The organism is Streptosporangium sp. NPDC053982, assembly GCF_055585205.1.
Genome location: NZ_JBVJKQ010000020.1, coordinates 26,499 through 192,782, shown reverse-complemented (window position 1 = coordinate 192,782; position 166,284 = coordinate 26,499). Strand labels below are relative to the sequence as shown.

General features: G+C 73.2%; 126 protein-coding genes and 1 tRNA gene. 63 read left to right on the top strand and 64 right to left on the bottom strand.

Translation table 11 applies throughout. The features are described from left to right. Positions 1 to 301: 301 nt before the first annotated feature. From ACZ6W9_RS32510 to ACZ6W9_RS32495, 4 genes are all read right to left on the bottom strand, one after another. The gene (locus ACZ6W9_RS32510; RefSeq protein ID WP_389967158.1) at positions 302 to 1,879 is read right to left on the bottom strand and encodes an MFS transporter; all 1,578 of its coding nucleotides are present in this window, start codon (positions 1,877 to 1,879) and stop codon (positions 302 to 304) included. Between the two features lie 4 nt (positions 1,880 to 1,883). Then, positions 1,884 to 2,564, bottom strand: a complete 681-nt coding sequence (locus ACZ6W9_RS32505) for an LppX_LprAFG lipoprotein (RefSeq protein WP_389967161.1) — start codon at positions 2,562 to 2,564, stop codon at positions 1,884 to 1,886. 162 nt (positions 2,565 to 2,726) lie between these two features. Then, positions 2,727 to 3,206, bottom strand: a complete 480-nt coding sequence (locus ACZ6W9_RS32500) for a MarR family winged helix-turn-helix transcriptional regulator (protein WP_362943659.1) — start codon at positions 3,204 to 3,206, stop codon at positions 2,727 to 2,729. Positions 3,207 to 3,543: 337 nt separating this feature from the next. Then, positions 3,544 to 4,134, bottom strand: coding sequence for a malonic semialdehyde reductase (locus ACZ6W9_RS32495; RefSeq protein WP_389967164.1), 591 nt, complete (start codon positions 4,132 to 4,134; stop codon positions 3,544 to 3,546). Between the two features lie 156 nt (positions 4,135 to 4,290). Between ACZ6W9_RS32495 and ACZ6W9_RS32490 the strand changes: the two genes are divergently transcribed. Beyond that, complete coding sequence (locus tag ACZ6W9_RS32490; protein WP_470121189.1) at positions 4,291 to 5,310, top strand: cation diffusion facilitator family transporter; 1,020 nt, start codon at positions 4,291 to 4,293, stop codon at positions 5,308 to 5,310. A gap of 118 nt (positions 5,311 to 5,428) precedes the next feature. Here ACZ6W9_RS32490 and ACZ6W9_RS32485 read toward each other — a convergent pair whose 3' ends face one another. Next, positions 5,429 to 6,313 carry a hypothetical protein gene (locus ACZ6W9_RS32485; RefSeq protein WP_470121187.1) on the bottom strand — a complete coding sequence of 295 codons (885 nt, stop codon included), beginning with the start codon at positions 6,311 to 6,313 and terminating at the stop codon, positions 5,429 to 5,431. Positions 6,314 to 6,584: 271 nt separating this feature from the next. After that, a complete protein-coding gene (locus ACZ6W9_RS32480; protein WP_470121185.1) occupies positions 6,585 to 8,003 on the bottom strand; it encodes an aminopeptidase P family protein in 1,419 nt (472 codons plus the stop codon). Between the two features lie 313 nt (positions 8,004 to 8,316). Between ACZ6W9_RS32480 and ACZ6W9_RS32475 the strand changes: the two genes are divergently transcribed. Next, positions 8,317 to 8,745 carry a CBS domain-containing protein gene (locus ACZ6W9_RS32475; protein ID WP_389967176.1) on the top strand — a complete coding sequence of 143 codons (429 nt, stop codon included), beginning with the start codon at positions 8,317 to 8,319 and terminating at the stop codon, positions 8,743 to 8,745. Positions 8,746 to 8,913: 168 nt separating this feature from the next. Here ACZ6W9_RS32475 and ACZ6W9_RS32470 read toward each other — a convergent pair whose 3' ends face one another. The 3 genes from ACZ6W9_RS32470 to ACZ6W9_RS32460 form a co-directional block, all read right to left on the bottom strand. Further along, complete coding sequence (locus ACZ6W9_RS32470) at positions 8,914 to 12,255, bottom strand: S8 family serine peptidase (RefSeq protein WP_389967179.1); 3,342 nt, start codon at positions 12,253 to 12,255, stop codon at positions 8,914 to 8,916. Between the two features lie 242 nt (positions 12,256 to 12,497). Continuing rightward, positions 12,498 to 13,802 carry an MFS transporter gene (locus tag ACZ6W9_RS32465; RefSeq protein ID WP_470121182.1) on the bottom strand — a complete coding sequence of 435 codons (1,305 nt, stop codon included), beginning with the start codon at positions 13,800 to 13,802 and terminating at the stop codon, positions 12,498 to 12,500. A 589-nt stretch (positions 13,803 to 14,391) separates the two neighbouring features. Further along, the gene (locus ACZ6W9_RS32460; RefSeq protein WP_470121180.1) at positions 14,392 to 17,391 is read right to left on the bottom strand and encodes an AfsR/SARP family transcriptional regulator; all 3,000 of its coding nucleotides are present in this window, start codon (positions 17,389 to 17,391) and stop codon (positions 14,392 to 14,394) included. A 334-nt stretch (positions 17,392 to 17,725) separates the two neighbouring features. Here ACZ6W9_RS32460 and ACZ6W9_RS32455 point away from each other — a divergent pair, with 334 nt between their 5' ends. After that, a complete protein-coding gene (locus tag ACZ6W9_RS32455) occupies positions 17,726 to 17,980 on the top strand; it encodes a Smr/MutS family protein (RefSeq protein ID WP_184757641.1) in 255 nt (84 codons plus the stop codon). 137 nt (positions 17,981 to 18,117) lie between these two features. Continuing rightward, positions 18,118 to 20,169 carry an alpha-galactosidase gene (locus ACZ6W9_RS32450; protein ID WP_389967190.1) on the top strand — a complete coding sequence of 684 codons (2,052 nt, stop codon included), beginning with the start codon at positions 18,118 to 18,120 and terminating at the stop codon, positions 20,167 to 20,169. Between the two features lie 147 nt (positions 20,170 to 20,316). Here the strand turns inward: ACZ6W9_RS32450 and ACZ6W9_RS32445 are convergent, their stop codons facing one another. Beyond that, complete coding sequence (locus ACZ6W9_RS32445; RefSeq protein WP_389967193.1) at positions 20,317 to 20,955, bottom strand: GntR family transcriptional regulator; 639 nt, start codon at positions 20,953 to 20,955, stop codon at positions 20,317 to 20,319. A 98-nt stretch (positions 20,956 to 21,053) separates the two neighbouring features. Between ACZ6W9_RS32445 and ACZ6W9_RS32440 the strand changes: the two genes are divergently transcribed. The 9 genes from ACZ6W9_RS32440 (at position 21,054) to ACZ6W9_RS32400 (ending at position 32,933) form a co-directional block, all read left to right on the top strand. Then, entirely contained in the window at positions 21,054 to 23,066 is a 2,013-nt protein-coding gene (locus tag ACZ6W9_RS32440) for a beta-galactosidase (RefSeq protein ID WP_470121177.1), read from the top strand. Then, positions 23,063 to 24,454 carry an aminomethyl-transferring glycine dehydrogenase subunit GcvPA gene (gene gcvPA, locus ACZ6W9_RS32435; protein ID WP_389967199.1) on the top strand — a complete coding sequence of 464 codons (1,392 nt, stop codon included), beginning with the start codon at positions 23,063 to 23,065 and terminating at the stop codon, positions 24,452 to 24,454. The genes ACZ6W9_RS32440 and gcvPA overlap by 4 nt, the downstream gene beginning before the upstream one ends. Next, on the top strand, positions 24,451 to 26,010 hold the full coding sequence (gene gcvPB / locus ACZ6W9_RS32430) for an aminomethyl-transferring glycine dehydrogenase subunit GcvPB (RefSeq protein ID WP_389967202.1): 1,560 nt from the start codon (positions 24,451 to 24,453) through the stop codon (positions 26,008 to 26,010). The genes gcvPA and gcvPB overlap by 4 nt, the downstream gene beginning before the upstream one ends. Then, positions 26,007 to 27,284: an ATP-NAD kinase family protein gene (locus ACZ6W9_RS32425; protein ID WP_470121175.1), complete on the top strand. Its 1,278-nt coding sequence runs from the start codon at positions 26,007 to 26,009 to the stop codon at positions 27,282 to 27,284. The genes gcvPB and ACZ6W9_RS32425 overlap by 4 nt, the downstream gene beginning before the upstream one ends. Beyond that, positions 27,281 to 28,036: an SDR family NAD(P)-dependent oxidoreductase gene (locus ACZ6W9_RS32420; RefSeq protein WP_362943591.1), complete on the top strand. Its 756-nt coding sequence runs from the start codon at positions 27,281 to 27,283 to the stop codon at positions 28,034 to 28,036. Before ACZ6W9_RS32425 ends, ACZ6W9_RS32420 begins: the two co-directional genes overlap by 4 nt. Positions 28,037 to 28,213: 177 nt before the next feature. Beyond that, positions 28,214 to 29,512 (top strand): ABC transporter substrate-binding protein, encoded by a 1,299-nt coding sequence (locus ACZ6W9_RS32415; RefSeq protein WP_470121173.1) that lies wholly within the window; start codon positions 28,214 to 28,216, stop codon positions 29,510 to 29,512. 5 nt (positions 29,513 to 29,517) lie between these two features. Continuing rightward, a complete protein-coding gene (locus ACZ6W9_RS32410) occupies positions 29,518 to 30,456 on the top strand; it encodes a carbohydrate ABC transporter permease (protein WP_389967211.1) in 939 nt (312 codons plus the stop codon). 12 nt (positions 30,457 to 30,468) lie between these two features. After that, complete coding sequence (locus ACZ6W9_RS32405) at positions 30,469 to 31,344, top strand: carbohydrate ABC transporter permease (RefSeq protein ID WP_389967214.1); 876 nt, start codon at positions 30,469 to 30,471, stop codon at positions 31,342 to 31,344. Between the two features lie 2 nt (positions 31,345 to 31,346). Continuing rightward, a complete protein-coding gene (locus tag ACZ6W9_RS32400) occupies positions 31,347 to 32,933 on the top strand; it encodes an amylo-alpha-1,6-glucosidase (protein WP_389967217.1) in 1,587 nt (528 codons plus the stop codon). A gap of 117 nt (positions 32,934 to 33,050) precedes the next feature. Here the strand turns inward: ACZ6W9_RS32400 and ACZ6W9_RS32395 are convergent, their stop codons facing one another. Continuing rightward, positions 33,051 to 34,532, bottom strand: a complete 1,482-nt coding sequence (locus ACZ6W9_RS32395; protein ID WP_470121171.1) for a condensation domain-containing protein — start codon at positions 34,530 to 34,532, stop codon at positions 33,051 to 33,053. A 318-nt stretch (positions 34,533 to 34,850) separates the two neighbouring features. Between ACZ6W9_RS32395 and ACZ6W9_RS32390 the strand changes: the two genes are divergently transcribed. Next, positions 34,851 to 36,692 carry a glycoside hydrolase family 15 protein gene (locus ACZ6W9_RS32390; protein WP_470121169.1) on the top strand — a complete coding sequence of 614 codons (1,842 nt, stop codon included), beginning with the start codon at positions 34,851 to 34,853 and terminating at the stop codon, positions 36,690 to 36,692. Positions 36,693 to 36,740: 48 nt separating this feature from the next. On the opposite strand, the gene ACZ6W9_RS32385 is transcribed toward ACZ6W9_RS32390, so the two are convergent. From ACZ6W9_RS32385 to ACZ6W9_RS32375, 3 genes are all read right to left on the bottom strand, one after another. After that, on the bottom strand, positions 36,741 to 37,352 hold the full coding sequence (locus ACZ6W9_RS32385; protein ID WP_389967226.1) for a hypothetical protein: 612 nt from the start codon (positions 37,350 to 37,352) through the stop codon (positions 36,741 to 36,743). Further along, a complete protein-coding gene (locus tag ACZ6W9_RS32380; protein ID WP_389967229.1) occupies positions 37,349 to 37,546 on the bottom strand; it encodes a type II toxin-antitoxin system HicA family toxin in 198 nt (65 codons plus the stop codon). The genes ACZ6W9_RS32385 and ACZ6W9_RS32380 overlap by 4 nt, the downstream gene beginning before the upstream one ends. 160 nt (positions 37,547 to 37,706) lie before the next feature. Beyond that, positions 37,707 to 38,273, bottom strand: a complete 567-nt coding sequence (locus ACZ6W9_RS32375) for an ATP-binding protein (protein ID WP_389967559.1) — start codon at positions 38,271 to 38,273, stop codon at positions 37,707 to 37,709. On the opposite strand from ACZ6W9_RS32375, the gene ACZ6W9_RS32370 reads away from it, so the two are divergent. Both ACZ6W9_RS32370 and ACZ6W9_RS32365 read left to right on the top strand, forming a co-directional pair. Next, on the top strand, positions 38,272 to 38,457 hold the full coding sequence (locus tag ACZ6W9_RS32370) for a hypothetical protein (protein ID WP_470121166.1): 186 nt from the start codon (positions 38,272 to 38,274) through the stop codon (positions 38,455 to 38,457). The two genes, ACZ6W9_RS32375 and ACZ6W9_RS32370, sit on opposite strands and share 2 nt — an antisense overlap. A gap of 27 nt (positions 38,458 to 38,484) precedes the next feature. Next, on the top strand, positions 38,485 to 39,861 hold the full coding sequence (locus ACZ6W9_RS32365) for a helix-turn-helix transcriptional regulator (RefSeq protein WP_389967232.1): 1,377 nt from the start codon (positions 38,485 to 38,487) through the stop codon (positions 39,859 to 39,861). Positions 39,862 to 39,942: 81 nt separating this feature from the next. Here ACZ6W9_RS32365 and ACZ6W9_RS32360 read toward each other — a convergent pair whose 3' ends face one another. Next, positions 39,943 to 42,807: a helix-turn-helix transcriptional regulator gene (locus ACZ6W9_RS32360; RefSeq protein WP_470121164.1), complete on the bottom strand. Its 2,865-nt coding sequence runs from the start codon at positions 42,805 to 42,807 to the stop codon at positions 39,943 to 39,945. Positions 42,808 to 42,985: 178 nt separating this feature from the next. Between ACZ6W9_RS32360 and ACZ6W9_RS32355 the strand changes: the two genes are divergently transcribed. After that, positions 42,986 to 43,654: an esterase/lipase family protein gene (locus ACZ6W9_RS32355; protein ID WP_389967238.1), complete on the top strand. Its 669-nt coding sequence runs from the start codon at positions 42,986 to 42,988 to the stop codon at positions 43,652 to 43,654. 112 nt (positions 43,655 to 43,766) lie between these two features. Here the strand turns inward: ACZ6W9_RS32355 and dhaM are convergent, their stop codons facing one another. The 3 genes from dhaM to dhaK are packed head-to-tail and all read right to left on the bottom strand — an operon-like array spanning position 43,767 to position 46,130. Further along, positions 43,767 to 44,138: a dihydroxyacetone kinase phosphoryl donor subunit DhaM gene (dhaM, locus tag ACZ6W9_RS32350; RefSeq protein WP_470121162.1), complete on the bottom strand. Its 372-nt coding sequence runs from the start codon at positions 44,136 to 44,138 to the stop codon at positions 43,767 to 43,769. Then, a complete protein-coding gene (gene dhaL, locus ACZ6W9_RS32345; protein ID WP_470121160.1) occupies positions 44,138 to 45,079 on the bottom strand; it encodes a dihydroxyacetone kinase subunit DhaL in 942 nt (313 codons plus the stop codon). Before dhaL ends, dhaM begins: the two co-directional genes overlap by 1 nt. 58 nt (positions 45,080 to 45,137) lie before the next feature. Further along, positions 45,138 to 46,130, bottom strand: coding sequence for a dihydroxyacetone kinase subunit DhaK (gene dhaK, locus ACZ6W9_RS32340; RefSeq protein ID WP_470121158.1), 993 nt, complete (start codon positions 46,128 to 46,130; stop codon positions 45,138 to 45,140). A gap of 97 nt (positions 46,131 to 46,227) precedes the next feature. Here dhaK and ACZ6W9_RS32335 point away from each other — a divergent pair, with 97 nt between their 5' ends. The 5 genes from ACZ6W9_RS32335 to ACZ6W9_RS32315 all read left to right on the top strand — a co-directional run bounded on the left by ACZ6W9_RS32335 (position 46,228) and on the right by ACZ6W9_RS32315 (position 51,331). Next, the gene (locus tag ACZ6W9_RS32335; protein WP_470121156.1) at positions 46,228 to 46,986 is read left to right on the top strand and encodes a sulfite exporter TauE/SafE family protein; all 759 of its coding nucleotides are present in this window, start codon (positions 46,228 to 46,230) and stop codon (positions 46,984 to 46,986) included. A 101-nt stretch (positions 46,987 to 47,087) separates the two neighbouring features. After that, positions 47,088 to 47,861 (top strand): cyclase family protein, encoded by a 774-nt coding sequence (locus ACZ6W9_RS32330; RefSeq protein WP_389967254.1) that lies wholly within the window; start codon positions 47,088 to 47,090, stop codon positions 47,859 to 47,861. Beyond that, positions 47,858 to 49,693, top strand: a complete 1,836-nt coding sequence (locus tag ACZ6W9_RS32325; protein WP_470121154.1) for a thiamine pyrophosphate-binding protein — start codon at positions 47,858 to 47,860, stop codon at positions 49,691 to 49,693. Before ACZ6W9_RS32330 ends, ACZ6W9_RS32325 begins: the two co-directional genes overlap by 4 nt. Before the next feature lie 143 nt (positions 49,694 to 49,836). After that, positions 49,837 to 50,589, top strand: a complete 753-nt coding sequence (locus ACZ6W9_RS32320) for a lysophospholipid acyltransferase family protein (protein ID WP_362939945.1) — start codon at positions 49,837 to 49,839, stop codon at positions 50,587 to 50,589. Positions 50,590 to 50,779: 190 nt separating this feature from the next. After that, positions 50,780 to 51,331 (top strand): hypothetical protein, encoded by a 552-nt coding sequence (locus ACZ6W9_RS32315; RefSeq protein ID WP_362939948.1) that lies wholly within the window; start codon positions 50,780 to 50,782, stop codon positions 51,329 to 51,331. 117 nt (positions 51,332 to 51,448) lie between these two features. Here the strand turns inward: ACZ6W9_RS32315 and ACZ6W9_RS32310 are convergent, their stop codons facing one another. Beyond that, positions 51,449 to 51,913, bottom strand: a complete 465-nt coding sequence (locus ACZ6W9_RS32310) for a MarR family winged helix-turn-helix transcriptional regulator (RefSeq protein WP_362939951.1) — start codon at positions 51,911 to 51,913, stop codon at positions 51,449 to 51,451. Between the two features lie 94 nt (positions 51,914 to 52,007). Between ACZ6W9_RS32310 and ACZ6W9_RS32305 the strand changes: the two genes are divergently transcribed. The 4 genes from ACZ6W9_RS32305 to ACZ6W9_RS32290 all read left to right on the top strand — a co-directional run bounded on the left by ACZ6W9_RS32305 (position 52,008) and on the right by ACZ6W9_RS32290 (position 56,167). Next, a complete protein-coding gene (locus ACZ6W9_RS32305; protein WP_389967262.1) occupies positions 52,008 to 52,760 on the top strand; it encodes a dienelactone hydrolase family protein in 753 nt (250 codons plus the stop codon). 110 nt (positions 52,761 to 52,870) lie between these two features. After that, the gene (locus tag ACZ6W9_RS32300) at positions 52,871 to 53,470 is read left to right on the top strand and encodes a DUF1349 domain-containing protein (protein ID WP_389967265.1); all 600 of its coding nucleotides are present in this window, start codon (positions 52,871 to 52,873) and stop codon (positions 53,468 to 53,470) included. A gap of 169 nt (positions 53,471 to 53,639) precedes the next feature. After that, positions 53,640 to 54,629, top strand: coding sequence for a serine hydrolase domain-containing protein (locus ACZ6W9_RS32295; protein ID WP_389967268.1), 990 nt, complete (start codon positions 53,640 to 53,642; stop codon positions 54,627 to 54,629). 146 nt (positions 54,630 to 54,775) lie between these two features. Continuing rightward, positions 54,776 to 56,167 carry a DUF2254 domain-containing protein gene (locus ACZ6W9_RS32290; RefSeq protein WP_470121150.1) on the top strand — a complete coding sequence of 464 codons (1,392 nt, stop codon included), beginning with the start codon at positions 54,776 to 54,778 and terminating at the stop codon, positions 56,165 to 56,167. A gap of 140 nt (positions 56,168 to 56,307) precedes the next feature. On the opposite strand, the gene ACZ6W9_RS32285 is transcribed toward ACZ6W9_RS32290, so the two are convergent. Then, positions 56,308 to 56,733 (bottom strand): hypothetical protein, encoded by a 426-nt coding sequence (locus ACZ6W9_RS32285; protein WP_389967274.1) that lies wholly within the window; start codon positions 56,731 to 56,733, stop codon positions 56,308 to 56,310. 80 nt (positions 56,734 to 56,813) lie between these two features. After that, a complete protein-coding gene (locus ACZ6W9_RS32280; protein WP_389967277.1) occupies positions 56,814 to 57,836 on the bottom strand; it encodes an SDR family oxidoreductase in 1,023 nt (340 codons plus the stop codon). A gap of 303 nt (positions 57,837 to 58,139) precedes the next feature. On the opposite strand from ACZ6W9_RS32280, the gene ACZ6W9_RS32275 reads away from it, so the two are divergent. Then, positions 58,140 to 58,574, top strand: coding sequence for an SPW repeat protein (locus ACZ6W9_RS32275; protein WP_362939972.1), 435 nt, complete (start codon positions 58,140 to 58,142; stop codon positions 58,572 to 58,574). A gap of 55 nt (positions 58,575 to 58,629) precedes the next feature. Here the strand turns inward: ACZ6W9_RS32275 and ACZ6W9_RS32270 are convergent, their stop codons facing one another. Next, positions 58,630 to 59,484, bottom strand: coding sequence for an alpha/beta fold hydrolase (locus tag ACZ6W9_RS32270; protein ID WP_389967283.1), 855 nt, complete (start codon positions 59,482 to 59,484; stop codon positions 58,630 to 58,632). A 176-nt stretch (positions 59,485 to 59,660) separates the two neighbouring features. Here ACZ6W9_RS32270 and ACZ6W9_RS32265 point away from each other — a divergent pair, with 176 nt between their 5' ends. The 4 genes from ACZ6W9_RS32265 to ACZ6W9_RS32250 all read left to right on the top strand — a co-directional run bounded on the left by ACZ6W9_RS32265 (position 59,661) and on the right by ACZ6W9_RS32250 (position 63,642). Next, positions 59,661 to 61,121: an AAA family ATPase gene (locus ACZ6W9_RS32265; protein ID WP_470121146.1), complete on the top strand. Its 1,461-nt coding sequence runs from the start codon at positions 59,661 to 59,663 to the stop codon at positions 61,119 to 61,121. 104 nt (positions 61,122 to 61,225) lie between these two features. Beyond that, positions 61,226 to 61,558, top strand: coding sequence for a putative quinol monooxygenase (locus ACZ6W9_RS32260; protein ID WP_389967289.1), 333 nt, complete (start codon positions 61,226 to 61,228; stop codon positions 61,556 to 61,558). A gap of 122 nt (positions 61,559 to 61,680) precedes the next feature. Next, complete coding sequence (locus tag ACZ6W9_RS32255; RefSeq protein WP_389967292.1) at positions 61,681 to 62,424, top strand: DUF899 domain-containing protein; 744 nt, start codon at positions 61,681 to 61,683, stop codon at positions 62,422 to 62,424. Between the two features lie 402 nt (positions 62,425 to 62,826). Further along, entirely contained in the window at positions 62,827 to 63,642 is an 816-nt protein-coding gene (locus tag ACZ6W9_RS32250) for a hypothetical protein (RefSeq protein ID WP_470121143.1), read from the top strand. Positions 63,643 to 63,781: 139 nt separating this feature from the next. Here ACZ6W9_RS32250 and ACZ6W9_RS32245 read toward each other — a convergent pair whose 3' ends face one another. After that, on the bottom strand, positions 63,782 to 64,102 hold the full coding sequence (locus ACZ6W9_RS32245; protein ID WP_362939998.1) for a hypothetical protein: 321 nt from the start codon (positions 64,100 to 64,102) through the stop codon (positions 63,782 to 63,784). Positions 64,103 to 64,277: 175 nt separating this feature from the next. Between ACZ6W9_RS32245 and ACZ6W9_RS32240 the strand changes: the two genes are divergently transcribed. After that, positions 64,278 to 65,438: an acyl-CoA dehydrogenase family protein gene (locus ACZ6W9_RS32240; protein WP_470121141.1), complete on the top strand. Its 1,161-nt coding sequence runs from the start codon at positions 64,278 to 64,280 to the stop codon at positions 65,436 to 65,438. Positions 65,439 to 65,602: 164 nt separating this feature from the next. Then, positions 65,603 to 67,795: a SpoIIE family protein phosphatase gene (locus ACZ6W9_RS32235; protein WP_470121139.1), complete on the top strand. Its 2,193-nt coding sequence runs from the start codon at positions 65,603 to 65,605 to the stop codon at positions 67,793 to 67,795. Here the strand turns inward: ACZ6W9_RS32235 and ACZ6W9_RS32230 are convergent. After that, positions 67,753 to 68,109: an STAS domain-containing protein gene (locus tag ACZ6W9_RS32230; protein ID WP_470121137.1), complete on the bottom strand. Its 357-nt coding sequence runs from the start codon at positions 68,107 to 68,109 to the stop codon at positions 67,753 to 67,755. The genes ACZ6W9_RS32235 and ACZ6W9_RS32230 overlap by 43 nt on opposite strands. A gap of 139 nt (positions 68,110 to 68,248) precedes the next feature. Here ACZ6W9_RS32230 and ACZ6W9_RS32225 point away from each other — a divergent pair, with 139 nt between their 5' ends. After that, a complete protein-coding gene (locus tag ACZ6W9_RS32225) occupies positions 68,249 to 72,433 on the top strand; it encodes a SpoIIE family protein phosphatase (RefSeq protein ID WP_470121135.1) in 4,185 nt (1,394 codons plus the stop codon). Continuing rightward, complete coding sequence (locus ACZ6W9_RS32220; RefSeq protein WP_470121133.1) at positions 72,430 to 72,858, top strand: STAS domain-containing protein; 429 nt, start codon at positions 72,430 to 72,432, stop codon at positions 72,856 to 72,858. The genes ACZ6W9_RS32225 and ACZ6W9_RS32220 overlap by 4 nt, the downstream gene beginning before the upstream one ends. Positions 72,859 to 73,002: 144 nt before the next feature. Here ACZ6W9_RS32220 and ACZ6W9_RS32215 read toward each other — a convergent pair whose 3' ends face one another. Continuing rightward, the gene (locus tag ACZ6W9_RS32215) at positions 73,003 to 74,103 is read right to left on the bottom strand and encodes a glycosyltransferase family 2 protein (RefSeq protein WP_470121131.1); all 1,101 of its coding nucleotides are present in this window, start codon (positions 74,101 to 74,103) and stop codon (positions 73,003 to 73,005) included. Between the two features lie 509 nt (positions 74,104 to 74,612). Here ACZ6W9_RS32215 and ACZ6W9_RS32210 point away from each other — a divergent pair. The 4 genes from ACZ6W9_RS32210 to ACZ6W9_RS32195 all read left to right on the top strand — a co-directional run bounded on the left by ACZ6W9_RS32210 (position 74,613) and on the right by ACZ6W9_RS32195 (position 77,415). Further along, positions 74,613 to 75,179 carry a D-glycero-alpha-D-manno-heptose-1,7-bisphosphate 7-phosphatase gene (locus ACZ6W9_RS32210; protein WP_470121129.1) on the top strand — a complete coding sequence of 189 codons (567 nt, stop codon included), beginning with the start codon at positions 74,613 to 74,615 and terminating at the stop codon, positions 75,177 to 75,179. Beyond that, a complete protein-coding gene (locus ACZ6W9_RS32205; protein WP_470121127.1) occupies positions 75,176 to 76,111 on the top strand; it encodes a glycosyltransferase in 936 nt (311 codons plus the stop codon). Before ACZ6W9_RS32210 ends, ACZ6W9_RS32205 begins: the two co-directional genes overlap by 4 nt. Positions 76,112 to 76,142: 31 nt before the next feature. Continuing rightward, complete coding sequence (locus tag ACZ6W9_RS32200; protein WP_389967323.1) at positions 76,143 to 76,652, top strand: helix-turn-helix domain-containing protein; 510 nt, start codon at positions 76,143 to 76,145, stop codon at positions 76,650 to 76,652. A gap of 499 nt (positions 76,653 to 77,151) precedes the next feature. Next, positions 77,152 to 77,415: a hypothetical protein gene (locus ACZ6W9_RS32195; protein ID WP_389967326.1), complete on the top strand. Its 264-nt coding sequence runs from the start codon at positions 77,152 to 77,154 to the stop codon at positions 77,413 to 77,415. A gap of 68 nt (positions 77,416 to 77,483) precedes the next feature. Here ACZ6W9_RS32195 and ACZ6W9_RS32190 read toward each other — a convergent pair whose 3' ends face one another. Both ACZ6W9_RS32190 and ACZ6W9_RS32185 read right to left on the bottom strand, forming a co-directional pair. After that, positions 77,484 to 80,018, bottom strand: a complete 2,535-nt coding sequence (locus tag ACZ6W9_RS32190; protein ID WP_470121123.1) for an FtsX-like permease family protein — start codon at positions 80,016 to 80,018, stop codon at positions 77,484 to 77,486. Beyond that, positions 80,018 to 80,797 carry an ABC transporter ATP-binding protein gene (locus ACZ6W9_RS32185; protein WP_470121121.1) on the bottom strand — a complete coding sequence of 260 codons (780 nt, stop codon included), beginning with the start codon at positions 80,795 to 80,797 and terminating at the stop codon, positions 80,018 to 80,020. Before ACZ6W9_RS32185 ends, ACZ6W9_RS32190 begins: the two co-directional genes overlap by 1 nt. 162 nt (positions 80,798 to 80,959) lie before the next feature. Between ACZ6W9_RS32185 and ACZ6W9_RS32180 the strand changes: the two genes are divergently transcribed. Then, on the top strand, positions 80,960 to 81,715 hold the full coding sequence (locus ACZ6W9_RS32180; protein ID WP_470121119.1) for a TetR/AcrR family transcriptional regulator: 756 nt from the start codon (positions 80,960 to 80,962) through the stop codon (positions 81,713 to 81,715). 169 nt (positions 81,716 to 81,884) lie between these two features. Here ACZ6W9_RS32180 and pruA read toward each other — a convergent pair whose 3' ends face one another. Then, a complete protein-coding gene (gene pruA, locus ACZ6W9_RS32175) occupies positions 81,885 to 83,510 on the bottom strand; it encodes an L-glutamate gamma-semialdehyde dehydrogenase (RefSeq protein ID WP_389967338.1) in 1,626 nt (541 codons plus the stop codon). After that, positions 83,510 to 84,436 carry a proline dehydrogenase family protein gene (locus ACZ6W9_RS32170; RefSeq protein ID WP_389967341.1) on the bottom strand — a complete coding sequence of 309 codons (927 nt, stop codon included), beginning with the start codon at positions 84,434 to 84,436 and terminating at the stop codon, positions 83,510 to 83,512. Before ACZ6W9_RS32170 ends, pruA begins: the two co-directional genes overlap by 1 nt. Before the next feature lie 103 nt (positions 84,437 to 84,539). On the opposite strand from ACZ6W9_RS32170, the gene ACZ6W9_RS32165 reads away from it, so the two are divergent. Continuing rightward, positions 84,540 to 85,607 carry a PucR family transcriptional regulator gene (locus ACZ6W9_RS32165; RefSeq protein WP_470121118.1) on the top strand — a complete coding sequence of 356 codons (1,068 nt, stop codon included), beginning with the start codon at positions 84,540 to 84,542 and terminating at the stop codon, positions 85,605 to 85,607. Between the two features lie 210 nt (positions 85,608 to 85,817). Here ACZ6W9_RS32165 and ACZ6W9_RS32160 read toward each other — a convergent pair whose 3' ends face one another. Continuing rightward, positions 85,818 to 86,981, bottom strand: a complete 1,164-nt coding sequence (locus ACZ6W9_RS32160) for a glycosyltransferase (protein WP_389967345.1) — start codon at positions 86,979 to 86,981, stop codon at positions 85,818 to 85,820. A 242-nt stretch (positions 86,982 to 87,223) separates the two neighbouring features. Beyond that, positions 87,224 to 89,083: a SpoIIE family protein phosphatase gene (locus ACZ6W9_RS32155; protein WP_389967348.1), complete on the bottom strand. Its 1,860-nt coding sequence runs from the start codon at positions 89,081 to 89,083 to the stop codon at positions 87,224 to 87,226. Between the two features lie 129 nt (positions 89,084 to 89,212). Here ACZ6W9_RS32155 and ACZ6W9_RS32150 point away from each other — a divergent pair, with 129 nt between their 5' ends. Then, positions 89,213 to 89,944 (top strand): ANTAR domain-containing response regulator, encoded by a 732-nt coding sequence (locus ACZ6W9_RS32150; RefSeq protein WP_470121116.1) that lies wholly within the window; start codon positions 89,213 to 89,215, stop codon positions 89,942 to 89,944. 30 nt (positions 89,945 to 89,974) lie between these two features. Here ACZ6W9_RS32150 and ACZ6W9_RS32145 read toward each other — a convergent pair whose 3' ends face one another. Continuing rightward, positions 89,975 to 90,346, bottom strand: coding sequence for an STAS domain-containing protein (locus tag ACZ6W9_RS32145; protein ID WP_389967354.1), 372 nt, complete (start codon positions 90,344 to 90,346; stop codon positions 89,975 to 89,977). Positions 90,347 to 90,539: 193 nt separating this feature from the next. On the opposite strand from ACZ6W9_RS32145, the gene ACZ6W9_RS32140 reads away from it, so the two are divergent. From ACZ6W9_RS32140 to ACZ6W9_RS32125, 4 genes are all read left to right on the top strand, one after another. Then, positions 90,540 to 91,316, top strand: coding sequence for a SigB/SigF/SigG family RNA polymerase sigma factor (locus ACZ6W9_RS32140; protein ID WP_362940061.1), 777 nt, complete (start codon positions 90,540 to 90,542; stop codon positions 91,314 to 91,316). Between the two features lie 120 nt (positions 91,317 to 91,436). Continuing rightward, complete coding sequence (locus tag ACZ6W9_RS32135; protein ID WP_470121113.1) at positions 91,437 to 91,892, top strand: ATP-binding protein; 456 nt, start codon at positions 91,437 to 91,439, stop codon at positions 91,890 to 91,892. A 27-nt stretch (positions 91,893 to 91,919) separates the two neighbouring features. After that, positions 91,920 to 93,230 carry an NAD(P)/FAD-dependent oxidoreductase gene (locus tag ACZ6W9_RS32130; protein WP_389967361.1) on the top strand — a complete coding sequence of 437 codons (1,311 nt, stop codon included), beginning with the start codon at positions 91,920 to 91,922 and terminating at the stop codon, positions 93,228 to 93,230. Positions 93,231 to 93,555: 325 nt separating this feature from the next. Further along, positions 93,556 to 95,583: a hypothetical protein gene (locus ACZ6W9_RS32125; protein WP_470121111.1), complete on the top strand. Its 2,028-nt coding sequence runs from the start codon at positions 93,556 to 93,558 to the stop codon at positions 95,581 to 95,583. Positions 95,584 to 95,666: 83 nt separating this feature from the next. Here the strand turns inward: ACZ6W9_RS32125 and ACZ6W9_RS32120 are convergent, their stop codons facing one another. From ACZ6W9_RS32120 to ACZ6W9_RS32060, 13 genes are all read right to left on the bottom strand, one after another. Beyond that, a complete protein-coding gene (locus tag ACZ6W9_RS32120; RefSeq protein WP_389967367.1) occupies positions 95,667 to 95,849 on the bottom strand; it encodes a hypothetical protein in 183 nt (60 codons plus the stop codon). 2 nt (positions 95,850 to 95,851) lie between these two features. Further along, positions 95,852 to 96,691 carry a hypothetical protein gene (locus ACZ6W9_RS32115; RefSeq protein WP_389967370.1) on the bottom strand — a complete coding sequence of 280 codons (840 nt, stop codon included), beginning with the start codon at positions 96,689 to 96,691 and terminating at the stop codon, positions 95,852 to 95,854. 5 nt (positions 96,692 to 96,696) lie between these two features. Next, the gene (locus ACZ6W9_RS32110; RefSeq protein WP_470121108.1) at positions 96,697 to 97,479 is read right to left on the bottom strand and encodes a hypothetical protein; all 783 of its coding nucleotides are present in this window, start codon (positions 97,477 to 97,479) and stop codon (positions 96,697 to 96,699) included. Positions 97,480 to 97,790: 311 nt separating this feature from the next. After that, positions 97,791 to 98,252 carry a hypothetical protein gene (locus ACZ6W9_RS32105; protein WP_389967376.1) on the bottom strand — a complete coding sequence of 154 codons (462 nt, stop codon included), beginning with the start codon at positions 98,250 to 98,252 and terminating at the stop codon, positions 97,791 to 97,793. 181 nt (positions 98,253 to 98,433) lie between these two features. Further along, the gene (locus ACZ6W9_RS32100) at positions 98,434 to 99,207 is read right to left on the bottom strand and encodes a group I intron-associated PD-(D/E)XK endonuclease (protein ID WP_389967379.1); all 774 of its coding nucleotides are present in this window, start codon (positions 99,205 to 99,207) and stop codon (positions 98,434 to 98,436) included. Positions 99,208 to 99,267: 60 nt separating this feature from the next. After that, positions 99,268 to 99,341, bottom strand: a tRNA-Pro gene (locus ACZ6W9_RS32095). A gap of 198 nt (positions 99,342 to 99,539) precedes the next feature. After that, positions 99,540 to 100,703, bottom strand: coding sequence for a thiopeptide maturation pyridine synthase (locus tag ACZ6W9_RS32090; protein WP_470121106.1), 1,164 nt, complete (start codon positions 100,701 to 100,703; stop codon positions 99,540 to 99,542). Next, positions 100,691 to 101,692 (bottom strand): lantibiotic dehydratase C-terminal domain-containing protein, encoded by a 1,002-nt coding sequence (locus ACZ6W9_RS32085; protein ID WP_389967385.1) that lies wholly within the window; start codon positions 101,690 to 101,692, stop codon positions 100,691 to 100,693. Before ACZ6W9_RS32085 ends, ACZ6W9_RS32090 begins: the two co-directional genes overlap by 13 nt. Beyond that, on the bottom strand, positions 101,689 to 104,304 hold the full coding sequence (locus ACZ6W9_RS32080) for a lantibiotic dehydratase (RefSeq protein WP_470121104.1): 2,616 nt from the start codon (positions 104,302 to 104,304) through the stop codon (positions 101,689 to 101,691). The genes ACZ6W9_RS32085 and ACZ6W9_RS32080 overlap by 4 nt, the downstream gene beginning before the upstream one ends. Before the next feature lie 242 nt (positions 104,305 to 104,546). Further along, positions 104,547 to 104,723: a thiopeptide-type bacteriocin gene (locus ACZ6W9_RS32075; protein ID WP_362940094.1), complete on the bottom strand. Its 177-nt coding sequence runs from the start codon at positions 104,721 to 104,723 to the stop codon at positions 104,547 to 104,549. Positions 104,724 to 104,791: 68 nt separating this feature from the next. Further along, positions 104,792 to 106,411, bottom strand: a complete 1,620-nt coding sequence (locus tag ACZ6W9_RS32070; protein WP_470121102.1) for a SagB family peptide dehydrogenase — start codon at positions 106,409 to 106,411, stop codon at positions 104,792 to 104,794. A 69-nt stretch (positions 106,412 to 106,480) separates the two neighbouring features. Then, positions 106,481 to 108,463: a TOMM precursor leader peptide-binding protein gene (locus tag ACZ6W9_RS32065; RefSeq protein WP_470121100.1), complete on the bottom strand. Its 1,983-nt coding sequence runs from the start codon at positions 108,461 to 108,463 to the stop codon at positions 106,481 to 106,483. Next, positions 108,456 to 110,351 (bottom strand): hypothetical protein, encoded by a 1,896-nt coding sequence (locus ACZ6W9_RS32060; RefSeq protein ID WP_470121098.1) that lies wholly within the window; start codon positions 110,349 to 110,351, stop codon positions 108,456 to 108,458. Before ACZ6W9_RS32060 ends, ACZ6W9_RS32065 begins: the two co-directional genes overlap by 8 nt. 1,025 nt (positions 110,352 to 111,376) lie before the next feature. Here ACZ6W9_RS32060 and ACZ6W9_RS32055 point away from each other — a divergent pair. Together ACZ6W9_RS32055 and ACZ6W9_RS32050 are read left to right on the top strand one after the other, a co-directional pair. Next, positions 111,377 to 112,759: a glycoside hydrolase family 10 protein gene (locus tag ACZ6W9_RS32055; RefSeq protein WP_389967401.1), complete on the top strand. Its 1,383-nt coding sequence runs from the start codon at positions 111,377 to 111,379 to the stop codon at positions 112,757 to 112,759. A gap of 56 nt (positions 112,760 to 112,815) precedes the next feature. Beyond that, positions 112,816 to 115,275: a beta-glucosidase gene (locus ACZ6W9_RS32050; RefSeq protein ID WP_470121096.1), complete on the top strand. Its 2,460-nt coding sequence runs from the start codon at positions 112,816 to 112,818 to the stop codon at positions 115,273 to 115,275. Here ACZ6W9_RS32050 and ACZ6W9_RS32045 read toward each other — a convergent pair. Beyond that, entirely contained in the window at positions 115,238 to 116,287 is a 1,050-nt protein-coding gene (locus ACZ6W9_RS32045; protein WP_389967407.1) for a LacI family DNA-binding transcriptional regulator, read from the bottom strand. The genes ACZ6W9_RS32050 and ACZ6W9_RS32045 overlap by 38 nt on opposite strands. A 310-nt stretch (positions 116,288 to 116,597) precedes the next feature. Between ACZ6W9_RS32045 and ACZ6W9_RS32040 the strand changes: the two genes are divergently transcribed. Beyond that, positions 116,598 to 117,389, top strand: a complete 792-nt coding sequence (locus ACZ6W9_RS32040; RefSeq protein ID WP_389967413.1) for a FadR/GntR family transcriptional regulator — start codon at positions 116,598 to 116,600, stop codon at positions 117,387 to 117,389. Between the two features lie 8 nt (positions 117,390 to 117,397). Here ACZ6W9_RS32040 and ACZ6W9_RS32035 read toward each other — a convergent pair whose 3' ends face one another. From ACZ6W9_RS32035 to ACZ6W9_RS32020, 4 genes are read right to left on the bottom strand one after another with little or no spacing between them, the layout of a single operon-like run. Beyond that, positions 117,398 to 118,588 carry a mandelate racemase/muconate lactonizing enzyme family protein gene (locus tag ACZ6W9_RS32035; RefSeq protein WP_389967416.1) on the bottom strand — a complete coding sequence of 397 codons (1,191 nt, stop codon included), beginning with the start codon at positions 118,586 to 118,588 and terminating at the stop codon, positions 117,398 to 117,400. A 28-nt stretch (positions 118,589 to 118,616) separates the two neighbouring features. Continuing rightward, the gene (locus ACZ6W9_RS32030) at positions 118,617 to 119,528 is read right to left on the bottom strand and encodes a carbohydrate ABC transporter permease (protein WP_389967419.1); all 912 of its coding nucleotides are present in this window, start codon (positions 119,526 to 119,528) and stop codon (positions 118,617 to 118,619) included. 4 nt (positions 119,529 to 119,532) lie between these two features. Next, on the bottom strand, positions 119,533 to 120,462 hold the full coding sequence (locus ACZ6W9_RS32025) for a carbohydrate ABC transporter permease (RefSeq protein WP_362940125.1): 930 nt from the start codon (positions 120,460 to 120,462) through the stop codon (positions 119,533 to 119,535). A 1-nt stretch (position 120,463) separates the two neighbouring features. Continuing rightward, positions 120,464 to 121,831 carry an ABC transporter substrate-binding protein gene (locus tag ACZ6W9_RS32020; RefSeq protein ID WP_389967422.1) on the bottom strand — a complete coding sequence of 456 codons (1,368 nt, stop codon included), beginning with the start codon at positions 121,829 to 121,831 and terminating at the stop codon, positions 120,464 to 120,466. Positions 121,832 to 122,159: 328 nt separating this feature from the next. Here ACZ6W9_RS32020 and ACZ6W9_RS32015 point away from each other — a divergent pair, with 328 nt between their 5' ends. After that, the gene (locus ACZ6W9_RS32015) at positions 122,160 to 122,897 is read left to right on the top strand and encodes a FadR/GntR family transcriptional regulator (RefSeq protein WP_362940131.1); all 738 of its coding nucleotides are present in this window, start codon (positions 122,160 to 122,162) and stop codon (positions 122,895 to 122,897) included. A gap of 41 nt (positions 122,898 to 122,938) precedes the next feature. On the opposite strand, the gene ACZ6W9_RS32010 is transcribed toward ACZ6W9_RS32015, so the two are convergent. From ACZ6W9_RS32010 to ACZ6W9_RS31965, 10 genes are all read right to left on the bottom strand, one after another. Then, positions 122,939 to 125,788: a glycosyl hydrolase family 95 catalytic domain-containing protein gene (locus ACZ6W9_RS32010; protein ID WP_470121092.1), complete on the bottom strand. Its 2,850-nt coding sequence runs from the start codon at positions 125,786 to 125,788 to the stop codon at positions 122,939 to 122,941. Between the two features lie 33 nt (positions 125,789 to 125,821). Continuing rightward, positions 125,822 to 127,195, bottom strand: a complete 1,374-nt coding sequence (locus ACZ6W9_RS32005) for an alkaline phosphatase family protein (protein WP_389967428.1) — start codon at positions 127,193 to 127,195, stop codon at positions 125,822 to 125,824. Next, positions 127,192 to 128,313 carry a metabolite traffic protein EboE gene (eboE, locus tag ACZ6W9_RS32000; protein WP_470121090.1) on the bottom strand — a complete coding sequence of 374 codons (1,122 nt, stop codon included), beginning with the start codon at positions 128,311 to 128,313 and terminating at the stop codon, positions 127,192 to 127,194. The genes ACZ6W9_RS32005 and eboE overlap by 4 nt, the downstream gene beginning before the upstream one ends. Next, positions 128,313 to 129,164 (bottom strand): TatD family hydrolase, encoded by an 852-nt coding sequence (locus ACZ6W9_RS31995; protein WP_470121088.1) that lies wholly within the window; start codon positions 129,162 to 129,164, stop codon positions 128,313 to 128,315. The genes eboE and ACZ6W9_RS31995 overlap by 1 nt, the downstream gene beginning before the upstream one ends. Beyond that, entirely contained in the window at positions 129,164 to 129,868 is a 705-nt protein-coding gene (locus tag ACZ6W9_RS31990) for an EboA domain-containing protein (protein WP_389967437.1), read from the bottom strand. Before ACZ6W9_RS31990 ends, ACZ6W9_RS31995 begins: the two co-directional genes overlap by 1 nt. Then, on the bottom strand, positions 129,868 to 130,872 hold the full coding sequence (locus tag ACZ6W9_RS31985) for a sugar phosphate isomerase/epimerase family protein (protein WP_389967441.1): 1,005 nt from the start codon (positions 130,870 to 130,872) through the stop codon (positions 129,868 to 129,870). Before ACZ6W9_RS31985 ends, ACZ6W9_RS31990 begins: the two co-directional genes overlap by 1 nt. Next, positions 130,869 to 131,732, bottom strand: coding sequence for an SCO3242 family prenyltransferase (locus tag ACZ6W9_RS31980; protein WP_470121085.1), 864 nt, complete (start codon positions 131,730 to 131,732; stop codon positions 130,869 to 130,871). The genes ACZ6W9_RS31985 and ACZ6W9_RS31980 overlap by 4 nt, the downstream gene beginning before the upstream one ends. Positions 131,733 to 131,782: 50 nt before the next feature. Beyond that, a complete protein-coding gene (locus ACZ6W9_RS31975) occupies positions 131,783 to 132,961 on the bottom strand; it encodes an inositol-3-phosphate synthase (RefSeq protein ID WP_389967447.1) in 1,179 nt (392 codons plus the stop codon). Between the two features lie 168 nt (positions 132,962 to 133,129). Continuing rightward, a complete protein-coding gene (locus ACZ6W9_RS31970; protein WP_470121083.1) occupies positions 133,130 to 134,497 on the bottom strand; it encodes a lectin in 1,368 nt (455 codons plus the stop codon). A 211-nt stretch (positions 134,498 to 134,708) separates the two neighbouring features. Next, the gene (locus ACZ6W9_RS31965; RefSeq protein WP_470121081.1) at positions 134,709 to 136,169 is read right to left on the bottom strand and encodes an arabinofuranosidase catalytic domain-containing protein; all 1,461 of its coding nucleotides are present in this window, start codon (positions 136,167 to 136,169) and stop codon (positions 134,709 to 134,711) included. A 924-nt stretch (positions 136,170 to 137,093) separates the two neighbouring features. Here ACZ6W9_RS31965 and ACZ6W9_RS31960 point away from each other — a divergent pair. The 3 genes from ACZ6W9_RS31960 to ACZ6W9_RS31950 all read left to right on the top strand — a co-directional run bounded on the left by ACZ6W9_RS31960 (position 137,094) and on the right by ACZ6W9_RS31950 (position 144,344). Then, on the top strand, positions 137,094 to 139,508 hold the full coding sequence (locus tag ACZ6W9_RS31960) for an RICIN domain-containing protein (RefSeq protein ID WP_470121079.1): 2,415 nt from the start codon (positions 137,094 to 137,096) through the stop codon (positions 139,506 to 139,508). A gap of 86 nt (positions 139,509 to 139,594) precedes the next feature. Then, positions 139,595 to 142,432: a carbohydrate-binding protein gene (locus ACZ6W9_RS31955; protein ID WP_470121077.1), complete on the top strand. Its 2,838-nt coding sequence runs from the start codon at positions 139,595 to 139,597 to the stop codon at positions 142,430 to 142,432. A gap of 121 nt (positions 142,433 to 142,553) precedes the next feature. Next, positions 142,554 to 144,344: a ThuA domain-containing protein gene (locus ACZ6W9_RS31950; protein WP_470121075.1), complete on the top strand. Its 1,791-nt coding sequence runs from the start codon at positions 142,554 to 142,556 to the stop codon at positions 144,342 to 144,344. Between the two features lie 132 nt (positions 144,345 to 144,476). On the opposite strand, the gene ACZ6W9_RS31945 is transcribed toward ACZ6W9_RS31950, so the two are convergent. Then, a complete protein-coding gene (locus ACZ6W9_RS31945) occupies positions 144,477 to 145,490 on the bottom strand; it encodes a LacI family DNA-binding transcriptional regulator (protein ID WP_362945471.1) in 1,014 nt (337 codons plus the stop codon). 180 nt (positions 145,491 to 145,670) lie between these two features. Here ACZ6W9_RS31945 and ACZ6W9_RS31940 point away from each other — a divergent pair, with 180 nt between their 5' ends. The 4 genes from ACZ6W9_RS31940 to ACZ6W9_RS31925 all read left to right on the top strand — a co-directional run bounded on the left by ACZ6W9_RS31940 (position 145,671) and on the right by ACZ6W9_RS31925 (position 150,593). Next, on the top strand, positions 145,671 to 146,972 hold the full coding sequence (locus tag ACZ6W9_RS31940) for a sugar ABC transporter substrate-binding protein (RefSeq protein WP_470121073.1): 1,302 nt from the start codon (positions 145,671 to 145,673) through the stop codon (positions 146,970 to 146,972). Further along, the gene (locus tag ACZ6W9_RS31935; protein WP_470121072.1) at positions 146,969 to 147,886 is read left to right on the top strand and encodes a carbohydrate ABC transporter permease; all 918 of its coding nucleotides are present in this window, start codon (positions 146,969 to 146,971) and stop codon (positions 147,884 to 147,886) included. Before ACZ6W9_RS31940 ends, ACZ6W9_RS31935 begins: the two co-directional genes overlap by 4 nt. A gap of 64 nt (positions 147,887 to 147,950) precedes the next feature. Beyond that, positions 147,951 to 148,769: a carbohydrate ABC transporter permease gene (locus ACZ6W9_RS31930; protein ID WP_470121070.1), complete on the top strand. Its 819-nt coding sequence runs from the start codon at positions 147,951 to 147,953 to the stop codon at positions 148,767 to 148,769. A 102-nt stretch (positions 148,770 to 148,871) separates the two neighbouring features. Further along, complete coding sequence (locus ACZ6W9_RS31925; protein ID WP_389967474.1) at positions 148,872 to 150,593, top strand: amylo-alpha-1,6-glucosidase; 1,722 nt, start codon at positions 148,872 to 148,874, stop codon at positions 150,591 to 150,593. A gap of 107 nt (positions 150,594 to 150,700) precedes the next feature. Here the strand turns inward: ACZ6W9_RS31925 and ACZ6W9_RS31920 are convergent, their stop codons facing one another. Next, a complete protein-coding gene (locus tag ACZ6W9_RS31920) occupies positions 150,701 to 152,500 on the bottom strand; it encodes an RICIN domain-containing protein (RefSeq protein WP_470121068.1) in 1,800 nt (599 codons plus the stop codon). Positions 152,501 to 153,426: 926 nt separating this feature from the next. On the opposite strand from ACZ6W9_RS31920, the gene ACZ6W9_RS31915 reads away from it, so the two are divergent. The 6 genes from ACZ6W9_RS31915 to ACZ6W9_RS31890 all read left to right on the top strand — a co-directional run bounded on the left by ACZ6W9_RS31915 (position 153,427) and on the right by ACZ6W9_RS31890 (position 162,563). Beyond that, complete coding sequence (locus ACZ6W9_RS31915) at positions 153,427 to 154,851, top strand: sugar ABC transporter ATP-binding protein (protein WP_470121194.1); 1,425 nt, start codon at positions 153,427 to 153,429, stop codon at positions 154,849 to 154,851. Further along, the gene (locus ACZ6W9_RS31910; protein ID WP_470121066.1) at positions 154,848 to 155,849 is read left to right on the top strand and encodes an ABC transporter permease; all 1,002 of its coding nucleotides are present in this window, start codon (positions 154,848 to 154,850) and stop codon (positions 155,847 to 155,849) included. The genes ACZ6W9_RS31915 and ACZ6W9_RS31910 overlap by 4 nt, the downstream gene beginning before the upstream one ends. Next, positions 155,846 to 156,778: an ABC transporter permease gene (locus tag ACZ6W9_RS31905; protein ID WP_389967483.1), complete on the top strand. Its 933-nt coding sequence runs from the start codon at positions 155,846 to 155,848 to the stop codon at positions 156,776 to 156,778. Before ACZ6W9_RS31910 ends, ACZ6W9_RS31905 begins: the two co-directional genes overlap by 4 nt. A 13-nt stretch (positions 156,779 to 156,791) precedes the next feature. Further along, the gene (locus tag ACZ6W9_RS31900) at positions 156,792 to 157,997 is read left to right on the top strand and encodes a substrate-binding domain-containing protein (RefSeq protein ID WP_389967486.1); all 1,206 of its coding nucleotides are present in this window, start codon (positions 156,792 to 156,794) and stop codon (positions 157,995 to 157,997) included. Further along, the gene (locus ACZ6W9_RS31895) at positions 157,979 to 158,827 is read left to right on the top strand and encodes a sugar phosphate isomerase/epimerase family protein (RefSeq protein WP_470121064.1); all 849 of its coding nucleotides are present in this window, start codon (positions 157,979 to 157,981) and stop codon (positions 158,825 to 158,827) included. The genes ACZ6W9_RS31900 and ACZ6W9_RS31895 overlap by 19 nt, the downstream gene beginning before the upstream one ends. Before the next feature lie 226 nt (positions 158,828 to 159,053). Next, positions 159,054 to 162,563 (top strand): ThuA domain-containing protein, encoded by a 3,510-nt coding sequence (locus ACZ6W9_RS31890; RefSeq protein WP_389967492.1) that lies wholly within the window; start codon positions 159,054 to 159,056, stop codon positions 162,561 to 162,563. 151 nt (positions 162,564 to 162,714) lie between these two features. Here the strand turns inward: ACZ6W9_RS31890 and ACZ6W9_RS31885 are convergent, their stop codons facing one another. Together ACZ6W9_RS31885 and ACZ6W9_RS31880 are read right to left on the bottom strand one after the other, a co-directional pair. Beyond that, positions 162,715 to 164,736, bottom strand: coding sequence for a family 43 glycosylhydrolase (locus ACZ6W9_RS31885; protein ID WP_470121062.1), 2,022 nt, complete (start codon positions 164,734 to 164,736; stop codon positions 162,715 to 162,717). Between the two features lie 52 nt (positions 164,737 to 164,788). Then, complete coding sequence (locus tag ACZ6W9_RS31880; protein ID WP_470121060.1) at positions 164,789 to 166,033, bottom strand: cellulose binding domain-containing protein; 1,245 nt, start codon at positions 166,031 to 166,033, stop codon at positions 164,789 to 164,791. Between the last annotated feature and the right edge of the window lie 251 nt (positions 166,034 to 166,284).

Sequence of the window (166,284 nt, the reverse complement as noted above, 5' to 3'; positions counted from 1 at the left end):
ATCAAGGAGATGCAGTCGCTGTGCCTGAACGTCGAGGTGCTCTCCAGCGACGGCATGTCGATCGAGATGCGCGACACCGACGAGGACGTCTTCCGTGCCGCGGAGGAGCTCGGCATCGACCTGTCCCGGCGCGAGCCGAGCAGCGTCGAGGAGGTCTGACGACCACGGAGGACCCGGTCGTGCCGTAGGGCGTCCGGCCGCCGGTGGGGCGGGCACGCGCGATGTGCCCGCCCGGCTCGCGGAAGGCTCCAGGACCCCCGGCCGACGGGTTCCGCCGCGGCGGGGACCGGCCGCGCGGAACTCACGGTTCCCCGGGACGACCGGTCCCCGCCGGGGCGGGACGGCCGCGCGGCAGCAGCAGCGCGGCCAGCGCGCCGATCCCGCACAGGGCGGCGGTGATGAGGAAGATCTCGCCGTACTCGGTGTGCAGGGCCGCCTTGACCTGGGCCTCGTAGGCGGCGAGCCGCCGCGCGTAGACGGCGGGGTCCACACCGAACGGCAGCGGCGTGTCCAGGTCCGCGGTGAGCGACTGGAACCGGTGGAACCCCCAGGCCGACAGCGCCGCGATCCCCAGCAGCATGCCCATCATCCGGGCCACGACCACCGCGGCCGACGCCACGCCGTGCCGGGCGGCGGGTACGGCCCGCAGGACCGCCGAGGAGACGGGGGCGATCACCGCGCCGAGGCCGAGCCCGGCCACGACGAGGTCGGCGTCCACCCGGAGACCGGCGGAGGCCAGGTCGAGCGGCCACCCGCCGATGCGGAGGTAACCGGCCGCGGCCACCGCCAGCCCGGCGACCGCCACGGCGCGCTCGCCGTACCGGCGGACCAGGGGGCCGCCCAGCAGGGCGGCCACGCAGAGCGCGACCAGGAAGCGCGACAGCACCAGCGCGCCGTCCAGCGCGTCCAGCCCGAGGAGGGTCTGCGCGGTGAGCTGCGCGTCCACGAGGGTGACCATGAGCGCCGCGCCGGTCAGCGCGCTCACCCCGAGCGTGGCGAAGAACGGCGTGCGCGCCACCCCCGCCAGGTCGAACAGGCGGACCCTGGCCCGTCGCTCCCAGACGGCGAACCCGGCGGCGGACGCCGCCCCGGCCGCGATCGTGACCGGCCCCCACGGCGGCAGGACCGACCGTCCCGGGTCGGGGTTGTACAGGCCCGCCACGAGCAGGCCCAGCGCGAGGGCCAGCAGCAGCCCGCCGGCGAGATCGACCCGGGCGGCCGGGGGCGCGGCGCGGTCGCGGGGCGGCACGGCCCGCCGTACGGCCAGCGCGGCCACGGCGGCCAGTGGGACGTTGATCCAGAAGATCGACCGCCAGCCGCCGAGCGGGACGGCGCCCAGCCGCAGGGACACCGGGACCGCGGCGGCGAGGGCCGCGCCGTACAGGGGGCCGAGCACGCTGCCGAGCTCCTGGGCCGCGCCGAGCGCGCCGAGGGCGAGCGGCCGGTCGCGGTCGTCCCACAGGTCGGCGACCAGGGCCATGGTGACGGGCAGCAGCGCGCCGCCCGCGACGCCCTGCAACGCCCGCCCGGCCACCAGCCAGGGGACGGTCTCGCCCAGCGCGGTGACGACCGAGCCGGCCGCGAAGCCCGCCAGGCACAGGTGGATCAGCGGGCGCCTGCCGTACCGGTCGGACAGGCCGCCGAGCAGCGGCATGGCCGCGACGTAGCCGAGCAGGAAGCCGGTGACGATCGGGGTGGCGCGTTCCAGGTGGTTGAGCGGCACCCCGGCGTCGCCCGCGACGTCCACCAGGATGGTCACCACGACGTAGGCGTCCAGGGCCGCCAGCAGCACGGCGGCGCCGCCGACGCCGAGGGCGGTGCGGCGCCGGACGGTCCGGGACGCGGTGGAGGGGGCGTCGGGGGGAGCGGGGGCGGTCACCGGGTCACCCGGCCGGCGCGGTGATCCGCACCGGCGCGCCGTAGTCGTGGAAGGCGACGGTCACCTTCCCGCCGTCCATCGGCAGGTCGGCCTTGAGCAGGCGGCCGGTGGCGCGGTCGATCCAGAGCGTGCCGTTCACGTCCTGGCCGAGGCCGGGGACCATCGTGACGAGGATCCGATGGGGGAGCGTGGCCGAGACCCGGTAGGCGTCGGAGCCGTCCACCTTCTCCGCGGCCTCCGTCCGGGGGTTCACCGCGCCGGACATGAGCTGGACGACCCCCCGGTCCGGGTCGAGGATGGCGGACGGGTCGTAGATCGTGGCGAGCTGGCCGCGTGACATCTTCTGGAAGCCGCCGGTGACGCCCTTGAAGTGGACGGTCTCGCCGAGGAGGACGAACTGGATCTCCTGGAGGGTGCCCATCAGATCGAGCTGGATGGTGCCGTCGGCATCGCCGGTGCCGCTGAGGCGGCCGGTCGCCTTCTTGACCGGGACGGCGGGGCTGCCCTCGGTCTCCAGGGAGAAGGCCACGGACGTGACCGCCCGCATCGCCTCCGCCGACTTCCGCACCAGCTCCGGCCCGCCGGGCAGGCTCGGCCCGCCTCCGCCGCTGCACGCGGCGGTCAGGGACAGTACGGCGAGCACCGCGGCGAGCACCGCGGCGAGGGGGATCCGGCGACCAGGCATGGCCGGATAGTAACGACCGCGGGGACGCCGGACGATGCCGGAGCGGTATCGGTTTCGCCTCCTCCGGCTCCCGCGCGGACGTCCTCCGGGACGGGAGCGCTCCCAGCGGGACATGGCCGGAGGAGCCGGAGGGGGGACCGTTCCCGGAGGGCCCGGAGCCCGTCAGCTCCCGCTCGCCGTCCGCAGGCTCTTGAGGTGCTCGACCACCGGGGCGTACGCGGACTCCAGCGCGTGCAGCTGGTCGTCGGTGAGCAGGTCGATGAAGTGCCGCCGCACGCTGGCCACGTGGTGCGGGGCGACCTTCTGGATGGTGGCCCAGCCGTTCCCGGTCAGCACGGCGAAGGTGCCGCGCCGGTCGTCGGGGCAGTTCTCCCGCGTGACCAGCCCGGCCGCCTCCATCCGGGAGATCTGGTGGGAGAGGCGGCTGCGTGACTGGATCGTCGCGCTCGCCAGGTCGCTCATGCGCATCCGGTGCTCGGGGCTCTCCGACAGGTTGACCAGGATCTGGTAGTCGTTGATGGACAGCCCGAAGGATTGCAGCTCGCGATCGAGACGGTGTTCCAGCAGCCGGTAGGCGTCGAGGTACGCGCGCCAGGTGCGCTGCTCCATGGAGCTGAGCCAGCGGGTCTCCTCGTCGGTCACCGGCCGTTCACCTTCTTCCCCCGTCACGTGGGACGGCTCCGGCGAGGTGCCTGTCGCGTCCGCCGTACCGGTTCGACTCCCCGTTCATGGATCAGAACTTACCGGAAAACGGCGGAACGCCCTTTCCCCGGACCGGGAACGCGCCACACCGGCGCGGCGGGCGTCCTCCACGCGGTCCTGCGCGGTCCTGTGCGGCCCCGGGCGATCATGTGCGGTCCCGCGCGGTCCCGTCCCCGGGCGGTTCCGTCCCCCGAGCGACCGGCGGGGCGGCCGGCGCTCGGACGGGCGGCTCTCAGACGCCGGTGCCCCAGACGCCGGTGCCCCAGACGCCGGTGACTCAGACGCTGGTGACGACCTCGTCGTAGGGGAGGCGGGGAAGGCGGCCGAACCAGGCGTTCTCTCCGGGCCTGCCGATGTTGACCACCGCCATGACGGTGTGGGCGTCGTCGAGGAACTCCTTGTCGATGCCGTCGGCGTCGTAACCGGCCATCGGCCCGGCGGCCAGGCCGGCGGCGCGGACTCCCAGGATGAAGTAGCCGACCTGCAGGGCCGCGTTGAACGTGGCGGTGCGGGCGCGGACCGCCTCGTCGGCCGCGAACCGCTCCCTGGCGCCCGCGGCGTGCGGGAAGACCTTCGGCAGCTCCTCGTGGAAGTCCAGGTCGGCGGCGAGGATGGCGACCAGCGGGGCGGCGGCGGTCTTCGCCTGGTTCCCGGGCGCCATCAGGGGCACCAGGCGCTCCCGGGCCTCGGCGGAGCGCACCAGGACGATGCGGAGCGGCTGGCCGTTCATGGCGGTCGGGGCGTACTTCACCAGGTCGTAGATCGCCCGCATCTGCTCGTCGGTGACCGGCTCGTCGCTGAAGGCGTTCGCCGTACGGGCGTCGCGGAAGAGGAGGGCCTGCGCTTCGGGGGCGAGGACGAGTGACATATGTACTCCTAAGCGGCTGATGTCCTTTTCTCTCCGCAACATAGGTGAAGATTCAACTATTCCCGGTGTCTCGTTCCCCGGCTCGGAGGGAGGTTTCATCCGCCGGAGGGGAGGAACGAGACACCGGCGTACAGCGGCCGGACAGCGGAGATCCCAGTGAACGACCCCGAAGCGGACAGGAACGGCCCGGAGAAGCCCGGCTCGGAGAAGCCCGATCCGGAGAAGTCCGGATCGGAGAGCCTCGGCACCGTCATCGTGGCCGGTCTGGCCAACCTCGCGATCGCCATCGCCAAGCTGGTCGCCGGCCTGATGAGCTCCTCGGCGGCGATGATGTCCGAGGCCGCGCACTCCGCCGCCGACACCGTCACCGAGGTGCTGCTGTTCGTCGCGGTCCGCCGGTCCGACAGCCCCCCCGACGCCAGGCACCCGTTCGGGCACGGCATGGCGGGGTTCTTCTGGGCGCTGATGGCGGCCTTCGCCACCCTCATCGGCGGCGCGGGCTTCTCGATCACCCACGGCGTGCAGGAGATCATCCACGGCGAGGAGCTCGCCGACCTGAGGGTCTCCTACGCCGTCCTCGTGATCTCGTTCGTGATCGAGTCGGTCTCCTTCTTCAAGGCGCTGTCGCAGGTGCGCTCGGAGGCCGCCCGGGTGAGGGTGAGCCCGCAGCGCTACGTCGCCCGGACCTCCGACACCGCGGTCAAGGCCGTGCTCTTCGAGGACGCCGCCGCGCTGGCGGGCCTGGTGATCGCCGCCTGCGGCCTGCTGGCCTACGAGATGACCGGTGACCCCGTGTGGGACGGCGTCGCCTCGGTCGCCATCGGCCTGTTGCTGCTGGGCGTCGCCGCCCACCTCATCCGTGCCAACGTCTCCCTGCTGATGGGCCAGGCCGCGCCCGAGCGGCTCAGGAAGGAGGTCGAGCGGGAGATGCTCGCCCAGCCCGAGGTCGAGGACGTGGTGGAGCTGCTGACCATGATGCTCGGCCCGTCCGAGGTGATGGTCGCCGCGCGCGTCGACTTCTCCGACGAGAGCACGGGGGCCGCCCTGGAGCGGGCCGCCGACCGGGTGGAGGAGCGGCTCCGCGAGCGTTTCCCGTCGATCTCGCACGTCTTCCTCGACCCCACCCCGGGCAGGTCGTCCCACGACCACCGCCGGGCGGCGGACCAGGACTCCTGAACGGCGGGGGCGGCGGATCGCGGAGCCCCGACGGCGGGGCGGCGGTGCCGGGGTGACGGTAGCGGGCCGGATCGGCGCAGGCCGGGCCCCGGGGCCGGGGCGGGAGGTCCCGGGTGGCCTACTCGTCCTCTCCCGAATCGTCCGCGGAGTCGTCTCCCCAGGCGTTCCCGGAGGGGCCGGGGGACGGCGCCACGGTCCTGCCCTGGGGGTCGGTGACCAGCTCGTCGGCCGTGCCCATGACCGTCGTGTCGTCGACCTTCCAGTTCCCGCCCGTCCTGACCAGGTCGAGCCGCAGGTAGGTGCCCAGGAGCCGCCGGGTGCCCGCGGTGCTGGTGACCGTGGAGTCCACCACCGTGATCGCCCTCGCCCGGTCCGGGGCGACCCCGGAGACGTAGACGTCCCGCACCGATGCGGCCGAGCGCGCCCGCATCGAGATGATCGCCTCCTTGAGTCTCCCGAAGGCCTCGTCGTAGGCCCTCTCGAACCGCTCGCTGGAGGAGGCGCGGACCCGGTCGCGGCAGACCCGCAGGTCCGCGTAGTCGTAGGTCTGCAGCGCCACGGCGAACTCGCGCGCCCGCCCCGCGACCGCCGCGCGTTCGGACTCCTCCTGCCGGAGCCGGTCGGCGGTCCTCCACTGGATCGCGGCCGTCAGGGTGGTCGCGAGCATCCCCGCCACGGCCGCCGCCGCGACGACGCCGGCCCGGCGGGTGACCGTCCGGCCCGGAGCCCCCGGAGCCCCCGGAGCCCCCGGAGCCCCCGGAGCCCCCGGAGTCCCCGGGCCCCTGCCCGCCTGGGCCGCGGCCGCATGACGGGTGGCCGGGTGGACGGAGGGCGTCCCGGCGGGCCGGGCCGCCGGGCTCGGCTGGGTGGGGGGTCCCCCGTCGCCGGAGTCCCCGCCGCCCGTGGCCCCGGCGCCGTAGGGGGTTCCCTCGGGAGCCCCGCGGTGGTCCGGGGCCGCCTCCCGGGGAGCCCCCTCGTCCGGCTGCCGAGGCGCCCGGCTCAACTGCTGCTCCTGATCACGGCGGCCCCGCTCCCGATCGCGGCGGTGCGGCGACCGGCGGGCGGCCGGGCTCGCCGTATCGCCTCCGGGCCCCGTACGGCGGCCCTTCACGGCGAGTCTTCCCTGACGGAGTGTGTCCGGAACGTCGCCTAACGTCCCTTTTAGTATGTATTGCTCAGTCGGGTCGGGCGGCCATGACCCTCCGCCCGGCCGCCGGGACGTCCCTGACCGGACACCCCCGCCCGGTGCGGCCGGGCGGGGGAGCGGTACGCGGTCAGGCGGAGAGCGCGGCCATCCAGCCTTCGATCTCGTCGGGGTGGCGGGGCAGCCCCGCCGACATCAGCCGGGCGCCGTCGGCGGTGATGACGAGGTCGTCCTCGATCCGCACGCCGATGCCCCGCAGCTCCGGCGGCAGCGTCAGGTCGTCCGGCTGCAGGTAGAGGCCGGGCTCGACGGTGAGCACCTGCCCCTCCTCCAGCACGCCGTCCAGGTAGACCTCCGCGCGCGCCCTGGCGCAGTCGTGGACGTCCATGCCGAGCATGTGGCCGCTGCTGCACAGCGTGTAGCGGCGGTACAGGCCGCTGCCGGGCTCCATGGCCTCGTCCGCGCTGATCTTCAGCACGCCCCAGTCGCGCAACCCCTCGGCGATGACCCGCATGGCGGTCCGGTGGAAGTCGCGGAACCGCGCCCCGGGCCGCAGCGCCTCGATCGCCGCGCTCTGGGCCTCGTAGACCAGCTCGTAGACCTGCCGCTGGACCGGGCTGAACCGCCCGGAGATCGGCAGGGTCCGGGTGACGTCGGCGGTGTAGAGGCCGTCGGTCTCCACGCCCGCGTCGAGCAGCAGCAGGTCGTCGGGGTTCAGCCGCCCGTCGTTGCGGATCCAGTGCAGCACGCACGCGTGGGCGCCGGAGGCGACGATGCTCTCGTAGCCGACCGCGTTGCCCTCCAGGCGGGCCCGCAGGCCGAAGATCCCCTCCAGGTAGCGCTCGCCACGCCGGTGGTCCAGCGCCGCAGGCAGCGCCCGCACGACGTCCTCGAAGCCGCGCACGGTCGCGTCCACCGAGAACTGCAGCTCGGCGACCTCCCACTCGTCCTTGATCAGCCGCATCTCCGACAGGAACGTCTCCAGCTCGGCGTCCCCGTCGTGCGGGGCCACCCGGGCGTCCACCGAGGCGTCCACCCCGCGCAGCACCCGCGCCGGGCCGGCGAGAGCGTCGTCCAGACGGTCGATCGGCGCGCAGTCGAGGAGGTAGAGCGCCTCGGCCTCGGCGAGGTCGGGGCGGCGGCCCACCCAGAACTCCCCGTAGCGGCGGTCGCGGTAGAACTCCTGCCCGGCCGTCCCGGAGGCCGAGCGCGGCGACCGGGGGCGCAGGAACAGCGTCGCCTCCCCGGACGGGTCGACCACCAGGACGTCGTCGGGCTCCTGGTCACCGGTGAGGTGGGTGAACGCGCTGTGCGGGCGGAAGCGGTAGTCGCTGTCGTTGCTGCGGACCTTGAGCGTGCCGGACGGGATGACGAGGCGCTCGCCGGGGAACCGCGCGGCGAGCGCGGCGCGTCGCTTGGCCGTGTACGCGGCCACCGGCAGCGCCGCCACGTCGTCGCGGCGGCTGTCGGCCCAGCCGGTCCTCATGAACTCGGCGAGGGCGTCGGATACCGGCAGGTCGTGGCTGCCGGTGTTCAGCTTGTCGGTCATCGGATCCCCGGGGGCGAAGGCTTGTGATATTTCACACACTACAGTCGGGAGGAAGGGTCCGCATCCCCGGCGCGGAGACACGGCCGACGTCGGCCACGGGGATCCGGCGGCCGTGCCGCACGGCCGCGCCGCCGCGACGGGGAGGCTCGGCGGGAGCTCGCCAGGACGGGCGCGAACAGGGTGTACGGGCTGGGCGCGGGCGGAGGCTCAGCCGGGGATCCCGCCGGGACGGGGCACGGGCGGAGGCTTAGCGGGGAAGCCCGCCGGGCAGGAAACAGGAACCCCCACCCAGCCGAACACCCAGGTGGTCTCGATGCTCATCGGTGCGCTCCTCGCCAAAAAGGGAAATCAGGTGGTCACCGTCCGTCCCCGTTCGACGGTGACCGAACTGCTGGCCGTACTGGCCGACAACAACATCGGAGCCGCGGTGGTCTCCGAGGACGGTTCCTCGATCAGCGGCATCGTCTCCGAGCGCGACGTGGTCCGCGGCCTCGACGACCGCGGCGCCGCCGTGCTGGACGCCCCCGTGTCGGCCATCATGACCACCGAGGTCCGCACCTGCGGCCCCGGCGTCAAGGTGGAGGACCTGCGCCAGACCATGACCACGCACCGCATCCGGCACGTGCCGGTGGTGGCGGACGGCCGGCTCGCCGGGATCGTCAGCATCGGCGACGTGGTCAAGAGCGCCATCGAGGCGCTGGAGACGGAGAAGGCGCACCTGGTGGACTACCTCCACCGCTGAACGGATCCACCCGGCTTCCGCTCCCCGTCCCACCAGGCCCGCCGCGTCGCCGGGCGGGCCCCGCGCGGCACCCGGCGGCGTCCTGAGGGGCGTCGGCGGGGACGTCCGAGGGACGCCGATGGGGCCCGGCGCCGGGTGCCGGGCCCCACGGACCGCCGTCGCGCGCCGTTACCGGACGGTTATCCTGTCGACCTCGATGGTGAGGCCCTTCACCTCGGGCGTCGAGGTGCCGGTGGTCACCGTTCCCGTGCCCGTCGCGACCCCCTTGACCTTCATCGTGTAGGTGAGGGTGCCGCCCGGGGCGCCGGGCGTGCTGGTCACCCGGAGGTCCCGCGTCGGCGGGCCGCCGATCTGCGACCCGGCCGTGCCCTCGGAGTTCTCGGCGCCCACGGTCAGGCCGTAGCCCGCCGGGGTGTCACCGGGCAGCCGGTCCGGATCGTAGGCGTAGGTGATGTCCTCGGTGCCGTTCAGCCCGATCCACTGCTGGAACACCTTGGTGTCGGTGGTGCCGTAGAGGTTGACCCGCCATTCGACGACGAGCCAGTCGTCGACGCCGTCGGTGAGGGTCGCGACGTAGACGCCGGGCGCGCCGGTGCCGTCCAGGTCGGTCCAGTAGGGGGCGAGCACGTTGTTGGGAGCCGCCGGGTCGGGCAGGGACTGCGGGACGGGGTCGATGTCGCCGGAGCCCGAGGTGCCTCCCGCGACCGTGTAGCCGTCGGAGACGACACCGATCCGGGTGTAGGTCCGTCCCGCGTACGTGAACGCCGGGACGGTGAAATTGAGCGCCTGCTCGTCGCCGATCGGCGTCGGCGCGATGCCGAAGGCGTCCAGCGGCAGGTACGGCGCGGGCCCGGTGCCGGGCGATACGACGGGCCTGTCCGGCTGCCTGCCCGCCAGGGTCGTCTTCGCCGTGGCGATCTGGGAGCCGGCCTTCGTGGCTCCCGTGACGCCGTTGAGACGCAGCTTAGCGTCCAGCGTGCTGACCGCCGTGACCTCGGTGTCGTTGAGCGTGTCGTTGCGCACGCTCACCGTGCAGGTGGACTCGCCGGTGTCGCGGGCGATGGTGTCCGGCGTGCAGGTCTGGTCGACCGGGACGGCGCCCTCCCTGCGGAAGAACGCCACCGGCAGGTGCAGGTCGCGGCTCCCGCCGACCTGCTTGAGGTCCACCTGGCCGAAGTACTGGCCGTCGGGCAGGTCGGGGGCGGTGACCACCACGGTGATCTTCGCGCTCTTGCCCGGCTTGACGATGAGCAGCGGCGGCAGCACCGCGATGTCCGCCCCGCTGACGGTCCTGCCGGTCGCGGTGTAGGTGAGCGTCCTGTCGGTGACGTTGGTGACGGTCCGCTTGGCGGTGATGAGACCCGGCATGGTCGGGGCGTTCACCGACGGCAGGTTGAGGTCGATGCGGTTCCGCTCGTCGGTGGCCGAGGCGGCGAAGTTCTCCGCGGTCTCGTCCAGGGTCAGGCCGGGGTCGCCGGCCCTGGTCAGGTCGATGCGGCCGCCGCCGAGGTCGAACGGGTCGGCGGGGGTGACGCGGTCCTGTTTGGTGACCGACGTCCTGGCCGTGGTCTCCAGCGCGGACTTGACCTGGCCGGGGGTCCAGCCGGGGTGCAGCGCGAACACCAGGGCCGCGGCGCCCGCGACGTGCGGCGACGACATCGAGGTGCCCGCGATGGCCTGGTACAGCTGGCCCGCCGGGCCGCCGGCCGGGTCCTCCGGCGTCGGCGTCTGCCCCGCCAGGATGTGCAGGCCGGGCGCGGTGACGTCCGGCTTGAGGAAGTCCCCGCCCGGTCCGCGGGAGGAGAACGTGGTCATGACGTCGCCCTGCCAGGTGGTCTTGGCGCCCTGCGGGAACGCCGCGGTCGCGCCGGGGTTGGCCGACAGGAAGGCCAGCAGGGCGTCGGTCTCCGGCTTGTCGATGTGGACCGTGGGCAGCCAGTGGTTGTCGGTCATCACGTCGAGCGGGGTGGTGTTGTAGAGGATCATCCCCGCCGCGCCGCCCTGGCGCACGTTGAAGCCCTTCAGGACCCGGCCGGGGCCGCGCTCACAGGCGACGATCTTGCCGGTGAACAGGCCCGGGGGAGCGGGGGCCGTGCACAGGGGGTTGGAGTACGGCGGAGCCGAGGCGAGCACGACCGGCAGCGGGGAGTTCACCCCCGCCGTGATGGAGGCGCCCCTGAGCTTCGCCGTCGCGCCGCCCGTGCCGGTCAGCGTGACGGTGGACTGGAACGTCCTGGACTGCGTGGAGGCCGCCACCGTGGTCACCCACGGGCCGCGGTGGTCGGTGGTCCCCGCGCCGGGGCCGGAGTTGCCCGCCGAGGCCGACACGAACACGCCCGCGGCGTAGGCGTCGAGGAAGGCCAGTTCCACCGGGTCGGTGTAGGGGGAGCCGCCTCCGGAGATCGAGAAGTTGATCACCCGGACGCCGTCCAGGATCGCCCGGCCCACGGCCTGCGCGGAGTCGGAGGGGAAGCAGCCCTGCACCCCGCACACCTTGTAGACCGACACGTGCGCCGCCGGGGCGATCCCGTGGATCGGGCCGCGGCTGATGCCGAGCGGGGCGGCGTCGGCCGCCGGGCCGCCGGCCGAGGTGGTCGCGGTGTGGGTGCCGTGGCCGTTGGAGTCGCGCGCGCTGTCGGGGTAGACCTCGCCGCCGATCACCGCGTTGTAGGTCTCCAGGAACGGCGCGCCGCCGATGAGCTTGTTGTTGCAGGTGAAGGGGTCGGCGGCCAGGGTCAGCGGATTGTCCCCGAAGTCGCAGACGCGCGGGGTCCCGTCCTTGGTGGGAGGCGGGGCGGGCAGGTCGCCGGGGTCGGCGAACTGGGGGTGCTCCGGCCAGGCGCCGGAGTCGAGGACGCCGACGACGACGCCCTTGCCGGAGGAGGAGCTGCCGCCCAGTCTGCTGTAGATCGCCGGGGCGCCGATGAAGTCGGAACTGGAGTCGGTCAGCGGTTTCTCCGGTTTGTCGTTCTGGACCGCGGCGACCCCGGGCAGCCTCAGCACCTCGGCCGCCTTGTCGGCGGGGATCCGCAGTGCGATGCCGCCGTAGACCGTCCGCAGCCTCTGCCCGGCCCGGGCGCCCGGCACCTTCCTGGACAGCTCGGCGAGGAAGGCGTTCTCCACCCGCTCGATGTGCTTCTCGTACTTCCTGGCGGTCGCGCTCCTGACGTCGAGTGCCCTGCCGGTCTTCGAGGGACTCGTGGCGGGAAGCCCTTCGAGGTCTCCCTGGTAGGCGGCGTAGGAGTCGTAGTCGAGCTTGACCATCACGTTGACGGGGGCGCTCGACGCCGACCTCAGCAGCGTCGTGTCGCTCCGGGCGAGCCTGCCGGTCGCCGACTTGGCGCCCTGGACCGGCTCGCCGCCGGTCAGCGGGGTCGCCGTCCATTTCTTCGGAGCCGGCGTGGGAGCGGGATCCGCGTTCGCCGGCGGCGTCATCGCCGCGACGAGCCCGAGGCCGGCGGCGAGCACCGCCGCCCGCCTGATCCCGGGCAGCTGCGGGGTACTGGGCAAGGAGACCTCCCTGTGGGGGGACGCATGAGCGCGTCACCCCGCGTGGAGGCCCCAGGTCACCCGGCCGTGCCCGGCCGCGGGCATGGCGTCAGGAGGTCTCGGCCCTCCCCGTTGGGTGACGAGCGATCGACCGTCCGTGAGGGCGGCCGACATGACTGGGAGACTAATCAGCGGCCATTTGCTTGGCTAGGGACGGAAATTGCCACAATAAGCGTCCTGCTTGGGCAAGTCTGATCGCATGATCACCGGCGCCCCCGCGGGGCCTCCTCGCGGAGACCGGTGTCCGCCGTACCGGTGCCGGGGCCGGCCGTCGCATCGGCGGCGCGGTCGTCCGCCTGGCGGGTGCGAGCGCGATGCCAGCCCAGCGCGGCCGGCACGCCGGCGACCGTTCCCGCGATCCCCGCGACGGCCAGGGCGCCCGTCATCCCCATCCGCTCGGCGAGCAGGCCGCCCGCGAGCATGCCCAGCCCCTGTGCGGCCACCAGCGCCGACGACGCGATTCCCAGCACCTGGCCGCGCCGTTCGGTGGGAGTGATCCGGACGAACTCCGCGTTGGCGGTGACCTGGTACGCCCCCAGCAGTCCGATCAGCGACCACAGCGCCAGGGAGGTGGCGACGCCGGGGAGGAACGCCGACGCCAGCAACGGCAGGCTCGCGGCGCACGCGAGCGGCCCGAGCCACCGCAGCCGGGCCGGGGTCGGCACGAACCGGGTGAGCAGGAACACTCCAAGCACGTTTCCCACCGGGATGGAGGCCATGAGCAGCCCCACCACCGCGGTGCCCTGCCCGAGTCCGGCGGCGTAGGGGCTGGCCAGGGCCTCGGGGACGACCTGGAATCCGGCGAGCATGGCGAGTGCCAGCAGGCTCCGCAGACGACGATCACCGACGAGCAGGCGAAGCCCGGCCGCGGGGCCGTCCCGCCCCGCCCGTCCGCCGGAGTCGCGGGTCCCGGTGGCGGGCCGGAAGCGCACCCCCCGGAAGGCGATCAACGCGGCCGACACGAAGGTCGCGGCGTTGATGAGGAGCGATCCGGTCGTTCCCGCCGCCGCCACCAGGACGCCCCCGGCCGCGAAGCCGGCCAGCGTCACGATCTGCGAGGTCAGATGCTGGATCGCGATGCCGGCCTGGTAGGCGTCCTTGGGAAGGATGTCGGGGGTCATCGCCATCTGGGCGGACACGGCCGGCGATTCGAGCAGCTGCGAGGCGAAGAGGAGCGCGCACAGGACCGGGAGCGGGATCGACGGCACGGCGACCAGCGCGATCAGCACGGCCCGCGCCAGCCCGCACACGACGATCAGCCGCCGGCGCGGGTACCGGTCGGCCAGCCCGCCCAGCAGCGGGCCGCCGATGAGCGCGGGGAGAAGGGTGAGGGCGTAGACGAGGGCGGTCACGGCGGCCGAGCCGGTGCGCTCGAAGGCGAGCACCGCCAGGGCCACCCGTCCCAGCTGGTTGCCGGCTCTCATGATCGCCACGGCTGTCCACAGCGCCCGGAACTCGGGCACGCCGAAGGCCCTCCGGAAGCCGCCGGCGTCGGCGATGGCACTCAACTCTTCGTTCTCCTGCCTGGGGTTCACGGGCCGCCGTACGGGAGCCGTACGGGAGCCGTACGGGGCCCGTGTGAGAGGGGGAAGGCGTACGGAAGGCGGCGTCCGCGCCGGACGCCGCCTTCCGCCGGGTCGCGTCACGGATCCGGCGGGTCGCCCGCCCGTCCGTCCCGCGGCCCGGACGGGTTCATCGGATCAGGTCCGGACGAAGTCGCGCATGCCCGCCTCCCGCGGGTGTTCGCAGGTGTCGTGTGTCCGGGTTCCTGTCAGTGCCACTCGAAGTCGCGCGTGGTCACCTCCCACGGGCTCCGCAGGTGTCGCGTGGCTCCCATGTTCCGGTCAGTACCAGTCGAAGTCGCGCATGGTCACCTCCCGGTGGGTTCCGTCGGTGTCGGGCGGGTTCCGTCAGCCCCCGTCCCAGCCGCGCGTGATCACCTCCCGTCGTCGCGAACCGGCCGGTGATGCCTCGCCGGTGGTGAGCGGCCACCGGGTCATCGTGCCGAGGCCCTCCGGCGCCCCCGTGCGTGGCGAAACGGAGGGCTTCGACGGGTTCTTTATGGCAGAAAGGGTTGATACGTGAGCTATGCGCGAACTACACGTTCTCCTGCCGCTCCAGCTCAGCGCGTATCCGCCGGGCGTCGGCCCTCGCCCGTGCCGACGCCTCGGGCTCTCCCCGCCGATCGTGGATCTCCGCCAGCAGTTCCATGGCCTCGGCCCGCAGTGAAGGGGGCGCGGGCCGCGAGAAGAGCGGCAGGACGTGTTCGAGCGTCTCCGCCGCCTCGGCGGTGTGCCCGGTGCCCAGCCAGGCACGGGCGCTCGCCACGCCGACCCTGCAGATCATCGGCGTGATCCCGCAGCGGGCGGCCTGCTCGGTCGCGAGATCGAACTGGACGCGTGCCTCCTCGTGGTCGCCGAGCTCGGTGGCCACCTCCGCCAGGCCCAGCCGGGCCCAGCTCGCCCCCGCGATGTCCCCCGCCGGCTCCACCGCCCGGACGACCGACAGGTAGGCCGTCCGCGCCTCCTCAAGCCGTCCCAGCTGCCGGTACGCCTCACCGAGCCAGTACAGCGTGGTCATCCGCGGCCAGTCCCCCCGCCCCCGCGCCGCCACGGCGTAGGCCTCCTCCAGGTACGGCAGAGCCTCGTCGAGGCGGCCCCGGGTCAGGTGTATCTGGCCGATGCAGCGCAGCGCCAGCGCCTCTCCGGCATGGTCCTCCTCCACCCTGAAGACCTCACTCAGTTCCTGGTAGCGCTGGAGGGCGGCGGCGTGCTCCCCCCGGACACGGTGCAGGTACCCGAGGTTCCGCCCCGCGTCGGCCGTTCCGTGCCGGTCCCCGAGCTCACGGAAGATCGCCTCGGCCTCCCGGAGCAGCGCCTCGCCCTCGACCAGGGCGCCGAGCATCACGCGCATGTCGCCGACGGCCGTGGTGACCACCGCCTCGGCGCGTCTGTCACCCGCCTCCCGGGCGGCCTCCAGCGAGATGGAGAGCAGGGCCTCGTACTCGCCGGTGTAGGTCTGGGCGTCGTAGAGCCAGCTCGTCATCAGGGCGATGCGCCAGCACTCGTCGAACAGCCGGTACGCCGACGTCTGCCGGATGAGGCCGGAGAGGGTGGACCGCTCCGCGTCCAGCCAGGTCACCCCGTGGGCGGCGGCGAGGGCCAGACTCCGGGCATCGACCTCGACGGCCAGTTCCTCGCCGCACCGGGTCCAGTAGTCGCGGCCCCGGTTGGCGGCTCTGGCCTCGGTGGTCAGCCGGAGCAGATACCGGGCGGCCGACGCGACCACGGCCGCCGCGCCGGCGTCGTCCTCCTCCTCGGCCATCCGCTCCCGGCAGTAGACGCGCACCAGATCGTGCATGCCGTACCGGATCTGCCCGGTGCGGTCGACGCCCTCGACCCGCAGCAGATGGACATCCGTCAGGCTCTCCAGCGTCTCCTCGGCCTCGGCCGGGCTCTCCCCGCAGGCGGCCGCGGCCAGCCAGGCGGTGGCCTGGTGGACGTCGAGGAGGGCCAGCCGTCGCAGCAGCCGTCGCTGCGGCACGCTCAGCCCCCGATAGCTCAGGTCGAGCCCGGACCGGACGGCGAGCCCGGAGTAGGAGAGCTCGTCCAGGCGGCGCCGTTCGTCGGCGAGGCGCTCGACCATCTCCCCGATGCCGCGGTGCGGCCGTGCGGCCAGACGCGCCCCCGCGATGCGCAGCGCGAGAGGCAGGCCCTCGCAGAGGCGCGCCAGCTCACGGGTCTGCGCGCTCTCCGCCGCGACGCGTTCCGCCCCCGCCAGCCTGCCCAGCAGGACGACCGCCTCGTCGCCGCCGAAGGGTCGCAGGTCGAGCAGCGTACGGGCCCCGAGACCGGTGAGCCTCCTGCGGCCCGTCACCAGCACCGCGCAGGTGCCGGTTCCGGGGATCAGCGGCTGCACGTGGTTCTCGTCCGTCGCGTTGTCGAGGACCACGAGCACGCGCCGTTCGGCGAGCAGGGTCCGGTAGAGAGCCGCGCGCTCGTCGCGGCTGTCCGGGATCGCCCCGGTCTCGACGCCCAGCGCGCGCAGGAAACCCGCGAGCACCTCCTCCGGTTCCATCGGGTAGGTGTCGGCGCCGCGGAGGTCGACGAAGAGCTGGCCGTCCGGGTAGTGCTCGCGGACCCGGTGCGCGACGTGGACGGCGAGGGTCGTCTTCCCCACGCCGGGCGGACCGGTGATCACGCAGATCCCCGGTGCCGTCTCCTGCGGTCCGGTCATGCCCCGGACGGCGGTGGCGATCTCCTCGTCCCGCCCGGTGAAGTCGACGGTGTCCGCGGGCAGCTGGGCGGGGACGCCGACCGGCGGCGCCCCGCCCGAGCCCGCCGTGACGGCCGTCGCCGGGAGGTCGAGAGAGGGATCGCCGCGCAGGATGGCCTCCTCCAGCTCGACCATCGCGTGACCGGGGTCCAGCCCGTGCTCCTCGACGAGCCTGCCGCGCAGGTCACGGGAGAGGTCGAGAGCCTCGATCCGGCGTCCGCTCCGGTAGAGGGCCAGCATGAGGCGGGTGCACAGCCTCTCCCGCAGCGGGTGGCTGTGGGCCAGCTCCCGGAACTCGCTGATCACCACGTCGTGCCGCCCCAGGGCCAGCTCCGCGTCGATCAGGTTCTCGACGCAGGCGAGCCGCTTCTCCTCCAGGTGCACCCGGGCGGGTTCCACGTAGGCTCCGGAGGCGTCGCTCAGCGCGGGGCCGCTCCAGACCCCGAGGGCGCGGCGCAGCAGCCGGGCGACCTGCGCGGGGTCCCGCTCCGTCCGGGCCCGCCTCTCACAGTTCTCGAACACGGCGAGGTCCAGGTCCTCCGTGCCCGCGCGCAGCAGGTAGCCGCCCCGGACCGACGCCACCTCCTCGATGCCGAGCCCTCGCAGCTCGCCGCGGATCGCGTGGATCCCCGAGTAGATCTGGGCGCGGGCCGACGACGGCGGCGCACCGCCCCAGAGGGCCTCGACCATCGCCTCCAGCGTGACGACCAGGTCGGCGTTGAGCAGCAGGAACCCGAGGAGCCCTCGGCGCTGGGACCGGCCGAGCGTGCTGACCCGTTCGCCGTTTCCTGCTCTGACCGGCCCCAGAACGGTGAATCTCATCAGTTCCCCCGCCACCGAATCGCTGAGACCAACAGGGAGCGGTCTCGTGAAGTCCGCTGTTTGCGATCATTCCAGGCGAGGCCCGATGTGGGGCCATTATGTCCCCGCGGGGGTACATCGGGGCGGAATCCGTGGCGCCCGCCGGACGGGGCTGCAGGCCGTACGGCGGGGCGAGCCGTACGGCGGGGCGGGCGGCGTGGCCCGGCCGGCGCCGATCGGCACCGGGCGACGCCGGACGGCCTGCGGGAAACCGGGCGCGAGGCCGTAGCCTGAGGGGTGCCGGAGCCCAGGAGGGCGTGACCGGCGTCGAGGGCCGCCCGGCGGAGGGGACACCGTGAAGCTCAAGCTGGACCTGCACCCGATCTTCAACCGCGGCGGCGAGATCGACAAGGCGCTGCGCGGCATCATCGACGAGGCGATCAGGAAGAAGGCCACCGAGGTCGAGATCATCCCCGGGAAGGGCTCCGGCCAGCTCAAGAAGAAGGTGCTGCGCTTCCTGGAGCAGAAGGAGATCAAGGCCCTCTACCACCGCATCGACAAGGACTCCAAGAACCACGGCCGGCTGTTCGTCTACTTCCGTCACAAGTGACGCGCTCCCCGGGGCACGCCGGCGGAAGGTTCCGCACCCCACCGACGTCCTGACCGGTCCGCCGGCCCCTCCCGGGCCCGCCCTCTCGCGGGCCCTCCGGGACCGCGCCCACCCCACACCCCTGGCCTGGAGCTTCGATGATCGCTTTGTCCGCGGACGGCGTCGGCGTCGTCCTCGACCTCGCCGGCCCGCACCCGCGCGTGTCGCACTGGGGCGCCTGCCCGGGGCCGCTCACCGGGCTCCCGCCGATGCCCGGCCAGGACGTGGTGCCCGGCCAGGGCGACGGCTGGTTCGGCAGGCCGGTCCTGTCCGGGCGTCACGACGGCGGCTGGCGTCCACCCCGGTTCACCCTGGCCGAGACCGTCGTTGCGGACGGGAACCGTGTCGAGACGCTCGCCACGGATCCCGGCTGCGGGCTGGAGCTCACCACCGGGATCGAGCTGACGCCCCAGGGCGTGCTGCGGATGCGGCACACGCTCGTCAACACCGCCGCCTCGCCGTACACGCTGGACCGCCTGGCCTGCCTGATGCCGCTGCCCGCGCAGGCCGGGGAGGTGCTCGACTTCGCCGGCCGCTGGGCGAGGGAGCGCTCCCCGCAACGGGCGCCGCTGCGCCAGGGCGTCTGGTCGCGGGAGAACCGCCGCGGCCGGACCTGGTTCGACGCCGGTCCGCTCGTCGCCGGCACCCCGGGGTTCGGGTTCCGGACCGGTGAGGTGTGGGCGGTGCACGTCGCCTGGAGCGGCGACCACGTCCAGTACGTCGAGCGGCTCCCCGAGGGGGAGACCGTGCTCGCCGCGGGCGAGCTGCTCGAACCCGGCGAGGTCCGGCTCGGCCAGGGGGAGTCGTACAGCACGCCGTGGGTGTACTTCGCGGCCTCCGACGCCGGTCTGGACGGGTTGAGCCGCCGGTTCCACGCCATGCTGCGCGCGCGGGAGACCCATCCGAGGTCGGCGCGCCCGGTGACGATGAACACCTGGGAGGCGGTCTACTTCGACCACCGCGAGGACCGCCTGCTCGCGCTCGCCGACGCCGCGGCGGAGGTGGGGGCCGAGCGGTTCGTCGTCGACGACGGCTGGTTCCGCCATCGCAGGAGCGACGACGCGGGCCTGGGCGACTGGTACGTGGACGAGACCGTCTGGCCGGACGGCCTGCACGAGCTGGTCCGGCGGGTGCGCGGGCACGGCATGCAGTTCGGGCTGTGGTTCGAGCCCGAGATGGTCAACCCCGACTCCGACCTGGTCCGCGCCCATCCTGACTGGCTGCTGGCCGACCCGCGGCGGTGGCCGCTGCCCCGGCGCAGCCAGCACACCCTGGACCTGGCGCGTCCCGAGGTGTACGCCTACCTGCTGGAACGGATCGGCGGCCTGGTGGCCGAGTACGGCATCGACTACATCAAGTGGGATCACAACCGTGACCTGGCCGAGCCCGTGCACGAGGGCGTGCCCGGCGCCCACGCGCAGACCGGGGCCGTCTACCGGCTGCTGGACGAGCTGCGCGCCCGGTTCCCGGGGCTGGAGATCGAGTCGTGCTCCTCCGGCGGAGGCCGGGCCGACCTCGGCATCCTGGAGCGCACCGACCGGATCTGGGGCTCGGACAACATGGACCCCGTCGAGCGCCAGCACATCCAGCGGTGGACCGGTCTGCTGCTGCCGTACGAGCTGATCGGCTCGCACGTCGGCTCCTCTCCCTCCCACCTCACCGGGCGCGTCACCACGCTCGGGTTCCGGGCCGCCACCGCTCTGTTCGGACACGCCGGGGTCGAGGCCGACATCACCGCGTGGACCCCGGCCGAGCGGGCCGCGCTGGCCGAATGGATCGCCCTGTACAAGGAACTGCGCCCGCTGCTGCACACCGGTGAGGTGGTGCGGGCCGACCACCCCGACCCCGCCGCGTGGCTCCACGGCGTCGTCGCCCCCGACCGGAGCCGGGCCGTGTACGCCTACGTGCAGCTGGAGACCACGGTCGTGGAGCGGACGGCGCCGATGAGACTCCCCGGACTCGACCCCGTCGCCGAGTACGCCGTCGAGGCCGTCCCCGGCGAGGTGTCCGGAGAGCCCGGCCGCCATCCCGGCTGGGCGTCGGACCGGGTGCGGCTCACCGGCCGCGCCCTCGCGACCATCGGCCTGCCCGCCCCGCGGTTCGCCGACAGGCCGGGCTCCGCCTTCCTGTTCGTGTGCCGCCGCGTCTGAGCCGCGGGGGAGGGCGAAGGGGGTCCGTGCCGGAAGCGGACGACTCCCCGCCGGAGATGTACGGCGGGCCGCCTGGTGTGTGAGGCGGCCCGCCGTTGAACGCCACGCGGGCGCGCGCGGACGCCCGCGCCTCGCGCCGGGCGGCGGTCAGGGGATGCGGGGGATCATCCGCTCCATGCCGTTGATCCAGTTGTCGCGCAGGGCGCTCACCGCGCCCTGAAGGTCGCCCTCGGCCAGTCGCTCGGCGATCCGGCGGTGCTCCTCGGCGGCGCGCGCCGTGGGGGTGGCGTCGCCGGACAGCAGGTGGGTGTAGCGGCGCATGCCCGCCTTGACGCTGGTGATCAGGTCGATCAGCCGTTCGTTGCCGCAGCCGCTCAGCAGCAGGTCGTGCCATTCGTCGTCGTGACGTTCGATCTCCTGGCGCGCGGCGACGTCGGCGGAGAACTCACGGGCGAGCCGGAGCAGCTCGGGGGCGATCTGGCGCAGGTGGGCCGGGTCGGAGCTCTCCAGGGCCAGCGCCTCCAGGGCCGCCACGATCGCGCACAGCTCCCTGAACTCCTTGCGGCTGACCGGGGCGAACCTGAAGCCCCTGCCCTGGTTGCTCTCCAGCACGCCCTCGCCGGCGAGGGTGATGAGGGCCTCGCGCAGCGGGGTGCGGCTGACGCCGAGCTCTCCGGCCAGGACGGCCTCGTTGATGTCGGTTCCCGCGGCGAAGTCGCCACGGTCGAGCCGGAGCATCAGCTCCTCGCGGATCTGCTCGCGGAGGGGGCGCCGCTCGATCGCCATTGCACTCCTTGCGTTGATCTTCCCTCAAGCCTAGCGGCTTGACGGCATTCAGTACACTGCACTATGAATTCTGCATACAAAATATTACATGTCACAGATTGGAGTTTCGGGTGGGGCTGACCAGGGTTTCCGGTCTGCTGTTCGGCGGTGACTACAACCCCGAGCAGTGGCCGGAGCACGTCTGGGAGGAGGACGTCCGGCTGATGGCCGAGGCGGGCGTCAACATGGCGACCGTCGCCGTCTTCTCCTGGTCCCGACTCGAACCGCGTCCCGGGGAGTACGACTTCGGCTGGCTGGACCGCGTCCTCGACCTGCTGCACGAGCACGGCGTCGCCGCGGACCTGGCCACCGCCACCGCGACCCCGCCGCCCTGGCTGGTCCGCGACCACCCCGAGGTGCGGCCGGTGGACGCCGCCGGGACGCGCCTGGAGTTCGGCTCCCGGCAGGGCTACTGCCCCAGCTCGCCGGTCTTCCGCGACGCCGCCGTCCGGCTGGTCCGCGCCATGGCCGCCCGGTACGGCCGGCACCCCGCCCTGGCCCTGTGGCACATCGGCAACGAGTACGCCGACCACGTCCTCGAATGCTTCTGCGCCGAGTCGGCCCGGCACTTCCGGAGCTGGCTGGAGAACCGCTACGGAACCGTCGACGGGCTGAACGACGCCTGGGGCACCTCCTGCTGGGGCCAGCACTACACCGCGTTCGGCCAGGTCGAACCGCCCCGCAGGGCCCCCGGCCCGGTCAACCCCGCCCAGGTCCTCGACTGGCGCCGCTTCTGCTCCGACGCACTGCTGGAGTGCTTCGAACTGGAGAAGGCCGTACTGCGCGAGGTCACCCCCGACGTGCCGGTGACCACCAACTTCATGAGCATCCTGCACGGCCTGGACTACTGGAAGTGGGCCGCCGCCGAGGACGTCGTCAGCGACGACGCCTACCCCGACCCCGCCGACCCCGGGTCGCACGTGGCGGTCGCGCTCAGCTACGACCTGATGCGCTCGCTGAAGCGGCGGCCGTGGATCCTGCTGGAACAGGCCGCGAGCGCGGTGAGCTGGCGGGAGGTCAACGCCCCCAAACCGCCGGGCATGATGCGCCTGCACAGCCTCCAGGCACTGGCCCACGGCGCGGACGGCGCGATGTTCTTCCAGTGGCGGCAGGCCCGCTACGGCCCGGAGAAGTTCCACTCCGCGCTGCTCCCGCACGGCGGCACCGCCGCCCGCGGCTGGCGGGACACCCTCCGGCTCGGCGCCGACCTGCGACGGCTCGCCGAGGTCGCCGGGACCGGGACGCGCGCCGACGTGGCGCTCCTCCTCGACTGGGACAGCTGGTGGGGCCTGGAGGCCCCCGAGTCGATGCCGTCGAACCGGCTCGCGCTCAAGGACCTCCTGCTGTCGTGGTACCGGCCGCTGCACGCCCGCGGCGTCGCGGTCGACCTCGTCCCCGCGGGCCGCGACCTGTCCGGCCACCGGGTGGTCATCGTCCCCAACCTCTACCTGTGCACCGAGGAGCAGGCCCGGAGCCTGGCCGCCTTCGACGGGCACCTCGTCGTCGGCCCGTTCAGCGGCGTCGTCGACGCGGCCGACCGGGTGCACGACGGCGGCGCCCCCGGCCCGCTGCGCGAGCTGCTCGGCCTGACGGTCGACGAGTTCTGGCCGCTCCCCGACGGACAGGTCCAGCGGGTCCGGCCCGTCACGGGGACAGGGGCGCCCGCGGCGGCCGTGCCGGCGCGGACCTGGGCCGAATGGCTGCGCGTCGAGGACGCCGAGGTGCTCGCCCGCTACGAGGGCGGCGACCTCGACGGGCAGCCCGCCATCACCCGCCGCGGGCGGGCCACCTACCTCGGCTGCCTGCTCGACGACGTCACCCCGGTGCTGTCGGAGGTCCTGGCCGCCGCGGGCGTCCGGCCGGTGGCCGACGTGCCCGAGGGCGTGGAGGCCACCCGCCGGGGCCCGTACCTCTTCCTGCTCAACCACGCGACGACCCCCGCCCGGGTGGACCTCGCCGAGTCCGGGACCGACCTGCTGACCGGCCGCGAGCTGCGCGGCCGGATCGAGATCCCGGCCCGCGACGCGGTGGTGCTCCGCACCGGCGCCGGGCCGACCGAAGGAGAACGGTGACACACCCCTACATCCCGAACGCCGAACCGGGCGTGCGGGCCGAGATGCTGGCGGCCGTCGGCGCCGCGAGCGTCGAGGAGCTCTACGCCGCCATCCCGGCGGACCTGCGCCTGGACCGGCCGCTGGACCTGCCCGAACCTTTGCGCTCCGAGCACGAGCTGGTCGCGCACATGCGCGGGCTGCTGGGCCGCAACACCGACACCACCGAGGCGCTCAGCTTCCTCGGCCACGGCTGCTACCCGCACCACGTGCCGGCCGTCTGCGACGAGATCAACGGGCGCGGCGAGTTCCTCACCGCCTACGCGGGCGAGCCGTACGAGGACCACGGCCGGTTCCAGGCCCTGTTCGAGTACGTCAGCATGATGGCCGAACTGCTGGAGATGGACGTCGTCAACGTCCCCACCTACGACGGCTACCAGGCGGCGGGCACCGCGATCCGGATGGCCGTCCGCTACACCGGCCGGTCGAAGGTGCTGATCAGCGGGGCCGTAGCCGCCGACAAGATGAGCAAGCTGCGTGACTTCCTCGACCACGACGTCGAGCTGGTCGTCGCCCCGGTCGGGCCGGGAGGCGAGATCGGCGACGTGGAGATCGACGAGACCTTCGCCGCGATCTACCTGGAGACCCCCAACGTCTACGGCGTCGTGGAGACCCGGGGCCGCGAGCTCGCCGACCTCGCGCACGCCGCCGGAGCGCTGCTCGTCGTCTCCGCCGACCCGATCTCGCTGGGCGTGCTCGCCCCGCCCGCCGCCTACGGCGCCGACATCGCCTGCGGCGACATCCAGTCGCTCGGCATGCACCAGGCCCACGGCGGCGGCCACGCCGGGTACATCGCCACCCGCGACGAGGAGCGCCTGGTCGCGGAGTTCCCCTCGCGGCTGTTCGGCCTCGCGCCGACCGAGGTCCCCGGCGAGTACGGCTTCGGCGACGTCTTCTACGACCGGACCTCCTTCGCCCACCGCGAGGAGGGCAAGGAATGGGTGGGCACCGCGGCCTCCCTGTGGGGCATCACCGCCGGGGTCTACCTCGCGCTGATGGGCCCCGAGGGCATGCGCGAGCTGGGCGAGACGATCCTGGCCCGCACCCGCTACGCGATGGAGCGGCTCGCCGCCGCCGGCGCCCGGGTGCTGCACCCCGAAGCGGTGCACTTCCGCGAGTTCGCGATCGAGGCGCCGTCCGCGGACGGCCTCCTCGCCGCGCTGCGCGGGCACGGCATCTTCGGCGGCGTCCGCCTGGACGACCGCACGCTGCTGGTCTGCGTGACCGAGCGGCACTCGAAGGACGACATCGACCGGCTGGCGGCAGCCGTACGGGAGGGACTCGGCGTGAACGGGACCAGCGAGGGCGCCGCGGGCGCCGGGACGCCGGCCGCGGGGGAGACGGCGTGAGCGGGCACGCGGGCGAGCCGTTCGCCGAGCTCCCGGTCGCACCCAAGCCGCGGCTGCGCCGGTTCCACCAGGCCCGCTGGGACGAGCCGATCATCTTCGAGCAGTCGCGGCCCGGCCGGCGGGGCATCGCCGTACCGGCCCCGGGCGTGCCGCCGGTGGAGCTGCCCGACACGGTACGGCGGGCCGAACCGCCCAGGCTGCCGGAGATGTCGCAGCTGCACGTGCTGCGGCACTACGTCCGGCTGTCGCAGGAGAACCTGGGCGTCGACCAGGCCATCGCGGTCGGCCAGGGCACCTGCACGATGAAGTACAGCCCGAAGGTCAACGACCGCTTCGTCACCGATCCCAAGGTGGCCGAGCTGCACCCGCTGCAGCCCGACGACACCGTGCAGGGCGTGCTGGAGGTCTACTGGCGGCTGGAGCGGATGCTCGCCGAGATCTCCGGCATGCACCGGGTCTCGCTCCAGCCCGCCTCCGGGTCGGCCGCGATCTACGCCAACGTCGCGATGATCCGCGCCTACCACGCCTCCCGCGGCGAGGGGGAGCGGCGTGACCAGGTCATCACCACGCTGTTCTCGCACCCCTCCAACGCGGCCTGCGCCAAGACCGCCGGGTACGAGGTCATCACGCTGATGCCGGACGAGAACGGATACCCCGACATCGAGGCGCTGCGCGCCGCCGTCGGGCCCCGCACCGCCGCCCTGATGATCACCAACCCCGAGGACACCGGCATCTTCAACCCGCGCATCGCGGAGTTCGTCGAGCTGGTGCACGAGGCGGGCGGCCTGGCCTGCTACGACCAGGCCAACGCCAACGGCCTGCTCGGCGTCACCCGCGCCGCGGACGCCGGGTTCGACCTGTGCCACTTCAACCTGCACAAGACCTTCTCCACCCCGCACGCGAGCGGGGGACCGGCGGCCGGCGCGAGCGGCGTGTCCGAGGCGCTCGCGCCGTTCCTGCCGGGGCCGACCGTGGAGTACGACGGCTCGCGCTACCGTCTCGACGCCGACCGGCCGCTCTCCGTCGGCAAGACGCGCCCGTTCCTCGGCGTCACGCCGAACGTGGTCCGCGCCTACGCGTGGATCATGGCGCTGGGCGCCGCCGGGCTGCGCGAGGTCGCCGAGATCGCGGTGCTCAACAACAACTACCTGATGCACAAGGTCCTGCAGATCAAGGGGGCCTCGGCGCCCTGGGGACGCAGCCGCCTGGAGCAGGTCCGCTACTCCTGGCAGGAGCTGTCGGAGGAGACGGGCGTGCACTCGGAGGAGATCGGCGTGCGCGCCGCCGACTTCGGCGTGCACTACTGGACCAGCCACCACCCCCACGTGGTCCCCGAGCCCTTCACCCTGGAGCCGACGGAGTCGTATTCACAGGAGGACCTCGACGAGTACGCCGCGATCCTGGCGCACGTCGCCGACGAGGCCCGCCGCGACCCCGAACTCGTCAAGGGCGCCCCGTACAACCAGACGGTCCACCGGATCGACCCGTCGTCGCTGGACGATCCCAAGCGGTGGTCGCCCACCTGGCGGGCCTACACCCGCAAGCACCTGTCATGACAGCCGACCGGCCGGGCCCCTCCCGCGTCGCCGCCGAGCCCCCCGGCTCCTCCCGTGCCGCGGGCGGAGCGGGGGGAGCCGAGCGACCCGCGACCCGCGCGGCCTTCACGGTCGGGCTGGTCGTCAACCCCGTCGCGGGGATCGGCGGCCCGGCCGGGCTCAAGGGCAGCGACGGCGCGGGCGTGCAGCGCGAGGCCCTCGCCAGGGGAGCCTCCCCCCGGGCGGGCGAGCGGGCCGCGCTGGCCGTACGGGCGCTGCTGGCCCGCCGCCCGGACACCAGGATCGTCACCGTCGCGGGCCCGATGGGCGAGGACAGCGTCCGGGCCGCCGGCGGCGTCCCCGAACTCGTACGGCGGGCCCCCGGCGACCCCTCCTCGCCCCGGGACACGACGGCGGCCGTCGAGGCGATGCGCGACGTCGACCTGCTGCTGTTCGCCGGAGGGGACGGCACCGCCAGGGACGTCCTCGACGGCTCGCCGTCCTGCCCGGTGCTGGGCGTCCCGGCGGGCGTCAAGGTCTACTCCGGGTGCTTCGCGGTCAGCCCCGCCACGGCGGGGACCACGGCCGCCGAGTTCGGACGGGACACCGGCCTGGCCGGGAGCCAGGGGAGCCCGGAAGGTACGGAGAGCCGGGGGAGGACCATCGCCGCCGAGGTGGTGGACCTCGACGAGGACGCCTACCGGAGCGGCCGGGTCAGCCCCCTGCTCTACGGCACCCTGCGCGTCCCCGCCGCCCGGACGCGGCTGTCGGGCCGCAAGATCGGCTCCTCCGCCGCCGCCCCCGGCTCGGCCGAGGCGATCGCCCGGGAGGTCAGGGCACGGATGCGGCCCGGCGTCCGCTACGTCCTCGGCCCCGGCGCCACCACCATGGCCGTGGGACGGCTGCTGGGCCTTTCCACCACGCTGCTCGGCGTGGACGTGGTCCAGGACGGCGGGTTGGTCGCCGCGGACGTGACCGAACGGCGGCTGCTCGATCTCGTCGACAGGCACGACACCTGCGCGGTCGTCTCGGTCATCGGCGGGCAGGGCTTCGTGCTCGGCCGCGGCAACCAGCAGATCGGCCCCGCCGTACTCAGAAAGATCATGGCTTCCGGGGGGCTGCTCGTCCTGGCCACCCAGCAGAAGCTCGCCGGTCTCGGCGGCCGGCCGCTGCTGGCCGACACCGGAGACCCGGAGACGGACGCCCTCGTCGCGGGCCACGTCTCCGTCATCACCGGATACCGCGAGAGCGCGGTGTACCGGATCCGACCCGCTACCGAGGAGAGCTCAGCATGACCGCCCTGACTGACAAGGTCGCCATCGTCACCGGCGGCGCCTCCGGCATCGGCCGGGCCACCGCACTGCTCTTCGCCCGTCAGGGCGCGGCCGTGGTGGTCGCCGACATCGACGGCACCGGCGCCGCGACGGTCGCCAAGGAGATCGAGAACGAGGGCGGCCGGGCCGTGGCGGTCGAGACGGACGTGGCCGCCGAGGCCGACTGCGCGCGGGCCGTACGGACCGCGGTGGAGACCTTCGGCGGGCTGCACGTGTTGTTCAACAACGCCGGCATCATCCGCCGCACCACCGTGCTGGACCTGCCGGTCGACGAGTGGGACCGGGTCATGGCGGTCAACGTCAGGTCGGTCTTCCTGATGTGCAGGCACGCCATCCCCGCCATGAAGGACGGCGGCTCGATCGTGAACACCGGCTCCGGCTGGGGCCTGAAGGGCGGCGGCAACGCCATCTCCTACTGCGCCTCCAAGGCCGCCGTGGTCAACATGACCCGGGCCCTGGCCATCGACCACGCCAAGGCCGGGATCCGCGTCAACTCCGTCAACCCCGGTGACACCGACACCCCGATGCTCCGCGACGAGGCCCGTCAGCTCTCGGAGGACTGGGCGGCCTTCGCCGCCGACGCCGCCGACCGGCCGATGGGCCGCGCCGGATCCCCGGACGAGATCGCCCAGGCCGTCCTCTTCCTGGCGAGCGACGCCGCGAGCTACGTCACCGGCGCGGCGCTGGTCGTCGACGGCGGCGGACTCGCCTGACCTGCCCCTTCGCAAGGCGCCCTGTGCGGCCCAACCCCTCGCAAGGCACCTCGCCTGATCCGTCCCCTCACATGACGCCCCGCGTGACCCGCCGTTCCGCACGGCGTCCCGTGTGACCCGTCACCCCGCAAGGCATCCCGCGTAACCCACCCCCCGCGAACCCCCAGGAGGCACCCCGTGTCCTTCCCTCCGACCAAGAAGATCCTCGCCGCGGCCCTCGCCCTGACCGCGGCCCTCGCCACCGCGTGCAGCGGCGGCGGCGGTGCCGGCGGCGGCCCGGCCGCCGCCGGGAAGGTCACCGTCCGCTGGTCGACCTGGGGGTCGGCCGAGGACGTCGCGCTCTTCAAGACCTTCAACGACGACTTCATGAAGCGCCACCCGGACATCGTGCTGAAGATGGAGACGGTCCCCAAGTACGAGGACTACCACCCCAAGCTCCTCACCCAGCTCACCTCGAAGACCGCGCCCGACGTCTTCTTCGTCGGCGACGACAACATCGGCAAGTTCGTCGCCGCCGGGGTGCTCGCCCAGCTCAACGACCGGCTCGCCGGCCCCGCCAGCAAGAGCAGGCCCGAGGACTTCTTCGAGGGCGTCTACGGCGGCGCCAAGAAGGACGGCAAGATCTACGGCGTCCCGAACGACACCAACCCCGAGGTCCTCTGGTACGGCAAGAAGGCCCTCAAAGAGGCCGGGATCACCGAGGACCCCGCCGAGCTGAACGCCGCAGGCAAGTGGACCATGGCCAAGTACCTCGACATGAACGCCAGGCTCAAGGCCGCGGGCAAGGCCGGATCCATCTTCTGGAACTGGTACGGCTCCACCTACAGCGTGATCGGCGGCTTCGGCGGCAAGGTCTGGGACGGCGGGAGGTTCGTCGCCACCACCGACCCCAAGTCCCGCGAGGCCCTGCAGACCCTGGCCAAGGGCTACGCCGACAAGACCTTCCTGTCCGCCGACGTGCTGCCCGCCAGCAACGGCCCCAGCACCCAGTTCCTGCGCGGCAAGGCCGGCTTCTACGCCGGCGGCCGATGGGTGATCGACGTGGTCAAGAAGGGGGGCGACCAGGCGAACTACGACGTCGTGCCGTTCCCGTCGCAGACCGGCGAGCCGATGCCCGGCGCGGTCGCGGCCTCCTACCTCGCGCTGAACAAGGACTCCCGCGTCCCCGACGCGGCGTTCACCTTCCTCACCGAGTTCGTCAGCAAGGAGGGCCAGCTCCTGCGGCTCAAGAGCGGCGGCGCGGTCCCCTCCATCAAGGGCGCCGAGCAGGTCGTGCTGGAGGGCGGCTACCCGGCGCACGCCCAGACGTTCCTCGACGTGCGTGACACCGGCTTCGCGAACTACCCCGAGGAGGTCGCGGTGCCCGGCCTCACCAAGGACATCAACGACCTCCTGCTGAAGGTCTGGACCGGCAAGGTCGCCTTCGACCAGGGCATGACCGAGCTGCGGTCCCTCGTCGACGGCAAGATCGGATAACGGCCGTGGGCGTCGTCACCCCGGCACGCCCCACCGCGAGGACCCGGCCCGCACGCGCGGCGACGCGCGTGCGGAACCGGGACGGCTGGTGGGCCGCGCTCTTCCTCGCCCCGCAGGTGCTGGGCCTGCTGGCGTTCCTGGTCTTCCCGCTCGGCTTCGCGGTCGTGCTCGCGTTCATGAGATGGGACGGGCTCGGCGAGAAGTCCTGGGTCGGCTTCGACAACTTCGCCGCCCAGCTCACCGACCCCGAGTTCGGCACGGCCGTCTGGAACACCGTCAAGCTCGCCCTGCTGACGGTCCCGGCCGGCCTGGCGCTCGCGCTGCTCGTCGCCCTCGCGCTGAACAACGTGCGGGGGAGGACCTTCTACCGGGTCGTCTACTTCCTGCCCGTGGTGACCAGCTCCGTCGCGGTGGCCGTGATGTGGCAGGTCATCCTGGCCGGCGGCGACTACGGCGTGCTCAACAGCACCCTCCACGCCTGGTTCGGGATCACCCCGCCCGACTGGCTGGAGGACCAGGGCTGGGTCATCGTGGCCATCGCGGTCGTGACCATCTGGTCCTCGCTCGGCCTCAACGTGGTCATCTTCCTGGCCGGGCTGCAGACCATCCCGCCGTCGCTGACCGAGGCCGCCCGCATCGACGGCGCGGGCCCGGTCCGTGTCCTCCGCTCGGTGACGCTGCCGATGATCTCCCCGACGATCTTCTTCTCCACCGTCGTCGCGGTGATCAGCTCGTTCCAGGCGTTCGACCAGATCTACGTGCTGGTCAACCCAGACCACAATGAGGGCGCCCGGACGATCGTCTACCAGGTCTACGACCTGGGCTTCCAGAAGTTCGAGTTCGGGATGAGCAGCGCCGCCGCGCTGATCCTGCTCGCGCTGACGCTGCTCGTCACCTTCGTCCAGTTCGCGGCGCAGAAGCGCCTCGTCCACTACGACTCCTGAGGGGAGGCGTCGATGGCTGTGATCCCTGCCTCTCCCGGTGCCCATCCCGGCTCCCGCCCCGGTCCCCGCCGTCTGGGACAGGTCGGCCTGCACGTCGCGCTCGCCGCCGGCGGGCTGCTGATGCTGTTCCCGTTCGTCTGGATGCTGCTGACCTCGTTCAAGGGCGCGCACCAGATGCTCAACGCGCCGCTCGACTGGCTGCCGAACCCGTGGCGGGCGCGGAACTACCCCGACGCGTTCGGCGCGCTGCCCTTCGCCCAGGCGTACTGGAACAGCTTCTACATCGCGGCCCTCAACGTGGTGCTCACGCTGGTCACCTCCGCGATGGCCGCCTACGCCTTCGCCCGGATCCGCTTCCGCGGCTCCGGCCTGCTGTTCGGCCTGTTCCTGGCGACCCAGATGGTCCCGGCGCAGGTCACCGTCGTCCCGCTCTACCTGATGCTGGCGGAGCTGGGCTGGGTCGACTCCCACCTGGCGCTGATCGTGCCGGGCTTCGTCAACCCGTTCGCGGTGTTCCTGCTGCGGCAGTTCATCCGGGCCGTGCCCATCGAGCTGGAGGAGGCCGCCCGCCTCGACGGCGCCGGCCGCTGGACGATCTTCTGGCGCGTCGTGCTGCCCAACGTCCGGCCGGGCATGGGCGCGCTCGGCATCATCGTCTTCCTGGCGAGCTGGAACAGCTTCTTCTTCCCGCTGATCTTCCTCAACTCGCCGGAGCTGGCCACCGTGCCGCTGCTGGTCAGCCAGTTCGCCGGGCAGCACGGCGCCACCGACTACGGCCTCACCCTCGCCGCCTCGGCCATCTCGGTCATCCCGATGATGATCGCCTTCCTGATCGGCCAGCGGCGCATCCTCAACAGCATGGCCATGTCCGGCCTGGGAGGACGCTGACGATGCTCGACCTGCGAGTGACCCCCTTCACCGAGCGCGGCTCCCGGCTGCTGGTGCTGGCCGACCCGGACGGCTCGCTCCGCGTCGCCCGCGCCGAGTACGAGACCCGGCTGTCGGACACGACCGTGCTCACCGGGCTGCGGCTGTTCTCCGGCGACCGCGAGCTGCCGGTACGGCGGGCCTTCCCCGACCGGGTCTCCTTCGGAGCCGGGGTGGACCTGGTCTTCGCCGACCCGGAGACGCTGGTGCTGACCGGCTCGGGGGCGCGGGCCGTCTGGGACGGCGGCTCGGGGGTGATCGACGGGACCCTCGTGCTCACCGGCCGGGCGGGCCCGTACGACGCCGGGGAGCTGCTGGCGCGGGCCGGGGAGCGCCGCCGGGAGTGGTTCGCGCGGATGCCGGCCGTACCGGCGGAGCTGCGGGAACGGGCCGAGCAGGCGTGGTGGACGCTCGGGGTGAACCTGCTGCCCATCGCGTTCGCCGGGGGCCGCGAAGGCGTGGTCCCCTCCAAGCTGGGATATGTCGGCATCTGGAATTGGGACTCCTACTTCCACGCCGTCGCCCTGCGCCACGCCGACCCGAAGCTCGCCCGCGACCAGCTCCGCATCCTCCTCGACCACCAGCGGCCCGACGGCCTCATCCCCGACGTGGTCCACGACCGGGGCGTGCTCGCCGAGACCACCGACCTGCCCCGCTCCGACCACGACCGGCTCGCCCAGCACGTCGGCGGCCCCGCCACGCCGGGCGAGCCGATCGGCGGCGTCGTCCCGGTGACCAAGCCGCCGCTGACCGCCTGGGCCGCCTGGAAGATCCACGAGGCCGCCCCCGACCCCGGCTTCCTCGACGAGGTCTACCGGCCGATCGCCCGCTCCCAGCGGTGGTGGCTGACCGCCTCCGACCCCGACGGGGACGGCCTCGCCGAGTACCTCCACCCGTACTCCTCCGGCCTGGACGACAGCCCCGTCTGGGACCACGGACCCCGGGCCGAACCGCCGGACCTCAACTCCTACCTGGCCCTCCAGTTCGACCGGCTCGGCGACATCGCCGAGGCGCTGGGCCGTACGGCCGAGGCCGAGGAGTGGCGGCGGCGGGCCGCCGGGCACGTCGAGCTGCTGGTCGCCCGCCGCTGGAACGGCGACCGGTTCGTCACGCTGACCAGGTCCGCGTCCGGTGTCGCGGCCGAGGTCGCCACCCGCACCCCGCTGGAGCTGATGCCCCTGCTCACCGGCCGCCTGCCCCGGCAGATCGCCGAACGCCTGGTGGCCGACCTGCTGTCCCCGGCCTTCTGGGGCGAGCGCCCGGTGCCCACCGTCGCCTTCGGCGACCCGGCCTTCGACCCGGACGCCATGTGGCGCGGCCCGGTCTGGCTCAACGTCAACTACCTGCTGATCGAGGGGCTGCACCGCTCCGGCTTCGCCGCCGAGGCCGAGGAGCTGACCGGGCGGACCCTGGACATGGTCAACGCGGGCGGCGGGCTGCACGAGTACTGGAACCCGCTCACCGGCGCCCGCGCCCGCGGGGCCACCACCGGCTTCGGCTGGTCCGCCGCGCTCTTCCTGGACCTGGCCCACCGCCGGGCCCGGCCGTGAGGCGACCGGCGCGGTGACCGTCCCGCCGTACGGCCCGATGAGCCGTGCGGCGGGACGATCCGTGCGGCGGGCCGGTCCTTACGGCGAGGCGGTCCACGTGGCGGTACGGGGTCAGGGTCAGGGCGCGCCGTCGACCAGGGCCGGGAGCGCCGACAGCGGCGTGCCCTCCGTCGCCGCGCCGACGACGAGCGCCTCAACCGCGTACAGGAACCGGTCCACCAGGCCGGGCGGCATGGTGACGGTGTCCGCGGTCAGGCTGACCCCCAGGACACCGCCCTCGTCGTCGACCAGGTGGACGCAGAACCCGCAGTTGAGCCGCTCCACACCGGGAGGACGCCGGATACGGGTCTCCGTCCGGGCTGCGACCGCCTCCCGGGGATCCTCGGGCGCGTCCCGCCCCAGCGGGTCGGTGGCCCGCTGGTCGTTGAAGCAGCAACTGGGAAAGACCGGGAGCCCGCGCTCCCCGCTCACCGCGTCCACCATGCGGTACCACTCGGCCTGGTCGTACCGGGCGTGCCGGTAGGCCTGGAGAGCGCGGTGCCTGGTCCCGGCGAGCAGCTCGTCGAACGTCGCCGCCCCGGTCGCCCCGGCGTCGAGCACGAACAGGCCGAGCTGGCACAGGGAGGTGACGAGCGTCCTGCTCTCCGGGGCGAACCGGTTGTTGACCAACGGGTTGACCGCGACCGTACGGTGACCCGAGACGGCCGAGACCAGCGCCGCCACCGCGGTGAGCAGGACAGTCGCGGTGCTGACGCCGTGCCGCCCGGCGAGCGTCCTGGCCGCCAGGTCGATCGCCCGGGACACGATCACCGCCTGCTGGAAGCGCGGGCTCCCGGGGGCTCCCCGTACCTCGGAGAACATCGTGTGCGGGATCGCCCGGTAGTGGCCCGCCCAGTACCCGAGCGCGGCGGCGCTCCCGCGCGCCGCCCGCCCGCCCTGGGCGGCGACCAGGTCCATCAGCTGGTACGGCGCGGGCGGCGCACCGCCCCTGAGCAGGAGCCGCAGGTCACGGACGACGACGTCGGCGGCGAAGGCGTCGGCGGCCAGATGGCACAGCACGAGGACCACGTGGCTGACGACGCCGTCGCCGGTCACCAGGCCGGCGCGCAACGGCAGGTCCTCGGCGTAGGAGAACCGGCGGCCGGCCAGTCGTTCACGGAGCGCCTCCGCCACGGCCCCGGCGCCCTCCAGCGGGGCTTCGGCCACCTCGACGGCGACGGCGCCGCGGGCCTCCACCGTCTGCAGGGGATCGGCCGGTGGAGAGGCCGCGTACGAGAGGCCGGTGTGCGAGGAGCCGGTGTGTGAGGAGCCGGCCCGCTCCTCCAGGCACAGGCGGCTGCGCAGCGCGTCGTGCCGAGCCAGCAGCCGTCCGATCGCCGCCACCGCCGCGTCGGGGCCGATCCGCCAGCTGCGCGGCAGCCGCACGATCCTGGGCACGTTGTAGTAGTGGTCGCCTTCCGGGCCGACGTCGCGGATCGCGCCCCAGATGGCCCGCTGTCCCCAGGCCAGGGGAACCGTCCCGGTCCGCTCCGTGGCGAAGCGGGCCTCCAACGAGGCCGCGGTGGCGGGGTTCACGGGCGTCTCCTCGACGTCGATCATGATCGGGGTCCGGGGAGACGGCTTGGTGGGAACGCTCCCAGTTCTGGGCAGGCTAGAGACAGCGCCGACGCCCCGTCAAGATTCACCGGCGCGGCCGCGGGACTCCGGCGGCCCTTGACACACCGGGCAGGAGAGCCCGTCGATTCGCAGGTCAGAAGGGTCATCCCCTGGTCGGCGGGCTTTCGGGCAGGGTGGCCGCGGCCACCCGCGCCCCTGCTTTCCCGAATCCTTCCCCTCCCTTGGCGCAGGCCCGACCGGGGCCGCGGAGGGCCGCACTACCGTTGAGGGCGATAAGGGCCCGACGACGGAAGGCCGCAGATGACGGCAGCCGATTTCGACAGCCTCCGGGGCCCGGCGGACGACGGCCGGTACCCGCCCATCGCCGACCACGGGCTGATCGGCGACCTGCGCACCGCCGCGCTCGTGGACACGCGCGGCACGATCGACTGGTACTGCTTCCCGCGCTTCGACGCGCCGAGCGTGTTCGCCGCCCTCCTCGACGCCGACCGGGGCGGGGCCTTCGAGCTGGCCGCCGACGTGCCCGCGAGGACCAGGCAGTTCTACTTCCCCGACACCAACGTGCTGATCACCCGGTTCATGGCCCCCGACGGGGTCGGGGAGATCCACGACTTCATGCCGGTCGCCGGCGACGCGCGTGAGATCGACCGCCACCGGCTGATCCGCCGGGTGAGATGCGTGCGCGGCACGCTGCCGTTCCGGGCGCGGATCGCCCCCCGGTTCGACTACGGCCGCCGGTCCCACACCGTGGACCTGCGCGAGGGCCGGGCCGTCTTCACCTCGCCGTCGCTCTCGCTCACCCTGACCTCCAGCGCGCCGCTGGAGACCGACGGCCGCGACGTGCTCTCGGCGTTCAAGCTGACCGAGGGCGAGTGCGCGGTCTTCGCCCTCGACCGGTACGGCGACGGCGTCGAGACGCGGGCCTGCCCCCTCGCCGAGGCCGAGGAGGAGTTCACCGCCACCGTCGCCTACTGGCGGCGCTGGGTCTCCCGGTCACGCTACCGGGGCCGCTGGCGGGAGATGGTGCACCGCTCGGCGCTGACGCTGAAACTGCTCACCTACGCGCCGACCGGCGGGACCGTCGCCGCGGTGACCACCAGCCTGCCCGAACGGATCGGCGGCGAACGCAACTGGGACTACCGCTACGTCTGGATGCGCGACTCGGCGTTCTGCATGTACGCGCTGATCAGACTCGGCTTCGACGAGGAGGCCGCGGCGTTCATGGGCTTCCTTTCCGAGCACGTCAGCTGCGGCTGCGACGGTGAGGCGGGCCCCCTGCAGATCATGTACGGCATCGACGGCCGCACCGACCTGCCCGAGATCGAACTGCCCCACCTCGCGGGCTACCGCGGCTCCGCGCCGGTCCGGGCCGGGAACGCCGCCGCGGGCCAGCTCCAGCTCGACATCTACGGCGCCCTCATCGACTCCGTCTACCTCTACGACAAGCTGTGCCGGCCGATCTCCAGCGACCAGTGGGAACAGGTCTGCACGCTGGTCGACTGGGTCTGCGTCAACTGGGACCAGCCCGACGAGGGCGTCTGGGAGACCCGCGGCGGACGCCGCGACTTCGTCTACTCGCGGCTGATGTGCTGGGTGGCGATCGAACGGGCCATGCGGATGGCCCGCCGCCGCGGCCTGCCCGCCGACACGCAGCGCTGGCAGCGCACCCGCGACGAGATCTACCGGCAGATCATGCGGCGCGGCTGGTCGGACCGGCTGGGCGCGTTCGTCCAGCACTTCGACGGCGAGGTCCTCGACGCCGCCGTGCTGATGATGCCGCTGACCAAGTTCATCGCCCCCACCGACCCCAGGTTCCTGTCCACCCTCGACGCGCTCCGCCGTACCCTCGTCGCCGACTCGCTGGTCTACCGCTACGACCCCGGCGAGAGCCCCGACGGCCTGAGCGGAGAGGAGGGCACGTTCTCGATCTGCTCGTTCTGGTACGTCGAGGCGCTCACCCGCGCCGGACGGCTCGACGAGGCCCGGCTCGCCTTCGAGAAGATGCTCACCTACGCCAACCACCTCGGCCTGTACGCCGAGGAGATCGCCATGACCGGCGAGCAGCTCGGCAACTTCCCGCAGGCGTTCACCCACCTCTCCCTGATCAGCGCCGCCGTCAACCTCGACCGCGCCCTCGGCTGACGGCCCGTCCCGCCGTGGGCGGCCGCCCGGCACGCCGGCGTCTACGGCCTACGCGCAGACGCGCGACCCAGGCGACACCGCCGCCGGGGTGACGATCTGGACATCCCGTACGACCTCCGAGAGGGGCGTGTCCAGGGCGTACGGCTTCGCACCCAGCGAGACCGTCCCCTCCCGGCCGCAGGCGAAGGGCAGCGTCATGACCATGACGTCCGCCACCTGGACGGCGATGTTCACGGTGTCGCCCTCCGGGCCGAGCTGAGCCAGGATCCAGCCGATCGTGTCGGACGCGACCGCGCAGACGTAGACCACCTCGCCGACGGCGTTGGCCGGCGCCGAGACCAGCCCTTCCGCCTGGAGCGGGTCACGTAGCGCCCGGCTCAGAGCCGCCTGAACGTCCTTCCGCTCCTGGGCATGCCCGTCAGCGGCCAACCGGAAGACGAGTTCCCCGCCCGCGACCTCGTGGTGGCGCTCATGGTGCTCCACGATGTCGAAGGGGCCGGGCCGGTCGAAATGGAAACCCAGGACGTCCTGCAGATCGGCGTGGAGCTCCTCCATCGTCGGGCGACCGTAGACGAGGCCCGGCGCCTGCGGGGACGACGCGTACGGATGAAGGCCACCCGCCTCCAGCCTGACGATCAGGTGAATGACATCATCTGTCACTGCGCCACCTTCAATGCTTCGTCCCTGCTCAGCCCTACCTGCTTGACCAGTATGTCCCTGACCACCCCCGGAGCGATACTGTCTCCGTGATGGAATGCGAACGTCAGCTGCGGTCTTCCCTCACAGGCGAGCTTTCGATGTGATCCCCTCCGGGCGATCTCCTTGTAACCGAGGGCGAGGAGGATGCGGAGCATCTGCTGCGCCTTGAGAGAGGGAAACGGGTTCGGCACGCGTCGACACCTCTCGGGTAGGACCGAACAGGCAGGAGCCTATACCGGTCCTCTTCGAGCCCGGGCTGATTCGCGGTACATCCGAAGTCAGCGCACCGCCTCTGCGGGATCGGCTGAACCGGATTCACGGAAACATCAGGCGGGGGCCCGCGAGGGTGGGGAGGGCGAAGGCTACGGCCTTGCCGGGGGTGGCGGTGGTGAAGGCGGTGGCTGGGTGGACGTGACAGTGGCCGCTGGAGAGGCGGTGGACCAGCAGCAGGCCCCGGCCGTTCTCCACGAGCAGCGGCGCGTCGATCTCCTTCACCAAGCGCAGCAGGCCCAGGACGACGGCGACCTCGTGCGCGTCGGGGTCGCCGTCGACGACCTCGCACCAGGCGGGCACCCCGTTCAGGCTGAAGATCCTCACCTCGTACGGCGGGCGGGCGTGCCTCTCGGCGTTGGCCGCCAGTTCCGCAACGACGAGTTCGGCGTCGGCGACGGCGTCACCGTCCAGGCCGGCCTGCCGGAGTACCTCCCGTACGACCTCGCGGGCCCGGCGCGAGGCGGAACCGGGCGGGAGCGCCCGGACCAGCACCCGGACGCGGCTCCCCTCCGCCGCGACGGGTGATGGCTCGCCGGGTCCGGGACGGGAGGGCGGGAACGGTGAGGGGCGGCCGGGGGTGCCCGGGGGGATGCTGCCGTCTGGCCGCATGGACACGACTCCTTCGCTGTCGGATGATCGTGGACAGCAGGAAACGCCCTGGGACGGCGGCAGGGAACGCCGCCACCTGCTCGTCGTCGGTGATCTGGGGGCTCCGCCGTCGGCGCTGGTCGCTTGCTGGTCGTTTCTCGTCCGGGCGATGGCGCGGGCCTTCCCCGGCCATCACAATGAGTAGTCGAAGAACTACTCATAAGGAGTGTCCGTGGTTGAGGAGCTGCGGTGCGGGGGGCGTCCGGAGCTGGCGCGGGCGCGCAGGCGGCTGGGCATGAGCCAGGAGCAGGCGGCCGAGGCGGTCGGGGTCTCGGTCACGACGTGGGCGCGGTGGGAGCGCGGTGAGCAGGGGGTGCGGGCCTGCTACCGGGCGAGGATCGCCGCCGTGTTCGGGGCGGAGCCGCATCGGGTGGAGGAGTGGATAGAAGGCTGGGCCCTGACGGCGACATCATCGTGTCCGGCCGCCGACAGCGCGGGCGGCTCGCCGATGGCTACCGTGAAGGCCGCCGCGCATCTGTGGAGGTTGGAGATGGACCCGTCCCGGCGTCACCTGCTGGCCGCGCTGCCGTTCGTGCCCTCGGCGCTGGGGGAGTGGCTGTTGGCGTGGCAGTACGGTGGTCCGGTCGCGTCGGTGGCGCGTCTCGGGGCGGGACCTGTCGTGGGACTCGCCGACGTGGCCAGGATCAACGAGGCTCGCAAGGCGTTCGTGCAGATGGACCGCCGATTCGGGTCCGGACTGGTCCGCCCGGTGGTGATGCGCTATCTGAACGAGAACGTCGCTCCGTTGCTGCACGGGCGGTATGACGACGAGGCCGGGGCCGAGTTGATGAGCGCGGCGGCGGGGATGAGCTGGCTGGCGGGCTGGACGGCCTTCGACATCAGTCGGCACGGCGAGGCCCAGCAGCACTTCGGCCAGGCGCTACGGCTGGCCAAGGCGGGGAACGACCCACTGACCGGTGTGTGGGTACTGGCCACGCTGACCCGCCAGGCGATCCACCTGGAGCAGCCCACCTGGGCGGTGTGGCTCGCCCGCGCGGCGGCGGACACCGCGCGCCGGGCTGACGCGCCGCCGCGCGTCATGGCGTTGATCCTCGTCAAGGAGGCGTGGGCGACGGCCTTGGAAGCGGGCGAAGCGGAGACCGCCGACCGGCACACCGCGAGGCGGGTGGAGCGCCTGCTCGCCGAGGCCGAGAGCGCCTACACGCGGGGGACCACCGACCGCGATCCGGAATGGGCCGACAGGTTCGAGGAGGCAGAACTGACCGGTGAGGCCGGGAACTGCTGGCGTCTGCTGGGCGAGCACCGGCGGGCGGCGGAGTGGGCGGAGGCGGCTGTGAACGCCTTCGGTGAGCGTCTTCCTCGATCGGCTCAGCTCAACCGGATTCACGCCGCCGAAGCGTATCTGGAGATGGGTGAGGTGGAGCAGGCGCTCGCCAGTGCGCGGTCCGCCGTTCCGATGACCAGAACCCTCACCTCCGCCCGTCCGGCCGATCTCCTCCGGCGGTTCGCCGGGCGGCTGGAGCCGTACGGTGACAGCGTGATGGTCCGGGAGTTCCGCGACCACCTGCGCGTCGAACTCGCCGCCTGATGGTGACGATGCGGGCGAGCGCCTCCCGTCGGGGCCTGACCTGCTTCCTGACCGGCTTCGGGTCCTCAATCACCTCGGACGTCAGCCGCCCGGGGCGGTGAGGGACGACGCGGCGGAGCGGATGAGTTCGGCGCGGGAGGTGATGCCGAGCTTCGTGAAGATGTTGCGCACGTGGTAGTCGACGGTGCGGGGGCTGACGAACAGCCTCGCCGCGATCTCCCGGTTGGTCGCCCCCTCGGCGACGAAGCGGGCGATCTGCAACTGCTGGGCGGTCAGCACCTCCCCGATGGAACTGCCCGGCCCGGACACCGGCTCACCGGCGGCCCGCAGCTCGGCCGCGGCCCGCTGCCGCCAGCGCGCGGCGCCGAGCCGTTCGAAGACCTCCGCCGCCTCGCGCAGATGGTCGCGCGCCTCCTCGCGGCGGCGCCGGCGGCGCAGGTACGTGCCGTACAGCAGCGCGGTGCGGGCCCGTTCGAAGTCCCGTTCGCCGCGCGCGTGCAGTTCCAGGGCCGCCAGGTAGTGCTCGCCGGCGTCCCGTTCCGGGGCCAGCAGCGCCCGGCACCGCTCCACCAGAGCCCGCGCCCACGGGCTGCCGACGGTCTCGGCCCAGGTGCGGAACGCCTCCAGGGCGCGGGCGGCGCGCTCGCGGTCGCCGTCGCGTACGGCGGCCTCCACGTAGTGCGGGGCCGACAGCAGCGTGATGGCCCCGTGGCCGAGGCCGGCGTCGGCCCGGCTCATCCGCGTCAGGCGTTGTGCGGCCTGGCCGTACCGGCCCGCCGACAGGTCGCTGAAGGCCAGCGCCCAGGTGGCCACGGCGGCGGCCAGGCCGATGCGGTGCTCGCGGGCGCGGGCCAGCGCGGCCTGCGCCCGTTCCCGGCAGGCGTGCTCGTCGCCCTCGATGGCGGCGTGCAGCGCGAGGAGGGCGTGCAGGTGGCAGACGCAGTTGAGCTGCCCGGTGTCGGTGGCCAGGCGCAGCCCCTCCAGCGCGTTGGCTCCGGCCATGCCGAGCCGGCCGGTCCACAGCTCGCTGTAGACGAGCAGTTCCAGGGCCTGCGGGACCGCGGTCACCGCGCCGCGGGCGCGGGCGAGTGCCACCGCGCGGGAGGAGAGCGCGTGCGCGGCCTCGTCGTCGCCCAGCATGAGCGCCGCCGTGCCGGCCCATCCCAGGGCGTCGGGGTCGGCGACGAGTCCGGCCGCGTCCACCACCTGGCGCAGCGGTCCGACGGCCCGCGGGAGGTCGCCGGAGGCGGCCTCGGCCAGCGCGGCCAGGTAGGCGCGCATCAGCGCGGCACGCGTGCCCGGCGTGTCGCCCAGGGAGCCCGCCCGGCGGGCCGCGGTGGCCAGCCGTACGAGGTCACCGGCGTAGGAGGCGGCCTCGGCGGCGCCCATCAGGGCGCGCAGGGCCCGCGCGGGGTCGGGCAGGCGCGCGGCCGACAGCAGTGACTCGTAGGCGGTCCCGGTGGCTCCGACCCGCAGGCCGATGACCCCGGACAGGAAGGCGATCTCGTCGGGATCCCCGGTCTCCTCCGGCTCACCGGGGCCCGCCGCCCTCTCCGGGGCGGTGTCTCCGGTCCTCTCCGGGGCCGGGAGGCCGGGGTCGTCGCCGGACGGACGCGCGGAACCGGCGTCGGCGTCGGCGCCGGTCGGCCGGCCGGCGCGGTCCAGCAGGTGGACCGCGAGGTCGGTGTGCCCGGCCTGCCAGCGGTCCCACGCCGCCGCGACGAGGCGCCGCCCGCGCTGGGCGGCGGCCGGGGTCAGCTCCGCGGCCCGCTCCAGGGCGACGGCCGCGGCCGCGTAGCCGCTGCGCACCCGCGCCCGTACGGCGGTCGCCTCCAGTTCGGCGGCCAGGCCGGCGTCGGGTTCGAGCGCGGCGGCGGCCCGGTGCCAGGAGCGCCGGTCCGGCGGCCCGGAGGTCTCGGCCAGCACCTGGTGCGCCCACCGCCTGCGGGTCAGGCCCGCCCCCTGGTGGACGGCCGAGCGCATGAGCGGGTGCCGGAAGCGCACGCCCGCCTCCGAGAGCTGGACCAGCCCCGCCGCCTCCGCCGCCTCGATCGCCGAGACGTCGATCCGGGCGTGGGCGGCGGCGCGGACCAGGGTCGCCGCGTCGATCTCCGACTCCACCGCGGCGAGCAGCAGCAGCGTCCGCGTGTCCTCCGGGAGCGCCGCGACCCGGTCGAGGTAGGCGCGCTCCAGGCCGGGGCCGACCGGCAGCGGCCGGGGGAGGGCCGTACGGCCGGCGAGCTGGTCGGGGGTGAGTCCGTCGACGATCTCCCGCAGCGCCAGGGGATTGCCGCCGGTGTGCGCGACCAGCCGGGCGCACACCGCCTCGCCGACCGGTCCCCGGGCGCGCTCGCGGACGAGCCGGCCGGCCGCCTCCGCCTCCAGCCCGCCGACCTGTGCCGTCGGCAGCCCCTGGAACACCGGGGGGTGGTCGGGGCGGCGGGCCGCCAGCAGCGCCACCCCCTCCGCCTCCAGCCGGGCCGCGGCGAAGGCGAGGGCGTCGAAGGAGGGGGCGTCCATCCAGTGCGCGTCGTCCGCCACGGCGAGGACGGGGCCGCGCTCGGCCGCCTCCGACAGCAGGCTGAGCACCGCCACCGAGATCAGGAACCGGTCCGGCGCGGGGCCCTCGGCCCGGCCGAGCGCGACCGCCAGGGCCCGGCGCTGCGGCTCGGGGAGCCCGTCGACCAGCGGGGTCAGCGGGCGGACGAGCCGGTGCAGCGCGGCGAAGGGCAGCCGTGACTCCGACGGCACCCCCCGGGCCGCCAGCACGGTGAAGCCCCCGGCGCGGGTGGCGGCGTAGTCGAGCAGCGCGGTCTTCCCGGCCCCGGGCTCGCCGACCAGCACCCGCACGCCGCTGCGTGAGGCGGCCGCGGCCCGGACCAGGGCGTCGAGGTCGGCCCGTTCTCGTTCGCGGCCGTGCAGATCGGGGGGTGTGATGGCCGTCACACCCCATAAGTTACTTGCCAGTCACATCCGTGTGAATAGGGGACGGCCAACGGGTCCCCCGGTGAGATCACCGGTTCGGAGAAGACCGGTGATGTCACCGGTGCCCCGGAGCCGCCGTCGACGGACTCTTTCGTCGGCGCCGCCGTGTTCGGCGGGCCGTACGAAGGAGGAGAAGCCCATGCGACGACGGCTGTGGCTCGCCCTGGTGGCGGGACTGGCGATGATCGTCCCGTTCGTCCCCGCCCCGGCCCAGGCGGCCGCCCCCGACCCCGTCATCTTCGTGCACGGCTGGGCGGGGGCCGCCTGGAACTGGGACGTCATGAGGGGCGACTTTCAGCGGGACGGCTGGCCCGCCGACCGGCTGTTCGCCTGGGGCTACAACTCGGCGCAGTCCAACGTCACCACCGCGAACCAGCTCGCGGACTTCGTGAACCAGGTCCGCGGCCGGACGGGCGCCCAGAAGGTGGACATCGTCACCCACTCGATGGGCGGCCTGTCATCGCGCTGGTACCTCAAGTTCCTCGGCGGCGTCGACGCCGTCGACGACTGGGTGTCCGTCGGCGGCCCCAACCACGGCACCAACGCCTCCTACCTCTGCGACCTGCTGATCGTCTCCTGCGCGGAGATGAACTACCACTCGTCCTTCCTGGACCGGCTCAACGAGGGCGACGAGACGCCCGGCGCGGTCCACTACGGCGCGTTCCGGTCGTGGTGCGACGAGATCATCAACCCCGACGACAGCGTGAAGCTGGACGGCGCGACCAACGTCAACGTCGGCTGCATCGGCCACCTGTCCCTGCTGCTCTCCTGGTCGGTCTCCCAGCAGGTACGCGACTTCGTCCGCTGACGATCCGTACGGCGGTCCGGTACGGCGGGCGGGCCGGGCCGCCTCCACCGGTCACCGCGCCCGGCGTCCCGGCGCGGTCCGGAACCACCGCGACCGGGCCGCGCCGGTCCCCTCAGAGCTTGCGGAAGGTCCTGGCCTCCTCGGCGGCGGCGACCACGTCCTCCAGCGAGGCGCCGGAGCCCGCCGAGACGACCGCCGCGATCGCGCCCTCCACGAACGGCACGTCCGCGATCACCACGCCGGGACCCTCCATGAGCCGGGCGGTCAGCACCGAACTGCCCAGGTCCGGGATCAGGACCACCCCGTCGCCCCGGTCCACCTCCTCGATCGCCCTGGACACCAGGTCGGGGCTGGTGCCGAGGCTGCCGTCGTCGGTGCCGCCGGCCCCGGCCAGCGGCACGTCCGCGCCGCCGATCTGCCGGGCCAGCCGTACGAGCTCGTCGGCCAGCGGGCCGCTGTGGGAGACGAGGACGACGCCGACCATCACACCGGTCCTTCCTGGGCGGGCCGGGAGGGTTCTCCCGCCGTCGGCCCGGACGGTTCTCCCGCCGCCCGCCGGGACGGTGAACCGGACGGGTCTTCCGCCGGCCGCCGGGACGGTGAACCGGACGGGTCTTCCGCCGGCCGCCGGGACGTCCCCTCCGCGGCGGACCCGGACCGCCCGTCCGGGTCGCCCGCCGTACGGGACACCGCCGCGTGCAGCGCCCGGACGATGAGGGCGGTGGACGCGGCGCCGGGGTCCTCGTGCCCCACACTGCGCGGGCCGAGATAGCTGGCCCGGCCCTTGCGGGCCTGCATCGGGATCGTGGCCTGCGCCCCGGCCTCCGCCGCCTCCGCCGCCGCGCCGACCGCCTCCACCGGCGCCCGCTCCTCCTGTACGGCCTGCGTCAGCGCCCGGAGCGCCGGGGCGAGCGCGTCCACCATGGTCTTGTCGCCCTCGGCGGCCGATCCCAGCCTCCGGATCCCGGCCAGCCCGGCGGCCAGGGCCTCGTCCAGGTCGGCGAGGGAGACCTCGGGGGAGTCGCCCAGCGCCTTGCCCGCCTCCCGGAACGCCATGCCGTACAGCGGCCCGGACGCCCCGCCGACCTTGCGGATCAGCGTGTTGCCCACCAGGGACAGCAGCGCCCCCGGGGTGTCCGGCCGGCCGCCGGCCAGTGCCTCGGCGACCGCGGTGAAGCCCCGGTCGAGGTTGGCCCCGTGGTCGGCGTCGCCGATCGCGGAGTCCAGCGCGGTCAGCCGGTCCCGGTCGGCCCGGACCGCCGCGGCGATCCCCTCGACCCACGCGGCGAAGAGGGCGGCGTCCAGGCCGCCGGTCGCGCCGGCCGTACCGGTGGCACCGCCTATACCGGCCGGGCCGCTCATGCCCCCCGTGCCGACCGGGTCCGTCGTGCCGGTCGTGTCGTCCGTGGCGTTCGTGTCGCTCATCCCGTCGGCGTTCCCCGTGCCGCCCGTGTCACGCGCGCGGTCGTCCGGCCCGGTCACGTCAGCGGCCCCACCGCAGCGCAGGCGTCTGCACCGGCGCGTCCCACAGCCGGGTCAGCTCCGGCGTCAGCAGGCAGGCCGTCACCGAGAAGCCCTGCATGTCGAGGCTCGTGACGTAGTCGCCCACCAGGTTGCGCGACGGCGTCGCGCCCTTCTCCTCCAGGTAGGCGGCCACCTCGGCGAAGGCGACGTACAACTCGATCAGCGGGGTGCCGCCCATGCCGTTCACCATGACCAGGACGTCCCCTTCGAGGGGCATGTCCTCGTGGAGGGCGTCCATCGCGACGCGCACCAGCTCGCGCGCCCCGCGCATGGCCGACCGGGCGCGGCCGGGCTCCCCGTGGATGCCGATGCCCAGCTCGACCTCGTCGTCGCCCAGGTCGAAGGTGGGCACGCCCGCGGCGGGCGTGGTGCAGGCGCTCAGCGCGACGCCGAACGACCGGCTGCGCGCGTCGACCTCCTCGGCCACCCGCCGCACCTCCGCCAGCGGCGCGCCCTCCTCCGCCGCGGCTCCGGCGATCTTCTCGACGAAGACCGTGGCGCCGGTTCCCCGGCGTCCCGCCGTGTAGAGGGAGTCGCGGACGGCCACGTCGTCGTCGACCACCACGGTCGCGACCTCCACGCCCTCGTCGGCGCACAACTCGGCGGCCATGCCGAAGTTCAGGACGTCGCCGGTGTAGTTCTTCACGATGTGCAGCACCCCGGCCCCGCCGTCCACGGCGGTACTGGCCGCGATCACCTGGTCGGGGACGGGCGAGGTGAAGACCTCACCGGGGCAGGCGGCGTCGAGCATGCCGTACCCGACGAAACCGGCGTGCAGCGGCTCGTGTCCCGAGCCGCCGCCGGAGACCAGGCCGACCTTGCCCGGACGTGGTCCGGAGGCGCGCGTCACGAACTGGTTCTTCACATCGACCCGCAGGTCCGGGTGCGCGGCGGCGAGCCCGCGCAGCGCGTCGGCGACCACCGAATCGGCACTGTTGATGAGCTTCTTCACATCCCGAAGATCTGCCCGTTCGGCGGGGAGGGCAAGCGCCGCGACCGGAAAACCTCGGTGTCCGGGGCCGGAACGCGGTGTGGTTGGGTTGAATCTTGTGAACGTCATCGAGACGCTGGGACTCGCCGGGGTCGGGGCGCTGGCCGGGGTGGTCAGCACGGTGGTGAGCCTGGCGTCCGTCGTCTCCTACCCGGCGCTGCTGGCGTTCGGGCTGCCCCCGCTGACCGCGAACGTCACCAACACGACCGCCCTGGTCTTCACCGGCCTCGGAGCGGCGGCCGGGTCGCGGCCCGAACTGGCCGGGCAGGGCGGGCTGGTGCTGCGCATGGGCTGGGTGACGGCGCTCGGCGGCGCCACGGGTGCGGCCCTGCTGCTGCTCACGCCGTCGCGGACGTTCGAGGCGATCGTGCCGTGGCTGGTCGCGGTCGCCTCGCTGACGCTGATCCGCCCGCCCCGGCTGCCCGGCCTGGTCTCCGGCGCGGGGGCGGGGGCGGAGAAGCGCTGGCCGGTCCGGGCCGCGCTGTTCGCGGTCGCCACCTACATCGGCTACTTCGGCGCGGCCGGCGGGATCGTCATGTTCGCGGTGCTCACCGCCGTGCTCGACCAGTCGCCGGTCCGGGTCAACGCCGTGAAGAACGTCGTGTCCTCCTTCGCCAACGCCGTCGCCGCCCTCGGCTTCGCGGTCTTCGGGCCGGTGCAGTGGTCGGCGGCGGTCCCGCTGGCCGCGGGGTTCCTGGTCGGCGGGCGGATCGGCCCGGTGATCGCGCGGCGGCTCCCCGGCGCGTCCCTGCGCGTCGTCGCCGCCGTCTGCGGCCTGCTCGTCGCGGCCAAGCTCGCCCTCGACGCCTATCTCTGAACGGCCGCCCCGGGCCGGGGACGACACGGCGCGGAGGGATGGCGGAGGCCTCCGGCGTGTAGGAGGATCCGACCAGGCCATCTCCCGACCTCGGAGGCGTCATGTCGGTGCTGCGGAACCTGGTGGAGAGCATCCGTAACGGCGGGATAGAGGTGATCGACCTGACCGCGCCGCTGTCGTCCGAGACGCCGATCCTGCGGCTGCCGGAGCCGTTCGCGAACACGGTCCCGTTCACGCTGAAGGAGATCAGCCGCTACGACGACCGCGGTCCCGCCTGGTACTGGAACGACTTCACCACGGGCGAGCACGTCGGAACGCACTTCGACGCGCCCGTCCACTGGGCGACCGGCAAGGACGGCGAGGACGTCTCCCAGGTGCCGCCGGAACGGCTCGTCGCCCCCGCCGTCGTGCTGGACGTCGCGGGCGAGGCGGCCGGGAACCCCGACTTCCTGCTGGAGATCGGCCACATAGAGGCGTGGCAGAAGGAGAACGGGCCGCTGCCCGACGGCGGGTGGCTGCTCTACCGCACCGGGTGGGACGCCCGCTCCCACGACCAGGAGAGCTTCCTCAACGCCGACGAGACCGGCCCTCACAGCCCCGGGATGTCGGTGGAGTGCGCCAGGTGGCTGGCGGAGGAGACCCCGATCGCCGGGATCGGCGTGGAGACCGTGGGCACCGACGCGGGCGCGGCGCACGGCTTCGACCCGCCCTTCCCGTGCCACTCGTTCCTGCTGGGCGCGGGCAAGTACGGCCTGACCCAGCTCCGCAACCTCGACCGGCTCCCGGTCACCGGCGCGGTGGTCGTCGCCCCGCCGCTGCCCATCGTCGGCGGCTCGGGCAGCCCGGTGCGGGTGCTGGCCCTGGTCGAGCGGTGAGCGGCGGCGGGACCGTCGCGGAGACCGTCGGCGCGGTCCTCGCCTCCCTGGGCGTGGACACCGCGTTCGGGGTGGTCGGCAGTGGCAACTTCCACGTGACCAACGCGCTGGTCGCGCACGGCGTGCGGTTCGTCGCCGCGCGCCACGAGGGCGGGGCGGCGACCATGGCCGACGCCCACGCGCGGATGACGGGCCGGGTCGGCGTGCTCAGCGTCCACCAGGGGCCGGGGCTGACCAACGCGCTGACCGGCGTCGCCGAGGCGGCCAAGAGCCGGACGCCGCTCGTCGTGCTGGCCGGTGAGGTGACCGCCCCGCGGTCCAACTTCTTCGTGGACCAGGCCGCGCTGGCGGCGGCGGTCGGAGCCGTCCCGATGCGGGTCGGCTCCGCCGCGGACGCCGCGGCCCTGACGGCCGAGGCGTTCCGCGCCGCCCGCGACGGGCGCCGCACCGTCCTGCTCGGCCTGCCGCTGGAGGTACAGGCGCTGACCGTCTCCGGTCTGCCCGGGGTGGGGGACGGGGAGACCGGCGGCTCCGGGACCGCCGGTTCCACTCGATCCGCTGATTCCGTCCGATCCGCCGGTCTCGCCGGCGGGGCGCGCCCGCTCCCGGCCGGACCCGACCCGGAGGCGGCCGCCCGGCTGGCGGAGATCCTCGCGGGCGCGCGGCGGCCGGTGTTCGTGGCCGGCCGGGGAGCCCGTACGGCCCGGCGCGAGCTGGAGGAGCTCGCCGAGCGGGCCGGTGCGCTGCTCGCCACCTCCGCCGTCGCCAAGGGTCTGTTCCGGGGCAGCCCGTGGGACCTGGACGTCAGCGGCGGCTTCGCCTCACCCCTGACCGCCGAACTGATCCGCGACGCCGACGTGATCGTCGGCTGGGGATGCGCCCTGAACATGTGGACCACCCGGCACGGCGCGCTCGTCGGCCCGGACACCGTGGTCGTCCAGGTGGACCTGGATCCCGACGCCCTGGGCGCGCACCGCCCGGTCCGCCTCGGGGTGACCGGCGACGTCGCCCGCACCGCGCGGGCCGTCGCGGACCTGCTCGCCGACGGGGCCGGGGCCCGCCCCGCGCCCGTCGTGGCGGACGGAGAACCCGGCGGGACGCGCGCCGTGCCGGAAGGGGCGGGGCCGCGTGCCGTACGGCGGGAGCCCGGGACGCGCGCAGTGCCGGGCAGGGCGGGGTACCGGTCGGAGGCGCTGGCGCTGCGGATCGCCCGGGAGGTCCGCTGGCGGGACGTCCCGTACGCCGACGAGAGCGGCGACGGCCGCATCGACCCCCGGACCCTGACGATCGCGCTCGACGACCTGCTGCCCGTCGAGCGCGTCGTCTGCCCCGATTCCGGAAATTTCATGGGATATCCGGCGATGTTCATGGACGTCCCGGACGAAGGGGGCTTCTGCTTCACCCAGGCGTTCCAGTCGATCGGCCTCGGCCTGGCGACCGCGATCGGTGCGGCCCTCGCCCGGCCGGACCGGCTGGCGGTGGCGGCGCTCGGCGACGGCGGCGCGCTGATGGGCGTCTCCGAGCTGGAGACGGTCGTACGGCTCGGCCTGCGCATGGTGGTCGTGGTCTACGACGACGAGGCGTACGGCGCCGAGGTGCACCATTTCGGACCGGACGGCCATCCCCTGGACACCGTGGTCTTCCCACCGGCCGACATCGCCGGCATCGCCCGGGGCTTCGGCTTCGAGGCGGTCACCGTACAAGCCCCCGGAGACCTCGCGGCGGTGGCCCGGTGGCTGGACGGCCCGCGGGAGCGGCCGCTGCTGGTCCACGCCCGTGTCACCCGGGCGCGCGGCTCGTGGTGGCTGGAGGAGGCGTTCCGCGGCCACTGAGGCGGGCCCCCGGGTCCGCCACGGGTTCTCCCGGTCCGCCACGGGGTCCCCGGTCCGCCGCGGTCCTTCGGCCTGCCCCGGTCCCACCCCGTCGCGGGACCGTGGCAGGCCGGTGAGCGGGGAAGCTGAGGTACGGTTCAGCCATGGCTGAGATCGTGTATCCCCCGGTCATCGGGGCCGCGCGGACCATGTTCCGCGCGCTGGATTTGAAGATCCGCGTCGAGGGCGCCGAGCGGATACCGAGGACCGGGGGCGCGGTGCTGGTCAGTAACCACATCAGTTATCTGGACTTCATCTTCGCCGGCTTCGCCGCCCTGCCGGCCAAGCGGCTGGTCCGGTTCATGGCCAAGAAGGAGGTCTTCGACCACAGGATCTCCGGTCCGCTGATGCGCGGCATGCACCACATCCCGGTGGACCGCGCGGCGGGCGCCTCGGCGTTCGGGGCGGCCATGAAGGCGCTCAAGGCGGGCGAGGTCGTCGGCGTGTTCGCCGAGGCCACGATCAGCCGGTCGTTCACCGTCAAGGACATCAAGAACGGCGCGATCCGGATGGCCGTGGCCGCCGGGGTGCCGGTGATCCCGGTCGCCCTGTGGGGCACGCAGCGGCTGTGGACCAAGGGCCGCCCCAAGAAGCTCCTCCAGCGGCACGTCCCGGTGACCATCCTGGTCGGCGAGTCGATGCATCCCAAGCGCGGTGACGACTACGACGCCGCCACCGCCGACCTGCGCACCCGCATGACCGAGCTGCTCGACCGGGCCCAGCGGAACTACCCCGAGCAGCCCCAGGGCGTCTGGTGGCAGCCCAGGCACCTCGGCGGGACCGCCCCCACCCCGGAGGAGGCCGCCCAGATGGACGAGGCCGAGGCCAAGGAGCGGGAGGCCCGCCGCCAGGCGTGAGCCGGAGGGCGGGCCGCCACGACCGCCCGCCCCCGGAGTCCCGCCGCGTGGAGGACGCGCGGCGGGACTCGCGAAGGACGCGCGGCGGGACTCGCACGGGGAGGACGCGCGCCGGGAACGAGCCGGAGGGCGGCCCGCCGCAAGCCGGAGGCAGGTGATCCGCAAGCGGCAGGGTGCACCTTTCCGTTCCATGAACGACGCGCTGGAAAACCTCCTCGACGCCATGGAGCCCGGACCGGCCCCGGGTCCCGGGCGCACCCCCGGACCCGTCGGCATGACCGTTCTCCTGGTCTGCTGGCTCGCCCTGGGCCTGATGCCCTTCGTCTTCGCCGTGGACGACCTGGAACTGGCGACCGGCCGGACCGGCACGCCGGGCACGCTCACCGTCGTCTCCTGCGTGCCGCTGGGGGAGGGGCGTTACGACTGCCGGGGGAGGTTCACGCCCGATGGCGGCGGCGCGGCGATCGCGGTGACGGCCTCGCCCGACTCCACCGCCGGGGACGTCAGGCGCGCCCGGCTCGCCCCCGGCCGCGACCGCGCGGTCCCGACCGGGACCGCGGGCCTGCTGGCCGCGCTGACCATGCCCTTCCTCGGCGCCGGTGTGCTCGCCTTCCTCCCCTACGTGGCGCTCCACGCCCTGCGGATACGGCGGGGCCGCCGGGGTGCGGTGATCTTCGGGGCGCTCCTGACGTCCGTCGCGGTGGCGGGGATGGTGGCCGGAATGGTGGCGTCCTACTCCTGATCGGGGGCCGGCCGTGCCTTTCCCCGGATCCGGGACCGTTCCTGATCCCGGGGGGCCGGTCGCGCTTCTCCCCGGATCCCGGCCTGTTCCTGATCCCGGAGGACCGGCGGCCGGTGGTCAGAGGCGGTCGGCGACGCGTTCCAGCAGGGGGAGCGCCTCGGCGAGCAGGCGCCGTTCCCGGTCGTCCAGGGCGTCGCCGAGCGCGCGCTCCAGCCGTTCGGTGACGGCCTGGGTCCGGCCGTCGTGGGCGCGCGTCCCGGCCTCGGTGAGCCGGCTGACGACCTTCCGGCCGTCCCGCGGGTCGGGCTCGCGGGCGATCAGGCCACGCCTGGCCAGCGCGCCGAGCGTCGTGCCGATCGCCTGGGGGGTGACCTGCTCGGAGTCGGCCAGCTCGGCGGAGGTCGAGGGACCCAGGCGGTGCAGCCGGGACAGCACGGCCAGCTCGGTGAAGGTGAGGTCGCTCGCGCTGTCGGCGACGCCGTACAGCTGCCTGATCCGGCGGGCGATGCGGCCGACGGCGATCCTGAGGTCGCGCGCCGTGTGATCCGGCCGGCCGGAATCCGCCGGGGTGTCGTCCATCATGATGCCAAGGTTAGCTTTATCAATCTGACTTTGCTACTTTCGCGTCATCCCGGTATCCCCCGGCATCCACGGCATCCATCGAAAGGACACGCCCGTGTGTTACGACGCTGACGCCACCCCGCCGGTCGCCTCCACCGGCACGCCCGTCACCTCCGGCCCGCTGACCCTGACCTCCGCCGACGGCACCCGCCTCGCCGCCTACCTGGCCGTCCCCGAGCGGCCGGCGGGAGCCGGGGTGGTGGTGATCCCCGACAACCGGGGGCTGGCGCCCTTCTACGAGCGCCTGGCCGTACGGCTCGCCGAGCACGGCCACCCCGCGATCGCCTACGACCACTTCGGCCGCACCGCGGGCCCCTCCACCGAGGGCCGGGGCGACGGCTTCCCCCGCATGGAGGACTATGCCGCGCTCACCCGGTCCCGGCAGCAGGACGACATGACCGCCGCCCTCGGCCGGTTGCGGGAGTACGGCGGCGCCCAGGCGGCCCTGGGCTTCTGCATGGGCGGGCGGCTGGCCTTCTTCGCCTCCGAGCCGCGCTTCGGCCTGGCCGGGGTGGTCGGCTTCTACGGCCACCCCGGCATCGCCGGCCCGTACGGTCCCGGGCCCGCCCAGCACGCCGCCGACCTGTCCGCCCCGGTTCTGGGCCTGTTCGGCGGGGCCGACGAGGGCATCCCGGAGAGCGCGGTGAAGGAGTTCGGCGACGCCCTCACCGCCGCCGGGGTGGAGCACGAGTTCGTCGTCTACCCCGGCGCCCCGCACGGGTTCTTCGACGTCAGGGACGACGAGCACGCCGGCGCGTGCGCCGACGCCTGGCGGCGCGTCCTCGCGTTCCTCGACCGGGTGGGCTGAGCGCGCCCCGCCCGCCGACGACCCCCTCGTGGGAGCGCTCCCGTGACAGACTGGGCGTGTTCCGAAGATCGAAGGGCTTGGCCGAGAACCCGTACCCCCGAGGAGATCCGATGACGGAACCCGTCGTCCTGCCCGCCTTCCCCGCCCCCATGCACTGGCTGCACGAGCCGGTCGCCTACGAGGTGGTGGGAGAGGACGCCCTTTCCATCACCGCGGGGCCGAAGACGGACCTGTTCTGCGACCCCGGCGGCCCCGGCCGCTTCGACGACGCCCCCGCGCTGGTCGGCCGCCTCGACGGAGACTTCACCCTCGGCGCCCGCGTCCGGCTCGACCTGCTGTCCACCTACGACGCGGGCGTGATGCTGCTGTACGCGGGCCCGGACCACTGGGCGAAGTTCTGCCTGGAGCTCTCCCCGCAGGGCAGGCCCACGGTCGTCACCGTGGTGAACCGGGGGGTGTCCGACGACTGCAACGCGTTCACCGTCGAGGGCGACGACGTCCGGCTGCGGATCTCCCGGCTCGGCTCCGCCTACGCCTTCCACGTCGCCGTGGGCTCGGACTTCTGGCAGCTGATCCGCTACTTCGCGCTGGACGGCGACCCCGAGGTCGGCTTCCAGGCCCAGTCCCCGACGGGGGAGGGCTGCACCGTGCGGTTCGAGGACGTCCGCCACTCCGCCGGCCGCCTGGCCGACCTGCGCGGCGGCGTCTAGCGGCCGGGAGCCCGGCGTCCACGCGCCGTCGCGGGCACGGCGGCCGGCCCGGCGCTCCGGCGGCCGGACGGCACCGCGAACCCCTCGCCGGGAAACAGGCTGGAAAATCAGCGACCCGCTGTGGGAGGCTTCGTGGCCGTCGCATCAGGGTGAGACGGAGGAGATTCGCATGTGGCGGCAGACCGACCCAGGGGAGGCGGGTTTCGCCCCCGATATGGCCGACCGGTTCGATGCCCTGGCCCGGAAACATCCGCCTGGCCCGCACGGCGTGGTGGTGGTCCGCCACGGCGCCCTGGTGCTGGAGCACTACGGCAGCGGCCCCGACGTCTCCTGGAACACCCCGCTCGGCACGGTCGACTTCGGGCCGGAGACCCTGCACGACGTCCGCTCGGTCACCAAGAGCGTCGTCGGGCTGCTGTACGGCCTCGCCCTGGCCGACGGCCTGGTCCCCGGCCCCGGCGAGCCGCTCCTGGCGGGGTTCCCCGAGTATCCCGACCTGGCCGCCGACCCCCGCCGCGCCCGGCTGACCGTCGGGCACGCGCTCACGATGTCCCTCGGCCTGCGGTGGGACGAGAGCGCGCCGTACACCTCTCCGGAGAACGACGAGATCGGGATGGAGCTGGCGCCCGACCGGATCCGCTTCGTGCTGGAGAGACCGGTCGTCGAGGAGCCGGGCCTGCGGTGGGGCTACAGTGGCGGCGCCGCCGCCCTGGTCGGCGCGCTCATCGCCCGGGGGACCGGGCGCCCGCTCGCGGACTTCGCCCGCACCGCGCTCTTCGAGCCGCTCGGCGTCGGTCCCTTCGAATGGATGACGGGTGCGGACGGGGTCGCCTCGGCGGCCTCCGGCCTGCGGCTGACCCCGCGCGGCATGGCCAGGATCGGCCAGGCCGTGCTCCGCCGCGAGGTCGTCCCCGAGTGGCTCGGGGAGATGCTGCGTCCGCGGGTGCCGGCCTGGGAGGGGACCTCCTACGGCTACCTCTGGTACGTCGCCCCGGATGGGGCGGTCTCGGCCATGGGCAACGGCGGGCAGCGGATCTTCGTCGTCCCCCGGCTCGACCTCGTCGTGGCCGTCACCGCGGGCGACTACAACGGCGCGGAGCAGGGCGCGCTGCCCCTGGCCGTCATGGAGGACGTCGTCCTTCCGGCCTTGGACGCCTGAGGCGGCGGGCGGGCTCGCGCTCCGGCGCGGATCGGGGACTCTCCATGGATCTGGCGGGGAGGCCGCGGGCGGCTTCTGAGATGCTGGAAATCGCGGGCCCGTCCCCGGGGCGGGCGCGACGGCCCGGCACGGATCGGAGGCTCTCCATGGATCTGGCGGGGAGGCTGAGGCGGTGGTGGGGGGTGCGCGCCGACGCGTGGCGCACCCGGCTGTGGCCGATCCCCGTCGCGGGAGTGGCCCTGGCGGCCGTGCTCGGGGTGGTGCTGCCCCGCCTCGACGCCCGCCTCGACGACGAACTGCCTCCCTGGATGACGGCCTACCTGTTCACCGGCGGGCCGGAGGCGGCACGCACGGTGCTGTCGGCGATCGCGGGTTCACTGATCACCGTGACGTCGCTGACGTTCTCCCTGACCGTGGTCACGCTGCAACTGGCCAGCAGTCAGTACTCCCCGCGCCTGCTGCGGACCTTCGTCCAGGACCGGTTCGTCCACGTCGCGCTGGCGCTGCTGCTGGCCACGTTCGTCTACTCGCTGACCGTGCTGCGCACGGTTCGCGCGTCCGCGGAGGACCGGTCGGCGTTCGTGCCCCAGCTGTCGGTGACCGTGGCGTACCTGCTCGCGCTGGCCGGCGTGATCGCGCTGGTGGCCTTCCTGGCTCACCTGGCCCGGCAGATCCGGGTGGAGTCGCTGCTGCGCGTGGTGCACGCGGAGGCCGACGCGACGATCGCACGCAACCTGCCGGAGGAGGACGGGGGAGAGGACGAGGGGACGACGGTCCCGTCCGGCGTCCCGCCGATGCGCACGGACCAGACGGTGCCGTTGTGCGCCCGGTCGTCGGGTTTCCTGACCTCCGTCGACGAGGAGGAGCTCCTGGCCGCCGCGGTCGACGCCGGCGCCGTGGTGCTTCTCCGGCACTTTCCCGGCGACTCCGTGGTCGCCGGCATCCCGATCGCGGCGGCACGTCCCCTCGACGAGGGCGCGGCGCTGGATCCGGAGACCGTCGGGACGCTGTCCGGACGCGTCGCGGAGGCGGTCGGAACCGGCTACGAACGCACCGCGGCCCAGGACGTCGCGTTCGGGCTGCGGCAGATCGTCGACGTCGCGCTCAAGGCGCTGTCACCGGGGATCAACGACCCGACCACCGCGGTCCACGCCCTCGGCCACGTCGCCGCGCTGGTGTGCGACCTGGCCCGCCGTGACCTGGGCCCCCGCCTGCTGCGGGACGACTCCGGCCGGGTGCGTGTCGTGCTCCGGCGCCCGGGGTTCCCCATGCTCCTCGACCTGGCGATCACCCAGCCCCGCCGCTACGGCACCGGCGACCCCGAGGTGCTGGCGCGGCTGTTCACGATGCTGCGCGAGGTCGCCTGGTCCACCCACCGGCCCGAGCACCACCGGGCCGTCGCCGACCAGCTCGTCCGGCTGTGCACCACCGCCGACACCCAGGGGTACGACCGCGAGGAGGCGGCGCGGATGGGCGCCCTGGCCCGGTCGGTACGGGAGGCGCTGGCCGGCCGCTGGCCGCCGGATGCGGGCTTCTGACCGGCCGGCCCGGATCGCGACCAGGCGGCCCGGACCGTGACGGGCCGGGTATCACGGTGCGGTGCCGTGCCCGGCCGGGCTCCGCGGCGCCGGACCGTGACGGCCGCTCCGGAACCCGGCCGCGCCCCGGGCCGCGGTCCCTACCGCTCCCTGGCCCGCTTCTGATGGCGGTCGGCCCTGGCGTGGGTCCAGCCCATCGTGTCGTCCATGATCCTGATGGCCCTGCCGACCGGGATCATGAGGATCACCGCGGCGAGGCAGCCCCAGAACAGCGGCATGTTCCCGATGACCAGGGCGAGGCCGCCGGCCGCGAAGAAGACCAGGAAGGCGCCGACGAACACCCAGGAGATCGGGCGGCCGTGCGGGCGTCCCCGGCCGGAGACGGGCCTCGGTTCGCTGCGCGGCACCGGCCTGAGGGCCGGCGGCGTTTCCCCGGAGGCGTCCGGCGTGTCCCGGGGACCGTCCGGCGTGCCGTCGAGGGCGCGTGACGTGTCCCCGGAACCGTGCGGCGCGTCCCCGGGATCGTACGGAGTCTCGTCGCGGTCGCGCCGCGGGTCGTCGTTCATGGGATGCTCCTGGACTGCGTAGACGGTGGTCGCCGGCCGCGGCCCCCTCCGGGAGGGCCGCGGCTCCGCGCGGTTCCGGCTCACCCGGCCCCGGCGCGCCGGGCGAGCCAGGTCAGGCCGGCCAGGCCCGCCGCGGCTCCGGCGGCGGTCACCAGGCGGCGGTGCTCGGAGACCCAGACCTGGGGGCTGCGGGAGTGCGAGCGGGAGTCGAAGCGCCCGTGCGCGCCGTAGTCCTTTCCGCTCTCGTCGTCCGCGGGCTCCCACAGGTTGGCCGGGCGTCCGGCCCTCCGGTGCTCCGGCGTCTGCTGGGAGGAGAAGCCCGTCCTGGCGAGGTACCTGTCGAGCAGGGCGGGCGCCACCCGGTCGGCCAGCAACGTGGCGGCCGTCATGGCCCCCACCCAGAACTCCTTGCGCTCGGGGTGGTCGGCGGCGAACACGATGGCCCGCGCCGCGACCTCCGGCTGGTAGATGGGCGGCACCGGCTGCGGGCGGTTCGGCAGGCGGGACAGCACCCAGTCGAACTGCGGGGTGTTGAGCGCCGGCAGCTGCACCATCGTGACCCGCACGCCGCTCCTGTCATGCATCAGCTCGCAGCGCAGGGACTCGGTGAACCCCTTGATGGCGTGCTTGGCGGCGCAGTACCCCGACTGCAGCGGGATCGCCCGGTAGGCCAGCGCGGAGCCCACCTGGACGATGGCGCCCTCGCCGCGGGGCAGCATGCGGTCCAGCGCGGCCTTCGTGCCGTACACGTAGCCGAGGTAGGTGACCTCGGTCACCCGCCGGTACTCCTCGGGCTCGATCTCGGTGACCGGGGCGAAGACCGTGCTGAACGCCACGTTCACCCACACGTCGATCGGGCCGAGCTCCTCCTCCACGCGCCGGGCCGCCTCCTCCACCTGACGGTGGTCGGCGACGTCCACGGATATCGGCAGCGCCTGCCCGCCGGCCGCCCGAACCTCCTCGGCGGCGGCCTCCAACCCCTTCTCGCCGCGGGCGAGCAGCGCCACCGAGTCTCCCCGGGCGCCGAAGGCGCGGGCCGCAGCCCGGCCGACACCGGCGCTCGCGCCGGTGACGACCACGGTCCTGGGACTCTCCTTGGTCATGTCTCATCACCTCGCCGGTTCTCGATACCCGGAGAGGACGGGCTCATACGGGATCGAGGCGTCCACGAGGCCCGGGGCCGGTCCACGACGTCCGGGGGCGTACGGGATCGAGGGGCCGAAGCCGGAGGCGGCCGCGGGGATCCCGGCACGCCGTACCGCTCCCACCGGAGCACGCCACGCCGGGACATTCGCATAAACAGGACCGGTTTTTGTCCAACCATTGCATCCTGCGTGAGTCGTCGCCCCCGGAGTGGATACGGATTAAGTGGTGGAATACCAGCCTGAAGAAGGGTGGCGGGAACCATGACACATTCGCCACTGGGAATGGAGCAGCATCCCGACATAGCCGAGATGCGTGCTCGTTACGACCGCGCGACCCAGACGCCGCTCGCACAAGTCGTCGGTGGGCTGACCTTCCTGGCCGGTCTCTACCTGGCCATCTCACCGTGGATCGTCGGCTTCAACGGCCGTAGCACGATCACCGTCAACAACCTCGTCACGGGTCTCGCCGTGGCGGCGCTGGCGGTCGGGTTCACCTCCGCCTACGGCCGCACACGCGGGGTCGCCTGGGTGACGCCCATCATCGGCCTGTGGACGATCATCGCCCCGTGGGTGGTGTCCCCGCACACGGCTCCCGCGTCCGTCATCGTCAGCAACGTCATCATCGGGGTCATCCTGCTGCTCTGCGGACTGGCGGAGATCGGGATAGGCATGCGGACGTCACGCCACAAGACGTGACGCCGGATCACCGGGCCGCCCGGGAGGACGGCCCGGTCCCCGGCGAGGGAAGCGGTCACGACAGGAAGCCGGTGAGGGCGTCGAGCCAGCGATCGGGCTGGTCGACGTGGGCCATGTGCCCTGCCTCCTCGATCACCACGGCGCGGGCGGCCGGCATCACCGCCGCCGCCTCCTCCGCCAGGACCGCGGGGAACGTCATGTCCTGCCTGCCGTGCAGCAGGAGCACCGGGACGCCGAGGTCGCGCAGCCGCCGTACGGCGTCGTCGGGACGGGCGGACGGCAGGACGCCGGCCCGCCAGGGGCGCATCCACTCCGCCGAGAAACGCACCTCCGCCAGGCGGCCGAGGTAGCCCGGCAGTGCCTCCGGGCGCCAGACGTCCGTCGCCGCGGAGGCGACCGCCGCCGCGCGGGTGAGTTCCGGTCCGGACAGTTCGGGGTCGGACCACACGTCGGCCTCCGCGGCGAGCCGTTCCTCCCGTTCGCGCCACCCCGCGAAGGCGTCCGGAGGGACCGGCGGGACGCTACTGGAGGCGATCACCAGCCTCCGCACCCGCCCGGGTGCGGCGAGCGCCAGCCGCTGCGCGAGCAGCCCGCCGTAGGAGAACCCCAGCACGTCGGCGCGGGGGCAGCCGAGCGCGTCCAGCAGGGCGACCAGGTCGCCGGCGACGGCGTCGGGGGTGTAGTGCCCGTCGTCCATGCCCCGCGTGGAGCGCCCGCAGCCCCGCAGGTCGGGCAGGACGACCCGGTGCCGCCCGGCGAGTGCGCCCAGGGGCTCGCGCAGGTACGTGTGGTCCCAGTCCGGCCCTCCGTGGACCACCAGCAGGGTGCGATCGGCGGGACCCGGGGTCCGCGCGGTGAACAGCTCGACCACGGGGTCCGCGGACACGGCCACGAGGCTCTCGGTGAACATCCCGGCAGTATCCCGGCCACCGTGACCGATCACCAAGACGGCGCGGAGGGACGGGGAACGGACACGGATCCCGCCGGTCGGGAGTGACGACGCCCTTGGCGGGGGTGCGTGAGGAAGACCTGCGGAAACCGAGAGAAGTATAGTTATCAGAACTGCGCTTCTCTTGGTGAGGGTGGATGCGTAAGCCTGCCGACATGTTCGACCGCGACCGCGAATGGGCGGCGCTGACGAGGTTCGCGACCGACGACCAGCCGGGCGCCACGCTCGGCGTCGTCTCGGGCCGGCGCCGCCAGGGCAAGAGCTTCCTGCTGGAGGCCCTCTGCCAGGAGGCCGGGGGGTTCTACTTCTCCGCGCAGGAGGCGACCGACGCCGAGTCGCTGGCCCTCATCGGGAACGCGCTGACCCGCCACCTCGACCCGACGGCCCCCTTCACCCCCTCCGACTGGCCCACGGTGATCGACGTCCTGCTCCGGATCGGCCGTGACAGGCCGGTGCCGGTGGTGATCGACGAGTTCCCCTACCTCGCCCGCGCCAACCCCGCCCTGCCGTCGATCATCCAGGCCGCCTACGCCCCGCGCAGGCCGGAGCGCACGACCTCACGGACCCGGCTCCTCCTGTGCGGTTCGGCCATGTCGTTCATGGGCGGCCTGCTCTCCGGAAACGCGCCGCTCCGCGGGCGGGCATCGCTGGACCTGCGGGTGAACACCCTCGACTACCGGCTCGCCGCCGGGTTCTGGGAGCTGACCGACCCCCGGCTGGCGCTGCTGGTCCACGCCGTCGTCGGAGGCACACCGGCGTACCGCACCGAGATGATCCGCTATGACGCGCCCCGGGACCTGGACGACTTCGACGACTGGGTCGTCAGGGCCATCCTGTCCCCGGGCAGCCCGATGTCCCTGGAGGCGAGGTATCTCCTCGCGGAGGAGCCCGACCTGCGCGACGGCGCCCTCTACCACTCGGTGCTCGCCGCCATCGCCGAGGGCAACAGCGGGCGCGGCGGGATCGCCGGTCACGTCGGCCGCAAGAGCAACGAGCTCTCCCACCCGCTGACGGTCCTGGAGGACGCGGGGCTCATCGCCCGCGAGAGCGACGCCTTCCGGAGCAACCGTACGGACTTCCGCATCAAGGAGCCGCTGCTCACCTTCTACCACGCGATGATGCGTCCCTTCTGGCCGCAGCTCATGCGGGCGACCGCCACCGACCGGATCTGGAGGAGCGCCGGGCAGAGGTTCATCGGCAACGTGGTGGGACCTCACTTCGAGCGGGTCTGCCGGGACTGGACGCTGCACTTCGCCGAGGACCGTTTCGGCGGCTGGCCGTCCGAGGTGACCGCCGGGACCGTGAACGACCCGGCGGGCCGTACCACCCACGAGGTGGACGTCGCGGCCGTCGGCCACGCGGACGGCGGCAGGCCCCCGCTGCTCGCGATCGGCGAGGTCAAGTGGGGGCAGGTCATGGGCGAGGGGCATCTCCAGCGGCTCCGGCGCATCCGCGACCTCGTCGGCCGGAACGACCGGTACGACACCTCCCGCACCCGCCTGCTGTGTTACTCGGGCGCAGGCTTCACCGACGACCTCGTCCGGGCCGCCGGGCGGGGTGAGGTGGATCTGGTGGGTCTCGACGACCTGTACGGCTGAGCGGCCCGTCGCGTTGGCCGGGGCCGGAGGCGATCGGCCAGACTTGGAGTCCGGAGCGGGGCGGGCCAGGGCGGTCCGTCCGCGCCCGTCGCTGGAGGAAAACAATGATCTTCATTACCGCGAAGTTCCGTGTGCTGCCCGAGCACGCCGACCGGTGGCCCGAGATCACCGCGGAGTTCACCCGGGCCACCCGGTCCGAGCCGGGCTGCCTGTGGTTCGACTGGTCCCGCAGCGTCGAGGACCCGGCCGAGTACGTCCTGGTCGAGGCGTTCCGCGACGGCGACGCCGGGGCGGCCCACGTGGGGTCGGAGCACTTCAAAAAGGCCCAGGAGACGCTGCCGCCGCACCTCGCCGAGACGCCCCGGATCGTCAACGCCACGGTCCCGCAGGACGACTGGTCCCTCCTGGGGGAGATGGCCGTTCCCGAGCGCGGCTGAGCCGTGCCCGCCGCCCGGTCCGGCCCGCTCCGGGGTGGGCCGGGACGGCAGGGGTGGCGACCCGTGCGGGCTTCCGGGAAACTCGCCCTGATCCCGGAGAACCCGTATCGGAAGGGCAGCGCATGAGCAACCCGGTCGTGTCGCGAGAAGAGTGGCTGGTCGCCCGCAGACGGCTGCTGGAGCAGGAGAAGGAGGCATTCCGGGTGCTGGACGCGGTCCGCGCCCGGCGACGGGAGCTGCCCGCGGTCACGGTGGACAAGGACTACCGCTTCCGGGGGCCCTCCGGCGAGGTGGGACTGCCCGACCTGTTCGAGGGCCGCCGCCAGCTCATCGTCTACCACTTCATGTTCGACCCCGCCTGGGACGAGGGCTGCACGAGCTGCTCGTTCCTGACCGACAACATCGGCCACCTGGCGCACCTGCACGGGGCGGGCACCACGCTGGCCCTGGTCTCCCGCGCGCCGTACGAGAAGATCGAGCCGTTCCGCGAGCGGATGGGCTGGGACGTTCCGTGGTACTCCTCCCACGGTGGCGACTTCAACTACGACTTCCACGTGACCAACGACGAGGCCGTCGCCCCGGTCGAGTACAACTACTACGACCGCGAGGCCCTGGAGCGGCGCGGCCTGACCCCCTTCCTGAAGGGCGAGGCCCACGGTGTGAGCGTCTTCGTCCGCGCCGACGGGGGAGAAGGCGGGGACGGCGCGGTCCTGCACACCTACTCCTCCTACGGCCGCGGCCTCGACCTGCTGCTCGGCACCTACAACTACCTGGACCTGACGCCGCTCGGCCGGCAGAGGTACGTCAACGAGTTCAGCCACCACGACCGGTACGGCGCCGCCGAGGCGGCGGGCTGCCACCACTGACGGCTCCCGGACCGGCCGTACGGCGCGCGGCCCGGCCGGCCGTACGGCGCGCGATCAGGCCGGCCGTACGGCGCGCGGCCCGGCCGGCCGTACGGCATGCGATCCGGCCGGCCGTACGGCGCGTGGCGCGGCTCGCCGTACGGTCCGCGGCGGATTTTTTCGGCTGTGCGGATCCGCGGGTTGAGCTGGCGGGGAGCGGCGGCACGCGGAGACCGTCCGGCTGCACGGCCGCATGGGCCGGAAAGAAGCGGGAAGTGGGCGGAATGCCCGTTAGGAGATCATTACGGCTGGTTGCCGTGATCGTCATCTCGGGGTGGGCGAGGGCCTCCTCGCCGGCCCCTCGGGCGTTCGATCGGACACCGTAGACGGGAGGACATGGTGACATCGACCAACCGTGACACGTTGAACGAGGGGGGCCCGGCCGGAACGGGCGGACCGCGCCGGGGCGTCTCGCGCCCGCTGGCCGTCGCCGCGACCGCGGTGATGCTCGCGTCGGGCGGCATCGGGGTGACGGCGGCGTCGGCGGCGACGCCCGTGCCGCCGCCGACGCCCACTCCGACGGGCACGGCCGACGGGACGCCCGCGACGACCCCGCCCCCTGCCGAAACCCCGCCCCCCGCCGAGACGCCCACCGCGACCGCCACCGAGACCGTGACCCCCACGCCGTCCCCCACCGTGACGGAGCTGCCGGCCGTGCACCCGCTGCAGTTCGGCGGCGCGGCGCACGGCGAGTTCGTGCTGGGGACGAAGGACCCCTGCGCGTTCGTCACGGTGTTCGCCCAGACGGGCGAGGTGACCGCCGTGGACGACGGCTCGATCACCGTGCGCAGCCGCGACGGCTTCGAGCAGGCGTACACGCTCGCCGACGACACCCGCGTCGTGGCGGGCAGGCGGGGGAACGGAGAGGTCCGTCAGGGCGACTGGGTGGCCCTGACGGCGCTGCGGCAGGCGCAGGAGGCCACGGCCGCCTACGTCTACGACCTGTCGCAGCCGGGCAGGCGCGGCGCCTGGTGGTCCCCGCGGCAGGGCTGGCCGAACACGGGCAGGTGGCGGGCCCCCAAGCCCTGCCCCACGCCGCCGCAGACCCCGTCCCCGACTCCGACGGACGGCGCCACGCCCACGCCCACCTCGCCGACCACTCCGAGCCCGACGTCTCCGGGCACGCCGGCCCCGCCGCCCGGCGAGACTCCGGCCCCCACCCCGACCTCCGGCTCCTGAGCTCCGGCGCCCGTCCCCTGACGGGCGTCGCGTGACGGCCCCGGTCGCGGCATCCCCGCGCCCGGGGCCGTTCTCCGCACCAGGGCCGTTCTCCGCACCGGGGCCGTTCTCCGCACCGGGGCCGGGGACCGGCCGGCGTTCAGCGCGGCCCGTCCTGGAGCATCTGGCGGACCTGCTCGTGGGAGCACCCGGCGTGCGCGGCGATGCGGCGCAGCGACCAGCCCTCGCCCCGCGCCTGGCGCATCGCCTGGCGCAGCGCCTCGTCGGCCACCTCGTCGAGGGCGGCGCGCAGGGTGGCCAGGGAGCGCAGCCGGGCGGCCGGGGCCTGGACGGCGAGGCCGGCGCAGGCGGCGCCGACCTGCTCGGTGAGGGCGCGCAGCAGGGGATCGGCGGACGGCTGCCGGTCACCCGGCCGCCGCGAGCGGAAACGGTGGGGGAACATCGACTTCTCCGGTTTCAAGCGGGGATCATGGCTTCACCTGGAGCGGCGGCCCCGAAGAGCCGCACGGGAAGGACAAGCGACAAACCAGACGAGAACGCACCGTTGTGCGTCCGCGCCCGACGTCAACTATCTTGACATCCGAAGCGACGGAGAACATCGGCACCGGGCCGGTGGATCATCATAGGAGTGGGCCATGGCGCGGACCGAGCTGGGCGTCGCGCTCACGGCCGCCCGCGACGCGGCCCGGGACGTCCTGGCGGAACGGGCCTCCGCGGTGGACGCCGAGGGGCGCTGGCCCGAAGAGGGCATGGCCGCGCTGCGATCCCGGCTCGGCGGGCTGGTGGTGCCCGAGCGGTTCGGCGGGATGGGTCACGGCCTGCTCGCCGTCGCCCAGGTCGGCGAGATCACCGGCCAGGCCTGCGCCTCGACGTCGATCTGCTTCGGCATGCACCTGGTGGGCTCGGCCGTGATCGCCGCCAAGGCCGACCGTCCCGGGCAGCACGACCGCCTTTCCGCGATCGCCGCCGGGCGGCACCTGACCACGCTGGCGCTGTCGGAGCCCGGAACGGGCGCGGAGTTCTGGCTCCCGCAGACCCGCATGGAGCGGACGGACGGCGACCGGCTGCGGCTGAGCGGCGCCAAGAGCTTCGTCACCAACGGCGGCCACGCCGACTCCTACGTGGTGTCGGCGACGGCTGCCGGACCGGGGGCCGTCCCCGGCCAGTTCTCCTGCGTGGTCGTCGACGCCGACGCCCCCGGGCTGGACTGGGGGCCTTCCTGGCACGGGCTCGGCATGCGCGGCAACGCCTCACGCGGCGCGCTGCTGGAGGACGTCGAGATCCCCCGGGCCGGCCTGCTGGGGGAGGAGGGCGACGAGATCTGGTACGTCTTCAACGTCGTCGCCCCCTACTTCCTGATGGCCATGGCCGGCACCTACCTGGGCGTGGCCGAGGCCGCACTGCAGGAGGCCCGTACCCACCTGCTGCGCCGCCGGCACGCCCACAGCGGCCGGAGCCTGGCCGCCCAGCCGCTGGTCCAGCACCGGCTGGGGGAGATGTGGGCCGTCGTCGAGCGGACCCGGCGGCTGATCTACCACGCCGCGACCGAGGGCGAGACCGGTGGTCCCGGGGCCCTGCCGGCCCTGTGCTCGGCCAAGGCGGAGGTCGCCCAGGCGGCCGAGGCCGTCGTCAACGACGCCCTGACGCTCGTCGGCGGGGCGGGATACTCCGACGGCTCCGCCCTGCACCGGCACCTGCGCGACGCCCGCGCCGCGCACGTGATGTCCCCCATCACCGACGTGCTGCGCGTCTGGGTCGGCCGGGCGCTGCTGGACGAGCCGTTGCTGGAAGGATGACGGTGCCGCCCGCGACACCCCCCGGACCGCCGCCCTCCGGACCGATGCCTTCCGGTCCGCCGTCCCCTGAACCACCGTTTCCCGGACCGCCGTTTCCTGGCCCGTCCGGCCCGTCCGGCCCGTCTGAGCCGTCCGGCCCGTCCGGGCGCCGGCGCGTCCTGCTGGTGCGGGCCGGCGCCGAGGCCGGGGCGCGTCTCTCCGGCCTGGCGGAGACCGGCGTCGAAGTGGTGGACGTCTCCGCGGAGCAGGCCCTCGACCTGCTGCGCGCCGAGGGTCCGCCGGGCGGGCGCCGCCCGACCCTGGTGGTGCTCGGCGCCGAACCGCCCGCCCCGGTCGGCCTGGTGCACGCCCTTCGTCCCGACCCCCGTGACCTGGCCGTCGTCGTGCTGACGACGCCTCACAACCGGGAGCGGGCCGCGGCGCTGCCGCTGCTGCTCCCGGCCCGGCTCGCCGGCACGCTGCCGCACGACAGGCTCGACGACCTGCCGGACCTCGCCCGCCGGCTGATGGAGCAGATCGACCGCGAGCGCGCCTACGCCGCCACCCAGGCCGCCGTGCAGCACGCCCTGACCTCCGGCGGTCCCGCTCTCCGGCAGCCCGGCCGGCACCTGCTCGGCGCGATACTCGGCCAGGCGCTGACCGGCGCCCTTCTGCTCGACCCCGGCCTGCGCCTGGTGGCGTGGAACCACCGGGCCGCCGGCCTGCTCGGGCTGGAGGAGCCCGGCTCCATCGGCCGCCCCCTGGACGGCTGGTTCCCCGCCGACGCCCGGGAGCGCCTGCGGTCCTACCTCGGGGGCCCGCCCGCCGACGCGACCGGGCCTGATCCCGCCGGAGACCCCGCGGCCGGAATCCCGGTGACCGGAATCCCGGTGACCGGGACCTCAGTGACCGGGACCGATCCCGCCGGAACCGGTCCGGTCTTCACCCGCGTCACCGGCGACAACGCCGAGCAGGTGCTGCGGCTCAGCCCCCAGCCGGTGACCGACCCCGGCGGGGCCGAGCAGATCCTCGTCCTGGCCGAGGACGTCACCGAGGCCGTCCAGTCGCGGCGGGCCCTGGCGGAACGCACCGGCCAGGCCCTGCTCAGCGGGGAGGTCGCCGCCGCCGTGACCGCCGACGAACCGCTGGAACGGCGGCTGCGGCGGTGCGCCCAGGCGCTCGCCGGCCACCTGGACGGCGCCGTGGCCGCCGTGTGGATCCTCGACCCTCCGACCGGCACACTGCGCCTGACGGCCGACGCCGTACGGGACGCCGCCCTGGACGACGGGTGCGCCCGCGTCCGGCTGGGGGAGTCGACGATCGGCCGGATCGCCGCCGGGCGCCTGCCGTACGTGACCTCCGAGGCGATCGGCGACCCGCACATCGAGGAGCAGGACTGGGTGCGGCGGGAGTCGCTGACCTCGTTCGCCGGATACCCGCTGGTCATCCAGGGGCAGGTGATGGGCGTCCTCGCGGTCCTGGCCCGCCGCCGCCTGCCCGACACCGGCGTGCGGGCCCTCGCCGGGATCGCCGACCAGATCGCCGTGGCCGTGCACCGCGACCGGCTGCTGGAACGGCTGAGCGCCACCGCCGACGCCCTGCAGCGCCCCCTGCTGCCGCCGCGGCTGCCCGAGCCGCCCGGTGTCGAGCTGGCCGCCCGCTACCGCCCGTACGGCGACGGCCTGCAGATCGGCGGCGACTTCTACGACGCCTTCCCGCTGCCCGGGGAGCGCTGGGCCGTGGCGCTGGGAGACGTGTGCGGCAAGGGACCGGCCGCGGCCGCCGTCACCGGTCTGGTCCGTCACACCCTGTGGGCCGCCGCCCAGCAGGACCCCGACCCCGGCCACGTGCTCCCGCTGGTCCACCGTGCCCTGCGGCGCGAGAACAGCCCGTTCTGCACGCTCGTCTACGCCGTCGTGGACTGCTCCGCCGAGCCCGTCCGGGTACGGCTGGCCTGCGCGGGTCACCCCTCGCCGATCCTGCGGCGCGCCGGCGGGGCCGTCACCATGGCCCTGGAGGATCTGGACGGCTACGGCCCGGCGCTGGGCCTGTTCGACGGGGCGCGCTACCCCGAGCACTCACTGGACCTGCGTCCCGGCGACGGACTCGTGCTCTACACCGACGGCTTCGTCGAGGGCGGCGCCTCCCACCGCCAGCGCCGGCCCGACGACCTCGCCGCCGCGCTGGCCGCGGGCCTTCCCCTCGAGCCCGGTGACCGGCCGGCCGACCGGATCGTCGAGGCGTTGATGGCCGACGCCCTGAGCCGGTGGGGCGGAGGGCTGCGCGACGACCTGGCGGTCCTGGCGCTGACCGCCGTGCCCCGGCGCGGGGGAGGTCAGGCCGACAGGGCCCGCACCGCGTCCTCGGCGGTGTCGTAGAAGGACAGCAGCCGGTCCAGCCCCATGATGCGGAAGACCCGGGCGATGTCGGGGTCGGTGCCGGCCAGTGCCAGGGAGGCCCCGGCGGCCTGGGCACTCTGGTGGGCCGCGATCAGCACGGCGATGCCGGTGGAGTCGCAGAACGTCAGGGCCGACAGGTCGACCACCACGCCGGACCCGGTCTCCAGGGGGACCTTCTCCAGGGCGTCCCGCAGATCGGGACTGGTGTGGTGGTCCAGATCACCCGTCACGACCAGCAGGCGGGGGCCGGCGGGGTGAGACCGGAGGGTGACGGTCAGACCGTTGTGCACCATGACTCCTGGAGAGGGACTGCGGTCGGGCGGCGGGCGCGGGCAGGGCGGGGACAACGTTAATGCCCCCTCAGGGGTTGCCCTATCCTACGTAATCGTTGAACAGGAGACTTACCGGCCGGGGCATTGGGGAAGGCGGGCGATGAGCGGACGGGATCGCTCCGGACCGGCGGAACTGATGTTCCCCGGAACCAGTGAGATGGCACGGCGGATGCGCGCCCACTCGTGGTCCTCGACCCCCATGGGCGAGCCGGACGCCTGGCCGACGAGCCTGCGCACCGCCTGCCGGATCTGCCTGACCTCGCGCTTCCCCATGATCGTCTGGTGGGGCGAGGACCTGTGGTTCCTCTACAACGACGCCTACCTCCCGCTGCTGGGATCGAAGCATCCCGCCCTGGCCAAGCGGGGCGACGAGGTGTGGGAGGAGATCTGGCACACCATCGGGCCGATGCTGCGGTCGGTGATGGACTCGGGGGAGGCGACCTGGTCGGAGGACCTCCTGCTGTCGATGAACCGGCACGGCTACTGGGAGGAGACCTACTGGACCTACTCCTACAGCCCGCTGCACGACGACGACGGCGCCGTGCGCGGGGTGTTCACCGCGGTCAGCGAGACCACCGAGCGGGTCATCGGCGAACGCCGCCTGGCCGTTCTGCAGGACCTGGGCTCCCAGGCGGGCCGTGCCCGCAGCGTCACCGAGGCGTGCCGGCTCGCGGCCCGGGTGCTGGAGCGGGCCGGCCGCGACGTGCCGTTCGCCGCGATCTACCTGCGCCGGCCGGACGACGACGAGCCGGTGCTGACCGCCATGAGCCCCGAGGGCGCGGAGGTCTCCCCCCTGGCGGGCGGGCCCGGTGACTGGCCGGTGCGGGAGGCGCTGCGCACCGAGCGGCCCGTCACGGTGACGGACGTGGCGGAGCGGTTCGGCGCCCTGCCCGCCGGGGGCTGGCAGACCCCCCCGACGCAGGCCATGGTGCTGCCGCTGGCCGGCGAGACCGGCGGCCAGGCCGTCGGGGCGATCGTGCTGGCGGCCGGCGCGGGCCGGGCCCTGGACGAGGCGTACAAGTCGTTCCTCGGCCTGGTCGCGCGGCAGACCGCCGCCCTGGTCAACGCGGCGGTCGCCTACCAGCTCCAGCAGCGCCGGGCCGAGGAGCTGGCCGAGCTCGACCGGGCCAAGACGGCCTTCTTCTCCAACGTCAGCCACGAGTTCCGCACCCCGCTCACCCTGATCATGGGGCCGGTCCAGGAGCTGCGGAGCGCGCTGGCCGGCGCGGACGAGCGGGTGCGGGAGGACCTCGAGGTCGTCCACCGCAACGGACTGCGCCTGGGCAAGCTGGTCAACACCCTGCTCGACTTCTCCCGCATCGAGGCGGGGCGGGCGCAGGCCCGTTACGAGCCGGTCGACCTCGCCGCCGTCACCGCCGAGCTGGCCAGCGTCTTCCGTTCCGCGATCGACAAGGCCGGGCTGGCCTTCGACGTGGACTGCCCGCCGCTGGCCGAGCCGGTCCACATCGACCGGGGCATGTGGGAGAAGGTGGTGCTGAACCTCCTCAGCAACGCGCTGAAGTTCACCTTCGACGGCTCGATCCGGGTCGCGCTGCGCGGCGACGGCGAGCACGCCGTCCTCACGGTCGCCGACACCGGCGTCGGGATCTCCCGGGAGGAGCTGCCGCGGCTGTTCGAGCGCTTCCACCGCGTCGAGAGCGCCCGGTCGCGCTCGAACGAGGGCAGCGGCATCGGCCTGGCGCTGGTACGGGAGCTGGTCGGGCTGCACGGCGGCACCATCACCGCCGAGAGCGCCGAGGGCGAGGGCACCGCGTTCACCGTCCGCCTGCCCTTCGGCGCCGCGCACCTGCCCCCCGGGAACATCGTCCCGGCCGACGACGCGGAGAGGGTCTCGGCGACCGCCGACCCGTTCGTCGAGGAGGCCCTGCGCTGGCTGCCCGGCGACGCGCCCGCCCGGGACGCCGGGGGTGCGGCGGAGACCGCCGGCCCGGCCCCGGAGGACCTTCCCGAGGGGCGGCGGGACGGCGAGGCCGGGCGGGCCCGGGTGCTGATCGCCGACGACAACGCCGACATGCGCGAATACCTCACCCGGCTGCTGTATCCGGCCTACGACGTCACGGTGGTCACCGACGGCCGGGCCGCCCTGGACGCCGTCCGCGCCGGCCCGCCGGACCTGGTGGTCAGCGACGTGATGATGCCGCTCCTGGACGGCCTGCAGCTGGTCGCCGCGTTGCGCGCGGACCCGCGCACCGCCGGCGTGCCGGTTCTGCTGCTGTCGGCGCGCGCCGGGCAGGAGGCGTCCATCGAGGGCCTGGAGGCCGGCGCCGACGACTACCTCGTCAAGCCCTTCTCCGCGGCCGAGCTGCTGGCCCGGGTGCGGGCCAACGTGGAGCTGGCGCGGTTGCGCGGCCACCACGCCCGATGGCGCAACGCGCTGGTCGACTCCCTGCAGGAGGCGTTCTTCGTCTGCGACGAGGAGGGCGCCGTCATCGAGATCAACTCGGCGTTCACCGACATCCTCGGCTACGACGCGGACGGCCTGCCGTACCGGCCGAGCCACCCGTGGTGGCCCGACGAGGCCGACGACCCCGAGGGGCACCGCCTGGTCGGCGACGTCTTCTCCCGGCTCCTGGACGTCGGGAAGGGCACAGGGGTGGTCCCCCTCGTCCACCGCGACGGGCACCGGGTGTGGGTGGCGGCCACCTTCAACGACGTCCTCGACCCCGACACCGGCCGCCGCCGGATCGTCGGCACGCTCCGCGATGTCACCGCCGAGCACTACGCCGTGCAGCGGGAGAGCGCGCTGGCCGCCCTGAGCGTCCGCCTGTCGCAGGCCGGCAACATGACCGACGCCCTGCACGGGGCCCTTGCGGAGCTGCGGGAGGTCTGGCACGCCCGCCAGGTGCTGGCCGTCCTCTGGAACGGCGACGGCGACGGCGACGGCGACGGCGACGGCGGCGACCGGCCTGCCCTGACCTCCACCGCCGCCGGAGCGGACTGGCGGACCCTGCCGCCGGAGCTGCGCGCCTCGCTCGGCGCCCTGCGCGGGCAGCCGCCGCTGCGCCCGTCCGCGAGCGGAGCCGGTGGCGCGGGGATCACCCTGGAGCATCCCGCCGGGCTGCTCGCCGTCTGGATCGACCTCGGCCAGAACCGGCCCTTCACCGCCGAGGACCAGACCCTGCTGGCGCTGCTGGCCGGCCACCTCGGCCAGGGCCTGCACCGGGCACACCAGCTCGACCGGCAGCGCGAGACCGCGGTGGCGCTGCAGCGCGCGATCCTCGGCCCGCCCCGGCTGCCCGACGGCTTCGCCGTACGCTACGAACCGGCCGGCCGGCCCCTGGAGGTCGGCGGCGACTGGTACGACATCGTGCCGCTGCCCGACGACCGCATCGGCATCGTGGTCGGCGACTGCGTGGGCCGGGGCCTCGAGGCCGCGGCGGTCATGGGGCAGCTGCGCAGCGCCTGCCGCGCCCTGCTGCTGCAGGAGGCGGGCCCCTCACAGGTGCTCACGGCCCTCGACCGGTTCGCCGCGCAGGTCCCCGGCGCCCGGTACACCACCGTCTTCTGCGGCGTCCTGGACACCGCCACCGGCGACCTCGTCTACTCCAGCGCCGGGCATCCACCCGGGATACTGGTCCTTCCCGACGGCGTCACCCGGCTGCTGCAGGACGGCCGCTCCACCCCGCTGGCCGCCCGCCCCGGCCGGGCGCGTCCCGAGGCCGCCTGCACGATGCCGGCCCGCTCCACCCTGCTCCTGTACACCGACGGACTGGTCGAGCGCCGCAGCCGCCCGCTCACGGACGGCATCGGCCAGGCCGGCGCCGCCGTCCAGGACGGCCGCTCCACCCCCATAGAGGACCTCGCCACCGAGGTCATGATCCGCATGGCGCCGGACAGCGGGTACACCGACGACGTCGCACTGCTGCTGTACCGCCAGCCCGCGCCGCTGGAGGTGGCCTTCCCCGCCGAGTCCGGCCAGCTCGCCCCGGTGCGTACGGCGCTGCGCGACTGGCTGAACCGCTGCGAGATCAGCTCGACGATGATCCAGAACGTCTTGGTGGCGGCCGGCGAGGCCTGCGCCAACGCCATCGAGCACGGTCACCGCCACGCCCCGGGCGACATGATCCGGCTGCGGGCGGTCGCCACCGGCGGAGACCTGCGTCTGACCGTGGTCGACAGCGGGCGGTGGAAGACCCCCCGGCCGGAGATCAACTCCCACCGCGGCCGGGGCGTCGCCCTCATGCGGGCCCTGATGCATCACGTCACCATCGAACCCGGCGCCGGCGGCACCACCGTCGACATGCACACGAGGATCACCCGATGACGACCCCCCTGACGCTGGCCGCCTCTCGGCGCTCCGACGGCACCCCGGTCCTCACCGTCACCGGTGAGATCGACATGAGCAACGCCGGCACCCTGGACGACGCCCTGGCCGGGGCCGCCGACGACGGCCGCCTCGTCGTCGACCTCGCCGCCGTGGACTACCTCGACAGTGCCGGGCTGACCGTCCTGTTCGAGCACGCCCCGCACATCGAACTGGTCGCCAACCCCCTGCTCGCCCCGGTCCTGTCCATCTCCGGGCTCGTCGACGTCACCACCGTGCACGGCCTCGACCCGGGCTCCGACGGCTCCCGCCCCGACGGCTCCCGCCCCGACGGTTCAGGTCCTGACGGTTCCGGTCCTGACGGTTCCGGTCCTGATGGTGCGGGCCCTGATGGCTCGGGCCCGTCCTGGCGGCTCGGGTCCTGACGGCTCAGGGCCCCGTACGGCCCGGCCCGTCCTGACGGCTCAGGGCCGCGTACGGCCCGGTCCGTCCTTGACAGCGGGGCCGGCCGTACGGGGCTTTATGGCCTTATAGAGCCTTATGGGGCCGGGGCGGGGTCCCGGCGGACGTCACCGGCGGGCCCGCCACTCGCCCAGCAGCCGGTGGGCACAGGCGGCGGGCGGGATGAGCATGCTGGTGAGCAGCGTCTGCCGTATGTCCTGCCGGGTGCGCGGCCCCGGGGCGATGTGGGCCCAGGCGGACTCCGCGGTCAGCGCCAGCCAGCCCGCTCCGGCCAGCGCCGCCGTGCCGCGCAGCGCCCCGGCGGCCCGCGGTCCGCCGCGCGCGGCGACACCGCCCGCCAGGCCGCCGGCCAGCAGGCCCAGCGCTCCCAGCCCCGTCGTCAGCGCGTGGCGGGGCAGCCGTCCCGGGCCGCCGCCGACGGCCGTCCGCCAGGACGCGCCGTGCAGGCGGCGCATCAGCGCGTCGTCGGCGTTGCCGCGCTGGCGGAGCACGCTCGCCCACGGCCCGTCGTCCCGGGACGGGTGCCGGGCGACGCGCTCACCCCTGACCAGGCGGTGGCCGGCCGCCGTCACCCGCAGCGCGAGGTCGGCGTCCTGCCGGAAGGCGCCGGAGAAACGCTCGTCGAACCCACCGACCCGTTTCAGCACGTCCCGCCGGTAGGCCATGTCGGCGGTGGCCCAGCCGGCGTCCGCCGGTTCGCCGGCGGCGCGTCCCTCGCCGGCCGGTCGCCCGGCGGCGCCGCGCCTCACGCCGTCCGGCCGTACGGCTTCGGACGGGGGCTCGGCGCGGCCGCGGCTGCCGGCCACGTCGGCGGGGAGGTCCGCCAGGTCGGCGTGGAGGGCCCGCACCCAGCCGGGGGCGGGGATCACGTCGTCGTCGAGGAACACCACCCACGGGGTGTCCGCGGCCCGCCAGCCGGCGTTGCGGGCGGCGGCCCGGCCCCGTCCGCCCGAGCGCACCACCCGGATCCGCTGTCCCGCCTCGCCGTCGCCGCCGGGCGGGCGCGCCTCCGCCGGGTACGTCTCCGCCGGGTACGCCTCGATCAGGCCCGGCAGCTCGCACATCACGGCGTCGGCCAGGTCGGTACGGGGGTCGGGGACGTGCTCGGGCCGGTCGTCCACGACGATGACGTCGGGACCCGGGTCGATCGCGGCCAGCGTCGCGGCCAGGCTGGGCCGGCCCACGGTCGGGACCACCACGGTGATCATGCGGTGGACACCTCCGCCCGGCGGGCCGCGCGCGGGCTCCCGGCCATCGCGGTCGTCACGGCTGACGCGGCCGTCACGGCGGCCGGGGTCGGTACGGCCGTCACGGCCGCCGGGGCCACGCGTCCGCCGGCGGCCGACGCGGCGGCAGGATCATGAGAAATCGCATTCATCACGAGAAATCGCATTGCGCCCCCTTGTTGAGGTACGCGCACGACTACCGAGGGAAGCGTCTTTCAAACCTCGGATTTCCCGCAAGGGAAGGTAGACGAAGCACAAGCCGCGTCCTGTCCTGGTAAGGAGCCGTTTGGAAGATCCCGGGCCCGGGAAATCGCAGACCATCCCGTATGGCCTTCCGGAGAGCCCGTGGCGCCGGGTCCGCGCCGCCCGTCCGGGGAAGACGACGTCGCCGTCCCGCCTGGAGACACCGCCGGTCCGCCCGGAGGCGCCGTTCCCCGGTGAGCAGGTCCGGCGCGGAGGGTCCGCCGCCGTCCGTCCGCCTGGAGGTGCCCTTGCCCGCCCGCCGTCCCGCCGCGGTGCTCTTCGACCGGGACGGGACCCTCGTCGAGGACGTCCCCTACAACGCCGACCCCGGCCGGGTACGGCCGGTGCCGGGCGCCCGCCGCGCGCTGGACCGGCTGCGCCGGGCCGGGATCCCGGTCGGGGTGGTGACCAACCAGTCGGGGGTCGCCAGGGGCCTCCTCACCCCGGACGCGCTGGAGGACGTCAACCGGCGCGTGGAGGAGCTGCTCGGCCCGTTCGCGGTCTGGGCGGTGTGCCCCCACGGCGAGGACGACCGGTGCGCCTGCCGTAAGCCCGCTCCGGGGCTGGTGCTGCACGCGGCGGCCGTCCTCGGCGTCGACGCCCGCGACTGCGTGGTCGTCGGCGACATCGGACGCGACGTGGAGGCCGCCCGCGCGGCCGGGGCGCGCGGCATCCTCGTCCCGACGCCGGTCACCCTGCCCGAGGAGGTGGCGGCGGCGTCCGAGGTCGCCGCGGACCTCGCCGCCGCCGTGGACCTGATCCTGCGCCCCGTTCCCGCCGAGACCGTGCGGGCCGATACCGAGGAGCCCGCGTGAAGATCCTGCTGTGGCACGTGCACGGGTCGTGGACCACCGCGTTCGTCCAGGGCGGTCACGACTACCTGGTGCCGCTCGTCCCGGACCGCGGACCCGACGGCCGCGGCCGGGCCCGCACCTTCTCCTGGCCGCAGAACGTCCGCGAGGTGCCGTGGGACCGGCTCCGCGACGAGGAGATCGACGTCGCCGTCCTGCAGCGGCCCCACGAGACCGAACTCGCCGAACAGTGGCTCGGCCGCCGCCCGGGACGCGATCTGGCGGCCGTCTACGTCGAGCACAACACCCCCGCCGGGGACGTCCCGCGCACCCGCCACCCGCTGGCCGGCCGCTCCGACATCCCGCTGGTGCACGTGACGCACTTCAACGATCTGTTCTGGGACTCGGGCCTGGCCCCCGCCCGGGTCATCGAGCACGGCGTCGTCGATCCCGGGCACCGTTACACCGGGGAGCTGCCCCGCGCCGGCGTCGTGGTCAACGAGCCGGTCCGCCGTACCCGCGTCGCCGGCACCGACCTGCTCCCGCGCTTCGCCGCCGCCGTGCCGCTGGACCTCTTCGGGATGAAGGTCACCGGCCTGCCGTACGGGACCTTCGAGGACCTGCCGCAGCAGCGGATGCACGCCGAGCTGGCCCGGCGGCGCGTCTACCTGCACCCCTACCGGTGGACCTCGCTGGGGCTCTCGCTGATCGAGGCCATGCTGCTCGGCATGCCCGTGGTGGCGCCGGCCTGCACCGAGGCCGTCGAGGCCGTGCCCGCCGAGGCCGGGGTGATCTCCACCCGCGTCGCCACCCTGGTCGCCGCCCTGGAGGCGTTCGCCGCCGACCCGGCTCTGGCCGCGCGGACGGGCAGGGCCGCTCGCGCCGCCGCCCTGTCCCGCTACGGCCTGCCCCGCTTCCTGTCCGACTGGGACCGCCTGCTGGCGGAGACGGCCTGACCCGCGTTCACGCGCTCGGTCATCGTGTGGCGTGTTCGACGCCATCGGGTTACATTTATTGCAGATAAGCTTTCGAGTTGGAGGCGCCATGTCCCGTTCCGGAGTCCTGGCCGATGCCACGCGTATCGAGGCGGACAGTGATGACCGCGAGCTCCTGGCCCACGTGGAAGAAGCCATAGCCGCTGAGCAGGCGTCGCTGGTGCTGCGCGGCCCCGACGGCGCCGACATCGAACTGCCCCGGTCGTTGGTGAGCCTGGTCCTGGCCGCGGCCCATGATCTCGCGAGGGGCAACGCCGTTCTCGCTCTGCCGGTGGAGACCCGGCTGACCCCGAACGAGGTCGCCCGGATGCTCGGCCTGTCACGCCCCTTCGTGGTCAGGTTGCTCGACGAGGGTGAGATCCCCTTCCAGCGTCTGCCGGACAGTCGTCATCGTCTGATCCGCCTTGCGGATGTCCTGGAGTTCCAGGTTCGTCGTGAACACCGCGCCGAGGGCCGCCGGAGGATCATTGAGATCGCAAAAGGGGAAGAATTGCCCTATTGACCTTTTGGAAAGAAGCAGGATCTTCCTACTGACCCACACAGGAAGTCGGTCGTCGGTATGGTGCCGGAGTGTCGAAACTCCCGGACCTCAGAGACTTCGTGCGGGATGAGCCCTTACCCCCGAAGTCGACTCTGCTTGTACGGGGCGGGCCTGACTCGCTGGGGAAACTCAGGTCCCATGCTGAGCGTGTCCGTCGGGCTTTCGTGCTCGACGGCGCTCCTGTCTTGGGAATCTCCGTCTTCGCCGCGTTGGACGACATCGGCCCGGCGTCGCTGGACGGAATCCAGGCTGGGAAGCTATCGACCTACCGCGTCGTCCATCTCATCCCGGTGGGGGAGGTGTCAGCGGCTGGATTCCCCTTGTTGCCAACGTTTGATCGCCCCCATGTGACACTGCTGTTAGGCAGTTTGGACCGCGTGGAGTCGTTGCTGAATCTGCTTGGTCCGCCGCAAGCGAACCCTCAGTATGGTGAGATGGGACACCGGGCGAGGAGGCGAACGTGACGATCAATATTGACATCGCCGCCGATCTCAACGCTGAAGATCACACCGGGTATGTGTGGACGTTTCTCGACGAGGCGCGCGATCCATCGATCATCACGCCCGGTGCTCTGGTCATCGCCGGAGACGAAGACGCGCCTGCCGTAGCGGTCGTGGTCGACCTTCTTTCTCACCCCAACGGCACGATCGTGCACCTCGACGTCCTGCCAGGAGCGATCGAAAGCTATCTCGCGCTGGCCCGGCGTATCGACGCGTCAGCGTGAGGCTCAAGAGCGGAAAAGGGTGACGCCCGGGTCTCGTTGTTGAGCCCCGGGCGTCGCCGCCTCGATCGTCATGCCGGTTCCGCCAGCACCTCCGCCGGCCTCCTGGCCATCGCCCGCCGGACCGCGACCGAGGTCACCGGCGTCACGAGCGCCGCCACGACGAGCAGCAGGCACAGCGCGACGGCCGCCGATCCGCCGGTGAGGACGTCCCCGGAGACCGCGATCGCTGTGGGGAGGACGGCGGCGGCGGCGACGGCCAGCCCGGCGCCGATCCCGGTCGCCGCGACGATCGCCATCTCCGTCAGGACGATCCTGCGGACCTGCCGCCGGGTCGCCCCCGCGAGCCGCAGCAGGGCCAGCTCGCGTCGCCGTGACAGGACGGACACGCTCACGGTGTTGACGACGGCGATCGCCGCGTAGGCGACGGTGATGGCGACGAGCAGGGAGTCGACGAGCGCCTGCACCCCGAGTCCCGGCCGGAACGCGGCTTCGACGCCTTCGCGGCCCCGCACCACGGCTTCCGGCTGCCCGGCGACGGCGTGTGCGAGCCGGGTCCGGAGGTCGCCGGGCGGAAGGTCCCCGGTGCCGCGGACGACGACCTGCCCGATGCCGCGTCCGGTCGTGTGGGCGGCGAGGAGTCCGGCGGGAAGCAGAAGGTTCTCGTAGCCCGCCCGGTCCTCGAACGTCGCCACGAGGCGCAGCTCCTTCGCAGCGCCGTCGCCGAACCGGAACAGCAGCGTGTCGCCGACCGCGACGCCGAGTTCTCCGGCGTTCGCCGCCGGGAGCGCGACGGCGGCGCCGGTGAGATCGGACAGGGAGCCGGTGACGACCTCGTTGGTGAGGACGCGGCCCGCTCCCGCGGCCGTCACCCCGCGCACCGGCCACGGACGGTCGCGGTGCGAGCCGTCGTACGGGCGTTCGATCCAGCCGCCGCTCATGACGAACGCGCTCGCGGCGTCCACTCCCGGGACCGCCTCCAGGGCGCCGACGAGGCCGGGCCCGGCGCCACCGGGCACCTGAACCGTGAAATCCGCGCCGACCGTGGCGACCGACGCCTCCTCCTGGGCCGCGAGCCGGATCGACTGCGCGACGAGATTGCCCCCGCCGATCCCCATCACGAGCGCCACACAGGAGCTCACGGTCGCCAGCTGGGCAGCGCGCGCCCGGACGTTGTCCGCGCCGAGGGGCCCGAGACGTCCGCCGGCGAGCCGTACGAGCGGGCGGAGCGTCAGGGTCCCGAGGCGCTGGATCGCCGGCGCCAGCAGGGCGGCGGAGACGCTCCCGGCGAGGACCGCGGGACCGCTGGTCGCGGACACCACGGAGGGGCTCATCAGGCAGGTGACGACGGCGAGCGCGACGGCGCCGATCCCGAAGAGGACGCCGAACGCCCATCGTGCGGCGCCGACGCGGTACGGGGGCAGATCCGCCTCGCGCATCGCGTCGATCGCCCGGGACCGCCGCGCGGGGCGGGCGGCCGACCGCGCGGCGGACCAGACGGCGAGCGAGGTCACGACCAGTGCGACGGCGAGCGGGACGGCGCCGGCCTCCAGGCGGAGCGTGCCGGGCACCACCCCCGCGGCGGTGATGACACCGAAGACCAGGTGGGCCAGCGGGATCCCGGCGGCGAGGCCGAGCGCCGCCCCGCCCACACCGACGATCATGGTCTCGGAGACGATGAGCCCCCGCACCTGCCGGCCGGTCGCGCCGGCGGCCCGGAGCAGGCCGATCTCCCTGGCACGCTGCCTGACCGAAAGGCTCACGGTGGCCGAGACGACGGTCGCCAGGACGATGAGCACGATGCCGCCGAACACGGCCCCGATGACGATCGTGGGGGTGCGCGCGGCCCGGACCGTGGGATCCTCCGCGGCGCCGCGGCCGTCCCCGGTGAGCACCGTCGAGCCGGGGACCGCGGCGGCGGCGCGCCTCGCCACCTCGTCGGTGTCCGCTCCCGGCCGGGGCAGGACGCCGACGGCGTCGACCGGTTCCGTGCCGCCCAGCGTCCGCGCCCTCCCGTCGGAGATGAAGATCACGGGGGGTGAGTCCGTGTCTCCGGCGACGGCCGAGACGCGGTGGTCCGCGGCGTCGCCCTGGACCGTGAGCCTCACGGTTCCGCCGGGTTCGAGGCCGAGCGGCCGGGACAGGGCCGGGGTGATCGCGATCTCGTCCGGGGCGGCGGGCGCGGTGCCTCCGGACAGCGGGAACGGGCCCAGCGCGGCCGACGACCAGTTCTGGGCCAGGACGGTGACCGCCGACCCGTCGCTCCGGACGGCGGTCATGGGGAAGAACGACACCGGTACCGCGGCGCCGACGCCTTCCACCGAGGACAGCGCGGTCGTCACGTCCGCGCCGAGCCGGTGCCGCTCGGGGTAGGGACGGAAGTCCGTCGTGGGGCGCCCGTCTCCGTCGAGCATCCGGTAGCTCGCGTCCCCGATGACGACGAGCGGGGCGGCGCCGAGGCGCTCGGGCGGCGCGGTCAGCCGGATGCCCGTCTCGAAGAGCGAGCCGGAAAGGACGATGAGGGCCGTCCCCAGCAGAGCGGAGACGAACACGGCGACGAACGCGGCGATCCGGTGACGGACGCCGCTCAGGGCCAGGCCGAGCATCAGCGCACCGCCGGACGGCCGGCGGCGAGGTGCGCCAGGAGCTCGGCGACCCTCTCGGCCGACGGGCGGTCGATCCGGCCGGCGACGCGCCCGTCGACGATGAAGACCACGCTGTCGGCGTACGACGCGGCGACGGGGTCGTGCGTCGTCATCATGATGGTCTGGCCGGTCTCACGGGCCGAGTCCTGCAAAAGTTCGAGAACGCGGGCGGCGGTCACGGTGTCGAGTGCCCCGGTCGGCTCGTCGGCGAAGAGCACGTCGGCCTCGCCCGCCATAGCGCGGGCGATCGCGACGCGCTGCTGCTGGCCGCCGGACAGCATGCCCGGATGGTGGGCCTGCCGTCCGGAGAGCCCGACCCGCTCCAGCGCCCGCTCGATGCGCCGCCGGTCCGAGGCGCGGCCCGCGAGGGTCATCGGAAGGGCGACGTTCTGCGCGACGGTCAGGGTGGGGACGAGGTTGTACGACTGGAACACGAAGGCCACCCGTTCACGCCGGAACTCCGTGAGCCGGTCCTCGGACATGCCGCCGAGCGCCTGCCCGGCCAGCGTGACCGATCCGGACGTGGGGGAGTCGAGTCCCGCCGCGCAGTGCATCAGCGTGCTCTTCCCCGACCCGGAAGGGCCCATGACGGCGGTGAACGACCCCGCGCTCAGCTCCAGCGACACCCCGTCGAGCGCGCGGATCTCCTGTTCGCCCGTTCCGTAGACCTTCGTCACCGTGTCGAGTGCCACCGGGATCCCCGTGGACCCGCCCCCGGGCGGCTGCTCGCCGACGTCCATCCGACTTCTCCATCCTCGGCCCCAAGCCGTCAGATCATCACCATAAATAGTGTAATGAATGAACAGTATGAGGCATGCACTGTTTTGTCGGGTACCGGTTCCCGGGCGGGGGCACAGCGGGCCGCTCGATCAGTGAGAGGGTCACACGGATACCATGGGGCGATGACGAAGGCCCCGCCCGACGCCTCCCACGAGAAGAACGCCGGGCTTCCCGGCGGCCTGCGCCGCGCGTGGGGGGTCGCCGATCCGGCGCCGAGACGGGGCCCCAAGGCGTCGCTGTCGATCCCGATGATCCTCGACGCGGCGGTGTCGCTCGCCGACGCCGAAGGGCTCCAGGGGTTGTCCCTCGTACGGATCGCCGAACAGCTCGGGGTCACGACCAACGCGCTCTACCGCTACCTCGACTCACGCGAGGAGCTCGACCTCCTGCTGCGTGACCACGCGCTGGGGGCTCCGGAACGCACGGAACGGACGTTCGACCGCTGGCAGGACGCCGTGGCGGAATGGGCGCGCTCCCTGCGCGCGCGCTACGTGCGGCACCCCTGGCTCGCCGACCTGAGCGTCCGTGTCCCGGTGACCCCGCACGCGCTGGCCTGGCTCGAGATCCTCCTCGAACGCCTCGGTGGCAGCGGCCTGGACGACGTGGGCACGCTGCGCGCCGCGGGGCTCCTCGACGGCTACGTCCGGTGGAGCTCCGCGGCGGCCCGCGATCTCGCCGGGAACCGGACGCCGGTGGTCGAGGGGTCCGCCATCGTCGACCTCGTCGGCCCGCTGCTCGTCGAGCGCGGGATGCCGCGGATCGCCGCCCTCTTCGACGGCGGGCTCTACCGCGAGTCGCCGGAACGCCACGAAGACGCCGACTTCGAGTTCGGCGTCGACTGCATCATCGCGGGGCTGACGGCCTCCTCGGCCACGTAAGCCACGCAGGGCCCGCCCGTACGTCGGCGGGGTCCGAGCCCTGATCGCCGCGCCCGGTGCCCGGGGGCGTCTCCAGCGCCCGGGGTGGAAAAGGGTGACGCCCGGGTCTCGCCGTTGAGACCCGGGCGTCGCCGCCTCCCGCGACCGGCCGGAGCGGCCGGGGCGGACGTCAGCCCATGTGCGGGTAGCGGTGGTCGGTCGGCGGGACGAACGTCTCCTTGATCGTGCGGGAGTTCACCCAGCGGATCAGGTTGTAGATCGAGCCGGCCTTGTCGTTGGTGCCCGAGGAGCGGGCGCCGCCGAAGGGCTGCTGCCCGACGACCGCGCCGGTGGGCTTGTCGTTGACGTAGAAGTTGCCCGCCGCGAAGCGCAGCCGCTCCGACGCCGTCGCGATCGCGTACCGGTCACGGGCGATGATCGAGCCGGTCAGCGCGTACTGCGAGACGTTCTCCATCTGGTCCATCACCGTGTCGAAGTCCGCGTCGTCGTAGACGTGGACGCCGAGGATGGGCCCGAAGTACTCCTTGGCGAAGATCTCGTCGGCCGGGTCGGCGCACTCGAGGACGGTGGGCCGTACGAAGTAGCCGGTGGAGTCGTCGTAGGAGCCGGTCAGCACGTCGATCGAGTCGAGCGAGCGGGCCCGGTCGATCGCCGCCCTGTGCTTGGCGAACGCCCGGTCGTCGATCACCGCGCCCATGAAGGCCGACAGGTCGGTCGCCACGTCGCCGACGGTCAGCGACTCGGCGGTGCCGACGAGCTCGTCGCGGATCAGCGACCACAGCGACCGCGGGACGTAGGCGCGCGAGGCCGCCGAGCACTTCTGGCCCTGGTACTCGAAGGCGCCCCGGATCAGCGCGGTGGTCAGCACCGCCGGGTCGGCCGAGGGGTGGGCCAGCACGAAGTCCTTGCCGCCGGTCTCGCCGACGAGGCGCGGGTAGCTGCGGTAGGAGGCGATGTTCGCGCCCACCGTGGACCACAGGTGCTGGAAGGTCGCGGTGGAGCCGGTGAAGTGGATGCCGGCCAGCCGCGGGTGGGTCAGGGCCGCCTCGGAGACGGCCTGGCCGTTGCCGGTGACCATGTTGATCACGCCCGGCGGCAGCCCTGCCTCCTCCAGCAGCCGCATGGTGAAGTGCGCGGCGAACTGCTGGGTGGGGGAGGGCTTCCAGACGACGACGTTGCCCATCAGGGCCGCCGAGGTCGGCAGGTTGCCGGCGATGGCGGTGAAGTTGAACGGCGTGATCGCCAGGACGAAGCCCTCCAGCGGGCGGTACTCCATCCGGTTCCACACCCCCGGCGACGACACCGGCTGGTCGCTGTAGAGCCGCCGGGCGTAGGAGACGTTGAACCGCAGGAAGTCGATCAGCTCGCAGGCGGCGTCGATCTCGGCCTGCTGCGCCGACTTCGACTGGCCCAGGACCGTCGCGGCGTTCAGCGTCTGCCGCCACGGGCCGGCCAGCAGGTCGGCGGCGCGCAGGAAGATCGCGGCCCGCTCGTCGAACGACAGCGCCTGCCAGGCCGGGGCCGCCGCCAGCGAGGCGTCGATCGCGGCCCGCACGTCATCGGCGGTGGCGTCGGCCGTACGGCCCAGCACCGAGGCGTGGTTGTGCGGCTGCACCACGTCGATGGAGGCGCCGCCGCCCATGCGCTGCTCGCCGCCGATCGTCATGCTCAGGTCGAGCTGGGCTCCGGAGAGCTCCTTGATGCGGTTCTCGAGCGCGGCGCGCTCGGCGCTGCCGGGCGCGTAGCCCAGCACCGGCTCGTTGACCGGAGCCGGGACGTTGGAGATGGCATCCATCACTTGCCTCCAAGGGCACGGAGAAAGAAGGCGATGTTGGCGGGACGCTCGGCCAGCCGGCGCATGAAGTAGCCGTACCAGTCGTCGCCGTAGGGGACGTAGACGCGCACGGTGTGACCCGCCCCGGCCAGGGCCTGCTGCTTGTCGGTCCGGATGCCGTAGAGCATCTGGTACTCGTAGCCGCCCCGGGGACGGTCGAACCGGTCGGCGAGGGTCTCGGTGATCGCGATCAGCCGGTCGTCGTGCGTGGCCACCATCGGGTAGCCCTCGCCGCCCATCAGGAGACGCAGGCAGCGGACGTAGGCCCGGTCGACGTCGCTCCTGCCCTGGTGGGCCACGGAGGCGGGCTCGGCGTAGGCCCCCTTGACCAGGCGGACCCGCGAACCCGTGTGCGACAGGTCGCGGCAGTCGCCCTCGGTGCGGAACAGGTACGCCTGGAGGGCGACCCCGGTGGAGGGGAAGTCCTCGCGCAGCGCGCGCAGGGTCGCGAGCGTGGAGTCGACCGTGGTGTGGTCCTCCATGTCGAGGGTCATGGTCGCCCCGGCCGCGCGGGCCGCCTCGGCGACCCGGCGGGCGTTGTCCAGGGAGATCTTGTCGCCGTCCGCGCCGAGGGCCTGGCCGACGGCCGACAGCTTCACCGACACCTCGGCGCGGTCGCCGAGTTCCAGTTCGCGCAGCGCGCCGAGGAACGTGACGTACGCCTCGGCCGTCTTGGCGGCCGCCTCGGCGTCCCGGGTCTCCTCGCCGAGGTGGTCGACGGTGACGGCCAGGCCGGCACTGGCCAGCCGGTGTACGGCCTCCACCGCCTCCCGGGCGCTCTCGCCCGCGACGAAGCGGTCGACGACCTTGCGTGTCAGGGGGACGCCGGAGACCGCGCGCCGCACGAGCGGCATCCGCGAACCGGCGAGAAGAAGGGAACCGAGCATGCTCTCATGCTAAAACCGCAGGTCAACGAAGGCGCATGTGCATGTGCAACGATCATCCGGCGGTGCTTTCCGACATTTGTCCAAAGTGCCGGACAATGGAACGGTGCTGCAGGAGACCATCGACGAGATCGCCGCCCGGCTGGGCGCTTCGGCCACGCTGGAGGACCGCTCCTTCCAGCTCCTCGCCTACGGCGCCCAGAGCGGCGACATCGACGAGGTGCGCCAGGAGTCGATCCTGCGCCGCCGCGCGACCCCCGAGGTGCGGGCCTACTTCGAGGGGTACGGCATCGCCGCGGCGCGCGGCCCGGTCCGCATCCCCGCCGACGCCGCGCTGGGCGTGCTCGGCCGGGTGTGCGTGCCGCTGCGCCACAACGACGTCACCTACGGGTACCTGTGGCTGCTCGACGACGGCACGCTCGGCGACGCCGCGCTCGCGTCGGTGGCGCCTCTGGTGGCCCGGGCCGCCGCGATACTCGCCCAGGAGGCCCGCCGCCGCCAGGACCTCGGCGGGAACCTGCGGGAGCTGTTCTCCTCCGACGCCGAGGAACGCTCCTGGGCGCTGTCCCGGCTCGACCTGCCCGGCCCGGTGGCGGCGATCGCCGTCCGCGGCTCGCTGGACCGGGTGGCCGCGCTGTGGGCTCTGCCGCGCACCGTGCTCGCCGACCCCGGCGTGATCGGCGAGGGCGAGTCCCTGGTCGCCCTCCTCGCCCCGGCCGGCCAGGCCCGGGAGACCGCCCAGCGGGTCCAGGCGATGTACGGCACGGCCGCCGGGGTCGGCGGCGCCCGCGGCGAGCCGGCCCAGGCGTGGCGGAGCTGGCGGGAGGCCGTCAGCGCGCTGAAGGTGGCCGACCGGGTGCCGGGCCTCGCGCCCGTCGCGTCCTGGCCCGACCTCGGGGTCTACCGGACGCTCGCCCGCCTGCCCCGGGAGGCTCTGCGGGAGCTGGCCGAGGAGACCGTGGCGCTGGCCCGCGATCCGGAGGTGGCCAGGACGGTGGAGGAGTACCTCGACCGCGCGGGACACGTCCAGCAGACCGCGGCCGCGCTCGGCGTGCACCGCCAGACGCTCTACTACCGGCTCGCCAAGGCCGGGCGGCTCACCGGCCGCGACCTCGACGACGGCGCGGACCGGCTGCTGGTCCACCTCTCCCTCAAGGCGGCCCGCCTGCTCTGAGCCTCACCCCGCCTGGAGCCCCGCCTGGAGCCCCGCGGCGCCGTACGGACCGGACCGCCGTACGGACCGGACCGCCGTACGGACCGGACCGGCATGCGGAGCGGACCGGCCGGGCGGGGGCGCGGAGCAAAAAAACAGGGCCCCGAAGGGCCCTGGATTTCGGGTCCCCCGAAGGGGACCCGGCGGTCGTCCGCCGGCGGCGTCGGCGGACTAGGCGGCCATCGCGTGCCGCGTGGCGAGCAGGCCCTCGTACACCTGGGCGAACTCCTGGGCGATCCGCTCCCACGAGTAGCGCGAGCGGGCCCGGTCGGCGCCGGCGAAGCCGAGCGCGGTGCGGCGGGTGGGGTCGGCGAGCAGCTCCCGGGCGAGCCGGGCCGTCTGCGCCGGACGCTCGGCCGGCACCAGCAGGCCGGTCACGCCGTCGACGACGGAGTCGAGGTGGGCGCCCACCGAGGAGGCGATCACCGGCACCCCGCACGCCATGGACTCCAGCGCCACCGCGCCGCCGGCCGCCTCGCGCGGCAGCGACAGCACCACGTCGGCGCTGCGCATCAGCTTGGCCACCGAGGCGTGCGGCACGTGCCCGAGGAACGTGACGCGGTCCTCCAGCCGCAGCTCCTTGGCCAGCAGCATCAGCCGGTGCGCCTCGGCGTCGTGCTCCAGCTCCGCGGCGGCGGGACCGCCCGCGATGAGCAGCTCGGCCTCCGGGACGCCCTCCAGGGCGCGCAGCGCGGTGTGGGCGCCCTGGCCCGGGGCCAGTGAGCCGACGTGCAGCAGGCGCGGCCGGTTGGCGCGGGCCGCGGCCGGGCCCTGGCGGCGGAAGCGCTCGACGTCGACGCCGCAGGGGATCACCGAGATCGCGTTGCGCGGCACGCCCAGCCGGATCATCTCGGACTCCTCGTCGCCGCAGCCGGCGACCACCGCGGCGGCCCGGCGGGCGATCGCGCGCTGCACGCGGACCTTCTTGGCGTCACGGGTGCGGCGGGCGCCGAAGCTCTGCACGAGCGGCACGTCGAGGCCGTCCGCGCCGGCGATGGCGGCCAGCCCGCCGATCCAGGAGCGGGCGTGGACGACGTCGGGGCGCTCCTGGCACCAGCGGCGCGTCAGCTGCTCGCCGAGGCCGGACAGGTGAGGCAGCAGGCCGTCCTCGGGAAGGTCGTGGGCGGGCCCGGCGGAGAGGTTCTCCAGGGTGACGCCGGGGGAGACACGGACGCGGTCCCGGTCGTCCTCGGAGGTCTTGCGGGAGTAGACGGTGACCTTGTGGTCACGGCCGAGCTCGCGGGCGACGGACAGAAGGTGCTCACGCTGCGCGGCGATGTCCGACCGGCTCTGAGAAGGAGACGCGGTGTCGAAGGAGACGAATGCAATATTCATGGCACACCTCTGGGAGGACGTATAGGCGTGGGGAGCCTGTGATTCCTTCAGGGGTGCCTGCGTCTTAGGCACTCATCTGTATGAGAAAAACCATACCCCTTTATCCGCCGAAGGCAAACCCGTCCTGCCGCGAACGGGCCGGTGGGCGGATCACCAGGCTTCCTGACCAGGCGATCCGCCGGCCGGGACGGGATCCGCGCCGGGGAGGCCCGCTCCCGCGGACGACCGCCCGCGGGAGCGGCTCACACCGCGCGCAGGGCCAGAATGACGACCTCGTCCCAGACCCGCCCGCCGGAGAAGGCGTTCCGGTCGTCCTCGATGGCCTTGACCACCGTGGCCGGAGCCTGTGCCGTCGACCGGGCCAGCACGTCGGCCAGGCGGTCCTCGCCGTACGGCTCGCCCTGCTCGTTCTGGGAGGCCACCAGCCCGTCGGAGTAGAAGACCAGGGTCTGGCCCCTGGTGAGGGTGATCTCCTCGCCGAACATCTCCGCCTCGGGGTCGATACCGAGCGGAACCCCGCCGCCGGCGGTGAAACGCACCCCGCCGTCGGGCTGCAGCAGCGCGGCCGGGTGGTGCCCGGCGCTGGCAAGTTTGATCTTGCGGCCCCGGACGAACCCGGCCGCCGCCATCACGAACATGCCGCTGTTCTGCGCGGTCAGCGCCTGGTTCATCTTGCGCAGCGCCTCGGCCGGCTCGGACTCCCAGACGCTGAGCACGCGCAGGCCGTTGCGGACCATGGCGGTGACCGGCGCGGCCTCCTCGCTCTTGCCCACCGCGCCGCCCAGGGCGAAGCCCCAGCCGTCGCGCACCGGGAAGGCGTCGTAGAACTCCGCGCCGACCGAGGAGGAGCCCGCGTGGTAGACCGCCGCGGCCTCGAAACCCGGGATGTCCGGCAGGGCGCGGGGGACCACGCTGGTGCGCAGCGCCTCGGCGGCCTGGAACCGCGTCTGGAAGTTGCGTCGGGCCCGCAGCGCCAGCCCGAGGTGGACGCCGATCTCCTCCATCAGACCGAGGTCGGCCAGCGTGAACGGCTCGCGGTCGCGCAGCCGTACCAGGGTCAGCGCGCCCAGCGCGCCCGCCTCGCCCTGGATCGGCACGATCAGCACCGAGGCGGCGCCCATGACCCGCAGCAGCGGCGGGCCGCCCGGGACCGACCCGAGCAGCGTGTCGTCCTCCAGCATCTCGTGGACCACGCCCGACCCGCCGGTGAGCACGTGGGCGACGGCCGGCGCGGTCAGCGGGTTGAGCCCCTCGACCACGCGGACCAGCTCGGTCACCGGCTTGTCGCTCGGGCCGAGCACGGTGGCCCGCCGGGGCATGCCGTCCCGGACCACGTCGGCGATCACCCAGTCGGCGGCCTCGGCCGCCAGCAGCCGGGCGGCCCGGGTGACGGTCACCGGCTGGCGCAGGCTCTCCTCGTCGAGCAGCAGACGGGTCATCCTGGCCAGCAGCTCCTGGCGGCGGGCGGCGGCCAGCATAAGCGAGGCGTCCGACCGGGCCACCGGACCGGCGGGCGCGCCGGAGACCTGCGTCTCCAGCGGCAGGACCACGATCGCGATCATCGCCTGCGGCTCACCCGGCATCGCCAGCCGGGTCACCGCGAGCTGCACCGTGTGCGCCCGGCCCTGGTGGGCCAGCCGGGTCTGGAACGTCGCGGTCTCGGCTCCGCGCTGCACCGCCGTCAGGTGCGAGCGGAACGCCGCCCGCCGCGAGACGTCCACGAACAGCGGGAAGGAACGGCCGATCAGGTAACCCGCGGGGCTGCCCAGCATCCGGGAGGTCTCCGCGCTGATCCGCCGGACCACCCCGGAGCCGTCCAGCACCACCACGGGGACCGGGAAGGTGCGGAACACCTGCCGCAGCAGCTTCAGCTCGCGCTGCGAGCCGCTCTCCCGCTCCCCGGAGCGGCGGGGCGCCCTGCGCAGCTCGCGCAGGGACGCCTCCAGCAGCTCCCCGGCGGTGTCGAGCTCGGCGAGCGCCGCGTCGAGTGTGGACCGGGGGTCGGCGGGGTAGGCGGACCTCGCCTCACGCAGGGAGGAGACCCTGGTCGTGAGCGCGTTCAGCGCGTGCTCCAGGGCCTGAAGGCCAATGGCGTCGGTCAATGCTCGTCCTCGTCAGCGGCCGTGAGGCGGGTTTCGTCGTAGACGGTACGCCACCCGGTGGGCCGAATCGATGCGCGGTCGGATAGTGGTTAAGTTAGCGACATCGGGAAGGGAATTCGCGCCATGGACATGGTCACACCTGTCCTCGCCCGAGACCTCGCGGCCCTGGGCAGGGTGAACGAGGAGACATCGAGCGAGAGCGTGCTACGAGGCCTGACCGCGACCCTGGCGGGCGGGGTGCCCGGCTGCGCGGGCGGTTCCGCCGAGCTGTGGCGCCAGGAACGCCTCGTGGTGTCGGCCTCGCACAGTGAGCTCGTCGTGCTCGTCGACAGCGAGGGCGACCTGGGGGAGGGGCCCTCCGCCGAGGCCCGCGCGACCGGCCGCCACGTGATCGTCCAGGACGTCCTGCGCGACCCCCGGTGGCCCGCCTACACCGGCATGGCGGTCCGTTTCGGGGTCCGCTCGATCCTGGCCCTGCCGATCACCGTCGAGCGCGCCGTCCTCGTCCTCGGCCTGTACGGCGTGCGGCCCGGGGCGTTCGCGGCCCGTAACGTCCCGCCGCTGGCCGACATGCTCGCCGAGCAGGTCAGCGTGGCCCTGGCCAACATGTGGGACTACGACGAGGTCCGCACCGACGCCGCCCAGATGCAGGAGGCGCTGGCCGGCCGGGCGATCATCGACCAGGCCAAGGGCATCATCATGAAGTCCAGCGGGTGCTCGGCCGAGGCGGCCTTCGACGAGCTGCGCCGGGTCTCCCAGCACCACCAGGTGAAGGTGGTGGACCTGGCCCGGCTGCTGGTCGACGAGCACCAGCGCAACCAGCGTAACCGCCGCGAGGAGAGCCCCGAGGAGGCCGGCTGAGGCCGGGCGCGGCTCCGGCCGCGCCCGGCCTCAGCCGAAGGCGGCGAGCGCGTCGTCGATCGTGTCGTAGAGCGGCAGCCGCTGGGCCAGCCCGGTGATCCACATCACCTTGGTCTTGGCGTACTCCACCCCGATGAGCGCGAACTTCCCGCCCGCACCGGTGCTGAGCTGCCAGTGGTGGACGATCAGGCCCAGCGCCCGGGAGTCCATGAAGGTCACTCCCGCCAGGTCCAGCGCCATGTCCGGGCCGTGCTCTCCGAACTCGGCCGCCAAATAGTCGGCGAACTGGTCCCTGGTCGTCGCGTCCAGCAGGCCCGTCACCCGGATCACGTTGACCCCGTCGACCAGCGCCGACGTCAGAGTCAGGGCTGACGCTCTCTCGCCGTTCTCCGACACCGTCACTCAGGTCCTCCTCGACATTCGATTAGCAACCTTACTGTTACCTGCGAGCGAGCAATACTCCCGGAATCGGGGTAATACTAGAACCGAGGTCCAGCAGAGGGCCTCGCCTCGAAGACAGGTCGAGGCGATGCCGTCTGCCCGGATACTGCTCCGCGCCGATGGCTTCGCCCGGCAGTTATACCAAGGAGCAGCGATGTCTGTTCAGGCCCTCGAAATCACCGACATGACCGCCGAGGATCTCCTCGCCGAGATGTCCGCCCCCGAGATCTCCGAGTACCGCGCCGAGCGTCTGCGCGAGCGCCTCGTCGAGATGCACCGGCCGCTCGCCATGGAGATCGCCCGCCGCTACCGCTACCGCGGCGAGCCGATGGAGGACCTCCTCCAGGCCGCCTACGTCGGGCTCATGAAGGCCATCAACGGCTTCGACGCCACCCTCGGCCACCCCTTCCGCGGCTACGCCGTGGTCACCATGACCGGTGAGGTCAAGCGCCACTTCCGCGACCGCACCTGGGCGATCCGGGTCCCCCGCGTCTACCAGGAGCGCCGGGCCGAGCTGAACCGGCTCGTCGCCGACCTCAGCCAGGACCTCGGCCGCGCCCCGACGGTCGCCGAGCTGGCCGCCAAGATGAAGATCTCCGAAGAGGACGTCCTGCTGACTCTGGACGCCTCCGCCGCCTACAGCGCCCTGTCGCTCGACGCCCCCCTCGGCTCCGACGACGACGCGGCCGCGCTGGGCGACGTCATCCCCGACGAGGACGACGCCATGGGCGCGCTCGTGGACCGCGAGGCCGTCAAGCCGCTGATCGACAAGCTGCCGGCCCGGGAGAAGAACATCCTGCTTCTGCGCTTCTTCGGTAACATGACCCAGGCCGAGATCGCGGCGGAGTTCGGTATCTCCCAGATGCACGTTTCCCGTATCCTGCGGAAGGTGCTCGACCAGCTCCGCGCCGAACTGGTGGCGGAATGCTGAATACACCGGTCCGCATCGGGCACCCAAGTCGGCGACGGCGTGGTGTGGCATAGGGTGCTTCTGGATGATCCCCGGATGCTGAGGACGATCGCGCGCTGGGACAGGGGAGGCGGATCTCGCGTGAACGAGGACGGTGCTCGTCCGGCTCGCTTCATGGCGGGGGACGACCGTTCCCGGCCGCACCCCGGCAACGTCCCCGCGGCCGAGCTCGCCTTCTGCCTGCCGGACCTCCCCGACGTGCGCGACTTCGCCGCCGCCCACGCGCTGCGCGGCGGGATGCGCGAGGAGAACCTGCCCGACTTCCTGGTGGCGGTGAACGAGGTCGCCACCAACGCCGTGACCCACGGCCACACCACGGCCAAGGCCGTGCTGAGGATATGGACCACCGGTGGCGCCCTCGTCGTGGAGATCCACGACGAGGGCCGGTGGTTCCCCGCCGAGCCCCCCGGTCAGACGCCCCCCGGCCCGCACGCCACCAGTGGCATGGGGCTGTGGGTGGCCCGGATGGTCAGCTCGGACATGCAGTTCAGGACAGGGGTCGCGGGAACGTTCATTACCATGACCTTCCCGATTTGAGAGGTTTTTCCGGGTACAAGCCGGTTTATGACTGAAGCTCCCCGCATTCTGATCGTCGGCGGCGGATATGTCGGCCTGAACACCGCCCTGCGTCTGCAGCGCAAGCTTCGTCGCGGCGAGGCCCGGATCGCGGTCCTGGACATCGACTCCTACATGACCTACCAGCCCTTCCTGCCGGAGGCGGCGGCCGGGAACATCGAACCGCGTCACGTCGTCGTCTCCCTGCGCCGGGCCCTGGACAGGTGCGCGATCGCCAACGGCACGGTGATCGGCGTCGACCCCGTGAACCGCGCCGTCGACCTCCGCCCCCAGCTCGGGCCGGTCCGCGTCATGGAGTACGACATCCTCGTCTACGCGCCGGGGTCGATCTCGCGGCTGCTGCCCATCCCCGGCCTCGCCGAGTGCGGAATCGGCTTCAAAAGCCTGGAAGAGGCCATCCACCTGCGCAACCACGTCCTCGGCCAGCTCGACCTGGCCGAGTCGACCAGCGACCCCGAGATCCGCGACAGGGCCCTGACCTTCGTCTTCGTCGGCGGGGGATACGCCGGCGTCGAGGCGCTCGCCGAGCTGGAGGACATGGCCCGGTACGCCTGCCGCTACTACCGGACGATCCAGCGCGGCGACATGCACTGGATGCTGGTGGAGGCCACCGGGCGCATACTGCCCGAGGTCGGCCCCGAGATGGGGCTCTGGACGCTGCAGGAGCTCCGCGCCCGCGGCATCGACGCGCGGATGGAGACGCTGATGAAGTCCGCCGAGGGCGGCCACATCGTGCTCAGCGACGGCACCGAGCTCGACTCCGACACCCTGGTCTGGACCGCGGGGGTCAAGCCGAACCCCCTCAACCAGTCCAGCGGCCTGCCGCTCGACGAGCGGGGCAGGATCAGGGCGAGCGCGGAGCTGGTCGTCGAGGACCACGACGAGGTCTTCACCGCCGGGGACTGCGCCGCCGTACCCGACCTCACCAAGCCGGGGGAGATGTGCGCCCCCAACGCCCAGAACGCCGTACGGCAGGCGCACACGCTGGCCGACAACGTGGTGGCCACGCTCAGGGGCAGACCGCTGAAGGCCTACCGGCACGCCTACGCCGGCTCGGTGGCCGGCCTGGGGTTCGGCAAGGGGGTCGCGCAGATCTACGGTCACAAGCTGCACGGGCTGCCCGCCTGGTTCATGCACCGGACCTACCACCTCTGCCGGGTGCCGACCTTCAACAAGAAGGTCCGCGTCCTGGTCGACTGGACCCTCGCGATCCCGTTCCGGCGGGAGATCGTCTCGCTCGGCGCGCTGAGCCATCCGCGTGAGGAGTTCGAACGGGCCGCCCGGTCCGGCCCGCGCTGAGCCGCCGGAAGAGGGCCGTCAGGACATCGGCGCCTCCACCCGGTGATGGAACCGGAGGACTTCCGCCTGTCCGGCTGGGCCCGGGCGAGGCGGCCCGCCAACCGGTCGTACTCTCGCGTTCCGGTCCCCTCACCGGTCATCCGTTTTCCCGAGGGCGTGGCCGGCGTTCCCGATCCCGCGCTCTTTGACGGGCCGGAGCCGCGATCTGCGCGCACGGTGGATTCCGCGCAGCCCGGCATTCTCCACGGGAATGGGAGCATGGCCGTTGAGCGGAGCGCTGATCCGGGTGCCTGTCTGACTACGTGAGCGGAGCGAAGAAGGCATGATGCGGGGCCTCGACGACATCGACTGGGAAACGCTCAGCACCAGCCCGGGCACGGCGGCGGAGGAACTGCCGTCGCTGCTGCGGGCGATCGCCGCCGGCGAGGAGGCCGGGGAGGCGTTCAGCCAGATCGAATTCCTGCTGTTCAACAGCGAGGACGGGGTGCACTCGGCGTCCTCGGCGGCGTTGCCGTTCCTGGTGACGCTGGCCGAGGACATCCGGGTGACCGTGCGGGCGGACATCCTGCGACTGGTCGGGGAGCACGCCACCAATGCCGTTCACGCGGTGCACGAGGACGTCGATCCCGGCTGGGCCCCGGCCTGGGACGCTGCGGTGCCCCGTCTGCTGGCGCTGCTGGACGATCCGGATCCGGCGGTGCGGAGGGCGTTGACGGAACCGCTGTCCGCCGCCGTCACCTTCGCCGACCTGGTCGCGCCCGCCCTGCGCCGGCGCTGGGCGGCGGAGCAGGACCGTGCCGTGCGGCTCTCGTCCGTCATCGCCGTCGGTTTCCTCACCCCCGGCTGCACCGTCGGCGTCCTGATCGACAGTCTGGCCTGGTTGCGCGGGCTGTGCTCCGACGCCGACGCGCAGGTCCGGCTGGCCGCCACGGTGGTCTTGTCGCGGGTCGTACGGGGGCAGCGGCTCGGCGCGGACCTGGCGACGCTGCTGGACGCCCTGGGCGAGGCCGACCTGCGGGTGTGGCAGGACGTGCCGTGGATCGGGGCGCTCCCGCAGAATCCCGGGGTCGATCTCGCCGCCTTCGTCGGCGACATCGCGGCGCGGGTGGTCCTGCGGGCCGATGCGCTGCTGGGCGAGGACCTGCCGGCCCGGACCGAGCTGTGCCTCTCGCTCATGACGCATCGCGACGCCGGCCACCGGGAGGGCGCGGTGCGCGCCGCCGCCGAGGTTCTGTGCACCTGGCGTTCCCCGGCGGAGCGGCTGCTGCCCGCCCTCGCCGGCCGTACCACGGACGAGGTGGCCAAGGTGCGGGCCTACGCCACCCACGTGCTGGCCGCGATGAGCCGCGCGCCCACGGGCGACGCGCCGGTGTACGGCGGCGCCGACCTCCTCGCCGCCCGGCTGGAAGACGACCGGCCGGTCTGGCCCCTGTACCGGTTGTGCGTCGCCGACATCGCCGCGTGGGGCCTGGTCTGGCTGAGCGACCGGCGCGGCCTGCCCCGACTCGTCGAACGGATCGAGGCCGACGACGACGGATATGCCGGCGTGGACGACGGCTCCTGGTACAGCGGGTGGCCGCCGCGGCTGCGCCATGTGCTGGGCCCCGTACCCCAGTTCGCGGACGACCTGCTGCCGGTGATCCGCGCCCGTCTCACCGACGAAGCGGGCAGGAGAGAGACGGTCACCTACACACAGGTGCTCGCAGAGTGGGGTGGCGTGGCCGCACCCGCGGTGCCCGAGCTGGTCGCGCTGCTGGACACCGACGCCCAGTTGCCCGCGGCCGAGGCGCTCGGCCGGATCGGCCCGGCCGCCGCGGAGGCGGTCCCGGTGATCGAGCGCTTCATACGGCGGCCGCGGGAGTTCAAGGGCTACCAGGACCGGCTCCGTGCCAGGGCGGTCCTGCCCTGGGCCCGCCAGCGGATCACCGGGGAGCCGGGAACCGCCGATGTGCCCTTCGAGGAGATCACTCACTCGCGGCTCTGGCCCTTCGTGGCCGAGCTGGGCGGGGAAGCCGAAGCCGCTCATCTGCGGGTCCTGCTCGACCACCGGGACCCCGAGGTCCGAGTCGATGCCGCGTACGCGCTGTTCCGCCTCACCGGCGACTACGACGCCGTCCGCTGGACGTTGTGGATGTCGGCCCGCGAGGAGAGAACCTCCCTACGATGGACGGCTCTGCGGTACTTGGCGGAGATGGGGCGGCCCGTCTCATACGACGGGGGCTGGATTCGCCGCGAGATCCTCGACGAGGAGCGGCTGCACCACCACACACCGATGGGCTGGCGCGCGTTCGCCGAGGACCGCGAGCTGCGGGTGCTGGCCGCCCGGCTGCTCGGCGAGGGGTCGCCTCAGTGATCAGGTGATGCTTGCTGCCGGGAGGAAGGGGGCGCCGTCCCGTGCGGACGGCGCCCCCCCTTCCGCGGCCCTGCGGGACCCGCTCAGTGCCGGCGGCGCCAGGCCTGGCCCCATTCCCCCGGCGTCCCCACATCCGCCTTGTGCAGCGCGAGGAGGAGCAGCGCCAGCACCAGGAAGGCCGGCCCGCCGACCCCGGCGATCCGGCCGTCGGCCAGGTCGAGCAGCAGGCCGAGGACGAACACGACGGCCGCGGCGATCGCGAACATGGTCACCTCGTCCCGGACGCCAGGTTCAGCAGCTGCTCCAGCGTCGCCCGGTAGTCGCGCAGCGCGGTCCGGAGATCCTCGGTGTCGCGCTCGTCGCCGTCCCACCGCTGCCTGAGCGTGGACGTCCTGCGCTCCAGGGCGGTCCGCAGCGAGCCGACGAGCTCCTCCAGGAGGGCGTCGGCTCGGGTGACCGAGTCACGCGGGTCGTCGACGAAACCGACCTGGACCTCCTGCCAGCGCCGCCGGATCTCGTCGGCGTCGTGCTCGAACAGCGGGCCGCCGCCGGTGGGGGAGTGGCCGGTGCCGGGCGCGGGGGAGCGGCCGGCGTCACGCTCGGAGGAGGGACTCCGGGGCGCGGAAGGGGCGCCCTGAGGAGTGGGGGAGGGGGTGCCGTGCCCGGGAAGGGACGCACCCGCCGCACCCGCTGAACCTGCCGAATCGGGTACGCCGTGCGCGGCGGGCACCGGGGAGGGCGCGCCGGCCTCGTCGTGCGCGGCATCGGGCCGGCCGTGCCGTACGGCCTCACCGGCGGGAACCCCGGGCCGGTCGGCGGCCTCCCGGGAGGCGGGCGCGTCACCGGGCCGGTCGGTGATCACCGCGGTCGGGGCGGTGTCGTCGTCGGCCAGGCCGTCGCGGGCGAGGTCTTCACGGCGGCCGGCGACGAGCCGGTCGCCGGGGAGCACGCCGCCCGGGGAGGCGTCCACCGGCTCCGGCCGGGCGGACGCGCCGTCGACGGGCCGCCCCGTCCCGTGCCGGGCGATCTCCTCCTGGGCCGTCTCCTCCCGGGTCTCGCCGGTCCCGTGGACCAGCCGGTCTTTGATCCGTTCGAGTTTCTCGTTCATTCAGGTCACCGTCCCCGGGTCTCGTGGCGGTCGGTCCGGCCGTCGGCGTCCATGTCCGTCCGGTCCGTTCCGCTGTGTGACGCGGTGTGGCCGTCGGGGGTGATGTCCGTCCGGTCCGCTCCGGTGCGTGACGCGGGACGGCCGTCGTGGGTCGCGTCGGCCCGGTCCGTCCCGGTGCGTGACGCGGTGCGGCCGTCGAGGGCCGTGTCGGTCCGGTCCGTTCCGGTGTGCCGTACCGCATGGTCGCCGTCGGGGCTCCCGGTCGAGAGGAGCTCCTCGAACAGGACGCGGTAGTGCACCATCGCCTGGCGCAGCTCCTCGGTGGACGCCTCGGTGCGGGCCGCGCGGTTGCTGATCTCGTGGGCCTGCCGGTAGTGGTCGAGGGTGCGGCCGTGCTCGACCGACAGGTCCGAGAGCCGCTGCTCGAAGTCGTCGGTCGGGTAACCCCGCTCAGCCATCACGGACGTCACCAGGTGGTCGGCCTCGGTCACCGCGAACCCGGGGGCGTCCACGAACCGCTCCTGGACCTCCGTCCACTTCCTGGCGTAGGAGTCCCGCGTGCCCGGGTCGAGCGGCCGGATGTCGAGGGAGCTGAAACGCTGCTCGCGGGCGAGGAGCTCCTGCTCGGCCTCCTGGCGGCTGTCACGCTCGCGCAGGGTGCGATCGTACTCGGGGCCGAACCGGTCCCGGAGCCGGCGCCGGCGCTGCTGCCGTGTCATGAGATAGCCGATTGCGATGATCGCCACCACCGCGACCGCGATGACGACCACCCAGATCACGGTGGACATACCTGCCTCCGGTTGTGTAGCGGTTGTTCTCGTGCGCTGCCCCCGGGGCAGACCTCGAAACCGCTCGGAGATGTCCGTGACTCACCGTCTATGAAGCTTTGTGCGAAGTTCCGGGGAAGCTTTGTCCGGCCCGAGGATTCCACCGGCTCCCCGCGGCTTTCCTCCCGATTCGCCACTCCCGATCCCCGGTCCTTCCGGCGTCACCGGTCCTCCGGTTCCCGACCGTCCCCGGTCCGGTCCTCCGGTTCCCGGCCGTCACCGGTGCCTCCCCGCCGTGCGTCGCCGCCCACGGCTCTCCGTCTCCGGTGCCGCTATCGGCCCTCCAGCCTCTCCGGCCCCTCCTGTCCCTCCGGTCGTTCCATCGTCGCGCGGACCTCGGCCAGCAGCCCTTCGACGAGCGACCGTCCCGGTACGGCGGGCACCTCCGTGAACCCCCGCCCCGGCTCGTAGGCGATGTCCAGTCCACCCGCCACCAGCCGGTCCGCCCAGCGCAGCGCGGTGTTGAGCTTCTCCGCCGGGATCGTCCGTCCCTGCGCCACCGACGACAGGTTCCGCAGGTTCGTCGCCGGGCCGGACTGGCCGTGGGCGCGGTCGAGCTTCCACGGGATCGCGCGGGAGTGGTCGAGCATCGGCTTGGACAGCCCCGCTGCCCGCTTGGCCTGCAGGATCCCGGACTCGCTCACCCCGAACCGGGAGGCCAGCTCCGCGTTGGACAGCCCTTCCGCGACCAGCCTCCGCAGCTCCCGCTGGTCGATCACCGCCTTGCGTCCCACCCGCTCCTCATTTCCCACCCGTTCGCACATGTACGGCGGGCACCGTCGTGTGCGCACGTCCGTCAGATCTGCGCCAAGGTTATGACGTCTCGCCGGAGGGCGCCCGACATCCGGGCATGGCGCAGCCCGGCAGCGCACCTGACGACGGTCTGGAGTTCACACGTCCGATCATGGGTGTGGGCTACATCAGTCCTGCGGCCGTGCCCATCTTGTACTTCTCGTATTTTTTGAGGTTCAGGGCGATGCTGCCCCGTGTGGCCTCCACCGGGATCAGATAGAGGTCCAAGTCACCGTCGACGATGAAGAACATGTCGATCTCTTCGGAGGTGTAGGGCATCAGTGGTCCATTTTTTGTCGGGCCGGGGACTCTGCGTCCGACACGAACCATCCATGATCGGCTTCCGGGATCCCGGTAGGTGGTCGACTTGACTTGGACCCTGCGAAGTCTCCCGTCGATCTCGGCGAGGAAATCGTAGGGCTGGGCGTTGCTGGGGATGGCCGTACTATGACCGCGCAACTCGAACCAGGCGACCGCCAGCGGCTCGGCTGACCTGCGCAGGTTGCTGAGCTGGGCCAAGCCCTGGGAGGGTCTGTCGGGAAGTCGTTCGCTGAGAGGCGCGGTGTCAAGGTCGAGTCGTGCGGCGTGCCGACGCACCGCCGTCCGGTTCTCGCCGTTGTCGGTCAATCCCAGGTGCTTGATGACGTCGGCCCACGACTCCGCTTCGTCGATCGCAGCCCGTAACTGTTTCTCGCTCCATCGGCGTTGACCGGTGAAGTGGCTCGTGTCCAGTCTCAGTTCCTCGGCGCGACGCTGCATGCCGCGCACGACGCCGGCCGAGGACTCGTTGCGGCCCATGGCACGGAGTACCCCACGCCATGATCGGGACTGGGCTACGGCGGTGCGGAGTTCTTCATCCGTCCACGTCGTGCGGGCGGCGAGAGGGGAGATCGTCACAGGCGGAGACGATAAAAGGCCCGAGTCCTGATCTCCAGGACTCGGGCCTCATTCGGTGTGTCGGGGTATCCGGATTTGAACCGAAGACCTCCTGACCCCCAGTCAGGCGCCCTACCAAGCTGGGCCATACCCCGTTGCCTCTGAGGTGCCAGACCGGTCTCCCCGTCCCGCTCCTCTCGGCGCGAGATAAACACTACCATGGCCAGTAGGTCGTCATCTCCGCCTTATGGGCTGTGCCAGGCGGCCAAGGCGGGTCCGATCGTGCTCCGCCGATCCGCGACGCGCTCCGCCGGTTCGCCGCCCTTCAGCGCCGTCCGCACGACGCTCACCGATCACCGGTCGTCCCCGCCAGCGGGCTCCCGCGCCGCGGCGAATCGGCGGAGCGCGTCGAGGGCGGACAACCCGTAGGCGTCCTCGACGGCGTCCGCCAGCAGGTGGCACATCCGGAACCTGTCGAGCGGGGTCAGGCCCATCCGCGTGAGGTGCAGGTACGTGTAGTTGAGCAGCACCCGGTAGCGCAGGAACGCGGGGTCGGCGAAGACCTCCTCGTGGTAGGCCGGGCTGTCGAAGATCAGGCGCTGCAGTTCGCTCGGCTCCCGCCGCGGCACGGGCAGGTCGCCGAGCCGGGCCTCGAACGCCTCGCCCGGCCTGGTCATCGGCTGGGACAGCCGGCCGTCGTCCATGAGCTCGCCCGCCCGGACGCGGTAGCGCTCCAGCAGTGCGGCCCACTCCCGTACGAACGGGACGGGCGGGGCCGCCGGGTCGTCGAGCGCGGCGACCGCGTCCCGCACCCGCGCCGTCAGGGCTTCGCGCCGCTCCCGGAAGTCGCGTTCGAAGGCGTCCCGCGTGGCCGCGGGATCGGCCGCCCAGGTGATGAACCCCTCCGCGTGCATCCGGAACGAGAGGTAGCTGCGGGTGATGGGGTGCGAGGTGTGCGCGACGGTCAGCATGAGGTTCAGCGCGAGACCCTGCCTGCCGTCGTGACCCGCCCGCACGTGGTCGAGCATGGCGAACAGCAGCGGCGTGCTGTCGGCGTAGAAGGCGGTGAGCAGCTCCACCGCCTCGTCGCTGCCGAGGACGTGGCGCCGGGAGTCGTACGGCGCGTCGCGGATGGAGTTGTCGGGCGGCCACGGCGTGAGCGGCCCGTGCTCCTGCTCGCGTACGGCGAGCAGGCGGTGCCTGGCCAGGCTCTCGTCCGGGTCGAGCCGGACCGTGGAGGGATGCTCGCGCAGGTAGGCCCCGACGACCTCGTCGATCCTCGGGCGCACCACCTCCTCCCAGACCCGCGGCGCCGCCTTCACGTTGATCCGCAGGTGGGGGCCCTGCCTCCAGTGGCGCAGCACGTACGCCGCCTCCACCCGGCCGCGCAGCCCGTCGAGCAGCGGCCGTACGGCGTCGAGCAGCAGGCCGTCCTTGTCGGGAGCGTGGTAGTGGACGTGGACGCAGTGCCAGGTCGCGGGGGCGGCTTGGGCGGGTGAGCCGGTCAGGGGGACCACCTCCGGGAGCCGGCGACGCCGGCGAGGTCGGTGAGGACACGGGCGAGGAGGAAGGACACGTGGTGCTCGGTCCCGGCGCGCAGCCCCAGCCGGTTGCAGAACAGGTGGGCGCAACGCATCAGGATCAGCGGCACCGTGCGGTGCCCGGGCTGCGCCGCCAGGGCGAGGAACGCGTGCGGGGAGCCCGGGTCGGACGGCTCGCACCTGCCCGCGGCGTGCAGTGCGGCGAGGTCCTCGCGCAGGGCGCGCACGGACGACGTCCACGTGCCGAGCAGGCCCCCGGGCTCGGGAAGGTCCCACAGCCTGCGTGTCTGGGCGAGCAGCGCCTCCCTGCGGCGCAGCCAGTCGTCCTGCCCGCCGGGGATCTCGGGTCGCCGGCCCGCCTCCCGCGCCGCCCGGGCGAACGCGTGCGCGGCGGCGGGCAGGTCGGGCTCGCACGCCGCGAGCGCGATGGTCAGCGCGGCGAGGCCGATCGCGGCGCGCCGCTCCATCGGCGTGCCGGCCGCCAGCACGTCGAGCGCGAGCGCGCTGGACACCGTGAAGTGCCGCTCCGCGGCGGCGACGCACGCGGCGTCGCCGTAGGCGGCGTGTTCGGGCGGGTAGGCGATGAACTCCACCGAGTCCGCCGGGCGCAGCCGGTCGTCGTACCGCTCGCGCCGCTCACCCCTCGCGACGGCCGCCGCGAAGGCGCGGTACGCCTCCGGGTCGACCGGGGGAGAGGGATGCGCGGCGAAGTGGGCCGCCGCCCGCTCCCGTACGAGGCCGCGGACGCGCGGCGCCCGCGAGGGGTCGGGCACCCCCAGGCGCAGCCGCACGTGCTGGCCGCCCTCCCAGTAGCGGAGGAAGAAGTGGCCGCGCAGCGTCCCGTCCGCCGTGAGCTCCCGCACCACGGGGTCCACGACGCCGGTCACCAGGGCGTCGAGGTCACCGGAGTGGAACAGGTGGGCGCTGACCCACCGGTCGCCGGCGTCGGGCCGCGGCGCCGTCACCGGGCCGTCCCCGCCGAGAGCTGGACGACGTACTCGGTGACCCGTCTGCCGTCGCCGTACAGGGGGGCGTCGGAGGGGTCGGGCAGGGCCTCCTCCAGCACCACCAGCGCGCCGGGGTCGCGCAGCGAACGCAGGAACCCGGTCAGCAGCAGCGGGTCGGTCACGTCGACGTACATCGGCTTGCGGTCCTTGCTCAGCAGCCCGACCAGGAGACCCTCCCCGAGCCCGACCACCCGCGCGAAGAAGCGGCGGGGCACGCCGTGCAGCGCCAGCCACCCGGCCAGCCGCGGCAGGTAGGCGGCCTCGTCCTCGCCTTTGGCCGGCACGGGGAAGCCGTCCGCCCGCAGGCGCCAGGCCGCCCGGGCGACCGTGACCCGCCCGACGTCCATCCGGGGCCAGCGCTCCACCTCCCCCTCGGCCGGAACCCCGCCCCGGGTGCGGAACACCCAGCCGGGCACCATCGCCGTGGACGGCTCGCCGAACGCCCGCACGAGGAACTGCAGCCACGGCGGCAGCCAGTGCTGCGCGGTCATCCCCAGGTGGACCGGCCGGACCGCACGGCCCTCCCCGTCGAGCAGCGCCAGCCGGTCGCGGCCGGGGTCGTGGCCGACCACGAGGTCCGCGGGGGAGAGGGCCGGCAGCGCGGCGTCCCCGTGCGCGAAGGGGTGGTCCAGGGCCAGGTCGGCCGTCGCGGGGCGCACGTTGAGCCCGCCGCCCACCAGTCCCCGGCACTCGGCCACCAGCACGTCGCCCTGCCCGGCGCGCAGCCCGGCCGCGGGCGGGACGTTCCCTCCGGCCAGCGCGACCAGCCGGTACAGCCGCGACAGCCCCCGGCCGTACCCCGCCGAGACCGAGTTGACGACCGCCCGCACGCCGTCCGCACCGTCCGGTACGGCCTGCAGGTAGCAGCAGACCGACCCGGGCGGCTGGACGAAGCGCGGCCACGAGGCGGCCATGGCCGCCAGGCGGGCGGGCGCGACCCCGGCCACCCTCTCCCCGGGCGAGGGGCCGGCGTCCGCCAGCTCCCAGAACGCCCGCCGCAGCTCCGACAGCTCGCGCAGTCCGTCCGGGGTCTCCTCGCCGGGCACGGCGCGCGGGGCGGCCACGGGGTTGCGCAGCATGCCGCGCAGCACCGCGCCGCCCGCCCCGGGGCCTCCCGAATGGATCTCGCGGTAGAGGTCCAGGGCGGGGATCCGGGTGCCGGGGCCGTGCCGGTCCAGGAAGAACGCGGTGGCGGCGATCTTGACGGGCAGGTCGGGATCGAAGAGGCCGAGCAGGCGGCGTAGGGCGTCGAGGTCGTCGCACACCCCCCGCCAGGCGGCCGCGCCCAGCCGGGCCGCGACGCCGGGGATCACGGCGCTGTGCCACAGCAGGTTCCTGTCGGGCAGCGACGACTCCGGGGGCAGTACCTCCTCCAGCGCCTCGCGCACCACGGCGTGCTCCCGCCGCGGGGACGCGGACGCCTCCCCCGTGGCCTCCCGCAGCGTCTCGGCGATCCGCCCGACCGCGGCCGCGTACGGCGCCGCACCGCCCTCGGCGCCGTTCCCGGCACGGCCCTTGGCGCCGTTCCCGGCGCCGCCCGCCGCGCCGTCCCCGACGCCGTCGCGGGCTTCGTCCCCGGCCAGCCAGGTCGCCAGGTCGCCCACCGGGTCGGCCGACTGCTCGTCGTAGGGCGGGAGCAGCTCCAGCAGCCCCGCGTCGACCAGGGGCTCGATCCCGGGGGCCTCCGCGAGTGTGGGGAAGGCGTGTCCGCGGACCCAGTCGAGGGCCCGCCGCACATCGGGGCCGGCGGCCACGCCGGACAGCGGCTCGTCCGTGCCCGGACCGAGGAACCAGATGCGGCTCCCGTCGTCGCGGGCGGAGGGGTTGACCCGCAGCCGCGCCCGCTCGCGCACCGCCCGGTGCCGGGTGAGCGCGGACCACAGCGGGCGCAGGACCGCCCGGTCGAGCTCGGCGACGACGTGCCAGGACGGCTCGCCATCGGTCCGCACGGCGGGGCCGCGCTCCGTCCACCGGCCGAGCCCGTTGAGGGCGAACGTGGCGTACGGGCTGGTCTTGACGGTCGCCCGTGCGACGTACCTGGCCAGCCGCAGCAGCTCCTGCCGGTCCGGCGGGCGGTCCGCCGGGCCCGCCAGCCACGCGTCGAGGCGGGCGGCCAGCACCGGGCTGCCCAGGGCGAGCCCGTGCCGGAAGCCGGGGTCGGCCACCGCCGAGCGGAGCAGGGCCGTCCTCTCCCGCGTCTCCTCCGCCAGTACGGCGGGCAGCGCGGCCCGCAGCGCCGTCTCGCGGTCCCTGCGGGCGGTCCACTCCCGGACCCGGGTGGCGAGTTCCTCCGGGAGGGCGGCCAGCACCTCGGCCGAGGCGGCCCGGGCCGACGGGCGGCGCCCGGAGAACACGGCGCGCCGCAGCGCGACGAGCCCGGCCCTGAGCGGTCCGCCCGCGGTCCGCCCGATCACGTCGTGCAGTGGGCCGGACAGGTCGGCGCCCTCACGCCGCAGCCACGCCGAGGTGTCCGCGATGTCGTCCACGACCTCCCAGGCGCGGGTGCAGCGCATCCGGTCGAGGCCCGCCAGGGGCAGTCCCGCGACGCGGACCGCGAAGATCGGGGACACGGCATAATCGCGACCGGTGGGCCGTACGGGATCGCCGCCCTCGGCGGCGGCCCGCGTCGCTTGAGTCCGTGTCGCATGGGTCCGCGTGACATGAGTCAAGGAACGCGCTCCTCGTGTGGTTCGCCGGGAGGCCGAGGGCGCCCGTGCGGTGGGCGCCCTCGGCCCCGCTCATCTCACCGGCGTCCGCGCGGGCTCACCGGTCCTGATCGTCGCCGGGGCTCGCAGTCCCGGCGTCGCGGGTCCTACAGCTCGGGCGCCCAGCAGCTGGTGGCCGACAGGTAGGACGAGCAGTAGCCGGCGGCCGAGGAGGCGCCCGTCTCGACGGCGCCGTGGCCCTCCGCCACGATGGAGTCGGCGGAGAGCACGTCGATGGAGTCGACGTCGAGGCCGCGCAGGTCCAGCTTCAGGTTGTCGGACATGTATGTGTCTCCTTCTTGAAAATGAGGTAACCGCTTCTCACGTGCCGTACCGGCCGTGACCCCACGGGTCACGGCGTCACCGGATGGGTGGGCCTCACCTCCTCGGGCAGGACGGGCGGGATCCCGCGGGCCACGAGGGGCCCGCTGGTCAGGGGCGTGCCCATCGCCAGGAAGGACAGGCTCCGCAGCGGAGTGCCGGCGATCCCGAGCACCTCGTCCGTGGTGTCGTTCGCGCCGTCGGAGTGGATGCGCGCGGCCAGGCCGAGGGCCGTGGCGGCCAGCGTCGCCCGCTGGACGACCAGGCCCGCTTCGGCCTGCTGCAGGCGGTACCAGCGGTCGCCGTACGGTCCGGCGCCCGCCAGGGGGTCGCCCACCGGCACGAGCACGGCGGCCGCCCCGCGCAGGGCGGTCCGGGTGTTGGCCAGCAGGCGCCCGGTGGTGAGGGCGTCCAGGCGGTTCGGGCCCGCGACCCGCCGCAGCGTCCGCGGGCCGGGGTCGTACCGGTAGGCGCCGCGGGGCAGCCCGTCCACGCGCAGCGACAGCAGGCAGAGGGCAGTCGCCACCGGTCCGTCCCCGGCTCCGGGCAGGTCGGCGGGGTAGCCGCCGCCCGCGGCCGCGAGGATCGCGCCGAGCAGGTCCGGACGGAGGGGCACCGGGCGGTACCCGGCCGGTGGGGAGGCGCGCCGCGGCACCCCCGCCGCCGGGCGCGCCTCGGGAGCCGGTTGCGGGAGGGGGACGGCGGGACCGTCCTCCACCGGGGGCCGCGGCCGGGGGAGGGAGCCGGACGGGAGGTGGGCGGCCACGGTCGCCCGGTGCAGGGCCGAGGCGGGGCCGTCGGGCATCGGCAGCGGGACGGGCGCGCTCTCCCCGGCGACCGGTCCTTCCCCGGCCACGGGTCCTTCTCCCGTCCCGGGCCTCCCCATGGCCGCCGGTCGTGACGGTCCGCCGGGGGCGTCCGTCCCCGCCGGGGAGAGCGACGTGAGCGTGAGCACGGCCATCGCGGCCTCCCGCACGCCGTCGAGCCCGAGCAGGCGGTCGACCTCCCCGTCGGGGAAACGCAGATGGGCGCGGGCCGTCACGCTCAGCCGCCCGGCGACGGCGAGCGCCTGGGCGACGAGCACGCCGGTCTCCTGGCACACCAGGCGGTAGCCGAAGTCGCCGTACTTGAACATCGACCGCCAGAAGACCGCGGACAGCACGAGCGTGACGTCCGACGCCGGCGCGTCCGCGAGCGGCCCGGTGAGCGACGGGGTGTGGTCGCCCTCCCGCACGCGCTCCAGCGCGTGGTGGACCGGGTCGTAGTGGTACAGCGCGGCGGGGAGCCCGGGTACGCGGGACTCCCCGGCGGCGACGTACGCCTCGATCGGGTAGAGCCCGCCCCCCGACGGCGCGGGGCGGCCGAGGAGGAAGGCCGGAGGCCCGCCCAGCGGGGCGCCGTCGTCGTCCAGCCGGTGGAGCCACACGAGCCTGGCGAGACCGAGCAGCTCCCGCAGGAGCTCGCCGAGCAGGCCGAGGGGCGTGTCGTCCCGGGTGGCCCAGGGCAGGACGATCCGCTCGGCGCCGGGGTAGCGCTTGTGCCTGGTCGGGGCGTTGGCCCAGTCGATGGACAGCGGGCCCCGGTTCCGCATCGCGGCCAGGTAGCGGCGGGTGGCGTCACCGGGCGCGTCCGCCGTCGTGGTGCCGTGCATCCGGTCTGCCTCGCTTCCTTCGTCGGTCGTGCGGATCGGGCCGTGTGGATCCGGGGGGAGAGGGGGTCGTCACGGGAAGGGGTGGGGATGGGGGTTGAGCTGGTCGGGCCGCAGGTCCTCGTCCCGGTGGCCGAGCAGCCGGGGCAGGGACAGCAGCCGCGGCAGGCCGTGGGTGCGCCGGTACCGGTGGCCGAACGTCATCGGCATCGCCCCCGGCACGATCACCTTGGCGCAGGAGAATCCGGCGGCGCGGGCCTCGGGGGAGGTGATGTCGACGGCGACCACGTCCAGGCCGCTCGCCAGGTACCGCCCGGCCAGCTCCGCGAGGTCCGCCGTGAGGTCGTCGTGCTCGGGCCACGCGAGTCGTGCCGTCACCTCCGCGACCGTCAGCGCGGGCCCGCGGACCGGCAGGAAGTCCAGACGTCCGGCCGCCTCCGGATGGCCGTACAGCAGGGGATGGTGCTCCAGGAGCCGGACCTCGTCCGGGTCGGCCGCGAGCCGGGCCGCCTCGGCCGGGTCGTACCGTTCGACGTGCCCCTCCAGCATCGGGCCGAGGTCGTCGAGCGCCCGCCGCAGCGCCCGCTCCGGATCCAGGCCGGCGGCGGTTCCGCACAGCGCGCGCGGGCGGCCGGGCCGGCCCGTCGCGTCGACGGCCATCACCCAGAACACCGGAACCCGCTGCTCCAGCATGGCGACGAACGCGTGGACGTCGTAGCCCAGCCGGTCCCGTACGCGCTGGGCGAGCATGGGGACGCGCCGGTCGGCCGCCGACGCCAGGTCGACGCGCGGGATGGGCATCCGGGCGTACCACGTGGCGAGGAAGGCGTCCCGCTCGCCCACCTCCAGCAGGCCGTGCAGGATCGCCTCGGCGGGGTGACCGCCGAGGGCGCACCCGTTGGAGCACTCGTAGGCGAACCCCAGGTCGTCCGCCGGCCGGGGACCGAAGTAGGCGTAGCTCTCCGGCACCAGAACCGGTTCGTCGCGCCGGAACGAGTACGCCCACACCCACGCCGTGGGCCGTTCCGGGTGGAAGCGGGTGAACCAGAAGCCCGGCCGGTCGTACCAGTCGTCGGGGTAGAGGCCCAGCGTCCTCGGGTCGATCGCCCGGTCGGCGACGTCGGCGTACGCGGCGCGTACGGCGGTCCGCCGCCCGCGCGGGTGGATGCCGGCGATCCGCTCCAGGGCCTCGGCCACCGCGGTCGCCCGCGCCGAGGCGAAGTCGTCGCTGCGGCCGTACCCGTGGTGGCTCTCGTGCGCGGTCCTGGCGGGGCTGAGCCGGGCGACGGCCATCGCGCCGCCGCCGCGCTCCTCCGTGACCAGGGCCTGGACGATCCCGGTCTCGGCGTCCACGAACCGCCTCTCCAGTTCCGCGGCCCTGCCGCCGATGCCGCCCACCCTGAAGGCTCCCGGATGCGGTTTCCGCGCCGGCGCGGGGACGTAACGGCCGGCCTCGGGCCCGTCGTCCGGCCGGGCGCCGCAGTCCGGGCACAGCGGGTCGGGCAGGAAGGCGTGGCGGCGTACCGTGCCGGTCGGCACATGGATCCGCAGCAGCGCGCCCGCGGTCCGGGCGGACCCGGGATCGCTCCGCAGGCGGTCCACTTCGTCGGCCACCAGCGCGGCGACCGTCTTGGCGACCAGCGGGATGAGGAGGGAGGAGGGCCTGCTGTCCAGCTCCGCGCCGTACCGCTCGCGCAGCGCGTCGCGTCCGATCGCGTCGGACCGGTTGCCCCTCCGGCGCCGGGTGACGCAGGTCGGGCAGCCCGGACAGGACGGGCGCACCGCCGGACCGGCCAGCACCCAGCCGGCGTCCACCCGGACCGGCAGCCACGGCACGCCCCGCCCGGCCGCGCGCCGCGCCACCGAGGGGTACGGCCGCACGTCGTCGGCGTCGCTCGCGACGACGATCACGCCGCCGGGGCCGGCGGACCCGGCGGCGGCCAGGGCCGCGCTGATCGCGGCGTGCAGCCTGCCCGTCCCCAGCACGCTCACGGGGCCCGGCGGTCCGGCGGGGGCGGCCGGCGGCGGGGTCCCGGTCATCGAGGTCTCAGTCATCGAGGAGCACGACCTGTGCGACGTAGGGGAGCAGCCCGGCCGCCGCGGGGTCGTGGTCGAGCGGCACCACGACCGGCACCGCGCCCGCCGCCCGAAGCGCGCCCGTCATCACCCGTACGGCTTCCGCGGCGTCACCCGGGGGAGCCCACAGCGGCCGGGCCGACGCGTACGCGCTCTGTCCCGTGGTCCGGGCCTGGACGCGGAGCAGCAGCCGTTCCAGTCCCTCCCGCAGGGAGTCGGGAGCCGTGCCGGCCGCGGACACGAGGACCGGCCCGCCGGGGGCGATGCCCGGGACGGTGAGGGAATGGGCGGGCACGCCCAGGACGGACGTGCGCTCGCGGACGTCCGGCGGTTCACCGGCCAGTGCGAGCTGCCGCGCCGCCGTCTCCGTCCCGGGGCCGCCGGGAAGGGCTGAGGTGAGGGCGGATGCGAGGGCGGGCGGCACGTGCGTCTCCGCGGCCGGGCCCTCGGCCGTCCGGCCGGCCAGCAGGGTCTCGCAGTGGGTGCGCAGCCCGGCCGCGACCGCCTGCGCCCAGCTCAGGCCGGCCCCCGCGCCGTCGGGGGCGCGCAGCGCGCCGGTGGCGCCGGTGAGCCGGAGGGACGCCGCCGGCACCGTGCGCGGCCGGCCGCCCGGCAGCTCCACGCCCCACAGGACGTCGCCGGCCCGGCCGGCCGCCGCGAGGACGCCGTAGGTGGCGAGCGCGGCCAGCAGGCAGCGCAGACGCGCCGACCGCCGGTCCTCGCCCCAGCCGACGACCTGAGGGGGCGGCGCCCAGCGCGGCAGCGCACCGAACGGATCGGAGACGGTGGCCTGACAGACCGACAGCGGGGTCTGCGAGAGTCCCTGCTCGTCCAGCGTGCCGAGGATCCCCAGCCGGGGATCGACCACACGCGCGGCCTTCTCCAGCAGTTCACCGGCCTCCACCGGCGCTCCCGACGCCAGCGACTCCACCGCGGCCCGCGCCGCCTCGGCGCCGCGGGCCGTACCGGCCGCCGCGTGAGGGTGGGGGGCGAACCGGTGCGGGACGGCGTCGAGGTTGCGCAGGTCGACCCGGGTGAGTTCGGGCTCGGTGCCGGCGCCGGTGGCGTCGAGGCCGGTCAGATGGGAGAAGCAGGCCAGCGTCAGCATAGAGGCGATCACCGGGGGCACCGGGCCCACGAGCAAGTCCTCGCCGGAGTGGGGCGGGGTCGCCGCGGGCAGCCCGGTCAGGCGGTGCCAGCCCGACTCCACGGACGTCGCCGATGGTCTGCCCACCCGGCTGAGCCACACCTCCGTGGCATGGACGAGGGCCTGGCCCACGACGACGCCCGCCTCCTCGCAGGCGCGGGCACCCGCCACGAGGGCGCCGGTGTCCGTGCCGACCTGGAGGAGGACGTCCGCGTCCCGGCTGATCACATCGGGCAGCGCGCCGGCGGCGACGACGCGTATCTCCTGCTCGGGGTCGCGGCGGGCGGCGTCCGCGGCCCGGGTGACCGAGGCGGTGTCCGAGCAGGCCACGGTGATCCGCCGCCAGCCCGACCCGGCGCACGCCTGGAGCAGCGACATCGGCAGCGGGCCGTCTCCCGCCAGCACCAGCCGGGAGCGGCGGAGCCGCTCGAACCGCCATTCGGGGGAGTCGAGCGCGTAGCCGATGAAGGCGATCTCCTCCGCGTACGTGCGCCGCTCGGCCTCGCTCAGGCCGTGGGGGCGCGCCTGCCGGGCGTCCACGACGAACCGCTGCTCGGCCAGCCGCCGCACCAGGCCCTCGACCATGTCGCGCTTGTCGTCGGGAAGCGGTGCGGTCAGCTCCGCCAGGGTGTGCTCCCCGGTGAGCGCGGGAGCCAGTCTGCTGAGCCAGGCGTGCGCCTGACGGCCCCGGAACGTGCACGATCCGTAGTCGCTCTGCACGTGGACTCCGTCCGGGCATTCGACGAAGCGAACGTCGTCCCGTAGTCGAGGTCTCATGGCTGAATCGGTGTGTGGGAGCGCTCCCATGAAGCCGATGTTAAAATCCGATTCCGGTTATGTAAAGCACATATTCCTCTTTTTTAAGTCGTCGTTTCTGTGTAGAATCCCGCGATTCCCGGCAATGTGATTACGGAGTGCGACCATTCCTGTGCGGCTGCCGGGTGATTCAGGAAAGCCGTTATATGGAATACGGCGTGTATTTATCGGCGGCGGCATGGGAACGCGTCCCGGGCCCGGCGCGATGTCGGATCCGGCGGTCGCCCCCGTCCTCCGCGGGGCCCCGGAGTCGTGCCCGGCGGACGTGGGGTCCTGAAGGGGCGTCGGCCTCCGGGGAGGCCGTCCCGCGTGACGGCCGGGGGGGGGGGGGGGGGGGGGGGGGGGGGGGGGCGGCGGGGGGGGGGGGGGGGGGGGGGGGGGGGGGGGGGGGGGGGGGGGGGGGGGCGCGCGCCCGCCCCCCCCCCCCCCCCCCCCCCCCCCCCGACGGCGTCGGCGGGCGCCCGGAGGGGAAGCCGGCCGAAAATTTTCGCCGTCGGCCAGAGTTCCGGCCCGTGACCCGGGCGTGTCCGGCGGCGACGGAGGGGGATCCCGTGAGGCGGCCGGAACCGCGGGCTCTGCACTGCGGATCGCCCGATTCCCGGGGTCGTACGCGATCTGCGCGCCGGTGGGCGGCTGTGGCGTTCCGGATGGCCGGGCCGGCCCTCCCGTCGCGGTCACGGTTGCGGGCCGACGCCGGGACCGCTCCGAGGTGCTCTGAAACTTTCATTAGTACTACGAAAGTTTATTGACGGGTCCAGGGCTCGCACCTAGGGTTCCGAGTTAACGATCCGCAGGGCGCCGGAAACCCACTGAAGATCATTTTTCGGCGCGGTCCCGCCGGCGCCGCGGCCCCGAGCGCGCCCGGAGGGGCCGTGCCCCTCAGGTGACCTCATTCGCCGCGGTCCCGGCGCCGACCCCTAGGAGCACGCATGGAACGCACCCCCCACTCCGGACGCCGTACGGCCGGGCTCACCGCCGGGTTCGCGGCGGCCGCGGCGGTCCTGTGCGCCGGCGCCCTGACCGCGCCGGCTCACGCGGACTCCACGCTCGGACAGCTGGCGGCCGCCAAGGGCCGGTACTTCGGCTCGGCCACCGACAACCCCCACCTGTCCGACACGGCCTACAAGCAGATCCTGAGCAGCGAGTTCGGCCAGCTCACCGTCGGCAACACGATGAAGTGGCAGTACACCGAGCCGTCTCAGGGCCGGTTCGACTACGAGCAGGCCGACGCCATCGTCGCCCTCGCCGAGGCCAACGGCCAGACCGTCCGCGGTCACACCCTCGTCTGGCACAACCAGCTGCCCGACTGGGTCGCCGCCGTGCCCGCCGACCGGCTTCCGGGCGTGATGCGCGACCACATCACCGACGAGGTCACCCACTTCAGGAACCGGGTCGTCCACTGGGACGTGGTCAACGAGGCGTTCGAGGAGGACGGCTCCCGGCGGCAGACCGTGTTCCAGCAGAAGATCGGAAACGGCTACATCGCCGAGGCGTTCAAGGCGGCGCGGGCCGCCGACCCGAACGTCAAGCTCTACTACAACGACTACAACATCGAAGGCGTCGGCCCGAAGAGCGACGCCGTCTACGAGATGGTGAAGTCGTTCAAACAGCAGGGCGTCCCCATCGACGGCGTCGGCATGCAGGCCCACCTGATCCTCGGGCAGGTTCCCGCCACGATGCAGCGCAACATCCAGCGCTTCGCCGACCTCGGGGTGGACGTGGCCGTCACCGAGCTCGACATCCGCATGGACCTGCCCCGCACCGACGCCAAGGACACCCAGCAGGCCGGCGACTACAGCGCGGTCGTCAAGGCGTGCCTGGCGGTCTCCCGGTGCGTGGGCATCACCGTCTGGGACTTCAGCGACAGGCAGTCCTGGGTGCCGTCCGTCTTCCCCGGCCAGGGCGCGGCCCTGCCGTACGACGAGAACTACGCCAAGAAGCCGGCCTACCACGCGATCGCCGCCGCGCTGGGCGGCACGGGCGGGCCCTCCCCGACGCCCGGCACGGGCACGTGCTCGGCGTCCTACAGGGTGACGAGCCAGTGGCAGGGCGGGTTCACCGCCGAGGTCACGGTGCGCAACACCTCCTCCGGCCCGCTCGGCGGCTGGGCCGTCACCTGGACCTTCCCCGACGGCCAGAGGATCGCCAACCTGTGGAACGGCGAGGCGACGACCACCGGGTCGTCGGTCAGGGTCCGCAACGCGGGCTACAACGGCGCACTCGGCGCGGGCGCGTCCACCTCGTTCGGGTTCCTGGGCTCCTCCGCGGGCGCCAACCGCGTCCCGTCCGACATCGCCTGCGACAGACCCTGAGGGGACAGGACCCGAGTGACAGGACCTGAGGAACGGGACCCGAGGAGAAGAGCGAGATGACATCCGTGGACGCCCCGAGCACCGCGCCCTGGCGGGACGCCGGACTGCCAGCCGGTGAGCGTGTGGAGGCCCTGCTGGCCGAGATGACGCTGGAGGAGAAGGTCGCCCAGCTCGGATCCGTCTGGCTGAACCCTCCGTCCGCCGGCCCCGGGGCGGCGGACGAGGGGACCGCCTGGCCGGGCGTCCCGGCGACCGGCCAGGAGGCGGCCGCCGGGAACACCGCCGGGAACACCGCCGGGAACGTCGCCCCGCTGCAGGACCGGTTCGCCCAGGACGACGTCGATCTGGACGAGCGGATCCGCGGCGGCATCGGGCACCTCACCCGGGTCTACGGCACGAGCCCCGTCAGCCCGGCCGAGGGCGCGGCCCGGCTGCGGAGGCTCCAGGAGCGGGTGGTCGCCGCCAACCGGCTCGGCATCCCCGCGATCGCGCACGAGGAGTGCCTGACGGGGTTCGCGACGTACGGCGCGACCGCCTACCCCACGCCGCTGGCCTGGGCCGCCGCCTTCGACCCCGCCCTGGTCGAGCGGATGGCCCGGGCCATCGGGGAGGACCTGCGCTCGGCCGGCGTCCACCAGGGCCTGTCGCCGGTCCTCGACGTCGTACGCGACCACCGGTGGGGCCGGGTGGAGGAGACGCTCGGCGAGGACCCCTACCTCGTCGGGCAGATCGGCGCGGCCTACGTGCGCGGCCTGGAGGGCGCCGGGATCATCGCGACGCTCAAGCACTTCGCCGGGTACTCCGCCTCCCGGGCGGGCCGCAACCACGCCCCGGCCGGCATCGGCCCCCGGGAGATGGCCGACGTGATCCTTCCGCCGTTCGAGACGGCGATCCGCGAGGGCGGCGCCCGGTCGGTGATGAACTCCTACGCCGACGTCGACGGCGTGCCGGTCGCCGCCGACCCGGACCTGCTCCGGCGGGTGCTGCGCGACCGGTGGGGGTTCGACGGCACGGTGGTGGCCGACTACTGGGCGGTTCCGTTCCTCGCCACGATGCACCGCGTCGCCGAGGATGAGGCGGACGCCGGCGCGATCGCGCTGCGCGCGGGCATCGACGTGGAGCTTCCCGACACGGTCTGCTACGGCGCCCGCCTGGTGGAGCGGGTGCGGGCCGGCCGGGTGGAGGAGTCGCTGGTCGACGAGGCGGTGCGCCGGGTGCTGCGGCAGAAGGTCGAGCTGGGCCTGCTGGACGACGCGCCCCTCGTCCCGGAGGACGCCGGCGCCGCCGACCTGGACGGCCCCCGCAACCGTGACCTGGCCCGCGCCCTCGCCGAGCGGTCCGTCGTGCTGCTGAGCAATCCCGCCGGGGTCCTGCCCCTCGACGCCGGGACGACCGCGCGGATCGCCGTCGTCGGCCCGTGCGCCGACGACCCGCGGACCCTGCTCGGCTGCTACGCCTTCCCCAACCACGTGCTCGGCCGCTTCCCCGGCCACGGGATGGGCCTGCCCGTCGCGACCATCCGGGAGAGCCTCGCGTCGGAGTTCCCGGATGCGGAGCTGGGGTACGCGCGCGGCGCGGAGGTGTCCGGCGACGACACCTCGGGGATCGCCGGGGCCGCCGCCCTGGCCGCCGCGTCCGACCTCGTGCTCCTGTTCGTCGGTGACCGGGCCGGGCTGTTCGGCGACGGCACCTCCGGCGAGGGGTGCGACGCCGCCGACCTGCGCCTGCCCGGCGTCCAGCCGGAGCTCGCCGAGGCCGTCCTGGCCACCGGGACACCGGTCGTCCTGGTCGTCGTGTCCGGACGGCCGTACGCGCTGGGCGCCTACAGGGACAGGGTCGCCGCCGCCGTCCAGGCGTTCTTCCCCGGAGTGGAGGGCGGCCCGGCCGTCGCCGGCGTGCTCAGCGGCCGGGTGAACCCCTCGGGCCGCCTGCCCGTGCAGGTGCCGGCCTCGCCCTCCGTCAACCCCTCGACCTACCTCCAGGCGCCGCTGGGCCTGCGGACGGACGGCGTGTCCGTGCTCGACCCGACACCGGCGTTCCCCTTCGGGCACGGCCTGTCGTACACCGCCGTCCGGTACGGCGCGCTCACCGTCGCAGCGCCCGCCTGCCCGACGGACGGGGTCGTCCAGGCCCGGGTGACGGTCGCCAACGACGGCGACCGGCCCGCAGAGGAGGTGGTGCAGCTGTACGCCTCCGACCCGGTCGCGCGGGTGGCCCGGCCGGTCGCGCAGCTCGTCGGTTTCGCGCGCGTGGCGCTCGAACCGGGCCGGACGGCCGAGGTGGTCTTCGACGTGCCGGCGGACGCCTTCTCCTACACCGGCCCCGACCTGCGCCGCGTCGTCGAGCCGGGCGTGATCGAGCTGACCGCCGGTCCTTCGGCCGCCGACCGCCCCCTGCGGGCCGAGGTCCTGCTGACCGGCGAGACCGTCGTCCTCGGCGCGGACCGCCGCCTGACCACGCCCGCCCGCGTCGAAGGGCTCAGCGCTTCGGCGGAGCCGTGCTTCCCCGGACCGTGAGGGTGGTCGCGATCTCCAGGCCGACCTGCGTTATCTCCTCACCCCGCCCGAGGGACAGCGCCAGTTCGGTCGCGGCGGCCGCCATCTCGCTCAGCGGCTGGTGAACCGTGGTCAGGGGCGGGTCGACCCAGGCCACGACCGGCAGGTCGTCGAAGCCCACCACGCTCAGATCCCCGGGGATGGACAGTCCCAGCTCGCGGGCGGCCTGGTAGACACCGAGCGCCTGCAGGTCGTTCGCCGTGAAGACGGCGGTGGGCCGGTCGGGCCGGGAGAGCAGGCCGAGCGCCGCGGTACGGCCGTCCTCGCGGGTGAGCAGGGTGCGGACCACGAGGGCGGAGTCGGCGGGCAGACCGGCCTCGACCAGCGTGGAGAGGTAGCCCGCCACCCGGGCACGGCAGAACGGGTGGTCCGGACCGCTGATCATGGCGATTCGGCTGTGCCCCAGCTCGATCAGGTGCCGGGTCGCGGACCGGCCGCCCCTCCAGTTGGTGGCGCCCACGAACGGCACGTCGTCCGGAAGCTCTTCGCTCGGGTCGAAGACGACGAACGGGATGCCCTTCGCCGTCAGCTGGTCGCGCTCCTCCGGTGAGAGCTGCGCCACCGACAGGACGCACCGGGGACGGCGTCCGACCGTGTCGTCGATGGACATGGGCGACGAGTCGTGGAGGCCGAACTCCGAGACCATGACCCCGACGCGGTTCTTGCGGGCCACCCGCTCGACCCCGCGGATGATCTCCACGGCCCACATGCTCTCCAGCTCGCGGAACACCAGTTCCACGATGTTGTTCCGGCTGCTCGAGGCGGGCTTGCGGTAGCCGTACCGGTTGATCAGTCCTTCGACCCGGGCACGGGTCTGGGCCGACACCCCCGAGCGGCCGTTGAGCACCTTCGACACGGTGGGGACCGAGACCCCGGCGGACTCGGCGATGTAGGCGATGGTGACCGATCCCGGCCCGCCGCCTTGTGAGCTCTGCTCGTCGGCCGCGGGTTCGTCCGATCGGTTGTCCGTCACATTCGCCCTTCCTCGTCGACGGCGAGCCCGCGCGTCGCCGTCCGCCGGGCCCGCCCGGCCTTCTCCAGGGACATTCTGGCATCCGCGCCGACGGCGGGGAGGCCGTCGGCGCGGCGCGATGGCCGCCCGCAACCTGGTCAACGGCCGGCCCTGCCACGTCCACGGCGGCGACGGCGCGGCACCGTCCGGCAGGCTGCGCGAGGCGCTCGACCGGGGTTCACAGGTGATCACCGGTCGAGGATGTACATAATACGAATTACGTATACGTGAGCCCGTACACTTGAGACGTGACGACCCTCCAGGAGGCCCGGTGACCGCCGCGTTCTCCACATCCGACCGCGCCGCCAACGCCTCCGGCGACCCACTGGAGGCCCCCGGGCCCCGGCGCCCCCGGCGGCTGGGCGACACCGTCGTCGCCTCCCTCGTCGACCGCATCGTGTCGGGGGCCTACCCCGTGGGCGCCGTGCTCCCGACCGAGCCCGAGCTGTGCCGGGAGTTCGGCGTCTCCCGGACGGTGGTCCGCGAGTCGGCCAAGCTCCTGGAGGCGAAGGGACTGGTCAAAGCCGTCCCGGGCCGGGGGACCCGGGTTCTGGAGCCCATCGGCTGGAACCTGCTGGACCCCCTCGTCCTGGAGGCGCAGATCCGGCACGACAGCGACCTGTCCATCCTCGACGACCTCGTCAACGTCCGGGCGGCCCTCGAGTGCGACATGGCGGCGCAGTGCGCGCGCGTGATCACACCGGCCCAGGCCGAGGCGCTGAGCAGGCAGGCGGACGTCCTCGCGGCGAGCCTGCACGACCCGCCGCGCTACGCCGCGGAGGACGTCGCCTTCCACGAGATGATCATGATCGTCTCCGGCAACCGTCTCGGTCACGCGATCATCCACGGCATCCACGCCAAGGCGCGGCTGTCGAGCCGGTACAACGGCGACCCCGACGGGGACGAACTCGCCCAGTCGCTCGCCGAGCACCGGCAGATCGAGTCGATGATCCTCCAGGGCGACGCCCTGGGAGCCGCGGCCGCGATGCGCGTCCACATAGCGGGCTCATGGGCCAGGCGCCGCCCCGCCGTACGCGGGGCGAGGGGCGGGACCGCCCCCTGAGACGGCGCTCACCGGGCGCGCGCGGGCACGCCGGCGCGGTCGTCCCGGTGGCCGTTCCAGTGGTCGTCCGGGACGAGACGCAGGCCCGCCCGGCCGGGGCGGACATGGGGCCCGGCGGTCGCGGCCGGCGGGTCGGCGGCCCGCACGGCGCGGATGTGCTCCTCGTCCACCCGGATGCCGAGCCCCGGCTCGTCGCCGAGGACGATCCCGCCGTCCTGGAACTCCTGGTCGACCTCCAGCCCGATGGGAGCCGAGAGGTCCTGGACCTCGAACGCCAGATGGTTCGGGACGGCCACGGCGGCGTGCGCCACCGGGTTGGCGTGGTACGCCACCGGGCTCACGGGCAGGTCGCGGCCGTGGGCCACCGCGGCCACCCGCAGGAAGTGCGTGATGCCCCACACGTTGCCCACCTGGACGACGTCCACGGCGTCGGCGTCCAGCAGCGGCCGGTACTGCTCCAGACCGGTGAGGTTCTCCCCGGTCGCCACCCCGGCGCGGATGCCCCGCCGGACCGCGGCGAGCCCGGCCGCGTCCCACCTGCGCACCGGCTCCTCGATCCAGGCGAGGTCCACCACGCGCTCCAGCGCCGAGACGAACCGTACGGCCTGTGAGCGGTTCCACGACTCGTTGGCGTCGAACATGAGGGCCGGGTGGGCCGAGTTGCGCCCGAGAACGTCCCGCAACGCCCCCAGCCGCCGCAGGTCGTGCCCGAGGTCCCGGCCGCCCTTGAGCTTTCCGGCGCTGAAACCCCGGTCCGCGAAGCGCTCGTACAGGCCGACGAGGGCGTCGTCGTCGAGTGCGATGTCCAGCCCGGAGGCGTAGCCGGGGACGAACCGGTCACGGCCGCCGAGGGTGCGCCAGAGCGGCTCGCCGGCCGCCTTCGCCTTGAGGTCCCAGAGCGCCATGTCGATCGCGCCGATCGCGCCGAAGGTCGCACCCGAGTGACCGGTTTTGAAGACCCGGTCGATCATCCGGTCGTAGAGCGCCGGGACGGCCCGCGGGTCCTCGCCCTCGACGGCGCCGAAGACGCGGTCGATGTCGCCGTGCGCCCCGAGCCCGACGCCTTCGAGGCCGCCGTCGGTCTCCAGGATCAGCACGTGCACGTCGGTGTGCGGCCCCGGCATGACGCCGTTGGCGTCGCCGATCGGCCGGCCCCAGTCGTGCGCCGTCGTCAGGCTGCGGTAGCCGGTGACCTTCACTGGTACTCCTTCGTGGCAGGGATTCGACTCACTCCTTGGTGCCTCCGGCCGTCATGCCCGCGACCAGGAAGCGCTGGGAGAAAAGGAAGACGACCAGCACCGGCAGCACCGACACGACGGTCGCGAGCGCGAGCGTGGGCAACTGAACGGACTGGGCCCCCGCGGAGCTCGGGTTGAACGCCGGGGTCGAGGCGAGCAGGGAGGTCAGGCCGACCTGGATCGGATACCCCTCGCTGGAGGGCAGCATCACGAAGGGCAGGAAGAAGTTGTTCCAGTTCTGCACGAAGCTGAAGAACGCGACCAGGGCGACGATCGGCGCGGCCAGCGGCAGCGCGACCCTCCCGAACACCTGGGCCTCGCTGCATCCGTCCAGGCGCGCCGCCGCCAGCAGGTCGCGCGGCACGCTGGTGGAGAAGTAGATGTAGGTGAGGTAGACCCCGAAGGGGAAGAACGACATCGGCAGGATCACCGACAGCGGGCTGCCGATCAGACCCGCCGCGTTCAGCTCCAGGAAGATCGGCAGCACCAGCGCGGTGTTCGGGATCAGCATGACGATCAGCGTCAGCACCAGGAGCAGCCGCCGGAACCGGAACTCCGTCAGGGCCATCGCGTAGCCCGCCGGGATGCTCGCGACGAGCGTGATGACGAGCGCGCCCAGGGCGTACAGCGCCGAGTTGCCCACCCACGCGGTCACCGCGCCGTCCTGGAAGCCGAACAGCTGGTCCCAGTTGGCGGCCAGGTCGCCGAGGCCGCCGGGCCGGAACGGGTTCCCGACGATGAGCCCGCGTGCCGACTTCGTCGTCGCCAGCAGCAGCCAGACGATCGGTACGGCGAAGAACAGCACGAAGACCGCGACCACGACCGCGATGATCGTCCGGCCGCTCCAGCCGCTGAGGCCGTCGCGGCGTTCCGCGGCCCGGCCCATGTCCGTTCTCGTCATGGTCTCAGTCCCTCTCGAACAGGCCGCCGCGCGTCACGAAGACGGCCGACAGCGCGAGGGCGATGAGGAGCAGCAGCAGGGAGATCGCCGCCGCTCCGTTGAAGTCGTCCTGCTGGAACGCGTACTGGTAGGCGAGCTGGTTGAGGGAGTAGTCGTTGGGCACGACCGCGTTGCTGGCCTGCGAGAGCAACTGCGGCTCGACGAACAGCTGCGTGCCGGCGGCGAGCGACATGATCCCCATGTACGAGATCCACTTGCGCAGCAGCGGCAGCTGGACGCGCCAGGCGATCTGCGCGGTGGTGGCGCCGTCGATGCGCGCGGCCTCGATGACGTCGGCGCTGATGTTGTTGAGCGCGCCGTACATGATGACGACCCAGCCGCCCGCGCCGGTCCAGAACGCGATGATCGCGAACACCGGGGGCAGGTTCGCCGGCACGATGACCTGCACGAAGCTGGAGAAGCCCAGCAGGTGGAGCAGGCCGCTGACCGGGCTCGCGGCCGGGTCGAGCACGAACAGCCAGAGCAGCACGCTCGACGCGCCCGCGAGGGCCCCGGGCAGGTAGAAGACGAGGCGGAGCGCCCGGCTCAGCAGGCGCACCCGGATCGTGTGCACGACGAGGGCCAGGAACGAGACCAGCACCACCAGGGCCACCAGCCAGATCACCAGGTAGAGCGAGACGTGCGCGACGGCGGGCAGGAAGCGGAAGTCGCCCACGACCCTGGTGAAGTTGGCGAGCCCCGCGAAGCCGCCGTCGCCGTCGGTGAACGCGAGGTAGACGGCGTAGAGGGCGGGAAGGACGCCGAACGCGGCCACCAGCACCGCGTAGACGGCGACGAAGCCGTAGCTCATCGCGCTCCGGTCGGCGCGCCCGCGGTCACCCCGCCGCTCGCGGGGTGCGGTCACCGCGCGGGCGGCCTCGTTCACGGCTGTCACGTCACTTGACCGTGTAGCCGTTGACCTGGGCCTGGTTCTTGATCGCGGTCTCCCACTCGGGGAGCAGATCGACCAGGCTCCTGCCCTCGGCGATGGCGGGGGTGACCGTCTTGGCCCAGATCGCCTCCTGGCTGAAGATCCCGGAGCCCCATCCGCTCCAGATCTGCGATCCCGCCTTGATCAGCGCCTGCAGGTCGGTGGCGTAGTAGCCGCTCGATTCCTGCTTCTTGACCCACTTGTCCGCGGCGGGGGCGTAGGCCGGGTATCCGGGTGCGACGTTCACCTGGTAGTCGTCGGCCGTCGTGACGAACTCGACGAACTTCGCGGCAGCCTTGAGGTTCCTGGAATGGCTGCTGACGAACCAGGTGCCGCCGCCGACGTTGCCGGTCACGGCGCCGTCGCCCTGCCACGCCGGCGGCGCGCCGACGCCGAGCCGGCCGGCCGGGACGTCGAGCGACTGCGGGTTGTTGAAGATGGCGCCCGCGTACCACGCCGGGCCCGGCATCACGAGCACCTTGCCGGAGTACTTCTTCACGAACTCGGGGGTGAAGACGCTCACGTTGGGCGTGGTGCCGTTCCTGATCAGGACGTCGAGCATCGACGCTGCCCGCCTGCACTCCGTGGTGCCGGTGGCGACCGTCACCGAGGCGGGGCCGGTGATGCCGTTGGCCTGGCACTTGCTGCCCCAGAAGTAGACCTCCGGGGTCCAGGGGTCCCCGGTGGTGCCCACGATGTAGCCGGGGTGCTCCTTGGCGGCCTTCTCACCGAGCGCCTGGTACTCCTCCCAGGTGGTGGGTACGGAGTAGCCGAACTCGTCGAGCAGGCTCTTGTCGTACCAGAGCACCGCCTGGGCGAGGTCGTTGCGCAGGCAGTGGACCTTGCCCTCGACGGTGCACGGGGTCAGCGAGCCCTGGGTGAAGGAGCCGAGCGTCTTGTCCGGGATCAGCCCGCCGTTCAGCACGGCCGCGAACGCCTGTTTGCCGTTGCTCTTCCGGCTCGCCCACGCCGCGTCGTTGTTCTGCGTCGAGAACACCACGTCGGGCCAGCCCTTGCCGGCCCGGTCGAAGAGCTGGATCTTCGTCCGGAACGAGTTGGAGCCGTTCGCCGAACCGTCGTACGTGACGACGTCGATCTTCACGCCGGGGTTGGCCTTCTTGAAGGCGTCGGCCGCGCCCACCCGGTCGGAGTCCACCCAGACGGTGATCGGGGCCTTGTCGTCCTGCTCGGCCTGCGGGAAGCCGTAGGAACCCGCCGAGGTTCCGCCGTCGGCGGCGCAACCGGCCAGGATGAGGGCGATGGCCGATGCTCCCGCGCCGCTGATCGCGCGCACCCATGGGCCCGCTCGTCCGGCGCGTGTGAAACGGGACATGCTGGAGTCCTTTGTTCTGTCGCTACCTGGCGACGGGGGGGATTGGGGAAGAAAATATGGCATACGTATTACGTGCGCAAGGGTCTTCGGTGCGGCCGGGGCGGATTCCGGGTCCGCAGACGAGGTGGAGCCGCTCCCCGGGCGTGACTCGTATGACGTCACGTCGACAGCCGGTCACCGCGACGGCGCCGACGGTCACCGGGACCCCCCGCCCCGGCCGCCGCCGCGCCCGGGCCGGGCCTGTCCTCGTCATACGTCTCGAACCGCCTGGGAGCGGCGCGGCCTGCGGGGCCATACTTCTTACTGGGATCGCGAGAGAGGGAACACGGTGACCGACGCCCCGCGTGAGAGCGGATACCGGCCGGGTTACGAGGTGGCCGCGGAGCAGGTGCTGGAGCTGATCGTCCGGCTGGACCTGCGTCCGGGGGACCGGATGCCGACCGAGAACGAGCTGGCCGCGCAGCTGGGGACCAGCCGTACCGTGGTGCGCGAGGCGGTGAAGATCCTGTCGGCGCTGGGCCGGGTGCGGGCGCAGAAGGGCCGCGGCCTGTACGTGGCCGACGGTGAGGGGATGCTGGGCACGGGGCGGTGGGCGTCGTTCTTCCTGCCGGCCGACCTCGACCACGTCTACATGCTGTTCGAGTTCCGCCGGGCGCAGGAGATGGAGACGAGCCGGCTGGCCGCCCACCGCGCCACGCCGGTGGAGCTGCGGGCGATCGAGGAGGCGGCCGGGATGTGCCGCCAGGGGCTGGAGACCGGGCGGGCGGAGCTGTTCAACGACGGCGACGACGCCTTCCACACCGCTGTCGCCGCGGCCTCGCACAACGTGTTCCTGCAGATCGCGGTGCGTGAGGCCCGCCGGTTGCAGGGGCAGTCCACCATCATCGGGATGCGCGGCTCGATGGGCGGGCACGCGGCCAAGGCGGTCGAGGAGCACGAGGCCATCTGCCGGGCCATCCGCGCCGGTGATCCCGAGGCGGCCGCCTGCGCCGCCGCCGCGCACGTCGACAACACCCTCGACGACTACCGCAGGGAGATCCAGCAACGTCTCTTCTCCTCCGAGTGACCCCGCGGACGGCCCGCCGGGTCCCGGCGGGCCGCCGGCCGTCACACGTCGGTGACGGTCCACTGGTTGTTGGTGCTGTTGTTCGGGGTCCACATGCCGACGGTGGATCCGGCGGTGGTGTTGCCCATGCCGTCCAGGGCGGTGCCGGTGCCGCGGTTGACGATCTGGTAGCGGCCGTTGCCCACATTGGTGAGCTTCCACTGCTGGTTGTCGCCGCCGTTCCAGGTGCCCTGCCGGCACACCGCGCCGTTGGCCGTGCTGCCCCAGCTGTCGGCCACCAGGCCGTTGGTACGGTTGACGATCCGGAACCAGCCGCCGCCCAGATCCACCAGCTGCCACTGCAGATTCGTGCTGCCGTCCTGGTTCCACTGCTTGAGGTTCGCCCCCGACGCCACGCTGCCGCCGCCGTCCAGCACCAGACCGGTGGTGACGTTGGCGATCCGCACGTAGGCCGACGGCGCCGGGCCGGCGGACCCGGTCACGCGGTAGGTGCGGCCGGCCTGGCCGGTCAGCCTGATGACGTCCGCCTCGGGCTTGGTGACGGTGACGGCGCCGCCGGTCGCGGCGTCGACCACCTCGTAGGTCCCGGTGAACATCCGGTTGCGCACGTTGACCGTGCCGTCCCGGTCGAACGCGACGAGGATCTCGGTGGCTCCGCCGGAGCTCCACGTCGCGCCCACGGTGTAGCCGCCGCGGCCCCGGAGCCCCTGCACCTTCCCGCCCGGCCAGGCCGTGGGCAGCGCCGGCAGCACGTGCAGCTCGCCGTTGTGGCTCTGCAGCAGCATCTCCGCGACGCCGGAGGTGGCGCCGAAGTTGCCGTCGATCTGGAACGGCGGGTGCAGGTCGAACATGTTCGGCGCGAGCCGGGCCGTCGTCACCAGGAGGCGGATCAGGGTGTGCGCCCGGTTGCCCTCCTCCATCCGCGCCCAGTAGTTGATCTTCCAGGCGAGCGACCAGCCGGTCCCGTCGTCGCCGCGCAGTTCGAGGGTGCGCCGCGCGGCGTTGTACAGCGAGGGGGTGCCGCGCCTGGTGATCTGGTTGCTGGGGTGCAGGCCGTACAGGTGGGAGATGTGCCGGTGGTTCTGCTCGGTCTCGACCCAGTCGTACAGCCACTCCTGGATGTTGCCGCGCGAGCCGACCTTCATCGGCGGCAGCCGGTCCCGGGCGGCCAGCACCCGGGTCCGGAAGTCGGCGTCGACGCCGAGGACCTGGCTCGCCTGGGCGCAGCCGTTGAACAGGTCGCGCAGGATCTGGTTGTCCATCGTCGGGCCGGCGCACACGCTGGCACCCGAGTGGTGGGGCAGCTCCGGGGAGTTCGACGGGTTCGTGACCAGGTACTTGAGGCTCGGCTCCTCCACGAGCGTGTCGAGGAAGAACTGCGCGGCGCCCTTCATCGCCGGGTAGTACTTCTGGAGGAACCCGGCGTCGCCGGTGAACAGATAGTGGTCCCAGATCATGGTGGCCAGCCACGCGCCGCCGGTCTGCCACATGCCCCACAGCGCGCCGTCGACGACGGAGGTGGCCCGCCAGGCGTCGGTGTTGTGGTGGGTCACCCAGCCGCCGGCGTTGTACTGCACCCGCGCCGTGCGGGCGCCGGTCACCGTGAGATCGTCGATCATCTTGAACACCGGCTCGTAGCACTCCGCCAGGTTCGTGGTGTCGGCGGGCCAGTAGTTCATCGGCAGGTTGGCGTTGATGGTGTACTTCGAATCCCACGACGGGGTCAGGGAGTCGTTCCAGATGCCCTGCAGGTTGGCGGGCTGGGTGCCCGGACGCGAGGACGAGATCAGCAGGTACCGGCCGTACTGGAACAGCAGCGCCGACAGCTGCGGGTCGTCGGTGTTCGCGTGCCGCGCGATCCGCACGTCGGTCGGCTGGTCGGCCGCGGCGGTGCGGCCGAGGTCGAGGGTCGTGCGGCCGAACAGCCGCTGGTGGTCGGTGACGTGCCGGCCTCGCAGGTCGTCGTAGGTCCTGCCGGTGGCGGCGTCGAGGTGCCGCCGCGCGATGCCCTGGTAGTCGCCGCCGACGTTCCGGTAGTCCACGTAGCTGGACCCGATGGAGACCAGCACCGTCACGCTGTCGGCGCCGGACACCCGGAGCGTCCCGCCGGAGCTGGTGACGGTGCCGCCGTCGGCGACGGCCCTGGCCAGCGCCAGGAACCTGACCGAGCCGGTCTTGCCCTCGAAGTCGCCCGAGACGCCGTCGAGCGCCGCCGTCCGGCCGTCCGGGCTGGAACGCGTCGTCCGCTGGGGGCTGTCGAACGTCGCGCTGAACGTGATGGAGCCGGGCCTGTCGGCGGTCAGGCGGATGGCGATCACCTGGTCCGGCGCGCTCGCGAGCACCTCGCGCCGGTACCGCACGCCGTTCTGCAGGTACGACACCGCCGTGGTGGCCGTGGTCAGGTCCAGGAGGCGGTTGTACTCCGAGACGCCGCTCGTGCCGCCGAAGGCGAGCCGCAGGTTGCCGACGGTCTGGTAGGCGAGCTGGCCCGCGGGGCTGCCGAGCATGTTCTGGTCGATCAGGCTCTGGGCCTGGCTCCACTGGTTCTGGAAGACCAGCTGCCGGATCTGCCCCAGCGCCGCCGCGCCCCTGGTGTTGCTCTGGTCGTACGGCCCGCCGGCCCAGACGGTGTCCTCGTTGAGCTGCAGCCGCTCGGTGTCGACGTTGCCGAACACCATGGCGCCCAGGCGGCCGTTGCCGATCGGGAGGGCGCGCAGCCAGTCGGTGCCGGCGCTTCCGTCGTACCACAGCGCCAGGTCGTTCGCGGCGCGGACCTCCGGGGGAGCCGCCGACGCGGCCCGCGCGGTCGCCGTCCACTGGAACGGCAGCATCGCGGCTCCGGCTCCGGCCGCGCCGTACCACAGCAGCTTCCTTCGCGATAACTCGGACATCTCACTTCTCCCAGCTTGGAAAGGGGTGCGGGGTCACGGGGTACGGCCGAGCAGGTGGTCCTTCACCTCGGTCGCGGCGATCCGGTCGCGGGCGGCGGACGGGTCGGAGCACAGCAGCACCGGCGCGTCCCGCGGGTCGCGGGGGAGCAGGCCGTGGGAGCCCCTGACTGCCCGGGCGCCGGCGTCGAGGCCGACGACGTTCATGAGGTACCGCATGCCGGTCTTCTTCCGGAGGAGGGCGACGGCCGCCCTCCGCTTGGCCCGCCCCGGGTCGGCCGGGTCGAAGAGCAGCTCGGCAGGGTCGTAGCCGGGCTTGCGGTGGATCTCCACCAGCCGGGCGAAGTCGGGGGCCCGGTCGTCGTCGAGCCAGTAGTAGTAGGTGAACCAGGCGTCCGGGTCGGCGAGCAGCACCAGCTCGCCCGAGCGGGGGTGATCGAGGCCGCAGGCCGCCTTGCCCTCCTCGTCGAGGACCTCGGCAACGCCGGGCAGGGCCGCGCAGAGCTTCGCCACGGCCGGAACGTCGGACGGGTCCCGCACGTAGACGTGGGCCGTCTGGTGGTCGGCGACGGCGAAGGCCCGGGAGGTCCACGGGTCCAGATACTCCATCCCGTCCTGGTCGTACACGTGGAGCAGGCCCTCGGCGCGCAGCAGCCGGTTGACGTCCACCGGGCGGGACACGTCGGTGATGCCGTACTCCGACAGCACGGTCACCGTCGTCCCCCGGCCGAGGGCGGTCTCCAGCAGCGGCGCCATCACCCGGTCCAGCTCCGCGGCGGCCGCGGCCGAGCGGGGGTCCGACGACCCGTACCGCTGGAGGTCGTAGTCGAGGTGCGGGACGTAGGCGAGGGTCAGGTCGGGGTCGCGGGTCGTCATGACGTGCCGGGTGGCCTCGCAGATCCACGCCGAGGAGGCGATGCCCGCCCCGGGGCCCCAGTAGGTGAACAGCGGGAACGGGCCCAGGCGCGCGGTCAGCTCGTCGTGGAGTCCGGGCGGGTAGGTGTAGCAGTCCGGCTCCTTGCGGCCGTCCGCGTAGTAGATCGGCCGGGGGGTGACGGTCCAGTCGACGTCGGCGCCCATCGCGTACCACCAGCAGATGTTGGCCACCGTGAAGCCGGGCCTGTCGCGGCGCGCGGTCTCCCAGATCTTCTCGCCCTGGACGAGCGCGTTGTGCTGGCGCCACAGCAGCACCTCGCCGAGGTCGCGGAAGTACCACCCGTTGCCCACCACGCCGTGCCCGGCGGGCGGCAGACCGGTCAGGAACGTCGACTGGACGGGGCAGGTGACGGCGGGCAGGACGGGGTCGAGCCGGGCCTGGAAGCCGGCGGCGGCCACGGACCGCAGCCGGGGCATGGACTCCAGCAGGCGGGGCGTCAGCCCGACCACGTCGAGGACGAGTTGCGAGGTCATGTGCGTGCTCCCAGGAGGCATAGCTCGTCGCGGGCGAAGGCCAGCTCGGCGGCGATGCCGTCGGCCAGCCCGGCGGAGGTGCTGGGCCGGTGCGCCGGCGGCAGCACGCCCCACGTGTAGGTCTCGACGTCGTAGTGGTCGCACGCCCCCCGGCCGACGAGTTCGGCCAGGGCCTCGCGCAGCACGCCGACGGTCGACGTCAGCGGCGGCTCCGGCCGCATGTGCAGCGGCACGTGGTAGTGCACACGCCAGGGCGCGGGGAGGCCGTCCGCCAGCGCCTCGCCGAGGTCGTCGGCGGCCCCGCCGCCGGGGTTGCGGGCCTGGTGCAGGAAGCGCGGCTCGGCGTACTCCCGCAGCGCCGCGGGCTCGGCCGTCTCCAGGGCGGCCGCCAGCTGGACCTTCACCACCGGCAGGCCGGCCTCCCGCAGGGTGCGCAGCGCGTCGGCGGGCCGTTCCCACGCGCAGGCCAGGTGCGCCAGGTCGAGGCAGATCCCGAGCCGGTCGGTGTCCACGCCGGCCAGGTGGGCGGCGGCCTGCGCGGTCGTCTCGACGACGCAGCCCGGCTCCGGCTCGAACCCGACCCTGATGAAGCGTCCGGTGGTCTCCTCGACGTTCGCCAGGCCGCGGGCGAGCCTGTCGAGGCTCCGGGCGGCCCGCCCGGCCATGGCGGTGTCCCACGGCTCGCGCCAGGCGAGCGGCAGCGTCGAGATCGAGCCGCGCGCCGCGTCGTCCGGCAGCAGGTCGGCCAGGACGCGGGCCAGGTCGAGGGTGTACGCCAGCCGCTCCGGGGCGGTCCAGTCGGGGTGGTAGACGGCGTGCTTGACGACCGGGTCCTGGAACGAGCGGTAGGGGAAGCCGTTGAGCGTCACGACCTCCATGCCCCGGAGGTCCAGTTCGCGGCGTAGCCGCAGGCGGCTCGCCCGGTCGGCCGCCAGCCCGGCCGCCACGGGCGCGGCCAGCCACAGGCCGAGGCCGAGCACGGGAGCGTCCAGGCGTTCGCGGACCGGCACGGCGAACTCGTCGAGCTGTCCGATGACCCCGCCGAGGTCCTCGGCGGGGTGGACGTTCGTGCAGTAGCCGAGGTGCAGGACCCGCCCGGCCGTGTCGCGCAGCCGCATCAGCTCCCCCCGCGCAGGATGGAGCTGCCCTGGAACACCGGCTCCGCCGGCTCGGCCTCGGACAGGTCGAGCCGCCCGGACTGCCCGAAGAACTCCACGGGGTTGCGCCACATCACCCGGTCCACGTCGTCGGCGTCGAAGCCGGCGTCGAGCATGGCCCGCGCGGTCTCCAGCGTGAGCAGCGGGTCGGAGTTCCCCCAGTCGGCCGCGGAGTTCACCAGCATCCGCTCCAGCCCGTGCCGGCGCAGGATCTCCACCATCCTCGGCGGCGACATCTTCGTGTCGGGGTATATGGAGAACCCCATCCAGCAGCCGGACTCCCGGACGGGGCCGACGGTGAGCTCGTTGAGGTGGTCGACGAGGACCCGCTCCGGCGGGATGCCCGAGGCGGCCACCACCTCGAGCGTCCGCCGGGTGCCGCCGGCCTTATCCCGGTGCGGGGTGTGCACCAGCGCCGGCAGGCCGTGCTCGATCGCGAGGTCGAGCTGGCGGGCGAACGCCTCGTCCTCCTCGGGCGTCATCGAGTCGTACCCGATCTCGCCGACGGCGACGACGCCGTCCTTGTCGAGGTAGCGGGGGAGCAGGTCCAGCACCGGACGGCAGCGCGGGTCGTTGGCCTCCTTCGGGTTCAGCGCGATCGTGGCGTGGTGGCGGATGCCGAACAGCCCGGCCCGGTACGGCTCCCAGCCGAGCAGCGAGTCGAAGTAGTCGGTGAACGAGCCGGGGTTGGTGCGCGGCTGGCCCAGCCAGAAGGCGGGCTCGACGACGGCGCGGACGCCCGCCGCCGCCATCGCGCGGTAGTCGTCCGTGGTGCGCGACGTCATATGGATGTGCGGGTCGAAGATCCGCATCAGGCCTCCTGCTGCCGGGTCGGGTGATCTGCCGCCCGGCCGGGCCGGGCCGGCCGCCGGGTCGGGTGGTCCGCCCCCTGGCCGGGCCACCCCGGGGGCTGTCCGTTGAGACGGCCGGGGAGACGGCCGTTGAGGCGGCCGAGCAGGGCGGAGGCGTCGGGGGGCATGGCGCGGCCGGCGGCGGCGCGTTCGGCGGCGAGCCCGGCGAGCATCGCGGCCAGCTCCCCGTCGGCCCGTCCGTCCAGGTCGTGGACGGCGGCGAGCGGCACCCCGGTGAACACGCACTTGAGCACGGCCTGCCGCCACTCCGCCTGGTCCAGGACCCCGGCGGCCGGGCCGAGCGCGGCGGCCAACAGCCGGGAGTCGTTGGTGCGGATCGCGTCCCGCAGGAGCGGCGCGGCCCGCACCCCGGCCGGGAGCAGCGGCAGCGCCCTGAGCACGGCCAGCTTCTCCTCGGCGGTCCCCTCGGCGTACAGGACGGGGAGGCGCGCGGCCAGTTCCTGCGCCGGCAGCGCCGCGAGCAGCACGGCGCGGGCCGCCTCGTCGGCCCGCCAGCCGGGCGCCCCGGCGAGCGGCGTCCGGCCCGCGCGGCGCCCGGCGGCCGCGAAGTGCCGCCCGATCGTCTCCGGCCGCCGCCCGATCTCCGCGCACGCGTCCGTCACCCATTCCCGGCCGAGTACGGCCCGCAGTTCCCGGGCTTCCATCACCGGCTCCTTTCCGCGGAGACGTGTTCCGGCACGGCCGCCTCCCCGGCCCGCGGCCTCGCGGCCGCCTTCCCCGTCCCCCGCCCCGCGGCCGCGCCCGTCGCGGCGCGCTCCGCCGTACGGAGGAACTCGATCGAGCGGGCGGCGATCTGCGGCGCCGCGTGCGAGTGCCGGGGCAGCTCGACCGAGACCAGCCCGGTGTAGCCGCAGGAGGCGAGGGCGGCCAGGACCGGCGGGAAGTCGATCTCGCCGTCGCCGAACTCCAGGTGCTCGTGCACGCCCCTGCGCATGTCGTCGATCTGGACGTTCACCAGGTGCCCGGCGACGGACTCCACGCAGTCCGGTACGGGGTCCGGCTCCAGGCAGCGGCAGTGCCCGATGTCGAGGGTCAGCCCGAAGCCCGGGGGGCGGCCGAGCGCATCGCGCAGCCTCCGCCAGTCCGCGATCGTCGCGACCAGCATCCCGGGCTCCGGCTCGAAGCCGAGCGGTACGGTCGCCGTGCCCAGCAGGTGCGCGCAGCCGTCCACGAGCCGCCGCCAGGCCAGGTCCGCGGGGACGGAGGCGGGCCGCGTCCCGGCCCACAGCGAGAGGGCCTCGGCGCCGAGGTCGGCGGCGACGGCGGCGGCCCGCCGCAGGAAGTCCAGCCGCCGGTGACCGTCGTCGTGCAGCAGGGTGGGGGAGTGCTTGCGCCAGGGGTCGAGCAGGTAGCGCGCGCCGGTCTCGACGACGACGCCGAGCCCGAGGTCGCGCAGCCGGTCGGCGGCGGCCGCGACCCGCCGCGCCGCGCCGGGCGCGTAGGGGTCCAGGTGGTCGTGGTCGAGGGTCAGCGCCACACCGTGGTAGCCGAGGCCGGCGATGACCTCCAGCGCGTCGCCGAGCCGGTGGTCGGCGAACCCGTTGGTGCCGTACCCGAACCGCAGCCCTCCCGCCGCCGCGGCCCCGCCCGCCCCGGCGGCGCCCGGCGCGGTCGTTCCGGTCGCCCCGGCGGTGTCCACGCCGGTCATGTCGGGGACACCTTCGTGGCGAGGATCCCGGCCAGCGGCGCGGCCGCCGCCACGGCCAGCCCGGCGCCCTCCGCGCCGGCGTGCGCGGTGAGCGCGCCCTGCAGCGCGGGCAGCGTGGTGATCCCGCTGCCGACGGCCGCCCGGATGTTCGGCGCGGAGGGGTCGGCGGCGGCGCGGGCCTGGGCGAGGCCGAAGCGCGCGGCGTACCAGGCGGCGAGCGCGTTCTGCGTCCACCCCCGGCGGCGGCCGACGGCCGAGGCCAGGGCGAGTGTGGCGGCCAGCGTCCCGGCGGGCAGGTGCGGCCCGGATCCCGAGACCTCGCGCCGGGACAGCAGGGTGAGCAGGTAGGTGTGGGCGCCCACCGTCAGGGCGGCGGGCATGGCCGCGGAGAACGCCCCGCCCGCCCGTCCGCCGGGAGCGGCGCCGAGCAGCACGTCGAGCACCCGGCACAGCGCCATCACCGCCGGGCCCGCCGGGGTGTCCTTGGCCGCGAGGTCGTAGGTCCACACCGCCCCCGCCAGGGCCGCCGCGAGCGCGCCCGCCCGCGGCCCCGCGGCCAGCGCCGCCGCCGACACACCCCCGGCGGTGAGGCCGGCGGCGACGGCCAGCGCCGTGCCGGGGGAGACGCGGCCGGACGGGATCGCCCGCCCGGGGCGCTCGACGGCGTCCACGTGGCGGTCGGCCCAGTCGTTGGCGGCCATGCCGGCCCAGTACAGGCAGACCGACGCGCAGGCCAGCCCGGCCGTGCGGCGGCCCAGCACACCGGCGGCGGCCGCGCCGGCCACCACGTCGCCGGGCACCGACAGCGCCGCCGGCATCCGCACCAGCTCGACGAGGTCCCGCACCGCGATCCGTCCCATCCGGGCCCCGGGGACCCCGCGGACCCCAGGGGTTCCGGGGGCCACGCCGCTCACCGCGGCTCCCCGGAGTCCGGCCCGGATCCGGGGCGCAGGCCGCCGGCGAAGTCGCACAGCAGGTTCCACTGGTCGGCCAGGGCGTGCGGGGCCGGTTCGAGCGGATCCTTGAAGAAGAAGGCCAGCTCGGTCAGCGGGCCGGAACGGCCGCGCTCGTGCGCGGCGGCGGTCAGCCGGGCCAGGTCGAGCACGAGGGGCGCGGCCAGTGCCGAGTCGCATCCGTGCCAGGTGAAGTCCAGGCGCATGCGCCGCCCCAGGAAACCCTCGAACGTCACCAGGTCCCAGGCCGTCTTGAAGTCGCCGGCGTCCTCCAGGTAGTCGATGCGGACCTCGCCCTGGGGGACGTACCCGAGCGTCTCCCGCAGCACCTTCCCCTTGCTCGCGGCCTTCGCGGCGTTCGGGCCCGGCCGCGCCAGGTTCGCGCCGTCGCCGCCGCCGAGCAGGTTGATCCCCGACCAGGTCCGCACCCGCAGGTTCCGCATCGCGAACATGGGGGCCAGCATCGACTTCACCAGGGTCTCCCCGGTCTTGCCGTCGTGCCCGGCGTAGGGCACGCCCCGCCGTACGGCCATCCGGTCGAGCGCGGGCAGCCGGGCCCCGGTGGAGGGGGTGAAGTCGACGAACGGGCAGCCCGCGAGGAAGGCGGCGTAGGCCGCCAGCGAGCTGGGCGGCAGCACCGCGCCGTCGTCCGGCCGCGACCCCCGCAGCGCCTCCTCCAGGAGGTCCAGGCGGGCGTGCGCGGGATGCGGCGCGGGCGCCGGCTCGGTCGTCGCGACGTTGACGACGACGACCCGCCGCAGGCCGTGGCGTTTCCGGAACGCCGCCAGGTCGCCCGCCATCAGCGCCGCCGTCTCGGCCTGGTCGCGCGCCGAGGGCAGTGGCAGCACGTCCCGGTCGACCGCGGCCAGCTCCTCCTCCAGCGCCCGCACCGGCCCGCCCGGGAGGACGCCCTCGTCGGCCAGTGCCTGAGCCTTCTTCACCAGCGACACGGCGGCGACGTCGTGCCCGCCGAAGGTCAGGTCGGCCAGGGCCGGCAAAGGGACTCCGGCGAACAGGGGCAGTTCGGTGACGCAGCCGGTCCGGTCGGCCAGCCCGGCCCGGATGGCCAGTGCCCCCACGACGGCGGTCACCGCGACCGAGCCGCGGCAGCCGACCAGCCATACTCCCGTGGTCATCAGAGGCTCCCGGGAGCCGTGCGGACAACGTGATCGGTCCTCATCGTCCGATCCTCCTCGCGTCTGTGTTCGTGTTCTGGAACGTGTCCGCCGGGGCGGTGACCCGCCCCGGCGGAGCCGCGCGGTCACCCGGGCAGGTGCTCGGGGTGACCGCGCGGCCGGTGGGTCTCAGACCCGGGTCCATTTCTGGTTGGTGCCGCCGTGGCAGGTCCAGATGTGGACCTTGGTGCCGTTGGCGGTGCCGTAGCCGGAGACGTCGAGGCACTTGTTCGCGCCGACGGCGGTGATGCTGCCGTCGGTGTTGAGGCGCCACTTCTGGTTGTTCTGGCCGTTGCAGTCCCAGATGGTGACCGCGGTGCCGTCGGCGGTGCCGGCTCCGCTCACGTCCAGGCACTTGCCGCCGTAGACCCGCAGCTCACCGGAGCTCGTGGTGGCCCACTTCTGGTTGGCCTGACCGTTGCAGTCCCAGATCTGCACCTGCGCGCCGTTGGACTGCGAGGCACCGCTGACGTCCAGGCACCGGCCCGAGCCCACGCCCTTGAGCGCGCCGCCCGCCGGCGGGTCGACCGTGGGGGTGGCCGTGGGGGTGATCGTGGGGTCCGGGGTCGGGCCGCCGCCGAGCTGCGTGAAGAAGTTCCACACCACCGACCTGGTCCAGGAGTTCTCACCGGGCTCGAAGTCGCCGGGTTTCCCGTCGACCGGGTTGGGGGTGTGACCCGCGTCGAACGCCGCCCACGCGACCGGGTACCCGGCCCGGCACCCCGAGTAGTAGGTGACGACGTGCGTCAGGCTGCCCTGCGGCGGCTCCGGCGGGTTCTGGGGCGTGCAGCCGTTGTTCCTGACGAACCTGTCGCGCAGCGACCGGCCCGCGGAGATGTTGAGCACCGGGTCGCGGAGGCCGTGCAGACCGATGTACGCGATGGGGTCGTTGCCGCCGCTGCACCCGCTGAGCTGCCCGCCGGAGTAGACCGCCACCGCGCGGAAGACGTTCGCCCGGGAGCACGCGAGCGAGTAGCTCATGCCGCCGCCGTAGCTGAAGCCCATGGCGAAGCGCTGGGTGGTGTCGACGCAGAGGTCCGACTCGATCCGCCGGATCATGTCGTCGACGAAGGTGACGTCCTCGCCGCCGGAGTTGGCCCAGCCGTTGTTGAAGCCCTGGGGGGCGACGAAGATCGCGGTGTTGTTCGACAGCGCCCTGGTGCCGTAGTAGGACCAGACGTACCCGCTGGTCCCGCCCGAGTCGACGTCGTTGGCGGTGCCGCCGTTCCAGTGGAACCCGAAGACCAGCCGGTAGGGCGTGTTGTTGTTGTAGTTGTCGGGGATCCGCAGGATGAAGCTGCGGTTCTTCCCGCTGGTCGTGATCGACTGCGTACCGCTTCTCAGCGTCGGGGTCTTGCCGCACCCGGCGGTGGGCGCGAGGGCGCTCCGCTGGGCGGACGACGCGCTCGCGCTGCCGCCCAGCACCGCCTGCACCAGGCCCAGGACGAGCAGCGCGGCGGTCGCGGCAGCGGCGAAGAGGGGTCTTTTCCTCGACATCACACGATTTCCTTCGTCGTTCTCGTGGTGACGCATGGATGGGGAAGTCGCTGTGTTAGCGCTAACTAATAGCCGTGTGCCACATCTCCTTCTTCCGGGTGGCCCGATGGGACGGTCTTCCGGATCGATCCGCAGGACGGGCGGCCCTCACGGGGACCCGCCGCGGTCGGCGCGGCGGGTCCGGCCGGTGAGGCCCCGTCCCGGAGCGGGATCAGCGGTAGCCGGCGGCGACGACGCTCGCCTGCACCGCGTTCTCGGTGGCGTCGGAGGGATAGCCGGCGACCATGGCCCCCTCGTAGAAGGTTCCGGCGCTGAGGTTCGCGCCGCCGTCGGGCTTGCAGCAGTCGCCGCCGCTGCCCAGGATGATGGCGCCCTGCTTCCTCATCGGGCTGTAGCCCGGGGGGAGCGAGCCGTCGTACAGGGTGTACAGGCTGCCGGACTGCGCGTTGCTGCCCTTGATCGCGAAGCGGCTGGTGCCGTTGTTCTTCAGGGTCGCGGTGACGAACTTGTGGGGGAAGGCCCGCTGGTTGGGGTTCCAGGACTGGCTTCCGCCGGGGTAGAGGCCCCACTCCAGGTCGGCCTGGACCCAGGGGCCGCCTCCGGAGCAGCCGCCGAACCAGCACTGGGTGCTGAAGTTGATGGCGTCCATGGCGCCGGCGGCGTCGGCCTTCCTGGTGGTCTCGCTGTTGCCGTAGTCGAAGCAGCAGCCGCCGTTGACGTGGGTGCCGCTGGTGACCATGTACATGCCCTCGGGCGCGCTGCCGGTCGGCACGCCGGTCAGGTGACCGTCCCGCCAGTAGCTGTTGCCGGGGTTGATGTACAGGGAGTAGGCCTTGGCGCCGCCGACGGTGAGCGACTCGGTGGTCGCGACCGCCGGCCTGCTCTGGGGGGAGCCGGGGACCACGCTGGACCCCTGGTACCACAGGTCGTTGCCGCGGCCGGACTGGTCGTACACCACCGTGACGACGCACGTGGTGCCGGCGCAGAAGGCGTCCTGGGCCGCGGCGTCGGCGACGCCGCCCGCGACCGGCAGCCCGATGTTGCGGGTCGTGTTGTCCGACGAGCGCCTGACCTGGTACAGGTTGCCGCCGTAGGCGGCGTACAGCGCCCGCGTCGTGCTGTGCGCGGCCACGCACGGCGTGCCGCCCGAGGCGTAGATGTCGCACGGGCGCGCGCCGGCCGGCAGGGTCGGCGTGGAGGTCGGCGTCACGGTCGGGGTCGGGCCCGGGTCGGTTCCGGTGGTCCATTTCTGGTTGGTGCCGCCGTGGCAGGTCCAGATGTGGACCTTGGTGCCGTTGGCGGTGCCGTAGCCGGAGACGTCGAGGCACTTGTTCGCGCCGACGGCGGTGATGCTGCCGTCGGTGTTGAGGCGCCACTTCTGGTTGTTCTGGCCGTTGCAGTCCCAGATGGTGACCGCGGTGCCGTCGGCGGTGCCCGCGCCGGTCACGTCCAGGCACTTGCCGCCGTAGACCCGCAGCTCACCGGTGCCGGTGGTCGTCCACTGCTGGTTGGCCTGGCCGTTGCAGTCCCAGATCTGCACCTGCGCGCCGTTGGACTGCGAGGCACCGCTGACGTCCAGGCACCGGCCCGAGCCCGTGCCGATCAGTGGCGTGGTCGCCGCCGAGGCGGGTTCGGACCACACGAGAGCGGTGGCGACGAGGGTCGCCAGCATCGCCAGGACGGACGCGGCGAGGGTCGTCCGAGCACGCCGCCCACGCGTCGCACGGCCCGGTAAGGGAACCGGTGAAGGCTGCAATGTCGTACTCCTTCGGAAACGGGCGCGGCGGAGACGGCCGTGCCGGGGAAGACACGGGGCTCGCCGGAGACGGCGGGATACGGGACGCGCCCGTCCGGCGGGCGCCGAGGACCGGGCCGCCCGGTCACGGGACAGCGCGGGAGGGCCGCTCGGAGCCGATCGCCACAACGGGCGCGAATCGATTCGCCTCAGTGTCGAGGCCGCTGAGGAGGGGGAGGAGGCTGTGTTACAGCGAAGCACACACGACCCGCACGCCGCCTGTCAAGCTTCGGTGAATCCGGACCGGCGGCCGGGAATCCCTCCCGGCGGCTCCCATCGGCGGCTCATCCGGCTCCCGCCGGGACGAGCCCGATGAAACGTTCATCCGCCTGGGGGAGGCCGTCACCTGGGGCCGGGTCGTCCATGATCAGTACGAAACATGTGAACGGTTCATTCGGAGCGGCCGGTGCGAACGACGCGGGCGGTAGGCGTCCTCCCTGATGAACGCGTCAGAGTCGTTAACAGCGACCGTGGCCTCGGTGTGCTGAATGTGAAATAAGTGGGCTTAAGGTCTTGACGGGTCCTGGTGCTCCACTCGTAATTGGTAGCGAGATCCCCGCGGGGGGCGCGCCTCCTTCCGGAAACCCCCGCGGCCGAATCCACACGGGCAGGGTGTGGAGGGCCTCCGGGCCCTCCGCGTCGTGGCCGGCCACGACGACGTCCGCGGTCCCGCTCCGCGGGCGTCCCCCCGTGGTCCCATACGCCTCCCGTACGGCGACGGTCTCCTCCTCCGGGAGGGCGTCACCTGCCCTGCGGAGGAGGGTGTGACCTGACCATGCCCCTACCCCCCAAGGAACCACCGTGCGATCATCCTCACCCGCCGCGGTGCCGAGACCGGTCCTGGCCGGCATCGTCGCCGCGGTACTGGCCGCGTTCGCCCTCGTCACCCCGGCCACCTCGGCGTCCGCGGCCGCCACGACCCTGTACGCGTCGCCCACCGGCACCGGCACCGCCTGCACCTCCGCCCAGCCGTGCTCACTGACGGGGGCCCAGGCGGCGGTGCGGTCGCTGAACGGCGCCATGACCGACGACATCGTCGTGGAACTGGCGGGCGGGGTGTACCGGCTCTCCTCACCGCTCCGGCTGACCGCCGCCGACTCCGGGAACAACGGCCACACCGTCAGCTGGCAGGCCGCGGCGGGCGCGAGCCCCGTCATCAGCGGGGCCCGCGCGGTCACGGGATGGTCGCAGGCCGACCCCGGGAAGAACATCTGGCGCGCCGACGTCGGAACCGGGATCGACACCCGGCAGCTGTACGTCAACGGCGCCCTCGCCACCCGTGCCCGTACCCAGGTGAACCGGGCCGACTTCACCGCGACCGGCACCGGCATGAGGTTCGGCAACTCCGCGTTGAACTACCTGAACAACCTGGCCGGCCAGAACCGGATCGAGATGGAGAGCATCGGCTCGTTCACCGACCGGTACGTGCGGGTGCAGAGCATCAGCGGGAACTTCATCACGATGCAGCAGCCCGGCTGGACCAACAACATCTTCGGATACGACGTGTTCACCACCCCCCACCGGGCGGGTCCGCTGTACCTGGAGAACGCCTACGAGTTCCTCGACGCGCCGGGCGAGTGGTACATCAACCCCGCGACCGGCGTGCTGTCCTACATCCCCCTCGCCGGGCAGAACATGAACGACGTCAGCGTGGAGCTGCCGCTGCTGCAGTCCCTGGTGAACGTCGGGGGCACCTACGACGCGCCCGCGCACCACATCACGTTCAAGGGCATCACGTTCACCGGCACCAGCTGGCTGGGCCCCAGCAGCAACCAGGGCTTCGCCGACCAGCAGACCGGCGCCTACATCGCCGGCAACTGGAGCGTGCCCGCCGACCTGCCGAAGTCCTGCCAGGAGGGCTGCCAGCAGTTCGAGGCCACCCGGCCCAACTGGTACCAGATGCCCGCCGCGGTGCAGGTCTCCGCCGCGAACAACGTCACCTTCACCGACTCCCGGTTCCTCAACCTGGGGCAGACGGCCGTGGGCATCGGCAACGACGCCAACGCGCACGCCGGCGGCGTCGGCCTGGGCGCGAGCGACATCACGGTGACCCGCTCCGAGATCGCCCGCAGCTCGGCCGGCGGCATCGTGGTCGGCGGCGTGCGCGCCGACGCCCACCACCCCGGCGACCAGCGGATGGTCAACCGGAACATCACCGTCACCGACAACCGCATCCACGACCTCGGCCTGGACTACCGGGGCGTCGTCTCGGTCCTGACGACCTACGTCACCGGCAGCGACGTGTCCCACAACGAGGTCTACAACATGCCCTACACCGGCATGTCGATCGGGTACGGCTGGGGCGCCAACGACGCCGGCGGCAGCAACCACTACGCCGACCGCGGCCTGTACAACTACCAGCCGCGGTACACGACGGCCACGACCGCGTCCGGCCACCGGCTCGTCGGAAACTACGTGCACGACGTCATGCAGCAGATGACCGACGGCGGATGCATCTACACGCTGTCGGCGAACCCGAACGGGACGATCAGCGGCAACCACTGCCTGCGGACCAACGGCTGGTTCGGGCTCTACTTCGACGAGGGCTCGCGGTACTACACCGCCAACGGCAACGTCTTCTCCAACACCGGCACCTGGGCCACGGCCAACTACTGGTTCGCCGAGAACATGGGGAACTTCACCGTCACCGGCAACTGGTCGACCAACGGCAGCACCAACGTGACCAACGGCGACCGCGGCAACGTCGTCTCCGGCAACGTCACCGTCGCGGGCGGCAACTGGCCGGCGGGCGCCCAGGCCGTGATCGCGTCGGCCGGGCCCCGGACCGGCACGTCGCCCTCGCCTTCGGCCACCCCGACGCCGCCCGGGGACGCGACCGCGCTGAAGGGCGTGGGCTCGGGCCGGTGCCTGGACGTCAGCGGGGCCTCGCAGTCCAACGGCGCGCAGGTGCAGATCTGGGACTGCAACGGCCAGGCCAACCAGAAGTGGACCTCGACGAGCGCGGGTGAGCTGCGGGTCTACGGCGGCAAGTGCCTGGACGTGACCGGCGCGGGCACCGCCGACGGCACGGCGGTGACGATCTGGGACTGCAACGGCCAGAACAACCAGAAGTGGCGTCTCAACGCCGACGGCAGCATCACCGCCGTCGGCGCGAACAAGTGCCTCGATGTCTCCGGCTACGGCACCGCCAACGGCACCAAGGTCCACATCTGGACCTGCACCGGAGGAAGCAACCAGAAGTGGACCCGATCCTGACCGCTCGCTGACGACCCGCCCCGCGTCCCCCACCGGCAGGGACGCGGGGCGACCCCCCTCTTCGGACCGACTCGTAAGGAACACACATGTCCCGACGTCCGTGGCTCAAACTGCTGGCCACGATGGCGCTGATCATCCCTGGAACCCTCGCGGTCAGCGGCTCCCCGGCGAACGCGCTGACGATTCCGGCGTCCGACTACCAGCAGGTGTCCCTGGCGTCCGGCGGCGCGGAGCTGGGCGAGGCGATGTCGCTGGCCGTGATGCCGAACCGGTCGGTCGTCCACACGGCCCGCGACGGCACGGTGCGGATCACCGACGTGAACGGCGCCACGAAGGTGGCCGGCAAACTCAACGTCTACACGCACGACGAGGAGGGTCTGCAGGGGGTGGCGGTGGACCCGGGCTTCGCGTCCAACCGGTACATCTGGCTCTACTACTCGCCGCGCCTCAGCACGCCGACCGGCGACGCGCCCGGCAACGGCACGCAGGCGCAGTTCGACCAGTGGAAGGGCCACCTGAACCTCTCCCGGTTCACGCTGAAGTCCGACGACACCCTCGACCTGGCGAGTGAGAAGGTCGTGCTGGAGGTGCCCAACGACCGGGGGATGTGCTGCCACGTGGGCGGCGACCTCGACTTCGACGCGGCCGGGAACCTCTACCTGACGACCGGGGACGACAGCAACCCGTTCGAGTCGAGCGGCTACTCGCCGCTGGACGAGCGGACCGACCGCAACCCCCAGTACGACGTGCAGCGCACCGCCGCCAACACGAACGACCTCCGGGGCAAGGTCCTGCGGATCAAGCCGCAGCCGGACGGCACGTACACCATCCCCAGCGGCAACATGTTCGCGCCGGGCACGGCCCGGACCAGGCCGGAGATCTACGCGATGGGCCTGCGCAACCCGTTCCGGATGAGCGTGGACAAGGCCACCGGCGTCGTCTACCTGGGCGACTACGGCCCCGACTCGGGCGTGACCAACTCCAACCGCGGTCCGAGCGGGCAGGTGGAGTTCAACCGGATCACCGGGCCGGGATTCTTCGGCTGGCCGTACTGCACGGGCTCGAACACCACCACCGAGACCTATAACGAGTGGAACTTCGCCACCAACAGCACCGGCCCCAAGTACGACTGCGCGGGCGGGCCGACCAACAACTCCTTCCGCAACACCGGGCTGACCACGCTGCCCGCCGCCAAGCCGGCGTGGATCAAGTACGCCGGGGACTCCGGCTCCCCGCCGGAGTTCGGCTCCGGATCGGAGTCGCCGATGGGCGGCCCGGTCTACCGCTTCGACCCGAACCTGAGCTCGTCCATCAAGTTCCCGCAGGAGCTGGACGGGCGGTTCTTCGCCGGCGAGTACGGCCGCCGCTGGATCAAGGCGATCGAGGTCAAGGCGGACGGCTCCCGCGGGGAGATCTCCGCGTTCCCCTGGACCGGCACCCAGGTGATGGACATGGCCTTCGGCCCCGACGGAGCCCTGTACGTCCTCGACTACGGTGACGGGAAGAACAACCAGGCGCTGTACCGGGTCGAGTACATCGGCAAGGCGGCCAACCGCAACCCGATCGCCAAGGCCGCCGCCGACAAGCTCTCGGGACCGGCTCCGCTGACGGTGGCGTTCTCCTCCGCGGGCAGCTCCGACCCCGAGGGCGGCGCGCTGACGTACTCGTGGAACTTCGGCGACGGCACCACGTCCACGGCGGCGAACCCGTCCAAGACCTACACCGCGGACGGCACCTACACCGTCACCCTCACCGTACGGGACCCGCAGGGGCTGACCGGGAACACGAGCCTGATCGTCACCGTCGGCAACACCGCCCCGAAGGTGACGCTGACCAACCCGGCCGACGGGCAGCTGTTCTCCTTCGGCGACACCGTGCCCTTCCAGGTCACGGTCACCGACCCGGAGGACGGCACGATCGACTGCTCCAAGGTCACCGTCACCTACCTCCTCGGCCACGACAGCCACCGCCACCAGATCACCTCCCAGACCGGCTGCTCGGGCTCCATCGCGGTGCCGGTCGACGGTGAGCACGACGCCGCGGCCAACATCTACGGCGTCTTCGAGGCCTCCTACACCGACAACGGGGGCCTGACCTCCACCAGCTCCCGCACGCTCCAGCCGCGGCACCGGCAGGCCGAGCACTTCGGCGCCCAGCAGGGCGTGCAGACGGCCGACCACACCACCGCCGAGGGCGGCAGAACGGTCGGCTTCACCGACGACGGCGACTGGATCTCCTTCCAGCCGTACGCCCTGGGCAACGCGACGAAGTTCACCGCCCGGGTGTCCTCCGGCGGCGTGGGCGGCCGGATCGAGGTCCGGGCCGGCTCGGCCACGGGCACGCTCCTGGGAACGGTGAACGTCGCGAGCACCGGCGGCTGGGAGACCTTCACCGACGTGTCGGCGAACCTCAGCGGCGCACCGTCCGGCACCACGACGCTGTACCTGGTCTTCCGCGGCGCGACCGGACAGGGCTACCTGTTCGACGTGGACTCCTTCACCCTCGACACCGGCACGCCGTCGACCCCGCCCCCCGGGGACACGAGCGCGCTGAAGGGGACCGCCTCGGGGCGGTGCCTGGACGTCAACGGAGCCTCGCAGTCCAACGGCGCGCAGGTGCAGATCTGGGACTGCAACGGTCAGAACAACCAGAAGTGGACCTCGACCAGCGCCGGTGAGCTGCGCGTCTACGGCAACAAATGCCTGGACGTGACCGGAGCGGGCACCGCCGACGGCACCGCGGTCACCATCTGGGACTGCAACGGCCAGAACAACCAGAAGTGGCGTCTCAACTCCGACGGCAGCATCACCGCCGTCGGCGCGAACAAGTGCCTGAACGTCTCCGGCTCCGGCACGGCCAACGGCACCAAGGCGAACATCTGGACCTGCAACGGCCAGGGCAGCCAGAAGTGGACCCGGGCCTGAGGCCGCCCTTCACCCCGTCCAGCCCCGACCCCACCGCGACCATCGACTGATGTGACGCCCGGCGCGGCCCGCCTCCGACACCGGAACGGGCCGCGCCGGACGCCGCGACGGAAGGACATCCATGCTGCGACATCCGACCCCCGCCGCGCCCGCGCGCGACGCGGGCGCCGGCCGGAAGGCGTCCGTGCTGCGACGCCTGTCGGTGACCGCCGCGGCGGCACTCGTCGCCACCGCGGCGGCGATCCCCGCCGTCCCCGCCCAGGCAGCCGCTTTCAAGGTGCTGGTGTTCTCCAAGACGGCGGGCTTCCGGCACGACTCGATCCCCGCCGGCGTCCAGGCCATCCGCGACCTGGGGGCCACCGGCGACTTCACCGTCGACGCCACCGAGGACTCGGCCGCCTTCAATTCGGCCAACCTCGCCCAGTACAAGGCCGTCGTCTTCCTCAGCACCACCGGGGACGTGCTCAACGCCACCCAGCAGACCGCGCTCCAGTCCTACGTCGACGGGGGCGGCGGCTACGTCGGCGTCCACTCCGCCGCCGACACCGAGTACGACTGGCCGTACTACGGGCAGCTGGTGGGCGCCTGGTTCAACAACCACCCGGCGATCCAGCGGGCCACCGTACGGAACGAGGACCGGGCGCACGCCGCGACCGCCCATCTGGGGGCGACCTGGTCGCGCACCGACGAGTGGTACAACTACCGCACCAACCCCCGTTCGACGGCGAAGGTGCTGCAGAACCTGGACGAGGGCAGCTACAGCGGCGGCGGCATGGGCGGCGACCACCCGATCACCTGGTGCCACGCCCAGTCCTCGGGCCGCGCGTTCTACACCGGCCTGGGGCACACCCAGGAGTCGTACGCCGACCCGGCCTTCCGCACGCTGCTGGTCGGCGGGATCCGGTACGCGGCCGGGGTGGCCAAGGCCGACTGCCGCCCGGAGACCGGGTACACGGCGCTGTACAACGGCTCGACGGCGGGCTGGTCGCAGGCCGGCCCGGGGTCGTTCACCAACACCGACGCCACCCTGACCTCCCAGGGCGGCATGGGCATGCTGTGGTACGGCACCAAGGAGTTCGGCTCCTACTCGCTCAAGCTCGACTGGAGGCTGACCGGTGACTCCAACTCGGGGGTGATCGTCGGATTCCCGGCCACGAGCGACCCGAACGCGGCGCTCGACACCGGGTACGAGGTGCAGATCGACGCGACCGACACCCCGGACAAGACGACGGGGGCGATCTACGGGGTCAAGGCGGCGGACACCGCCGCGCGCGACGCGGCGCTGAACCCGCCGGGTCAGTGGAACACCTACGAGCTGCTGGTGGAGGGCGAGCGGCTGCAGGTGTTCCTGAACGGCACGAAGATCAACGATTTCACCAACACCGATCCGGTCCGCTCGCTCCAGCAGGGCTACATCGGCATCCAGAACCACGGGTCCGGCGACGTGGTGTCGTTCCGCAACATCCGGATCAAGGAACTGGGCGGTGCGTCGCCCTCGCCCTCGGCCACGCCGACGCCGCCCGGCGGCGCGACCGCGCTGAAGGGCGTGGGCTCGGGCCGGTGCCTGGACGTCAGCGGGGCCTCGCAGTCCAACGGCGCGCAGGTGCAGATCTGGGACTGCAACGGTCAGAACAACCAGAAGTGGACCCCGACGAGCGCGAGTGAGCTGCGGGTGTACGGCGGCAAGTGCCTGGACGTGACCGGCGCGGGCACCGCCGACGGCACCGCGGTGACGATCTGGGACTGCAACGGCCAGAACAACCAGAAGTGGCGCCTGAACACCGACGGCAGCATCACCGCCGTCGGCGCGAACAAGTGCCTGAACGTCTCCGGCTCCGGCACCGCCAACGGCACCAGGGTGAACATCTGGACCTGCAACGGCCAGAACAGCCAGAAGTGGACCCGATCCTGAGACCGTCCGCCCGCGCCGGGAGGCGGCCGGGGCCCTCCGGGGTTCCGCTCCGCCGGACCCTTCGCACATGACGTCACGCCCGGGGCCGCCCCCGGGCGTGACCGTGCGGACCCGCCCGCCGTTCCCCGCCGGTCAGCGCGGGCGCGCGGGGCCGGTCGTCCCGCGCAGGGAGACGGGAGGGGCGACGAGGAGGTGACGGTGGGGGGCGGCCGGATCGGCGATGCGCTGGATGAGCAGCTCCACGGCCCTGGCGCCGAGTTCGTCGACGGGCACGTCGGCGGCGGTGAGCGGCGGGTGCAGGTTCTCCGCCCAGTGCAGCGCGGCGACGCCCGCGATGGAGAAGTCCCCCGGCACGGTCAGGCCCGCCTGCGCCAGCGCCCGGTACATGCCCGGCATGGCGGCCTCGTTGATGGTCGCGATCGCGGTGAGGCCGGGATGCCCGGCCAGGAGCCGCTCGACGCAGGAGACCCCCGACTGGGCGTCGTCGGCGCAGCACGTCTGCACGCCCTCCAGGCCGCGTTCGGCCACCGCCCGCGCGAAGCCGGCCTGGGCGCGGTGGCCGGGGCCGTACCCGGCGGCCACCAGCTCGGCGGAGCGGTTGACCAGGGCGACGCGGCGATGGCCCAGGTCGGCCAGGTGGTGCACGCACCGGGCGACGAGCGTCTCGTAGTCGACGTCCACCCAGGACAGCTCATCGGGGCGGCTGGTACGCCCTATCCCCACGAACGGCATGCCGATCTGCCCCAGCCGGACGGCCCGGTCGTCCTCCAGCCGGATCTCCATGAGGATGACGCCGTCCACGCGCCTGCCGCTCACCGTGCGCTCGAAGGAGCGGTCGTGCTCGCCTCCGGAGGGGGACAGCAGGACGTCGAGGTCGGCGCGGGCGGCGGCGTCGACCACGCTGGCCACGAAGCCGAGCTGCATGTCCGTGAGCCGCCGGCTGGCCGGGGGGATGACCAGCCCGATCGTGCGGGTCCTGCCCTCCTTGAGCGCCCTGGCGGCGGCGTTCGGCTGGTAGCCCAGCTCATCGATGACCGCCTGGATGCGCCGGCGGGTCTCCTCCGACACCGGGCGCTTGCCGCTCAGAGCGTAGGAGACGGTGCTGCGCGACACGCCTGACCGCCTGGCGATCTCCCCAATGTTCACCGGTGCTCCTCACCTGGTCCGGGCCCCCCGCATCATCGTAAGTCGAATCGTTCGAACCGACGAACCGGGGTGTTTTCACACGCAGGCATTGACGTACGTGATCCACGGTCCTATGTTCATGCGAACCGATTCGATGAGAACGACAGCAGCCGCAGAACGCATGCCAGCGGAGGTCAGATCATGAGGTCAACGGCAACGAGCCGGCGTGCGGCCGGACTGAGCCTGGCGGTGCTGGCGGCCGCCGGCGGTCTCGCCGCATGCTCCTCACCGTCCGGAGGATCGTCCGGCGGATCGTCTGGCGGGCCGTCCGACACCGCCGCGGACGCGAGCGGAGCCGCCGGCGGCGGGACCTACACGATCTGGGACCCCTATCCCCAGCACGACAAGGGATCCGAGTGGGTGAAGCTGCTGGACGCCTGCGGCGCCCAGGCGGGCGTCACGGTGGAGCGCACCGCCTTCGACACCACCGACCTGACGAACAAGACGCTGCTCGCCGCGCAGCAGGGCAACGCGCCCGACGTGCTCATCGTCGACAACCCGGTGGTCTCCACGCTGGCCGAGGCGGGCGTGCTGACGACGACGGAGGAGAACAGGCTCGACACCTCGGCCATCGAGCCGAACCTGCTGGGGGCGGGGCGGATCGGGGGCAAGACGTACGGGGTCCCGATCGGGGCCAACACGCTGGCCCTCTACTACAACAAGAAGGTGCTCGACAAGGCCGGGGTGGACATCGCCTCGGTCCGGGACTGGGCGTCGCTCACCGCCGCCCTGGAGAAGGTCAAGGCGGCGGGCAAGAAGGGGATCACGTTCTCGGCGATCGGCACGGAGGAGGGGAGCTTCCAGTTCCTGCCGTGGTTCTGGGGGTCCGGCGCCATGCTCACCAAGCTCGACTCGCCGCAGGGGGTCTCGGCGGTGACGCTGTGGGCCGACTGGCTGAAGAAGGGGTACGCCCCCGACTCCGTCATCAACAACACCCAGACCACCAGCTGGCAGGAGTTCGCCGGCGGTGACTACGCCTTCGCCGAGAACGGGACCTGGCAGGTGGCCGCCGCGGAGAAGGCCGGCTTCGACTACGGGATCATCCCCGTCCCCGGCAAGGACGGCGGCACCGCCCCCGCGCCGACCGGAGGCGAGTTCGTCGGCGTCCCCGTGCAGCGGGACACCGGCCGCTACGCCACCTCCCAGAAGCTGGTGACCTGCCTGACCAGCACCGACAACTCCCTGACCACGGCCACGACCCTCTCGTACGTCGCGCCCACCGAGCAGGCGCAGTCCAAGCAGGTCGAACGGACCCCGGACCTGAAGGTGTGGGTAGAGGCGGTCAAGGCCGCCAGGGGCCGCACCGGCGACGACCTCGGCACCAAGTACCCGAAGATCTCCGAGCCGCTGTGGGGCGCGGTGCAGGCGGCGCTCAGCGGGTCGAAGAGCCCGCAGCAGGCGCTGACCGACGCGCAGGCCGCCGCCGCGAGCGCCATCCGGTGACGGCGGGGGAGCGGCGCGCGGCCGGCCGCCCCGGGCGGACCGGCCGATGGGCGGCCTGGGCCTTCCTGGCCCCGGTCGTCGTCTACCTGGCGGTCTTCTACGCCTATCCGCTGTACCGCAACGTCGAGCTGAGCCTGCACGACTACACGGTGCGGTCGTTCGTGCAGGGAGACGCCCCCTTCACGGGGACGGCCAACTACGCCGAGGTCGCCGGAGACGCGACGTTCGGGCCCGCGCTGTGGCACACGGTGGTGTTCACCCTGGTGTCCCTGGTCTTCCAGTTCACGATCGGGCTCGCCCTGGCCGTGTTCTTCGCCCAGAACTTCCCGCTGTCGGCCACGTTGCGGGCGCTGTTCCTGGTGCCGTGGCTGCTGCCGCTGATCGTGTCGGCCTCGACGTGGTCGTGGATGCTCAACAGCGACTCCGGGATCGTCAACGCCGCCCTGGCCGTGTTCGGCGTCGATCCCGTCCGCTGGCTGACCTCGCCCGACTGGTCGCTGTGGTCGGTGATCATCGCCAACGTCTGGATCGGCGTCCCGTTCAACCTGGTCGTCCTCTACTCGGGTCTCCAGGCGATCGATCCCGCCGTCCACGAGGCCGCCGCGCTGGACGGCGCGGTCGGCTGGCGGCGCTTCCGGACGATCACGTTCCCGCTGCTGCGGCCGGTCTCGGCGATCACGCTGCTGCTCGGGCTGGTCTACACGCTGAAGGTGTTCGACATCATCTGGATCATGACCAAGGGCGGGCCGAGCGGGTCCTCCACCACGTTCGCCACCTGGTCCTACCGGCTGGGGTTCGGCAACCTGCTGCCGGAGTTCGGCCGCGGGGCGGCGGTCGGCAACCTGCTGATCGTGGCGGCCCTGGTCTTCGGCCTGGTCTACATCCGCGCGCAGCGACGGCAGGCCCTCGCGTGAACGGGCACGCCGAGTACGGCACGGCCTCCGCGTCCGAGTCCCGCCGATCAGGAGGGAGGGTCCGATGAGCGTCGTACGCGCCCGGTGGAAGACCGCGGCCGGGCTGGTGCTGACCGGCGTGATGCTGTTCCCGGTCTACTGGATGGTCAACGTGTCCCTCACCCGGGAACAGGACATGCGCAGGAGCCCGCCCGCCCTCCTCCCCCTGGACGGCACGCTGGAGGGCTACCGGTCGGTGCTCGACCGGCAGCTGCCGTACCTGGGGGTCAGCCTGGTCGTGGGGCTGGGCACGGTCGCCCTCACGCTGCTGGTCGCGGCGCCGGCCGGCTACGCGCTGGCGAAGCTGCGCCCGAGGGGCGGCGTGGCCTTGAGCTTCCTGCTGCTGATCGCGCAGATGATCCCGGGGATCATCATGGCGATGGGGTTCTACGCCGTCTTCCTCAACCTGGGCGTGCTCAACACGATCCCCGGGCTGATCGTGGCGGACTCGACACTCGCGGTGCCGTTCGCGGTCCTGATCCTCACCGCGTTCATGTCCGGCATCCCCGAGGAGCTGCTGCAGGCGGCCCGGGTCGACGGAGCCGGTTCCCTGCGGACCTTCTGGTCGGTGGTCCTGCCGGTCAGCCGCAACTCGGTCATCACCGCGTCGCTGTTCGCGTTCCTGTGGTCCTGGTCGGACTTCGTGTTCGCCTCCACCCTCGACCAGGGCGGCGCGTACCAGCCGATCACGCTCGGCATCTACCACTACATCGGCAACAACAACCAGGAGTGGAACGCCATCATGGCCACCGCCGTGGTCGCCTCCGTTCCCGCCGCCGTGCTGCTCGTCATCGCCCAGCGTTACGTCGCCGCGGGCGTCACCGCCGGAGCGGTGAAGCACTAGGGGCCCGTCCCCGGGGATCCCTCGCCACGGCGAGGGATCCCCGGGGACGGGCTCCGGCGAGCCGGCCCGGCCCTCCTCCCCGACAGAAGGGACCCGTCCTTCATGACCGTCGCCGCAGGCCCGGTGTTCTCCCTCCGGGAGATCCCGTTCAGCTTCCGCGGATCGTGGTTCGACTTCTCCCCGGTGATCGCGGAGAACACCCATGCGCCCGATGTCCACCTGGTGTCGCACCAGACCGGAATGCACCCGATCCTGCGGCTGGTCCCCACCGCCGGCGGGGACCGCGCCGGGACCGGCCTGTCGGCCACCCCGTACACGCTCACCTGGACCCACGACGGCGGGCGGATCGACCTCGCCTACGAGACCCCCGACACCGTACGGGTGCGCGGCCGGGGACTGGGGATGCGGTTCGTGGCGGCCGATCCGGTCCTGACGCCGTTCAGCGGCCCGTACTTCTACGCCGATCCCGGCGACGGCTCGTGGGTCCTCACCGTGTACCAGACCGGCCGCCGCTACCGGATCACCCTCCTCGCCGGGCGGGCCGAGCCGTACGGCGAGCAGGTGCTCGGCACCGCCGAGCGCGGCGTCGCGCTCGGCGGCGACGAGCCGTGGGAGATCGCCGTCGAGGAGTACGAGACCGCCCGCGCCCCCTACCACGGCGGGGCCGGCTTCGAGCGGGTGGCCGCGGCCGCGCGGGCCGACTTCGCGTCGTTCCGGGACGCGGTGGCGCCCTGGCGCAGCGACCGGACGCCCGCCGCCGAGCTGGCCGCCTACGTCCTGTGGTCGGCCACGGTCCGCCCGGCCGGGTTCGTCGCCAGGCCCGCGGTGCTGATGTCCAAGCACTGGATGGACAAGGTCTGGAGCTGGGACCACTGCTTCAACGCCATGGCCCTCGCGGACGGGCTGCCGGAGCTGGCGTGGGACCAGTTCCGGCTGGTGTTCGACCACCAGGACGCCACCGGGGCGCTCCCCGACTCGGTCACGCATTCGGAGATCCTGTACAACTTCGTCAAGCCCCCCATCCACGGCTGGGCCCTCTCGCGGCTGCGCCCGCTGCGTGACGGCGGGGCCGCCGAGGTGTACCCGCTGCTGGAGCGGTGGACCTCCTTCTGGCTGACCCGCCGGCGCGTCCCCGGCCACGAGTTCGCCCACTACCAGCACGGCAACGACAGCGGCTGGGACAACGCCACCACCTTCGACCCCGAGCGCGTCGTCGAGACCGCGGACCTGGCGGCCTTCCTCGTCCTCCAGATGCGCGAGCTCGCCCGCCTGGCCGCCGAGCTCCGCCTCCCGGACGCGGCCGCCGCCTGGGACCGGGGGGCCGACCGCATGCTCCGGGCGCTGCTGGCCGAGCTGTGGGACGGCGACGGGTTCGTCGCCAGGAGCCCCCGCACCGGCCGCACGTGGTCCGGTTCGAGCCTGCTCGACCTGATGCCGATCGTGCTGGGGGAGGAACTGCCGCAACCCGTCCGCGCGTCGCTGGCCGCCCGCATCGAGGCGCACCTCACCGAGTTCGGGCTGGCCACCGAACTCCCCGTCTCACCCCACTACCGGGCCGACGGCTACTGGCGCGGCCCGATCTGGGCGCCTTCCACCGTGCTGGTGGAGGACGGCCTGCGCCGCGCCGGATACCCGGTCCTGGCCGACGAGATCAGCGCCCGCTTCCGCGGTCTGTGCGAGAGGTCCGGGTTCGCGGAGAACTTCGACGCCCGCAGCGGCGCGGGGCTGCGTGACCGCGCCTACACCTGGACCGCCAGCGCCTATCTCATCCTCGCCGCCGCCCACGAGCGCCGGGAGGGGCCGGTCGCGGCCGCCACGGTGTGACCCTGTGGGCGCTGTGTGGCCCGTGACGCCGCCGCCCGCCAGGGGAAGCGGGCGGCGGTGACCCCGCCGGGACGGCCGTCCGTCCCGGCGGGGTCCTTCACCGAGGGTCAGACCCGGGTCCATTTCTGGTTGGTGCCGCCGTGGCAGGTCCAGATGTGGACCTTGGTGCCGTTGGCGGTGCCGTAGCCGGAGACGTCGAGGCACTTGTTCGCGCCGACGGCGGTGATGCTGCCGTCGGTGTTGAGGCGCCACTTCTGGTTGTTCTGGCCGTTGCAGTCCCAGATGGTGACCGCGGTGCCGTCGGCGGTGCCGGCTCCGCTCACGTCGAGGCACTTGTTGCCGTAGACCCGCAGCTCACCGGCGCCGGTGGTGGCCCACTGCTGGTTGGCCTGGCCGTTGCAGTCCCAGATCTGCACCTGAGCGCCGTTGGACTGCGAGGCTCCGCTGACGTCCAGGCACCGGCCCGAGCCCGCGCCCTTGAGCGCGCCGCCCGCCGGCGGGTCGACCGTGGGGGTGGCCGTCGGCGTGGGCCCCGGGGTGCCCGGGGGCAGCAGCGTGACGGTGAAGGCGTCGTCGACGGCGTTGTTCGGCAGGTTCACCGCCGTGCCGTTGCCCGACAGCGTCACCACGGTGTTCTGCACGGTCACCGGACCGGCGACGGCCCCTCCGCCGTTGTACGGGATGCGCTCGGTCACCACCCGCACCTGGTTGTTCTGCACCAGGCCCTCGACGGTGTCCAGGCGCTGCAGGCCGACCGCGAGGTTGCCGGTCGTGCGGCCGCCGCCGACCAGGATCCTCGCCTCCCCGCTCGCCTTGGTCGCGAACGCGTCATAGCCGGAACTGGGGGTGACGGAGGCGATCTGCCCGGTCTGGGAGCCGTAGAAGCGGTAGACCCACCACTCGCCCTTGGGCCGGTACTGCCCGGAGGAGTCGCGGGTGAGCAGGTTGGCCAGGTCGTTGTGCAGATTGCCGCCGCCGGCCCAGTTGGCGCGCAGGCCGTCGGCGCCGGCCCTCTCCAGGCGGGAGATGTACCAGGCGCCGTCGCCGGGGTTCTGCTCGTTGGAGGCGCCGTACTCGTTGATCTGGTACGGGCGCGGGTGCGGGATGCCGCGGGAGCCGAGGGTCGAGTCGGCGGTGGCGACGTTGGCGACCGGGTCACCGGGCAGGGAGTGCCAGCTGAAGATGTCGGGGACGACGTTGTTCGCCTTGACGTAGTCGAGGTACTGGGTCCAGAAGCCGCCGTTGGACGGCACGCAGGCGCAGCTGGGGCCGACGATCAGGTGGGACGGGAACGCCGTGCGGATGCGCTGGTAGGCGCGCTTCCACATCTCCAGGTACTGGGAGATGGGGCGGTTCCAGAACAGGGTGATGTTGGGCTCGTTCCACAGGTCCCACTGGACGGGGGCCCCGGTGGCGCGGACGTCGTTGACGAGACGGGTGAGGAAGGCGTCGTAGTCGCTCCAGTCGCCGTTGTCGCCGGGGAAGCGCGAGATCGGGTAGCCGTCGGCGCCCCACAGGTCGTGGACGAGCAGGACGAACTCGCCGCCCAGGGAGCGGGTGCGCAGCAACTGGGCGCGGGTGGCGTTCCAGCGGCGGTCGTACTTGCCCGACACCCAGCCGCCGGGGCCGTCGAGCTGCGCCCCTCCGGCCCGCATGTACCGGAACTTCACGTCGGTGAAGTAGTTGTCCGGGGGATTGGCCCCGTTCTCGGTCATGCCGTAGATCCATCCTGAGGCCCGGTGGGTCGGCGAGCCGCCCGCGGAGGAGAAGTTCACGCTGATCGACTCGTCCGCGGCCTGGGCCGGCGTCACCGCCGCGAGGACGGTTCCGGCGACGAGCGCACCGAGGGCGAACAGCGTGGCGATCCCGCGGCGGCCTGTGCGCCGCCTCTTGCCTTTCGTTTCCACTCATGACTCCTTGGACGGTGGGGGGTGGGGGAGCCGGCGCCGGCGGTGGCCCGCCGGAGACCGCCCGGCTGAGGCCCCGGGGACGGAGGGCGCCGCCGTACGGTGTCCCGGCACGGCGGCGTCGCCGATGGTGTCGCGTGTGTGACGTCCGGTTCCGCTCGCGCACCCGCGTGTGCGCGGCGTCGGATCGGTGGGCCGGTCGTCTCTCCGGCCTGGGGAATCTCTTATCGAATCGATTCGCCTGAAGGGTAGGTCTCGTCAACGGGGGATGTCAATGGTGCGTGTCCCCGGCATGAACACCGTGTTTCACCCGGCCGGTACGTGGCGATGCGCGACGGATCTCCGCCTCCGGCGGCCGTCCGCCGGGCCCCGGCGGCTCCGGGCCGTCGGCCACCGGATTCCGGATGTCCGCGCGATCCGGCGGATACGGGTCGTGAAAGTTTCATGTTTATGACACATCTGTTAACGCGAATATACCCACTCATCGTCCCCCGGGGTCCGGTATGCCGGAATCGACGAGGCGGGCCCGGCTCGACCGTGACATGCGGATCACCGATGGAAGAGGGAAAACCCCTGTCCGGCCGGGCGGAGGGACCGTATCCCTACTGGCGGATGGGAATGCTTGACACCCATGATAGGTGGGCCTATTTTCATCCCGAATCGGTTCGAAATCATCGTATGTTCAGGTCCTTCGTCCACCGTGCCACGTGCCGTCCGCCGGGAGGAGTGCGCGCCGGCCGCGCCGCCCCGGTGATCACGGCGCGCTCGCCGGAGACCGGCCGGGTGAACCGCGTGCCCCGCCCACGCTCCCGCCCCCATTAGGAGATCTCGGTGCATGACCGCTCACCCCGCACGGCCCGGAGATCCGCCCCGGCAGGCCCCACCGTCGCGGCCGGCCGGCTCGATGGGCGGCCCGCGTGCTGAGGATGACCGGGATCGGCAAGAGCTTCCTGGGAGTCAGGGTCCTCGGCGGAGTCGACCTGGAGGTCTCCGCCGGTGAGGTCCACGCGGTCGTGGGGGAGAACGGCGCGGGCAAGTCGACGCTGATGAAGATCCTCGCCGGGGTCCACCCCCCGGACGAGGGGACGATCGAGATCGACGGCCGGAACATGGCGTTCCGGCACCCGGTCGAGGCGCAGCAGGCCGGAGTGGCGATCATCTACCAGGAGCTCACCCTGCTCCCCGAGCGGACGGTGGCCGAGAACGTCTTCCTCGGCCGTGAGCCCGTCCGGCGGGGACTGGTCGACCGCGCCGCGATGGAGTCGGCGACCGGTGAGCTGCTGAGGTCGCTCGGCGAGGAGTCGTTCGGGCCGCGTGATCCCGTCCGGCGGCTCTCCGTCGCGCGGCAGCAGGTCGTCGAGATCGCCAAGGCGCTGTCACTGAACGCCCGGATCGTGGTGATGGACGAGCCGACCGCCGCCCTGGCCGACCACGAGGTCGAACTGCTGTACACGCTGGTGCGGAGGCTCACCGGACGCGGCATCGCGGTCCTGTACATCTCACACCGGCTCCGTGAGGTCTTCGAGCTGGCCGACCGGATCACCGTGCTCAAGGACGGCGCCCGGGTCACCACCGCGGAGGCCGCCGGTCTGGACACCCCGACCCTGGTCCGGCTGATGGTCGGCCGGGAACTGGACTCCTACTACCCGCCCCGGGCCGCGGAGCCCCCCGGGGAGGTGATGCTGAGCGTGCGCGGCGGCGGCAACGCCAGGCTGCACGGCATCGACCTCGACCTGCGCGCGGGCGAGATCGTCGGCCTGGCCGGGCTGCAGGGCTCCGGCCGCACCGAGCTGGCCAGGGCGCTGTTCGGCGCCGACCCCTTCACCCACGGCGAGATGACGCCCCGCCGTCCCCGTTCCGTCCGCGAGGGCATCGCCGCGGGCATCGGCCTGGTCACCGAGGACCGCAAGGCCGAAGGACTCCTGCTGAACCAGCGGGTGCGCGACAACGCCCTGCTCGTGGCCCGCGCCACCCGGAAGCGCGGCCCCGGGATCGAGGAGCTGCTGGAACGGGTGCGCCTGCGCCCGCCCCGGCCCGCCCAGGAGGTCCGGCTGCTGTCCGGCGGCAACCAGCAGAAGGTCGTGCTGGCCAAATGGATGACGGTCGCCCCGCGGGTCCTGCTGTTCGACGAACCCACCCGCGGCGTCGACGTGGGCGCCAAGGCCGCCATCCACGACCTGATGCGCGAACTCGCCCGCGACGGCACGGCGGTCCTGATGATCTCCTCCGAGCTTCCCGAACTCATCGGCATGAGCGACCGCATCGTGGTGCTGCGCGACGGCCGCGTCGCCGGAGAGCTGCCCGCCGGCTCCACCGAGGAGGCCGTGATGCGCCTGGCGGCCGCGTCATGACCCAGCAGCTGAAGCTCCGGCCCGTCCCGGCCGCGGGCTCCTTCCTCCGGCGGCTGTCCGCCGACCGGCCCGCGCGCGCCGTCTACCTGGCGCTGGCCCTGCTCATCGTGCTGGGCTGGCTGCTGTTCGCCCTGGACGGCGAGCACTTCCTCAGCCAGGAGAACATCGTCGGCATCCAGCAGCGGTCGGCGGCGCTGGGCATCGTCGCGGTCGGTCAGACCCTGGTGATCCTGGCCGGCAGCCTGGACCTCTCCGTGGCCTACCTGATCAGCCTGACCTCGCTCGTCGCGGCCGAGATCATGGCCGGAGGCGACGCGAACGTGCTGCCCGCGGTCGCCGCGGTGCTGGCGGTGAGCGCGCTCACCGGCCTGGTGAACGGCCTGATCGTCACCCGCCTCCGGGTACACGCCTTCATCGCCACGCTCGGGATCGCGCTGATCATCCGCGGGGCGCTCGACGAGCGGTACGACGGCCCGGCGGGCAGCGTGCCCGCGTCCTTCCAGCACCTCGGATACGACCGGATCGGGCCGCTGCCGGTGTCGGCGCTGCTGTGGGCCGCGGTGGCGGCGGCCGCGTGGTTCCTGCTGACCCGCACCCGCCCGGGGTACCGGATCTACGCGGTGGGCGGGGACTCCGAGGTCGCCCGGCTCTCCGGGATCCGCACCGGGCGGGTCGTGGTCACCGCCCACGTGCTCTGCTCCGTCTGCGCCGGGATCGCCGGGCTGCTGCTCGCCTCGCGGCTCGGAGCCGGCGCGCCGACGGTGGGAACCGACGGCGGATACGACCTGGAGTCGATCGCCGCGGTCGTACTCGGCGGGACGGCCCTGGCCGGAGGCCGCGGCGGGGTCGGCGGGACCGTCGGCGGAGTCCTGCTCCTGGCCGTCCTCGACAGCATCTTCAACCAGCTCCAGGTCGACTCCTTCGCCAAGGACGTCGTACGGGGCGTGGTCCTGGTGGCCGCCCTGGCCGTCTACGCCCGCAGGAGGCGGAACGGATGAGACGAGCGCTGCCGATCCTCGTGGTGCTGGCCGGACTGCTGATCGCCATCGCGGCCGTCAACCCGTACTTCCTGGAGCCGCCCGCCCTCCTCGCCTTCGTCAAGCGGGCCGCTCCGCTGGTGATCCTCGCGACCGGGCAGTACTTCGTCATCGTGTCCGGCGAGTTCGACCTGTCGGTCGGCTCCCTCGTCACCGCCGAGGTGGTGATCGCCGCCCGGCTCATCGACGGCTCCGCGGAGGCGACCTGGCCCGTGCTGGCCCTGCTGCTCGCTCTCGGACCGCTCGTCGGGCTGGTCAACGGGACCGTCACCACCCGGCTGCGGGTCCCGTCGTTCATCACGACGCTCGGCATGCTGCTGATCCTGTCCGGCGCGGTGTTCCTCTGGACGGGCGGCGCGCCCCGCGGCGCCCTGTCCCCGGAGTTCCGCGAGCTGGGCCGGGGGAGCCTGGGTCCGGTGCCCTGGGCGGTCCTGATCCTCGTCGCGGTGACCGCCGCCGCCGTCTCCGCGATGCGCGCCGGGTTCGGCCACACGCTGGTCGCGGCCGGCGACAACGACCGGGCCGCCGCCCTGTCCGGCGTCCGCGTCGCCCGGGTGCGGACCGCGGCGTTCATGATCTCCGGGCTGTCCGCGGCGGTCGCCGCGGTCCTGCTCGGTGGCTTCGCAGGGGTGTCCGCCCAGGTCGGCCAGGGGCTGGAGTTCCAGGCCATCACCGCCGTCGTGCTCGGCGGCGTGGCCCTCGGCGGCGGCCGCGGCTCCGTGGTCGCCGCGATGGCGGGCGCCTTCACCCTGGAGGCGCTGTTCACCCTGCTCAACCTGTACGGCATCTCGGGGGCGCTGGAGCCGGCCGTACAGGGCGTGATCATCATCGCCGCGGTGGCGCTGGGAGCCGTGCGCTTCCCGCGTGCAAGAGCCGCGGCCGCCCCGTGATGGAAGGAAGACCATGCTCACATATCCGCGGCGGCTCCTCGCCACCGCCGCGCTGGCCGTACTGACGCTGTCGGCGGTCTCGTGCACCAGCGACAAGCCCGCGCCCGCGACCTCCGCCGCGGCGTCGGCCGGATCGGAGGACAGCGGCACCGGCGCCCAGTCGAAGTTCTTCGTGCAGGCCGACTACGACGCCCAGATGGCGATGCGCGAAGCCCGGCCGGACGGCCCGGCCGGCAGGCCGTGGGAGCAGAGCATCGACCCGAAGCCCGTCGACACCGCCGAGTACAGGAAGGCGGGCCCGTACCACCTGTGCTTCTCCAACGCCGCGGTCGACAACCCCTGGCGGCAGGTCGGCTGGAAGACCATGCAGGCGGAGGTCGCCCTGCACAAGGAGATCACCCGCTTCACCGCCCTGGACGCCGAGGGCAAGGACGACAAGCAGATCTCCGACATCGCCGAGCTGCAGACCAAGGGCTGTGACGCGCTGATCGTCTCGCCCAACACCACGGCCACGCTGACGCCCGCCGTGGCCGGGGCCTGCCCGAAGGTGCCGGTCATCGTGTTCGACCGGGGTGTCCAGACCGACTGCCCGGTCACGTTCATCAAGCCGATCGGCGGCTACGCCTTCGGCGCCGCGGCCGCCGAGTTCCTCGTCGAGAAGGTGCCCGCGGGCGGGAAGGTCCTGGCGCTGCGCATCTCACCCGGCGTGGACGTCCTGGAGACCCGCTGGTCGGCGGCGAAGGTGGTCTTCGACAAGAGCGACCTCAAGGTCGTCGGCGCGGAGTTCACCGACGGCGACGCCGCCAAGACCAAGAGCATCGTCAGCGACTACATCCAGCGCCACGGGAAGATCGACGGCCTGTGGATGGACTCGGGCGCCACCGCCGTCGCGGCGGTGGAGGCGTTCGAGGACGCCGGGCAGCCGGTGCCGCCGATCAACGGGGAGGACCAGCAGGACTTCCTGAAGAAGTGGAGTGACGCGAAGCTGACCGCGATCGCCCCGACCTACCCGACCTACCAGTGGCGCACGCCGGTCATCGCGGCACTGAAGATCCTCAAGGGCGAGCAGGTGCCCAAGGTCTGGAACCTGCCGCAGCCCGTGATCACCCAGGAGAACCTCGCCGCCTACCTCAAGCCCGGCATGCCACCCCTGCACTACGCCCTGTGCGGCTGCGAGGACCTGCCCGGCTACCCCGGCAAATGGGGCGGCACCTCGTGATCGGGGTCAACACCTGGGTCTGGGTCTCGCCGCTCACCGACGAGTCCCTGGCCGCCCTCGCGCCGCGGATCGCGGAATGGGGTTTCGACGTCGCCGAGCTGCCGGTCGAGCGGCCCGGCGACTGGGACCCCGGGAGGGCGGCGGCCCTCCTGGACGGGCTCGGGCTCCGCGCGTCGGTCGTGCTCACGATGCCGCCGGGACGGGAACTGGTCGGCGCCTCGCCGCGGACCGTCCAGGACACCCAGGACTACCTGCGGCACTGCGTGGACGTGGCGGTGACCGTCGGCGCGCCGGCGGTCAGCGGGCCCGCGTACGCCTCCGTCGGCCGGACCTGGCGGATGAGCCCGGACGAGCGGCGCTCGATCTACGCCGAGCTGAGGGAGAACCTGAAACCGGTCGTCGCGTACGCGGCCGAACGCGGGATCAGGATCGGCGTCGAACCGCTCAACCGGTACGAGACCAGCGTCGTCAACACCGTCGAGCAGGCGCTCGAGGCCCTCCCCGAGGAATGCGGGCTCGCCCTCGACACCTACCACCTGAACATCGAGGAGAAGGACCCCCTGGGGGCCGTCCGCCTGGCGGGCGCCAGGATCGCCCACATCCAGGCGAGCGGGACCGACCGCGGCGCGCCCGGCTCCGACCACTTCGACTGGCCGGGCTTCACCGTGGCCGTGCGTGACGCCGGCTACACCGGACCGCTCGTGATCGAGTCCTTCACCGCCGACAACAGGACCATCGCCACCGCCGCATCCGTCTGGCGTCCCCTCGCCCCGAGCCAGGACGCCCTCGCCACCGAGGGGCTCGCCTTCCTCCGCGCCCTCACGACCTGACCGTCCTTCCCGATCGGGCCGGCCCCCCGCGGGCCGGCCCCCCGACCTGACCGGCCCCCCGACCCGATTGGCTCCCATGACCTGATCATCTTCCGCGACTTGACAGATCTTCATGACCTGATCCGCCCTTCCGGTCTGACCGGCGCCCCCTCCGGGCCGGTACGACCCACGCCTTCGCCTCCCTTTCCGACTCCGACCGTCCCCGGTAACCCCCAGGAGATCCTTCATGCGAAGATCACACCTGCTCCCCGCACTGGCCGCGGCCATGCTGGGGCTCCTGCTGTCCGCGGTGCCACTGGTGGCACACGCGGCGGCGCCACAGTTCAAGGTGCTGCTGTTCAGCAAGACCGCGAGCGGCGCCTACCGGCACGACTCCATCGCCGCCGGCATCTCGATGTTCCAGCAGCTTGCGGCCGACAACAACTTCCAGCTCGACCAGAGTGAGAACTCCGCCGTCTTCACCACGTCGAACCTCAACACCTACGACGCGGTGATCATGCTCCAGACCTCGGGCATGGTGTGGGACAACGACGCCCAGCGCCAGGCCATGCAGGCCTACGTGCGCAGCGGCCACGGCGTCGTGGCGATCCACAACGCCGTCGACATGAACATCGAGTCGCAGTTCCCGTGGTGGGACCAGACCGTGCTCGCCGGCGCCCACATGACGCAGCACTCCTCGATCGTTCAGGGCACCGCCAAGGTCGCCGACAAGGTCCACCCCTCGACCAAGGGCCTGCCGGACCGGTGGACCCGTACGGAGGAGTGGTACAACTTCGACAAGAACATGCGCGGCTCGGTGCACGTGCTGGTGACCGCGGACGAGACCACCTACGACGCGGGCCCCAACAAGATGGGCGCCGACCACCCGATCTCCTGGTGCCACAACCCGGAGGGCGGCCGTGTCTGGGCCACCGCGATGGGCCACAACGCGTCCTCCTACTCCGAGGCGCAGTTCAAGCAGCACCTGCTGGGCGCGGTGAAGTGGGCGGCGGGCGCGGAGCCCGGCGACTGCGGCGGCACCGTCTCGGCCCGTTTCCAGAAGGTCACCCTCGACGGCGCGCCGGACCAGCCGATGGAGCTGGACGTGGCCGCCGACGGCAGGGTCTTCTACATCTCGCGCTCGGGCAAGGTGAACATGATCCCCGCGAACGGCGGGGGCACGCGCGTCATCGGCACCCTTTCGGTGTACGACGGCGGTGAGGACGGCGGGATCGGGCTGGCACTGGACCCGAACTTCGCCGCCAACGGCTGGATCTACCTCAACTACTCGCCGTCGAACGGCGGCGAGGTGAACCGGGTCTCCCGGTTCACCTTCAACGGCACCAGCCTCGACATGGGGAGCGAGAAGAAGCTCATCGAGGTTCCGGCGTTCCGCAACGTCGACGAGCCCGGTCACACCGGGGGCTACATCACGTTCGGGCCGGGCGGCAACCTGTACATCGCCCCGGGCGACGACACCAACCCCAACGCCTCCAGCGGCTACGCCCCGATCGACGAGCGGCCGGGCCGGGAGCACTACGACGCCCAGCGGTCCGCGGCCAACACCAACGACCTGCGCGGCAAGATCCTGCGCATCCACCCCGAGTCCGACGGCACCTACACGATCCCGGCCGGCAACATGTTCGCGCCGGGCACGGCCAAGACGCGGCCCGAGATCTACGCGATGGGCTTCCGCAACGCGTTCCGCTTCTCGGTCGACAAGGTCACCGGCTGGCTCTCGGTGGGCGACTACGGTCCGGACGCGGGCAGCGCCAACCCCAACCGCGGCCCCGAGGGCACGGTCGAGTGGAACCTGATCAAGCAGCCCGGCTTCTACGGCTGGCCGTACTGCACCGGCAACAACACCCCGTTCAACGACTTCAACTTCTCCACCAACACCTCGGGGGCGAAGTTCAACTGCTCGGCGCCGGTCAACGACTCGCCGAACAACACCGGCCTGACCAACCTGCCGGCCGCCAAGCCCGCGACCGTGTGGTACAACTACCACGCCTCGGCCGAGTTCCCCGAGATCAACTGCTGCGGCGGCGCGGCCCCGATGGGCGGCCCGTTCTACCGCTACGACGCGGCCGGCGCCTCCGACCGCAGGTTCCCCCAGTACTTCGACGGCGCGACCTTCCTGTACGAATGGAGCCGCAACTTCGTCAAGGAGATGCGCCTCGACTCCTCCGGCAACCTCCTGAAGATCAACCCGTTCGTGGCGAACATCGCCCCGCACGCGCCGATCGACATGAAGTTCGGCCCCGACGGCGCGCTGTACATGGCCGACTGGGGCAACGGCTTCGGCCACGCGAACACCGACGACGCCATCTACCGCATCGACTACGTGGCCGGGAACCGCGCCCCCGTGGCCAAGGCGAGCGCCACCCCCGACTCGGGCGCCGCGCCGCTGACGGTGGCATTCTCCTCGGCCGGCTCGTCCGACCCCGACGGCGACGCGATCACCTACAGCTGGGACTTCGGCGACGGCGGGACCTCCACCGCCGCCAACCCGTCCCACACCTACACCACCAACGGCACCTACACCGCCAGGCTGACCGTGCGGGACGCGAGCGGGAAGACGGGAAGTATCACGCTGACCATCGCCGTCGGCAACACCCGTCCCAAGGTCGTCTTCTCGGCTCCGCCGGACGGCGGGTTCATCGACTTCGGTGACAAGGTGTCCTACACCGTCAACGTCACCGACCCCGAGGACGGCACCGTCGACTGCTCCAAGGTCAACGTGTTCACCGCGCTCGGCCACGACCAGCACGCCCACGACACCGGCCAGTTCACCGGCTGCTCCGGGACGGTCACGACGACCGCCTCGGGCCACGACGAGGCGGCCAACGTCTACTACGTCCTGGGCGCGGACTACACCGACAAGGACGGCCTGAAGGGCAACGCCGGCATCACCCTGCAGCCCAAGCACAAGCAGGCCGAGCACTTCAACGGCTCCAACGGCGTCCGGGTCGTCGACGAGGCCGGAGCCGAGGGCGGCAGGCGCGTCGGCGACATCTCCAACAACGACTGGATCTCCTACACGCCGGTCAACCTGTCGGGGATCGACACGGTGTCCTTCCGCGTGTCGGCGCCGTCCGCCACCGGGGCGTCCATCGAGCTGCACGCCGGCTCGCCGACCGGGACGCTCGTCGCCTCCAGCTCCGTGCCGTCGACCGGGGGATGGAACAACTACGTGTCCCTCCCCGCGGTGCGGGTCACGAACCCCGGCAGCACCGGCGACCTCTACGTCGTGTTCAAGGCGCCGTCGGCGAACGCGTTCGACCTCGACTCCCTGACCTTCGGCGGCAAGGGCGTCGGGCAGGGCGACGGCACGTCGCCCTCGCCGTCGGCCACGCCGACGTCCCCCGGGGACACGAGCGCGCTGAAGGGGACCGCCTCGGGGCGGTGCCTGGACGTCAGCGGTGCCTCGCAGTCCAACGGCGCGCAGGTGCAGATCTGGGACTGCAACGGTCAGAACAACCAGAAGTGGACCTCGACCAGCGCCGGTGAGCTGCGGGTCTACGGCAACAAGTGCCTGGACGTGACCGGAGCGGGCACCGCCGACGGCACGGCGGTCACCATCTGGGACTGCAACGGCCAGAACAACCAGAAGTGGCGTCTCAACTCCGACGGCAGCATCACCGCCGTCGGCGCGAACAAGTGCCTGGACGTCTCCGGCTCCGGCACGGCCAACGGCACCAGGGTGAACATCTGGACCTGCACCGGAGGAAACAACCAGAAGTGGACCCGAGCCTGACCGCTCGCTGACGCGACGACCGGGCCCGGCGCCCCCGCGAAGTCCGCGGGGGCGCCGGGCCCTCGCATGGAACGGCCCCCCTGAGGCGCGGTGCGCGCCTCAGGGGGGCCGTCGTGGATCGTGTGGATCAGAGCATGGTCAGGGGGCGTGGTCAGGGTGTGGTCAGGTCGAACCGGTTGACGGTGACCGCGCCGCCGAGTGCCTGGGTGGCGTAGTTGAAGACGGCGTAACGGTAACCCATGAAGAACTGCCAGGCGTTGCCCATCGTGAAGGCCGGCCCGAAGGAGGTGAAGTTCACCCCGTCGGTGCTGTAGGAGAACCTCGCCTGCCGGCCGCTGCCGGGCCGGATGTCGGCGTTGACCCGCAGCCAGATCCGCCCGCCGGAGATCGCGGTGGAGGCGACCTCGGTGCCGGTGGAGGTGGTCTGCCAGCTGCCGTTCATGGTCAGGTTGTTGGTCGCGACCAGGCGGGTCTGGCCGTTGTCGCGTCTGACGCCGATCCAGGCCGACGAGTCGCGGAGCATCGCCAGACCGCTCCGGTCACCGTCGCGCATGGCCGAGTAGTCCAGCTGGATCGTCGCGGTCGACGACGGGCCCAGGATGCGGTGCGTGAGGGTGTTGCGGGCCGAGTACAGGTCGTTGGTCACCGTGGCGGTCTGCAGCCGCAGCCCGTTGCCGACGCTGTACCTGGTGGTGTCGGGGTTGTGGTTCCACTCCCACTCCGGGCCGAGCTGGGTGCCGGTGAAGGTGTCGGTCCCGGTGGGCGACTTCACCTGCCGCGGCGGGCGCGGGACGTTCGGGTAGGGGTAGGAGCCGCCCCAGCCGCCGTTCACGGTCTGCACGGTCGGCCAGCCGTCGGAGGTCCAGGTGATCGGGGCCAGTACGGGGATCCGCCCGCCGGGGTAGGCGTCCTGGAAGGCCATGTAGTACCAGGCGCCGTTCTGGGTCTGCACCAGCCCGCCCTGGTGCGGCACGCCGCCACCGGAGACCGGGCCGGACATGTTGAGCAGCACCTGGCGCATCTCGTACGGGCCGAACGGGCCGTTGGTGGACTTCAGCACGTACTGGCCGTTGGCCGGGCGGGTCAGGAAGATGTAGTAGGACCCGTTGCGCTTGTACATCCGCGACCCCTCCAGCGTGCCAACGCTGGACGGCGTGGAGAACACCTGCTGGCTGCGGACCTCGGTCTTGCCGTCGGCCGACAGCTGGGCCACGCTGATCTGGGTGTTGCCGTAGGCGACGTACATCGTGTCGTTGTCATCGACGAGCAGCCCGGCGTCGTAGTAGCACTTGTTGATCGTGGTGTGCCGGTTCCAGGGGCCCTCCGCGGCGGTGGCGGTGTAGATGTAGGTCTTGCTGAAGTCGATGCAGCCGCCCCAGTAGAAGGTCTTGTTGCTCTTGCGGTAGTTCAGGAACGACGCCCAGATGCCGTTGACGTACCCGCGCCCGCCGCTCATGTCGTACTTCGACCCGAAGTCCAGCTTGGGCACGGAGTGGCCGGCGTACTCCCAGTTGACCAGGTCGTAGGAGCGCAGGATCGGCGCGCCGGGCGAGTAGTGCATCGTGGAGGCCGAGTAGTAGTAGGTGTCGTCGACCCGGAGGATGTCGATGTCGGCCAGGTCCTCCCACAGCACGGGGTTGGAGTAGGTCGACGACGGCGGCCACGGCCCGCTCGTGGGGGTGGCCGACGGGCTCGGGCCGGTCGACGGGCTGGTGCTGGGGGAGGGCCCGGTAGACGGACTGGTGCTCGGCGAGGGGTCGACGGTCCCGCCGCAGGCGACGCCGTTCAGCGCGAAGTTCGTCGGCACCGGGTTGGAGCCGTTCTGGCTCCCGTTGAAGCCGAAGCTCGTGCTGCCGCCGGTGGGGATGGCGCCGTTGTAGTCCGCGTTGGTCACGGTGACCTGGGCGCCGGACTGGGTGTGGGTGCCGCTCCACAGCTGGGTGACGGTCTGCCCGGCGGTGAACGACCAGGTCAGCTTCCAGCCGTTGACCGGATCGCCGAGGTTGGTGATGCTGACGTTGGCTCCGAAACCGCCGGACCACTCGTTGGTCACGGTGTAGGTGACCCGGCAGCCCGCGGCGGCCTGGGAGGAGCCGGCCGTCGCGATCCCGAGGGCGCCGAGCGCCGCGGCCATCGCGGCCGCGAGCCAGCGCCGATGTCGGATGAAACGCATTGATGTCTCCTGGGAGGTGGGGGATCCCCGCGAGGGGGCGTCGGGCGATGCGTCAGGAGGTGGTGCAGGGGGCTCCGTTGAGGGTGAACGCGGTGGCCTTGCCGGCGTCGCCGGTGTGGGTGGCCTGGAAGCCGATCTCGGTGGAGGCTCCGGGCGCGAGGGAGCCGTTGTAGGTGACGTTCTTCGCGGTGACGCGGCCGGTGGCGGGGGTGTAGGTGGCGTTCCAGCCGCCGGTGATGGTCTGCCCGCCGGGGAGGGTGAAGGCCAGGGACCAGCCGTTGACCGCCGAGGTTCCGGTGTTGGTGACGGTGAGGTTCTCGGTCAGCCCGTTGTTCCACGCGTTGACGGTGGTGCCGACCCGGCAGGCGACCGGCTCGTCGGGGGGCGTCGGGGTGACGCTGGGCGACGGGGTGATCGTCGGGGTGATCGACGGGCTCGGTGACGGGCCGGGGCCCTGGCTGATGCTGCCGGGGACCGACTGCAGGGCCTGGTACCAGGCGGCGGCCATCTTGTCGTAGCCGGTCGCGGTGGGGTGGACGCCGTCGATCAGGTCGGCCGTGGTCAGCTTGGCGTGCATGTCGACCAGGTGGACGTGCTTGCCGTTGTTCACCTTGGACTGCACGATCCCGGGGACCGCGGCGTTGAAGGCGCGGGCGGCGGCCTCCTGGCCGGAGTTCGACAGCGGGATGATCGTCGCGACGAACACCTCCGCGTTGGGCGCGGCCGCGGTGATGTGGTCGATCAGCGTCGACAGCCGGGACGGCGCCGAGGAGACGTTGTAGTTCTGCAGGATGTCATTGGTGCCGATGTGCAGCAGCACCGTGCGGGGGGTGTAGGTGCGCAGCCAGCCGTTGATGTTGGCGTCGATCTGGTCGATCCGCCACCCGGGATGTCCCTCGTGGTCGTGGTCGCCCAGACTGCCCGGCCCGTTGTACTGCGATCCGACGAAGTCGATCGTGTAGCGGCCGGCCGCCAGGCGCTGCCACAGGCCGATCCGGTAGCCGCCCGGCACCTGGGTGCCCTCGGTGATCGAGTCGCCCAGCGGCATGACCCGCACCCCGCCGTTCGACTCCGCGGCGGCGGTGCCCGCGGCCGTCACCGAGCCCAGCACCGCGGCCGCCGCCAGGGCCACGGCCGACAGCGTCGCGGTCCACGGGCGTCTCCGCGCGGCCGGTCCTCCTTCCGCGTTCCGGCGGGGCCGGTCCGTCCGGCCGGCGGCGTCCCGGCCGGGAGCCGGCGCGCCGGCGGTGACGGTGGTTCCAGCGCCGGTCAGGCGCCGGAGGCGTGCGATCTTCATGGGTGCTCCCGGGGGGTGCGGGGACGGGTCACGGGTTGTCGTCGCTCACGTGTGCGGCGGACAGGGACACGGGCCTGTCCGCCGCACACGGGTCACGGGGTGGTACGGCGGGGCGCGCGGTGATCCGCGTCGCCGTCCGCGGGCCGCGGCGCACGCCGTCCGGAGGCGTCACGAGGCGGCGCACGCCGTCGGGGGGCGGCGCACGCCATCAGGGGGGGGGGCGCCTTCTCAGGGGGCGGTGCCCCTGAGAT

What these genes read in the sequence shown, in the direction of transcription:
- ACZ6W9_RS32505 (WP_389967161.1), bottom strand. Translation starts at nt 2,564, where the DNA reads ATGCCTGGTCGCCGGATCCCCCTCGCCGCGGTGCTCGCCGCGGTGCTC.
- ACZ6W9_RS32495 (WP_389967164.1), bottom strand. Translation starts at nt 4,134, where the DNA reads ATGTCACTCGTCCTCGCCCCCGAAGCGCAGGCCCTCCTCTTCCGCGAC.
- ACZ6W9_RS32480 (WP_470121185.1), bottom strand. Translation starts at nt 8,003, where the DNA reads ATGACCGACAAGCTGAACACCGGCAGCCACGACCTGCCGGTATCCGAC.
- ACZ6W9_RS32475 (WP_389967176.1), top strand. Translation starts at nt 8,317, where the DNA reads ATGCTCATCGGTGCGCTCCTCGCCAAAAAGGGAAATCAGGTGGTCACC.
- ACZ6W9_RS32460 (WP_470121180.1), bottom strand. Translation starts at nt 17,391, where the DNA reads ATGAGATTCACCGTTCTGGGGCCGGTCAGAGCAGGAAACGGCGAACGG.
- ACZ6W9_RS32450 (WP_389967190.1), top strand. Translation starts at nt 18,118, where the DNA reads ATGATCGCTTTGTCCGCGGACGGCGTCGGCGTCGTCCTCGACCTCGCC.
- ACZ6W9_RS32445 (WP_389967193.1), bottom strand. Translation starts at nt 20,955, where the DNA reads ATGGCGATCGAGCGGCGCCCCCTCCGCGAGCAGATCCGCGAGGAGCTG.
- ACZ6W9_RS32425 (WP_470121175.1), top strand. Translation starts at nt 26,007, where the DNA reads ATGACAGCCGACCGGCCGGGCCCCTCCCGCGTCGCCGCCGAGCCCCCC.
- ACZ6W9_RS32420 (WP_362943591.1), top strand. Translation starts at nt 27,281, where the DNA reads ATGACCGCCCTGACTGACAAGGTCGCCATCGTCACCGGCGGCGCCTCC.
- ACZ6W9_RS32405 (WP_389967214.1), top strand. Translation starts at nt 30,469, where the DNA reads ATGGCTGTGATCCCTGCCTCTCCCGGTGCCCATCCCGGCTCCCGCCCC.
- ACZ6W9_RS32400 (WP_389967217.1), top strand. Translation starts at nt 31,347, where the DNA reads ATGCTCGACCTGCGAGTGACCCCCTTCACCGAGCGCGGCTCCCGGCTG.
- ACZ6W9_RS32395 (WP_470121171.1), bottom strand. Translation starts at nt 34,532, where the DNA reads ATGATCGACGTCGAGGAGACGCCCGTGAACCCCGCCACCGCGGCCTCG.
- ACZ6W9_RS32390 (WP_470121169.1), top strand. Translation starts at nt 34,851, where the DNA reads ATGACGGCAGCCGATTTCGACAGCCTCCGGGGCCCGGCGGACGACGGC.
- ACZ6W9_RS32380 (WP_389967229.1), bottom strand. Translation starts at nt 37,546, where the DNA reads ATGCTCCGCATCCTCCTCGCCCTCGGTTACAAGGAGATCGCCCGGAGG.
- ACZ6W9_RS32370 (WP_470121166.1), top strand. Translation starts at nt 38,272, where the DNA reads ATGGACACGACTCCTTCGCTGTCGGATGATCGTGGACAGCAGGAAACG.
- ACZ6W9_RS32375 (WP_389967559.1), bottom strand. Translation starts at nt 38,273, where the DNA reads ATGCGGCCAGACGGCAGCATCCCCCCGGGCACCCCCGGCCGCCCCTCA.
- ACZ6W9_RS32355 (WP_389967238.1), top strand. Translation starts at nt 42,986, where the DNA reads ATGCGACGACGGCTGTGGCTCGCCCTGGTGGCGGGACTGGCGATGATC.
- dhaM (WP_470121162.1), bottom strand. Translation starts at nt 44,138, where the DNA reads ATGGTCGGCGTCGTCCTCGTCTCCCACAGCGGCCCGCTGGCCGACGAG.
- dhaL (WP_470121160.1), bottom strand. Translation starts at nt 45,079, where the DNA reads ATGAGCGACACGAACGCCACGGACGACACGACCGGCACGACGGACCCG.
- ACZ6W9_RS32330 (WP_389967254.1), top strand. Translation starts at nt 47,088, where the DNA reads ATGTCGGTGCTGCGGAACCTGGTGGAGAGCATCCGTAACGGCGGGATA.
- ACZ6W9_RS32320 (WP_362939945.1), top strand. Translation starts at nt 49,837, where the DNA reads ATGGCTGAGATCGTGTATCCCCCGGTCATCGGGGCCGCGCGGACCATG.
- ACZ6W9_RS32315 (WP_362939948.1), top strand. Translation starts at nt 50,780, where the DNA reads ATGAACGACGCGCTGGAAAACCTCCTCGACGCCATGGAGCCCGGACCG.
- ACZ6W9_RS32310 (WP_362939951.1), bottom strand. Translation starts at nt 51,913, where the DNA reads ATGATGGACGACACCCCGGCGGATTCCGGCCGGCCGGATCACACGGCG.
- ACZ6W9_RS32300 (WP_389967265.1), top strand. Translation starts at nt 52,871, where the DNA reads ATGACGGAACCCGTCGTCCTGCCCGCCTTCCCCGCCCCCATGCACTGG.
- ACZ6W9_RS32295 (WP_389967268.1), top strand. Translation starts at nt 53,640, where the DNA reads ATGTGGCGGCAGACCGACCCAGGGGAGGCGGGTTTCGCCCCCGATATG.
- ACZ6W9_RS32290 (WP_470121150.1), top strand. Translation starts at nt 54,776, where the DNA reads ATGGATCTGGCGGGGAGGCTGAGGCGGTGGTGGGGGGTGCGCGCCGAC.
- ACZ6W9_RS32285 (WP_389967274.1), bottom strand. Translation starts at nt 56,733, where the DNA reads ATGAACGACGACCCGCGGCGCGACCGCGACGAGACTCCGTACGATCCC.
- ACZ6W9_RS32280 (WP_389967277.1), bottom strand. Translation starts at nt 57,836, where the DNA reads ATGACCAAGGAGAGTCCCAGGACCGTGGTCGTCACCGGCGCGAGCGCC.
- ACZ6W9_RS32275 (WP_362939972.1), top strand. Translation starts at nt 58,140, where the DNA reads ATGACACATTCGCCACTGGGAATGGAGCAGCATCCCGACATAGCCGAG.
- ACZ6W9_RS32270 (WP_389967283.1), bottom strand. Translation starts at nt 59,484, where the DNA reads ATGTTCACCGAGAGCCTCGTGGCCGTGTCCGCGGACCCCGTGGTCGAG.
- ACZ6W9_RS32265 (WP_470121146.1), top strand. Translation starts at nt 59,661, where the DNA reads ATGCGTAAGCCTGCCGACATGTTCGACCGCGACCGCGAATGGGCGGCG.
- ACZ6W9_RS32260 (WP_389967289.1), top strand. Translation starts at nt 61,226, where the DNA reads ATGATCTTCATTACCGCGAAGTTCCGTGTGCTGCCCGAGCACGCCGAC.
- ACZ6W9_RS32255 (WP_389967292.1), top strand. Translation starts at nt 61,681, where the DNA reads ATGAGCAACCCGGTCGTGTCGCGAGAAGAGTGGCTGGTCGCCCGCAGA.
- ACZ6W9_RS32240 (WP_470121141.1), top strand. Translation starts at nt 64,278, where the DNA reads ATGGCGCGGACCGAGCTGGGCGTCGCGCTCACGGCCGCCCGCGACGCG.
- ACZ6W9_RS32230 (WP_470121137.1), bottom strand. Translation starts at nt 68,109, where the DNA reads ATGGTGCACAACGGTCTGACCGTCACCCTCCGGTCTCACCCCGCCGGC.
- ACZ6W9_RS32225 (WP_470121135.1), top strand. Translation starts at nt 68,249, where the DNA reads ATGAGCGGACGGGATCGCTCCGGACCGGCGGAACTGATGTTCCCCGGA.
- ACZ6W9_RS32220 (WP_470121133.1), top strand. Translation starts at nt 72,430, where the DNA reads ATGACGACCCCCCTGACGCTGGCCGCCTCTCGGCGCTCCGACGGCACC.
- ACZ6W9_RS32215 (WP_470121131.1), bottom strand. Translation starts at nt 74,103, where the DNA reads ATGATCACCGTGGTGGTCCCGACCGTGGGCCGGCCCAGCCTGGCCGCG.
- ACZ6W9_RS32190 (WP_470121123.1), bottom strand. Translation starts at nt 80,018, where the DNA reads ATGCTCGGCCTGGCCCTGAGCGGCGTCCGTCACCGGATCGCCGCGTTC.
- ACZ6W9_RS32185 (WP_470121121.1), bottom strand. Translation starts at nt 80,797, where the DNA reads ATGGACGTCGGCGAGCAGCCGCCCGGGGGCGGGTCCACGGGGATCCCG.
- ACZ6W9_RS32180 (WP_470121119.1), top strand. Translation starts at nt 80,960, where the DNA reads ATGACGAAGGCCCCGCCCGACGCCTCCCACGAGAAGAACGCCGGGCTT.
- pruA (WP_389967338.1), bottom strand. Translation starts at nt 83,510, where the DNA reads ATGGATGCCATCTCCAACGTCCCGGCTCCGGTCAACGAGCCGGTGCTG.
- ACZ6W9_RS32170 (WP_389967341.1), bottom strand. Translation starts at nt 84,436, where the DNA reads ATGCTCGGTTCCCTTCTTCTCGCCGGTTCGCGGATGCCGCTCGTGCGG.
- ACZ6W9_RS32160 (WP_389967345.1), bottom strand. Translation starts at nt 86,981, where the DNA reads ATGAATATTGCATTCGTCTCCTTCGACACCGCGTCTCCTTCTCAGAGC.
- ACZ6W9_RS32150 (WP_470121116.1), top strand. Translation starts at nt 89,213, where the DNA reads ATGGTCACACCTGTCCTCGCCCGAGACCTCGCGGCCCTGGGCAGGGTG.
- ACZ6W9_RS32140 (WP_362940061.1), top strand. Translation starts at nt 90,540, where the DNA reads ATGTCTGTTCAGGCCCTCGAAATCACCGACATGACCGCCGAGGATCTC.
- ACZ6W9_RS32130 (WP_389967361.1), top strand. Translation starts at nt 91,920, where the DNA reads ATGACTGAAGCTCCCCGCATTCTGATCGTCGGCGGCGGATATGTCGGC.
- ACZ6W9_RS32125 (WP_470121111.1), top strand. Translation starts at nt 93,556, where the DNA reads ATGCGGGGCCTCGACGACATCGACTGGGAAACGCTCAGCACCAGCCCG.
- ACZ6W9_RS32120 (WP_389967367.1), bottom strand. Translation starts at nt 95,849, where the DNA reads ATGTTCGCGATCGCCGCGGCCGTCGTGTTCGTCCTCGGCCTGCTGCTC.
- ACZ6W9_RS32115 (WP_389967370.1), bottom strand. Translation starts at nt 96,691, where the DNA reads ATGAACGAGAAACTCGAACGGATCAAAGACCGGCTGGTCCACGGGACC.
- ACZ6W9_RS32110 (WP_470121108.1), bottom strand. Translation starts at nt 97,479, where the DNA reads ATGTCCACCGTGATCTGGGTGGTCGTCATCGCGGTCGCGGTGGTGGCG.
- ACZ6W9_RS32075 (WP_362940094.1), bottom strand. Translation starts at nt 104,723, where the DNA reads ATGTCCGACAACCTGAAGCTGGACCTGCGCGGCCTCGACGTCGACTCC.
- ACZ6W9_RS32070 (WP_470121102.1), bottom strand. Translation starts at nt 106,411, where the DNA reads ATGCACGGCACCACGACGGCGGACGCGCCCGGTGACGCCACCCGCCGC.
- ACZ6W9_RS32065 (WP_470121100.1), bottom strand. Translation starts at nt 108,463, where the DNA reads ATGACTGAGACCTCGATGACCGGGACCCCGCCGCCGGCCGCCCCCGCC.
- ACZ6W9_RS32055 (WP_389967401.1), top strand. Translation starts at nt 111,377, where the DNA reads ATGGAACGCACCCCCCACTCCGGACGCCGTACGGCCGGGCTCACCGCC.
- ACZ6W9_RS32050 (WP_470121096.1), top strand. Translation starts at nt 112,816, where the DNA reads ATGACATCCGTGGACGCCCCGAGCACCGCGCCCTGGCGGGACGCCGGA.
- ACZ6W9_RS32030 (WP_389967419.1), bottom strand. Translation starts at nt 119,528, where the DNA reads ATGACGAGAACGGACATGGGCCGGGCCGCGGAACGCCGCGACGGCCTC.
- ACZ6W9_RS32020 (WP_389967422.1), bottom strand. Translation starts at nt 121,831, where the DNA reads ATGTCCCGTTTCACACGCGCCGGACGAGCGGGCCCATGGGTGCGCGCG.
- ACZ6W9_RS32010 (WP_470121092.1), bottom strand. Translation starts at nt 125,788, where the DNA reads ATGTCCGAGTTATCGCGAAGGAAGCTGCTGTGGTACGGCGCGGCCGGA.
- ACZ6W9_RS32005 (WP_389967428.1), bottom strand. Translation starts at nt 127,195, where the DNA reads ATGACCTCGCAACTCGTCCTCGACGTGGTCGGGCTGACGCCCCGCCTG.
- eboE (WP_470121090.1), bottom strand. Translation starts at nt 128,313, where the DNA reads ATGCGGCTGCGCGACACGGCCGGGCGGGTCCTGCACCTCGGCTACTGC.
- ACZ6W9_RS31995 (WP_470121088.1), bottom strand. Translation starts at nt 129,164, where the DNA reads ATGCGGATCTTCGACCCGCACATCCATATGACGTCGCGCACCACGGAC.
- ACZ6W9_RS31990 (WP_389967437.1), bottom strand. Translation starts at nt 129,868, where the DNA reads ATGGAAGCCCGGGAACTGCGGGCCGTACTCGGCCGGGAATGGGTGACG.
- ACZ6W9_RS31985 (WP_389967441.1), bottom strand. Translation starts at nt 130,872, where the DNA reads ATGACCGGCGTGGACACCGCCGGGGCGACCGGAACGACCGCGCCGGGC.
- ACZ6W9_RS31980 (WP_470121085.1), bottom strand. Translation starts at nt 131,732, where the DNA reads ATGGGACGGATCGCGGTGCGGGACCTCGTCGAGCTGGTGCGGATGCCG.
- ACZ6W9_RS31975 (WP_389967447.1), bottom strand. Translation starts at nt 132,961, where the DNA reads ATGACCACGGGAGTATGGCTGGTCGGCTGCCGCGGCTCGGTCGCGGTG.
- ACZ6W9_RS31970 (WP_470121083.1), bottom strand. Translation starts at nt 134,497, where the DNA reads ATGTCGAGGAAAAGACCCCTCTTCGCCGCTGCCGCGACCGCCGCGCTG.
- ACZ6W9_RS31965 (WP_470121081.1), bottom strand. Translation starts at nt 136,169, where the DNA reads ATGCTGGCGACCCTCGTCGCCACCGCTCTCGTGTGGTCCGAACCCGCC.
- ACZ6W9_RS31955 (WP_470121077.1), top strand. Translation starts at nt 139,595, where the DNA reads ATGTCCCGACGTCCGTGGCTCAAACTGCTGGCCACGATGGCGCTGATC.
- ACZ6W9_RS31950 (WP_470121075.1), top strand. Translation starts at nt 142,554, where the DNA reads ATGCTGCGACATCCGACCCCCGCCGCGCCCGCGCGCGACGCGGGCGCC.
- ACZ6W9_RS31940 (WP_470121073.1), top strand. Translation starts at nt 145,671, where the DNA reads ATGAGGTCAACGGCAACGAGCCGGCGTGCGGCCGGACTGAGCCTGGCG.
- ACZ6W9_RS31930 (WP_470121070.1), top strand. Translation starts at nt 147,951, where the DNA reads ATGAGCGTCGTACGCGCCCGGTGGAAGACCGCGGCCGGGCTGGTGCTG.
- ACZ6W9_RS31925 (WP_389967474.1), top strand. Translation starts at nt 148,872, where the DNA reads ATGACCGTCGCCGCAGGCCCGGTGTTCTCCCTCCGGGAGATCCCGTTC.
- ACZ6W9_RS31915 (WP_470121194.1), top strand. Translation starts at nt 153,427, where the DNA reads ATGACCGGGATCGGCAAGAGCTTCCTGGGAGTCAGGGTCCTCGGCGGA.
- ACZ6W9_RS31910 (WP_470121066.1), top strand. Translation starts at nt 154,848, where the DNA reads ATGACCCAGCAGCTGAAGCTCCGGCCCGTCCCGGCCGCGGGCTCCTTC.
- ACZ6W9_RS31905 (WP_389967483.1), top strand. Translation starts at nt 155,846, where the DNA reads ATGAGACGAGCGCTGCCGATCCTCGTGGTGCTGGCCGGACTGCTGATC.
- ACZ6W9_RS31900 (WP_389967486.1), top strand. Translation starts at nt 156,792, where the DNA reads ATGCTCACATATCCGCGGCGGCTCCTCGCCACCGCCGCGCTGGCCGTA.
- ACZ6W9_RS31895 (WP_470121064.1), top strand. Translation starts at nt 157,979, where the DNA reads ATGGGGCGGCACCTCGTGATCGGGGTCAACACCTGGGTCTGGGTCTCG.
- ACZ6W9_RS31890 (WP_389967492.1), top strand. Translation starts at nt 159,054, where the DNA reads ATGCGAAGATCACACCTGCTCCCCGCACTGGCCGCGGCCATGCTGGGG.
- ACZ6W9_RS31885 (WP_470121062.1), bottom strand. Translation starts at nt 164,736, where the DNA reads ATGCGTTTCATCCGACATCGGCGCTGGCTCGCGGCCGCGATGGCCGCG.
- ACZ6W9_RS31880 (WP_470121060.1), bottom strand. Translation starts at nt 166,033, where the DNA reads ATGAAGATCGCACGCCTCCGGCGCCTGACCGGCGCTGGAACCACCGTC.